This window comes from Erwinia sp. E_sp_B01_1, assembly GCF_036865545.1.
In the GTDB taxonomy this organism is placed as follows: domain Bacteria; phylum Pseudomonadota; class Gammaproteobacteria; order Enterobacterales; family Enterobacteriaceae; genus Erwinia.
This window is the reverse complement of the sequence record NZ_CP142208.1, coordinates 2,469,797-2,700,482: the sequence shown is the minus strand read 5'-3', so window position 1 is coordinate 2,700,482 and position 230,686 is coordinate 2,469,797. Positions and strand designations below refer to the sequence as shown.

At 52.9% G+C, this 230,686-nt stretch carries 195 protein-coding genes, 2 tRNA genes, 2 other RNA genes, 11 pseudogenes and 1 other annotated feature (2 of these 211 cut by a window edge); of the genes and pseudogenes, 107 read left to right on the top strand and 103 right to left on the bottom strand.

Annotated elements, in window-relative coordinates; all coding sequences use genetic code 11:
• The 3 genes from rsmF to yebS all read right to left on the bottom strand — a co-directional run.
• Positions 1–618, bottom strand: partial view of a 16S rRNA (cytosine(1407)-C(5))-methyltransferase RsmF gene (rsmF, locus tag VRC33_RS12790; RefSeq protein ID WP_338564289.1) — the start only. Its footprint begins 774 nt before the window's first position; 618 of the gene's 1,392 nt are visible here — the first part of the coding sequence; its start codon is at positions 616–618; its stop codon lies off the left edge, out of view.
• 136 nt (positions 619–754) lie between these two features.
• Entirely contained in the window at positions 755–3,391 is a 2,637-nt protein-coding gene (locus VRC33_RS12785) for an MlaD family protein (protein ID WP_338556370.1), read from the bottom strand.
• The gene (gene yebS / locus VRC33_RS12780; protein ID WP_338556368.1) at positions 3,360–4,604 is read right to left on the bottom strand and encodes a membrane integrity lipid transport subunit YebS; all 1,245 of its coding nucleotides are present in this window, start codon (positions 4,602–4,604) and stop codon (positions 3,360–3,362) included. The genes VRC33_RS12785 and yebS overlap by 32 nt, the downstream gene beginning before the upstream one ends.
• 220 nt (positions 4,605–4,824) lie before the next feature.
• Between yebS and VRC33_RS12775 the strand changes: the two genes are divergently transcribed.
• The 4 genes from VRC33_RS12775 (at position 4,825) to htpX (ending at position 9,282) form a co-directional block, all read left to right on the top strand.
• Positions 4,825–5,325, top strand: coding sequence for a GAF domain-containing protein (locus VRC33_RS12775; RefSeq protein ID WP_338556366.1), 501 nt, complete (start codon positions 4,825–4,827; stop codon positions 5,323–5,325).
• Positions 5,326–5,420: 95 nt separating this feature from the next.
• Complete coding sequence (proQ, locus tag VRC33_RS12770) at positions 5,421–6,101, top strand: RNA chaperone ProQ (RefSeq protein ID WP_338556364.1); 681 nt, start codon at positions 5,421–5,423, stop codon at positions 6,099–6,101.
• A 19-nt stretch (positions 6,102–6,120) separates the two neighbouring features.
• On the top strand, positions 6,121–8,160 hold the full coding sequence (gene prc / locus VRC33_RS12765; protein ID WP_338556362.1) for a carboxy terminal-processing peptidase: 2,040 nt from the start codon (positions 6,121–6,123) through the stop codon (positions 8,158–8,160).
• A 240-nt stretch (positions 8,161–8,400) separates the two neighbouring features.
• Complete coding sequence (htpX, locus tag VRC33_RS12760; protein WP_338556360.1) at positions 8,401–9,282, top strand: protease HtpX; 882 nt, start codon at positions 8,401–8,403, stop codon at positions 9,280–9,282.
• A gap of 57 nt (positions 9,283–9,339) precedes the next feature.
• Here htpX and VRC33_RS12755 read toward each other — a convergent pair whose 3' ends face one another.
• On the bottom strand, positions 9,340–10,722 hold the full coding sequence (locus VRC33_RS12755; RefSeq protein WP_338556358.1) for an MFS transporter: 1,383 nt from the start codon (positions 10,720–10,722) through the stop codon (positions 9,340–9,342).
• A 193-nt stretch (positions 10,723–10,915) separates the two neighbouring features.
• Between VRC33_RS12755 and kdgR the strand changes: the two genes are divergently transcribed.
• Positions 10,916–11,707: a DNA-binding transcriptional regulator KdgR gene (gene kdgR, locus VRC33_RS12750; protein ID WP_338556355.1), complete on the top strand. Its 792-nt coding sequence runs from the start codon at positions 10,916–10,918 to the stop codon at positions 11,705–11,707.
• Positions 11,708–11,742: 35 nt separating this feature from the next.
• Here the strand turns inward: kdgR and VRC33_RS12745 are convergent, their stop codons facing one another.
• Positions 11,743–11,979, bottom strand: coding sequence for a YobH family protein (locus VRC33_RS12745; RefSeq protein ID WP_338556353.1), 237 nt, complete (start codon positions 11,977–11,979; stop codon positions 11,743–11,745).
• A 245-nt stretch (positions 11,980–12,224) separates the two neighbouring features.
• Between VRC33_RS12745 and VRC33_RS12740 the strand changes: the two genes are divergently transcribed.
• The 5 genes and pseudogenes from VRC33_RS12740 (at position 12,225) to rlmA (ending at position 15,423) form a co-directional block, all read left to right on the top strand.
• Positions 12,225–12,494 carry a YebO family protein gene (locus VRC33_RS12740; RefSeq protein ID WP_338556351.1) on the top strand — a complete coding sequence of 90 codons (270 nt, stop codon included), beginning with the start codon at positions 12,225–12,227 and terminating at the stop codon, positions 12,492–12,494.
• Between the two features lie 23 nt (positions 12,495–12,517).
• Positions 12,518–13,522 carry an MBL fold metallo-hydrolase gene (locus tag VRC33_RS12735; RefSeq protein WP_338556349.1) on the top strand — a complete coding sequence of 335 codons (1,005 nt, stop codon included), beginning with the start codon at positions 12,518–12,520 and terminating at the stop codon, positions 13,520–13,522.
• Positions 13,523–14,048: 526 nt separating this feature from the next.
• Positions 14,049–14,120, top strand: a pseudogene (locus VRC33_RS12730) (DUF2627 domain-containing protein); the annotation flags it as partial.
• Between the two features lie 85 nt (positions 14,121–14,205).
• Positions 14,206–14,415, top strand: a complete 210-nt coding sequence (cspE, locus tag VRC33_RS12725; protein WP_001062678.1) for a transcription antiterminator/RNA stability regulator CspE — start codon at positions 14,206–14,208, stop codon at positions 14,413–14,415.
• 165 nt (positions 14,416–14,580) lie between these two features.
• The gene (gene rlmA, locus VRC33_RS12720; RefSeq protein WP_338556347.1) at positions 14,581–15,423 is read left to right on the top strand and encodes a 23S rRNA (guanine(745)-N(1))-methyltransferase; all 843 of its coding nucleotides are present in this window, start codon (positions 14,581–14,583) and stop codon (positions 15,421–15,423) included.
• Here rlmA and VRC33_RS12715 read toward each other — a convergent pair.
• The 4 genes from VRC33_RS12715 to manX all read right to left on the bottom strand — a co-directional run bounded on the left by VRC33_RS12715 (position 15,404) and on the right by manX (position 18,685).
• Positions 15,404–15,862 (bottom strand): DUF986 family protein, encoded by a 459-nt coding sequence (locus VRC33_RS12715; protein WP_338556345.1) that lies wholly within the window; start codon positions 15,860–15,862, stop codon positions 15,404–15,406. The genes rlmA and VRC33_RS12715 overlap by 20 nt on opposite strands.
• 93 nt (positions 15,863–15,955) lie before the next feature.
• Positions 15,956–16,819 (bottom strand): PTS mannose transporter subunit IID, encoded by an 864-nt coding sequence (locus tag VRC33_RS12710; RefSeq protein WP_338556343.1) that lies wholly within the window; start codon positions 16,817–16,819, stop codon positions 15,956–15,958.
• 16 nt (positions 16,820–16,835) lie between these two features.
• A complete protein-coding gene (locus VRC33_RS12705; RefSeq protein WP_338556341.1) occupies positions 16,836–17,636 on the bottom strand; it encodes a PTS mannose/fructose/sorbose transporter subunit IIC in 801 nt (266 codons plus the stop codon).
• A 65-nt stretch (positions 17,637–17,701) separates the two neighbouring features.
• On the bottom strand, positions 17,702–18,685 hold the full coding sequence (manX, locus tag VRC33_RS12700) for a PTS mannose transporter subunit IIAB (protein WP_338556339.1): 984 nt from the start codon (positions 18,683–18,685) through the stop codon (positions 17,702–17,704).
• Positions 18,686–19,227: 542 nt separating this feature from the next.
• On the opposite strand from manX, the gene VRC33_RS12695 reads away from it, so the two are divergent.
• A complete protein-coding gene (locus VRC33_RS12695) occupies positions 19,228–20,793 on the top strand; it encodes a TerC family protein (protein ID WP_338556337.1) in 1,566 nt (521 codons plus the stop codon).
• Between the two features lie 41 nt (positions 20,794–20,834).
• Here VRC33_RS12695 and VRC33_RS12690 read toward each other — a convergent pair whose 3' ends face one another.
• From VRC33_RS12690 to pabB, 4 genes are all read right to left on the bottom strand, one after another.
• Positions 20,835–22,397, bottom strand: coding sequence for an EAL domain-containing protein (locus VRC33_RS12690; protein WP_338556335.1), 1,563 nt, complete (start codon positions 22,395–22,397; stop codon positions 20,835–20,837).
• Positions 22,398–22,658: 261 nt separating this feature from the next.
• The gene (locus VRC33_RS12685; protein WP_338556333.1) at positions 22,659–24,023 is read right to left on the bottom strand and encodes an L-serine ammonia-lyase; all 1,365 of its coding nucleotides are present in this window, start codon (positions 24,021–24,023) and stop codon (positions 22,659–22,661) included.
• Positions 24,024–24,360: 337 nt separating this feature from the next.
• Positions 24,361–24,933: a CoA pyrophosphatase gene (locus VRC33_RS12680; protein WP_338556331.1), complete on the bottom strand. Its 573-nt coding sequence runs from the start codon at positions 24,931–24,933 to the stop codon at positions 24,361–24,363.
• A complete protein-coding gene (gene pabB, locus VRC33_RS12675; protein ID WP_338556329.1) occupies positions 24,926–26,290 on the bottom strand; it encodes an aminodeoxychorismate synthase component 1 in 1,365 nt (454 codons plus the stop codon). The genes VRC33_RS12680 and pabB overlap by 8 nt, the downstream gene beginning before the upstream one ends.
• Before the next feature lie 104 nt (positions 26,291–26,394).
• Between pabB and VRC33_RS12670 the strand changes: the two genes are divergently transcribed.
• Positions 26,395–26,637, top strand: a complete 243-nt coding sequence (locus VRC33_RS12670) for a YoaH family protein (RefSeq protein ID WP_338556327.1) — start codon at positions 26,395–26,397, stop codon at positions 26,635–26,637.
• A gap of 54 nt (positions 26,638–26,691) precedes the next feature.
• On the opposite strand, the gene VRC33_RS12665 is transcribed toward VRC33_RS12670, so the two are convergent.
• Complete coding sequence (locus VRC33_RS12665; protein WP_338556325.1) at positions 26,692–27,036, bottom strand: RidA family protein; 345 nt, start codon at positions 27,034–27,036, stop codon at positions 26,692–26,694.
• A 134-nt stretch (positions 27,037–27,170) separates the two neighbouring features.
• Between VRC33_RS12665 and VRC33_RS12660 the strand changes: the two genes are divergently transcribed.
• From VRC33_RS12660 to rnd, 5 genes are all read left to right on the top strand, one after another.
• Positions 27,171–29,081, top strand: a complete 1,911-nt coding sequence (locus VRC33_RS12660; RefSeq protein WP_338556323.1) for an ATP-dependent DNA helicase — start codon at positions 27,171–27,173, stop codon at positions 29,079–29,081.
• Positions 29,082–29,137: 56 nt separating this feature from the next.
• A complete protein-coding gene (gene tsaB, locus VRC33_RS12655; protein WP_338556321.1) occupies positions 29,138–29,839 on the top strand; it encodes a tRNA (adenosine(37)-N6)-threonylcarbamoyltransferase complex dimerization subunit type 1 TsaB in 702 nt (233 codons plus the stop codon).
• 57 nt (positions 29,840–29,896) lie between these two features.
• Positions 29,897–30,493 (top strand): Slp family lipoprotein, encoded by a 597-nt coding sequence (locus tag VRC33_RS12650; RefSeq protein WP_338556319.1) that lies wholly within the window; start codon positions 29,897–29,899, stop codon positions 30,491–30,493.
• Between the two features lie 208 nt (positions 30,494–30,701).
• Positions 30,702–32,384 (top strand): long-chain-fatty-acid--CoA ligase FadD, encoded by a 1,683-nt coding sequence (gene fadD / locus VRC33_RS12645; RefSeq protein ID WP_338556317.1) that lies wholly within the window; start codon positions 30,702–30,704, stop codon positions 32,382–32,384.
• 109 nt (positions 32,385–32,493) lie between these two features.
• Positions 32,494–33,603 carry a ribonuclease D gene (gene rnd / locus VRC33_RS12640; RefSeq protein ID WP_338564288.1) on the top strand — a complete coding sequence of 370 codons (1,110 nt, stop codon included), beginning with the start codon at positions 32,494–32,496 and terminating at the stop codon, positions 33,601–33,603.
• A gap of 51 nt (positions 33,604–33,654) precedes the next feature.
• On the opposite strand, the gene minE is transcribed toward rnd, so the two are convergent.
• Genes minE through minC form a run of 3 tightly spaced genes read right to left on the bottom strand, consistent with a single transcriptional unit; the run spans position 33,655 to position 35,475 of the window.
• Positions 33,655–33,924 carry a cell division topological specificity factor MinE gene (gene minE / locus VRC33_RS12635; RefSeq protein WP_158784887.1) on the bottom strand — a complete coding sequence of 90 codons (270 nt, stop codon included), beginning with the start codon at positions 33,922–33,924 and terminating at the stop codon, positions 33,655–33,657.
• A gap of 3 nt (positions 33,925–33,927) precedes the next feature.
• Positions 33,928–34,740 (bottom strand): septum site-determining protein MinD, encoded by an 813-nt coding sequence (gene minD / locus VRC33_RS12630; protein ID WP_338556315.1) that lies wholly within the window; start codon positions 34,738–34,740, stop codon positions 33,928–33,930.
• Between the two features lie 42 nt (positions 34,741–34,782).
• Positions 34,783–35,475 (bottom strand): septum site-determining protein MinC, encoded by a 693-nt coding sequence (gene minC, locus VRC33_RS12625; RefSeq protein WP_338556313.1) that lies wholly within the window; start codon positions 35,473–35,475, stop codon positions 34,783–34,785.
• 158 nt (positions 35,476–35,633) lie between these two features.
• On the opposite strand from minC, the gene VRC33_RS12620 reads away from it, so the two are divergent.
• The 4 genes from VRC33_RS12620 to VRC33_RS12605 all read left to right on the top strand — a co-directional run bounded on the left by VRC33_RS12620 (position 35,634) and on the right by VRC33_RS12605 (position 38,342).
• Entirely contained in the window at positions 35,634–35,900 is a 267-nt protein-coding gene (locus VRC33_RS12620; RefSeq protein ID WP_338556311.1) for a YcgL domain-containing protein, read from the top strand.
• Between the two features lie 98 nt (positions 35,901–35,998).
• Complete coding sequence (locus VRC33_RS12615) at positions 35,999–37,108, top strand: lytic murein transglycosylase (protein WP_338576724.1); 1,110 nt, start codon at positions 35,999–36,001, stop codon at positions 37,106–37,108.
• A 69-nt stretch (positions 37,109–37,177) separates the two neighbouring features.
• The gene (locus tag VRC33_RS12610) at positions 37,178–37,837 is read left to right on the top strand and encodes a fumarylacetoacetate hydrolase family protein (protein ID WP_338556309.1); all 660 of its coding nucleotides are present in this window, start codon (positions 37,178–37,180) and stop codon (positions 37,835–37,837) included.
• A gap of 64 nt (positions 37,838–37,901) precedes the next feature.
• Positions 37,902–38,342, top strand: a complete 441-nt coding sequence (locus tag VRC33_RS12605) for a YcgN family cysteine cluster protein (RefSeq protein WP_338556307.1) — start codon at positions 37,902–37,904, stop codon at positions 38,340–38,342.
• Positions 38,343–38,441: 99 nt separating this feature from the next.
• Here the strand turns inward: VRC33_RS12605 and VRC33_RS12600 are convergent, their stop codons facing one another.
• Both VRC33_RS12600 and dsbB read right to left on the bottom strand, forming a co-directional pair.
• Complete coding sequence (locus VRC33_RS12600; RefSeq protein ID WP_338556305.1) at positions 38,442–38,606, bottom strand: hypothetical protein; 165 nt, start codon at positions 38,604–38,606, stop codon at positions 38,442–38,444.
• A 165-nt stretch (positions 38,607–38,771) separates the two neighbouring features.
• On the bottom strand, positions 38,772–39,302 hold the full coding sequence (dsbB, locus tag VRC33_RS12595; RefSeq protein ID WP_338556303.1) for a disulfide bond formation protein DsbB: 531 nt from the start codon (positions 39,300–39,302) through the stop codon (positions 38,772–38,774).
• A 79-nt stretch (positions 39,303–39,381) separates the two neighbouring features.
• Between dsbB and VRC33_RS12590 the strand changes: the two genes are divergently transcribed.
• Together VRC33_RS12590 and fadR are read left to right on the top strand one after the other, a co-directional pair.
• Positions 39,382–39,576 (top strand): hypothetical protein, encoded by a 195-nt coding sequence (locus VRC33_RS12590; protein WP_338556301.1) that lies wholly within the window; start codon positions 39,382–39,384, stop codon positions 39,574–39,576.
• On the top strand, positions 39,566–40,285 hold the full coding sequence (gene fadR, locus VRC33_RS12585) for a fatty acid metabolism transcriptional regulator FadR (RefSeq protein ID WP_338556299.1): 720 nt from the start codon (positions 39,566–39,568) through the stop codon (positions 40,283–40,285). The genes VRC33_RS12590 and fadR overlap by 11 nt, the downstream gene beginning before the upstream one ends.
• Positions 40,286–40,340: 55 nt before the next feature.
• Here the strand turns inward: fadR and VRC33_RS12580 are convergent, their stop codons facing one another.
• Positions 40,341–41,876, bottom strand: coding sequence for a SpoVR family protein (locus tag VRC33_RS12580; RefSeq protein WP_338556297.1), 1,536 nt, complete (start codon positions 41,874–41,876; stop codon positions 40,341–40,343).
• A gap of 525 nt (positions 41,877–42,401) precedes the next feature.
• On the opposite strand from VRC33_RS12580, the gene VRC33_RS12575 reads away from it, so the two are divergent.
• On the top strand, positions 42,402–43,697 hold the full coding sequence (locus VRC33_RS12575; RefSeq protein WP_338556295.1) for a D-amino acid dehydrogenase: 1,296 nt from the start codon (positions 42,402–42,404) through the stop codon (positions 43,695–43,697).
• Between the two features lie 29 nt (positions 43,698–43,726).
• Positions 43,727–44,797 (top strand): catabolic alanine racemase DadX, encoded by a 1,071-nt coding sequence (gene dadX, locus VRC33_RS12570; RefSeq protein ID WP_338556293.1) that lies wholly within the window; start codon positions 43,727–43,729, stop codon positions 44,795–44,797.
• Here the strand turns inward: dadX and VRC33_RS12565 are convergent.
• The 6 genes from VRC33_RS12565 to yeaG form a co-directional block, all read right to left on the bottom strand.
• Positions 44,794–45,990, bottom strand: coding sequence for a multidrug effflux MFS transporter (locus VRC33_RS12565; protein WP_338576722.1), 1,197 nt, complete (start codon positions 45,988–45,990; stop codon positions 44,794–44,796). The two genes, dadX and VRC33_RS12565, sit on opposite strands and share 4 nt — an antisense overlap.
• A 134-nt stretch (positions 45,991–46,124) precedes the next feature.
• Positions 46,125–47,591 carry an undecaprenyl-phosphate galactose phosphotransferase WbaP gene (gene wbaP / locus VRC33_RS12560; protein ID WP_338556291.1) on the bottom strand — a complete coding sequence of 489 codons (1,467 nt, stop codon included), beginning with the start codon at positions 47,589–47,591 and terminating at the stop codon, positions 46,125–46,127.
• A gap of 407 nt (positions 47,592–47,998) precedes the next feature.
• The gene (locus VRC33_RS12555) at positions 47,999–48,232 is read right to left on the bottom strand and encodes a DUF1480 family protein (RefSeq protein WP_338556290.1); all 234 of its coding nucleotides are present in this window, start codon (positions 48,230–48,232) and stop codon (positions 47,999–48,001) included.
• Positions 48,233–48,346: 114 nt separating this feature from the next.
• Positions 48,347–50,074 (bottom strand): potassium/proton antiporter, encoded by a 1,728-nt coding sequence (locus VRC33_RS12550; RefSeq protein WP_338556288.1) that lies wholly within the window; start codon positions 50,072–50,074, stop codon positions 48,347–48,349.
• Between the two features lie 291 nt (positions 50,075–50,365).
• On the bottom strand, positions 50,366–51,646 hold the full coding sequence (locus tag VRC33_RS12545) for a YeaH/YhbH family protein (RefSeq protein WP_338556286.1): 1,281 nt from the start codon (positions 51,644–51,646) through the stop codon (positions 50,366–50,368).
• A 71-nt stretch (positions 51,647–51,717) separates the two neighbouring features.
• Positions 51,718–53,652, bottom strand: coding sequence for a protein kinase YeaG (yeaG, locus tag VRC33_RS12540; protein ID WP_338556284.1), 1,935 nt, complete (start codon positions 53,650–53,652; stop codon positions 51,718–51,720).
• Between the two features lie 430 nt (positions 53,653–54,082).
• Here yeaG and VRC33_RS12535 point away from each other — a divergent pair, with 430 nt between their 5' ends.
• Both VRC33_RS12535 and VRC33_RS12530 read left to right on the top strand, forming a co-directional pair.
• On the top strand, positions 54,083–54,832 hold the full coding sequence (locus tag VRC33_RS12535) for a MipA/OmpV family protein (protein WP_338556282.1): 750 nt from the start codon (positions 54,083–54,085) through the stop codon (positions 54,830–54,832).
• A gap of 79 nt (positions 54,833–54,911) precedes the next feature.
• Positions 54,912–55,763, top strand: a complete 852-nt coding sequence (locus tag VRC33_RS12530; RefSeq protein ID WP_338556280.1) for an aldo/keto reductase — start codon at positions 54,912–54,914, stop codon at positions 55,761–55,763.
• Between the two features lie 33 nt (positions 55,764–55,796).
• On the opposite strand, the gene VRC33_RS12525 is transcribed toward VRC33_RS12530, so the two are convergent.
• Entirely contained in the window at positions 55,797–56,672 is an 876-nt protein-coding gene (locus tag VRC33_RS12525; protein ID WP_338556278.1) for a D-hexose-6-phosphate mutarotase, read from the bottom strand.
• A 66-nt stretch (positions 56,673–56,738) separates the two neighbouring features.
• On the bottom strand, positions 56,739–57,734 hold the full coding sequence (gapA, locus tag VRC33_RS12520) for a glyceraldehyde-3-phosphate dehydrogenase (protein ID WP_338556276.1): 996 nt from the start codon (positions 57,732–57,734) through the stop codon (positions 56,739–56,741).
• Positions 57,735–58,075: 341 nt separating this feature from the next.
• Here gapA and msrB point away from each other — a divergent pair, with 341 nt between their 5' ends.
• Positions 58,076–58,486, top strand: a complete 411-nt coding sequence (msrB, locus tag VRC33_RS12515) for a peptide-methionine (R)-S-oxide reductase MsrB (protein ID WP_338556274.1) — start codon at positions 58,076–58,078, stop codon at positions 58,484–58,486.
• Positions 58,487–58,491: 5 nt separating this feature from the next.
• The gene (locus tag VRC33_RS12510; protein ID WP_338556272.1) at positions 58,492–58,770 is read left to right on the top strand and encodes a DUF1315 family protein; all 279 of its coding nucleotides are present in this window, start codon (positions 58,492–58,494) and stop codon (positions 58,768–58,770) included.
• A 93-nt stretch (positions 58,771–58,863) separates the two neighbouring features.
• Here the strand turns inward: VRC33_RS12510 and pncA are convergent, their stop codons facing one another.
• From pncA to sppA, 3 genes are all read right to left on the bottom strand, one after another.
• Complete coding sequence (gene pncA, locus VRC33_RS12505; RefSeq protein ID WP_338564287.1) at positions 58,864–59,478, bottom strand: bifunctional nicotinamidase/pyrazinamidase; 615 nt, start codon at positions 59,476–59,478, stop codon at positions 58,864–58,866.
• A gap of 9 nt (positions 59,479–59,487) precedes the next feature.
• Positions 59,488–60,507, bottom strand: coding sequence for an asparaginase (gene ansA, locus VRC33_RS12500; protein ID WP_338556270.1), 1,020 nt, complete (start codon positions 60,505–60,507; stop codon positions 59,488–59,490).
• A gap of 85 nt (positions 60,508–60,592) precedes the next feature.
• Positions 60,593–62,449: a signal peptide peptidase SppA gene (gene sppA / locus VRC33_RS12495; RefSeq protein ID WP_338556268.1), complete on the bottom strand. Its 1,857-nt coding sequence runs from the start codon at positions 62,447–62,449 to the stop codon at positions 60,593–60,595.
• 194 nt (positions 62,450–62,643) lie between these two features.
• Between sppA and VRC33_RS12490 the strand changes: the two genes are divergently transcribed.
• From VRC33_RS12490 to VRC33_RS12480, 3 genes are all read left to right on the top strand, one after another.
• Positions 62,644–63,195 carry an NAD(P)H nitroreductase gene (locus tag VRC33_RS12490; protein WP_338556266.1) on the top strand — a complete coding sequence of 184 codons (552 nt, stop codon included), beginning with the start codon at positions 62,644–62,646 and terminating at the stop codon, positions 63,193–63,195.
• Between the two features lie 183 nt (positions 63,196–63,378).
• Positions 63,379–65,295 (top strand): DNA topoisomerase III, encoded by a 1,917-nt coding sequence (locus tag VRC33_RS12485; RefSeq protein WP_338556264.1) that lies wholly within the window; start codon positions 63,379–63,381, stop codon positions 65,293–65,295.
• The gene (locus VRC33_RS12480) at positions 65,295–65,672 is read left to right on the top strand and encodes a DUF1496 domain-containing protein (protein ID WP_338564286.1); all 378 of its coding nucleotides are present in this window, start codon (positions 65,295–65,297) and stop codon (positions 65,670–65,672) included. Before VRC33_RS12485 ends, VRC33_RS12480 begins: the two co-directional genes overlap by 1 nt.
• 201 nt (positions 65,673–65,873) lie before the next feature.
• Here VRC33_RS12480 and xthA read toward each other — a convergent pair whose 3' ends face one another.
• The 7 genes from xthA to VRC33_RS12445 form a co-directional block, all read right to left on the bottom strand.
• A complete protein-coding gene (gene xthA / locus VRC33_RS12475) occupies positions 65,874–66,680 on the bottom strand; it encodes an exodeoxyribonuclease III (protein WP_338556262.1) in 807 nt (268 codons plus the stop codon).
• Between the two features lie 158 nt (positions 66,681–66,838).
• Positions 66,839–66,935, bottom strand: a non-coding RNA gene (locus tag VRC33_RS12470) — RtT sRNA.
• Between the two features lie 41 nt (positions 66,936–66,976).
• A non-coding RNA gene (locus VRC33_RS12465) (RtT sRNA) lies at positions 66,977–67,073 on the bottom strand.
• A gap of 41 nt (positions 67,074–67,114) precedes the next feature.
• A tRNA-Tyr gene (locus VRC33_RS12460) sits at positions 67,115–67,199 on the bottom strand.
• Positions 67,200–67,312: 113 nt separating this feature from the next.
• Positions 67,313–67,397 (bottom strand) — tRNA-Tyr (locus tag VRC33_RS12455).
• A gap of 174 nt (positions 67,398–67,571) precedes the next feature.
• On the bottom strand, positions 67,572–68,420 hold the full coding sequence (gene purU / locus VRC33_RS12450; protein ID WP_338556260.1) for a formyltetrahydrofolate deformylase: 849 nt from the start codon (positions 68,418–68,420) through the stop codon (positions 67,572–67,574).
• Between the two features lie 44 nt (positions 68,421–68,464).
• A complete protein-coding gene (locus tag VRC33_RS12445; protein ID WP_338564285.1) occupies positions 68,465–68,923 on the bottom strand; it encodes a YchJ family protein in 459 nt (152 codons plus the stop codon).
• 101 nt (positions 68,924–69,024) lie between these two features.
• Between VRC33_RS12445 and rssA the strand changes: the two genes are divergently transcribed.
• From rssA to VRC33_RS12420, 5 genes are all read left to right on the top strand, one after another.
• A complete protein-coding gene (gene rssA, locus VRC33_RS12440) occupies positions 69,025–69,942 on the top strand; it encodes a patatin-like phospholipase RssA (RefSeq protein WP_338556258.1) in 918 nt (305 codons plus the stop codon).
• Positions 69,943–70,024: 82 nt separating this feature from the next.
• On the top strand, positions 70,025–71,038 hold the full coding sequence (rssB, locus tag VRC33_RS12435) for a two-component system response regulator RssB (RefSeq protein ID WP_338556256.1): 1,014 nt from the start codon (positions 70,025–70,027) through the stop codon (positions 71,036–71,038).
• A 195-nt stretch (positions 71,039–71,233) separates the two neighbouring features.
• Positions 71,234–72,142 carry a UTP--glucose-1-phosphate uridylyltransferase GalU gene (gene galU, locus VRC33_RS12430; protein WP_338556254.1) on the top strand — a complete coding sequence of 303 codons (909 nt, stop codon included), beginning with the start codon at positions 71,234–71,236 and terminating at the stop codon, positions 72,140–72,142.
• Between the two features lie 24 nt (positions 72,143–72,166).
• On the top strand, positions 72,167–73,507 hold the full coding sequence (locus VRC33_RS12425) for a UDP-glucose/GDP-mannose dehydrogenase family protein (protein WP_338556252.1): 1,341 nt from the start codon (positions 72,167–72,169) through the stop codon (positions 73,505–73,507).
• A 14-nt stretch (positions 73,508–73,521) separates the two neighbouring features.
• The gene (locus VRC33_RS12420; RefSeq protein WP_338556250.1) at positions 73,522–74,529 is read left to right on the top strand and encodes an NAD-dependent epimerase; all 1,008 of its coding nucleotides are present in this window, start codon (positions 73,522–73,524) and stop codon (positions 74,527–74,529) included.
• A 126-nt stretch (positions 74,530–74,655) separates the two neighbouring features.
• On the opposite strand, the gene hns is transcribed toward VRC33_RS12420, so the two are convergent.
• A complete protein-coding gene (gene hns / locus VRC33_RS12415) occupies positions 74,656–75,060 on the bottom strand; it encodes a histone-like nucleoid-structuring protein H-NS (RefSeq protein ID WP_338556248.1) in 405 nt (134 codons plus the stop codon).
• A gap of 528 nt (positions 75,061–75,588) precedes the next feature.
• Here hns and tdk point away from each other — a divergent pair.
• Positions 75,589–76,203: a thymidine kinase gene (gene tdk / locus VRC33_RS12410; RefSeq protein ID WP_338556246.1), complete on the top strand. Its 615-nt coding sequence runs from the start codon at positions 75,589–75,591 to the stop codon at positions 76,201–76,203.
• Between the two features lie 130 nt (positions 76,204–76,333).
• On the opposite strand, the pseudogene adhE reads toward tdk, so the two are convergent.
• A pseudogene (adhE, locus tag VRC33_RS12405) lies at positions 76,334–79,017 on the bottom strand (bifunctional acetaldehyde-CoA/alcohol dehydrogenase).
• A 487-nt stretch (positions 79,018–79,504) separates the two neighbouring features.
• On the opposite strand from adhE, the gene VRC33_RS12400 reads away from it, so the two are divergent.
• The 7 genes and pseudogenes from VRC33_RS12400 to oppF all read left to right on the top strand — a co-directional run bounded on the left by VRC33_RS12400 (position 79,505) and on the right by oppF (position 88,147).
• Positions 79,505–80,152, top strand: coding sequence for a YchE family NAAT transporter (locus tag VRC33_RS12400; protein WP_338556242.1), 648 nt, complete (start codon positions 79,505–79,507; stop codon positions 80,150–80,152).
• Between the two features lie 702 nt (positions 80,153–80,854).
• A complete protein-coding gene (locus VRC33_RS12395; protein ID WP_338577003.1) occupies positions 80,855–82,411 on the top strand; it encodes an ABC transporter substrate-binding protein in 1,557 nt (518 codons plus the stop codon).
• A gap of 155 nt (positions 82,412–82,566) precedes the next feature.
• The gene (gene oppA, locus VRC33_RS12390; protein ID WP_338556238.1) at positions 82,567–84,198 is read left to right on the top strand and encodes an oligopeptide ABC transporter substrate-binding protein OppA; all 1,632 of its coding nucleotides are present in this window, start codon (positions 82,567–82,569) and stop codon (positions 84,196–84,198) included.
• Between the two features lie 84 nt (positions 84,199–84,282).
• Entirely contained in the window at positions 84,283–85,203 is a 921-nt protein-coding gene (oppB, locus tag VRC33_RS12385) for an oligopeptide ABC transporter permease OppB (protein ID WP_338556236.1), read from the top strand.
• 14 nt (positions 85,204–85,217) lie between these two features.
• The gene (oppC, locus tag VRC33_RS12380) at positions 85,218–86,126 is read left to right on the top strand and encodes an oligopeptide ABC transporter permease OppC (RefSeq protein WP_338556234.1); all 909 of its coding nucleotides are present in this window, start codon (positions 85,218–85,220) and stop codon (positions 86,124–86,126) included.
• Between the two features lie 11 nt (positions 86,127–86,137).
• Positions 86,138–87,149, top strand: a pseudogene (locus VRC33_RS12375) (ABC transporter ATP-binding protein).
• On the top strand, positions 87,146–88,147 hold the full coding sequence (gene oppF, locus VRC33_RS12370; RefSeq protein ID WP_338556231.1) for a murein tripeptide/oligopeptide ABC transporter ATP binding protein OppF: 1,002 nt from the start codon (positions 87,146–87,148) through the stop codon (positions 88,145–88,147). Before VRC33_RS12375 ends, oppF begins: the two are co-directional and overlap by 4 nt.
• Before the next feature lie 51 nt (positions 88,148–88,198).
• Here oppF and VRC33_RS12365 read toward each other — a convergent pair whose 3' ends face one another.
• Positions 88,199–88,522 carry an HI1450 family dsDNA-mimic protein gene (locus VRC33_RS12365; protein WP_338556229.1) on the bottom strand — a complete coding sequence of 108 codons (324 nt, stop codon included), beginning with the start codon at positions 88,520–88,522 and terminating at the stop codon, positions 88,199–88,201.
• A gap of 47 nt (positions 88,523–88,569) precedes the next feature.
• On the bottom strand, positions 88,570–90,030 hold the full coding sequence (gene cls, locus VRC33_RS12360) for a cardiolipin synthase (protein ID WP_338556227.1): 1,461 nt from the start codon (positions 90,028–90,030) through the stop codon (positions 88,570–88,572).
• Positions 90,031–90,184: 154 nt separating this feature from the next.
• On the opposite strand from cls, the gene VRC33_RS12355 reads away from it, so the two are divergent.
• Entirely contained in the window at positions 90,185–90,358 is a 174-nt protein-coding gene (locus tag VRC33_RS12355; RefSeq protein ID WP_338556225.1) for a YciY family protein, read from the top strand.
• A 71-nt stretch (positions 90,359–90,429) separates the two neighbouring features.
• Here VRC33_RS12355 and VRC33_RS12350 read toward each other — a convergent pair whose 3' ends face one another.
• Positions 90,430–90,726, bottom strand: coding sequence for a YciI family protein (locus tag VRC33_RS12350; RefSeq protein WP_338556223.1), 297 nt, complete (start codon positions 90,724–90,726; stop codon positions 90,430–90,432).
• A 204-nt stretch (positions 90,727–90,930) separates the two neighbouring features.
• On the opposite strand from VRC33_RS12350, the gene tonB reads away from it, so the two are divergent.
• Entirely contained in the window at positions 90,931–91,671 is a 741-nt protein-coding gene (tonB, locus tag VRC33_RS12345; protein ID WP_338556221.1) for a TonB system transport protein TonB, read from the top strand.
• A gap of 100 nt (positions 91,672–91,771) precedes the next feature.
• Here the strand turns inward: tonB and yciA are convergent, their stop codons facing one another.
• The 3 genes from yciA to VRC33_RS12330 form a co-directional block, all read right to left on the bottom strand.
• On the bottom strand, positions 91,772–92,203 hold the full coding sequence (gene yciA, locus VRC33_RS12340) for an acyl-CoA thioester hydrolase YciA (protein ID WP_338556219.1): 432 nt from the start codon (positions 92,201–92,203) through the stop codon (positions 91,772–91,774).
• A gap of 54 nt (positions 92,204–92,257) precedes the next feature.
• Positions 92,258–92,794, bottom strand: a complete 537-nt coding sequence (locus VRC33_RS12335) for a septation protein A (protein ID WP_338556217.1) — start codon at positions 92,792–92,794, stop codon at positions 92,258–92,260.
• Between the two features lie 76 nt (positions 92,795–92,870).
• Positions 92,871–93,608, bottom strand: coding sequence for a YciC family protein (locus tag VRC33_RS12330; RefSeq protein ID WP_338556215.1), 738 nt, complete (start codon positions 93,606–93,608; stop codon positions 92,871–92,873).
• A gap of 346 nt (positions 93,609–93,954) precedes the next feature.
• Between VRC33_RS12330 and ompW the strand changes: the two genes are divergently transcribed.
• Positions 93,955–94,587, top strand: a complete 633-nt coding sequence (gene ompW, locus VRC33_RS12325; RefSeq protein ID WP_338556213.1) for an outer membrane protein OmpW — start codon at positions 93,955–93,957, stop codon at positions 94,585–94,587.
• 56 nt (positions 94,588–94,643) lie between these two features.
• On the opposite strand, the gene VRC33_RS12320 is transcribed toward ompW, so the two are convergent.
• The 6 genes and pseudogenes from VRC33_RS12320 to VRC33_RS12295 form a co-directional block, all read right to left on the bottom strand.
• On the bottom strand, positions 94,644–94,958 hold the full coding sequence (locus VRC33_RS12320; RefSeq protein WP_338556211.1) for a BON domain-containing protein: 315 nt from the start codon (positions 94,956–94,958) through the stop codon (positions 94,644–94,646).
• A 156-nt stretch (positions 94,959–95,114) separates the two neighbouring features.
• Entirely contained in the window at positions 95,115–95,921 is an 807-nt protein-coding gene (trpA, locus tag VRC33_RS12315) for a tryptophan synthase subunit alpha (RefSeq protein ID WP_338556209.1), read from the bottom strand.
• A complete protein-coding gene (trpB, locus tag VRC33_RS12310; RefSeq protein ID WP_338556207.1) occupies positions 95,921–97,111 on the bottom strand; it encodes a tryptophan synthase subunit beta in 1,191 nt (396 codons plus the stop codon). The genes trpA and trpB overlap by 1 nt, the downstream gene beginning before the upstream one ends.
• Positions 97,112–97,158: 47 nt before the next feature.
• Complete coding sequence (gene trpCF / locus VRC33_RS12305; RefSeq protein WP_338556205.1) at positions 97,159–98,520, bottom strand: bifunctional indole-3-glycerol-phosphate synthase TrpC/phosphoribosylanthranilate isomerase TrpF; 1,362 nt, start codon at positions 98,518–98,520, stop codon at positions 97,159–97,161.
• Positions 98,521–98,522: 2 nt separating this feature from the next.
• Positions 98,523–100,115 (bottom strand): annotated as a pseudogene (gene trpD / locus VRC33_RS12300) (bifunctional anthranilate synthase glutamate amidotransferase component TrpG/anthranilate phosphoribosyltransferase TrpD).
• A complete protein-coding gene (locus VRC33_RS12295) occupies positions 100,115–101,677 on the bottom strand; it encodes an anthranilate synthase component 1 (RefSeq protein ID WP_338556203.1) in 1,563 nt (520 codons plus the stop codon). Before VRC33_RS12295 ends, trpD begins: the two are co-directional and overlap by 1 nt.
• A gap of 24 nt (positions 101,678–101,701) precedes the next feature.
• Positions 101,702–101,801 (bottom strand) — a sequence feature (Trp leader region).
• A 122-nt stretch (positions 101,802–101,923) separates the two neighbouring features.
• Between VRC33_RS12295 and VRC33_RS12290 the strand changes: the two genes are divergently transcribed.
• Positions 101,924–102,835 carry a PHP domain-containing protein gene (locus VRC33_RS12290; RefSeq protein WP_338556201.1) on the top strand — a complete coding sequence of 304 codons (912 nt, stop codon included), beginning with the start codon at positions 101,924–101,926 and terminating at the stop codon, positions 102,833–102,835.
• Between the two features lie 33 nt (positions 102,836–102,868).
• Complete coding sequence (locus VRC33_RS12285; protein ID WP_338564434.1) at positions 102,869–103,489, top strand: L-threonylcarbamoyladenylate synthase; 621 nt, start codon at positions 102,869–102,871, stop codon at positions 103,487–103,489.
• 97 nt (positions 103,490–103,586) lie between these two features.
• Here VRC33_RS12285 and VRC33_RS12280 read toward each other — a convergent pair whose 3' ends face one another.
• Positions 103,587–104,213: a serine protease gene (locus VRC33_RS12280; protein ID WP_338556199.1), complete on the bottom strand. Its 627-nt coding sequence runs from the start codon at positions 104,211–104,213 to the stop codon at positions 103,587–103,589.
• Between the two features lie 909 nt (positions 104,214–105,122).
• Between VRC33_RS12280 and rluB the strand changes: the two genes are divergently transcribed.
• Positions 105,123–106,004 (top strand): 23S rRNA pseudouridine(2605) synthase RluB, encoded by an 882-nt coding sequence (gene rluB, locus VRC33_RS12275; protein ID WP_338556197.1) that lies wholly within the window; start codon positions 105,123–105,125, stop codon positions 106,002–106,004.
• A 152-nt stretch (positions 106,005–106,156) separates the two neighbouring features.
• Here the strand turns inward: rluB and cobO are convergent, their stop codons facing one another.
• Together cobO and VRC33_RS12265 are read right to left on the bottom strand one after the other, a co-directional pair.
• Positions 106,157–106,747 carry a cob(I)yrinic acid a,c-diamide adenosyltransferase gene (cobO, locus tag VRC33_RS12270; RefSeq protein ID WP_338556195.1) on the bottom strand — a complete coding sequence of 197 codons (591 nt, stop codon included), beginning with the start codon at positions 106,745–106,747 and terminating at the stop codon, positions 106,157–106,159.
• A complete protein-coding gene (locus tag VRC33_RS12265; RefSeq protein WP_338556191.1) occupies positions 106,747–107,508 on the bottom strand; it encodes a YciK family oxidoreductase in 762 nt (253 codons plus the stop codon). The genes cobO and VRC33_RS12265 overlap by 1 nt, the downstream gene beginning before the upstream one ends.
• 217 nt (positions 107,509–107,725) lie before the next feature.
• Here VRC33_RS12265 and sohB point away from each other — a divergent pair, with 217 nt between their 5' ends.
• The gene (gene sohB / locus VRC33_RS12260; protein ID WP_338556189.1) at positions 107,726–108,775 is read left to right on the top strand and encodes a protease SohB; all 1,050 of its coding nucleotides are present in this window, start codon (positions 107,726–107,728) and stop codon (positions 108,773–108,775) included.
• 26 nt (positions 108,776–108,801) lie between these two features.
• On the opposite strand, the gene VRC33_RS12255 is transcribed toward sohB, so the two are convergent.
• Positions 108,802–109,050: a DUF2498 family protein gene (locus VRC33_RS12255; protein ID WP_338556187.1), complete on the bottom strand. Its 249-nt coding sequence runs from the start codon at positions 109,048–109,050 to the stop codon at positions 108,802–108,804.
• A gap of 398 nt (positions 109,051–109,448) precedes the next feature.
• Here VRC33_RS12255 and topA point away from each other — a divergent pair, with 398 nt between their 5' ends.
• The 4 genes and pseudogenes from topA (at position 109,449) to acnA (ending at position 117,351) form a co-directional block, all read left to right on the top strand.
• Positions 109,449–112,163, top strand: coding sequence for a type I DNA topoisomerase (topA, locus tag VRC33_RS12250; protein ID WP_338556185.1), 2,715 nt, complete (start codon positions 109,449–109,451; stop codon positions 112,161–112,163).
• Positions 112,164–112,367: 204 nt separating this feature from the next.
• Positions 112,368–113,342, top strand: coding sequence for an HTH-type transcriptional regulator CysB (gene cysB, locus VRC33_RS12245; RefSeq protein WP_053142852.1), 975 nt, complete (start codon positions 112,368–112,370; stop codon positions 113,340–113,342).
• Between the two features lie 505 nt (positions 113,343–113,847).
• Positions 113,848–114,006 carry a YmiA family putative membrane protein gene (locus tag VRC33_RS12240; protein WP_338556179.1) on the top strand — a complete coding sequence of 53 codons (159 nt, stop codon included), beginning with the start codon at positions 113,848–113,850 and terminating at the stop codon, positions 114,004–114,006.
• Between the two features lie 658 nt (positions 114,007–114,664).
• A pseudogene (acnA, locus tag VRC33_RS12235) lies at positions 114,665–117,351 on the top strand (aconitate hydratase AcnA).
• Positions 117,352–117,416: 65 nt separating this feature from the next.
• On the opposite strand, the gene ribA reads toward acnA, so the two are convergent.
• Positions 117,417–118,010 carry a GTP cyclohydrolase II gene (ribA, locus tag VRC33_RS12230; RefSeq protein ID WP_338556177.1) on the bottom strand — a complete coding sequence of 198 codons (594 nt, stop codon included), beginning with the start codon at positions 118,008–118,010 and terminating at the stop codon, positions 117,417–117,419.
• Between the two features lie 231 nt (positions 118,011–118,241).
• Here ribA and pgpB point away from each other — a divergent pair, with 231 nt between their 5' ends.
• From pgpB to yciH, 5 genes and pseudogenes are all read left to right on the top strand, one after another.
• Complete coding sequence (pgpB, locus tag VRC33_RS12225; protein WP_338556175.1) at positions 118,242–119,003, top strand: phosphatidylglycerophosphatase B; 762 nt, start codon at positions 118,242–118,244, stop codon at positions 119,001–119,003.
• A 143-nt stretch (positions 119,004–119,146) separates the two neighbouring features.
• Positions 119,147–119,455, top strand: a complete 309-nt coding sequence (locus tag VRC33_RS12220; protein ID WP_338556173.1) for a LapA family protein — start codon at positions 119,147–119,149, stop codon at positions 119,453–119,455.
• 6 nt (positions 119,456–119,461) lie between these two features.
• Entirely contained in the window at positions 119,462–120,631 is a 1,170-nt protein-coding gene (gene lapB / locus VRC33_RS12215; RefSeq protein WP_338564432.1) for a lipopolysaccharide assembly protein LapB, read from the top strand.
• A gap of 220 nt (positions 120,632–120,851) precedes the next feature.
• On the top strand, positions 120,852–121,568 hold the full coding sequence (gene pyrF / locus VRC33_RS12210) for an orotidine-5'-phosphate decarboxylase (RefSeq protein ID WP_338556171.1): 717 nt from the start codon (positions 120,852–120,854) through the stop codon (positions 121,566–121,568).
• Positions 121,568–121,893, top strand: a pseudogene (yciH, locus tag VRC33_RS12205) (stress response translation initiation inhibitor YciH). The gene pyrF and the pseudogene yciH overlap by 1 nt, the downstream one beginning before the upstream one ends.
• A gap of 74 nt (positions 121,894–121,967) precedes the next feature.
• Here the strand turns inward: yciH and osmB are convergent.
• Positions 121,968–122,186: an osmotically-inducible lipoprotein OsmB gene (gene osmB, locus VRC33_RS12200; protein WP_338556169.1), complete on the bottom strand. Its 219-nt coding sequence runs from the start codon at positions 122,184–122,186 to the stop codon at positions 121,968–121,970.
• Positions 122,187–122,571: 385 nt separating this feature from the next.
• On the opposite strand from osmB, the gene araD reads away from it, so the two are divergent.
• Positions 122,572–123,273 (top strand): L-ribulose-5-phosphate 4-epimerase, encoded by a 702-nt coding sequence (gene araD, locus VRC33_RS12195; protein ID WP_338556167.1) that lies wholly within the window; start codon positions 122,572–122,574, stop codon positions 123,271–123,273.
• Between the two features lie 197 nt (positions 123,274–123,470).
• Positions 123,471–124,340, top strand: a complete 870-nt coding sequence (locus tag VRC33_RS12190; RefSeq protein ID WP_338556165.1) for a crotonase/enoyl-CoA hydratase family protein — start codon at positions 123,471–123,473, stop codon at positions 124,338–124,340.
• Here VRC33_RS12190 and pdeR read toward each other — a convergent pair.
• The 4 genes from pdeR to VRC33_RS12170 all read right to left on the bottom strand — a co-directional run bounded on the left by pdeR (position 124,337) and on the right by VRC33_RS12170 (position 133,207).
• Complete coding sequence (pdeR, locus tag VRC33_RS12185; protein ID WP_338556163.1) at positions 124,337–126,325, bottom strand: cyclic di-GMP phosphodiesterase; 1,989 nt, start codon at positions 126,323–126,325, stop codon at positions 124,337–124,339. The two genes, VRC33_RS12190 and pdeR, sit on opposite strands and share 4 nt — an antisense overlap.
• Before the next feature lie 282 nt (positions 126,326–126,607).
• Entirely contained in the window at positions 126,608–128,674 is a 2,067-nt protein-coding gene (locus VRC33_RS12180; protein ID WP_338556161.1) for a carbon starvation CstA family protein, read from the bottom strand.
• 173 nt (positions 128,675–128,847) lie between these two features.
• The gene (locus tag VRC33_RS12175; RefSeq protein WP_338556159.1) at positions 128,848–130,782 is read right to left on the bottom strand and encodes an exoribonuclease II; all 1,935 of its coding nucleotides are present in this window, start codon (positions 130,780–130,782) and stop codon (positions 128,848–128,850) included.
• 115 nt (positions 130,783–130,897) lie between these two features.
• A complete protein-coding gene (locus VRC33_RS12170) occupies positions 130,898–133,207 on the bottom strand; it encodes an FdhF/YdeP family oxidoreductase (RefSeq protein WP_338556157.1) in 2,310 nt (769 codons plus the stop codon).
• Between the two features lie 240 nt (positions 133,208–133,447).
• Here VRC33_RS12170 and VRC33_RS12165 point away from each other — a divergent pair, with 240 nt between their 5' ends.
• Positions 133,448–135,040: a PTS transporter subunit EIIC gene (locus VRC33_RS12165; RefSeq protein ID WP_338556155.1), complete on the top strand. Its 1,593-nt coding sequence runs from the start codon at positions 133,448–133,450 to the stop codon at positions 135,038–135,040.
• 131 nt (positions 135,041–135,171) lie between these two features.
• On the top strand, positions 135,172–136,101 hold the full coding sequence (locus tag VRC33_RS12160) for a LysR family transcriptional regulator (protein WP_338556153.1): 930 nt from the start codon (positions 135,172–135,174) through the stop codon (positions 136,099–136,101).
• Positions 136,102–136,259: 158 nt separating this feature from the next.
• On the opposite strand, the gene VRC33_RS12155 is transcribed toward VRC33_RS12160, so the two are convergent.
• From VRC33_RS12155 to pspF, 8 genes are all read right to left on the bottom strand, one after another.
• A complete protein-coding gene (locus tag VRC33_RS12155) occupies positions 136,260–137,423 on the bottom strand; it encodes an oxidoreductase (RefSeq protein WP_338556151.1) in 1,164 nt (387 codons plus the stop codon).
• A 233-nt stretch (positions 137,424–137,656) separates the two neighbouring features.
• Positions 137,657–138,463 carry a putrescine export ABC transporter ATP-binding protein SapF gene (gene sapF / locus VRC33_RS12150; protein ID WP_338556149.1) on the bottom strand — a complete coding sequence of 269 codons (807 nt, stop codon included), beginning with the start codon at positions 138,461–138,463 and terminating at the stop codon, positions 137,657–137,659.
• Positions 138,456–139,454, bottom strand: a complete 999-nt coding sequence (sapD, locus tag VRC33_RS12145) for a putrescine export ABC transporter ATP-binding protein SapD (protein WP_338556147.1) — start codon at positions 139,452–139,454, stop codon at positions 138,456–138,458. The genes sapF and sapD overlap by 8 nt, the downstream gene beginning before the upstream one ends.
• Positions 139,455–140,345: a putrescine export ABC transporter permease SapC gene (sapC, locus tag VRC33_RS12140; RefSeq protein WP_338556145.1), complete on the bottom strand. Its 891-nt coding sequence runs from the start codon at positions 140,343–140,345 to the stop codon at positions 139,455–139,457.
• Positions 140,346–140,655: 310 nt separating this feature from the next.
• The gene (locus VRC33_RS12135) at positions 140,656–140,934 is read right to left on the bottom strand and encodes a hypothetical protein (RefSeq protein ID WP_338556143.1); all 279 of its coding nucleotides are present in this window, start codon (positions 140,932–140,934) and stop codon (positions 140,656–140,658) included.
• Positions 140,935–141,110: 176 nt separating this feature from the next.
• On the bottom strand, positions 141,111–142,076 hold the full coding sequence (sapB, locus tag VRC33_RS12130; protein WP_338556141.1) for a putrescine export ABC transporter permease SapB: 966 nt from the start codon (positions 142,074–142,076) through the stop codon (positions 141,111–141,113).
• Between the two features lie 2 nt (positions 142,077–142,078).
• Positions 142,079–143,698: an ABC transporter substrate-binding protein SapA gene (sapA, locus tag VRC33_RS12125; RefSeq protein ID WP_338556139.1), complete on the bottom strand. Its 1,620-nt coding sequence runs from the start codon at positions 143,696–143,698 to the stop codon at positions 142,079–142,081.
• A 315-nt stretch (positions 143,699–144,013) separates the two neighbouring features.
• Positions 144,014–145,003, bottom strand: coding sequence for a phage shock protein operon transcriptional activator (gene pspF, locus VRC33_RS12120; RefSeq protein ID WP_338556137.1), 990 nt, complete (start codon positions 145,001–145,003; stop codon positions 144,014–144,016).
• Between the two features lie 204 nt (positions 145,004–145,207).
• Here pspF and pspA point away from each other — a divergent pair, with 204 nt between their 5' ends.
• The 7 genes from pspA to tyrR all read left to right on the top strand — a co-directional run bounded on the left by pspA (position 145,208) and on the right by tyrR (position 151,065).
• On the top strand, positions 145,208–145,870 hold the full coding sequence (gene pspA / locus VRC33_RS12115; protein ID WP_338556135.1) for a phage shock protein PspA: 663 nt from the start codon (positions 145,208–145,210) through the stop codon (positions 145,868–145,870).
• A gap of 65 nt (positions 145,871–145,935) precedes the next feature.
• On the top strand, positions 145,936–146,163 hold the full coding sequence (gene pspB / locus VRC33_RS12110) for an envelope stress response membrane protein PspB (protein ID WP_338556133.1): 228 nt from the start codon (positions 145,936–145,938) through the stop codon (positions 146,161–146,163).
• Positions 146,160–146,525, top strand: coding sequence for an envelope stress response membrane protein PspC (pspC, locus tag VRC33_RS12105; protein ID WP_338556131.1), 366 nt, complete (start codon positions 146,160–146,162; stop codon positions 146,523–146,525). The genes pspB and pspC overlap by 4 nt, the downstream gene beginning before the upstream one ends.
• Before the next feature lie 59 nt (positions 146,526–146,584).
• On the top strand, positions 146,585–146,809 hold the full coding sequence (pspD, locus tag VRC33_RS12100; RefSeq protein ID WP_338556129.1) for a phage shock protein PspD: 225 nt from the start codon (positions 146,585–146,587) through the stop codon (positions 146,807–146,809).
• Between the two features lie 83 nt (positions 146,810–146,892).
• Complete coding sequence (locus VRC33_RS12095) at positions 146,893–148,290, top strand: YcjX family protein (protein WP_338556127.1); 1,398 nt, start codon at positions 146,893–146,895, stop codon at positions 148,288–148,290.
• Positions 148,287–149,345: a YcjF family protein gene (locus VRC33_RS12090; RefSeq protein WP_338556125.1), complete on the top strand. Its 1,059-nt coding sequence runs from the start codon at positions 148,287–148,289 to the stop codon at positions 149,343–149,345. Before VRC33_RS12095 ends, VRC33_RS12090 begins: the two co-directional genes overlap by 4 nt.
• A 148-nt stretch (positions 149,346–149,493) precedes the next feature.
• Positions 149,494–151,065, top strand: a complete 1,572-nt coding sequence (gene tyrR, locus VRC33_RS12085) for a transcriptional regulator TyrR (RefSeq protein ID WP_338556123.1) — start codon at positions 149,494–149,496, stop codon at positions 151,063–151,065.
• A gap of 161 nt (positions 151,066–151,226) precedes the next feature.
• Here tyrR and tpx read toward each other — a convergent pair whose 3' ends face one another.
• Complete coding sequence (gene tpx, locus VRC33_RS12080; RefSeq protein ID WP_338556121.1) at positions 151,227–151,730, bottom strand: thiol peroxidase; 504 nt, start codon at positions 151,728–151,730, stop codon at positions 151,227–151,229.
• Positions 151,731–151,891: 161 nt separating this feature from the next.
• Between tpx and ycjG the strand changes: the two genes are divergently transcribed.
• Complete coding sequence (gene ycjG, locus VRC33_RS12075) at positions 151,892–152,872, top strand: L-Ala-D/L-Glu epimerase (RefSeq protein WP_338556119.1); 981 nt, start codon at positions 151,892–151,894, stop codon at positions 152,870–152,872.
• Here ycjG and mpaA read toward each other — a convergent pair.
• Positions 152,855–153,562, bottom strand: a complete 708-nt coding sequence (mpaA, locus tag VRC33_RS12070; protein WP_338556117.1) for a murein tripeptide amidase MpaA — start codon at positions 153,560–153,562, stop codon at positions 152,855–152,857. The two genes, ycjG and mpaA, sit on opposite strands and share 18 nt — an antisense overlap.
• Before the next feature lie 184 nt (positions 153,563–153,746).
• Here mpaA and VRC33_RS12065 point away from each other — a divergent pair, with 184 nt between their 5' ends.
• From VRC33_RS12065 to VRC33_RS12055, 3 genes and pseudogenes are all read left to right on the top strand, one after another.
• Positions 153,747–155,369, top strand: a complete 1,623-nt coding sequence (locus tag VRC33_RS12065; RefSeq protein WP_338556115.1) for a peptide ABC transporter substrate-binding protein — start codon at positions 153,747–153,749, stop codon at positions 155,367–155,369.
• Between the two features lie 235 nt (positions 155,370–155,604).
• Positions 155,605–155,934, top strand: coding sequence for a hypothetical protein (locus VRC33_RS12060; protein ID WP_338556113.1), 330 nt, complete (start codon positions 155,605–155,607; stop codon positions 155,932–155,934).
• A gap of 150 nt (positions 155,935–156,084) precedes the next feature.
• Positions 156,085–156,237: pseudogene (locus VRC33_RS12055) on the top strand (CAT RNA binding domain-containing protein); the annotation flags it as partial.
• A gap of 79 nt (positions 156,238–156,316) precedes the next feature.
• On the opposite strand, the gene ascB reads toward VRC33_RS12055, so the two are convergent.
• Entirely contained in the window at positions 156,317–157,708 is a 1,392-nt protein-coding gene (gene ascB, locus VRC33_RS12050) for a 6-phospho-beta-glucosidase (RefSeq protein WP_338556111.1), read from the bottom strand.
• 31 nt (positions 157,709–157,739) lie between these two features.
• Positions 157,740–159,095, bottom strand: a pseudogene (locus VRC33_RS12045) (PTS transporter subunit EIIC); the annotation flags it as partial.
• A gap of 334 nt (positions 159,096–159,429) precedes the next feature.
• On the opposite strand from VRC33_RS12045, the gene zntB reads away from it, so the two are divergent.
• From zntB to dbpA, 4 genes are all read left to right on the top strand, one after another.
• Positions 159,430–160,413 (top strand): zinc transporter ZntB, encoded by a 984-nt coding sequence (gene zntB / locus VRC33_RS12040; protein WP_338556107.1) that lies wholly within the window; start codon positions 159,430–159,432, stop codon positions 160,411–160,413.
• Between the two features lie 276 nt (positions 160,414–160,689).
• Complete coding sequence (locus VRC33_RS12035) at positions 160,690–160,842, top strand: hypothetical protein (RefSeq protein ID WP_338556105.1); 153 nt, start codon at positions 160,690–160,692, stop codon at positions 160,840–160,842.
• 175 nt (positions 160,843–161,017) lie between these two features.
• Positions 161,018–161,911: a tRNA 2-thiocytidine(32) synthetase TtcA gene (gene ttcA / locus VRC33_RS12030; RefSeq protein ID WP_338556103.1), complete on the top strand. Its 894-nt coding sequence runs from the start codon at positions 161,018–161,020 to the stop codon at positions 161,909–161,911.
• 148 nt (positions 161,912–162,059) lie between these two features.
• Positions 162,060–163,439, top strand: a complete 1,380-nt coding sequence (gene dbpA / locus VRC33_RS12025; protein ID WP_338556101.1) for an ATP-dependent RNA helicase DbpA — start codon at positions 162,060–162,062, stop codon at positions 163,437–163,439.
• A gap of 52 nt (positions 163,440–163,491) precedes the next feature.
• Here the strand turns inward: dbpA and VRC33_RS12020 are convergent, their stop codons facing one another.
• On the bottom strand, positions 163,492–163,779 hold the full coding sequence (locus tag VRC33_RS12020; protein WP_338556099.1) for a putative quinol monooxygenase: 288 nt from the start codon (positions 163,777–163,779) through the stop codon (positions 163,492–163,494).
• A 360-nt stretch (positions 163,780–164,139) separates the two neighbouring features.
• Here VRC33_RS12020 and VRC33_RS12015 point away from each other — a divergent pair, with 360 nt between their 5' ends.
• Entirely contained in the window at positions 164,140–164,415 is a 276-nt protein-coding gene (locus tag VRC33_RS12015; RefSeq protein WP_338556097.1) for a DUF333 domain-containing protein, read from the top strand.
• A 22-nt stretch (positions 164,416–164,437) separates the two neighbouring features.
• On the opposite strand, the gene VRC33_RS12010 is transcribed toward VRC33_RS12015, so the two are convergent.
• Complete coding sequence (locus VRC33_RS12010) at positions 164,438–165,439, bottom strand: 2-hydroxyacid dehydrogenase (protein WP_338556095.1); 1,002 nt, start codon at positions 165,437–165,439, stop codon at positions 164,438–164,440.
• A 201-nt stretch (positions 165,440–165,640) separates the two neighbouring features.
• On the opposite strand from VRC33_RS12010, the gene VRC33_RS12005 reads away from it, so the two are divergent.
• From VRC33_RS12005 to VRC33_RS11995, 3 genes are read left to right on the top strand one after another with little or no spacing between them, the layout of a single operon-like run.
• A complete protein-coding gene (locus tag VRC33_RS12005) occupies positions 165,641–168,265 on the top strand; it encodes a YdbH family protein (protein ID WP_338564281.1) in 2,625 nt (874 codons plus the stop codon).
• Positions 168,252–168,440 carry a YnbE family lipoprotein gene (locus tag VRC33_RS12000; protein WP_338556093.1) on the top strand — a complete coding sequence of 63 codons (189 nt, stop codon included), beginning with the start codon at positions 168,252–168,254 and terminating at the stop codon, positions 168,438–168,440. The genes VRC33_RS12005 and VRC33_RS12000 overlap by 14 nt, the downstream gene beginning before the upstream one ends.
• A 10-nt stretch (positions 168,441–168,450) precedes the next feature.
• Positions 168,451–168,777, top strand: a complete 327-nt coding sequence (locus VRC33_RS11995; RefSeq protein WP_338556091.1) for a YdbL family protein — start codon at positions 168,451–168,453, stop codon at positions 168,775–168,777.
• Here the strand turns inward: VRC33_RS11995 and VRC33_RS11990 are convergent.
• The gene (locus VRC33_RS11990) at positions 168,774–169,607 is read right to left on the bottom strand and encodes an SIS domain-containing protein (RefSeq protein ID WP_338556089.1); all 834 of its coding nucleotides are present in this window, start codon (positions 169,605–169,607) and stop codon (positions 168,774–168,776) included. The two genes, VRC33_RS11995 and VRC33_RS11990, sit on opposite strands and share 4 nt — an antisense overlap.
• 441 nt (positions 169,608–170,048) lie before the next feature.
• Here VRC33_RS11990 and VRC33_RS11985 point away from each other — a divergent pair, with 441 nt between their 5' ends.
• From VRC33_RS11985 to VRC33_RS11970, 4 genes are all read left to right on the top strand, one after another.
• Positions 170,049–171,650: a PTS transporter subunit EIIC gene (locus VRC33_RS11985; RefSeq protein ID WP_338556087.1), complete on the top strand. Its 1,602-nt coding sequence runs from the start codon at positions 170,049–170,051 to the stop codon at positions 171,648–171,650.
• Positions 171,651–171,704: 54 nt separating this feature from the next.
• Positions 171,705–172,151: a ribose 5-phosphate isomerase B gene (gene rpiB / locus VRC33_RS11980; protein ID WP_338556085.1), complete on the top strand. Its 447-nt coding sequence runs from the start codon at positions 171,705–171,707 to the stop codon at positions 172,149–172,151.
• Entirely contained in the window at positions 172,148–172,828 is a 681-nt protein-coding gene (rpe, locus tag VRC33_RS11975) for a ribulose-phosphate 3-epimerase (RefSeq protein WP_338556083.1), read from the top strand. The genes rpiB and rpe overlap by 4 nt, the downstream gene beginning before the upstream one ends.
• 140 nt (positions 172,829–172,968) lie before the next feature.
• A complete protein-coding gene (locus VRC33_RS11970; RefSeq protein WP_338556081.1) occupies positions 172,969–173,616 on the top strand; it encodes a glutathione S-transferase family protein in 648 nt (215 codons plus the stop codon).
• A gap of 82 nt (positions 173,617–173,698) precedes the next feature.
• On the opposite strand, the gene VRC33_RS11965 is transcribed toward VRC33_RS11970, so the two are convergent.
• The 6 genes and pseudogenes from VRC33_RS11965 to VRC33_RS11940 form a co-directional block, all read right to left on the bottom strand.
• Positions 173,699–174,547, bottom strand: coding sequence for a VOC family protein (locus VRC33_RS11965; protein WP_338556079.1), 849 nt, complete (start codon positions 174,545–174,547; stop codon positions 173,699–173,701).
• Positions 174,548–174,628: 81 nt separating this feature from the next.
• Positions 174,629–175,719: pseudogene (locus VRC33_RS11960) on the bottom strand (alkylhydroperoxidase domain protein).
• 142 nt (positions 175,720–175,861) lie between these two features.
• Positions 175,862–177,463, bottom strand: coding sequence for an ABC transporter ATP-binding protein (locus VRC33_RS11955; protein ID WP_338556077.1), 1,602 nt, complete (start codon positions 177,461–177,463; stop codon positions 175,862–175,864).
• Positions 177,460–178,317 (bottom strand): ABC transporter permease, encoded by an 858-nt coding sequence (locus tag VRC33_RS11950; RefSeq protein ID WP_338556075.1) that lies wholly within the window; start codon positions 178,315–178,317, stop codon positions 177,460–177,462. Before VRC33_RS11950 ends, VRC33_RS11955 begins: the two co-directional genes overlap by 4 nt.
• Positions 178,314–179,258 (bottom strand): ABC transporter permease, encoded by a 945-nt coding sequence (locus VRC33_RS11945; protein WP_338564279.1) that lies wholly within the window; start codon positions 179,256–179,258, stop codon positions 178,314–178,316. Before VRC33_RS11945 ends, VRC33_RS11950 begins: the two co-directional genes overlap by 4 nt.
• A 12-nt stretch (positions 179,259–179,270) precedes the next feature.
• The gene (locus VRC33_RS11940) at positions 179,271–180,893 is read right to left on the bottom strand and encodes a TIGR04028 family ABC transporter substrate-binding protein (protein ID WP_338556073.1); all 1,623 of its coding nucleotides are present in this window, start codon (positions 180,891–180,893) and stop codon (positions 179,271–179,273) included.
• Positions 180,894–181,120: 227 nt separating this feature from the next.
• On the opposite strand from VRC33_RS11940, the gene VRC33_RS11935 reads away from it, so the two are divergent.
• From VRC33_RS11935 to VRC33_RS11925, 3 genes are read left to right on the top strand one after another with little or no spacing between them, the layout of a single operon-like run.
• Positions 181,121–182,245, top strand: coding sequence for an LLM class flavin-dependent oxidoreductase (locus VRC33_RS11935; RefSeq protein WP_338556072.1), 1,125 nt, complete (start codon positions 181,121–181,123; stop codon positions 182,243–182,245).
• Positions 182,245–183,099 carry an ABC transporter substrate-binding protein gene (locus tag VRC33_RS11930; RefSeq protein ID WP_338556071.1) on the top strand — a complete coding sequence of 285 codons (855 nt, stop codon included), beginning with the start codon at positions 182,245–182,247 and terminating at the stop codon, positions 183,097–183,099. The genes VRC33_RS11935 and VRC33_RS11930 overlap by 1 nt, the downstream gene beginning before the upstream one ends.
• Positions 183,096–184,043: an aliphatic sulfonate ABC transporter substrate-binding protein gene (locus VRC33_RS11925; RefSeq protein WP_338556070.1), complete on the top strand. Its 948-nt coding sequence runs from the start codon at positions 183,096–183,098 to the stop codon at positions 184,041–184,043. Before VRC33_RS11930 ends, VRC33_RS11925 begins: the two co-directional genes overlap by 4 nt.
• Positions 184,044–184,251: 208 nt before the next feature.
• On the opposite strand, the gene VRC33_RS11920 is transcribed toward VRC33_RS11925, so the two are convergent.
• Complete coding sequence (locus tag VRC33_RS11920; RefSeq protein ID WP_338556069.1) at positions 184,252–184,857, bottom strand: FMN-dependent NADH-azoreductase; 606 nt, start codon at positions 184,855–184,857, stop codon at positions 184,252–184,254.
• 234 nt (positions 184,858–185,091) lie between these two features.
• On the opposite strand from VRC33_RS11920, the pseudogene hrpA reads away from it, so the two are divergent.
• Positions 185,092–188,990 (top strand): annotated as a pseudogene (gene hrpA / locus VRC33_RS11915) (ATP-dependent RNA helicase HrpA).
• 1 nt (position 188,991) lies between these two features.
• On the opposite strand, the gene VRC33_RS11910 reads toward hrpA, so the two are convergent.
• From VRC33_RS11910 to rstA, 5 genes are all read right to left on the bottom strand, one after another.
• Positions 188,992–189,807, bottom strand: coding sequence for a serine protease (locus tag VRC33_RS11910; RefSeq protein WP_338556067.1), 816 nt, complete (start codon positions 189,805–189,807; stop codon positions 188,992–188,994).
• A gap of 282 nt (positions 189,808–190,089) precedes the next feature.
• The gene (gene asr, locus VRC33_RS11905; protein WP_338556066.1) at positions 190,090–190,617 is read right to left on the bottom strand and encodes an acid resistance repetitive basic protein Asr; all 528 of its coding nucleotides are present in this window, start codon (positions 190,615–190,617) and stop codon (positions 190,090–190,092) included.
• Between the two features lie 158 nt (positions 190,618–190,775).
• On the bottom strand, positions 190,776–192,266 hold the full coding sequence (locus VRC33_RS11900; protein WP_338556065.1) for a carboxypeptidase M32: 1,491 nt from the start codon (positions 192,264–192,266) through the stop codon (positions 190,776–190,778).
• Between the two features lie 29 nt (positions 192,267–192,295).
• Positions 192,296–193,597, bottom strand: coding sequence for a two-component system sensor histidine kinase RstB (gene rstB / locus VRC33_RS11895; RefSeq protein WP_338556063.1), 1,302 nt, complete (start codon positions 193,595–193,597; stop codon positions 192,296–192,298).
• A complete protein-coding gene (gene rstA, locus VRC33_RS11890) occupies positions 193,594–194,319 on the bottom strand; it encodes a two-component system response regulator RstA (RefSeq protein ID WP_338556061.1) in 726 nt (241 codons plus the stop codon). Before rstA ends, rstB begins: the two co-directional genes overlap by 4 nt.
• Positions 194,320–194,492: 173 nt before the next feature.
• Between rstA and VRC33_RS11885 the strand changes: the two genes are divergently transcribed.
• Positions 194,493–194,906 carry a hypothetical protein gene (locus VRC33_RS11885; RefSeq protein WP_338556059.1) on the top strand — a complete coding sequence of 138 codons (414 nt, stop codon included), beginning with the start codon at positions 194,493–194,495 and terminating at the stop codon, positions 194,904–194,906.
• On the opposite strand, the gene VRC33_RS11880 is transcribed toward VRC33_RS11885, so the two are convergent.
• Positions 194,903–196,294 (bottom strand): amino acid permease, encoded by a 1,392-nt coding sequence (locus VRC33_RS11880; RefSeq protein WP_338556057.1) that lies wholly within the window; start codon positions 196,292–196,294, stop codon positions 194,903–194,905. The two genes, VRC33_RS11885 and VRC33_RS11880, sit on opposite strands and share 4 nt — an antisense overlap.
• 227 nt (positions 196,295–196,521) lie before the next feature.
• Positions 196,522–197,472 carry a DUF1471 family protein YdgH gene (ydgH, locus tag VRC33_RS11875; RefSeq protein WP_338556055.1) on the bottom strand — a complete coding sequence of 317 codons (951 nt, stop codon included), beginning with the start codon at positions 197,470–197,472 and terminating at the stop codon, positions 196,522–196,524.
• A gap of 518 nt (positions 197,473–197,990) precedes the next feature.
• On the opposite strand from ydgH, the gene pntA reads away from it, so the two are divergent.
• Both pntA and pntB read left to right on the top strand, forming a co-directional pair.
• The gene (pntA, locus tag VRC33_RS11870) at positions 197,991–199,523 is read left to right on the top strand and encodes a Re/Si-specific NAD(P)(+) transhydrogenase subunit alpha (protein WP_338556053.1); all 1,533 of its coding nucleotides are present in this window, start codon (positions 197,991–197,993) and stop codon (positions 199,521–199,523) included.
• Positions 199,524–199,533: 10 nt separating this feature from the next.
• Positions 199,534–200,922: a Re/Si-specific NAD(P)(+) transhydrogenase subunit beta gene (gene pntB, locus VRC33_RS11865; protein ID WP_338556051.1), complete on the top strand. Its 1,389-nt coding sequence runs from the start codon at positions 199,534–199,536 to the stop codon at positions 200,920–200,922.
• Between the two features lie 160 nt (positions 200,923–201,082).
• Here the strand turns inward: pntB and uspE are convergent, their stop codons facing one another.
• The 5 genes from uspE to dalD all read right to left on the bottom strand — a co-directional run bounded on the left by uspE (position 201,083) and on the right by dalD (position 207,339).
• Positions 201,083–202,033 (bottom strand): universal stress protein UspE, encoded by a 951-nt coding sequence (gene uspE / locus VRC33_RS11860; protein ID WP_338556049.1) that lies wholly within the window; start codon positions 202,031–202,033, stop codon positions 201,083–201,085.
• Positions 202,034–202,215: 182 nt separating this feature from the next.
• Positions 202,216–202,971: an FNR family transcription factor gene (locus tag VRC33_RS11855; RefSeq protein WP_013202029.1), complete on the bottom strand. Its 756-nt coding sequence runs from the start codon at positions 202,969–202,971 to the stop codon at positions 202,216–202,218.
• Positions 202,972–203,119: 148 nt separating this feature from the next.
• The gene (locus VRC33_RS11850) at positions 203,120–204,412 is read right to left on the bottom strand and encodes an MFS transporter (protein WP_338556043.1); all 1,293 of its coding nucleotides are present in this window, start codon (positions 204,410–204,412) and stop codon (positions 203,120–203,122) included.
• Between the two features lie 52 nt (positions 204,413–204,464).
• Positions 204,465–205,934 carry a xylulokinase gene (xylB, locus tag VRC33_RS11845; RefSeq protein ID WP_338556041.1) on the bottom strand — a complete coding sequence of 490 codons (1,470 nt, stop codon included), beginning with the start codon at positions 205,932–205,934 and terminating at the stop codon, positions 204,465–204,467.
• A 10-nt stretch (positions 205,935–205,944) separates the two neighbouring features.
• Positions 205,945–207,339, bottom strand: a complete 1,395-nt coding sequence (gene dalD, locus VRC33_RS11840; RefSeq protein ID WP_338564278.1) for a D-arabinitol 4-dehydrogenase — start codon at positions 207,337–207,339, stop codon at positions 205,945–205,947.
• Between the two features lie 171 nt (positions 207,340–207,510).
• On the opposite strand from dalD, the gene VRC33_RS11835 reads away from it, so the two are divergent.
• Both VRC33_RS11835 and smrA read left to right on the top strand, forming a co-directional pair.
• Positions 207,511–208,464, top strand: a complete 954-nt coding sequence (locus tag VRC33_RS11835; RefSeq protein ID WP_338556039.1) for a sugar-binding transcriptional regulator — start codon at positions 207,511–207,513, stop codon at positions 208,462–208,464.
• A gap of 87 nt (positions 208,465–208,551) precedes the next feature.
• Entirely contained in the window at positions 208,552–209,118 is a 567-nt protein-coding gene (smrA, locus tag VRC33_RS11830; protein WP_338564276.1) for a DNA endonuclease SmrA, read from the top strand.
• Positions 209,119–209,242: 124 nt separating this feature from the next.
• On the opposite strand, the gene VRC33_RS11825 is transcribed toward smrA, so the two are convergent.
• A complete protein-coding gene (locus tag VRC33_RS11825) occupies positions 209,243–210,166 on the bottom strand; it encodes a LysR substrate-binding domain-containing protein (protein WP_338556036.1) in 924 nt (307 codons plus the stop codon).
• 300 nt (positions 210,167–210,466) lie between these two features.
• Between VRC33_RS11825 and VRC33_RS11820 the strand changes: the two genes are divergently transcribed.
• The 4 genes from VRC33_RS11820 (at position 210,467) to VRC33_RS11805 (ending at position 216,894) form a co-directional block, all read left to right on the top strand.
• Positions 210,467–211,786 (top strand): aromatic acid/H+ symport family MFS transporter, encoded by a 1,320-nt coding sequence (locus VRC33_RS11820; RefSeq protein WP_338556035.1) that lies wholly within the window; start codon positions 210,467–210,469, stop codon positions 211,784–211,786.
• Positions 211,787–211,970: 184 nt separating this feature from the next.
• A complete protein-coding gene (locus VRC33_RS11815; RefSeq protein WP_338556034.1) occupies positions 211,971–213,320 on the top strand; it encodes a VOC family protein in 1,350 nt (449 codons plus the stop codon).
• Between the two features lie 158 nt (positions 213,321–213,478).
• Positions 213,479–215,011 carry a carboxylesterase/lipase family protein gene (locus tag VRC33_RS11810; protein WP_338556032.1) on the top strand — a complete coding sequence of 511 codons (1,533 nt, stop codon included), beginning with the start codon at positions 213,479–213,481 and terminating at the stop codon, positions 215,009–215,011.
• A gap of 215 nt (positions 215,012–215,226) precedes the next feature.
• Positions 215,227–216,894 (top strand): methyl-accepting chemotaxis protein, encoded by a 1,668-nt coding sequence (locus VRC33_RS11805; RefSeq protein ID WP_338556030.1) that lies wholly within the window; start codon positions 215,227–215,229, stop codon positions 216,892–216,894.
• Here VRC33_RS11805 and VRC33_RS11800 read toward each other — a convergent pair.
• Positions 216,891–217,742, bottom strand: a complete 852-nt coding sequence (locus VRC33_RS11800) for a LysR substrate-binding domain-containing protein (protein WP_338556028.1) — start codon at positions 217,740–217,742, stop codon at positions 216,891–216,893. The genes VRC33_RS11805 and VRC33_RS11800 overlap by 4 nt on opposite strands.
• A gap of 118 nt (positions 217,743–217,860) precedes the next feature.
• On the opposite strand from VRC33_RS11800, the gene VRC33_RS11795 reads away from it, so the two are divergent.
• Positions 217,861–219,030 carry a methionine aminotransferase gene (locus VRC33_RS11795; RefSeq protein ID WP_338556026.1) on the top strand — a complete coding sequence of 390 codons (1,170 nt, stop codon included), beginning with the start codon at positions 217,861–217,863 and terminating at the stop codon, positions 219,028–219,030.
• Between the two features lie 21 nt (positions 219,031–219,051).
• Positions 219,052–219,831 (top strand): transporter substrate-binding domain-containing protein, encoded by a 780-nt coding sequence (locus VRC33_RS11790; protein ID WP_338556024.1) that lies wholly within the window; start codon positions 219,052–219,054, stop codon positions 219,829–219,831.
• Between the two features lie 190 nt (positions 219,832–220,021).
• Here VRC33_RS11790 and pepT read toward each other — a convergent pair whose 3' ends face one another.
• Positions 220,022–221,254, bottom strand: coding sequence for a peptidase T (gene pepT, locus VRC33_RS11785; protein WP_338556023.1), 1,233 nt, complete (start codon positions 221,252–221,254; stop codon positions 220,022–220,024).
• A 176-nt stretch (positions 221,255–221,430) separates the two neighbouring features.
• Between pepT and VRC33_RS11780 the strand changes: the two genes are divergently transcribed.
• Both VRC33_RS11780 and VRC33_RS11775 read left to right on the top strand, forming a co-directional pair.
• A complete protein-coding gene (locus VRC33_RS11780; RefSeq protein WP_338556021.1) occupies positions 221,431–221,859 on the top strand; it encodes an OsmC family protein in 429 nt (142 codons plus the stop codon).
• A gap of 255 nt (positions 221,860–222,114) precedes the next feature.
• Positions 222,115–223,707: an ABC transporter substrate-binding protein gene (locus VRC33_RS11775; protein ID WP_338556019.1), complete on the top strand. Its 1,593-nt coding sequence runs from the start codon at positions 222,115–222,117 to the stop codon at positions 223,705–223,707.
• A gap of 77 nt (positions 223,708–223,784) precedes the next feature.
• On the opposite strand, the gene VRC33_RS11770 is transcribed toward VRC33_RS11775, so the two are convergent.
• The 4 genes and pseudogenes from VRC33_RS11770 to VRC33_RS11755 all read right to left on the bottom strand — a co-directional run bounded on the left by VRC33_RS11770 (position 223,785) and on the right by VRC33_RS11755 (position 228,585).
• On the bottom strand, positions 223,785–225,563 hold the full coding sequence (locus VRC33_RS11770; RefSeq protein ID WP_338576716.1) for a filamentous hemagglutinin N-terminal domain-containing protein: 1,779 nt from the start codon (positions 225,561–225,563) through the stop codon (positions 223,785–223,787).
• A 128-nt stretch (positions 225,564–225,691) separates the two neighbouring features.
• Positions 225,692–227,031: pseudogene (locus tag VRC33_RS11765) on the bottom strand (ShlB/FhaC/HecB family hemolysin secretion/activation protein).
• Complete coding sequence (locus VRC33_RS11760) at positions 227,031–227,369, bottom strand: ShlB/FhaC/HecB family hemolysin secretion/activation protein (protein WP_338556013.1); 339 nt, start codon at positions 227,367–227,369, stop codon at positions 227,031–227,033. Before VRC33_RS11760 ends, VRC33_RS11765 begins: the two are co-directional and overlap by 1 nt.
• Positions 227,370–227,565: 196 nt before the next feature.
• Positions 227,566–228,585: a LacI family DNA-binding transcriptional regulator gene (locus VRC33_RS11755; RefSeq protein WP_338556011.1), complete on the bottom strand. Its 1,020-nt coding sequence runs from the start codon at positions 228,583–228,585 to the stop codon at positions 227,566–227,568.
• Between the two features lie 136 nt (positions 228,586–228,721).
• Here VRC33_RS11755 and VRC33_RS11750 point away from each other — a divergent pair, with 136 nt between their 5' ends.
• A complete protein-coding gene (locus VRC33_RS11750; RefSeq protein ID WP_338556009.1) occupies positions 228,722–230,488 on the top strand; it encodes a class I mannose-6-phosphate isomerase in 1,767 nt (588 codons plus the stop codon).
• A 2-nt stretch (positions 230,489–230,490) separates the two neighbouring features.
• Positions 230,491–230,686, top strand: the 5' portion of a protein-coding gene (locus tag VRC33_RS11745) for a PTS fructose transporter subunit IIA (protein WP_338556007.1). Its footprint extends 233 nt past the window's final position; only the first 196 of its 429 coding nucleotides appear in the window; it begins with the start codon at positions 230,491–230,493; the stop codon falls past the right edge of the window.

Here is a 230,686-nt window from a genome sequence, read left to right as displayed (position 1 = left end):
AATCTCTTCCGTGCTCGCTTCTGACCAGTTACGGAGCGCATCGGCATCTTTGCGAATAACGCCTTCGCCGGAGCAGGGAGCATCCAGCAGGATGGCATCAAAACTTTCGGGCAATGCCGGGCCAAACACGCGGCCATCAAAGTGCGTCATAGCCGTATTGCTCACGCCACAGCGGCTGAGGTTGGCATGCAGCACTTTAACGCGGCTGGCTGAATACTCATTGGCGAGAATGGCGCCGCGATTGCCCATTCGTGCGGCTATTTGCGTGGTTTTGGAACCTGGAGCCGCAGCCACATCCATCACCGTCTCCGGCTGAGGGCAACCAGCAAACAGGGCGGTCACGGGTAGCATGGAGCTGGCTTCCTGAATATAAAACAGGCCGGAAAGGTGTTCAGCGGTACTGCCAAGCGGCAGGGTGTCGGCGTCATCACGGGCGATCCAGAATCCCTCTTCACACCAGGGGATCGGCGTCAGTGCCCACTGGTAAGGTTCAACCAGCGCCAGGAAATCGGTCACGCTGATTTTCAGCGTATTGACGCGCAGGCTGCGTCGTAAAGGCTGCTGGCTGATAGCAATAAACCGCTCAAACTCTGCCGTATCTGGCAACAGTTGGTGCATCTGATTCAGGAAGGCTTCGGGGAAATACACGCGTGAGGAAGAGGACACTGAAAGATTCCGCTGGAAATAAGTGCGGCGAGTTTATCACATTCATTGCGGCGAAAAAAAACGGGCAGCGCCAGGCTGCCCGTTGAGGTTAATTTCCCGGGAGTGCGGTTCCCCATTTACGCCAATCTTTTGGCTCCTCGTCTTCCAGCAGGTAGTGTTTGCCGGAGGTCGCCTGTGGTGCCAGCGGAACGGTCGGTGGCGTGGCAAAAGCAATGCCGCCCTGTATAAATTGCTGGAAGGTGCCGGTTTTCACCACGCCGCCAATCAGGCCAAATTTGAGGTTGTAACCGGAAGCCAGCCAGAACACTGAGTTATTGCGGACCAGGTGCTGATATTTCTTGCTGATCCGCAGCGTGATTTGCACACGGTCTGCCATTGCGCCCAGTGAGGTTCCGGTCACGGTTCCCACTTCAATGCCACGGAACAGAACCGGCGTGCCCACAGAAAGCGATCCCCCTTCCGGTGCATCCATGATCACGTTCAGCCCATCGAGATAGCGGGCGTCAGTAATAGTCGACTCCTGCAATTCGAAGGTGCGTTGAGCACGGCCTTTACCTGGATCCACGTTGATATAAGGCTGAAGCAGCGTATCCAGATGATTGACGCCAGCGGCAGAAATTTCCGGCGAAACCACCGAGAAGCGGCTGCCAAGACGTGCAAAATCTTTAACGTATTCCGGATACAGCACGGCTTTGGCAATGACCTGATTTTTGTCCGGGCTGAGCGCCAGATTTTCAAGCTGTCCGATGGTGATGCCCAGATAGCGGATCGGCATTCCGGAGGCCAGTTTGGTCGCATCATAGGTATGCAGAGTGATCTGGCTACCGACGGCACGGGCAGTGGTCTCAGATTCATAAAGTACGCGCTTGTCTTTGCTGGTCAGCCCGGCTCCTGCTCCCGTCAGGTTATCGAAGCTGATAGCGCCTTTCAGCGCCCGGTTCAGAGGCGATGCCTGAACCGTCAGGCCGCTGCCGTTAAGCTGGACGCGGGCACCGCCTTCAGACCAGAACACGCTGTTAGGCGTCAGCAACTTGCGATACTCCTGCTTCACATGCACGCGAACGTCGAATTCATTGGCTCTTGGAATAACATCGACAATTTCGCCGACCTGAAACTTGCGGTAGAGCACGACAGATCCCGCCTGAACATCCGGCAGACTTTTTGCAGTGAGGGTAAGCGTAACCGGAAGTTGATCGGTGGTGATCCCTTCCGCGGCTTTTTCTGCATTGGAATAGAGGGGATAGCTCTGCTTAGGCTCGCCTTTACTTCCGGGGTCGAGGCGAATGCCGCCATCCACCCATTCACGGGCGCTGGCACCCAGGACTTCCATGCCATCCAGACCCAGTTTGACATCCAGGCGGCTGTTGATGATGAACTTGCTGTCACCATGCACCAGTTGACGGTAATCCGGAGCAATGGCGATGGCAAAACTGACGCCCTGTTCATTAAGCGTCCGGCTGATCACCTGGCCGATCTGCATGCCGTGCAGCATGATCGGCTGGCCTGCATCAATACCGTAGCTTTCAGGCGCGGTGAGTTTCACTTCAATCGCGTTGGGCTGTTGCAGCAACGATTCATTGCTCTCCAGCACGGTGTAATGATCTGTTGGTTCTCCCTGTCCCGGCACCAGTTCCAGCGTGTTACCGGTCAGCAGACTGCTCAGGCTGGTATCACTGAGGCTGATTTTCGGGCTGCGCATCTCAATGCGCGTTCCGGTCCGCATCAGGCCAGTTACGGAGGGATCAATGGTCAGTTCGCCAGTGACTTTGCCACCGGGTTGCAGCGTCATACCTGTCAGCGTGCCCACTTCCAGCCCCTGATACATCAGCGGCGTACTGTTAACCTTGAGATTTTTACCGTTTGGCAAATCCAGTGCGATGCTTACGCCACGATGGCTGTGGGCCAGGTCGGGATAGAGATCGTAATTTTCATCAGACTGCGCCTGTCCGGATTTCTCCGGCGAATCGAATGCGACCGCACCGTTAACCAGCGCAGCCAGACTTTCCAACTCGACTTTTGCGCCGTTCAACCCCACGTCTGCTTTCACGCCAGAAACGTTCCAGAAACGGCTGTCCTTCTTCACCAGGTTGGTAAAGCGACGCTCAATCAGCACGTCTACAGTCACTCCTTTGTTACCGGGGTTAATGCTGTAGTCATAAACGCGCCCAACCGGGATTTTGCGGTAATACACCAGCGAACCGGTATTCAGCGAGCCCAAATCTGGCGTATGCAGATGGATCAGCATTTCGCCGGTGTTTACACGGTATTTCGGCTGGGTATCCAGCGCAACGAAGTGATCTTTCGGCTGACCTTTACCCGGCATCATGCCGATATAGTTACCGCCAACCAGCGCATCAAGACCAGAGACGCCCGCCAGTGAGGCCTTGGGCGTGACCAGCCAGAACTGTGTTTCATCCTTGAGTGCATCTTTCATATCGCTTTTGATGCTGGCATTGATTTTGATGGTGCGTAAATCATCCGTCATACTGATGCCCTGCACCAGACCCACTTCCACTCCCTGATAGCGAACCGGCGTTCTGCCCGGCACGATGCCGTCTGCGGTAGCAAAATCAATGGTGATCGTAGTGCCGCGATCCTGGTAGTTAGTCCAGACAAGCCAGCCAGCGATCAGCAGCGCAATAAACGGCAGCAGCCAGAAAGGTGAAATTTTCCCCCGGCTTTTGATGCGCGCGTTAGTCGGTGTAGTCGGCGTTTCCTGTTGCATGAGCATCCCAAAGTAAACGGCTATCCAGCCACTCAACGGCAAGGATAGTAAGTATGACCGCCGAGCCAAAGTAGAAGGCGGCCGGTCCCATAGTAAAAGCCAGCAGCTGATCGCGATTGACCAGTGACATGGTTAACGAGATAACAAACAGGTCCAGCATAGACCAGCGTCCGATCCAGGTAACCACCCGCAGCAAACGAACGCGGGTTTTCAGGCCCTGCTCACATTTAAAGTGAATGCTGATCAACAGCGTCAACAGCACAATAACTTTGGTGAAAGGAACCAGGATACTGGCTACAAATACCACTATGGCTACCGGAACATTCCCTGAAGCCAGCGACATAATACCCGAAAGGATGGTGTCATTCTGACGGGCACCATTAAGGTAAATGATCGAGATAGGTAGCAGGTTAGCCGGGATTAACAGCACTATTGATGAAATGAGTGCCGCCCAGGATTTTTGCAGGCTGAACCGACGGCGAAAACGAAGCGGCGTGTGACAACGGGGACACCGACCGCGATCGTCAGCCAGGCCAGTATGATGGCAACTTAGACAGACCTGTAATTTTTCCGGGGCTACCTGCGGTTGTGGCTGCGGATAAAAGCGGTGCCATAACTGCTCCACGTTCAGGTGAATAAGAGTAATCAGGCTCAGTACGGCCAGCGAAATAAAAGCGATTAAACCAGGGCCAGGCGTGATGTCGGCATAGTCCTGCACTTTAATTGAGGCCACCGCAATGCCCACCAGATAGATATCCAGCATTACCCACTCTTTCAGCCGATCCAGCATTAATAAGACCGGACGCAGGTTCAACCCCAGCTTTGGACCAAAGAAGAGCCAGGCTATAGAGGCAACCAGCGTGGCCGGTGCGCCTATAGTACAGAAGGCCACCATAGAGGCTGTAATGATCTCTCCCTGCTGCGCCATCTGAGTGATGCCTTCCAGTAAACTGGCGCGAATATTGGTGCCCAACAGCCGGATAGTCAGCAGCGGTTCACTGAAGGCAAAAGGCATTAACAGCAGCATAGTTACCGCCATCGCAGAGAGCCGGGTCATAGACCAGTCACGGCCATTCATAATTCGGGCATTACAGCGGGGGCAGTGCGCAGACTGATTAGATTTCACATCTGGTAAGGAAAAAAGGGTATCGCATTGGGGGCAACGCTGATAACGTGCCTGGGGCAGAGCATGGCTGATGGCGTGTATTTTCATAATCCTGAGGTTCTCAGGCCCGGCAGCGCAGGTGCAGGGCAGGGTTAAGTTTTATCGCCATAAAAGATTAATGACACGTCAGGGTCATGCTTAAGGCTTCAGACTGACTAAGGGTATATTAACTAATGAAATGATTCACCTTGTCTGCCTGAGCAATTAATGCTTATTTTAACAAGGGGTCATAATGGGCCCCCTGACACGTTTCCACAATGGTTAAAAAATGACAAAAACAGAGTTTTATTCGGACCTGAACCGTGATTTGCGCGCGCTTATCGCTGGAGAGACCAGTTTTCTGGCAGCGATGGGAAATTGCAGCGCATTATTATATGAACGCCTTGAGGGTGTTAACTGGGCAGGTTTCTATCTGTTGACCGAAGCCGATACTCTGGTATTGGGTCCTTTCCAGGGAAAAATTGCCTGCGTGCGTATTCCGGTAGGTCGCGGAGTGTGCGGTACGGCAATTTCTGAAAAACGGGTACAGCGCGTGGATGACGTACATGCCTTCCCCGGACACATCGCTTGTGACGCGGCCAGTAATGCTGAAATCGTGCTGCCATTAGTGGTGAACGGGCAGGTAATCGGCGTTCTGGACATCGATAGCGTGGAATACAACCGCTTTGACAGCGAAGACGAAGCAGGGCTTTTAAGCCTCACTGACGGGCTGTGTGAAGTGCTTGCCGGGTCAGATGTGGAAAAATTTATTCACATGAAACGCAGCTAAAGCGCTGGATCACGTAGCATTTGCCGATGGGGTCATTATAATGACGCCTGTTCATGCCTGCGGCTTGTTGGCAACCGTTGTAATCAGGAAATTTCATGGAAAATCAACCCAAGTTGAATAGTAGTAAAGAAGTCATCGCCTTTCTGGCCGAGCGTTTCCCCCAATGCTTCAGTGCGGAAGGCGAAGCCCGTCCCCTTAAGATTGGCATCTTTCAGGATTTAGTTGAGCGCGTGCAGGGCGAAATGAATCTGAGTAAAACTCAGCTTCGCTCCGCACTGCGTCTTTATACCTCCAGCTGGCGCTATCTGTATGGCATCAAAGCGGGTGCCATTCGCGTTGACCTCGATGGCAATGCCTGCGGCGTTCTTGATGAGCAGCATGTGGAACATGCACGTAAGCAGCTCGAAGAGGCCAAAGCGCGTGTTCAGGCACAGCGTGAGCAGCAGCAGGCGAAGAAACGCGAAGCCGGTGAAGAGGGCGCACCACGCCGCACTCGTAAACCAGCCCGTAAACCTTCTGCCGAAGGTGAGCAGCCGCGTCAGGTTCGCAGCAAACCTGCTCGCAGCGCAGAGCGCGCGCCTTCCGCAGAGCGTCAGGCACCTGCCACTAAACCCGTTACCGATACCGCAGCACTGCAAGTCGGGCAGAATATTAAAGTCACCGCAGGCAAAAGTGCGATGGATGCCACCATTCTTGAAATCACCAAAAATGGCGTCCGGGTACAGTTGGCTTCCGGCCTGGCAATGATAGTACGCGCAGAACACTTGCAGTTCTGATACGGAGGCCAATCAGGGCATGAACAACTTTTTTAAAACCACCGTACTGGCTGGACTGCTGCTGGCAGGGAATGTCTTCGCTGCTGATAACATTACGCGTGCCGATCAGATTCCTCAGCTGCACCAGGAAGCTCAGCATGCAACAGTGAGTGAACGTGTCTCATCACGTTTCACCCGCTCCCATTACCGTCAGTTCGATCTTGATAAGGATTTTTCCGTCAAGATTTTTGAACGTTACCTGAATCTGCTGGACTACAGCCATAATTTGCTGCTGACCTCAGATATCGAACAATACGCCAGCAAAAAAACCAGCCTCAGCGACGAGCTGAAGTCCGGAAAGCTGGATGTGTTTTACGATCTCTATAACCTGGCGCAAAAACGCCGGTTCGAACGCTATCAGTACGCTTTGTCGGTACTGAATAAGCCCATGAATTTCACCGGTAACGATACGATTGATATCGACCGGAGCAAGTCGCCGTGGCCAAAAACCACTGCTGAGCTGAATCAGTTGTGGGATGCAAAAGTCAAATATGACGAGCTGAGCCTCAAACTGACCGGCAAAGACGAAAAAGAGATCCGCGAAGTGCTGACCAAGCGCTATCAGTTTGCGGTTCGTCGTCTTGCACAAAGTAACAGTGAAGACGTTTTCCAGTTGGCGATGACCGCCTTCGCTCACGAAATCGATCCGCACACCAACTACCTTTCCCCCCGTAACACCGAGCAGTTTAATACCGAAATGAGCCTGTCTCTTGAAGGTATCGGTGCGGTGTTGCAGATGGATGATGACTATACCGTGATCAACTCCATGGTGGCGGGTGGTCCGGCAGCCAAAAGCAAATCTATCACCGTTGGCGATCGCATCGTGGGTGTAGGCCAGCCAGGCAAGCCTATGGTGGATGTGATCGGCTGGCGTCTTGATGACGTTGTCGCGCAGATCAAAGGGCCTAAAGGGAGCAAAGTGCGCCTGGAAGTCCTGCCAGCCGGGAAGGGCACCAAAACCCGTACCGTCTCCCTGACGCGCGAGAAGATCCGCCTTGAAGATCGTGCGGTCAAAATGACCGTGCATAATGTGGGCAGCAAGAAGGTCGGCGTGCTGGATATCCCAGGCTTCTATGTTGGCCTGACGGATGACGTGAAAGTGCAGCTGCAGAAGTTGCAGAAGCAGAACGTCGACAGTGTGGTGATCGACCTGCGTACTAACGGCGGTGGTGCATTGACCGAAGCTGTTTCCCTGTCCGGCCTGTTTATTCCAGGCGGCCCGGTGGTTCAGGTTCGTGACAACAACGGTAAAGTGCGTGAAGACAGTGATAACGACGGGATCGTGTATTACAAAGGTCCTTTAGTGGTACTGGTCGATCGTTTCAGTGCTTCCGCATCCGAAATCTTTGCCGCTGCCATGCAGGATTATGGTCGTGCGCTGATTGTGGGTGAACCCACCTTTGGTAAAGGCACCGTTCAGCAGTATCGTTCTCTGAACCGGATCTACGATCAGATGCTGCGTCCGGAATGGCCTGCGCTGGGTTCTGTGCAGTACACCATTCAGAAGTTCTACCGTATTAATGGCGGCAGCACTCAGCGTAAAGGCGTCACGCCCGATCTGTTGATGCCAACCGGTGTTGAAGCGGTAGAAACCGGTGAGAAGTTCGAAGACAATGCCCTGCCCTGGGACAGCATCAATGCGGCAAACTATACCAAAACCGGTGATTTAACCTCACTGGAGCCGCAACTGATCAAAGACCATCAGGATCGCATTGCCAGAGATCGTGAGTTCCAGTACATCATCAAAGATATCGCGCGCTTTAATGCCCTGAAGGATAAGCGCAATATCATCTCTCTGAACCTTGCCGAGCGTGAGAAAGAGAATCATGAAGATGATGCACTGCGTCTGGAGCGGATCAACGCCCGTCTGCAACAGGAAGGTAAAAAGCCTCTGGCTAAGCTGGACGATCTGCCGAAGGACTATAAAGAACCGGATCCCTACCTGGATGAGACGGTGAATATTGCCAACGACCTGGCGCAGCTTGAAAAAGCGCAAACGCCGCCAGCCGCAGCAAAATAAACCGCAGGGCACAGCACAGTCTGTGCCCTTTTTTTATCTCTGAAACAGTCCTGCAATTGTCAGCTTATCGCCCTTTATCTTTTCTTCCGGTCAGTGATTCTGCGTGGTTGCCATCCGCAGCGGAGGATAATGTAAAGTTATGTCTTTTTAGACACTTAAAGCTGCAGAGTGCTTGAAAAGTTTCCTGATGCCCATAGGATAGTTATCCGCAACGGGCTTAATTGAGGAAGATAAAATTTTATGATGCGTATTGCGCTTTTCCTGCTGACCAACCTGGGCGTTATGTTGGTCTTTGGGCTGATCCTCAGCCTGACAGGGATCCAGTCAAGCAGTGTACAGGGCCTGATGATCATGGCGGGTCTGTTTGGCTTTGGCGGTGCGTTTGTTTCACTGCTGATGTCAAAGTGGATGGCGTTGCGATCCGTAGGCGGTGAAGTTATTGAGCAGCCGCGTAACGAAACGGAGCGCTGGCTGGTGCAGACCATTGCACAACAGGCCCAACAGGCCGGGATTGCTATGCCTCAGGTTGCTGTTTATCACGCACCTGATATCAACGCTTTTGCTACCGGTGCACGACGCGATGCGTCGCTGGTTGCCGTTTCAACGGGTCTGTTGCAGAACATGAGCCGTGATGAAGCCGAAGCGGTACTGGCGCATGAGATCAGCCATATCGCTAATGGTGATATGGTCACCATGACCTTAATCCAGGGCATAGTGAACACCTTTGTGATCTTTATCTCGCGTATTCTGGCGCAGGTGGCTTCCGGCTTCCTGTCTGGTAACCGCGACGAAGGTGAGAGCAACAATGGTAACCCGATGGTTTACTTCGCCGTGTCGATGGTGCTGGAGCTGGTATTTGGCATTGTGGCGAGCATTATCACCATGTGGTTCTCCCGTCATCGTGAATACCATGCAGACGCCGGTTCAGCAAAACTGGTGGGCCGTGAAAAGATGATTGCCGCGCTGCAGCGTCTTAAAACCAGCTATGAGCCGCAGGAAGCCAGCACCATGATGGCATTCTGTATCAATGGCAAATCCAAATCGCTGAGCGAGCTGTTTATGTCGCATCCGCCGCTGGATAAGCGTATTGAAGCACTGCGCAGTGGCCAGTATCTGAAATAGCAGCGTCACAGAAAGACAAAACCGGGCATTGCCCGGTTTTTTTATGCCTGAAGAGCGTCAGCTACTGGCTTTGGCCCTGGGCTGAGTGATCCGTAAGGCACTGACCACAGCGGCAAGCGTTGAGAAGCTCCCCGCCAGCAGAAGCGAGGCGTGAGTACCATGAGCACCGAATAAATTGAACATCAGGGCTACCAGGGCGGCTCCGCTGGTCTGCCCTAACAGGCGTGCCGTGCCCAGCATCCCGCTGGCACCGCCGCTCCGGTGACCGGGGGCAGAAGAGATGATGGTATGGTTATTGGGTGACTGGAACAGACCAAATCCCGCGCCACACAGCGCCATGCGCCAGATGATGTTTAAATCCGAAGGCGATTCGGGTAACAAAGCCAGCGAGAATAACCCCCCAGCAAAGAGTGCCAGACCTGCGGTGCCCAGAAGGCCAGGGTGATAACGTTCAATCAACCTGCCCGCTATCGGTGCCATGACCATAGTGGCCAGCGGCCAGGGCGTCAGCAATAAGCCTGTTGCCACCTCGTTACGTTCTAATACCGTTTGCAGAAAGAAAGGCAGTGAGACCATCGCCAGCATCTGGGCGCAAAAAGAGCAGACGGAAGTGCCTATCGACAGAGAGAAGATCGGAATGCGCAGCAGATCGACCGGCAACAGAGGGAAGGGCATTTTTAACTGACGACGAATAAACAGGTAGCCGATCACGACCAGCGCCGCCAGTTCAGCCAGGATTAGCTTGCCGCTTTGACCCTGTGCGAATCCGCTTAAGGCGGAGATCATCAGGCCAAAGGTCAGGGCATTCATGATGGCACTCGGGATATCAAAGCGCTGTTCTTTGGCTTTCTGCGTATTGTCGGGCAGGAAGCGGAACGCCAGATATAAGGCGGCCAGCCCCACAGGAATGTTGATCAGGAATAACCATTTCCATGACGCTACGGACAGCACAGCGGCAGCCACGGTGGGTCCTGCAGCGGTCGAGACGGCGACAATCAGCGAGTTGATACCCATGCCGCGTCCCAGATAACGTTGCGGATAGATAATGCGAATCAGCGCAGTATTAACGCTCATCAGCGCTGCACCACCGAACCCCTGGATTACGCGGGCGAAGGTCAACATTTCCAGTGAACTGGAGAGCGCGCAAAAGAGCGAGGTACAGGTAAACAGCACCAGCCCGGCCTGGTAAACCCTGCGGTAGCCAAGAATGTCACCCAGGAAGGAGAGGGAAAGTAGCGAAACGATGATGGCCAGCTGATAAGCATTAACAATCCAGATAGATTCCGCCGGACTGGCCTGTAACTCTCTGGCGATAGTAGGCAGGGCTACGTTGGCAATAGCCCCGTCGAGCACGGCTACGGTTATACCCAGCGCGATCGCCATGATGGCGCCATAGCGCTGAGGAAGGGGCAACCCGTCTGTTTGTGTTGTTTGCGACATAGACCAGAGTAGTCAGAAGAGTGAATATCACTATGCTAATGATTTTCGGCAAACTATTCCAGAATGTTGCACTCAGGAACTATCAGCAAATATGTCCGGGTAAAATATCCCGGAGTCTTGCACCTGAAAGTCTGCAAAACGTATACTGGAAATACTGTTCCATTTTTTATAAAACAAGTAATAAGGTTCTGTTATGGCATCTGGCGATGTGGATAAACAACCCGACTCTGTCTCTTCGGTAATGAAGGTTTTTGGCATTTTGCAGGCGTTGGGTGAAGAACGGGAGCACGGCATCACTGAACTTTCACAGCGTGTGATGATGTCTAAAAGCACCGTTTATCGTTTTTTGCAAACGATGAAAACCCTGGGATACGTCGATCAGGAAGGGGACTCTGAAAAATATACCCTTACCCTGAAACTGTTTGAACTTGGCGCTAAGGCTCTGCAAAACGTAGATCTGATCCGCAGTGCAGATATTCAGATGCGGGATATTTCACGCCAGACTAAAGAGACCATTCACCTTGGCGCGCTGGAAGAAGACAGCATTGTCTATATCCACAAGATAGATTCGCTCTATAACCTGCGGATGTATTCACGAATTGGCCGCCGGAATCCTCTTTACAGTACGGCTATTGGCAAAGTATTGCTGGCATGGCGTGAGACAGCGGAGGTCAAAGAGATCATGGCTGAGGTGACTTACAGTAAGAGCACGCCAAGGACCGTAGACAGCACAGAAGCTCTGTTACCCGTGCTGGAACGCGTCCGGTCTCAGGGCTACGGTGAAGATAATGAAGAGCAGGAAGAGGGGCTACGCTGCATTGCGGTTCCGGTGTTCGACCGGTTTGGTGTGGTGATTGCCGGACTGAGTATCTCTTTTCCTACAATCCGCTTTGCTGAAGAAGAAAAAAGTCGCTATGTGGCGATGCTGCACCATTCGGCCCGGATCCTCTCTGAACAGATGGGGTATCACAACTATCCTTTCTGAAACAATGGGCCAGCACAGGGCTGGCCCACAGTCATTTAATTATCGACCACTTCCGTGCTCTTTTTCAGCAGAGGGCAGTCGGTGACGCCGACCACACCGCTGTCAGTGTGCAGGTACTGAGCGGTTACCATGCCACGCGCCGTCAGGTACTGGCACTGTAATCCCAGTCCGGCCACATTTTTAGAGCTTCCTGCCAGTACCCCATAACCCGTGACCAGCAAGGCAATCCAGACAACCACCAGCAACGCAACGATGCGAACTAAAAATCTCATGTATTCCCCTTTGAGTTTGTCAGACAACCATCCAGACATTCACTTCCGCTACCCGTGCTTTTTTAGCACTAAGGTGTGAAGCTGTACGCAATCACACTTGAGAATACACAAACATCGCCATCGCGCCTTCGCGAAGGTTCTTAAATTTTTGTGAGCTGGCTATCTATTCGTGTCTGACCTGGTAGAATCTTCGCAGGTCTGCATCGGTCTGTATTGCAGTGGGCACCGGCATTTTTGAGGCATGTATGAACGAGATAGCAAATGGCGCGATGGGTTTCGCATCAATGGGGTTTACGGTAGCACTGGTAATTGTCGGGCTGATAGCCTGGTTCTTTGTTAACCGGGCCAGCGTCAAAGCCAGCCAGCAGGTGCAATTACTTGAGGCGCTGCTGGAGGAGCAGAAACGGCAGAATACATTATTACGCCGTCTGACCGACTCCGTGGCAGGTAAAGAAAAAGCCACTGCCGAAGAGGCGGATAACAAAGACTTCACGCGACTGATCCCTGAACGTTAATTTATGCATTAAGGAAGAGTGTAATGGCCTGGCAAAATCCCTGGTACGATCCTGATAAAGCGCACCACACCCCTGAAGGATTTCGTAATCCCGAGCCGGAGCTTCGTCAGAATGGTGACCTGAAACGCTGGCGCAAAGAGCGCAAAGCTCAGGGATTACCTTTTCCTCCAACCCTGGGATACGAAGATTTCAAAACTCAGTGGTGGCAGCGTGCCGATCTGAGCGGTGCGGAAGACGCAATCTGGTGGCTGGGGCATGCCTGCCTGTTACTGCGTACCGGGGGCAGGTACACGCTGATTGACCCTGCATTGTCTGAAAGGGCATCGCCTTTCAGCTTTTATGGCCCCAGGCGGAAAACACCTGCGGCGCTGGCTGTCGGGGATTTACCTTCACTCGACTCTGTTTTGATCTCTCACAGCCATTATGACCATCTGGACAGGCCAACCATCAAAAAAATCCTCAGGCGCTTCCCGAACGTTCATTTCGTCGTGCCGCTGGGGCTTGAACCCTGGTTCAGGAAGCTTGGAGCCAGAAACGTCACCCAGCTGGACTGGTGGGAAAGCACTGAAACCGCCGGGATTGACGTTCATGCCGTGCCCGCGCGTCACTGGAGTATGCGAAGCCTGAGCGACCGCAACCGCTCACTGTGGTGTGGCTGGGTAATTAAAAGCCCGACACTGAGCTTCTGGTTTACGGGAGACAGCGGCTACTCTGAGAGCCTGCTTGAGATACCCCGCAAACTGGGCCCGTTCAATCTGGCCGCGTTGCCCGTAGGCGCTTATGCACCAAAATGGTTCATGCGGGGTCAGCATATGGATCCGGAGCAGGCCGTCTCACTGCATCAGGCACTGGGGCAGCCCCTGAGCATCCCTATTCACTGGGGCGTGTTCGAACTGGCCGATGAATCACTGGATGAACCGCCGATTGTTCTGTCACAGGCGATGCAGGCTGCAGGCCTGGATGAGAGCCGTTTCAGAGCATGGCGAATAGGCGCAAAAAGTGCACTGAATAATATCACCCAGGAATAATCCTAAAACGATTAATTTAGCAACTTTCAAAAATGAGAGCAACGTCTAATAATGCAAATTGAATGATGGTACGACCGGAAATAAATAGATGTCCGGTCATGCTTTTAAATGGGGCAACGGGAAATTCATATTCCTGATTTTGGTGCAATTTAAATCTCAAATTGAACCATCAGCTTCTTTTTATCTCTGCGGCTGCTCTGAAAGTAAACTTTTACACAGCGCCATTTTAAGCTTAGTAATGCCATAATTGTGCAATGAAATCAGAGCGAAATCCTCTGCTGTACAAGGACAGGTAATAGACTTCGTCTTTCTGACGGTTTATGATGATCCCCATGTTTTGAGGGGCGATTGGGCTGTGTGCCAGCGACAATCAATGCCGACGGATAACGACTTCATATGTAAAGTGCAATATGTGCCAGACCGTTTCAATTGTGTGCGATGACGCAATCACTGTTTAAAAATGACTTGCCAAAAATAAACGAATATGTGATAACGCATTTGGGTAAAACGAGGTACAGTTCTGTTTATGTATGGCATCTTCAGTAAAGAAGTTTTGAGTAAAAACGTTGACGTTGAATACCGCTTCCTTGCCGAGCCTTAATATCGTGCCTCATGCAGTAATGTTTCTGGTTTTTCTATACGTAAGGCCCACGGGCGAATAAACACTCTAAGGAATTTGCAAAATGGCAAAGATTAAAGGTCAGGTTAAGTGGTTCAACGAGTCTAAAGGTTTTGGCTTCATCACCCCTGCAGACGGCAGCAAAGATGTATTCGTACATTTCTCTGCAATCCAGGGCAATGGCTTCAAAACTTTGGCTGAAGGCCAGAACGTTGAGTTCGAAATTCAGGACGGCCAGAAAGGCCCTGCTGCTGTGAACGTCACCGCTATCTAATTTTCGATCTGCGCCTGCTATTGCCCGCGTGTAATCCAGGCAAGAATCTGAATGCTAAAGCCCTGCCAGAAATGGCAGGGCTTTTTCGTCTCCGCACCAATAAGCCCTGCCGCTGGCTCTCGCTTTCCGGTAAACTGCCGCCCGGACCCATTTTGGAGAGTTGTCATGTCTTACCTTTGCCCCCTTTGTCACCAGCCCCTGATGCCTGAAGCCGCCCTGTGGCGCTGCGAAAACCGGCACCAGTTTGATCGGGCCAGAGAGGGCTATGTCAATCTCCTGCCGGTGCAGCATAAGCGTTCAAAACAGCCTGGAGACAGTGCCGATATGATGCTGGCCCGCCGTGAATTCCTCGATGCCGGACACTATCAGCCGCTACAGGAAAAAGTCTGTGACATCTTTGCACGCGTGCTGAATGAGAAGGCCTCTGCGGTGCTGGATATTGGCTGCGGAGAGGGCTACTACACGCACGCTGTGGCTAACAGACTGCAGGCGAGAGGGGATGTGGAGATCCACGGGCTTGATGTCTCTAAAGTGGCCGTGCGCTTTGGCGCGAAGCGCTATCACAACGTGCAGTTTTGTGTCGCCTCAAGTCATCGTCTGCCTTTTGCTGAGGGGCAGTTTGATGCCGTATTAAGGATTTACGCGCCCTGTAAGGCTGAAGAGCTGGCAAGGGTGGTAAAAGAGCAGGGCTATGTGCTGACCGTGACGCCAGGCCCGCGCCATCTGCTTCAGTTTAAAGAACTGATCTACCAGGACGCGAAACTGCATGATGAGACGCCAGAGAAGATGGCAGGCTTTGAGCTGGTGGAACAGCATTCGCTGAATTATCCGATGCAGCTCAACAGCGAAGAGTCAGCGGCGCTGTTGCAGATGACGCCATTTGCCTGGCGGGCCCGTCCGGAAGTGTGGGGCGTGCTGGCCACCACCCCGGTATTTGACTGTGAAACAGATTTTACCCTGCGTCTGTGGCAGCGCAGGTCAGAGGAACTTACTGCTGTTGCACCATAAACTGGTAAATGTTTTCCAGGTCATCCAGCTTTCTGACGTGGATTAACAACCGGCGGCTTTCCAGCTCAATGACCAGAATGCCATCTTCTGACAGATTCATATTTTTGATCCGGCTGTAGGGGATAAAGAGGGTGGCATAGTAAAAGCCCCCGGACTTGAACAGCAGTTTTGGCAACCTGATCCAGAAAAGATAGATCGACAGCGAGGCCAGCACCATCAGCAGCAGGGTGGTGGCTTGTGGCCCCTGATTGTTGACGTTCTGCCAGATAAGGATGCCTGTAAGCCCGACAAATATCAGGCTGTCCAGCTTGTTCCGGCGCTGAAGAAACACCTTCAGCCTGGTCGGCCCTTTCAGCCGGGGTGTCACCAGTTCATCGTAAATTGCCCAGGCCAGCAACAAAACGATAAATACCACGATGACGTAATCTGTTAATGACATCTTTGCTTCCTTTGAAAGCACAGCCGGCATCGTTTGGTAAAAAGCGATGCCGGCTGGTCTCTTAAAAGCCGGGGCTGCCCCCGGCTCTGTAAATTACACTCCCAGCAGGCCAATCCAGTAACCGAAAATACCGATTACGAAGAAGCCAATAATGATCCACAGCGCATTCACTTTGCGACGCAGCAGCCACATACACCCGAAGGTCAGCAGGAGCGGGATCAGGCCCGGCATCAGCTGGTCCAGAATCGTCTGAACGGTGGTGACCGTGGTTTTCCCGGTCTGGTCAGTGATGCTTGAAACCACCAGGGGCACATTCACATGCGTCCACTTATTGACCAGCGCCCCCATGACAAAGAGGCCAAGTATGGACGCCCCCTCAGTCAGTTTTTGCAGGAAGCCACCGCCCATGTCGCTGACGATATCGACGCCTTTACGGTAACCATAAGCCACGCCGTAGTAGCGCACCAGCAGACGTACAAGGTTAAACAGGACGAAGAACATCAGTGGCCCAAGCAGGCTGCCCTGCATTGCAATACCGGCACCCAGCGCGGCAAATACCGGGCGAACGGTTCCCCAGAAGATTGGGTCGCCCACGCCCGCCAGGGGGCCCATCAGACCCACTTTAATACCGTTTATCGCCGCATCATCTATCGCTGCGCCGTTCGCACGCTCTTCTTCCATCGCCATGGTCACGCCAAGCACGGGTGAGGCAACGTACGGGTGCGTGTTAAAGAACTCCAGATGACGCTTGATGGCCTGCTTACGATCTTCATTATTCTCAGGATAGAGGCGACGGATCACCGGTACCATGGAATAGCAAAAGCCCAGCGCCTGCATACGTTCAAAGTTCCATGAACCCTGAAACAGGTTTGAGCGGAGAAATACGCCACGTATATCACCCTGCGTCAGCTTTTTATGCGGGGTCGTTGTGGTGGTAGTTTTTGCGATATCAACCATTTTTGTCACCCTTTCCCTAATCTAATTCGTTATCAAGGTCGTTTGTCACCGGGCCTGAGGCCTGCGCACCCGCCACGCGGTTATATTTCGGTGCCAGCTGGATATAAAGCACCGCCATCACCACACCAATCACACCCAGTGCCACCAGGTTGAAGTCGGTGAAGGCCGCGGTAACGAAACCGAGGTAGAAGAAAGGCATCAGGTAGCCCGCACGCATCATGTTGATGACCATCGCGTAACCGACCACCACGATCATGCCACCGGCGATGTTCAGACCGTTGGTGACCACATCAGGGATCGACTCCAGCAAGCCCTGCACAACGCTGGTTCCCACCGAAACACCAACGATTACCGCCGGGATTGCGATACGCATCGCCTGCAATAACAGGGCGGAGACGTGGATCCAGGATATAGCGGTCAGGTTGCCTTTTTCAGCCGCTTTATCTGCCGCATGCTGGAAAGCAACGGTGATAGTACGGACGATAATGGTCAGCACCTGGCCTGCTGCTGCCAGCGGAATGGCCAGGGCGATACCGGCACCAATACTCTGACCGCCAGCGATAACAAGAATGGTAGAAATAATGGAGGCGAGGGCGGCATCAGGGGCCACAGCGGCACCGATGTTCATCCAGCCAAGGGCGATCATTTCCAGCGTACCACCGATGATAATACCGGTTTTTATATCACCCAAAACGGCACCAATTAACGTACAGGCGACCAGTGGGCGGTGGAACTGAAATTCATCGAGAATAGATCCCATACCTGCAATACAGGCAACAATAAATATCAGCACAATCTGAAGAGTGGTAATCTCCATTGTACTTCTCCTCTGACGTTCGTGAACCGAGTTAGACCTGTTTGATCAGGCGATAAATAAAAATCTCACTGCGCAACTTTGGCTATAAGATCCATCATTTTCAGGCGTTGATCGCTGGAAACTTTACGCACTTCCAGTTCAATACCCCGCTCATTAAGTTTCCTGAAAGCAGCGATATCCTTTTCATCGACAGAGACCGCATTGTTTACCTGAGTCTTACCCTGCCGGAACGCCATTCCACCAATGTTAACGCTGGGGATTTTTACCCCGGCTTCAACCAGACGTTCAACGTCAGTAGGATTGGTGAACAACAGCATGACGCGGTTGTTGGCATATTTAGGGTTATTCCAGACGCGGATCATTTTAGCCACATCCACGACATGGGCCGTCACGCCGGGAGGCGCAACCTGTGTCAGAAGAGTTTTACGAACGTGGTCGGCAGCAACTTCATCACTGACCACGATAATTCGCGTCACGTTGGTCTCTTTGGTCCAGCGTGTGGCAACCTGACCGTGGATCAAACGATCGTCGATCCTCGCCAGGCCAATCTTCATATAATCGTTGGGTCCCATTGGCTTCTGCGCTACGGGAGTAGCCGGTGCAGGCGCTACAGAGGCAGGTGCCGAAACAGGGGCAGGAGCCGGTTCCACTTCTTTGGCTTTTAACGCTTTGACGCCTTCGCGGCCGGTTTCAACAGCCACCGCGACCAGTTCATCAAAGCCCGGGTCGTCATCGCGTGCCATCAAGGTTTCCACCAGCATCGGAATATTCACGCCAGCGATAACCTCGTAATTTTCTTTGTCCACTACGATACGGCTGGCAGCATTAAAGGGGCTGCCTCCCCAGGTATCAACGAGAAACAGTACACCCTGGCTGGTATCTAAATTGGTCAGTCGCGCCTGATATTTCTCAATCAGAGTTTCAGCATTTTCGCCGGGTACGAAATCGATCCACCCAACGTTTTCCTGATCCCCGAGGAGCATTTCAGCTGTTTTGATTAGCTGCTCAGCAGCCCAGCCGTGCGTGCCAATCACAATAGCAATAGTCACTTGCTACCCTCCATAATCAATAATCATCGGCCCGAATGCCTGTTGAGCCGCGTAAGTTTCCCACCAGTAAAACAAGCTGATGTGGATTTCTGCATTTATTCTATTGAGTCAGTAAAACTCTTCATTGTTGTGACAAATCTGGAAAAGATTTGTTATTAATCCGGACTTCAGGACGGATTTATTTTAGTCTGCGAAAAAATAAATTATGTGACGGTGCTCAGCTATTTAGATGCCGGATAAGCGCTTTTGTGCTGTTGCTCAAAAGTGCAGCACAAATCCTTCAAGGCACAGTGTAAATGTAATTAAATATTTTGACGTAATCAGGGCGGCTGTTTACAGTAGAGTTCCTTTAATAACACAGGAGTACCGGCTTCAGCCCGCCCTATGGACTGTCACCGACGTCGCTTAATCATGCCACCGGGTCATCCGGCCAGTTTTATCTCGTCCTTTGACGACACACACTTTCCCTGCTGCGTTACTTCCCGCATCGCTTTCTTTCAGGCGCCTGCTGCGCTTACCTGTGCCTTTTTCCGGAGTCTGCAATGGAATTTCTTTTAGACCCCTCGATTTGGGCCGGTCTGTTAACGCTGGTCGTGCTCGAAATCGTTCTCGGTATTGATAACCTGGTCTTTATTGCCATTCTGGCCGACAAGCTGCCGCCTAAGCAGCGTGATAAGGCCCGTTTGATTGGACTTTCACTGGCGCTGGTCATGCGTCTGGGCCTGCTTTCACTGATTTCCTGGCTGGTGACCCTGACCCGTCCGTTGTTCAGTGTAGGTGAGTTCAGCTTCTCAGGGCGGGATTTAATCCTGCTGGTGGGGGGGCTGTTCCTGCTGTTCAAGGCCACGATGGAACTCCATGAACGGCTCGAAAACCGCGAGCATAATGGCGAAAGCAACAAAGGCTATGCCAGCTTCTGGGCCGTGGTAGTACAGATCGTTATCCTGGATGCCGTGTTCTCGCTGGATGCCGTTATCACAGCCGTGGGGATGGTGAACAACCTGGCGATAATGATGACCGCAGTGGTCATTGCTATGGGTGTGATGTTGCTGGCCTCTAAGCCGCTGACTAACTTTGTTAATGCGCATCCTACGGTTGTAGTGCTCTGTCTGAGCTTCCTGTTGATGATCGGTCTGAGTCTGGTTGCCGAAGGTTTTGGCTTCCACATTCCGAAAGGTTATCTCTACGCGGCGATTGGCTTCTCAATTCTTATTGAGCTCTTTAATCAGATAGCGCGGGTTAATTTCATGCGCCATCAGGCCAGACGACCGATGCGTGAACGTACTGCTGAGGCGATTCTGCGTCTGATGGGCGGCCGTCGCAGTCAGGAGATGAACAGTAGCGAAGGCAGTGAGGTGGCCGCGATTATGCCTCAGGAAGCCTTTAAGGATGAAGAGCGCTACATGATCAATGGTGTACTGACGCTGGCTTCACGCTCCGTGCGCAGTATTATGACGCCGCGTGGAGACATCTCCTGGGTAGATGCTACCCGTCCGGTGGATGAAGTTCGTCTTCAACTGCTCGACACTCCGCACAGTCTGTTCCCGGTATGTCGCGGTGAACTGGATGAGATTATCGGTGTGGTCCGGGCTAAAGAGCTGCTGGTAGCGTTGGATCAGAACATCGATGTGGCGAGCTTTGCCTCGGCCAATCCGCCTATCATCGTACCGGAAACGCTGGACCCGATTAATCTGCTGGGCGTGTTGCGCAGAGCCAAAGGCAGTTTCGTGGTTGTTACCAGCGAATTTGGCGTGGTACAGGGGCTGATCACGCCACTGGACGTGCTTGAAGCCATCGCTGGCGAGTTCCCGGACGAAGATGAAACGCCGGATATCATCGCCGATGGCGAAGGCTGGCTGGTCAAAGGGGGCACGGATCTGCACTCGCTGCAGCAGTTACTGAATACTCAGGTGCTGGTTAATCCGGAGGATGACCATGCCTCCCTGGCGGGTCTACTGATTGCGCAAAAAGGTCAGTTACCGGTGCCGGGCGAAGTGATTGAGCTTCCTCCGGTAAGCTTCCAGATCATCGAAGCTACGGATTATCGTATCGATCTGGTTCGCGTGACTCGTGCGCGTGAGCATCATGAGGACGATGAAGAAGAGTAATCTCTGAGAGCAGGGGGAAAGGAGTCCCTCTGCTCATTGATTCAGGCAGTGAGCGTCTCTTTATGATCGCTCAGCCACTGCTGGAAGTCGCCCAACGGCATTGGACGCGCATAGAAGTAACCCTGCAGGACATCCACCCCTTTTTCGCGCAGATAGGCTGCCTGATCTGCCGTTTCCACCCCTTCAGCAACCAGGCTGATGTTCAGGCGTTGAGCCAGCGAAATGACCATATCTGTCACCGTAGCATTGATGGCATCCGTGCCGATGGCGGCGGTAAACACTTTGTCTATTTTCAGGACGTCCGGGCTGAGTGTTTTCAGATAGGAAAGCGAGCTGTGACCCGTGCCAAAATCATCAATCGCCAGCTTTACCCCAATCTTATGCAGATGTGATACCACCCGCTGATCCACTTCTGGCAGGGAATCCCTTTCCGTCAGTTCGACAATCAGTTGCGGCACCGGATTAGCCGGCCACCACAGACTCTGCAGGTCGTCAATAATCTCCCGGTCATGGAAGTGACTTGCTGCAACGTTAATGGCGATATGGAATGAGGGACAGGCCGGCATCTGCGGTAAATGGCGGACCACTTCACGCAGAACAAAACGGGTCAGTGGAGCAATCAGATTCTGCCTTTCCGCCATCGGGATAAACACATCCGGCGGGATCCAACCCTGGCGGGGATTGTGCCAGCGCAGCAGCAATTCTATGCCATCGCAGTCACCCGATTTGGCGTTGATCAACGGCTGGCAGTAGACCATAAACTCACGTGCAGTAATCCCGTAGCTGATCTGCCAGGAGAGACTCATCCTGTTAGCGGTAGCCAGCCAGACGATATAGCCCATCAGCAGACTCAGCAGCAGCGCCAGCGGCAGTTGTGAAGGCAGTGTCGACAGGGCCAGCCGCGTTGGAGAAGGGCCAAACAGCGTAATGGTAAACGGATAGCGCATAGAAGCTTTCTGATAACTGACTTCGTCTTCAGAAGGGAAAGCCTCCTCAATCATCGGATTACCGTATTCCAGGCTTTTGCCTGCAACTTTGAATATTGCCCGCTCAACCCAGGGCAGCGAAGGCTCAAGCAGATAGTTGCTCATCATCTCGATATTGATGATTTGCAGGATACCAGAGCGGTTTCTGTTGTCGTGCGGCGTCCAGAGCAGCAGGATCGGGGAGCCCTTGAGCAGGTGTTCGTCAGTGCTCAGGGTCATGCGTTCATTATTGAAGGCCAGTTCCGGGAAGGACTCACTGAAGCCAAGATTGCTGGCACCAAAGATGCTGGAACAGTACATATTGTCATTATCCACCAGGATAATTGACCGTACCGTCTGTAGCGTGGCCAGTTTTGCAATCAGCGGAAAACGCACCTGTTCACAGGGCAGGCCAACGAGGCCCAGCGTGTTACTGGCGGCGACATCCAGTGGAGAAAAGAGGCGATCAAAACGCTGGATAGCTTTTTCCGCAAAGAGATGCGACTGCTGCTCAATCCGGCCTTTCTCTTCCATAAAGCGAAAGGTCAGGGTGAGGATAAGTACCAACGCCGCCACCACCACAGCAATCAACAATCGCTTGCGGCGAAACTGTCCGAAAACTTCCTGGGACACTTGCATCAGTAACCACCCTTAAATCGACATGCATACATACAGGGACCGAACAGGAGTTATCGGCAATGGAAAAAGTAAGTTTAGTCTTAGTGGAAATAAAAGCAGAATTAATCAAAACAGGTACTTATCCTGCCCCGATCGCAGCAACACTCTAGCCGTTTATATGAAAAGGGGATAGCCGGTGTACCAAATAATTTTTTTGCTGTGCAGCTTAAGAGCCGCCCGGAGGGCGGCGGAGGGAGTTAACGCAAAGACCGGACGGGGAAATCAGTCACACTGGACCTTGATGGCAAGACCACCCCGTGACGTTTCACGGTATTTGGCATTCATGTCCTTGCCGGTTTCATACATGGTTTCGATCACCTTATCCAGTGAAACGCGGGCTTCGCTGGTCCGGCGCATCGCCATGCGTGCGGAGTTAATCGCTTTCACCGAGGCAATGGCATTACGTTCAATACAGGGAACCTGCACCTGGCCTGCGACCGGATCGCAGGTCAGCCCCAGGTTATGTTCCATCCCGATTTCTGCCGCGACACACACCTGCTCCGGGCTGGCTCCGAGTAATTCCGCCAGACCGGCTGCAGCCATTGAGCAGGCCACGCCAACTTCGCCCTGACAACCCACCTCGGCACCGGAAATGGAGGCGTTCATTTTATAGAGGATCCCCACTGCACCTGAGGCCAGGAAGTAGCGGATGAAAATGTCCGGGCTGACCTTCTCAATAAAGTGGTCGTAGTAGGCCAGGACGGCCGGCACTATGCCGCACGCGCCGTTGGTCGGTGCAGTCACCACTCGCCCACCGGCTGCATTCTCTTCGTTAACCGCCAGGGCAAACATGTTCACCCAGTCGATAACGTTCATCGGGTCGCTGGACAGCTTGTCTGAAGAAACCAGCAGACGGCGTAACGCTGAAGCACGACGCGGAACCCGTAATGGGCCCGGCAGCACGCCTTCGGTGTTCAGGCCGCGATCGATGCAGTCACGCATGCTTTGCCAGATAGCGGTAAAGTACTCTTCAATTTCCTGACGGCTGTGCAGCGCCAGCTCGTTCTTCATAATCAGGCCAGAGAGCGAAAGTCCGGTTTCATGACAGTGCTCCAGCATCTCTTTAGCGGAGTTGAAGGAGTAGGGCACCGACACTTCATCCAGCGCTGGCTGATCGAAATGTTCTTCATCGACGATAAAACCGCCACCGATGGAATAGTAGGTTTTGCTGTAAAGCAGGTTATCGCCTTCAAATGCCTGGATGCGCATTCCATTTTCGTGCAGCGGCAGGTTATCACTGCGGAAAATCATGCCGCCCTCGCGGGGGAAATCCACTTCATGACTGCCACCGGCAATCAGCAGACGCTGTCTTGCTTCAACATCACGGATAAAGGCTGGGATGCTGTCGATATCGACGCTGTCCGGAGAGGCACCGGAAAGCCCCATAATGATGGCGATATCGGTCTGGTGTCCTTTACCGGTCAGGGACAGGGAGCCATAAACATCTACGGCTATGCGCGACACTCGCTTTAGCAGCCCGTTGTTCTGCAAATCGTCGACAAAAAGTTTACCGGCTTTCATTGGGCCCACAGTGTGAGAACTGGAGGGGCCAATGCCGATTTTAAACATGTCGAATACGCTAATCACATTTTGCTCCTTTACTGAGCCCGGGAGGCTGCCCGTAAAATTTTGCTGTAAGAGTAATCATCATTGCCTGAATGATCGCATGAAATAATCTAATCCACATCAGACAAGAAAGTTATGGCCAGTGGCGGTTTTGCAGGCTTCACGACCTGCGTTTGCCTGACAAGAGGTAGGGCAAACGCCCCGGCGGGCGCTTTCTGCTCTCGTATTGCGGTGCAATATAAATGATTCGGAAGGATTGTGAAGTGATTTGACCGGCAAACTGACAGAATTTTTGGTGAAAAATAGCGTTCTGAAAGATATTTCCAGCGGTTCTGTCGACAAAATGGGCAGTTGCTGCCTATTTTGCCACCTGCAAACTGAGCTGACGGATGATGCCCGCGGTCATCCCCCAGATAAAATATTGCTCAAACCACGAGAGCCAGACGCGATGTGACTCGCCGTAACGCTGAATATCCAGAGGGGAATAGCGACCCAGCCGCAGTGCTTCCTGGAGCGGCATCTCAAAAACGGATTCAACTTCACCTTCGTTGGGATGCCAGTCCAGCCCTGAGGGAACAATGCCCACTACCGGTGTCACCTGAAAACCGGTGCTGCTGGTTACCGCTGGCAGCACGCCGATCACCCGAACCTGCTCCGGAGGGATGGCGACCTCTTCCTGAGCTTCACGCAGCGCGGTGACAATCAGCGAGCCATCCTCTTCATCCATCATGCCGCCAGGAAAAGCGACCTGACCGGCATGTTTGCGTAATGTTGCAGCCCGACGGGTCAGGAGCAAGGTCGGGCGTGGGCGGTCAACGATGGTCACCAGCACGGCGGCCCGGCGTACCGGTAGCGGGCTGGGGAAGGTTTCCGGAGCCTGAAGAATAAAGCGGCTCATAAAATCATTCAGCGTCATAGAGGTATCAGACATCTGACCGTTCCAGGCAGGGCAAAATCCGGTTCACTTTGTCAAACGTCTCCTGATATTCAGCCTCTTCCTGGCTGTCTGCCACAATGCCGCCGCCCGCCGAACAGTAAAGGCGTCCCTTTTCCGCGGTCAGGGTGCGGATAGTGATGCTGGTGTCCATATTGCCACACAGGCTCAGATAACCGATGCTGCCACACCAGGCATTGCGGCGATGAGGTTCCAGCGTATCTATGATCTCCATGGCCCTGACTTTAGGTGCGCCAGTGATCGAGCCGCCGGGGAAGCAGGCCCGCAGCAGATCGCAGGCGCTCAGTGAAGGTTTCAGCCTTGCGGTGATGGTGCTGACAAGATGGTGGACAGCGGGAAAAGGTTCCACCACAAATAATTCCGGCACGGCCACGCTGCCGGGCTGAGCAACCCGGCCAATATCGTTGCGCAGCAGATCGACAATCATCACGTTTTCCGCACGATCTTTTGGTGAATTCGCCAGCTTTTCACCCTGCAAACGATCCGCTTCAGGATCGTTGAGCCGGGGAAGGGTGCCTTTGATGGGGCGGGTCTCAATTTTATCGCCGGTCATTTTCAGGAAACGTTCGGGCGACAGGCTGAGGAGAGCGCTCCCGGGCAGCCGCAGGAAGGCACTGAAGGGCGCGCGGTTTTGCTGGTTTAACCGCTGGAATGCCAGCCATTCATCGCCGGTGTAGCTGGCCTCAAAGCGCTGGGCCAGATTGATTTGATAACAGTCACCGCTGTGAAGCCACTCCTGTACGCGGCGGAACTTTGCGCCATACTCATCTCGCGTCATATTAGACTGCCAGCTGCTGGTCAGCCTGAAAGGCGTCAGGGGTTTGCCGGTGCCTGAAGCATTCAGCCAGTTCAGCCTGGCTTCTGCATCGCCATGCACAATTAAGGTCAAGGCTTTGCGGTGATGATCGGCAATCAGCGCCCAGTTGTAGATCCCCACCGCCATATCGGGAGTGGTGAGATCGCTCTTTGCCTGCTGCGGCAACTGTTCAAAACGGCGGCCTAAATCATAGCCAAATAATCCTAAAGCACCACCCTGAAAAGGATAGTCAGCCTGTTCAGTGGCCTGCAGGCCACTCTGTTTCAGCGCGTTATCCAGCAGGGTAAGAGGATCTTCATTACTGGTTTCCACGCCATCCTCATGTCCGATACGGGTGATTTCCCCTTCGGTGAGCAGCGTGGTTTGCGGATCCGCCACCATAATATCGAAGCGATTATCGCTGTGGTCGGCGAATCCGGAATGCAACAGCATCGCCCAGGGCTGATGGGCAACAAAACCAAACAGATTCCCAAGGGCTTCCGGCGTATACTCAAGAGGATAATAAACAGGTGGCATGATTATTCGGCAGATCAATAAAAGGCTCAGCCTGACATATTTTTCTCCGGCTGGCATCTGTTTGTTGCGCGTGGAATAATCTTCGCGAGATAACAGGAGTAGATATGATTACTGGTTTACCGGCGCTCTCCTATGAGCAGCAGCAACAGGCGGTTGAACGCATCCAGCAACTGATGGCGGAAGGCATGAGCAGCGGACAGGCTATTCAACTGGTGGCGGCAGAAATCCGCGAGACGCATACCGGCGAAATGATCCCTGCACGTTTCGACGATGAAGATGATGAAGAACAGGATCCTGAAGAATATGTCGATCGTGATGATGACGAGGACGAAGAAGAGGATTACTAAGCCAGCAGAAGAGAGGCAGGTGCTTTTACCCGTTGGCACAGCACCTGCCAGAGCTTACTTAGCCGCAATAATTTTGATTTCTACCAGATATTTCGGGTTCATCAGCTCAGCCTTTACAGTACAACGCACGGGCGCATTACCCGGTGAAACCCAGGCATCCCAGGCGCGGTTCATAGCCTGAAAATCTTCCTTAAAGACCAGGAAAATGGTCGCATCCAGAATCTTGCTTTTGTCTGAGCCTGCCCGTGCCAGGATCTTATCGATCACGGCCAGCGCATTAGCCGTTTGCGCTTCGGCATCTTCATCAAGATTCTCCGGCACGCTGGTGTAATAGATCGTGTCGTTGTGGATCACAGCTTCTGACATGCGGTGTTCTGGATCAAGGCGTTCAATAGTCATCAGTTTTCCCTCTTATTTATACTCTGGAGTGGGCGTCAGCCTGACACAGTTTCGGCGTGGCTGTCATCTAAAGGGTGGAGTGGGCGGACGGATACTGACATAATTACAGTGTTTTTTTCCCGTAGTGAGGATGTGTGGCAGACGATTTTGCAGCAGATGGCGCACTGGCGCAGGCAATCCCCGGCTTTAAACCGCGTGAACCGCAACGCCAGATGGCTCAGGCGGTCAGCGAAGCGATTGAAAACAAGTGTGAGCTGGTGGTGGAAGCGGGAACCGGAACCGGGAAGACGTACGCCTATCTGGCTCCCGCATTGCGATCGGGAAAAAAGGTTATCGTCTCTACGGGCTCCAAAGCGCTTCAGGATCAGCTGTACAGCCGGGATTTGCCCACGGTAGCCAGAGCACTGAAATTTAAAGGACAGGTCGCGCTGCTGAAAGGGCGCTCAAACTACCTCTGTCTGGAACGACTGGAACAACAGTCTATGGTCGGTGGGGAACTGGCCGTTCAGGCGATGAGCGATCTGGTTCACCTTCGCGGATGGTCCAACGAAACTGTGGATGGCGATATAAGCACCTGCGGCGGCGTGGCAGAGGACAGCACTATCTGGCCTCTGGTGACCAGCACCAACGATAACTGTCTGGGCAGCGACTGTCCTCAGTACAAAGATTGTTTTGTCGTCAAGGCGCGTCGCAAAGCGATGGATGCGGATGTGGTGGTGGTGAACCACCATCTCTTTCTGGCCGACATGGTGGTCAAAGAGAGCGGTTTCGCTGAACTGATCCCGGAAGCTGACGTAATGATTTTCGATGAAGCGCACCAGGTGCCGGATATCGCCAGTCAGTATTTTGGTCAGCAACTCTCCAGCAAGCAGCTCATCGATCTGGCCAAAGATATCACCATTGCCTACCGCACCGAGGTGCGGGATATGCAGCAGTTACAGAAATCCGCTGACCGTCTCGCACAATGCGCGCAGGATTTCCGGCTGGCATTAGGCGATCCTGGCTATCGCGGGAATCTGCGCGACCTGCTCAGTAATCCGTCCATCCAGCGCGCGCTTTTGCTGCTCGATGATGCTCTGGAACTCTGCTATGACGTGGCGAAGATGTCGCTTGGGCGTTCGGCATTGCTGGATGCCGCTTTTGAACGTGCAGCACTCTATCGTGGGCGCCTGAAGCGCCTTAAAGATGTCAGCCAGCCCGGCTTCAGCTACTGGTACGAATGTAATTCCCGTCATTTTGTGTTGGCGTTGACGCCGCTTTCAGTCTCGGATCGTTTCCGGGAGGTGATGGATGAGCGTCCGGCCAGCTGGATCTTTACGTCAGCCACCCTGGCGGTAAACGAGCAGATGACACATTTCATCGACCGGCTTGGGGTCAAAGCGGCGAAGACGATGATCCTTGAAAGCCCGTTTGATTTCGCCAGCCAGGCGCTGCTCTGCGTGCCGCGCAATCTTCCTTCACCCAATCAGCCGGGTGGGGCGAAACAGATGGCCCGCATGCTGTTACCGTTAATTGAAGCCAACAATGGCCGCTGCTTCTTCCTCTGCACCTCGCATCAGATGATGCGGGATCTGGCTGAACAATTCCGCGCTATGCTGACCTTACCGGTGCTGCTTCAGGGGGAAACCAGCAAAGGGCAGCTTCTCAAGCAGTTTGTTGCCGCCGGAAATGCCTTACTGGTGGCCACCAGCAGTTTCTGGGAGGGCGTGGACGTGCGTGGCGATGTGTTGTCCCTGGTCATCATCGACAAACTGCCCTTTACGTCACCGGACGATCCGCTGCTGAAAGCCAGAATGGAAGACTGCAAACTTCGCGGCGGCGATCCTTTTGAGGAAGTCCAGTTACCGGATGCGGTGATCACCCTGAAGCAGGGTGTGGGCCGTCTGATCCGTGATGTGGACGATCATGGCGTGCTGGTGATCTGCGATAACAGACTGGTGATGCGACCTTACGGTGCGGTGTTCCTGAACAGTCTGCCGCCCACGCCCCGCACCCGCGATATTCAGCAGGCGGTTGAGTTCCTTAAACCGTCGTCACAACAGTAATCTGTAGCGCAGTATGCTATGCTGCGCGCCGAAAATTTCTCCCGCCAGAGGTGTGTATGTCCACGCGTATTTTAGCGATTGATACGGCTACCGAAGCCTGTTCAGTCGCTTTGCTGAATAATGATAAAGTCACCGCTCATTTTGAGCTTTGTGCCCGCGAACACACGCAGCGTATTTTGCCAATGGTGCAGGCAATGCTTAAGCAGGAAAATACGGCATTGAGGGATCTGGACGCGCTGGCTTTTGGCCGGGGGCCGGGCAGTTTCACCGGCGTGCGTATCGGCATTGGCATCGCGCAGGGGCTGGCACTGGGGGCAGAATTGCCGGTGATTGGCCTCTCCACGCTGAAAACCATGGCGCAGAGTGCCTGGCGGCTTCAGGGTGCCACACAGGTAGTGGTTGCGATTGACGCCAGAATGGGCGAAGTCTACTGGGCCGAATATCAGCGTGACGCTCAGGGCAACTGGCAGGGAGAAGAGAGCGAAGCGGTACTGAAGCCGGAAGCGGCTCAGGCCCGGATGGCAGCGCTGACCGGAGAGTGGGCAATGGCAGGAACAGGCTGGAAAGCCTGGCCTCAACTGGCAGAAACCGCGGGGCCACGCCTGATACCAACAGAAGTGACCTTACCCTGTGCGGAAGATATGCTGCCGCTGGCAGCAGCGGCGCTCGCGGCTGGCCATACCGTCGCGGCAGAGCAGGCTGAGCCTACCTATCTGCGTAACGAAGTGACATGGAAAAAACTGCCGGGTCGCGAGTAACCTCAGCAACTATTTAACAAGCGCGCAGTCATAGTAGTCAGTACCCTGGAGAACTTTATGCGTAAACGTATTTTGTTGCAGTTAGGTAGTGTGTTACTGGTCTCAGTGTTGCTTTCCGGCTGCGTAAGCGTGCCGGATTCGGTAAAAGGCAGTTCGCCCACCCCCCAGCAGGATCTGGTCCGGGTGATGAATGCTCCTCAGATATATGTGGGCCAGGAGTCGCGATTTGGCGGCAAAGTGGTCAAAGTGGTCAATAAAAATGGCATGACGCGGCTGGAGATAGCTGCTCAGCGTCTGGACGACACCGCCAGGCCGGTGCTGGGTACCCCCTCTATTGGACGTATCTATGCAGATATCAAAGGCTTTGTTGACCCGATAGATTTCAACAATCAGATGGTTACCGTGGTCGGGCCGATCAAAGGCACCGAGAAAGGTGAGGTGGGGCAGGCATCCTACGATTTCGTTGTGGTGGATGTTACGGGTTACCAACGCTGGCACCTGACGCAGCAAATCGTTTCACCTCCGCAGCCCATTGATCCCTGGATTTGGTATGGCCCGCCGCGCGGGCATCATCGTGGGGGATACTGGGGCCCGCCGCCGTTTGGTATGTACAATACCGGACCGTCCCAGGTACAGACCATTCTGACTGAATAGCCCTGACGTTATACTTACTTACGACCCGACGGCTTCACCAGCCCGGGTCGTTTTTTATTGTCGATCTCAGGATGAGATTATTTTTAGTGATGGGCTTCGCAACCTCAAAAAGCAGACCAGGGCAAACTGGTACGCTGAGTTAAAATAATGTTAAAAGACGCGATGGTTGAGGCTCATGACAACAAATACGAGTTACCGAGGTGTTTCCTTGAATAAGGTCTGGTTAAACCGTTATCCGGCTGATGTGCCGGCAGAGATCAGTGCGGATCGTTACACTTCTCTGATAGATCTGTTTGAACACGCAGCCACCCGCTATGCCGATCAGCCCGCTTTTATCAATATGGGTCAGACGATGACCTACCGTAAACTGGAAGAGCGCAGCCGGGCTTTCGCGGCTTACCTGCAACAGGGGCTGGGCCTCAAAAAAGGTGATCGCGTTGCGCTAATGATGCCTAACCTGTTGCAGTACCCGATTGCCTTGTTCGGCATTTTACGCGCGGGCCTGATTGTGGTGAATGTGAATCCCCTTTACACCCCACGCGAGCTGGAGCATCAACTCAATGACAGTGGCGCAAGTGCCATTGTTATCGTATCTAACTTTGCCCACACCCTGGAGAAGGTCGTAGCCAAAACCCAGGTAAAGCACGTCATCCTGACCCGTCTGGGCGATCAACTGGCCCCCGCCAAAGCCACCCTCGTCAATTTTGTAGTAAAATATATCAAGCGCCTGGTACCGAAATACCATCTACCGGACGCCATCTCTTTTCGCAACGTGCTCCACCAGGGCTACCGGATGCAGTATGTCCGGCCTGAGATCATCAACGACGACCTGGCCTTTCTGCAGTACACAGGAGGCACCACCGGGGTAGCGAAAGGGGCGATGCTCACCCATCGCAACATGCAGGCTAACCTTGAGCAAACTAAAGCCACTTATGGCTCGTTGCTGAAAGAGGGTAAAGAAACTGTGGTTACGGCGTTGCCGCTCTATCATATCTTTGCGCTGACGGTAAACTGCATGCTGTTTATCGATCTGGGCGGCGCTAACCTGCTGATCACCAATCCCCGCGATATCCCCGGCCTGGTCAAAGAGCTGTCGAAAGTGCGCTTTACGGCTATTACCGGCGTGAATACGCTGTTCAATGCCCTGCTGAATGATGAAGATTTCCAGAAGCTTGATTTCTCCAGCCTGAGTCTCTCCGCTGGCGGTGGCATGTCGGTACAAAAAGCGGTAGCCGAGCGCTGGGAAAAGCTGACCGGTCACTACCTGCTGGAAGGGTATGGCCTCACGGAGTGCTCACCGCTGGTGTCGGTCAATCCCTATGACATCCGTTATCACAGTGGCAGCATCGGATTACCTGTGCCTTCAACGGATATCAAGCTGGTGGATGAGCAGGGGAATGATGTCGCCGAAGGCGAGCCGGGAGAACTCTGTATCAAGGGGCCACAGGTCATGCTGGGATACTGGCAACGGCCTGATGCCACTGATGAAGTGTTAAAAAATGGATGGCTTCAAAGCGGTGATATTGTTACCGTTGACCATGAAGGCTTTATCCGCATTGTCGATCGCAAAAAGGACATGATTCTGGTTTCAGGTTTCAATGTTTATCCGAACGAGATCGAAGATGTGTTGATGCTGCATCCGAAAGTGCGCGAAGCGGCGGCTATCGGTGTGCCTCATGAGGTGGCCGGTGAGACAGTGAAAATTTGTGTGGTGAAGAAAGATGCTTCGCTGACCAAAGAAGAGCTGATCGTTCACTGCAAGAAACATCTTACCGGCTACAAAGTTCCTAAAATCGTTGAGTTTCGGGAAGAATTACCCAAAACTAACGTCGGCAAAATCCTGCGCCGTGAATTGCGTGAAGAAGCGATAAAAGCGGCCAAAGCCAGCTGATTGCCCGATCGCTTTCTGAGAAGACTTACTACGCCGGTTAAGCCGGCGTTTTTATTGTGATGACACTGAGGCAATCTGCCCCAGCGAGAGGATCAATTTGAATTACACCATGATAACCACCAACGAGGCGCTGGCTGAACTCTGCCAGACAGCCCGTCAGGTTCCGGCGCTGGCGCTGGATACCGAATTCGTCAGAACCCGTACTTACTATCCTGGCCTGGGGCTGATCCAGCTCTATGACGGTGAGCAGATTGCGCTGATTGATCCTCTGCCGATTACTGACTGGGCACCGTTCCGCGATCTGCTGCTTGATGAGAAAGTGATCAAGTTCCTGCATGCCGGTAGCGAAGACCTTGAAGTCTTCCTGCATGAGTATGGCGTATTGCCAACCCCGATGATTGATACCCAAATCCTGGCCGCGTTTACTGGCCGGCCGCTTTCCTGTGGCTTTGCCACCATTGTGGAATCTTTCACCGGTATCGCGCTGGATAAAAGCGAATCCCGCACTGACTGGCTGGCACGCCCGTTAACGGAAAAGCAGTGTCAGTATGCTGCGGCGGACGTGTTCTATCTGCTGCCTGTTGCCCAGAAACTGATGGCTGAAGCGGAAGAAAACGGCAGGATCGGTTTTGCACTGAATGAGTGCGGGCTGTTGTGCCAGCGCCGTCAAACGGTGGTCGATCCGCAGGAAGCTTACCGCGATATCACCAATGCCTGGCAGCTGCGCCCACGTCAGCTGGCTACGCTGAAATTGCTGGCCGCATGGCGGCTGGAACTGGCGCGCGAAAAGGATATGGCGGTTAACTTCGTAGTTCGTGAAGAGAACCTGTGGAAAGTTGCCCGCTTTATGCCGGGTTCCCTGGGCGAGCTCGATCATTTAGGTCTGGCAGGGCAGGAGATTCGGTTCCATGGCAAAGCGCTGGTGGCAATGGTAGCCCAGGCGAACGCGCTGGATGAAGGCGAACTGCCGGAACCGCTGGCTAACCTGATTGATAATCCTGACTACAAAAAAGTGTTTAAAGCGCTGAAAGCACTGATGGTGGAAGTGGCGGAGAAACAGGGTATCAGTCAGGAGTTACTGGCATCACGCAGACAAATAAATCAGCTGCTGAACTGGCACTGGCGTCTTAAACCGCGCGACAGAAAGCCGGAACTGATTGATGGATGGCGGGGCGAACTGCTTCACGACGGGATCGCAGAGATCCTGAACGAGTACTGAGCATGGCTTTCCCCTGCACAAAAGCAGGGGAAAATCAGGCGCAGGAGAGGATCATTTCGGTGCTTCTTCTGCCTCCGGAAGCGTCACGTTCAGCTCCAGAATCGAAATATCATCATCCTTTTGATCCAGTTTGACGCTAAGCATCTCTGGATCAATTTTCACATATTTGCAGATGACTTCAAGAATGTCCCTTTTCAGCTGCGGCAGGTAGTGGGGCTCACTGTCCCCCCTCCTGCGCTCTGCCACAATAATCTGCAGCCGTTCCTTGGCTATATTGGCTGTGCTCTTTTTACGGGATAAAAAGAAATCTAATAAGGCCATGTTTTATCCCCCAAACAGGCGTTTCAGGAAACCCTTCTTCTCTTCTTCAATGAAGCGGAAGGGACGTTCTTCACCGAGAAGACGGTCAACGGTGTCGGAGTATGCTTTGCCCGCGTCAGATTCCACATCCAGAATTACCGGCTCGCCCTGGTTAGAGGCACGCAGCACGGACTGATCTTCAGGGATCACACCGGCCAGAGGAATGCGCAGGATTTCCAGCACATCTTCCATGCTCAGCATATCGCCACGGTTTACACGGCCGGGGTTATAGCGAGTCAGAAGCAGGTGCTCTTTAATAGGATCCTGACCATTTTCCGCACGACGGGATTTAGAGGAGAGGATACCCAGGATGCGGTCTGAGTCGCGTACTGAGGAAACTTCAGGGTTAGTAGTAATAATAGCTTCATCGGCGAAATAGAGCGCCATCAGCGCACCCGTTTCAATCCCCGCCGGAGAATCACAGACGACAAAGTCAAAGTTCATGGTAGCCAAATCGTTAAGCACTTTTTCCACGCCTTCACGGGTTAGCGCATCTTTATCACGCGTTTGCGACGCAGGCAGGATAAAGAGATTTTCAGTACGTTTGTCTTTGATCAGCGCCTGATTCAGCGTGGCATCACCCTGAATAACGTTTACAAAATCGTACACCACACGGCGTTCACAGCCCATGATCAGATCGAGATTACGTAAACCGATGTCAAAGTCGATAACCACGGTCTTTTTGCCCTTCTGGGCTAAACCGGTAGCGATGGCCGCGCTGGAGGTGGTCTTGCCCACGCCTCCTTTTCCCGATGTAACAACAATAATGCGTGCCATATAATTATTTCCTTAAGAAAAGAAAGGGCTCGTGAGCCTGGCTCAATTCAGTGTCTGTATAGTCAGAGCGCCGTTCAGCAAACTGAGACGGGACGCTTTTCCAAAAAATTCAGCTGGAATCTGGTCCATAATCCAGTATTCACCGGCGATGGAGACCAATTCTGCTGATAAACTGGTGCAAAAAATCTGAGATTCGCGGTCACCGCTGGCTCCCGCCAACGCCTTTCCGCGCATCATGCCATAAACATGGATATTGCCATCGGCAATGAGTTCGGCACCGGCGCTGACATTGCTGATGACGATCAAATCGCTGTTTTTAGCATAAATCTGTTGGCCAGAACGGACAGGGGCAGTGATGATCCGCGTTTTGACCGCAGGGATCTCTACTGGTTGGACGGGTTCAGTGACCTCAACGGCTTTTTTCTGCTCTTTTCCTTCCGACAAAAAAGGCAGCCCTGCACGGCTGATAACGCGCTTCAGCGACTCATCTTTGCAGCCGCTGACGCCGACGATATGCAGTCCGGTTGAGGTGATGGCCTGTTGCATCAGTCGCCAGTTAACGTCACTTTTCAGTGACATCACATTCAGCACAACCGGAGCATTTTTCAGGAAGGCAGGAGCCTGGTTAACTTTATCCTGTAGCGCCTCACGAACCACGTCTGGGTCGGCGTGATGAAGGTGCACAACAGACAGAGTAAAATTACTGCCTTTTAAATCGATTGGCGTTTGTGGCATCTGTCCCGGCTCAGTCCTGTTATTTCATGCCCCAGCCAAATTCAGTCGATAAACGGACATTTTATCGGGTTGGGACAATATTCCGAAGTTCTGCAAGCATGTTATAGTTACTGCTATATTCAGGCAAGTCACCATCCAGGTTAATTCGAGTAAAAAATATGTTTTGTGTGATCTACAGAAGCTCCAAACGCGACCAGACTTATCTCTATGTCGAAAAAAAAGACGATTTCTCCCGTGTCCCTGCAGAGTTGATGCAGGGTTTCGGTAAACCCTTGTTAGCCATGCTGCTACCGCTGGACGGCAGCAAGAAGTTAGCCAACGCTGACCTGACTAAGGTAAAGGCTTCCCTTGAGGCTCAGGGTTATTATTTACAGGTTCCTCCTCCAATCGAAAGTCTGCTTAAGACCCATCTTGAAAAAGAGTAAAAAAGATTAATTAGGAATCATCTGCAAAATATATCGCCGCCACAAGCATAATCCACTGGATTTTAATTGGGCGGCGACGGCAAAAAAAGGATGCCCGCATGAAGCTTACCTCTCTGAGCAGCATTATTTTCTCGCTGATTCTGGCCGGATGCGCCAGTAAAAACAACGCGGCTCCCACGCCTCAGACGCCGGTTCCGGCTACGCCTTCTGCTTCCTCCGCGCCCGCATCGGCTTCACAAGGTGGATTCCTGCAGGCCGCACCGGTTAAAACCAGCACTACGCTGGCGACTGAAGGGCGCGATCCTGCAGAATTTCCTGCCTATATAGATACGCTGAAAGCGCATGCCCTCCAGCAGGGTATCGATCAGGCCACGCTGGACAGTGCTTTTGCCAATGTGCATTTTGTCGATCATGTGATCGCCTCTGACAAAAATCAGCTGGAAAAAAAGGTGACGCTGAGCGACTACCTGTCCCGGGTAATCACCGACAAAAAAATCGCGCAGGGGCGTGACAATCTGCAGCGCTATCAGGGGCAGCTGATGCCCATCAGCCAGCAGTATGGCGTGCAGGCGCAATATATAGTGGCGCTCTGGGCGATGGAGAGTAATTTTGGTCAAATCCAGGGTAGAGAAGATTTGATCTCTGCGCTCTCGACGCTGGCCTTCGAAGGGCGGCGCGAAGCCTTCTTCACAAAAGAGCTGGTTGCCGCGCTGAAAATTATCCAGCAGCAGCACATCACCGCTGATGAGATGAAAGGGTCATGGGCCGGCGCTATGGGGCAAAACCAGTTTATGCCAAGCTCCTTTATGAACTACGGTGCAGACGGTGACGGTGATGGCAGGATCGATATCTGGAACAACGTCGATGATGTGTTCGCCTCTACGGCCAATTATCTTTCCAAAGAGGGGTGGAAGCCGGGAGAGGGCTGGGGAAGGGAAGTCATCCTGCCTGTGGACTTTGTGCCAGAACAGGCCGGGCTGAAAAATCAGCAGGCTAAAACCGTCGGCGAGTGGGAAAAACTGGGGATCCGCATGAACAGCGATGAGGCTCTGCCGGATACCCATCAGCGAGCCTGGATTGTTACCCCAGACGATGCGCCGGGAAGGGCATTCATGGTTTATGACAATTTCCGCACAATCATGCACTGGAATCGATCGTATTATTTCGCCATCAGTATCGGCATGATGGCCGACGCTATCTCAAAGTAACCTAACGCACACTCACGGAAAGGTGGCCACTGGCTGGCCATCTCACCTCAACGCAGGCAGGGGAACAATATGTATCAGCATCACAACTGGCAGGGCGCATTGTTGGATTATCCGGTAAGCAAAGTGGTCTGCGTGGGCAGTAATTATGCCAAACATATTAAAGAGATGGGCAGCGCTACACCTTCAGAACCGGTGTTGTTTATTAAACCTGAAACGGCGCTCTGCGATATCCGTCAGCCGCTTTCAATCCCTAAGGATCTTGGCGCGGTACACCACGAAGTTGAACTGGCCGTGCTGATCGGTTCTACTTTAAAGCATGCAACAGAAGACCACGTGGCCAAAGCCATCGCGGGCTACGGGGTGGCCCTGGATTTGACGCTGCGTGATGTGCAGGCGGGCTGCAAAAAAGCCGGGCAACCCTGGGAAAAAGCCAAAGGTTTCGACAACTCCTGCCCTGTTTCCGGTTTTATTCCGGTCAGTGAATTTGGTGCCGATCCGCAAAATGTGGAACTGAAGCTGTTAGTGAATGGTGAAGTTCGCCAGCAGGGCAGCACCGAAGATATGATCCATAAGATCCTGCCGCTGATTGCCTATATGAGCAAATTCTTCACCCTGCGCGCCGGGGATATTATTCTGACGGGCACCCCGGAAGGAGTAGGGCCGATGGCCTCCGGCGATAAGCTGGAAGTCTCGCTGGGCGGACATGGCGTCGCTACTCGCGTGCTGTAAGGCTTGCAACTGAAGCCCGAACTGTTTATAAGGTGCGGGCTTTTACTTAAACGGGACACCGAACATGACTGATACCCCTTTCTGGCAGCGGAAAACGCTGGAACAAATGAGTGATGAGGAATGGGAATCCTTGTGTGACGGATGTGGCCAGTGCTGTCTGAACAAGCTGCAGGATGCGGACACTGATGAAATCTATTTCACCAACGTCGCCTGTAATCAGCTCAATATCAAAACCTGCCAGTGCCGTAATTATGAGCGCCGCTTCGAACTGGAAGAGGATTGCCTCAAATTAACGCGGGAAAATTTACCCACTTTTTCCTGGCTACCGCCCAGCTGTGCCTATCGGGTACTGGCTGAAGGCAAGAATCTGCCGGTCTGGCACCCTTTACGCAGTGGCTCTAAAGCCGCTATGCATGCCGCGCGTATTTCTGTCCGGCATATTGCGGTGCGTGAAAGTGAAGTGCGGGACTGGGAAGATCATATTATTAACCGGCCTCATCGCTGATAAAAAGAAAGCCGCCTCTGGAATGAACTGCCTGCATAAGGTTGAAGCAGGTGAACCGTTCACAGAAAGGCTGCTTTGATTTGAGGATGGAGTCGGCTATCAGGCTTGAGGTTGCCCTACCGGGCCACTTCCACCTGGTGCGCCAGGGGGTTGTTGACCGCTGGGCGGTGCAGGTGGTGGAGAATGCGTGTCATCACGCGGAGCACAGCCAGAAAGGATAGCGGCAGAAAACGTCAGTGCCAGCACAAATGCGATCTGTTTCATAACACTCCCTTGAGTTTTATTGCGTGTTTTCAGCTTAGTAGCGCAATCTTGTTCCTTCCACTAAATTTCTCCCCTGCATGAATTCCAGCCGAAAAAAAACTGCACCTTACGCCATTACTGTTCCGGCGCTAACGTGCAGTTTACGGGGTTGCCCTGCAGTAATGATTAACGTGAGAACAAATCACGCCGCTTAGGTTTGAAGGGTTGAGCAATCAACACCAGCACCGCCACCACTAAAAACGCGGCAAAAATGCCCACCAGCCACTGTGGCATTCCCAGCGTCAGGAAAGACCACTGCTTTTCAGCACAATCCCCCGATGCGACAAACACAGAGGGCAGCCATTTGTTCAGCGGCAGCCAGGCAGGAAAGCGTGCAGCAAAGTCACAGGTCACAAAGGGATTGGGATGCAGTTGGATCATGGTATGTTCCCAGGAGAGCCGCAGGCCTTCCCAGGCGCTGTAGATCCAGAGCAGGATCGCGACCCAGCGCAGCGGGGTTTTAGGGGCAATGGCACCCACAATACCGGCACCCATGATGCCGAACAGCGCGCAACGTTCATAGATGCACATTACGCAGGGTTTCAGCATCATGACGTGCTGGAAATAGAGCGCAACCATTTCCAGCGCAAAAGCAGTAAAAGCCATTAACAGCCAGGCACCCCGGCCGCGGGAACAGCTATTCAGATATCGCAACATAATCATTCCATGTGATGGGCGTCACCCGGCAGTGTAAACTAAAAGCCTCTTCGTGCCAGCCACACTCAGAGAAAATATAATGCTGAAAGTGACTTATGAGCCCATCAGGGCAGCAGGACGGCACGATCGGGCCGGACCAACATTTTTGGGAATTTTGCGGGATCAACGCCGTTTTAACCCCGGCCTGATCTATGTCATCCTGCGGGCATCTGGTATGATGAGCTCAATATTTGCAGTCCTGAACGCAATGGAAACAATTCGCTATGGTCATTAAGGCGCAGAGCCCAGCGGGTTTCGCTGAAGAGTATATTATTGAAAGCATCTGGAACAGTCGCTTCCCTCCCGGGTCGATTTTGCCAGCAGAACGTGAGCTTTCAGAATTAATTGGTGTCACCCGCACTACCTTACGTGAAGTCCTTCAGCGTCTCGCCCGCGACGGCTGGCTGACCATCCAGCACGGTAAACCCACTAAAGTTAATAATTTCTGGGAAACGTCTGGCCTGAGTATTCTGGAAACGCTGGCACGGTTAGATCACGACAGTGTGCCCCAGCTGGTTGATAACCTGCTCTCCGTACGCACCAATATCTCCTCCATCTTTATCCGACGTGCTATCCGCACTTATCCGGAAAAAGCTACCGAAGTGCTGTTAACAGCGCAGAACGTAGAGGATAAGGCTGAGGCCTATACCGACCTCGACTACAATATTTTCCGTGGGCTGGCTTTTGCCTCCGGCAACCCTATTTATGGTCTGATCCTCAATGGCCTGAAAGGGCTATATACCCGGGTAGGAAGACACTATTTCTCTAATCCGGAAGCGCGGCAACTCGCCCGCGACTTCTATCAGCAATTGTTAACTATCTGTCAGAATCAGCAGTTCGATGCAATCGTTGACACGGTTCGCGATTATGGCAGACGCAGTGGCGAGATCTGGCACGGGATGCAGAACAGCATGCCGACGGATTTGCCCCCGCAACGCCGCTGAGTGTCATGCATAAAAAAGCCGGTTCATTTGGAACCGGCTTTTTTTTAACCAAAAACTACAGTGTGGAAGGACGTGGAGGACAGCGATCCAGCAGTTCTGTACTGCCGTCTTCATTCTGTTGCTCAAGATGCACATCAAAACCCCACAGGCGATGCACATGCTTCAGCACCTCCCGGCGGCTTTTATCCAGCGGTGCACGGCTGTGAGGGACATAACGCAAGGTCAGTGAACGGTCGCCCCGCAGATCAACATCATAAACCTGGATGTTGGGCTCAAGATTGCTCAGGTTATATTGAGCGGAAAGCTGCTGGCGAATGGCACGGTATCCAGCCTCATCGTGGATGGCGGCAATCTCGAGAAAGTTATTACGATCGTCATCCATCACGGTAAACAAACGGAAATCACGCATGACTTTTGGTGAAAGGAACTGGCTGATAAAGCTTTCATCTTTAAATTCACGCATCGCGAAGTGCAATGTTTCCAGCCAGTCACTACCAGCAATATCCGGGAACCAGTAGCGATCTTCTTCTGTTGGCTCCTCACAAATCCTTTTAATATCCTGGAACATCGCAAAGCCCAGCGCATAAGGGTTGATGCCGTTATACCACTGACTGTTATAGGGCGGCTGGTAAACCACATTGGTGTGGCTGTGCAGAAACTCCAGCATAAAGCGCTCGGAAACTTTGCCCTCATCATAAAGGTGATTAAGAATGGTGTAATGCCAGAACGTTGCCCAGCCTTCATTCATTACCTGGGTCTGTTTCTGTGGATAGAAATACTGACTCACCTTCCGGACAATACGTAATATCTCGCGCTGCCATGACTCAAGCAGGGGAGCATTCTTTTCCATAAAGTAGAGCAGATTTTCCTGGGGTTCGGAGGGATAGCGCGCCGCTTCAGCCTGGGTTGATTCAATTTCACGCCGTGGCAAAGTGCGCCAAAGCATGTTTACCTGGCTTTGCAGATACTCCTCGCGGCTCTGCTGACGGGCTTTCTCTTCCTGCAGAGAGATCTTTTGTGGGCGTTTATAACGATCCACGCCGTAATTCATCAGCGCATGGCAGGAATCCAGTAGTTTCTCCACCTCTTCCAGGCCGTAACGCTCTTCACATTCAGAGATGTAGTTGCGGGCAAAAATAAGATAGTCAACGATCGAACTGGCATCTGTCCAGCTACGGAATAAATAGTTATTGCGAAAGAAAGAGTTATGACCGTAGCAGGCATGGGCGATAACCAGCGCCTGCATGGTAATGGTGTTCTCTTCCATCAGGTAGGCGATACAGGGATTGGAATTTATGACAATTTCATAGGCCAGACCCTGCTGGCCATGCTTATAACGTTGTTCGGTCTCAATGAATTTTTTACCGAATGACCAGTGGGCATAGTTGATGGGCATTCCTACGCTGGAGTAGGCGTCCATCATTTGCTCTGAGGTGATCACTTCGATCTGATGAGGGTAGGTTTCAAGCCGGTAGAGCCTGGCGACGCGGTCGATCTCTTTCAGATATACATCCAGCAGATCAAAGGTCCAGTCTGGTCCATCACTGAGTCGTTTGCTGTCCTTAATGGCATCATCGAAGATAGTCGTCATAGCGCACCCCTTTTTTAAAACCGGTTTTCGACGTTACTCCAGGTAGCGGCAAAACATCCGTTTTCATGTCGACCTGTTCCCGCGCGGTGAGCGCAGAGAGAGGTCTGGAATTAAAGCCAGTAACTCAATGATAGTTCACTCTCTCCGATCCCTGTGATGATTACAATGGAAATCTTCGGGAGAAAATAGAGCGGTGAGAGGAAAATAAATTTTACGTCGGGTGAAATGCGATAATTGATGTAAGTTGCAGAATTATATTCTGTATATAAGGGAAAGATATGAACGGATCACTTTCTGCTGGTAAAGGCATAAAATCCCCTGTTTGTAATTATTTGCTGCTTTTAACCGGGGTCCGGCAGTATTAAATTCCGAATATCTCCCACCATCGTCTTTTTATTACCCTTTATAGTAAAAAACATGTGAAATATGTCAGTGCAATGTTGCCTGTGGGTCACCAGTGGTTTAATCCGTGGCGATTGCAAAAAACCAGTTTATTCCTCTTTTTTAAAACGGTGGTGAGACGGTATGCGAGTTGTCATTCTGGGTAGTGGGGTAGTCGGCGTAGCCAGCGCCTGGTATCTTGCGCAGGCCGGGCATGAAGTCACGGTTATCGATCGTCAGCCTGGCGTCGCGCTGGAAACCAGTGCCGGGAATGCGGGGCAAATCTCTCCGGGTTATGCCGCGCCCTGGGCGGCGCCTGGTGTGCCCCTTAAGGCCATGAAGTGGATGTTTCAGCGCCATGCACCGCTGGCTATCCGGCCAGACGGCAGTCGTTTTCAACTGGAATGGATGTGGCAAATGCTGCGCAACTGCGATCTGCGGCATTATCAGGAAAACAAAAGCCGCATGGTGCGTATAGCGGAGTACAGCCGTGACTGCCTGAAAGAGCTACGCCATCAAACCGGTATTGCCTATGAAGGCCGCCAGGGCGGCACCCTGCAACTGTTCCGCACGGCGCAGCAGTTCGAAAGTGCCAGCAAAGATATCGCCGTCCTGAAAGAGGCCGGTGTGCCTTACGAATTACTGGAATCTTCTGAGCTTGCAAAGGCGGAGCCAGCCCTGGCCGCCACTCAGCATAAACTCACCGGTGGCCTGCGGTTACCCAATGATGAAACTGGCGACTGCCAGCTCTTTACCCAGCAGCTGGCCGAAATGGCCGTCAGCGCCGGGGTGACTTTCCGCTTCAATATGTCAGTGGATGCGCTGTTACAGGAAGGCAATCAGATTGCGGCAGTGAAGTGTGGCGCTGAACTGATCGCTGCGGATGCTTTCGTGGTGGCATTCGGGTCCTATTCGACCGGCTTACTGAAAGATGTTGTCAGCATTCCGGTCTATCCGCTCAAGGGCTATTCCCTGACTATCCCGATCAAAAATGCACAAGCCTCACCGCTCTCTACCGTGCTGGATGAGACTTATAAAGTGGCAATAACCCGCTTTGACGATCGCATCCGGGTAGGGGGAATGGCTGAGATTGTCGGCTACAACACCAAATTACTGCCTGCCCGCCGGAAAACGCTGGAAATGGTGGTCAGCGATCTCTATCCGGAAGGGGGCCATATTGAGCAGGCGACCTTCTGGACGGGGCTGCGCCCGATGACGCCAGATGGCACGCCGATAGTGGGACGTACCCCGCTGAAGAATCTTTATCTTAATACTGGTCACGGAACGCTCGGTTGGACCATGGCCTGCGGTTCGGGGCAGCTTCTTTCTGATATTATCTCCGGACGGAGCCCTGCAATTGCCGCTGATGATCTGTCCGTAATGCGCTATCTGCCGGGATTTTATCCAAACCCCGGCCAGACGCTACACGCTGCCCGCTGATCTTCCCGATTTGAGAACCAGGAGAAGTTATGTCTCGTCCGATTGTCGCCACCCTCGACACCAGCGCGTTGCGACATAACCTGGCGGTCGCCCGCCAGGCTGCACCTCATTCCCGCCTGTGGTCAGTGGTGAAAGCCAATGCCTATGGTCACGGTATCGACCGTATCTGGCAAAGTTTTGCTGAAACAGATGGTTTCGCGCTACTCAATCTCGAGGAGGCGATTCTGCTGCGTGAACGCGGCTGGAAGAAACCCATTCTGCTGCTGGAAGGCTTTTTCCATGCCGACGAGCTGGAGATTCTGGATCGTTATCGTCTGACCACCAGCGTGCACAGCAACTGGCAAATTCAGGCGCTGGCCCGGGCTGAACTTTCCGCTCCACTTGATATCTACGTGAAAATGAACAGCGGCATGAACCGTCTGGGCTTTCAGCCAGAGCAGGTTCAGCAAGCCTGGCGAAAACTGCGCACGTTGAAGAACGTGGGTGAAATGACGCTGATGGCGCATTTCGCCGAGGCAGAAACCAGTGAGGGTATTGTCGAACCGTTAAAACGCATTGAACAGGCGGCAGAAGGGCTGGATTGTCCGCGTTCGCTGGCAAACTCTGCGGCCACGTTGTGGCATCCGCAAACGCATCATGACTGGGTGCGTCCGGGAATTATCCTTTACGGGGCATCGCCCAGCGGACAGTGGCAGGATATCGCCAGCTGTGGCCTGAAACCGGCAATGACGCTGAGCAGTGAAATAATCGGCATCCAGACCTTAAAAGCGGGCGATGGCGTAGGATATGGCGCCCGTTACCGTGCAGCCGGTGAGCAGCGAATCGGCGTGATAGCCTGTGGCTATGCCGATGGCTACCCGCGGCATGCACCCACCGGCACACCAGTCTGGATAGAGGGCGTCAGAACGCAGGTTGTTGGGGCGGTATCAATGGATATGATTACCATTGATTTGACGCCTTGCCACCAGGCCGGCATCGGCAGCAAGGTGGAGTTGTGGGGAAATAATGTCAAAATTGATGAGGTGGCGCAGGCTGCCGGCACCGTGGGTTATGAGCTGATGTGCGCGCTCGCCCCGCGGGTACCGGTGAAGGTTATTTAGCTTTTCAGCGCGGTCAGCGTACCGCGCACTTTCTTACTGCACATCCACGCCAGCGCCGCCAGGACAGAGCCGATAATCATCATCACGCTCAGCGCCAGCTTCTCGTTCACCGGCAGAGCCATAGCCAGTAATCCGGCTGAAGAGCCGCCCGCCATCTGAATAAATCCAGCCAGAGCCGAAGCGACGCCGGCCTGCTGCTGATAAGGCTCCAGCGCATAGCTGGTGGCGGGGCCGACGGTAAAGGCCAGTCCGGCAACTGAGATAGCGACCGGGAACATATAGAGCGCCCAACTGGTTTGCATCTCTGCCGGGAAGATGGCCATCCCTGCCAGCATCGTCAAAGCGCCCACAGCCATTGCCAGACTGCCAAATGCCAGGCAAATTGGCCGGCCCAGCTTACGGATCATTTTATTCACCAGCACGCTGACCAGCATAATCCAGAAACCGTTAGCGCCGAAAGCAATGGAGAACTGCAGGGCAGAGAGTTTGCCTTCGGTCATCAGCACCTGGGGAGCCAGTGAGACATAAGTCAGCACCATTCCCATAGCTCCCGCATTGGCAAAAGCAAAGGCCAGAAAGCGGGGTTCACGCAGGATCCTGGCGTACTGAGCCACCGGGAGTCCTTTCACCGCCAGCGTTCCTACGGGACGGGTTTCCGGCAGGAAGCGCAAAATCATCAGGCCAATCACCAGCGCATAGCTTGTCAGGAACCAGAAGGGCGCGCGCCAGCCAAAAGCATCGGCCAGGAAGCCGCCAAGCATCGGAGCCAGCGCCGGAACAATATTCAAAGCACCGTTCAGGAAGCCATAAGCCCGGGCCGCTTCATCACCTTCAAGACGATCCCTGACGCCGCTGAAGGCCACAACAGCGGTACAGCAAACCGCACAACCCTGAACAATTCGCGCGCTGAGGAATTGTGGCCAGCCGGTGGCCGTAGCCGCAAGAATGCTGCCCAACAGATAAAGCAGGATCCCGGCTATAGCCACAGGTTTACGGCCAAAGTTATCAACCAGCGGGCCCGCCACGATCTGTCCCAGGCCCATCACCAGTAAAAACAGGGGAATGGTGGTCTGAATAGTGGTGACTGGCGTGTCAAGACCCAGCGCGATGTCAGGAAGGGTAGGCAAATAAAGGTCGATGCCCAGGGGGGCCAGGAGCACAAGACTGAGTAAAAGCAGGGTGAATTTTTGCATCGTGCGTAGCGGCATCCATATAAAAGCAAGCCGCACAGGTTAGTGACAACTGCAGAAAAAGAAAAGAGGAACTTTCAGCGGTGAAGTGAGAGTCATTCTGGCTTCTGGCAAAAATGACTCCCACATTTCACACTTTAATAAGCACCATCGCGGCGGAACACGACGCCGGCGGTTTTAAACAGAATAGCGATATCGGTCCACAACGCCCAGTTTTTCACATACCAGGAATCGAAATAAACGCGGGTATCGTAGTCAATATCATTACGGCCACTGACCTGCCACAATCCGGTCATGCCGGGTTTAGCCATCAGGTAGTAATCAACATCACCGGCATAACGTTCCAGCTCAGCTTCAATAACCGGACGAGGGCCGACCAGACTCATCTCACCGCGGATAACATTCCACAGCTGGGGTAACTCGTCCAGGCTGGATTTACGCAGGAAGGCGCCAATTTTAGTGATGCGGGGATCGTTCTTTAATTTAAAGTCTTTATCCCATTCCATTCTCGCCTCCTCACTGGTGGCCAAAAGCTCCTCCAGCACCTCTTTTGAGTTGGTGACCATCGAGCGGAACTTCAGGCATTTAAATTTCTTCCCTTCATGGCCCACGCGTTCATGGCCATAAATTTTATTGCCGCCATCACGTCCCACCATCCAGCAAATCACGCCGAAGGCAGGTGCCAGCAGAAGTAACAGCATCGAGGCAACAACAATATCAAAGGTGCGTTTCAAAAAGCGTGAAGAACGCTTGGCCAGATTATTGCTGACCCGAAGAATCATCACCTCGTGACTGAAGATAAAGGACATATCCGTACCGTAAAGCGGCACGCCACGAAGGGTAGGAACAACGGAGACGGAACGGCACTTCTTCTTCGACAAAAGCTTGAGCCATTTATCACGCATACCCTGCTGTTCATATTCCATTGCCACAATGAACTGGGTATTTTCCAGGTCTACGGTATCCCAGACGATATCCTTTGAAGTGATAACGGGCACCCCATTCAGACTCTCTGCGCCGGTATGTCCGTTTGAAGCCACAAAGGCAGTGACTTCATAGCCCAGCAGCTCTTCACTTTGCAGCGCAGCATAGGCTTCGCGGGCATTCTTGCCAGAACCGATGATGATGGTCTGTTTCTGCCACTGTCCCGCTTTGAGGATGGCGTGCTTAACGCTGGATCGCAGAAGGGGCACCAGAATCAGCGCGTAGGTCCAGGTGAAACACCAGAGCAGGCGGGAGAAATCCCATTTTGAAAAGGCAATAAGTGCCAGATCAAGAAGCGAGAATATGACCAGCGTTTTGATGATCTCTTTTAATTCAAACCAGAATGGTTTTCGGTATGTGTAATGACGCAAACGCATCCAGAACCAGGCAGTACAAACCAGCGACATAACGAATTGAGCAATAAAGCGGACCTTCACTTCCTGGGGCGGAATAAATATATCCAGGTTACCCCAAATACCCTGCACGGTTGCTGCAGATAAAAACAAGGCCAGGTTAATAGAGATTAAATCCGAAAGACTGAGTGTGACTTTGGCAATAATGTTTTTTCGGGTGCCGCTGAATGCCCGGCGACGATCGTTCAGTACCAGAGTACTAGCCATAATGCCTGCTCTCTTTTCATTAAGAATCAATGGCCTGACGGGGATCAAGCTCGCGTTCAGGATTGGCGCTATTAACGCTGTTTCCTACAGCATCAATAAATTATTCTTGATAGCTCGCAAAGGACAGAATAAAGACGGAAAAGAAACTTTTATTATTGGGTATACCAGGCTGTTTCATCACGAAGCAGTACAGGGAGTATGCAGCAGTTATTTAGGTTAGTTAATACGGTAAATTCCTAAAAGTGCGTAAAGAATGAACAGCACAAAAGCATTAAACAGGAGGGGGTAACGAAGCGGGGAAATTTAGCTAAACCCGGACTGTGTGACGGTTTAATAACAATTGAAAGGAAGTTTAAAGAGGGATTCACCGTTACGTTAATCCGTAACGGTGAAGGAGACAAAAAGAGTCAGGCGGGTTTTTTCAGTATCCAACGATCCTGCTGTTTGTCATAATGCCCGATGGCGAGAGTGACAGGTTCGCCATCAATCCATGCGGGAACGCTGGTTTCACTGTCCCACCCGTCAAGCTGGTAGCTCAGATCGGGATTAGTGTTGCAAGGAATGCTCAGGGTATCAAAATCCTCAGCATCCAGTTCAGCATCGATGATCTCATAGCGACCGATCTTAACGATATGACCCATATTTTTCTCCCTTCAGGATGGATACGAACTTTAAGCGTAGTCGTTATCTGTCGGAGATCGAGCCAGTTTAGCCAGGAATAGTCCTTGTCTTAACCGGTACGTCTCAAAGCCGGATTATTCTTTCTCTTCCGCAACGCGCACCCCAATCTTCACTATCTCATTGGCTTCTTTTTCGGCCACGGTCCAGATCATGTTTTTCCATTCAACCTGATCGCCTACCACCGGGGCGCCGCCAATCATACCTGCCACCAGATGCCCCAGCGTTTGCTGAACATTGGTTTCAGCATCGAGATCGATGCCGTAAATTTCAGAAACATCATTCAGGCGGGCATCCGCTTGCAGAATAAAGTCGCCAAAGAAACGCTGGTCCAGGGAGACAGGAGGCGACTGGCTGAACAATTTCCCCAGCGCCGGTAAATCTTTTTCGCGGCCAATGATACAGAGTACGTCGCCTTCTCTCAGCCGGGTGTTACCCGTCGGATGGAGCAACAGATTATGGCGGAACACGGCTGCAATGCGCGTTTCTCTGGGGAGCTTAAGCTCGCGTAATGCCGCGCCCACACACCATTTATCAGCACCCAGTTGATAGACAAATTGCTCCCAGGGGTTTTCCGGATGGATATCCAGCCCTATACGGGATACCGGTGAGGCAGTAGGAGGAACAATCACTCTGGCTTTACGTGCCGCTAATCCCAGCGACGTCCCCTGAACCATCAGGGAAACCAGCACCACAAAGAAGGCGATATTAAAGAACAGGGAAGCGTGAGGTAAACCGGCCATCATCGGGAACACGGCAAGGATAATAGGCAGCGCACCCCGCAGACCCACCCAACTGATAAACATACGCTCGCGGAGGGTGAAGCTGCGGAAAGGCAGCAGGCCAATAAACACTGACAGCGGACGGGCAAAAAGGATTAGCCACAGCGACAAAAGCATGGCCGGTAACGCTATGCCCCAGAGATCGGCTGGATTGACCAGCAGCCCCAGCACCAGGAACATGCCAATCTGACTCAGCCACGCCATTCCATCAAAGGTCTGCAGAATGCCATGACGGTTGCGTATAGGCCGGTTACCCAGAACAAAGCCGCAGAGATAAACAGCAAGAATGCCGCTGCCTTCAAGTGCCGTGGTCAGCGCAAAAATCAGGATGCCGCCGCTGACGGCCAGAAGGGGATAAAGTCCACTGGCCAGCGAAACCCGGTTAATTAACTGCTGCAGTGCCCAGCCACCGCCAAGCCCCATAACGATCCCCAGACCAAACTGCTGGATAAGATGGACAAGGAACATCCAGCTAAGCCCGGTTTGCCCCATCTGAATCATCTCAATCAGCGTAATGGTCAGGAACACAGCCATAGGGTCGTTGCTGCCTGATTCAATTTCCAGGGTGGCGCTGACGCGCTCGTTCAATCCTTTGCCGCCCAGCAGTGAGAAAACCGCAGCGGCATCGGTTGAACCAATAATGGCCCCGACCAGAAAACCGTCAATCATATCCAGATTAAATAACCAGGCTGCAGCCATGCCGGTCAGACCGGCGGTAATCAATACGCCAACGGTAGCCAGCGACAGGGCTGGCCCCAGGGCGACTCTGAAGGAGCTGGCCTGAGTGCGCATTCCGCCATCCAGCAGAATCACTGCCAGTGCAAGATTACTGATCAGATAGGCAGCGGGATAGTTATCAAAAGCGATCCCACCAATCCCATCAATGCCCGCCAGCATTCCCAACGCCAGGAAAATGACCAGAATCGGGATGCCAAGCTTTGAAGAGAAGGAACTCAGCAAAATGCTTGAAGCAACCAGCACGGAACCGATGATAAACAGACTGTAAATTGCGCTGGCTTCCAATGGGGCGTTCTCCTGTGTCAGAAAAGACTGCTTTAACAGTGTGTTGTAAAGACACCGTCATTGTCAAAATATTGACATACTTCATCGTGCCAATATGAGAGTTAATATTAATAATACATAATAACTCACAAAAGGCGCATCCAAATGGCGCTGAGTGCGCATGAAACAGGGGTTATTTGCGGGATTGAGTGTAAATATCGACGAAAGGGGGCATTTTAACAGAATTCAGGGCGCAAAACAGGCGGGAAAGCCAGTAAGAAATTTTACTGGCTTGCAGAGGCAGGCGGATGTTCAGTAGCTTTCTTCCACCTGTTTGTGGAACAACTCGCGGAAGACCGGATAAATATCTTCTGGTTCCCGAATATGCTGTATAGCGAAATTATCAAAAATCGCCTGCAGATGTTCATACTCTCGCCACAGAGTCTGATGTGCACGCCGGGTGATTTCGATATAGCTGTAATACCTGACCACCGGCAAAATGTTCTTCGCGAGGATCTCATGACATAAAGGTGAATCATCCGCCCAGTTGTCTCCATCCGACGCCTGAGCTGCATAGATATTCCATTGAGTCGGGTCATAGCGCTCTTTAACAACTTCATCCATCAACTTAAGCGCGCTGGAAACGATGGTTCCCCCGGTTTCCTGAGAGTAGAAGAACTCCTGCTCGTCAACTTCCTTGGCCTGCGTATGGTGACGGATATAGACCACATCAACATTCTTGTAAGTCCGGCTAAGGAACAGATAAAGCAGGATATAGAACCTTTTAGCCATATCCTTGGTCGCCTGGTCCATAGAACCTGACACGTCCATCAGGCAGAACATTACCGCCTGACTGGACGGCTCAGGACGTTTCTCAAAGTTTTTATAACGCAGATCGAAAGTGTCGATAAAGGGTACCCGCTTGATCCGCGCTCTCAACTCGGCAATTTCTTTACGCAGGTGCTCCTCTTTCAGGAGTTGAGCCGGTTCCGCTTTTTCAATCTCCTCAAGAGTGGCTTCCAGTTCGCCCAGCCTTCGACGTTTACCCGCAGTCATCGCCGTACGACGGGCAAGGGAGTTTTGTAGCGAACGGACAACACTAATGTTTGCCGGCACCCCGTTAGAGGTATATCCCGCGCGATGGACTTTGTATTCATTAAGCTGGCGATGCTGATTTTTCTTGAGATTTGGCAGTGCTAAATCCTCGAAAAGCAGGTCCAGATACTCATCTTTAGAGATGTTAAAGACAAATTCATCCGATCCTTCACCATCCTGGCTGGCATTACCCTGGCCACTGCCGCCACCGCCGCCACCGCCCTGAGGACGTTCAACGCGGTCGTTTTGTACGAAATGGTCATTACCTGGGTGAACGCGATGGCGCTGGCCGCCGCGACCCTGATGGAAAATGGGTTCATTGATATCATCAATTGGAATAGAAACGGACTCGCCGCTTTCAACGTCTGTTACCGAACGCTTGTTGATGGCCTCGGAGATCGACTGTTTGATTTGCGACTTATAACGGCGCAAGAAACGCTGGCGATTCACCGCGCTCTTGTTTTTGCCGTTAAGACGTCGATCGATAAAGTAGGCCATAACTCCCCCAAACAACGTTGCAAGCTGGGGCGGGTTTCCCCGCCCCTTGAAATGGACTTATGAGGCAACTATCAGGACGATTTTCTGACTCGCAGATACCATTCGCACAGCAGGCGAACCTGTTTACGGGTATACCCTTTCTCCATCATACGGTCGACAAAATCATCGTGTTTCTTCTGTTCATCCGTGGACGTTTTGGCATTAAACGAAATGACCGGCAGCAGCTCCTCGGTATTCGAGAACATTTTCTTCTCAATCACAGTACGCAGCTTCTCATAGCTGGTCCAGTTTGGATTGCGACCGCTGTTGTGAGCCCGTGCACGCAATACGAAGTTAACGATTTCGTTACGGAAATCCTTGGGATTGCTGATGCCCGCTGGCTTCTCAATTTTCTCCAGTTCCGCATTCAGCGATTCACGGTCAAAGAGCTGACCGGTATCAGGGTCACGGTACTCCTGATCCTGAATCCAGAAGTCGGCATAAGTGACATAACGGTCAAAAATGTTCTGACCATACTCTGAGTACGATTCCAGATAGGCTGTCTGAATCTCTTTGCCGATGAACTCAGCATATTTAGGAATCAGATACCCTTTGAGATGTTCCAGATGCTTCTCTGCCAGATCCTGTGGGAACTGTTCCCGCTCAATTTGCTGTTCAAGGACATAGAACAGATGGACCGGGTTAGCGGCCACCTCAGCATGGTCAAAGTTGAACACGCGAGAGAGAATTTTAAACGCGAATCGGGTGGAAAGGCCGTTCATCCCCTCATCCACACCGGCATAATCACGATATTCCTGATAAGACTTGGCTTTAGGATCGGTATCTTTCAGGCTTTCACCATCATAGACACGCATTTTGGAGTAGGTGCTGGAGTTCTCAGGCTCTTTCAGACGCGAGAGAATAGAGAAACGGGCCAGGGTTTCCAGCGTGCCAGGTGCACAAGGGGCGTGCGTCAGTTCGCTGTGATCCAGCAGTTTGTTGTAGATTTTAATCTCTTCCGATACGCGCAGGCAGTAGGGCACCTTGACGATATAAACACGGTCAAGGAACGCTTCGTTGTTTTTATTGTTACGGAAAGTCACCCACTCTGATTCATTGGAGTGCGCCAGGATAATCCCGTTGAACGGCAGGGCAGAAATCCCCTCGGTGCCGTTATAGTTACCTTCCTGAGTCGCAGTGAGCAGGGGATGCAGCACTTTAATCGGCGCTTTAAACATCTCCACGAATTCCATCATCCCCTGGTTTGCGCGGCAAAGCGCACCAGAATAACCATAGGCATCAGGATCGTTCTGTGCGTGATTTTCCAGCTTACGGATATCCACTTTACCAACCAGTGCGGAGATATCCTGGTTGTTTTCATCACCCGGTTCCGTTTTAGCAATCGCCAGCTGATCCAGAATGGAAGGCCAGACTTTGACAACTTTGAAGCGGGAGATATCGCCCCCAAAATCATGAAGTCGTTTGGCAGCCCAGGGTGACATGATGGTGCCCAGATAGCGGCGGGGTACACCGTACTCTTTTTCAAGAATATTGGCATCTTCCTGAGGATTGAACAGGCAGAGAGGGTGGTCGTTAACCGGGCTACGCTCACCATCAGCACTCAGAACATAAATAGGAACGCGCTGCATTAACGATTTGAGGCGCTCGGCCAGTGATGATTTACCGCCCCCTACAGGCCCCAACAGATAGAGTATTTGCTTCTTCTCTTCCAGGCCCTGAGCGGCATGTTTCAGGTAAGAAACAATCTGTTCAATGGCTTCCTCCATACCGTAAAATTCTTCAAAGGCTGGATAGCGCGCGACGACACGATTAGAGAACAGTCGGGAAAGGCGTGGCTCAAGAGCAGTGTCGACCATTATTGGATCGCCAATAGCCATTAATAGTCTTTCTGCCGCGTTGGCGTATGCACTGCGATCTTGCCGACAAACGGTAAGAAACTCCTGCAGTGTGAACTCTTCGTCCTTGGCAGCTTCATAACGCTGACGATAGTGATCGAATATATTCATAGCGATGCCCGTCCTTTCGTTTTTAGCACAGGAACCAGGAGCCTAATAGTGGTCAGCCCCTGAAGGAACTTAACTGAGTACAGCAACCCTTATGCCAACCTGATGTTTCTGTATCGGAATACACAAAACTTATGGGTGCTCTGCTCGACAAATTTAGCGACTTTCATTAAAGCGTAGTTGGCATTTAAGAAATTTCCTGACCCTCCCTCTGTTTTCAATGAGATTTCAATAACAAAGTCACAACTCAGCTAAGTGATGACCATGAGTGATGCGGGCTGGCCGAAATTTGTAAATAAGCCAGATTGATGGGCGGCCGGTTAGCCAGCCTTAAATTGATTCTACGTGCTACAAAGGATGTAAACTTTTTAACCCACGGTGACTCTGCTGTAGACTAGCCACCTGATTGTTATATTTATGGAATGAATAAATTGTGAACTGTTTCAAACTTACCGCGCTTGCTGTGCTTTTGCCTTGTAGTTTTGCTGCCACCGTTGCTCAGGCTAACCCTTTAACTCTGGGCGCTTCGGTTATCTACAGTCAAAGCCCTTATAAAGGCGGGGAAGGCCGTTATTATCCTTTCCCGATTGTTAATTATGAGGGTGACAGCTTTTATGTTCGCAGCCTTACAGCAGGCTACTATTTGTGGAAAGATCCTCAGAATCAACTCTCACTGACTGTCCTTGGTTCGCCTCAGAACTTTGATCCGGATGACACTAAAGACAAGCGCCTGAAAGCGCTGGATAAGCGTCATATGACCATGATGGGTGGCCTCAGCTATCGTCATACGGCAGACTGGGGGATCGTCCGTACCGTGCTGGCGGGTGACATGCTGGATAACAGCGATGGCTTTATCTGGGATCTCACCTATCTTTATCGCTTCCAGCTTGGCGATCTGAGCCTGACGCCGGGTATCGGTGCGATGTACAGCAGCGATAATCAGAATGACTACTACTACGGTGTTTCCAAAAGCGAATCACGCCGCAGCGGGCTGGGTAGTTATGAAGCGGACGGAAGCTGGAACCCTTATCTGGAGCTGACTGCCGCTTATGCCATTAATCAGAGCTGGAATGCGACCCTCTCTGGACGTTACACCCGTCTCAGCAGTGAAGTAAAGGACAGCCCGATGGTGGATAACAACTCTCAGGTTACGATCTGGACCGGAATCAGCTACACCTTCTGACCCGACGGTTATGCACTGGACAAGGGCGCTTTGCGCCCTTTTGCATGATTACAGGGCTCCAAAACAGTGCGAGGTCTTCATGTCAAAAACAATAAAATTTTCCGACAATATCACTCTGCCAGCGATAGGTCAGGGCACCTGGTATATGGGCGAAAATGCCGGCCTGCGCAAACAGGAAGTGGAGGCACTTCAGTCAGGCCTGGATCAGGGCCTGAAGCTGATTGACACTGCCGAGATGTATGCCGAAGGCGGTGCTGAAGAAGTCGTGGGCGAAGCTCTGCTGGGAAGAAGGGAGAGTGCCTGGCTGGTTTCCAAAGTTTATCCATGGAATGCTGGATCGCCAGATGCCATTGCAGCCTGTGAACGAAGTTTACGTCGCCTGAGAACTGATTACCTGGATCTTTATCTGCTGCACTGGCGTGGAAATGTCCCCCTGGAAGAGACGATTCGGGCAATGGAAACTCTGAGGCGTGACGGCAAGATCAGGCAGTGGGGCGTATCCAATTTTGACAGTGAAGATTTGATGGAGTTGCTGTCTGAAGAGGGCGGTAATGCCTGTGCGGCAAACCAGGTTCTTTATCATCTTGCTTCCCGGGGAATTGAATACGATCTCCTGCCAGATTGTCAGCAACGACACATCCCTGTTATGGCATATTGCCCGCTGGCACAGGCAGGCCGGCTTCGTCGTGACTTAATGGAACACCCGGTTTTAAGAAAAATTGCACAGCAAAAGGGCATCACCGTGGCCCAGCTTCTGCTGGCCTGGGTTATTCGCGAAGAGGGCGTAATCGCCATCCCCAAAGCCAGCTCTGTTCAGCATGTGACGGAGAATGCCGCTGCACTGGAAGTGGTGCTGAGCAGTGAGGAACGGGCGATGATTAACCAGTCCTTCCCGCCGCCGACTGAAAAAGTGGCGCTGGATGTGGTCTGAAATACAGGGGCAATGGTCAACGCCCCTCTGAGGTTAATTCTTTCTGATCCGAAGAGTAGTCGCCAGGCGGGAAGGCGATTCGCCTGCGCTGATCATCGGGGATGAAATATGCGCTGTTTCCACACAGACCATCGTTTTATACCCTTCGTTAGCCATATCTCCCATGCTGCAGGAGAGTTCTGGACCCGGATTCCAGGTGACAACGTCACTATGATGGTGATGATAAACTTCAATCGTCCGTTTGCCCGACTTATCATGAATGATGCTGCAATCTTCTGGCTGCGTATAAATACGATCGATACGGTCTGGATAAGTTTGCTTACCAGAGTCAGAGTGGCCCTCCACCCCCTTGTTCACTTTATCGATAAAACGGCTCCCCAACCCACTGACTTCCACGTCTGAGATGTCTTCTACGCAGAAATAGCTGTGCAGGGCGGCAGTAGACTCAAAGTCACCATGCGCTTCCAGTTCGATTTCGCAACGGTCTGCAAAACGGAAACGGGCAAACAAGGTGAAGTCATGGGGCCACAACTTTTTGGTCTGCTCATTGCTTTCCAGCACCAGCGTCAGCATTACGCTTTCGTCATTCTCATCGTGCGCTGACAGCGTCCAGGGGAGGCTACGGGCAAATCCATGTGCCGGTTCACCAGCAGGCCCGAACCAGGGCCAGCAGATGGGAACTCCGCCACGAATCGCTTTACCCGGTGCCCAGGCTGTTTTTTCACTCAGCCAGATAACCGGTTGCTCTCCGGCGGGTTGCCATGCAATCAGGTGAGCACCCTGCAACGTCACTGCTGCCCGGACTTTCGGATGCACAATCACCACCACCGGAAGATCGCCTGTTTTGCGCTGAGAGATATACGGGGTGAGCTGAGCAATCACGGGTAAAGAAAATATTTTTTCGTTCATAATATGACCTGTGTTCAAGCGAAAAAAAGGGCGACCTAAGTCGCCCTCATCATTCGTTCACGCCGCTTATTTTGCGATGTGAGCAATCAGGTCCAGGACCTTGTTGGAGTAACCAGTTTCGTTATCGTACCAGGAAACCAGTTTCACAAAAGTGTCGCTCAGTGCGATACCGGCTTTGGCATCGAAGATTGAAGTCAGAGTTTCGCCGTTGAAATCGGTAGAAACCACTTCGTCTTCGGTGTAACCCAGAACGCCTTTCATTTCGCCTTCAGCAGCAGCCTTGATTGCCGCACAAATTTCTTTGTAAGAAGCAGGCTTAGCCAGACGTGCAGTCAGGTCAACCACGGAAACGTTAGGGGTAGGAACGCGGAACGCCATACCAGTCAGTTTACCGTTCAGCTCAGGGATAACTTTACCTACTGCTTTAGCAGCGCCGGTAGAAGAAGGGATGATGTTCTGAGATGCGCCGCGGCCGCCGCGCCAGTCTTTGTGAGACGGGCCATCAACGGTTTTCTGAGTAGCGGTAGTGGCGTGCACAGTGGTCATCAGCGCTTCAACGATACCGAACTGGTCGTTGATCACTTTAGCCAGTGGTGCCAGGCAGTTAGTGGTGCAGGAAGCGTTAGAAACGATATCCTGGCCAGCGTAAGACTTGTGGTTAACGCCCATCACGAACATTGGGGTGTCATCTTTCGATGGACCGGTCAGAACGACTTTCTTCGCGCCAGCCTGAATGTGTTTACGAGCGGTTTCGTCGGTCAGGAAGATACCGGTTGCTTCAGCAACCACATCAACACCGATTTCGCCCCATTTCAGGTTTGCCGGATCTCTTTCAGCGGTAACACGGATGGTTTTGCCGTTAACAACCAGATGGCCGTCTTTAACTTCTACGGTGCCGTCGAAGCGACCATGAGTAGAGTCATATTTCAGCATGTAAGCCATGTACTCTGCGTCCAGCAGATCGTTGATAGCAACGATTTCTACATCAGAACGCTGCTGAGCAGCACGGAAAACGATGCGACCGATACGGCCAAAACCGTTGATACCTACTTTGATAGTCATATATTCCACCAGCTGTTGTTAGTGAATAAAAGGTTGGCTGTAAAATTACAAAAACCTTACCAGGCGTCAAGCGGAATCGCTTCAATAGTTGCGGCAAATCAATCCAAACAGCAGGAATTATTCACCCAAAAGCCTCATCCGGAAGCGCCACTCAACCTTGATCTTGGGTCACCTTGCCCGAATATAAAGGGGTGACGAAATCAAAGGGTGATCTGAGTCACATTTTCATCTTCAGATCACTTTCAGACTTCGCCTGAGACGAAAAAATCCCCTGTCGTTGTTAAGTATTTGTTAGAATACTAGCCGATATTTTTAGAATCACACTGCCAGAGAACAGCAAAATGGCCAAAGAACCGAACGAATTTACCCCAGAAAGCGACATGAGCGAGATGCAGCGGTATGTTACGCAACAGCGTGGCACCGAACCGCCATTCTCAGGCAAACTCCTGCACAACAAAGGCGAAGGAATCTATCGCTGCCTGGTGTGCAATTCTGCGCTATTTTTATCGGAAACAAAATATGACTCCGGTTGCGGATGGCCGAGTTTTTATCAGCCTTATCAGGAAGATGCCATTCGCTATATTGAAGATGAGTCACACGGCATGCAGCGCATTGAAATCCGCTGCGGCAACTGCGATGCGCATCTTGGTCATGTTTTCCCTGATGGCCCGCAGCCCACGGGTGAGCGGTACTGTGTTAACTCTGCCTCGTTAAACTTCGCAGACGACGAAGGCAACAACATTAAGGGATAGTCGTTATGGAGCTTGATGAGATGATCGCTTCCATGACCCCTGAAGTCTATCAGCGCCTTGTGACGGCGGTTGAAACCGGGAAGTGGGGTGACGGTGTGGCGTTAACCGCTGAGCAGAAAGAGAACAGCCTGCAACTGGTGATGCTCTGGCAGGCCCGTCACAATGATAATCCCCAGCACATGAGTGTGGGCAAGGGGGGCGAAATGGTCATGAAAAGCAAACGCCAACTGAAGGAAGAATTTGGCATCAGTGATGACAGCGTCACACGCATCAAACTGCAATAAATTATTCCTGCAGGAATAATATTATCTGAGGGGCCCTGTCAGGCCCCCGATCTTATCTGGACTTGTTATCAAGTTGAGTCATTCAGTATCCGCTCAGAGAATGACAGCCCCACGGGCGGCCATTTCACTCAAAGCCCGATCCGCATCTCCTGGCGAAAGATTTACTGCCCTGCAACCGGCAGTAATAACCGTTACGGTGTAGCCCAGCGCCAGCGCATCCAGAACGGTATACTTCACGCAATAATCGGTAGCCAGCCCCATCACCGTCAGCGCCGTAATATTGCTGGCTTTCAGCACCGCATCAAGAGCGGTTTTATTGCGATGGCCGTTATCAAAAAATCCACTGTAACTGTCCATCTGCGGGTTTTGCCCCTTGCAAATCCGCTCCGTGATGAAACTTTGTTCAAGCAGCGGGTGGAGTGCGGCGCCATGACTGTGCTGAATACAATGATCGGGCCACCAGACCTGCGGCAATCCGGCCAGTTCCCCTTCAGTCCACGGAGAGTGACCGGCTACGGTGGCAAAGCTGCCATGATCGGCAGGATGCCAGTCCAGCGTGGCAATCACAGGCTGATGCCGTTGAGTAAATTCGGCAGCATACTGGTTAGCAATGGCGATAACCTCATCACCCTTATGCACCGCCAGTGCGCCCCCGGCACAAAAGTCATTTTGTAGATCAACCAGCAGCAATGCCTGTTGAGTTGCCATCATCGGTTATCACTTCTCATCAGGGGTCAGTTCACCGCGCAGGTTAACCTGCATCAGCCGTCTCACTTCATCACTGGACAGATCCTGACTGAGCAGAAAATGCAGCTTAGTCAGGGTAGCTTCTACCGTAAGATCGTATCCGCTGATGACTCCGGCAAGGGCCAGCGCATTGCCGGTGGCATAGCCGCCCATATTCACTTTGCCGGACATACACTGAGTCAGATTTATTACCACAATCCCCCGGGCTGAGGCCTCTTTCAGCTCCCTGAGAAACGCCGGGTTTTGCGGGGCATTGCCCACGCCATATGAACGCAGAATTAAAGCTTTTACCGGCTGAAGCAGGAAGTTACTGACCACATCAGCAGAGATGCCAGGATAGATCGTTACCACACCCACAGGCTGTGGCGTGATGGGATGGACGATTAACTCACCCTGACCACCGGGTGCGGGTGGCGTATTCAGGCGACGTATATGAATGCCAGCTTCAAGCAGCGGGGCCAGATTAGGCGAAGCAAATGCATTGAAGCCGTCAGCGTGTGCCTTGGTGGTACGGTTACCGCGATAAAGCGTGTTGTTAAAGAACAACGCCACTTCGTTAATGGGGTAATTTGCCGCTACGAACAACGCATTTAAGAGATTCTGCTGTCCATCGGAGCGTAATTGCTCAAGCGGGATTTGTGACCCTGTCACAATTACCGGCTTAGCCAGGTTCTCCAGCATAAAGGAGAGCGCCGAAGCGGTAAACGCCATGGTATCCGTACCGTGCAGGATAACAAAGCCATCATACTGGTCATAATTCTGGCGGATATCATCCGCAATCGATTGCCAGTCCAGCGGCGTCATATCTGAAGAGTCGATCAGCGGCTGGTATTCATGAATAGTAAAATCGGGCATTTCGGCACGATGAAACTCTGGCATGTTAGCCAGCTGTTGCTGCAGATGCCCGGAAACAGGAATAAATCCCTGGTCGGAACGCTGCATGCCAATGGTACCGCCCGTATAGGCAACGTAGATGGATTTCTTTTGCATGAACTCACTCAGGCTTGCCAAAAAGGCGAAGTATAAGGTTAAAAAGGGGGAAAAGCAGCCCGGCCAGGAGGCCGGGCCGGACGTTTTATTTTACCTGCGCACAGGTCAGGCACATTGCATAGCGATTCTGCGGATCGTTGAGGTTATCAAACAGACCCGGCTGGTTTCTCATGGAAGCCATCACGTCATACATTGGAGCCGGCAGATACGCTTTCAGCGCTTCTGGCAGCGCAGCACGCGCAGAAACATCCATCTGACTGAAGAGCATGTCAACAAAGTTTGGATCGTCCTGATACCAGCTCAACTGCCAGTGCTTGAGTTTGGCGAGTTCAGCGGCTTTAGCCACTGCATCGTCAAAGTCGCCGATCGCATCGACCAGGCCATTGGCTTTAGCATCGCTGCCGGTCCAGACGTGGCCCTGAGCAATCTCATTAATCTGCTCCGGGGTTTTGTTACGGGACTTCGCCACCAGGCCCAGGAAGTTTTTATAGCCGTTTTCAATGCTTAACTGCATCATTTGCTGCACTTCAGGAGGCAGCGCCTTGGTTGTGGCAACATCGGCTAAGGGGGAAGTCGCCACGCCATCAGTGTGTACACCGATGGAGTCAAGAGTATTCTCCACGGTGTTAATCACCCCAAAGATACCGATTGAGCCGGTCAGCGTATTGGGGCTGGCAATGATGTAGTTTGCCGGTGTAGAAATCCAGTAGCCGCCGGATGCTGCCATCCCGCCCATAGAAACCACCACAGGCTTGCCCGCTTCTTTGGCGGCGGCCAGCTCTTCCCGGATAGTCTCTGAAGCCGTAACGCTGCCTCCAGGACTGTTCACCCGCAGCACAATAGCTTTGATCTTAGGATCCAGCCGTGCCTGGCGAATCTCCATCGCCGTGGTATCGCCACCCACACTTCCCGGCGTTTCATCGCCGTCCATGATCGCACCGTTGGCCATCACCACAGCAATATTGCCGTCTGGCGAGCCATTTTCCTTCACCTGATAATCGTAAATGCTGGTGCCTTTAAAGTCTTTCGCCTGCTCATCCCAGCCGAAAACTTTGGTCATCTGCTGATCAACCAGCGAGCGGGAAGCCAGCTCATCGACAAGTTTGTTATCTCTGGCATAGACCGCCGTATCACCACCGACTTTCTGCAGGCCATCCAGCACGCCCTGAGCGCCAGGGAAAACCTGTTGAGGGGTGATTTGACGGTTAGCTGCAAGCGTATTGAGGTAATTCTGCCATAGCTCACCGATCCAGCGGCTGTCAGCATCGCGTGCTGCAGGAGACATGTCATCGCGCAGGAAAGGTTCCACTGCGGATTTGTAGGTTCCCACACGGAACACATGAGAACTGACTTTCAGTTTATCAAGCAGAGACTTGTAGTAGAGACCATTGGTCGCGAAGCCGTGGATATCTACGGTTCCCTGTGGAGAGAGGTAAATTTTATTGGCGAAGCTGGCAAGGTAATATTGCGCCTGACTGTAGCTGTCACCGGTGGCGTAAATTTGTTTACCACTGTCACGGAACTCACGTAACGCTTTACCGATGTACTGCAACGATGGCTGATCGGCACCGGCAAAGTCACGCAGATCAAGCACCATACCCGTGATATTGGCATCGCCCTTAGCCTGGCGAATCGCATCCACCACATCAAACAGCGAGTTTTCTTTCAGTCTGTCGCTGCTGGCACCCAACAACTGGCGACCAATTTTACTGAGCTTGTTACTCACGGAAGGTTTATCGACCACCACGCCGCTGAGATCGACAATCAAAGCACCTTTTTGCGGCTCCACTGGTCTGGAAGAGGAGCTGAACTGGAAATAGATCCCGACACAAATCAGGAGCAATACCACTAAAAAGAGGTTGAGAATAAATTCCCGGACGAAATTCAGCAGTCGCCAGGTCCATTTAAAAAAACCAGCGATAAATCGCCACAAAGTGCGCATATTATCTCCATATTCGCGATAAATACCCCTGGTACAGGGGCGTTGCCAGAAGGCTGACCGGCTCAAACCGGGTTGGGATGGTGACATCCTAAATAGCAAGGGGCAGATTGTCAGCAGGAAAAAGCGGAATGCTGTAACAAATCATCATCCTGTGCTAGTTTCAGCTAAATGAAAATCATTATCAGGAGGTAGTTATGGACGCACTGGATTTAGTGGTCAATCGCCGTTCAGCATCCCGTTTGAGTGAGCCAGCCCCGGCTGGAGAGGCGCTGGAAAATATCATCCGGGCCGGTATGCGTGCGCCCGATCATGGCACTTTACAGCCGTGGCGTTTCAAAATCATTGAGAACGAAGGGCGTGAGCGCTTCAGTGCCTTGCTGGAAAAAGCGGCCCGTGACGATCGTATGGAAGAGAAAGCGATTGAGAAGGCAAAGCAGTCTCCCTTCCGGGCCCCGATGATCATTACCGTTGTTGCGCATTGCGAAGAGCATCATAAAGTGCCTCACTGGGAGCAGGTCGTCTCCGCAGGATGTGCGGTGATGTCCATGCAAATGGCTGCCCTGGCTCAGGGGTTTAATGGTATCTGGCGCAGCGGCGCCTGGACAGAACATGCTGCGGTCCGTGAAGCCTTTGACTGCCGTGAGCAGGATGTCATCGTTGGTTTCCTCTACCTTGGCACGCCGCAATTAAAATCCTCCACCACGCTGATTCCGCCAGAAACCGCTCCCTTTGTCAGTTATTTCTGAGTGACAAATCTTTCCTGAGCCTTCAGGGTTGTGACCAGCCCTGAAATTTGTCGGGATAATGAGCGAACAGCCTGGCGAAACTTCCTGAAGGGTTACTCCCGCCTGCCTAAAGCGCTACCATATCGCCAGTAACCGCCGGGTGGGCGTTAATTGAAATAGTTTCCTGAAGGAAGTCACTGCCGGATGCGTCTGTTTATTGCCGAAAAACCAAGTCTTGCCCGCGCAATTGCGGATGTTTTACCCAAGCCTCACCGCCGGGGCGACGGTTTTATTGCCTGTGGTCAGGACCAGATGGTCACCTGGTGCGTGGGTCACCTGCTGGAACAGGCCCAGCCCGACAGTTATAACAGCCGGTATGCCCGCTGGTCGCTGGCAGATTTGCCCATCGTGCCTGAAAAATGGCAGCTCCAACCCCGGCCTTCAGTGGCTAAACAACTTAATGTGATTAAAGGACTCCTTTCACAGGCCTCTGAAGTGGTTCATGCGGGTGACCCGGATCGGGAAGGTCAGTTGCTGGTGGATGAAGTGCTGGACTATATGGCGTTGCCATCAGAAAAACGAGCCAGGGTTAAACGCTGCCTGATAAACGATCTCAATCCTCAGGCGGTGGAAAGGGCGATTGAGCGTCTGCGTGAGAACAAAGAGTTTATTCCTTTGTGTGTTTCTGCTCTGGCCCGCGCCAGGGCTGACTGGTTGTACGGGATCAACATGACCCGGGCTTACACCTTACTTGGGCGTAATGCCGGGTATGATGGCGTGCTTTCAGTTGGAAGGGTGCAGACGCCAGTGCTGGGCCTGGTGGTACGGCGCGACGAGGAGATTGAAAACTTCGTAGCCAAAGACTTCTTCGAAGTGAAGGCGCACATTGTTACGCCAAAAGATGAGCGTTTTGTCGCGCTCTGGCAGCCCAGTGATTCCTGCGAGCCTTATCAGGATGAGGAGGGGCGTTTGCTGCACCGTCCACTGGCAGACCATGTGGTGGCCCGCATCGGTGGACAGCCCGCTCTGGTCAGCAGTTATAACGATAAGCGGGAAAATGATACGGCTCCGCTGCCGTTTTCGCTTTCAAGCCTGCAGATCGAAGCAGGTAAGCGCTTTGGGCTGAGCGCTCAGAACGTACTGGATACCTGTCAGAAATTGTATGAAACCCACAAGCTGATTACCTATCCCCGTTCTGACAGCCGTTATCTGCCCGATGAGCACTTTGCCGGTCGTCATGCGGTGCTTAATGCCATCAGTGCCCATCAACCCGATCTCAGCCCGCCAGCGGATTTCGACAGCGATCGCCGTAACCGCTGCTGGGATGACAAAAAGGTGGATGCGCACCACGCCATCGTGCCTACCGCCCGCAGTAGCCAGGTCAGGCTCACTGAAAATGAAAATATTATTTATCGCCTGATTGCCACTCAGTATCTGATGCAGTTCTGTCCTGACGCGGTTTACCGCAAATGCGTGATCGAACTGGATATCGCCGGCGGCAAATTCGTCGCAAAAGCCCGTTTTCTGGCGGAAGCTGGCTGGCGTGCGCTGCTGGGCAGTAAAGAGCGTGATGAGGAGAACGACGGTACGCCATTGCCGGTGGTAGCCAAAGGGGATGAGTTGCTGTGCGAGCGTGGCGAGGTTGTTGAAAAGCAGACTCAGCCCCCGAGACCCTTTACGGACGCCACTCTGTTATCGGCTATGACCGGCATTGCACGTTTTGTTCAGGATAAAGATCTAAAGAAAGTGCTGCGTGCGACCGATGGTTTAGGGACAGAAGCCACGCGCGCCGGGATTATTGAATTGCTGTTCAGACGCGCCTTTTTATTTAAAAAAGGGCGCTATATTCACTCAAGTCCGGCCGGGCGGGCGCTGATCCACTCGCTGCCAGAAATGGCCGCGCGTCCCGATATGACCGCTCAATGGGAATCCACGCTGACCAAAATCAGTGAAAAGCAGTGCCGCTATCAGGACTTTATGCAGCCTTTAGTGGAGACGCTGCATAATCTGATTTATCAGGCACGGCAGCAGCCTGCTGCTCATGCTTTCCGTGGACTTCCGGCGGCTGAAACAAAAAAGAAGCCGCGCCGTAAGGCGGCAAAAGCAAAGGAAACTGAGTGATGAAACTATCAGGCGCAATAATGCTGGTGGGCGCTTTACTGCTGAGCAGCCCAGTGCTGGCCGCAGGAGAGGGCTGGGATCTGAGCACGGGCCACGGCAGTCATGGCGGAAACCATAATGGCTCCGGGCACGATAACGATTATGGCAATGGCAATGGCAATACCAGCGGGTCAAATACGGATGTTGTAGTCGATCTGCCGCCAGAGGTCTGGACACAGGGACAAAATCGGCAGGCTCCCTGCCAGACCTGCTGTACTTATCAGAACCGTAGCTACACCGAAGGATCGGTTGTCAGGATGGAAGGCGTGTTGTTGCAATGCGCGCGCGATGAAAAATCGTGGGGCACCAATACGCTTATCTGGAAAACGGTGAAGTAACCTGATAAGCCGTTCATTCAGCGTCAGACAGGGTAACCCGGTTAAAAAGCCGTTCAATCAGCGTCAGACAGGGTAACCCGGCCAAAAAGCCGTTCAATCAGCATCGTACAGGGTAACCTGGTCAAAACTGTCACACCGCGCCAGGTACTGATGTTTCTGGTGCGGTGAACAGAAGTCATTCGGCAATCTTCAATCCGATTTTCAGAAAGAGAATTCAGCCCAGACTGGCGCATGGTCAGAAGGCTTCTCCATGCCACGAATTTCGTAATCGATGCCGGTTGCCACACAGCGTTCAGCCAGCGGCTTGCTGGCCAGCACCAGGTCAATACGCAGCCCCCGGTTATCATCAAATCCTTTTGAACGGTAGTCAAACCAGGAAAATCGATCGTTCACCGCCGTGTTTTGCGCGCGCCAGGTATCAATCAGTCCCCAGCCCATCAGGCGATCCATCCACTCACGCTCTTCAGGCAGGAATGAGCATTTACCGGTACGCAGCCAACGTTTGCGGCTGTCTTCACCGATCCCGATATCCAGGTCCGTAGAACTGATGTTCACATCTCCCATGATCAGTACCGGATTCTCTGGCTTGTGCTCCTGCTCCAGATAGCTTTGCAGGTCGCGATAAAATTTCTCTTTAGCCGGGAATTTGGTGGGGTGGTCGCGGCTTTCTCCCTGAGGGAAATAGCCGTTGATGACCGTCAGCATGCCCATCGGAGTGGGGATGTCCGCCATGATCAGGCGGCGTTGTGCTTCTTCATCGTCACCCGGAAAACCACGGCGTACCACGACTGGTTGAGCTTTGGTCAGTAGGGCAACGCCATAATGACCTTTCTGCCCGTGGTAAAAAACGTGGTAACCCAGCTTTGCCACCTCTTCCAGAGGAAACATATCGTCGTGGACTTTTGTTTCCTGCAGGCCAATCACATCAGGCTGATGCTGCTCAATGATGGCTTCAAGCTGATGCGGACGGGCGCGTAGCCCATTGATATTAAAAGAAACAAATTTCATTGTACTGACCATAAAACGGAAGAAAAGTGTCCGGAATGGTAGCAAATAAACGGCTGGGGGGAAATATGAGTCAGGGAGGTAAAATTAATTGGAACATGCCGATGAGTGCAAAAAACTGAACAGGGGGAGTAAGTCTGAAATGGTGGTGGCAGATCCAATAGCGGAAAAAGAAGGATTTTTCGTCGCTTTGCGACTCACCCTGCGGGTCAAACCTTCGAGGTCGAAGCTTCTCATCCTTCCCCGTGGGGAATTTGAAAATCGTTACTCTGAATGCTGAACCGGGATGCAAATGAGAATGGTGGTGGGGGAAGGATTTTTCGTCGCTTTGCGACTCACCCTGCGGGTCAAACCTTCGAGGTCGAAGCTTCTCATCCTTCCCCATGGGGAACATGCCGATGAGTGCAAAAAAACGAACAGGGGGAGTAAGTCTGAAATGGTGGTGGGGGAAGGATTCGAACCTTCGAAGTCGATGACGGCAGATTTACAGTCTGATCCCTTTGGCCACTCGGGAACCCCACCATTGGGGAAGCGTATTACTGAGGTCAAACTTCCGAAGTCGAAGCTTTTCATCTTTCCCCGTGGGGAATATGAAAATCGTTACTCTGAATGCTGAACCGGGGTGCAAATGAGAATGGTGGTGGGGGAAGGATTCGAACCTTCGAAGTCGATGACGGCAGATTTACAGTCTGATCCCTTTGGCCACTCGGGAACCCCACCACTGGGGTTACTCATTACTTTACTTCAGACACCGGCCTTGCTGCTGTGCCTGTAAGCGGGGCGCATCATATCAAATGTCATGAGGCTGTAAAGCCCGGTATCAGCGAAAAACGATCGTTTGCCGCTTTTTTATCCGGGCTGCTGTTTTGCTAATCAAAACGGCAGCCCGTTGACTCACAAAATAATTGTGCGGTTACCGTAAACAAATACCCGTTGCGCCAGCACCTGATAAAGCGCACGGCTGAGGGCATTTTTTTCCACGTCACGACCGGCACGCATCATATCTTCTGCAGTGTAGGTGTGATCAACATGAATCACGTCCTGCATAATGATCGGGCCTTCATCCAGATTATCATTCACATAATGCGCAGTCGCACCAATGATCTTCACACCGCGCTCATAGGCCTGGTGATAAGGGCGGGCGCCAATAAAGGCCGGCAGGAATGAGTGGTGAATATTGATAATCTGGTTCGGATAGCGCTGAACGAATCCAGGGGTAAGAACACGCATATATTTAGCCAGCACAACATAATCAGGCTGATAGCTGTCGATCTCAGCGGCCATGTTGTTGTCATGCTCTTCACGGGTCAACCCTTCATGGCTTACCAGAATGAACGGGATATCAAAACGCTCAACCAGAGTGCGAAGCGTTTCGTGATTACCAATCACCGCTGCGATTTCAACATCCAGACCACCGTAGGTGCTTTTCATCAGCAAATCGCCCAGGCAATGGGCTTCTTTAGTCACCAGAATAACGATACGGCGACGGCCGGCCGGGTGTAACTCCCGCAGCGAACCTGAAGGAAGCGCGCTGTCCAGATCGGCCAGCAGGGTGGTATCGTTGAAAATCCCTTCAAGCTCGGTACGCATAAAGAACCGGCCGGTGCGGTGATCGACAAACTCATTGTTCTGCACAATGTTGAGTTCGTGCTTGTAACAAATGTTGGTGATTTTGGCGATCAGACCTTTGGCATCGGGGCAGATGGTCCGTAATACTTTTCGTTGCAGTGTTTGCGGTTGCATTGCAGTGGTTTACCTGTCGAAGCAATTCTTTAAGGTGAGCGACTTTACTGGCCGCAGCATTTCTTGAATTTTTTGCCGGAGCCGCATGGGCAACGGTCATTACGCCCTGTCTCAGGGTAGATTCCGTCAATATAATACCAGCGTTGTTCTTCCTTAAGAAAGCGGGAACGCTCATGAATAAAGCTTTCGTGCTGATTTTCAGAGAAACGAGCAAAAAAAGTCACGAAGCCTTCAGATTTATCTCCGGTTTTTTCTGCCGCAATAATCTGTAAACTGAGCCAGGTTGTGCTTTTGAAGCTTTCCACAAGGCTGGCATGAAAACGTTGGGCATCACAGGTTGGATGCCAGGTCGCAACAAGGTACTCTGCATCCTGGGTCGCATAAGCGGTATATCGCGAACGCATCAGGGCTTCCGGTGAAGCAGGTATAGCCAACCCTTTTAGATAGGGCTGACAACATACGCTATACTCCATTCCGCTACAGCATGGGCAATGTTCTGACACGTAAACTCCAGAGAGTGATAAGACCGAAAAATTTTGGGCGTCATGGTAACCGAGCAGCAACGATGATGCCATTTGTTAGTTAAGTTAACGCCAGAGGTTGAATGAGACAGGTTAAAATTGGACTGGCACTGGGGTCGGGTGCCGCCAAGGGATGGGCGCATATTGGTGTTATCGCAGCGCTGGAAAGAGCTGGGATCAAAGTGGATGTGGTAGCGGGGTGCTCTGTAGGGGCACTGGTCGGTGCCGCTTATGCCAGCCAGCGTATGCCTGTCCTTGAAACCTGGGTGCGTTCATTCAGCTACTGGGACGTTATCCGCCTGATGGACTTCTCCTGGCGGCGTGGGGGATTGCTAAGAGGCGAACGTGTATTCAATCATGTTCGTCAGTTGGTTAAACACCAGCATATTGAAGAGTGCAGTCTGCCTTTTGGCGCCGTGGCGACCAATCTCAGCACCGGGCGTGAACTCTGGCTGACAGAGGGCGATCTGCACAGAGCAGTGCGTGCCTCCTGCAGCATGCCAGGCCTGCTGGCTCCGGTTGCCTATAATGGCTACTGGCTGGTGGATGGGGCCGTGGTTAATCCGGTCCCCATCTCGCTGACCCGCGCGCTGGGGGCCGATATTGTGATTGCTGTTGACCTGCAGCACGATGCCCATCTGATGCAGCAAGACCTTTTGTCTGTAACGCCACAGACTGAAGATGAGAAAATAGCAGCCTCAACGACCTGGCGTGGCAAGCTCCGACAGCGTCTCTCAAGCGTTGCCCAACGCAAAATCAATCAGACGCCTGGTGCTATGGAAATCATGTCCACCTCCATCCAGGTGCTGGAAAACCGACTCAAACGCAATCGTATGGCGGGAGATCCGCCCGATGTATTAATTCAGCCTTTTTGCCCTCAAATTTCTACTCTGGATTTTCACCGTGCCGGAGAAGCTATCGAAGCCGGCAGGCTGGCCGTGGAGAAAAAAATGGATGAATTACTTCCGCTGGTCCGTCAGGCACAATTTTCGGGTGAGTGAAATATGAGAGTTCAGGCAAATCTTAGAGGCGTAAATATGGTTTATGAGCCACTATTGACTAATCCGGTGTACAGGGGGGATAATGGACAAGCCATTAAGCGGAAAAAAGATTCTGATTGTTGAAGACGAAGTCGTTTTCCGCTCTCTTCTTGACAACTATCTCGGTTCTCTTGGCGCTGAGATTACGCTGGCTGAGGACGGCCTTCAGGCCCTCGAAAAACTGAACCAGTCTTCTCACGATTTGATAATCTGCGATCTGGCCATGCCGCGCATGAATGGACTCAAGCTTGTTGAACATCTGCGCAGCAAAGGCAACGTTCTGCCCATTCTGGTGATTTCTGCTACGGAGAATATGGCTGACATAGCCCATCTGCTGCGTCTCGGCGTGCAGGACGTACTGCTTAAACCGCTTAAAGATCTGGCCCGGTTGCGTGAGGCTGTTTTTGAATGCCTCTATCCTTCGATGTTTACGTCCAAAGTCGAAGAAGATGAGCAACTGTTTCAGGACTGGGATGCGCTGGTGCGGGATCCCCACGCCGCTTCAAAACTTCTCAAACAACTTCAACCACCCGTTCAGCAGGTAATCGCCAACTGCCGGATTAATTACCGGCAGCTTACGATGGCAGAACAACCAGGACTGGTGCTGGATATTGCAGCGCTATCTGAAAAAGATCTGGCCTTCTATTGCCTGGATGTTACCCGGGCTGGTGATAATGGTGTGCTGGCTGCGTTGTTGTTGAGAGCGTTATTTAACGGGCTGCTACAGGATCAATTATCCGGACAGTCTCAGCGACTGCCGGAATTAAACAGCCTGCTTAAACAGGTCAATCTGCTTTTACGTCAGGCTAATCTTCAGGGGCAATTCCCGTTACTGGTAGGGTATTATCACCAGGGCCTGAAGAACCTGATCCTCGTTTCTGCTGGCTTAAATGCCACGCTCAGCGTCAATTCCCATCAAATTCAGCTCAGTAACGGCGTTCCTCTTGGTACTTTAGGCAACACCCATTTGAACCAGATTAGTCAGCGGTGCGAGGCCTGGCAATGCCAGGTTTGGGGCGCCGGAGGCAGGCTGCGCCTGATGTTGTCTACTGAGTAACTTTCCGGGCGTAATTATTTTTTCGCCCGGCAGACAGGACCAAAGTTAAGCTTTACACTTGGGTAATAATCTTAATTTATGCTGAAAGGGTTCATCCAGGATAAATCCGTCAGGGTTCCACTGGTATACTCAACTCGTTTTTTAACTCGACATATCAAGTAATAACTTGAACGGCCTATAAAGAGAGGTACTTAGATGTCTGCCTATAAGTCCAAAGTAAAAAAAGCGGTAATCCCGGTAGCTGGTTTGGGAACGCGTATGTTGCCTGCAACCAAAGCCATTCCAAAAGAAATGCTGCCATTGGTTGATAAGCCGTTAATTCAGTATGTCGTTAATGAGTGCATCGCAGCAGGGATCACTGAGATTGTGTTAGTGACACACTCCTCTAAAAACGCCATTGAAAACCACTTTGATACCAGTTTTGAGCTGGAATCAATGCTGGAAAAACGCGTTAAGCGTCAGCTGCTGGAAGAGATTCAGTCTATCTGTCCTCCGCACGTGACCATCATGCAGGTCCGTCAGGGTCTGGCAAAAGGCCTGGGCCACGCTGTAATGTGTGCTTACCCGGTTGTAGGTAACGAGCCTTTCGCTGTTATCTTGCCTGACGTTATTATTGATGAATACGAATCTAACCTGACCAAAGACAACCTGGCCGATATGATGCGCCGCTTTGATGAGACCGGCCACAGCCAGATTATGGTTGAGCCAGTAGCTGACGTAACAGCTTACGGCGTGGTGGATTGTCAGGGTGCTGAACTTAACGCGGGCGAAAGTGCTCCTATGGTCGGTGTTGTAGAGAAGCCTAAAGCAGATAAAGCGCCATCCAATCTGGCAGTAGTAGGACGTTATGTTCTTTCTGCAGATATCTGGCCTCTGCTGGCTAAAACCCCTCCGGGCGCTGGTGATGAAATCCAGCTGACCGACTCCATCGCTATGCTGATGGACAAAGAAACAGTTGAAGCTTATCACCTGAAAGGTATCAGCCATGACTGTGGTAACAAGCTGGGCTACATGCAGGCTTTCGTCGAGTACGGCGTGCGTCACGATACGCTGGGCAGCGACTTTAAAGAGTGGCTTGAAAGCACCGTTGGTAATAAAAAGTAATTTTAATTTAACCGGGACAATTCAATGAAAGTCACCGTATTTGGTATCGGCTATGTGGGTCTGGTTCAGGCTGCGGTTTTGGCCGAAGTCGGACATGACGTTCTTTGTATCGATGTCGACGCGAATAAAGTCGAGAATCTGAAGAAAGGGATCATTCCAATTTTTGAACCGGGCCTGACGCCTCTGGTGATGAAAAACTATGAAGCTGGTAGCCTCAAGTTTTCCACCAACGCGGAAGAGGGTGTGAATCACGGCACGATGCAGTTTATCGCTGTGGGCACACCTCCGGATGAAGACGGCTCTGCGGATCTGAAATATGTTACCGCTGTAGCCCGCACTATCGCGCAGCACATGAACGATCATAAAGTGGTGATCGACAAGTCTACTGTTCCAGTAGGGACAGCAGATCGTGTTCGCGCAGTAATGGAAGAAGCCCTGAAAGCACGCGGTGAAACCATCGCCTTTGATGTGGTTTCTAACCCAGAATTCCTCAAGGAAGGTGCCGCTGTTAACGACTGTATGCGTCCTGAGCGTATTGTCGTGGGCACGGACAATGATGCCGTTGTTGAACTGCTGCGTGAGTTGTACGAGCCGTTTAACCGTAATCACGATCGCATGATTTTGATGGATATCCGCAGCGCGGAGCTGACCAAGTATGCAGCAAACTGCATGCTGGCCACCAAAATCAGCTTTATGAATGAAATCTCTAACCTGGCTGAACGCCTGGGTGCAGATGTTGAGAAAGTGCGTCAGGGTATCGGTTCTGACCCGCGTATCGGCTACTCATTCATCTATCCTGGCTGTGGCTACGGCGGTTCCTGCTTCCCTAAAGATGTGCAGGCACTGATCCGTACCGCAGAGCAAATTGGCTACACGCCTCGTTTGCTGCAGGCTGTTGAAGACGTCAATGATTCGCAGAAGAACAAGCTGCCAACCTTCATCAAGCGTCATTTCGGTGACAATCTGCAGGGCAAAACCTTTGCGCTGTGGGGGCTTTCCTTTAAGCCAAATACCGATGACATGCGTGAAGCATCAAGCCGTGTGCTGATGGAAGCGCTTTGGGAAGCGGGTGCATCCGTGCAGGCTTTCGATCCGGAAGCGATGGATGAAGCGCAGCGCATCTACGGTCACCGCAGCGATCTGAAGCTGATGGGTACCAAAGAAGCGGCTCTGCAGGGTGCTGATGGCCTGGTTATCTGTACCGAATGGCAAAACTTCCGCGCCCCGGATTTTGATGTCATTAAAAATGCTCTGAAAGAACCCGTGATTTTTGATGGTCGTAACCTGTATGATCCAGAAAGAATCAGCAAGCGCGGTTTTGTTTATTATGCAATCGGCCGCGGAGCTTCAATCAACATTGCATAATTAACGAGGGCAGTATGAAATATCTGGTTACCGGCGCAGCAGGATTTATAGGTTTTCACGTAGCGGAACGCCTGCTGGCAGCCGGTCACCAGGTTGTCGGGATCGACAACCTGAATGATTATTACGATGTTAACCTCAAACTTGCCCGTCTTGAATTACTCAAGCCCCACGAGCAGTTTTCTTTTATCCAAATCGATCTGGCTGACAGAGAAGGGATCGCCCAACTCTTTCGCGACGAAGCGTTTGAGCGGGTCATCCACCTGGGCGCTCAGGCCGGCGTGCGTTATTCACTGGATAACCCCCTGGCTTACGCAGATGCGAATCTCATTGGCCATCTGAATATTCTTGAAGGGTGCCGCCATAACCATATAGGCCACCTGCTTTACGCCTCATCCAGCTCCGTTTATGGCCTGAATCGTAAGATGCCATTCTCTACAGATGATTCTGTTGACCATCCTGTGTCGTTGTACGCAGCGACCAAGAAAGCCAACGAGCTGATGTCTCACACCTATTCTCACCTGTACGGCATTCCCACCACTGGTCTGCGGTTCTTTACCGTCTATGGTCCCTGGGGGCGTCCGGATATGGCTTTATTTAAATTCACCCGGGCGATGGTTGCGGGTGAAAAGATTGATGTCTATAACAACGGACAAATGCGTCGTGATTTCACTTATATCGACGATATTGCTGAAGCCATTGTACGTTTGCAGGATGTTATTCCTCAGCCGGATGAAAACTGGACCGTTGAGCAGGGCAGCCCTGCGACCAGTTCCGCTCCTTACCGCGTCTATAATATAGGCAACAGTAATCCCGTCACGCTGATGGCTTATATCGAAGCGCTGGAAAAGGCGCTGGGGATCAAAGCTGATAAGAATATGCTGCCAATGCAGCCCGGTGACGTGCTGGAGACCAGTGCCGATACCACCGCCTTGTATGAGGCGACGGGCTTTAAACCTCAGACCGGGGTTGAAGAGGGTATTGCACAGTTTGTCACATGGTATCGTTCTTATTATAAGGTGTAGCAGATAACCACCCGTAAACAGGAGCTACGGCTCCTTTTTTATTGTCTGAAGACGAACGCGGTTAAATCGCTGCCAATAAAAAACCCATCACGGGGATGGGTTTTTCTGAAGCACCTGAATGAATGATTACAGCAGGAAATCGTCCAGCTGTTTACCTTCATCAATGGCTTTTTTAATGACTGCTGGCGTACGGCCCTGGCCGGTCCAGGTTCTGGCTTCGCCATTTTCATCAGTATATTTGTATTTAGCAGGGCGGGCAGCACGTTTGGCTTTGCCTGGCGCTTTGGTGGCGGTCAGCGTTGAAAGTAGTTCGTTAGGATCAATGCCATCGGCAATCAGCATCTCACGGTATTGCTGTAATTTACGGGTGCGTTCCTGAACTTCAGCCTGAGCATGGCTCTCTTCATCACGACGCTCATTAACAACAACTTCCAGTTTTTCCAGCATTTCTTCCAGCGTTTCCAGAGTACATTCTCTGGCTTGAGCACGCAGGGTACGAATGTTGTTCAAAATTTTAAGTGCTTCGCTCATTATATGAATCTCAAAAATTATAAAAGTGGGGGAACTGTTCTGCCCGATAATAATAGAGTGAGCAAAAACGAACTGCAATAGTTAATTTTGTAAGGAATTCAGAATAACGGAAGATAAAGATTCCTTCCCCATTATTAACCTTAATGCGAAGTTAAAATAGCAATTGCAATGCCTGTTTTGTAGTCATTAAGCCGGGGAGTACCCATGCTCAAATGCAGGTTGAATATAGCAGTTAAAACAGCAAACAGGTAATCATTTCAGGGTAATCGCAATTTGGTTAAGTGAATTGCGCTGATATTAACAGAGCTGTAATTGTTTTTTTAATCGTAAAATGCGAAAAATCCCTGAGGAAAAAAGAGGTCAGGGTAAGAAAAACAGGGTTAATTCAAAGACATTTTCTTCCTGAGGGGCAATTCCATTGAAATACTCAGCTTCACGTTATGTCACCGATCAACGCCGCCACGGCTGATGTGGCTTGTGGTACAATTCCGATTATTCATTTGAATTATCTGCAGGGAGTGAAGGCTGATGGCTCAGCTGTATTTTTATTATTCCGCGATGAACGCCGGCAAGTCCACCGCGTTGTTGCAATCCTCATATAACTATCAGGAACGGGGAATGAGGACTATAGTCTACACTGCGGAGATCGATAACCGCTTCGGTTCGGGCAAGGTCAGTTCGAGAATAGGGCTTTCTTCTCCAGCAAAATTGTATGATAACACCACGTCACTTTATGACGAGATCAATGCTTTGCATTTGATGGAACCGGTTCACTGCGTGCTGGTGGATGAAAGTCAATTCCTGACAAGAGAGCAGGTAAAAGCCTTATCAGATGTAGTGGATAATCTCGATATACCTGTACTTTGTTATGGATTACGTACAGATTTCCGCGGCGAGTTATTTACCGGAAGCCACTACTTATTAGCCTGGTCAGATAAGCTTGTGGAATTAAAAACCGTTTGCCACTGCGGAAGAAAAGCCGGAATGGTATTAAGGCTGGATCAAAATGGCGCACCATTCAAAGAAGGCGAGCAGGTAGTGATTGGCGGTAATGAACGCTATGTTTCGGTATGCCGTAAACATTATAAAGCAGCAATTGAACAGGGTTGTTTACAGGCGATTTATGGCAAGCAGGTCAATTAAGAGCAGTGGAATAGTTATGCCGGACCAGGTGACCCCTTTTGAATATGGCTGCTGATATTGATTAGTTTTTCTTTATAATCGCCTGCATAAAAAAACCCGCCTTCAGGCGGGTTTTTAAATTGAACAACGCTTACTTTTTCACTTTCTTCTCAACTTTTTTTGCCGTTACCGGTTGAGCTTCCGCGGCTTCAGCAATACTGGCGAAAACTTCGCTGTATTCACGTCCGTAGAAGGTGTCGAGCATGATTTGCTTAAGTTCGGCAATCAGCGGATAGCGTGGGTTAGCGCCAGTACACTGGTCATCGAAAGCATCTTCAGCCAGCTTGTCCACTTTCGCCAGGAAGTCCGCTTCCTGCACGCCTGCCTCGCGAATTGATTTAGGAATACCCAGTTGAGCTTTCATCTCTTCAAGCCAGGCCAGCAGCTTCTCGATTTTCTGTGCAGTGCGGTCACCGGGAGCGCTGAGACGTAAATGGTCGGCCACTTCGGCATAACGACGACGAGCCTGAGGACGGTCATATTGGCTGAATGCCGTCTGCTTGGTTGGATTGTCATTGGCGTTATAGCGGATGACGTTGCTAATCAGCAGGGCGTTTGCCAGACCATGGGGAATATGGAACTCAGAACCCAGTTTATGCGCCATGGAGTGACAGACACCCAGGAAGGCGTTGGCGAAGGCAATACCTGCAATGGTAGCCGCATTGTGAACACGCTCACGGGCTATTGGATTTTTCGCACCGTCACGATAACTGGCCGGTAAATTCTCCTGCAGCAGCTTCAGGGCCTGCAATGCCTGACCGTCAGAATATTCGTTAGCCAGTACTGAGACATAAGCTTCCAGCGAGTGGGTCACCGCATCCAGTCCCCCAAAGGCACAAAGAGACTTAGGCATGTTCATCACCAGGTTGGCGTCAACAATAGCCATATCAGGCGTCAGCGCATAGTCGGCCAGGGGATATTTCTGGCCGGTGGCATCATCAGTCACCACCGCAAAAGGCGTCACTTCAGAGCCGGTCCCGGAAGTGGTGGTGATGGCGATCATTTTTGCCTTCACGCCCATTTTCGGGAATTTGTAGATGCGTTTACGGATATCCATAAAGCGCAGCGCCAGCTCCTCAAAATGGGTTTCAGGATGTTCATACATCACCCACATAATTTTGGCGGCATCCATCGGTGAACCCCCGCCAAGAGCGATAATGACGTCTGGTTTAAAGGAGTTCATCTGTTCAGCACCTTTACGTACGATGCTCAGGGTTGGATCCGCTTCAACTTCGAAGAACACTTCTGTTTCAATACCATGAGACTTCAGCACTGAAACAACCTGGTCTGCATAACCATTATTGAACAGGTAGCGGTCAGTCACGATAAAGGCACGTTTCGCGCCATCTGTCGCCACTTCTTCAAGCGCTATAGGGAGTGAACCGCGACGGAAGTAGATAGACTTCGGAAGTTTATGCCACAACATATTCTCTGCTCGCTTAGCCACGGTTTTCTTGTTAATCAGATGTTTAGGTCCGACATTTTCAGAAATGGAGTTACCCCCCAGGAACCACAGCCCAGCGTCAGCGAAGGCGCCAGTTTAAAGTTATACAGGTCACCAATCCCGCCCTGAGAAGCAGGCGTGTTAATCAGGATGCGGGCGGTTTTCATCTTATCGCCGAAATAATTAACGCGCTCGCGCTCATTATCCTGATCGGTGTACAGACAGGAGGTGTGGCCGATTCCGCCCATTGCCACCAGTTTTTCCGCTTTACTCACCGCGTCTTCAAAGTCTTTGGCCCGGTACATGGCCAGGGTAGGGGAGAGTTTTTCGTGAGCAAAAGGCTCGGACTCATCAACCTTCTGGACTTCGCCGATCAGGATTTTAGTATTGGCAGGCACATGGATACCGGCCATCTCAGCAATTTTGACCGCTGGCTGACCTACGATGGCGGCATTCAGCGCGCCGTTTTTCAGAATGATCTCCTGCACTGCCTTGAGTTCCTGGCCCTGCAGCATGTAGCCACCGTGGCTGGCAAAACGTTCGCGAACGGCATCATAGGCTGAGTCCACCACAATAACTGACTGCTCTGAGGCACAAATCACCCCATTATCGAAGGTTTTGGACATCAGAATTGAGGCAACCGCACGCTTTATATCGGCACTGTCATCAATCACTACCGGCGTATTACCCGCGCCTACGCCAATTGCTGGTTTACCCGAGCTGTAGGCCGCCTTAACCATGCCCGGTCCACCGGTAGCAAGGATCAGATTGATATCAGGGTGATGCATTAACTGGTTAGAGAGTTCAACTGAGGGCACGTCGATCCAGCCGATAATATCTTTTGGCGCCCCTGCGGCAATGGCTGCCTGCAGGACAATATCCGCCGCTTTATTGGTGGCGTCTTTTGCTCTTGGGTGTGGAGAAAAGATAATGCCATTTCGTGTTTTAAGGCTGATTAACGCTTTGAAAATGGCGGTAGAGGTAGGGTTAGTGGTAGGGACTATACCGCAGATCAGACCGGTAGGCTCGGCTATAGTGATGGTACCAAAGGTTTCATCCGTACTCAGGATCCCGCAGGTTTTTTCGTCTTTATAGGCGTTGTAAATATATTCGGAAGCGAAGTGATTTTTGATGACTTTGTCTTCAACAATCCCCATGCCTGATTCGGCTACAGCCATTTTTGCCAGCGGGATGCGGGCATCGGCGGCGGCAAGGGCTGCAGCACGGAAAATTTTGTCGACCTGCTCTTGAGTGAAACTGGCGTATTCGCGCTGTGCTTCTTTAACACGTTCAACCAGTGCGTTAAGTTCAGCAACATTAGTAACGGCCATAATGCTCTCCTGATGAAAGTTAAACTCTATTAGTAAACAAGTCAGAACTTAGGAGTATAGCCACGCGGTATTGATGTGTTGTGATCTTGCCGTGACTGAACTTGATTCTTTCCAAAAAAGTTCTACAGGTTTACTGAAAGAGTCTTGGCATCACACTGAGGGTAGGTGAAGCAGGGACTTATCAGCGCCTTTCAATGCCACAAAGCTTACTCATTAAGAGGTAACTCAATTTTGATCTGGATCATCTTATAACCAAGCTGACACCTTTCAGCTCTGGTGTTCAGGCAGAGAGTGATTTATGCCTGAAAATAATTTCCGGCAAAGGAAGTCTGGCAGGGCTTATCTCCCTGAAGCAGGCTAATAACCAGTTTTTATCACTGCATTTTGCCCTTAAATACAGGCGAAAATACACCCTTGCTGTGATAGCAACGCCGCCTGTTTTCCATTACATTAGCCGCCATAAATTTGGCCCGCTCAGGAGCACAGTGTGAATCCGGCACTTTTAGATCTATCCGGCTATATCAAATTCTTTGTCGGGCTTTTTGCCCTGGTCAATCCGGTAGGGATCATTCCGGTATTTATCAGCATGACCAGCTATCAGGTGCCGGCAGCCCGTAATAAAACCAATATGACAGCCAACCTGTCAGTCGCCATTATTTTATGGACTTCCCTGTTTCTTGGTGACGCGATTCTGCATATTTTTGGCATCTCAATTGATTCTTTCCGCATAGCTGGCGGCATACTGGTTGTGACTATCGCTATGTCGATGATCAGTGGCAAGCTGGGTGAAGACAAGCAGAACAAGCAGGAAAAATCAGAAACGGCTATTCGCGAAAGCATTGGTGTGGTGCCGCTGGCACTGCCTTTAATGGCAGGCCCTGGTGCTATCAGTTCCACCATCGTCTGGAGCACCCGTTATCACAGTTGGTTGAATCTGCTGGGATTCAGCCTGGCTATCGCGCTGTTCGCCTTCTGCTGCTGGCTACTGTTTCGCGCCGCTCCTCTGATGGTCAGATTACTGGGACAGACAGGGATTAACGTAATAACCCGTATCATGGGACTGCTTCTTATGGCCTTAGGCATTGAATTTGTCGTTACCGGTCTGAAGGCCCTTTTTCCGGGGCTGGTGAACTAAATTTTCTCCACTGTAAATAAGTCAAAAAGGCGCATAATCTGCGCTTTTTTTTCGACTGCAACAAAATGAAGCACCAATATAGTGCAAAACAGCCTGTTGGCCGGTTATTTTGGTGCAATTATTCATTTAGCTTAACGCCGCTTCGCTGTTATTAATGTAATTACTGCAAATCCCCGCAAACAACCCGCCTCAGTAAACTTTTACGTTAATTGTTAATATTTTCACACCATTAATCACTAAATGACCGGGCTCAGTTTAGTTTCATCCTCTGGTTTGGTGGAATTTTATGGGATTTTACGTTGAAAGTAAGGGTTTGCAGGGTAAATCGTTTACTTTAAACACAAAATTGACGGTAAAATTGTTTATTTAATGAGCTTCTATCTACGAAAAGCCATTAATATCAATAAGTTATCTATTAATTCGGCAAATTAAATAACATTGCTACACAACATTTTGTTGTGATAAAAGAGAATTAGTTAACATTTCTAAGATTTTGCTTTGGCTTAAAAACTACCCATCTGATAGTTTCCGGAAGATCGGTGTGAAACTGGCACCAGATGTGCAAATGAATACTTCATTTTCCGGTTCAGCCGCAGATTCACGAACACAGGTTACTAACGCTTAATGAAATGTCTTCCAGTTCCTGGCCAGTTGTTATCTCAGCTTATCGCGTTAAGCTTTGGCGTTTTTGCCGGCGGCGTTATGGCGGCCACAATGCCAGCTAACGTAGTCCTGGCACCTCAGCAAACTATGGTGATCAACAATGGTGGGGAAGTTTCTTCACTGGATCCGCAGAAAATTGAAGGTGTTCCGGAAAGCAATATTATTCTGAATTTGCTGGAGGGGCTGACCACTACGGACAATAACGGCCATGTTGTGCCTGGCGTGGCGGAGAGCTGGAAGAGCGAACAGGGTAAAATCTGGATATTCACCCTGCGTGCAGATGCAAAATGGAGTAATGGCGAGCCGGTTACCGCAGCCGATTTCGTTTACAGCTGGCAGCGACTGGTGGATCCACGAACTGCTTCGCCTTATGCGAGTTATCTGCAATATGCTCATATCGACAATATAGACGCCATTCTTGCAGGGAAAAAGTCCCCGGATTTGCTCGGCATCAAAGCGTTAGACGCCCATCACCTTCAGGTGACTCTGAGCGAGCCCGTTCCCTATTTCATCGCCCTGACGGCCCATACTTCACTGAAGCCCGTCAACCGTAACGCGGTGGAGCAATGGGGTGAGCAGTGGACCCAGCCTGGTCATTACGTTAGCAATGGCGCTTATACGCTCAGCGACTGGGTGATTAACGAAAAAATCGTGGTTAAACGTAACCCTGCATACTGGAATAACCGCCAGACAGTGATTGAAAACGCCACGTTTCTGCCCATTACCTCAGAGTCGAGTGATGTAAACCGCTACCGCAGCGGTGAAATTGATATGACCAACAGTGCTTTGCCACCGGAGCTTTTTCCTGTGCTGAAAAAAACGCTGGGGAAACAGGTACATATCAGTCCTTTGCTGTGTACGTTTTATTATGAACTCAATAACAAGCGTCCTCCGTTTAACGATCCCCGCGTTCGTACAGCGGTCAAGCTGACGCTGGACCGCAATATCATCACCGATAAAGTCATGGGCCAGGGGCAGATACCGGCGGGTGGATTTACTCCGCCGTTTATTGAGGGTGCCGACCTTTCTCAGCCTGAATGGATGCGTCTGACTCAGCAGCAACGCAACGAGCAGGCAAGAAAACTGCTGGCTGAAGCGGGATATGGCTCAGATAAGCCGCTGACTTTCAGGCTGCTGTATAACACTTCTGATGTGAATAAAAAGCAGGCAATTGCCGCGGCCTCGATGTGGAGTAAAAATCTTGGGGCTAAAGTCGCGCTGGATAATCAGGAGTGGAAAACCATGCTTGATACCCGTCATCAGGGTAATTATGACGTGGCGCGGGCGACCTGGTGTTCAGATTACAACGAACCGTCCACCTTCCTGAACGCCATGCTCAGCAACTCTTCCAGTAATACCGCTTTTTACAAAAGCGAAAAATTCGATGCGCTGATGGCAAAGTCACTTCTCGTTTCCGATAAAGAGCGCGCGGCTGTCTATCAACAGGCAGAACAGCAACTGGATCAGGATTCAGCCATTGTGCCGGTTTATTACCGTGTAAGCGCCCGTCTGGTAAAACCCTGGGTAGGGGGCTTTACAGGCAAAGATCCGCAGGATCTCACGGACCTCAAGTATTTCTACATCATTAAACATTGAGACCGGGTGATAAGTTTTATCCGGTTTCAGGCAGTAACCGGCAAGGGTAATTCCTCCCACGCGTCATCGTTCCGGCGCGGCGGGCAGAACCTCTGATAACTGAGGCTCTGAAAATTTCAGACCGCATTGATAAAAATAACTGGAGTAGGTAACTCATGACCAACATCACGAAGAAAAGCCTGATTGCTCTTGGCATCATGACTGCGCTGGCAGGAAATGTGGCCATGGCCGCTCAGGTGCCGGCAGGCGTTGAACTGGCAGGAAAGCAGGAACTGGTGAAAGGCAACGGAGATGAAGTCCAGTCTCTGGATCCCCATAAAATTGAAGGCGTACCGGAATCTAACGTCAGCCGCGATCTGCTGGAAGGGCTGGTAATCAGTGATACTCAGGGGCATCCAATTCCTGGCGTGGCAGAAAGCTGGGAAAACAAAGACGGTAAAGTCTGGACCTTCCATCTGCGCAAAAATGCCAAGTGGTCTAATGGTGAGCCTGTAACCGCACAGGATTTCGTCTATAGCTGGAAGCGTCTGGCCGATCCTAAAACGGCTTCTCCTTACGCCAGCTATCTGCAATATGGTCATCTTGAAAATATTGATGAGATCATCTCCGGCAAGAAAAACCCGGATACGCTGGGTGTAAAAGCGATCGATGCCAATACGCTGGAAGTGACCCTGAGTGAATCAGTGCCTTACTTCTTTAAATTGCTGATCCACCCGTCAATGTCCCCGGTGTATAAGCCAGCCATTGATAAAGCTGGTGAGAAATGGACGCAGCCAGAAAACTGGGTAGGTAACGGCGCATTTAAACTGCAAACCCACGTCATTAACGAACGTATTGTCCTGGTGCGTAACACCGAATACTGGGATAACGCGGACACCAAACTGGATAAGGTCACCTTCCTGCCGATTTCTTCCGAAGTCAGCGACGTTAACCGTTACTTCAGTAACGACGGTAGCGACATGACGTACAACAACATGCCGATCGAGCTGTTTAAGAAACTGCAGCGTGATAACCCAAAAGAGTTACATGTTGATCCTTATCTCTGTACTTACTATTACGAAATCAACAACCAGAAAGCGCCATTTACCGACCCGCGCGTCCGTGCAGCGCTGAAGCTGGGTATCGACCGTGACATCATGGTCAACAAAGTACTGGCTCAGGGACAACTGCCAGCCTACAGCTACACGCCTCCTGCCACAGACGGTGCCGATCTGATCAAACCAGAATGGTTCAGCTGGTCCCAGGACAAACGTAATGCTGAAGCGAAAAAACTGCTGGCCGAAGCCGGGTATACCGCTGACAAGCCGCTGACCTTTGAACTGCTGTACAACACTTCCGACCTGCATAAGAAGCTGGCTATTGCTGCAGCCTCTATCTGGAAGAAGAACCTGGGTGTGAACATCAAGCTGAACAACCAGGAGTGGAAAACCTTCCTGGATACCCGTCATCAGGGTAACTTCGACGTTTCCCGTGCCGCCTGGTGCGCGGATTACAACGAACCTACTTCTTTCCTGAACACCATGTTATCTGGCAGCAGTAACAACACCTCACATTACAAGTCTGCTGACTTCGATAAAGTGATGGCCGACGCGGCGAAAGCCAGTGACGAGAAAGGTCGCAGCGATTTGTACGCGAAAGCCGAGCAGATCCTCGACAAAGACTCCGTGATTGTTCCGGTCTATTATTATGTCAATGCCCGTCTGGTTAAAACCTACGTAGGTGGCTACACCGGCAAAGATGCGCTGGACAACGTGTACGACAAAAATCTGTATATTATCAAACACTAATGGCAACAATCAGGGAGGAGGGCGACCTTCTCCCTGCGTGTCTATTTTAAGCAGTGCTGAGGCACAAGCCAGCAGGTACGGGCAATGTTAAAATTTATTTTTCGTCGTTTTCTGGAAGCGATTCCGACGTTACTTATCCTGATTACTATCTCCTTCTTTATGATGCGTCTGGCACCGGGGAGTCCTTTTACCGGTGAACGCACGCTGTCGCCTGAAGTAATGGCCAATATTGAAGCCAAGTACCACCTGAACGATCCCATGTGGAAACAGTACACCAACTACCTGGTGCAGCTGGCGCATGGCGATTTCGGGCCATCGTTTAAATATAAAGATTATTCGGTCAACTATCTGGTCGGCCATGCTTTCCCGGTTTCTGCAAAACTGGGACTGGCGGCGTTTCTCCTTGCGGTTGTGCTGGGCGTGTTTGCCGGCGTCATTGCCGCTCTGAGGCAAAATACGAAATGGGACTTTGTGGTCATGGGGGTGGCGATGACCGGGGTGGTGATCCCCAGCTTCGTGGTAGCGCCTTTGCTGGTCCTGATCTTCGCCATTACTCTGAAATGGCTGCCCGGCGGCGGCTGGAACGGCGGGGAGGCGAAATACATGATCCTGCCTATGGTCGCGCTCTCTCTGGCTTATATTGCCAGCATTGCGCGTATTACCAGGGGCTCAATGATTGAGATCCTCCACTCCAATTTCATCCGCACCGCGCGCGCTAAGGGGCTGCCGATGCACCGCATCGTGCTGCGCCATGCGCTGAAACCGGCCATGCTGCCAGTGTTGTCCTACCTGGGCCCGGCTTTTGTGGGCATCATCACCGGATCTATGGTGATTGAAACCATTTACGGGTTGCCGGGCATTGGTCAGCTGTTTGTGAATGGCGCATTGAACCGCGACTACTCGCTGGTGCTGAGCCTGACGATCCTGGTGGGTGTGCTGACCATTTTGTTTAATGCGATTGTTGATGTGCTCTATGCCGTTATCGATCCGAAAATTCGTTATTAATCCCGGAGCTCGCCATGATGTTGCGTAAAAAAAATAGCGAAGCTCTCGAAGCCTTCAGCGAAAAGCTGGAGGTCGAAGGCCGCAGTCTGTGGCAGGACGCCCGCCGTCGCTTTATCCATAACCGTGCGGCGTTAGCCAGCCTTATTGTGCTACTGCTGATTGCACTGTTTGTGATCTTTGCGCCGATGCTGGCGCCGTTTACCTACGATGATACCGACTGGGGCATGATGTCTGCCGCACCGGATATGATCTCAAAACACTACTTCGGCACCGATTCGTCAGGACGAGACCTGATGGTGCGCGTGGCTATCGGTGGACGTATCTCTCTGATGGTCGGCATTGCATCCGCGCTGGTGGCTGTGCTGGTCGGGACACTCTACGGATCGCTGGCAGGCTATCTGGGTGGAAAAACCGATTCGGTAATGATGCGCCTGCTGGAGATCCTTAACTCCTTCCCGTTTATGTTCTTCGTAATCCTGCTGGTGACCTTTTTTGGCCGCAATATTCTGCTGATATTTGTCGCTATAGGCCTGGTTTCCTGGCTGGATATGGCGCGTATCGTTCGCGGTCAGACGCTGAGCCTGAAACGCAAAGAGTTTATTGAAGCGGCACATGTCGGCGGCGTCTCCACCTACAGTATTGTGCTGCGCCATATCGTGCCTAACGTGCTGGGTGTGGTGGTGGTCTATGCCTCATTGCTGGTGCCCAGCATGATCCTGTTTGAATCCTTCCTGAGCTTCCTGGGGTTGGGCACGCAGGAGCCCTTAAGCAGTTGGGGCGCGTTGCTTAGCGACGGGGCGAACTCGATGGAAGTTTCACCCTGGCTGTTAATGTTCCCGGCTGGCTTCCTGGTCGTGACGCTGTTTTGTTTCAACTTTATCGGCGATGGCCTGCGTGATGCCCTCGACCCGAAAGATCGTTAAGGAGTTTCCCGATGAGCGTAATCGACATGCAGCCAGCAATGGCAAAAAAGCGGGAACTGACCTTCTGCTCGACGTGAAGGATCTTCGCGTGACCTTTGGCACGCCTGACGGTGACGTTACGGCAGTTAACGATCTGAACTTCAGCCTGCGGGCGGGCGAAACCCTGGGCATCGTAGGCGAATCCGGTTCCGGCAAGTCTCAGACGGCGTTTGCCCTGATGGGGCTGCTGGCCAGTAACGGGCGCATTGGCGGTTCAGCCTTGTTTAACGGCAAAGAGATCCTTAACCTGCCGGAAAAACAGCTGAACCACCTGCGTGCAGAACAGATTTCAATGATCTTCCAGGACCCTATGACCTCCCTGAATCCCTACATGAAAGTGGGGGAGCAGCTGATGGAAGTGCTCAAGCTGCATAAGGGGATGAGTAGCGCTCAGGCTTTTGAAGAGTCTGTGCATATGCTGGATGCGGTAAAGATGCCGGAAGCGCGGAAGCGCATGAAAATGTTCCCGCATGAATTTTCTGGCGGAATGCGCCAGCGCGTGATGATCGCTATGGCGCTGCTCTGCCGGCCAAAACTGCTGATTGCAGATGAACCTACTACTGCGCTGGACGTGACGGTGCAGGCACAGATTATGACGCTGCTGAACGATCTTAAGCGGGAGTTCAATACGGCGATTGTGATGATCACCCACGATCTGGGCGTGGTGGCCGGGATCTGCGACCGCGTACTGGTGATGTATGCCGGGCGCACCATGGAATATGGCTCGGCCCGCGATGTGTTTTATCAGCCTACGCACCCGTACTCCATAGGCCTGTTGAATGCCGTACCGCGTCTGGATGCCGAAGGGGAATCGCTGACCACCATTGCTGGCAATCCGCCGAATCTGCTGCGGCTGCCTGCGGGTTGTCCGTTCCAGCCTCGTTGTCAGTACGCAATGCCGATCTGTTCCACAGCCCCCCGCTGGAACCTTTTGGTGAAGGGCGCCTGCGTGCCTGCTTTAAACCCGTGGAGGAGCTGGTATGAGTGCGCTAGCTGAAAAGAAAGTCCTGCTCGAGATTGCCGATCTGAAGGTCCACTTTGATATCAAAGATGGCCGGCAGTGGTTCTGGCAGCCGCCTAAAACGCTGAAGGCGGTTGATGGTGTCAGCCTGCGTCTCTATGAAGGGGAAACTCTGGGGGTGGTAGGTGAGTCCGGCTGTGGTAAATCCACGCTGGCCCGCGCCATCATCGGGCTGGTAAAAGCAACCGAAGGGCGTGTAGCCTGGCTGGGACGTGACCTGCTCGGGCAGAGCGAAGAGGAGTGGCGCAAGGCACGCAGCGATATCCAGATGATTTTTCAGGATCCCCTGGCCTCGCTGAATCCCCGTATGACCATCGGCGATATTATTGCCGAGCCGCTTCGCACTTATCATCCAAAGATGGCCCGTCAGGAGGTCAAAGAGCGGGTGAAAACGATGATGATGAAGGTGGGTCTGTTGCCCAACCTGATCAACCGTTATCCGCACGAATTCTCAGGCGGTCAGTGTCAGCGTATCGGCATAGCCCGCGCCCTGATTCTGGAACCCAAACTGATCATCTGTGATGAACCTGTTTCGGCGCTGGATGTTTCCATTCAGGCTCAGGTGGTCAATCTGCTGCAAAAGCTGCAGCGTGAGATGGGCCTGTCGCTGATCTTCATTGCCCATGACCTGGCGGTAGTGAAACACATCTCCGACCGGGTACTGGTGATGTATCTGGGCCATGCGGTGGAGCTGGGAACCTACAGTGAGGTATACCAGAATCCGCAGCATCCTTATACGCGAGCGCTGATGTCAGCAGTGCCCATTCCCGATCCGGATCTGGAAAAAAATAAGGTCATTCAGCTGCTGGAAGGGGAATTGCCGTCACCCATTAATCCGCCATCAGGCTGTGTGTTCCGTACACGCTGCCCGATTGCCGGACCAGAGTGTGCGAAAACCCGGCCGCTGCTTGAGGGCAGTTTCCATCATGCAGTCTCCTGCCTGAAGGTTGATCCGTTGTAACAAAAAAAGGCCGGGCATTGATTCAATGCCCGGCCTCCCGGCAGAGTGGTGTTATTCACGCCACAGGATATGACAGAGCTTGTGATCTTTCTCGCGGCACAACAGGACGCGGGCAAAGACATCATTGATTGGCTCACCATCAGCCTCGCCCAGACCAATCACCACTTCTGCGAAGAAGTCCGGATTCAGATCGTAGTCTACATGTTCAGACCAGTCATCAGACGGATCGAACAGCTCTGCGCCGCCGCGTTCTTCAAACTGCAGATTGAACAGAATGATATCGGCTGGATCAAGATTATCGGCCGCCAGCTCAAGAAAAATATCGTAAGCCTGTTCAAGAGTTTCATCTTCGGTAAGGCGGTTATTCAAATCCATAACATTTCCCATAATGCCCCTGCGGGCGCTGTGCAATTTCGCTCGTTTTACAGCAACGGACTGAAGAAGTAAAACAGTCGTTCAACAATCCGCTGCCACCAGGCACGTCTTGACCAGCGTTGACCATCAACCAGCCGGGAACGGGCTATATAATCATCCTGAACGCGCGCCAGGTCGCTGCCAAAACCATCATCATCAATCACCAGGGTAATCTCGAAATTCAGCCACAGGCTGCGCATATCCAGATTCACGGTGCCCACCATGCTAAGTTGACCATCTACCAGCACGCTTTTGGTGTGCAGCAGGCCATCTTCAAACTGATAGATCTTTACGCCGGCCGACAGGAGTTCTGCAAAGAAAGCCCGACTGGCCCAGCCAACCAGCAGCGAATCATTGTGGCGGGGCACGATAATGCTGACATCCACGCCACGCAGAGCGGCAGTACAGATGGCATGCAACAGATCGTCACTTGGCACGAAATAGGGTGTGGTCATGATCAGCTGTTCCCGTGCGGCATAAACAGCGGTCAGCAGCGCCTGATGGATCAAATCTTCCGGAAAACCGGGGCCGGAAGCGATGACCTGGATGGTATGGCCACTTTCCTGCTCAAAGGGCATCACGTTGCCGTCAGGCGGGGGCGGCAAAATACGTTTGCCGGTTTCAATTTCCCAGTCGCAGGAGTAGATAATGCCCATGGTTGTCGCCACCGGGCCTTCCATCCTCGCCATTAAATCAATCCACTGACCTACGCCCGCATCCTGTTTGAAATAGCGGGGATCAACCAGGTTCATACTGCCGGTGTAGGCAATATAATTATCAATCAGCACGACTTTACGGTGCTGCCGGAGATCCATACGCCGCAGAAAAACACGCCACAGGCTGACTTTCAGCGACTCCACCACGTCGATACCGGCATTGCGCATCATCGCGGCCCAGGGACTACGGAAAAATTGTACGCTCCCGGCCGAATCCAGCATCAGGCGGCAGTGCACGCCGCGTCTGGCCGCCGCCATCAGTGATTCGGCCACTTCGTCGGCCAGGCCACCGGGCTGCCAGATGTAGAACACCATCTCAATATTGTGTCGGGCCAGCTGGATATCCCGCACCAGCGCCTGGAGTGTGTCATCAGTGGAGGTCAGAAGCTGAAGCTGATTGCCTTTTACGCCTGCCACGCCCTGACGGTTTTCACAAAGCTGAAACAGCGAACGGGCCACATCACTGTTTTCATGTGCAAAAATCTGATGACAGGACTTCAGATCGTTAAGCCAGCGGGCAGTGGAGGGCCACATAGTGCGGGCGCGTTCGGCGCGACGCTTGCCCAGATGTAGCTCACCAAACGAGAGATAAGCAATGATGCCTACCAGCGGCAGAATATAAATAACCAGCAGCCAGGCCATGGCAGAAGGCACGGCACGACGTTTCATCAGAATACGCAGCGTTACGCTGGCTATCAGCAGCCAGTAGCCAAATACCAGCAGCCAGCTGAGTACGGTATAAAAAGTCGTCATGGAAGTGGAAATCCTGTTCACGCCTGAATGGAGGGAGTTTACGTGTTGAAGAGAACTCGCGAAACCTTTTCATTTTTAAAGTCATCGGACCTTGCCCCAGTAAAGAAAGGGATATACTGCGCCGCGAGTTTTTCAAGCGTAGACAGAGGGTAAGATGAGACGGAGTAGAAATGAAGTTGCACGCTGGCGTATGTCGCGTCAGGTCCAGCGTCGTCGGGCGCGCTGGCTGGAAGGACAGTCACGCAGGTATGGCCGGATGCATGCCATTCGTCACTCACTGAGTCAGCAGCAACGGCGTTCTATTTTGTTTATCACCCAGGTCCCTTGAGGCCGCACGTCCCGGATAACACGCGCCCATGATGGCATAATGCCAGACAGGGGCGCGTTTTCTTCAGGCTGTCAGAACACCCGTTTGAAAGGTTTTACGGCTACCTGCTTATAAACGCCTGCCGCTATATAGGGGTCGTCCTGTGCCCAGGACTGAGCCGCTTCCAGTGAAGAGAACTCGGCCACAATGGTGGAACCACTGAAGCCTGCTTTACCAGGGTCATTACTGTCGACAGCGGGCATTGGGCCGGCCAAAATCAGCCGACCTTCATCCTGCAGCAGTTGCAGACGCGCAAGGTGAGCAGGGCGTACGGCGGTACGCTTTTCCAGAGAATCAGCATTATCTTCCGCGTAAATTACGTAAAGCACGTTTACAACTCCTGTCAGGTCAATTTGTCGTTCATCACGTTAAGTCATCGCTCAGTAATCTGCAAATGAAACCTGGCTGAGGCTTGATAACAGTCAGTGCAAACCACTTTTCTCAGGAAATCGGCGCTCCGGGATTGAGATGTTATTGAAACTGATTGCTATTTGCATTTAAACTTGCCCCTTCACACTTACAGCAGAAAGATTATGACGACGCTTGCAGAAAATTCTTTACCTCGCCGTGTTTCGCTGCCGATGCTGTTCTCACTGGGACTGCATGCCGTAGTGATTGGAGGGATCCTCTATGCCTCTTTTCATCAGGTTGTTGAAGTGCCTAAAGCGTCTCAACCCATTAGTGTTTCTATGGTTGCTCCTGAAGTGCAGCCAGAACCCGCACCTCAGCCTGTTCCGGAACCTGTGGTTGAACCTGAACCCGAGCCCGAGCCAGAACCAGAACCCGCTCCAGAGCCCCCTAAGCCGGAACCCGTGCCGATCCCTAAACCCGTGCCGAAACCTAAGCCTAAGCCAGTGAAGAAAGAAGTGGTCAAGCCGAAGAAAGAGATCAAGCCACGTACCGAACCGAAACAGGCTTCTCCTTTTAACAACGAAAAGACGGCCACGGCACCTAAGCCTTCTACCGCGCCCAAAACCTCACCAGCGCCATCAACGGCTGTGTCGACCGGGCCTAAAGCGCTGAGCGTGGGCAAACCTGCCTATCCGGCTCGTGCTTATGCATTGCGTATGGAAGGGCGTGTGCGCGTCCAGTTTGACGTAAGCAGTTCGGGAGAAGTTGATAACATACGCATTCTTTCTGCAGAGCCGCGCAATATGTTCGAAAGGGAAGTTAAGCAGGCGATGAAGAAATGGCGCTATGAAGCCAATAAGCCGGGCAAAGATGTGACAATGAATATCGTCTTCAAGATCAATGGCGGTTCAAGCATCGAATAGTGCGTGAGGAAGGCGGCCTGAGGCTCAGGTATCTGGCCTCAGGCCTGTCATCATGGGTCGGGAATCAACCGCAACCCATGATAATCAGCTTCAACTTAAGTTAAGACTTTTCATCGTAACGGAAGTGGCTTTTGCCTTCTGGCAGAGGGCGGGGTTTGCCTTCACCGTCTACCGCAACATAGATAAATACCGCTTCAGTGGTGCAGTAACGCTGACCGATTGGCTCAGAAGAGACTTTCTTGATCCACACCTCAATATTGATAGTGATGGAGCTGGTGCCGCTGCGAATACAGCGGGCGTGGCAACTCACTACATCACCCACGGCTACCGGCTTAAGAAAAGTCATCCCATCTGCGCGAACGGTCACCACCCGGCCACCGGCAATCTCTTTGGCAAGGATCGCGCCACCCATATCCATTTGCGACATCAGCCAGCCACCGAAGATATCGCCATTGGCATTGGTATCCGCAGGCATAGCCAGCGTACGCAGCACCATCTCGCCCTGCGGCACTCTGTTGTTGTCGTCTGTCATTGTCATGCTTCTCAGTAAAAAAGGGGGAAGGCCCGGACGAGTGCCGGGCGAATTTTATTTTTCTTCTTGCGGCATCAGTCGGTAAATATAGAGACCGCTGATGACGGTAAACAGCAGGGTGAGGCCAGTCAGTCCAAACACTTTAAAATTAACCCAAAATTCCTGAGATAACCAAAACGCGACGTAAATATTTGCCAGACCACAGGCGAGGAAGAATACCGCCCAGGCGATGTTGAGTTTTTTCCAGGCAAAAGCGGGCAGGGTCAGCTCTTTGCCCAGCATGGTCTGGATTAACGGTTGCTTCATCCAGAACTGGCTGAACACCAGCGCAACAGCGAAGAGGGTGTAAATGACCGTCACCTTCCACTTAATGAATTCATCGTTATGGAAAACCAGCGTCAGGGTGCCAAACACCGCAACCAGCACAAAAGTGATGATGGTCATTTTTTCCAGCTTACGATAAAGCAGCCAGCTGGCAACTAAAGCCAGAGCGGTCGCCACAATCAGCGCGCCTGAAGCGACAAAAATATCGTACAGCTTGTAGAAGACAAAAAAGACCACAAGAGGAAGGAAATCGAGTAACTGCTTCATAGAGGCGTCCAAATAGCAGGCTGATGCAAAAAATTACGTGGCGCCTGCGAACCCCAACGGGGCACGCAGACGGGGATTAACGTAACAGCATATACAGGCGATACAGATAAATAATCAGGATGGCTGAGACCAGATTGCTCAGTGCATTCAACACCACTGAGGCGACGTTGGCAGGCAACACGGTCACAGAGGTTGCCAGCAGCAGAACCAGGATTTTAGCCAGTAACCAGACAGCCACGGCCGGAGCGACGACTTTCATCTGACTCCAGACCAGGCGGATACTGGTGCGCATGGCGGCAACAACACCGACCTTTTCAGTAGCCTGAATCACCGGCGCCAGCGCCAGCAACACCGTGAGCACCACGCCAGGCACAACCAGTACCATAAAGCCGAGTTGAATCACCAGCGTCATGATAAACACCAGCAGCAGCAAACGTGGCAGGAAAGGCGCAGACTGGCCGATTGCGCGCAGGGCGCTGACACGCTGACCGGCAGAAACCATCGGGATCAGGCTCAGCATTCCACCCAGCAGCAGGGTATTGCCTACCAGTGAGGCAAAGGTTCCGGCGGCGGAAGCCCTGAGCAGCACGCGTTGTTGATCGGGTGACATGTTCTGCACCATTTCAAACAGGCTCATTCCGGCCCCGCTGTCACCCTCAGTAAGGATCGACAACTGGTCTGCGTCTGGCGTTAAAGCATGGCCTATCAGTACGGTGATGAATGAGGTAAGCAGCGCCAACAGGATAATGGTAACCAGTTGATGGCGGAAAAAATTCCCCGTGTCACGGTATAGCGAACCCGCCGTGAATGACATGTACACTCCTTTTTTAAACCCTTAATTGCGATCCGGCAATTGTACATGGTCTGCGGGCAACCTGGCACCCTGACTTACATAACTTTCAATTAAAGAAGGGATTAGTCGCTTATTTAATCAGGAAGGCGGTATTTGCAGTTGAAAGAAAATCTCTGGCCGCCCGGGATTATTCCGGCACGTGAGGAAACTACTCAACCCCTGAAAATTGATCTGAATCAAATCTATGTTTTTTAATGGGTTAGAAAGAATTGATCCGGGTGATCTTTGCAGGAATTAAGGTAAAACTGTCGCCAATAAAAACAACGACTGCGCAATTGCGCACACCTTAATTTGCAAAGGAGTGGATATGAAAGTGAAAGCATTGGTGCTTGCCGTGGCAACTTTACTGCCGGTGGTGGCATCTGCACATCAGGCTGGCGATTTCTTTATGCGTGCAGGTTCCGCCACCGTACGTCCAACCGGTGGCTCTGACAATGTTCTGGGACTCGGCGAGTTTGACGTCAGCAACAACACGCAGTTGGGCCTGACCTTTACCTATATGGCAACGGACAATGTCGGGATTGAATTATTAGGGGCCACGCCATTCCGCCACAAAGTGGGTTTAGCGGCAACCGGTACTTTGGCGACGGTTCACCAGTTGCCTCCGACGCTGATGGCGCAGTGGTATTTTATGGGTAACAGCAGTCAGTGGCAGCCTTATGCGGGTATTGGCGTGAATTACACCATGTTTTACGACAGCGATTTTAACCAGGCAGGGCGGGACGCCGGTTTAAGTAACCTCAGCGTGAAAAATTCCTGGGGTGTTGCAGGGCAAGTGGGTCTGGATTACCAGCTGACGCCCGACTGGATGCTGAATGCTTCCCTGTGGTACATGGATATCAAAACCAAAGTCGGCTTTGACTCCGCAGCCGGCCATCAGAGTATTGATACCCATATTAATCCGTTCGTATTCTTCTTCGGCGCGGGCTATCGCTTCTGAGTTCGGGCTGAAAAAAAAGGCGCTGAATCAGCGCCTTTCCTCGTTATGCAGCACAATTACTTGATTTGCATATTGTTCGTAACGGAGGTAACACCTTTCACGCCACGGGTGATTTGCACCGCACGGTTAGCTGACTGCGGGCTGGTGACAAAACCACTCAGCTGAACGCGGCCTTTGAAAGTCTCAACGTTAATCTCAGTGGATTTCAGTGATTCGTCTTTCAGTAATTCCGTTTTCACTTTAGTGGTGACAACAGTGTCGTCAATATAGCCACCGGTTCCTTCTTTCGTCGGCGTTGGCGCACAGGCGCTGACTGTGATCGCGACTACAGCCGCAACAAGCATACCCGTCAGGACTTTAAATAACTTCATTCTATTCTCCCTGTCATTAATCAGTTGGCATAAGCCGTGTGTACAGATCACTCTGTATCAGAAGCTTAGCCACAGGCGGGAAATTTTCCAGAAAAGGGTGTAATAAAGAGTGAAAAAATAATGCCTTACCCAGGCGGGAAAGGCATTTAAGCCAAATTAACGCGTCGCCGCTTTCAGCTTGCTGACAAAGGCTTTGAGTTCAGCCAGCATCACCGGCGGATTTGCGTGGTTTTGCTCGATGATTTTGACAACAGCTGACCCGGAAATGGCTCCGGCAGCACCGGCTTTCAGTGCTTCTTTTACCTGTTCAGGTTCAGAAATCCCAAATCCCTGTACCGGCGGTGCAGCGTGATACTCGCGCAGTTTCTCCACCAGATGCAGCAGAGAGTGGCTGACGCCACGATTTTCCGCGCCGGTTACGCCAGCGCGGGAGACCAGATAGGTATAACCCCGGCCATGTGAGGCAATCTCACGTAATAAATCGTCATCCGCATTAGGCGGGCAGATAAAGATCGGCGCAACGTTGTGACGAAGTGCGGACTGACGGAAAGGGGCGGACTCTTCAACGGGTACGTCAGCAACCAGTACCGAATCGACACCCGCTTCCTGACAGCGTGCATAAAAGTTATCGATGCCGTTGGAGAAGACCAGGTTTGCATACATCAGCAAGCCAATTGGAATTTCCGGGTGCTTCTGACGCACGGCTTTGATAATTTCAAAACATTGTGACGGTGTCACTCCTGCTGCGAAAGCACGCAGGGCGGCGTTCTGAATGGTAGGGCCATCTGCAAGTGGATCAGAGAAGGGGATCCCCAGCTCAAGAGCATCGGCTCCACCTTCAATCAGCGCATCGATGATTTGCAGGGAAAGCTCTGGTGTTGGATCGCCCAGCGTCACGAAAGGAACGAAAGCCCCTTCTTTTGCGGCATCAAGACGTTTAAAAAGCTGGTCATAACGCTCCATTAAATTTCTCCCTTAGCTGTCAGGATATCGTGAACGGTGAAAATATCTTTATCACCGCGCCCGGAAAGGTTGACCACCAGAAGCTGCTCTTTTTCCGGAGCCTCGTGCATCATTTTCAACGCATGGGCCAGCGCGTGTGAAGATTCCAGCGCCGGAATAATCCCTTCGCTACGGCACAATATTTTAAAGGCTTCAAGCGCTTCATCATCGGTAACAGAAACGTATTCAGCGCGACCGATGCTGTTCAGATAAGCATGCTGCGGCCCTACTGAAGGGAAGTCCAGACCGGCTGAAATAGAATAAGACTCTTCAATCTGTCCATCTTCAGTCTGCATCATTGGCGATTTCATGCCGAAGTAGATCCCTACACGGCCGTGCTTCAGCGGCGCGCCATGCTCGCCGGTTTCAATACCGTGGCCCGCTGGCTCTACGCCGATCAGGCCCACCGACTCATCATCAATGAAATCAGCAAACATGCCGATGGCGTTAGAACCGCCACCCACGCAGGCCAGAACGGCATCCGGCAAACGTCCTTCTCTTTCGAGGATTTGCGCTTTGGTCTCTTCCCCAATCATGCGCTGGAATTCACGCACGATAGTCGGGAAAGGATGGGGGCCAGCAGCCGTACCCAGCATATAGTGCGCGGTATCATAGCTACCTGACCAGTCGCGCAGGGCTTCGTTACAGGCATCTTTCAGCGTGGCAGAACCACTGTGGACCGGGATCACTTCCGCGCCCATCAGACGCATTCTGAACACGTTAGGTGACTGGCGTTCAATATCTTTCGCGCCCATATAAATGCGGCATTTCAGGCCCAGCAGGGCGCTGGCCAGAGCCGAAGCCACGCCATGCTGACCTGCGCCAGTCTCAGCGATAATTTCGGTTTTGCCCATGCGCTTAGCCAGCAAAGCCTGACCCAGCACCTGGTTGGTTTTATGCGCGCCGCCGTGCAGCAGATCTTCGCGCTTCAGATAAAGACGTGTTTTGGTGCCTGCCGTGAGGTTTTTACACAGCGTCAGCGCCGTTGGCCGGCCTGCATAGTTTTTTAACAGGTCAGTGAATTCGGCCTGAAATTCTGGATCGCGCTGGGCACTGACAAAGGCTTCTTCCAGCTGGCGCAGCGCAGGCATCAGGATTTGTGGCACATACATGCCACCAAACTCGCCGAAATAGGGATTTAATAAGGTCATGTCGATTCTCTTTTCGCAATCCGGGGCTGCCGAAGCCGCCCCCACGGTCAGTACGCCTTCAGAGTGTTAAACACTGAGGCAATCTTCGAAGCATCTTTAATTCCGGGTTCACTTTCAACGCCGGAGTTGAAATCCAGGCCAGCACAGCCAAGTTGCGCCGCGGCCACACAGTTATCTGCGCCCAGTCCACCGGCCAACAGCACGTTATCCAGCGCCTGTCCGTCGAGCAGTGACCAGTCAAAACGGCTGCCGCTGCCACCCTTGCCGTTGTCAAACACATAGCGATCTACATGCTGCCAGTCCCGGGTCGGCAAAGCTTCTTTGATGCTGAAAGCTTTCCAGATTTGTACCGCTTCAGGCAGTTCCGCGCGCAGCGCAGAGACAAAAGCCTGATCTTCATCACCATGTAGCTGCACAGCGCGGAGGGATAACTCACCGACATTAGTGACAATGTCACTAATGCTGTTATTACGGAACACGCCGACGTATTTCAGCGGAGCACCGGACATTACCTGTCGGGCTTTCTCAATATCTATTTTGCGGGGTGAACCTTCAGCGAAAATCAGGCCGCCATAAATGGCTCCGGCCTCATGTGCGCTGCGGGCATCTTCAGCACGGGTCAGCCCGCACACTTTGTTATCTCCCAGAATGACCCGGCGAACTGCGGCGGACAAATCGTCCTCTGACATTAATGCTGAGCCAATCAGGAAGCCGTTAGCAAAATGACTGAGTTCACGTACCTGAGAATAACGATTGATACCGGATTCGCTGATCACCGTAACGCCGTGGGCCACTTTAGGGGCCAGACGACGCGTGCGATCCAGGTCGATCGATAAATCGCGCAGGTCCCGGTTATTAATCCCAATGACTTTTGCCCCTAAAGCGGTGGCACGCTCCAGCTCTTCATCGCTGATCACTTCGGTCAGTACGCCCATATTCAGGCTGTGAGCCACCGCGGCCAGTTGACGATATTGTTCATCGTTCAGGACTGAAAGCATCAGCAGAATCGCATCGGCCTGATAGAAACGCGCCAGGTAAACCTGATACGGGTCAATCATGAAGTCTTTACACAACACCGGCTGAGTAATGGCTGCGCTGACAACAGGCAGGAAATCAAAGCTTCCCTGAAAATATTTTTCGTCAGTCAGCACCGAGATTGCTGAAGCGTAATGCTTATAGATGCCGGCAATGGTGGCTGGATCAAAATCTTCGCGGATCAGCCCTTTTGACGGTGAGGCTTTTTTACATTCGAGGATAAAGACGGTCCTGGCACCCTGTAGCGCATCGTAAAAGCCACGGGTGGACGGTTTAATCTCTTTCTCAAAGGAGGAGAGCGGCTGCTGCTGCTGACGTTCTGCCAGCCAGACGGCCTTATCCTGCACAATTTTGTTCAGTACGGTTTCCTGCATGATTATCCTCTTGCTGCCAGGGCGACAACGCGCTCGTAAGCCTGACCACTGCGAATGGTACGCAACGCGAATTCAGCGTTTTTACGTAAATCTTCCTGTCCAAAAATCTTCAACAGCAGGGCGACGTTGGCGGCCACCGCTTCTTCGTGGGCGAGTTCGCCTTTACCCTGGAGCAATCGCGTCAGAATGTCACGGTTTTCTTCCGGCGTCCCGCCTGCCAGCGCTTCCTGCGGATGAGCGCTGAGACCGAAGTCCTCTGGCGTAAGCTGGTAGCTGGTGATCTCGCCTTCGCGCAGCTCCGCAACGTGCGTGGCGCTGTGCAGAGCCACTTCATCCATGCCGCCGCCATGAACCACGGCTGCACGCTGGTAGCCTAACACTTTCAGCGTCTGGGCGATGGGCAGCACCAGTTCAGGGCTGTAGACGCCAATCACCGCCAGCGGCGGGCGGGCTGGGTTGATCAGCGGGCCAAGTACGTTAAACAACGTTCTGGTTTTAAGCTGCTGACGCACTGGCATCGCATGACGAAAACCGGTGTGATATTGCGGGGCAAACAGGAAGCAAACGTTGAGTTCATCCAGCGCCTGACGGGCCTGTTCAGCCGGCAGGTCCAGGCTAATCCCAAAGGCGGCCAGCAGATCGGAAGAACCGGACTTGCTTGAAACGCTACGGTTACCGTGTTTTGCCACTTTCAGCCCGCAGGCTGCCGCTACAAAGGCGCTGGCGGTGGAAATATTGATGCTGTTACTGCCGTCGCCGCCGGTACCGACAATATCAGCAAAGGCATAGTCGGGGCGCGGGAAAGGTTTGGCATCTTCCAGCAGCGCGGTAGCTGCTCCGGCGATCTCTTCCGGGCGTTCGCCGCGTACTTTCATGGCAATCAGGGCAGCAGCCAGCTGAGTCGGCTCAAGCTGACCGGTGATGATGGCGGAAAAGAGCTGGTGGCTCTCGGCCTGCGTCAGCGTTTTCGCCTGATAAAGCTTTTCCAGAATAGCGTTCATCGAAGTCTCCATGTTTTATGCCAGCGCCCAGGCCAGGGTTTGTTCGAGCAGGGTTGCGCCCTGAGTCGTCAGAATGGATTCCGGATGGAACTGGAATCCACAAACCCGATCCTTATCGTGGCGCACTGCCATCACCATGCCATTAAAGGTGGCGTTCACCGTCAATTCTTCGGGCACGTTACTGCCTACCAGTGAGTGATAGCGGGCTACCGGAAGGGGATTCGTCAGACCCTCAAACATGCCATGATCATCATGGCTAATGGCCGAGGCCTTACCGTGAAGAATTTCTCCCGCCTGGCCTACGTGTCCACCGTAAGCTTCCACAATCGCCTGATGTCCCAGGCAGATACCGATGATGGGCAAATGTCCGCGCAGGCGGCTCAGAAGCTCAGGCATACAGCCTGCTTCAGCAGGTGCGCCCGGACCAGGTGACAACATCAGCACCGGATCCTGCATCGACTGTAAACGCTCGATCAGCGTCTCAGCCGGTACGCTGTTACGGTAAATCACCACGTTATGACCAAAGGCACGTAACTGGTCGACGAGGTTGTAAGTAAAGGAGTCAATATTGTCGAGCAGCAGAATATCGGCCATCAGAAAATCTCCTTGCAGTGATGAGCGGTAGCGATGGCACGTAGCACGGCACGGGCTTTATTGCGGCTTTCATCGGCTTCTGCCTGAGGAACAGAGTCCAGCACCACACCGGCACCGGCCTGAACCGTGGCCACGCCGTCTTCAACATAAGCCGAACGAATAACGATGCAGGTATCAAGGTCGCCGCTGGCAGTGAAGTAACCTACTGCGCCACCGTAGCTGCCACGACGCGTGCCTTCTGCGCGGGCAATCAGCTGCATTGCACGGACTTTAGGGGCACCACTCAGGGTGCCCATATTCATACAGGCGCTATAGGCGTGCAGCACGTCCAGATCTTTGCGCAGGGTTCCCACCACGCGGGAGACCAGGTGCATCACAAAGGAGTAACGGTCCACTTTAGTCAGGTCTGCCACGTAGCGGCTGCCTGGTTCACAAATTCGTGCCAGATCGTTACGGGCCAGGTCAACCAGCATCAGATGTTCGGCCAGCTCCTTATGGTCAGTACGCATTTCCAGCTCAATACGGCTGTCCAGATCGCGGTCCAGTGAGCCATCCGCGTGACGACCACGAGGACGTGTTCCGGCTATCGGATAGATTTCAATCTGGCGGCTGGTGGCATCATATTTCAGCGAGCTTTCTGGTGAAGCGCCGAACAGGCTGAAATCCTGATCCTGCATAAAGAACATATAAGGGCTTGGGTTGCTGTTCTTCAGCGTGTCATAGGCCGCCAGCGGTGAGGGGCAGGGCAGCGAGAACCGGCGGGAAGGCACTACCTGGAAAATTTCGCCAATGCGGATAGCTTCCTGCATCTGGCGAACCACGGCGCAATACTCTTCATCACTCTGGTTAACGCTGAGGGCCATCTTCTCAACCGGCTGCACGGGAAGCGGCTGCGCTGGTTGCAGCATCTGCGCGTGTAACTGCTCTATGCGGCTTTGCAGACGCAGAAACTCCGAGGAGGCTGGCGTAAACAGGCTGGCCTGCAGGCGTGCAGTCTGGCTCTGATGATCGATAACCAGTAGCGTCTCGGCCAGATAAAAGCAGTAATCAGGGCAGCGCTGTTGGTTATCCAGTTCTGGCAGATCCTCAAAACCGGCCACAAGGTCATAAGCAAACAGACCGCCAAGCAGCACGGCCTCACGCTCGTCTTCCGGACTGTTTACCAGCTGTGGGATCAGCCGCAGGGCATCGAAGACCGAGGTCGCTTTCAGCCGTGAATCCTCATCCTGGACCTGGGTATTTTCCGGGAAAGTCAGTTCACGGCCATCCGGGCGCAGGGTACTGATGACTGATTCAGGCAGTGCCGCATCAAGCAGTGGGAGAATTGCGCGGCCATTTTCGGACAGCGCCTGCACGGTAACACTATTACCCAGCGCTTTGATGCGCAGGGCGCTGTCTACGATCAGCAGGCTTTTCAGATTGCGTTTGCTGTCGATGTCGGCAGATTCCAGCAGCAGTGTCGCCGGGCGGGCGCCGCACAATTGATGGAACACGGCGGCCGGATCCTCGCGGTAGGGTGCGCTGCCGGTGATTAACTTCACTCCAGGTTTGGCATTTTGCATGAAATCAGTTCTCTGAATTTTGCTAAAAAAAAGCCCGCTTTCGGCGGGCCTGGGTATCTGCACAACGTCTGGTTGCGTGCATGACTCCTTCGCCCATTCAGGGTGAAGTGCGCCACCAACCAGTCATCATCGTATGTGTCATAGTCATGATTCCGATACCCTTGCATGTGAACTTGCGTACTAGTTAACGGGTTCATGGCAAAAAAGTCAATACTCTTTTTCCCCGCGTCGGGAATTCTGGTTATCATGCTGCGACATTTATCCGCCAATGACGGAGCAGTTTTGACAGATCCAACCCCGCTGAACCCTTATCCCATCTACGATTTGCACAGCCACACCCGCGCGTCGGATGGCCTTCTCACGCCGGAAGAGCTGGTACTGCGTGCCGTAGAGCATCGTGTTGGTGTGCTGGCTATTACCGATCACGACAGCATTGGCGGTATTCAGGCTGCCCGCGAGGCGATAGCAAAGCATCAGCTACCGCTGAAGCTGATGGCCGGGGTGGAGGTTTCCACACTGTGGGAAAATCATGAAATTCATATTGTCGGGCTGGGAGTGGATGAAAAACATCCGGTGCTGACTGCATTTTTGCAGGAACAAAGCGACCGCCGTATGGACAGGGCCAGGTTGATAGCCGAACGGCTGGAAAAAGCCCATATCCCGGATGCTCTTGCGGGTGCGCTTGCGCTGGCAGAAGGCGGAGCTATTACCCGCGGACACTTTGCCCGGTTTCTGATCGCTCAGGGCAAGGCTGACAATATGGCCCAGGTATTCAAAAATTATCTGGCCAGAGGCAAAACAGGCTACGCTCCGCCACAGTGGTGTACAATTAAACAAGCTGTTGATGCTATTCATCATTCTGGTGGCCGTACGGTGCTGGCCCATCCTGGTCGTTACGGCCTGTCAGCTAAATGGCTGAAACGTCTGATAGCGTATTTCAGTGAGCAGGGCGGTGATGCAATGGAAGTGGCGCAGTGTCAGCAGGCGCCCAACGAACGCACTCAACTGGCACGCTATGCTCAGGATTATCAGCTGGCCGCTTCACAAGGGTCTGATTTCCATCAACCCTGCCCGTGGATCGAGCTGGGAAAAAAATTATGGCTTCCGGGAGGCGTAGAGGCGGTATGGCTACGCTTTCCTGAAATTGCACCCGCGTGATCTGCTGCGGGTGCGGCAGATAAGAGGTTTTTTATGAGTCAATTTTTCTATATTCACCCGGAAAACCCGCAGCCAAGGCTGATCAAACAGGCTGTGGAACTGCTTAACAAGGGAAGTGTCATTGTCTACCCTACGGATTCTGGGTACGCGCTGGGCTGTAAGCTGGAAGATAAAAATGCGATGGAGCGTATCTGCAGGATCAGAAAGCTGGATGGAAATCATAATTTCACGCTGGTCTGCCGCGATCTCTCTGAGCTGTCAACCTATGCACATGTGGACAACACGGCGTTTCGGTTAATCAAAAACAACACGCCCGGTAACTACACTTTTATCCTGAAAGCGACCAAAGAAGTGCCACGCCGGTTGATGAACGACAAGCGGAAAACGATTGGACTCAGGGTGCCTTCAAACCCAATCGCCCTGGCTCTGCTGGAGGCGCTGAATGAACCTATGATGTCTACTTCACTGATGTTGCCAGGCAATGACTTTACAGAATCCGATCCTGAGGCAATTCAGGACAGCCTGGGCAAAACGGTTGATTTGATCATTCATGGAGGCTATCTGGGGCAGCAGCCTACGACGGTAATCGATCTCACCGATAACTCACCTGAAGTCGTGCGTGAGGGCGTTGGCGATATTCAGCCCTTCTTATAATAATTAGCGGCCCGCCAGGCGTATTATCACTGGCGGGCTAATAAATAATAAGAGGCATTTACCTTAATTTTTTGTAGGGCGACGCAGTTTATTTGCGTTATGTCGTTGATTTAAGCAGCCACTCCTGGAAATCTTTATAAGGAATATACAGGGAAACATTCTTAAGCGGCACTGTTGTATTCTTGTGGCGTTTAATCTCTTTGGTATAACCAACAATTACCCCACCGATAGTGTCATCGTGATTATAAACTGCGCCACCGGACATGCCTTTCACCACGCCTGCATTTGAAACCATAGCGACGCAGGGGCGTTTATTCCACTCATTGCGGATGCCTGTCAGCGCAAGATTAACACCTGAGGACTCAACAGGCATGGCAGTAATAAAACTGTAACCATACATTTTGACCGTCTCACCTATATCACCGCTACGAAATTTTGGCAGACTTTTGAGTTCGTTTTTATGGTAGATAATCGCGAGGTCGCAGTAGGGGTGATACGCTTTGACTCGCTGCACAGAAAGTTTAGCAACGTGCGCTGCTGTCAGGCTGTATTCGGGCGTGATTGGGATGCTGGTGCCCAGCGCTCCGACGCCAAGAATGGTAGGGATGCCGGTAAAATTCATATCGACACGGTTCATGGCTTCGCTGCTGTACTGGTATTTTCCCACAGAGCAGCCGGTTAGCAATAGCAGAGCTAATGCCGGGATCGTCATTATTTTTTTCATGATCGCTACACTTTGTCGGACACGTCAGTAAATCCCTGGTGAAGATTGATGACGTGTAAGGCCGATGCTGACACAGGTCAGCGTATATTGTTGACGAGTCTGGCCCGTCTTTTTTAGTAATGATTTAAAAGTGCTTCAGATGATTATTTTTTTGTACTTAAACTAAATTATAATATTTATTATTAAATCTTATTTTTCTGGCCATTTATGACCTGGGTGAATTCTACACAAACTTATTAGCGGAGCAAATATAATAAATGCCTTCAGGGATAAAAACAGTGAAGATCCAGAATTAACTCAATCTGCTATTTGAAAGGCCTGAATATTTGCCGTTAAGTTCAGTTTACTATAAGCAGATTTTTATTAAATCAGTATAAAGCTCTGTTATTATCCTAAAGTGCAGTGTTAATATCTATCGGTGAAATTAAGTGTGGTGCGGAGAACTACAGTTAGCGATATCAGGCTTTATTTCCTGCCACAGCCAGTACCAGTGCGCTTCTTAAGGTGTAAAGCACCCTCCCAATTATCCGTCCGGCTCATCCCAAAATTTTTAACAAGTCGGTAACGAATGTGAATTTTTCCCCAGAAATCATTAGCGTGATACCCCATTGTTTCATTTTTGCTGTAAAGAATGGCAAATGCTTTCAATCGCCTGTGGCGCTAAAAAATCCTCTCCACAACTTCAGTCAGCCTGCTTGTATAAGGCAGCGTCATCCGTGCACAGAGTGCCCCTAAATGAGATGTGCATAGCGTTATCATAAAATAACAACTTAGTGTAGAATGCGCTTCCCCTGAAAAGGCAGAGATCCGGCAGTGTGCATCGCGCAGGTCGCGACACACCAGATTCGGCTGATGCACAGGGATACTTGTTTAGCATGACGCCTGGGAAGGCGACACAGAGGTAGCGCCATGAGCGAAAAATTACAGAAAGTCTTAGCACGCGCAGGGCACGGTTCCCGCCGCGAAATTGAAACCAAAATTTCTGCCGGACGCGTCAGCGTGGACGGTAAGCTGGCCACGCTGGGTGACCGCGTGGAACCCAGCGCATCCATCAAGATCCGCATTGACGGCCACCTGGTTTCAGTAGCCGAATCCAACGAAGAAGTTTGTCGCGTTCTGGCGTATTACAAGCCGGAAGGTGAACTTTGTACGCGAAACGATCCGGAAGGTCGTCCTACCGTCTTCGACCGTTTACCGAAATTGCGTGGAGCACGCTGGATTGCCGTAGGCCGTCTGGACGTGAATACCTGCGGTCTGCTGCTGTTCACCACCGACGGTGAACTGGCAAACCGTCTGATGCATCCAAGCCGTGAAGTGGAACGTGAATACGCCGTACGCGTATTTGGCGAGATTGATGACGACAAGATCAAAAAGCTGAGCCGTGGTGTTCAGCTGGAAGATGGTCCTGCCTCCTTTAAAACGCTGAAGTTTACCGGCGGTGAAGGCATTAACCAGTGGTACACAGTGACGCTGACAGAAGGGCGTAACCGCGAAGTCCGCCGCCTGTGGGAGTCCGTGGGTGTGCAGGTTAGCCGTCTGATCCGTACCCGTTACGGTGATATCAACCTGCCCAAAGGGCTGCCTCGTGGTGGCTGGACAGAACTGGAATTAGCGCCGACCAACTATCTGCGTGAACTGGTCGGCCTGCCGCCAGAAACCACCAGTAAAGTGGCGGTGGAGAAAGATCGCCGCCGCACGAAGGCGAATCAGATTCGTCGTGCTGTTAAGCGTCACTCCACGCATTCCAAAGCCAGCGGCAATCGCCGTCCTGCCGTCAAGCGTGAACGATAGGCGGCATGATTAGCCTGCGAGAGGTTGGCAGCAGTAAGCGGGCTGACAGCCAGTGAAAGGGTTGTCTGCCCGCTAACGTGGCTGATAAAACCTGTTAAAAAACCCCCTGAGGCTCTGCCGCAGGGGGTTTTTATTTGCCGCAGCGGCAACAATTACCAGTCTATGCCTTGCTGGGCCTGTATTCCGGCATCAAAAGCGTGCTTCACCGGGCGCATCTCGGTAACTGTATCTGCCATTTCAAGCAGATCGCGGTGACAACCGCGGCCAGTAACGATCACACTTTGATGGGAAGGCCGGTTTTTAAAAGCTTCGACCACCTCTTCAAGCGGAAGATAATCAAAACTGATCATATAAGTCAGCTCATCCAGCACCACCAAATCCAGCGTCTCATCCTGTAGCATCCGTTTGCCGTGCTGCCATACCTGAAGGCAGGCTTCCGTATCGGTTTCACGGTTCTGCGTATCCCAGGTAAACCCGGTAGCCATCACCTGAAACTCCACGCCGTGCGGTTCCAGAAGATTTCGTTCGCCGTTTAACCATTCGCCTTTGATAAATTGGATCACACCCACTCGTTTCTTATGGCCTACGGCACGGGAGGCGGTGCCGAAGGCTGCCGTGGTCTTACCTTTACCGTTTCCGGTAAAAACCATCATGATGCCGCGAAGCTCAGTAGCTGAGGCAATACGGGCATCCACCTTCTCCTTGAGTTTTTGCTGACGCTGCTGGTGCCTCTCCCCGGCCATTATTCTGCCGCTCCCGGTTTACGTCCGGGCTGGGCATCAAAGCTGGTGCCGGTTTTACGTTTGCTGTCATCGCCCATCAGATAAAGGTACAGGGGCATGATTTCCGCCGGGGTTTTTAATTTATTGGCATCTTCATCAGGAAAAGCACTGGCACGCATTTTGGTTCGGGTTCCGCCAGGATTGATGCAGTTCACCCGCAGATGCTTGCTGTCATATTCATCGGCCAGGACCTGCATCATGCCTTCAGTAGCAAACTTGGAAACAGAATAGGCTCCCCAGCCCGCACGCCCCTGACGACCTACGCTGGAGGTGGTGAAGACCAGCGATCCCGAATGTGATTTGAGCAGCAGGGGGAGCAGGGCCTGGGTCAGAAAGAAGGTGGCGTCTATATTCACCCGCATTACCTGTTGCCACACGGTGGGATCCTGATGATCCATGGTGGCGATATCGCCCAGTAATCCGGCATTGTGCAGTACGCCATCAAGGCGAGAAACCTGTTGAGATACCTCTTCAGCTAATTGCCTGCAGCGTTCAGGGGTGGCCTGCTCTAAATCCAGAATAAACCAGCGCGGGGACTCTTTACCGGTAGCGGCGATTTCATCAGCCACGGCCTGAAGCTTTTGCGCACTTCGCCCCAGTAACAGAACCTGTGCACCATAGCGGGCATAGGTGAGTGCGGCCTCGCGGCCAATACCGTCGCTGGCACCCGTTACAAGGATGATTCGATCGTTGAGCAAATTGTCTTTAGGTTGATAGTACATGTTGATGTCCTCTGGCGCTGTGGGGGTTTGGTTACGGCATGCGGTGCCGTAAGCCTTTGCCCGCAATCAATAATGTGCTTTATGCCCTAAAACAGAGAGCAGTTCAACGTTCAGTAAAGGTAAAACCGTGCGCAGGAGGCGGGATTCGGGCGACGCCAGCCAGCGACTCGGTTACAATAGCTGCTGTTCTAATTCGATGTTAAATAAGGCGGAATGAGTGGAATTACTCTCTTATTATGGGCTTTTTCTGGCCAAAGTGGTCACCGTTGTGATTGCCATTGCCGTGATTGCGGTGCTGATCACTAATCTGGCAATGCGAAAACGCGTCCAGAACGGTCAGTTGAAGCTGACGCATCTCGGTGATAATTATCAGGAGATGAAAGATGAGATGATGCTGGCCAAAATGAAGCATCAGGATCAAAAACTGTGGCACAAAGAGAAAAAGAAGAAAGAGAAGCTGGAGGCCAAAACCGCTAAGCAGCGGGCGAAGCAGGGCCTGACTAATTCTACGGGTAAGCCAACGCTGTTCGTGCTGGATTTTAAAGGCAGCATGGATGCACACGAAGTCAGCTCGCTGCGCGAGGAAATTTCCGCAGTGATGGCCGTGGCTAAGCCTGAAGATCAGGTTTTACTGCGCCTTGAAAGCCCTGGCGGAGTGGTTCACGGTTATGGCCTGGCCTCATCACAATTGCAGCGCCTGCGGGATAAAGGCATCCGCCTGACGGTAGCCGTCGACAAAGTGGCAGCCAGCGGTGGCTATATGATGGCCTGTGTGGCCGACCGTATTGTGGCAGCCCCGTTTTCGATCGTTGGCTCTATTGGTGTGGTTGCGCAGATCCCAAACTTTAACCGCCTGCTGAAGCGTAATGAAATCGACGTCGAATTGCACACCGCCGGCGAATACAAACGCACCCTGACGTTGTTTGGTGAAAACACCGAACAGGGACGGGAAAAATTCCAGCAAGACCTGAATGAAACTCACCTGTTATTCAAACAGTTCGTCCATCAGATGCGTCCGACGCTGGACATCGACAAAGTGGCGACTGGCGAACACTGGTTTGGCACCCAGGCACTGGAGAACGGACTGATTGATGCTGTGGGTACCAGCGATGATTTAATCATCGATCAGATGGTCAGCCATGAAGTGATCGCCGTGAAGTACAGCCGCCGCAAAAAGATGATGGACCGCTTCACACAGAGCGCGGCAGGCAGCGCAGAAGCTTTGCTGCTGCGTCTCTGGCAGCGTGGCGAAAAGCCGCTGTTGTGATCTCTTTTGCGCCCGGTTAACGGGCGCTACTTATCCAGCTGATAACGAGGGGAGAGTTCGACGGCGAGAAATTTGAAAAGGTTAAAAACCACCCTACTTTTCTCACCCGGTAAACCTTGTTGGTCCAGAAAATAATCCCCCCTGAAAATCAAAACGTCCCCTTTTTGTTCAACATCCGTGGCTTTCACTCCCACGAAGTAGTCCTTGTGGCTGACCAACATCTCGTTGGCGATGCTTAAAAGGCTGTCACGATTTATAGTCTGGGTCTGATTCACGTTTTCCCTCCTTTATAGTACGCGTGGAAAAAAGAGTATATTACGTCCGCACATGACAAAACCACATTCTTTGTGCAGGCATGCGCCAGGTAACTCTTTTTGCCGTACTTTCTGGCGTAAACCCTGCGCAGATGCTAATTAAGTTGCGTATCAGATTTTATCAGGTACAGTGTGGGCGTTTCGGGTTCCGGGCGTAAAACTAGCTTTACGCAATGTTTGAAATGCACAGAACAGGTTGTAAAAGGTGTCGTTAATCAGCAGGTTGGATCCCAGAGCAAGGGAAGCCAACAGGGCAGAAAATCACCGGGTTGAAAACTTCTTCCCCGGTGGTAGCGACGCGCTTGCCCCGGCAAACGGCACAATTTACTCTCGGATGTTTTAATCAGGTAAAGGTAAATATGGGAAAAGCTCTCGTAATAGTTGAGTCCCCGGCAAAAGCCAAAACAATCAATAAATATCTCGGAAATGACTACGTGGTTAAGTCCAGCGTCGGCCATATCCGTGATTTGCCGACCAGTGGATCAACAGTTAAAAAGAGCGCTGACTCTACAACCAGTAAACCAGCCAAAAAAGTGAAAAAGGACGAAAAAACGGCGTTAGTCAACCGTATGGGCGTCGATCCTTTTCATGGATGGGAAGCGAATTACCAGATTCTGCCGGGCAAAGAAAAAGTGGTGGCAGAGCTGAAAGCCCTGGCAGAAAATGCTGACCATATCTATCTCGCAACGGATCTCGACCGCGAAGGGGAAGCCATTGCCTGGCACCTGCGGGAAGTTATCGGTGGTGATGATTCGCGCTTCAGCCGCGTAGTCTTTAACGAAATCACAAAAAATGCGATTCGTCAGGCTTTTGAAAAGCCGGGCGAACTGAATATCGATCGGGTAAATGCACAGCAGGCCCGTCGCTTCATGGACCGCGTGGTAGGCTATATGGTCTCCCCGCTGCTGTGGAAAAAAATTGCCCGTGGTCTCTCAGCAGGGCGCGTGCAGTCAGTGGCCGTGCGTCTGGTGGTTGAGCGTGAGCGCGAAATTAAAGCGTTCGTGCCAGAAGAGTACTGGGAACTGCATGCCGATCTGAATACACCGAAAGGCACTGGCCTGCCGATGGAAGTGACGCATCAGCATGACAAGCCATTCCGTCCGGTTAACGGCGATCAGACTCATGCCGCTGTCAGCCTGCTGGAAAAAGCCCGTTATGTGGTGGCCGATCGTGAAGACAAGCCAACCAGCAGCAAGCCTGGCGCGCCTTACATCACCTCCACCCTGCAGCAGGCGGCCAGTACTCGTCTGGGCTACGGCGTGAAGAAAACCATGATGATGGCGCAGCGTCTGTATGAAGCCGGTCATATCACTTATATGCGTACCGATTCGACCAATCTGAGTCAGGATGCGGTCAGCATGGTGCGCGGCTATATTGAAGATGAGTTTGGCAGTAAATATCTGCCGAAAGCGGCGAACGTCTATACCAGCAAAGATAATTCTCAGGAAGCGCACGAAGCCATCCGTCCTTCTGATGTGGCTGTAGTAGCTGAACAACTGAAAGATATGGAAGCCGATGCGCAGAAGCTTTATCAGCTGATCTGGCGTCAGTTTGTTGCCTGTCAGATGATGCCAGCCCAGTATGACTCCACCACGCTGACCGTAGCGGCAGGGGAGTTCAAACTCAAAGCAAAAGGCCGCACACTGCGCTTTGATGGCTGGACTAAGGTCATGCCGGCACTGCGCAAAGGTGATGAAGATCGTACCTTGCCGCCGGTAGAAGTGGGCGAAGAGCTCAGCCTGCAACAGTTGAAACCAAGCCAGCACTTTACCAAACCACCGGCACGCTTCAGTGAAGCCTCGCTGGTACGTGAGCTGGAAAAACGCGGTATTGGTCGTCCTTCCACCTATGCTTCAATCATCTCAACCATTCAGGATCGCGGCTATGTTCGTGTTGAGAGCCGTCGTTTCTATGCGGAGAAAATGGGTGAAATCGTTACCGATCGTCTGGAAGAAAACTTCCGCGAGTTGATGAATTACGATTTTACTGCGCATATGGAAGACAACCTCGATAAGGTTGCCAACAACGAAGCGCAGTGGAAAGGCGTGCTGGACCAGTTCTTTGCCGATTTCAGCCAGCAGCTGGAGATAGCGGATAAAGATCCGGAAGAGGGCGGAATGCAGCCCAACCAGATGATCCTTACCTCCATCGACTGCCCGACCTGTGGCCGTAAAATGGGGATCCGCACGGCGAGCACTGGCGTGTTCCTGGGCTGCTCCGGCTACGCTTTACCGCCGAAAGAGCGCTGCAAACAGACCATTAACCTGATCCCAGAAAATGAAGTACTGAATATTCTGGAAGGGGAAGATGCTGAAACTAACGCCCTTCGTGCCCGTCGCCGCTGCCAGAAGTGCGGCACGGCTATGGACAGTTATCTGATCGACAACCAGCGCAAGCTGCACGTCTGCGGTAATAACCCCGGTTGCGACGGTTACGAAATTGAGCAGGGTGAATTCCGCATCAAAGGCTATGACGGCCCGATAGTGGAGTGCGAGAAGTGTGGTTCTGAAATGCACCTTAAAATGGGACGTTTTGGTAAGTACATGGCCTGCACCAATGACGACTGTAAAAACACCCGTAAGATCCTGCGCAATGGCGATGTAGCTCCGCCGAAAGAAGATCCGGTGCCGCTGCCTGAACTGACTTGTGAAAAGTCAGACGCTTATTTTGTACTGCGTGATGGTGCCGCCGGTGTCTTCCTCGCGGCGAATACTTTCCCTAAATCCAGGGAAACCCGTGCGCCGCTGGTGGAAGAGCTTCAGCGCTTCCGCGATCGTCTGCCGGAAAAACTGAGCTATCTGGCCGATGCCCCCGTCAGTGATGAAGAGGGCAACAAAGCGGTTGTCCGCTTCAGCCGTAAAACTAAACAGCAGTATGTCAGTACCGAGAAAGAGGGTAAGGCTACAGGCTGGTCAGCGTTTTATGTCGATGGGAAATGGGAAGTTGCCACCAAAGCCTCAACGGCTAAAACAACTTCCACTAAAGCTTCTGCTGGTAAAGCTGCCACTGCAAAAGCCACTAAGGCTAAAGCACCTGCAAAAAAAGCCGCTGCAGAGAAAGCCGCTAAAAAGTAATCAGATGGGCCGGCGTTCGCTGGCCCTTCCTTAAATGCCTGCCATGCTATACATCTGACCTGTATTTGGTATAGTTGTTATAAATACCCCTTTCCTTAGTATTAAATCGCATTAGACCGGATCTTTCAGTGCTGCAGCGGTTTCACCGCTTCCTGCACCGGCAGGTGTTCGGCGCGTCGCTTCAAACCTCAGATGGAATGAAAAATGAAATTGCAGCAGCTGCGTTATATCGTTGAAGTGGTCAATCACAACCTGAACGTCTCCTCCACCGCAGAAGGGCTCTACACCTCTCAGCCAGGCATCAGTAAGCAGGTCAGGATGCTGGAAGATGAGTTGGGGATCCAGATCTTTGCCCGCAGTGGAAAACACCTGACTCAGGTCACGCCCGCTGGACAGGAAATTATCCGTATAGCCCGGGAAGTTCTCTCCAAAGTCGATGCGATCAAATCTGTAGCCGGTGAACACACCTGGCCTGATAAAGGCTCACTTTACGTTGCCACCACCCATACTCAGGCACGCTATGCCCTGCCTAACGTTATCAAAGGGTTTATCGAGCGCTATCCTCGCGTGTCGCTGCATATGCATCAGGGATCGCCTACTCAGATTGCTGAAGCCGTCTCTAAAGGCAACGCGGATTTTGCGATAGCGACAGAAGCGCTGCATTTATATGATGATTTAATCATGCTGCCTTGCTATCACTGGAACCGGGCCATCGTGGTAACGCCCGATCATCCTCTTGCAGGTAAAGCGAAAGTTTCCATTGAGGAACTTGCAGAATACCCGCTGGTAACCTATACGTTCGGATTTACGGGCCGGTCAGAACTGGACACCGCATTCAACCGTGCGGGGCTGACACCGCGGATTGTCTTCACTGCCACAGATGCTGATGTGATAAAAACCTATGTTCGTCTGGGACTGGGAGTAGGGGTTATAGCGAGCATGGCAGTAGACCCGGTTTCCGATCCTGACCTGGTAAGGATTGAAGCAACTGATGTATTTAGCTTCAGTACGACCAAGATTGGTTTTCGTCGCAGTACCTTCCTGCGCAGCTACATGTATGACTTCATTCAACGCTTTGCCCCCCATCTGACGCGCGATGTTGTTGATACTGCTGTAGGTTTACGCTCAAATGAAGACATTGAAGCCATGTTCAAAGACATTAAACTGCCTGCCCGATAACGCCTCGCTGTAAAAATCACTCTCCTGTATGAGGCCGTAATAGCGGCCTCTATTATCTAAATGGCCCTTTCTATTACTCTAATCGATAAAACCTTTTAATTATTTTGACGTAAATGAAACGTGTATCACATGTTTTTTCATTGTTATTCATTAAATGAGAAACAACACACACTTTTAACGGACAGACTTTGCGAAAGGTTAGGATGATTCTCATACTCTGGTTATCAAGTGGCTGAGACGGGCGCTTTCAGAGGGGAGGCAAAGAAGACCCCAGTAAAAAATGGATCTGAAAAGGAGGTTTACATAAGTAATTTGGCTTAAAAGATAATAAATTGAGTTAAGTTTGGTTAATGACAATCATTATAGTTTTTCTTGTTTGATAAATGCCATTAATCGTTGTGTTCAATAAAAATTACTGGATTTCCCATACGATAATGTTTAGGATTCATCCTAATTTCTGATTGGTTAAAACAATCGTTTACAATGAGAGTGATTATCAAAAACTATGGCTACCAGACTTTCAGTACAAACCGGTTTTGGTCAAAAGACCCTTAAGGCTCAGCGTACCAGCAATCTGAAACGCAAAGCCTGGTTGGCGGTATTCGCTGGCTCAGCGCTGTTCTGGATTGGTGTTGCAGTAATGATTTGGCATATGTGGGGGTAATAATGCATTTCCAGAGTGTTAATGAAAAACCACAAACAACCAGCAAAATGAAAGAGCAGTATTGTAAATCGAAAACCACTCATGATGTCGCTATTCCGGACTCATGGGGCCTGAGTGAACTGCAGCGCAATTTTATTGATTCCATGATTGATAAAAAATCGCCAGCTTTTAACGATTAGTTATATTCCGACTGCACGGGTCGGGCGTGATGATAAAAACGAATAATATTAAGTATATTGGCCACCTTCATCTGGCCGGGCACTTTACTGCCTGAAAACTGTAATTCTTTGAAAAACGGTGAAACCCGATCGCCTGGCGAGGGTTTTTAAGATGTACGCTTTTGGTCGCGAAGACCTGGGTGAGGGCAAAAATGAATTTAACTCAAATGACCTGGTTTAGTACCTGGACTTTTTCAGCCTTATTCTGGACCAGTGCTGTCTGGGTCGGTCTGATGATGCGTTAATAACGCCTGATTTATTATACAGAATTTTAAAAAACGCCCCGCTGGCACTTTCCGCGGGGCGTTTTTGTTTTTGCAGAGTGTTTCAGGTGTTGTCATTCCGTGTTGTTATCAAAACGTTACCTTCAGTTTGTACTATCTTTAAATCAGACCCTGTAATTACTCAGGTTATAATTTGAGATCAATGAAGGAGGAGTGATGTCGTCTACCCTACAAAATAAAACCAGGGCTACACTGGATGTTAAAGGCCAACGTTATAATTATTACAGCCTTCCCCGTGCTGCAGAACAGCTTGGTGACCTTTCCCGCCTGCCCAAATCTCTTAAAGTTCTGATGGAAAACCTGCTTCGCTGGCAGGATGGCGTCTCAGTAACCGAAGAGGATATCGTCGCACTGGCCGGCTGGCTTGAAAAGGCGCATGCCGATCGGGAAATTGCTTATCGTCCTGCCCGCGTATTAATGCAGGACTTTACCGGCGTTCCGGCAGTTGTCGATCTTGCTGCCATGCGTGAGGCCGTGGCGCGACTGGGCGGGGATGTGGCAAAAGTTAACCCTCTCTCACCGGTAGACCTGGTTATTGACCACTCAGTGACCGTAGATCATTTTGGGGATGATGATGCGTTTGAAGAGAACGTGCGCCTTGAAATGGAACGTAATCATGAGCGATATGTTTTTCTGCGCTGGGGGCAAAAAGCGTTTAATAAGTTCAGCGTTGTTCCGCCGGGCACCGGCATCTGTCATCAGGTCAATCTTGAATATCTTGGCAAAGCCGTATGGCATGAAACGCTGGATGGCGAAGAGATGGCCTATCCCGATACCCTGGTCGGTACAGATTCGCATACCACTATGATCAACGCGCTGGGGGTACTTGGATGGGGAGTGGGGGGATTGAGGCGGAAGCAGCCATGCTGGGCCAGCCTGTATCAATGCTTATCCCTGACGTTGTAGGTTTTAAGCTGACCGGAAAACTGAAACCCGGGATCACCGCCACTGACTTAGTCCTGACGGTAACCCAGATGCTGCGTAAACATGGCGTTGTGGGCAAATTTGTCGAATTTTACGGTGATGGCCTGGACGACTTACCGCTGGCGGATCGCGCCACTATTGCCAACATGGCGCCTGAATATGGTGCTACCTGTGGGTTCTTCCCGCTGGATGACGTTACGCTGGGCTATATGACGCTGACCGGGCGAAGCAGTGAACAGGTTGCGCTGGTAGAGGAGTATGCCAAAGCTCAGGGATTGTGGCGTAACACAGGCGATGAGCCAGTGTTTACCAGCTCTCTCGCTCTGGATATGAATGAGGTGGAAGCCAGCCTTGCCGGCCCTAAACGTCCTCAGGATCGTGTCTCACTGGGTGATGTTCCGCAAGCTTTTCAGGCAAGCAATGAGCTTGAGGTCAATCAGGCACAAAAACAGCATAAAGCGGTAAATTACACCGAAAGTAAAACGGGTCAGGAATATACGCTGGATGATGGGGCGGTGGTGATCGCCGCTATTACTTCCTGTACCAACACTTCTAATCCCAGCGTGTTGATGGCTGCGGGTTTGCTGGCAAAAAAAGCGGTCACTCTGGGCCTTAAACGTCAGCCCTGGGTAAAAGCTTCTCTGGCGCCGGGGTCTAAAGTGGTTTCAGACTATCTGGCAACGGCGCGGTTAACGCCCTGGCTCGACAAGCTGGGCTTTAACCTGGTGGGATATGGCTGCACAACCTGTATCGGTAACTCCGGCCCGCTGCCGGACGAGATTGAAAGCGCCATCAAAAAGGGCGATCTGACGGTGGGTGCCGTGCTGTCCGGTAACCGTAATTTTGAAGGGCGTATTCATCCTTATGTCAAAACCAACTGGCTGGCTTCGCCGCCGCTGGTGGTGGCCTATGCGCTGGCCGGAAATATGAATATTAACCTGCAACGGGATCCCATCGGCCAGGATCATGCTGGCAAGCCGGTGTATCTGAAAGATATCTGGCCTTCTCCGGAAGAGATCGCTGAGGCCGTACAGTTGGTCTCCACAGATATGTTCCACAAAGAGTATGCCGAAGTGTTTGAAGGCACGCCTGAATGGCAGGAAATCAAAGTCAGCGAAGCCGCAACCTATGACTGGGATCAGGGATCAACCTACATTCGTCTCTCTCCGTTCTTCGATGAGATGGGCAGAGAGCCGGAGCCTGTGAAAGACATCAGGGGCGCACGCATCCTGGCGATGCTGGGAGATTCAGTCACAACGGATCATATTTCGCCTGCGGGGAGTATCAAAGCGGAAAGCCCTGCCGGTCGATATCTGCAGAAACATGGCGTGGAGCGCGGAGATTTCAACTCTTATGGTTCACGCAGGGGCAATCATGAAGTGATGATGCGGGGAACCTTCGCCAATATCCGTATCCGTAACGAGATGGTGCCGGGGATTGAAGGGGGCATAACACGGTTTGTCCCTGGTAATGAGCAACTGGCCATTTATGACGCCGCAATGAAATATCAGCAGCAGTCTGTGCCCTTAGCCGTGATTGCCGGTAAAGAGTATGGTTCGGGGTCAAGCCGTGACTGGGCTGCTAAAGGGCCACGCCTGTTAGGCGTACGGGTAGTTATCGCAGAATCCTTTGAGCGAATTCACCGTTCAAATCTGATCGGTATGGGTATCCTTCCGTTGGAATTCCCTCAAAACGTCACCCGTAAAACGCTGGGGCTAACCGGGGATGAACAGATTGACGTTGAGGATCTGACGCTGTTGAAGCCAGGCGGAACGGTCAATGTGACGCTGACTTACCCGGATGGGCGCAAAGAGGCCCTGGCGGCTCGCTGCCGCATCGACACGGGTAATGAGCTGACCTACTACCAGAATGATGGCATCCTGCACTATGTCATCCGTAACATGCTGGGTGACAAATAGCAGGCATAAGCACAAATTAAAAAGGGCCGATTCTTATCGGCCCTTTTTTTATACCTGGTACAGACTCAGTCCTTTGACAGCAGGTGGCCCATTTTGGCCGCCTTGGTATCCAGGTAGTGAGCATTTTCAGGATTACGCCCGACAATCAACGGCACGCGCTCAACAATGTTGATGCCAGCCTCGCTAAGGATTTCTACCTTACGGGGATTATTGGTCAGCAGGCGGACTTCATTAACGCCCAGCAGTTTGAACATATCCGCGCACAAGGTGAAATCACGCTCATCGGCTGCGAAGCCTAACTGATGATTGGCCTCCACGGTGTCATAGCCTTTATCCTGCAGCGCATAGGCGCGGATTTTGTTCAACAGGCCAATATTGCGACCTTCCTGACGATGGTACAAGAGCACGCCCCGGCCCTCTTCTGCAATATGATTCAGGGCGGTTTCGAGCTGAAAGCCGCAATCACAGCGCAGGCTGAAAAGGGCATCTCCGGTAAGACACTCGGAATGAACACGAGCAAGCACCGCTTCGCTGTCGCTGATATCTCCATAAACCAGAGCCACATGATCGTGACCGGTTGCCAGTTCTTCAAAACCAACCATCAGGAAATCTCCCCATGGCGTGGGCAGTTTGGCTTCTGCTACCCGTTTAAGCTGCATGTGACTCTCCAGAACCATCAAGTGTTGCGCTATCATCATGGTAGCGCGCTGTCAGCAAACTGACACAATTCATAAAACGTATTTTGCCACAATCAGAGCCTGGGCGGTAAACCAGTTAGAGCGATTGTTGTTATACCGCACAATTATCACCTTCCTGAGGGGTATGTTATTATTTTTAATCATAAAGATATCAAGAATTGACCACAAGTCCTGAACCGTTACTGGAGATCTATGAGAGAAATTGCTATCCGCACCACTTTGGGTGCGCTGTTATTACTGATTATGCCAGCAGGCGTATGGATCTCTGGCTGGCACTGGCAACCGGTAGAGATGGGTACAGGACATAAAATTCTTTTCTGGCTGACGGAGACGGTAACCAGCCCCTGGGGAGTATTAACCAGCGCCATTCTCAGCGCCTGGTTTATGTGGTGTCTGAGGTTTCGTTTTAAACCTGCGCTGATTTTGTTGATTATCGTGGTTTCAGCGATCCTGACCGGCCAGTATACCAAGTCCTTTATTAAAGAGCAGGTTCAGGAGGCCCGTCCATATGTGGTCTGGCTTGAACAAAACCACAGCCTGGATGAAAAAACATTTTACGATCAAAAAAGAGCAGAACGCAGCACGCTGGTTCGCAATGCATTGATCGAAAATACACAGCTTCCGGACTGGCTCAAACAGCATTGGGAATTTGAAACGGGCTATGCTTTCCCTTCAGGACACACCATGTTTGCTGCCAGTTGGGCGCTGCTTGGGATTGGGTTGCTCTGGCCACGCCGCAGGGTAGTCACCGTTGCTATTCTGGTGGTCTGGGCAGTGGGCGTGATGGCAAGTCGTCTGGTTTTGGGGATGCACTGGCCACAGGATCTGATTACATCCACGCTGATCAGCTGGATACTGGTGACGCTGGCGACCTGGCTGGTCCAGCGATACTGTGGACCACTGACGGTGCCGCCGAAGGAAGAACAGGAGATCCAGCAACGCGAACAGAAGTGATTGTGTTTCTGCTTTTCGCCCCCATAAAAGGTAAGTCAGCAGACTATTTTCAGCGTCAGCACGCTTACAAAGGTTTCGGACAAGCAACAACGCAATTTTTTTGGCATAATTCATCTGGTTAACACCAGACTATGGGATGGACTGTGAAATATTTGCTGATTTTTTTACTGGTATTAGTGATTTTTATCATCTCTATTACGCTCGGGGCGCATAACGATCAGGTCGTCTCCTTTAACTATCTGTTAGCGCAGGGAGAATACCGCGTTTCCACGCTACTGGCCGTCCTGTTTGCCGCCGGATTTTTACTTGGCTGGGCCATCTGCGGTCTGTTCTGGCTGCGCGTACGCGTCTCTCTGGCTCATTCTCAGCGTAAATTAAAACGTCTCCAGCAGCAGTTGGGGCAGGCAGAAGAAACTGTGGCCACGTCACAAGTTCCTGCCGTCAGGGAATAATCACTCATGTTGGAATTGCTGTTTCTGTTACTCCCGGTTGCTGCCGCTTATGGCTGGTATATGGGACGCCGCAGCGCGCAACAGGATAAGCAACAGGAAGCCAGCCGGCTGTCGCGTGACTATGTGGCAGGGGTCAACTTCCTGCTTTCTAACCAGCAGGATAAAGCCGTAGATCTGTTCCTTGATATGCTCAAAGAGGACAGTGGGACGGTGGAAGCACACCTGACGCTGGGTAACCTGTTCCGCTCAAGGGGAGAGGTTGATCGCGCAATCCGCATTCACCAGGCACTGATGGAAAGTGCTTCCCTGACCTACGATCAGCGTCTGTTAGCCGTACAGCAACTTGGCCGCGACTATATGGCCGCCGGTTTTTACGACCGGGCTGAAGAGATGTTCAGCCAGTTAGTGGACGAAACCGATTTCCGTGTAGGTGCCTTACAGCAGCTGTTGCTCATTCATCAGGCCACCAGCGACTGGCCGAAAGCCATTGAAGTGGCTGAACGCCTGGTGAAGATGGGCAAGGATAAACAGCGGATGGAGATCGCGCATTTCTATTGTGAACTCGCTTTGCAGGCGATGGGCAGTGATGATTTGGATCGTGCGATGAGCCTGTTAAGAAAAGGCGAATCGGCTGACAGGCAGAGCGCACGCGTCTCGATCATGATGGGGCGCATCCATATGGCTAAAGGCGAATATGCCAAAGCGGTAGGGCATCTGAAGCTGGTGCTTGAACAGGACAAAGAACTGGTCAGTGAAACGCTTGAAATGCTGGAAACCTGTTATCAACAGCTTCAGCAACCCAAAGCCTGGGCAGAGTACCTTAAGCGCTGCGTTGAGGAAAATACCGGTGCGGCCGCCGAGCTATATCTCTCTGATGTGATAGAGAAAGACGAGGGGGGAGAGGTCGCCCAGATCTATATCAACCGACAGCTTCAGCGCCATCCAACCATGCGGGTATTCCATCGTCTGATGGATTATCACCTTCACGAAGCGGAAGACGGCAGGGCAAAAGAGAGCCTGATGGTGCTGCGTGATATGGTGGGGGAGCAAATCCGTACCAAACCTCGCTATCGTTGTCACAAATGCGGTTTCACCGCCCATGCACTTTACTGGCATTGTCCATCCTGCCGTGCATGGTCCTCAGTTAAACCCATTCGCGGACTTGACGGCCAGTAACCTTTGCCGGGGAACTGGCCATATTTCACCCTTTATTTTAGTTACAACATACTAATGACTTTTTAGTCATCGACTCCTCAGGCATTGGCATTCTCTTGAGCCTGACAGGGCATAAAAGGGAAAACACGCGCGGCGAACTGTGAATTTCCCGGTGTCACAGGTAGAATGCTTGCCGTTTATCTCCTGTGCCACAGGCGCATCACTCAAAGAGGGCTTTTCCATGCAATCACCTCAGGTATCCGGTTCCCCCATTCTGGTCGCACTGGACTACAACGACCGTGCAGCCGCCCTGGCCTTTGTAGACCGGATTGATCCCCAGAGTTGTCGGCTGAAAGTCGGTAAAGAGATGTTTACCCTGTTTGGTCCGCAACTGGTGAAAGAACTGCATCAGCGGGGATTCGAGGTGTTTCTGGATCTGAAGTTTCACGATATCCCTAACACCGCCGCACATGCCGTAGCGGCGGCGGCTGAGCTGGGTGTCTGGATGGTGAATGTGCATGCGAGCGGGGGAGCGAGGATGATGACCGCCGCGCGCGAGGCGCTGTTACCCTTTGGTAAAGATGCCCCATTGTTAATCGCGGTTACCGTGCTGACCAGCATGGAAGCTTCAGATCTTAAAGATATCGGTATTGATGCTTCGCCTGCCGATCATGCAGAACGCCTGGCGCGCCTGACGCAGAACTGTGGGCTGGATGGCGTTGTCTGTTCAGCTCATGAAGCGATGCGCTTCAAACAAGCGTTGGGACATGACTTTAAGCTCATCACGCCGGGCATCCGTCCTGCAGGAAGTGAGGCTGGCGATCAAAGACGTATCATGACGCCACAACAGGCGCAGCAGGCTGGCGTAGACTATATGGTGATCGGGCGTCCTATTACTCAGTCTGCAAATCCCGAAGCAACGCTCAAAACCATCCTCACGTCTTTACAGGAGGCATGATGACTGACAATAACAGCCGCCTGGTCTATTCCACAGACTCAGGCCGCATTGATGAACCTGAGCAGAAAGTCCAGCGCCCTAAAGGCGACGGCATCGTCCGTATCCAGCGTCAGACCAGCGGCCGAAAAGGTAAGGGCGTATGCCTGATCACCGGGCTGGATTTACAGGATGCTGAACTTGAAAAGCTGGCAGCAGAATTAAAGAAAAATGTGGCTGCGGAGGATCTGTCAAAGAAGGCGTCATTGAAATTCAGGGTGACAAGCGAGACCTGATCAAGACACTGCTGGAAGCCAAAGGGCTTAAGGTAAAACTGGCAGGGGGTTGAGCCAGAATAAAGGCCGCGAATTCTCGCGGCCTTCTTGTGTAGATGCGCTGCATTAGCCTGAATTATTATTTCTGTTAACGGCTGATTTGGTGGCCGATAATTCCACCTACTGCGGCACCGCCTACGGTACCTAATCCACTACCATTGGATAAAATCGATCCACCGATAGCACCAGCACCCGCACCCAGAGCCGTGTTCCGATCGCGTTTTGACCAGTTTGAACAGGCGCTCAGAGAAAGTACTAAGGTTGCGGCTAACAGGCCCGCGGTAATGCGTTTTGCAGTCATTGACATATCACTTCTCCTTAATTGCTACTGCAGAGGTATCCTGGTAAGTATAGCTACAGCTCTGCGTTAATGGCCCGGTCCGGGCTAATTTATAAGTGATTTATCTTACTTAAAAGAAATTAGCCGCGCGAAAATGTCGCCTTCTCCCTGAAGTGAGACAGTTGGGACAGGGCAGCAACAGCGCCAGGAAAGTTAGAACTCTAACTATCACCTCTGGGTCTATTACTGCTCTCTATTTTAGTGACGGCTGATCATCTTTACAGGTAAAAATTCTTAATTTTTGACACAATTCTGGCCCTACAGCTAATTACTACTCACATCCAGCGATCGCCTCCATACCCAGTCTCAACGCCTCCGCGGAGAATAGAGAAAAGGGTCCCGGAGAGATAAAATGTTAGAACAGCTGAAACAACAGGTGCTGGATGCCAATCTGGCGCTGCCGAAACATGGTCTGGTGGTGTTTACCTGGGGCAATGTCAGCGCTATAGATCGCGAGAAAGGGCTGCTGGTAATCAAACCTTCCGGTGTCAGTTACCCGGAGATGCGCCGTGACGATATGGTGGTGGTCGATCTTGCCAGTGGTGAAGTCGTGGAGGGCGATAAACGCCCTTCATCCGATACGGATACTCATCGCGCACTCTATCAGGCATGGCCCGGGACAGGCAGTATTGTCCATACCCATTCCCGCCATGCCACCATCTGGGCACAGGCAGGGCGGGATATCCCCGCATGGGGCACAACCCATGCTGATGACTTTTACGGCGCTATTCCCTGCACCAGGCAGATGAAGCCTGAAGAGATTCAGAATCGTTACGAGTGGGAAACCGGGCAGGTCATCATTGAAACCTTCCGTGACAGGGAACTTGATCCTATGGCGATCCCCGCAGTGCTGGTGAACTCACACGGTCCGTTCTGCTGGGGGAGAACAGCAGAAGACGCGGTTCACTCAGCCGTGGTGCTGGAAGAAGTGGCTTACATGGGGATCTTTAGCCAGCAACTCGCGCCATCACTCCCGGCTATTCAACAGCCGCTGCTGGATAATCACTATCTGCGCAAGCATGGCAGTAATGCCTGGTATGGTCAGAAAAAATGAACAGAACAGCGCTGATAACATAATTCTGACGATCGGATTATCTGGATATTTTTCAGAACATCTTGAGGACTATTAACTTGACTACAGCCAGGCCACTACCTCTTTTGTCTTAAAAATCAAAAGCAGATTTTGTGATTACTCGCTCTGGATTACGCTGGGACCGCGCTTAAGCGCACCCATAACCAGAGGATAAGATAATGACAGTAATTAATCAGACTACATGCCGGTTGTTTAGCGAAGTTGGACAAACCACACAGCTCTCTGCCTATTATGAAGAGGGTCGCCGTACCATGTGGATGTTACTTCGTGCGCAACCGCGTCCCAGCTTTAACCATGAGCTGATTGAAGAGATAATGAACCTCAGTTACGCTGCCCAACGCTCCGGTTTACCCATTGATTTCTGGGTGACCGGTTCGCTGGTGCCGACGATGTTTAATGCCGGTGGCGATCTGCGCTTCTTTGTTGAATCGATAAAAAATGGTCGCCGTGAGGCGCTAAGAGCTTATGCCCGGGCCTGTGTGGATTGTATTCATGCTGCGGCTCGTGGGTTTGATACCGGAGCGGTGAGTATTGCGATGGTGGAAGGCAGTGCTTTAGGGGGAGGATTTGAGGCTGCACTGGCCCATCACTTTATTCTGGCGCAGGACACCGCACGTATGGGCTTCCCGGAGATCGCTTTTAACCTTTTCCCCGGCATGGGCGGCTACTCGCTGGTGGCACGTCGTTCCGGAATGAAACTGGCCGAGCAGCTGATTTGTGAGGGAGAATCCCACACAGCGGAGTGGTTTGAACAGCGCGGACTGGTCGATAAACTGTTCCAGCCAGGGGAGGGGTATCAGGCTACCCGCACATTTATCGACACCATGAAGCCCAAGCTTAACGGCGTAAAAGCCATGCTCAAAGCGCGTCAGCGGGTACTACAGCTGACACGCGCGGAGCTGATGGACATCACGGAAGACTGGGTAGATTTTGCATTCACTATAGAGCCGAAGGATATCGCCTATATGGAGCGTCTGGTTCAGCTGCAAAACCGACACAGTGCTCAGGTGTTGCGTAAAGCAGGTTAAGGCTTTTCCTTTGTTCTGTCGGATAACCACTGCTCGAGATCTTCAGCGGGCATAGGTCTGGCATAGTAATACCCCTGGCGGGTGCCGACACCACTCGCCAGGACAAAGGCTTCTTCCTCACGGGTTTCGATCCCTTCGGCAATCACTTTCAGATCCAGCGCATTCGCCACGGCCACAATTGCTTTCACCAGCGACTGGGAAACAGGCTGGTTATTGACGCCACGGACAAAGCTCTGATCCAGTTTAATCACATCAACAGGCACACGCGCCAGCTGCGACAGAGACGAATAGCCGGTACCAAAGTCATCCAGATGGACCTCAGCCCCTATTTGCTGGAACTGCTCCATCAGCGCCAGCGCTTTATCTTCATTCTCAATCAGACAGCTTTCTGTCAGTTCAATATCAATCGGGCTGCGTTCCAGACCGGCTTGATCGAGCGCGAGCTTAAGATCGGAATAGATACTCTGGTCAATAAGCTGACGAGGGGAGACGTTCACCGCGACACGAAGGTTGATACATTTTTCACGCCAGCGCAGGATTTGCTCCAGAGCCGTTAACATCACCCATCGTCCCAGCGGAACTATCAGCCCTGACTCTTCGGCATAAGCGATAAAATTGCCCGGCGGAACCAGGCCGCGCTCTGGAGAGAGCCAGCGGACCAGCGCTTCCACGCTTTTCACTTCACCCTCCGCGTCAACTTTTGGCTGGTAATGAATAATCAGCTGATTTTGTTCGAGTGCTTTACGCAGATTGGTGTCCAGCCAGAGATATTCAAATACCCGATGATTCATCTCCGCGCAAAAAATACTGAATTTGCCGCGGCCGTTCTCTTTAGCGGTATACATCGCGGTGTCTGCATTTCTGATTAGACTTTCACGATCTTCTCCATGCTGAGGACTCATCGCAATCCCAATCGAGCAGCCCGAGTAGACTTCAATCAGGCCGATGCGGAAAGGCTGTTTGAGGCGATCGAGAATACGGGAGGCCATAGCCTCCAGCGAGGCCTGGCTGCTGTCGGTGGCTAAAACAATAAATTCATCGCCACCAAGCCGCGCCAGAGTCTGATCCTTCTCCAGGCAGGTCAGTATCGCCAGCGAGACGGCCTGTAAGAGCTGATCGCCAAACATATGACCGTAGGCGTCATTCACCTTCTTAAAGTTGTCCAGATCGAGATAGACGATGCCTACCTGACCTTCAGTCCGGCTTTCCAGCGCTTCGCCAATAGCATGATTGATGGCATTACGATTTGGCAGGCCCGTAATGGTGTCGGTATTGGCAAGCACGCGCAGACGCTCCTGCGCACGGCGTTCTTCGGTAATATCCATCCCCGAACAAATCAGGTAGATCTCGTTCTTACCGCTGCCGCTGTGGACGAATTTGTTGCGGAACAGAAATAACCGCTGGCCCTTTTTGGTTTTGATCCAGCGTTCCACTTCATAGGAGCTGCCATCGCGGAAAAACCCGCTGATGTTGCGGCGGGAAGCCGAAGCCTCCTGACGGGTCATAAACAGTTGAAACACGTTACGGCCAATGACTTCCTGCTCTTTCAGTCCGGTATATTCTTCGCTCAGGCGATTGAAGCGTTGAATAGCCCCGCGCTGGTCAACAATGACAATCACCGAGTTGGCTTCAGAAACCACCTGTTCGGCAAAGGAGAGGCCCAGAACAAGGTCGCGGGCAACGGCTGAAGTATCGCCCCAGGCGGAAGCGCTGCCTGCCCACGAAGTCTGATCCACCCGTCTGCCGACCAGATGCATTGACAGCGGCTCACCATAGAGTGAAAGCGTCAGGTTTACGCTGGAAGTGATCACCGTCATGCTGCGAATCAGATTAGCCTGAGGACCGGTCAGCGGGACGGCTATATGGGTACTTGCCTGTTCATCTTCAGCAAAAAGCAGCGCATCGCTGTCGGCCATTAAACGCCAATGAGGGCTGGTGGTACCAAAATAGGTATAAAGTAACGATTGCCCCGGTTCATCGGTCATCAGTTTCTCCTTGAAGGATGCAATGCAGACGGTATCTTATTATTTTAACAACAGTATTCGGCAACCAGAATAATCTCAAGGTGTATCTGGAATAATTTTCATCATGAATAATAGCCACACAAAAAGCATTGCCCCGATCTGGCGATCGGGGCGGGGGAGTTAACGGTAAAAATTTGTCTGGCCGACTGACTTCTTTCAGTGAGGCGAAGCTTCAGTCAGTCGGGCTTAAACAGAGTATAAAGCAGTAAATTAGTTTATGTTTTGCCAATAATGAAATCTGCGTCAGACATGGCGGGCTTCACTTCTTAAAGAGACTTCATACTCCTGACTGGTGGGGACAGGGCTTTTCAGCGCGCGACGGATCACGAAGAAGGCGGCAATCAGCATAGTGATGGCTACCAGCATGAAAAACCCGCACAAAGCGGCATTAATCTGATTGCTCAGGACGATGGTCTGCATATCGGCGACGGTTTTAGCCGGGGCAATAACAATGCCATCGGTCACGCCTTTCGAAAACTTGTTGGCCTGCGCCAGAAAACCTATGCTGGGCTTTTCATGGAAAATCTTCTGCCAGCCCGCAGTCATTGAGGTGATAAACAGCCAGGCGGTCGGCAGGATAGTTACCCAGGCATAACGCTGCTTCTTCATTTTAAACAGCACCACAGTCCCCAGGATCAGCGCCATAGAGGCCAGCATCTGATTACCGATACCAAACAGCGGCCAGAGAGTATTGATCCCACCTAAGGGGTCTACCACACCCTGATAAACAAAGAAGCCCCAACCGGCCACAGCAACGGTGGTCCCGGCCATATTACCCACCCAGGAACGGTTGTTGGCCAGCGAGGGCACTACGGTACCGACCAGATCCTGCACCATAAACCGGCAGGCGCGGGTTCCCGCATCCACCGCCGTGAGAATAAACAGCGCTTCAAACAAAATAGCGAAGTGGTACCAGAACGCCATCATCATCCGGCTGTTAAAGACTTCGGTAATGATATGCGCCATTCCCACCGCAAATGTCGGCGCGCCGCCGGCACGGGAGAGAATAGTAGATTCGCCCACATCCCTGGCAATCCCGGTTAACATTTCTGGCGTGACCACAAAGCCCCAGCCGTTGATCGCCTGAGACGCTGTTTCAACCGTGGTGCCAATCAATGCGGCCGGAGAGTTCATGGCAAAATAGACGCCAGGGTCGATAACCGATGCGCAAATCAGCGCCATGATGGCAACAAAAGACTCCATCAGCATCGCGCCGTAGCCAATAAAACGAATATGACTTTCACGCTCAATCAGTTTGGGGGTGGTACCGCTGGAGACCAGCGCGTGGAAACCTGAGATGGCTCCGCAGGCAATGGTGATAAACAGGAACGGGAATAAACTGCCTGAGAACACCGGGCCGGTGCCATCAATAAAGCGCGTGACGGCGGGCATTTTCATCTCCGGCATGGCAAACAGAATGCCGATAGCCAGGCCAATAATGACGCCGATTTTCAGGAAGGTGGAGAGATAATCACGCGGGGCCAGCAGCAGCCAGACCGGCAGCACCGAAGCGACAAATCCGTAAATCACTAACACCAACGTCAGCGTAGTACCTTTCAGGGTAAAGAACGGCCCCCAGTAGGGATGCTGGGCAATGTCACCGCCGAAGATAATCGCGGCCATCATCAGCACAAAGCCAATCAGCGACACTTCTGCAATTCTGCCTGGCCGGATAAAGCGCATATAGATGCCCATAAAGAGCGCGATGGGGATGGTTGCCGCAATGGTAAACAGTCCCCAGGGACTGTTGGTCAGGGCTTTGACCACCACCAGTGCCAGAGCAGAGAGAATAATGATCATCACGCCCAGCGCGCCAAGCATGGTCACCACGCCGGCAAAAGCGCCCAGCTCCTGTTTGGCCATTTCACCCAGTGAGCGGCCATCACGGCGGGTTGAAATAAATAAGATCAGGAAGTCCTGAACGGCACCTGCCATCATCACCCCGATCAGGATCCACAGAGTGCCGGGAAGAAAGCCCATCTGCGCTGCCAGAATGGGCCCCACCAGCGGGCCGGCTCCGGCAATCGCCGCAAAATGATGACCGAACAGCACCCATTTATTGGTCGGAACATAATCCAGCCCGTCGTTATTGAGTTCGGCAGGCGTCCGGCGACGGTCGTCCAGCTCGAAAATATTGCGGGCGATAAACAGGCTGTAAAAACGGTAAGCGATGCTGTAGCAGGCAACTGCAGCGACCACCAGCCACAGCGCATTAACATGTTCGCCCCGGTTAAGGGCCAGCATGGCAAAGGCTCCGGCACCGATTAACGCCACAGCAGACCAGATCACGCCGGTTTTGACGTTTTTCATCAGATTACTCCTCACAGGATCGCTAAAAGAGACTCAGCAGCAAGTTAAAAGTAATGTAATTATTTGTTAATGAAAGTCATGACAGAAGGAAGTGTGAGGCAAGAATGGTTTTTTCGATAGGGAAGAGAGCAGGCGGGATAAAAAGCGTTATCCCGCCTGTTAAGCGTCAGGCGTTATGCAACCGGACGGGCTACTACGCTGCGGTTTTCCATACGGACTTCAGCGATGGTGACTTCAATCACGTCGGTGACGCGATAAGCTACTTCGCCTTTGATCTGTACGGTGCCGTTCTCCTGGCTGCACACCAGTTCATCACGCACGGCGTGAATAAACGGGGCAGGGATAAAGGCTACGGCGCCATTTGCCGTCAGGCGCACGCGCATTCCGCCGCGCGAAACGTCAATGACTTCAGCGCTGAACCGCCGATCGGTCCCGGCTGAACTTTGCAGGAAGCGCGAGTAGAGCCAGTCACCCACATCACGCTCTGCCATACGGTTCAGACGACGACGTTCGCCCATTTTCACCGTAATGTCATCCTGCGGACGGGTAGTGGTCTCGCCCTTGATCATCGCTTTCAGCAGGCGATGGTTGATCATATCGCCATACTTACGGATCGGGGAAGTCCAGGTGGCATACGCCTCCAGACCCAGACCGAAATGCGGGCCTGGCTCGGTGCTGATTTCCGCGAATGACTGGAAGCGACGAATACGGCTGTCCAGGAACTGCGTCGGCTGAGAGTCCAGCTCGCGACGCAGCTCACGGAAGCCTTGCAGCGTGGCGATAGCCAGCGGATCCACTTTCAGACCGTGGTTTTCCAGCATGGTCGCGGCCAGCACGGCTTTTTCAGTATCAAAGCCTGGATGAATGTTATAAACGCCAAAGCCCAGTTTTTCACGCAGCACGGTGGCGGCACAAATGTTGGCGGTGATCATCGCCTCTTCCACAATGCGGTTCGCAATGCGGCGATGTTCAGCAATGATATCCAGCACTTCGCCTTTTTCGCCCAGCAGGAAGCGGAAGTCAGGGCGATCTTTAAACACCAAAGCGTGCGTCTGGCGCCATTCACTCCGGGCCAGGCACAGGCGATGCAGCAGACGGATCTGGTTAGCGATGGCGTCGTTTTCTGGCTGCCATTCACCGGTTTTTTCCAGCCAGTCAGAGACGTTGTCATAAGCCAGTTTGGATTTGGATTCAATCCAGGCGGCAAAGAACTGAATCTCTTCGCTCAGGGTACCATCAGCAGCCACGTCTACACGGCAGGCCAGCACCGGGCGGCGTTCATTCGGGCGCAGCGAACAGACATTGTCTGAGAGCTGACGAGGCAGCATCGGGATATTAAAGCCAGGAAGATAGTTGGTGAACGAACGCTCAGCGGCAATCGCATCCAGCTCGCTGCCTGCAGCCACATAGGCGGTAGGGTCGGCGATAGCGATAGTCAGGCGAAGCCCACCTTCCGGCTTCTCTTCCACGTACAGCGCATCGTCCATATCTTCGGTGCTGGCGCTGTCAATGGTAACAAAATCAAGGGCGGTCAGGTCTTCACGCTCAAGCTGTTCATCAAGCATCTCGCCGGTTACGGCTTCAGGGGCTTCGCGCTCGAGGTTGTGTCGGGAAAGCGTGACCCACCAGGGGGCAAGATGATCGTCACCCGTGGTGATAAAAGCGGTAAGCTCAGCGTAGAAAGTGCGGTCGCCCTTTAACGGATGGCGGCGCATTTCAGCCACGGCCCAGTCGCCAGCCTGAAAATCATGCGTCACGCTGCGGTCAGCACGACACTGAATAGCATCTTTCATCAGCGGGTGATCGGGAACAATCGACAGGCGATCGTCTTTGCGCTGTACGCGACCAACAAAGCGCGTCAGGAAAGGTTCAATCAGCTTTTCCGGATCGGCAACTTCACGATCTTTATCGGTTTGCACGACAGCCACCACGCGGTCGCCATGCATGACTTTTTTCATGAACGGCGGCGGAATGAAGTAACTTTTTTGTGCGTCGACTTCCAGGAAGCCAAAGCCTTTTTCGGTGCCTTTCACTACCCCTTCAACACGCGGCGTCTGGGAGTGGAGTTTCTCTTTGAGCTGCGCGAGCAGCGGGTTATCCTGGAACATAATCTCAACGTTTTCGTGGCCTAAGAGCGGCAGACAGTTTTACGCGATTAACCGCTTCGCGGCAAGTAAAAAGCCGGGAAACCCGGCTTTGATTAATGCTGATTTGACCTCAAAGTCAGGCGATACGCAGCCCTGCTTTGGCCGCGGAAAGGGTGATTTTCACCGGCACCGATTTTGAGGTTGGGGTGCCGCTGCCGTCGCCAAAGCTGGACAGAGGAACCAGAGGGTTAGTCTCAGGATAGTAAGCCGCGAGGTTACCCTGAGGAATGTTGTAAGGCACCAGCTTAAAGTTAAACACTTTACGGGTGATGCCGTCATTCCATAGTGTCTCAATATCCACATCATCCCCGGCCACAAAACCAAGGCCAGCCATATCGTCAGGGTGAATAAACAGCACTTCACGCTGGCCGTACACGCCACGATAACGGTCATCAAGTCCGTAAATTGTGGTGTTGTACTGATCGTGTGAACGCAGCGTCTGCAGGGTGAAAGGAACCTCCACGTCGCCCAACTGCGGGAACAGCGAGTCCGGCAGGCGGGCATTGCTGAACTGCGCTTTATTGTTCAGGGTGTTAAAGCGGAATTCAGCCGCCGCATTGCCCAGATAGAAGCCGCCTTTGATATCGCATTTCGCATTGAAATCGTTAAAGCCGGGGATAGTGGCCGCGATATGGTCACGGATTTTGTTGTAATCCGCCGCCAGCGCCAGCCAGTCAAGCTTCTCATTACCCAGCACGGCATTGGCGATGCCGGCAACAATCCAGGTCTCTGAGCGCTGGGTATCGGCGATTGGCTTACCCACGCCTTCAGAGGCGTGAACCATGCTGAAGGAGTCTTCAACGGTAATAAACTGCGGGCCGGTCGCCTGGATATCCTGCTCGGTACGGCCAAGAGTCGGCAGGATCAGCGCATCAACGGCGCCAGGGCACAGGTGGCTGCGGTTCAGTTTGGTGCTGATCTGCACGGTAAGATCGCAGCGGCGCAGGGCTTCTTCGGTGCGTGGGCTGTCTGGCGCTGCTGCGGCCAGGTTACCGCCCAGCGCAATCAGAACTTTGATTTCGTCACGCAGCATCGCTTCCAGCGCTTCAACGGTGTTGTGGCCGACATTACGGGGTGGTTCAAAATCAAAGTGTTTCGCCAGGCTGTCGAGAAACGCCTGAGTCGGTTTTTCATCAATGCCCATAGTGCGGTTACCCTGCACGTTGCTGTGCCCGCGAACCGGGCAGAGGCCAGCGCCTTTCTTGCCCAACTGGCCGAACAGCAGCTGCAGGTTAACGATTTCGCGAACGGTATCGACCGAATGCTTGTGCTGGGTGATGCCCATCGCCCAGGTACAGATAACCCGTTCAGCGCTCTGATAGATAGCCGCCGCTTCACGCAGTTGCTGCTCCGTCAGGCCGGACTGCTGAACAATCTGGCTCCACTCTGTGGCTTCAACTTCCGCCAGGTAGGCTTCCATCCCCTGAGTTTTGGCATTGATAAAGACTTCATCAAACAGGCCTTCTTGCCCGGCAGCTATCCGTTCGTGATGGGTCTGTGAAAGCGCCTTAACCATGCCGCGGACGGCAGCCATATCGCCGCCAAGATTCGGCTGGTAATAGGTTGAGCTGATGGTGCCGGCTTTGCTGGTGACCACTTCAAGCGGTTTCTGGGGATCGGCAAAGCGTTCCAGACCGCGCTCACGAAGTGTGTTAAAGGTAACGATTTTTGCACCGTGATCTGCCGCATGACGCAGGCTGTGCAGCATACGTGGATGGTTAGTCCCCGGATTCTGACCAAATACAAAAATGGCGTCAGCGTGATCGAAATCCTCCAGACGAATAGTGCCTTTGCCCACACCGATGCTGCGCTTGAGGCCACTGCCGCTGGCTTCATGGCACATGTTGGAGCAGTCAGGGAAGTTATTGCTGCCGTGCATACGGCCAAACAGCTGGTAAAGCCAGGAGGCTTCGTTGCTGGCGCGTCCGGAGGTGTAAAGCTCCATCCGATCCGGATTATCCATTGCATGAATATGTTTAGCGATCAGCGCAAAGGCGGCATCCCAGCTGATGGGTTCGTAATGATCCGTTTCGCGGTTATAGCGCAGCGGCTCGGTCAGACGGCCCTGATATTCCAGGAAGTAATCACTTTGCTGATAAAGTTTGGAGACGCTGTGCTGGGCGAAGAAGCTGGCATCAACAAAACGGCGTGTCGCTTCCCAGGTCACAGCTTTAGCCCCGTTTTCACAAAAGCTGAAGGTGCTTTTATTATCATCACCCCAGGCACAGCCGGGGCAGTCAAAGCCTTTGGCTTTGTTCATGCGCATCAGGTTGCGCATATTTTTCAGAACTTGTTTGCTGTCAAACACAAAGCGGGTGGTGGCTTCAAGAGAACCCCAGCCGCCCGCAGCAGCCTGGTAAGGCTTAATCGCAGTTTTAAATTTCATATCGCTTCGCAGGTAATTGAATTGTTTTTGTCTTGTTAAGAAGTTATTGCTTCTTTTGTAGGATAAGTCTGCAACCGGGTAAAAAAATTGTCTAATTGATTGGTTTAATGGTGCGATAGGCGCGGTTTATCGTGAAACCGTGAAGCAGCTCAAAGAAATGCCTGTAATGAGGGGGATTTACGCCTCCCCGCGCAATACCTGGCTAATAATTAGGCTTTCTTCAGTGATGATGAGGTGCCTGTGAAAGAATTTGCCAGCAAAATTCATGCCTTCGGCAAGGCGCTGATGATGCCCATTTCCGTGATTGCCGCCGCCGGTATTTTTCTTGGCGTGGCCGCTGCGATGCAAAACCCGGCTATCACCGGTGAAGCTTTTGCCAGTCTTCATACGCCCCAGTTAATCATTGGCTTTATTCGTAAAGTGGCGGGTGCCTTATTTGCCAACCTGCCGGTGTTTTTCGCCGTTGCCAGCGCTATCGGGCTGGCGAAAGCGGAAAAACCCACCGCTGCGTTTGCGGCGGTAATCGGCTTTATCGCCATGCATGTCGGGGTCAGCGCCACGCTGGGCGCGCAGGGGCTGACGGCTTTGACGACCACGCCGGAAGCGTTGCAGGCCAAAGGCATGGCGCAGACCGCCGCCATGATGACTTCGGCGGAATATATCGACATGCTGGGGATCTTCACTTACAACATGAGCGTCCTCGGTGGAGTCATTGCCGGTTTGCTTACGGTGACTATCCATAACCGTTTCTATACCACGCAGTTGCCGACCGCGATCGCCTTTTTCGGCGGACGCCGTTTTGTCCCGATAGTCACGGTGATGGTGCTGCCGCTGGTGGGCGTACTGCTGGCGATGATCTGGCCAACCATCGGGGCAGGCATTGCCTGGGTTGGCGAGCTGATTGGCAAAAGCGGGCAGTATGGGGCTTTCCTGTACGGCACCAGCGAAAGATTATTAATCCCGACCGGGCTGCACCATATTCTCAATGAAACGGTGCGCTTCACGCCGATTGGGGGCATAGCCACGGTAGATAACCAGACGATTGTGGGCGCACTGAATATCTTCAACGCCGCGCTCACCCATCCCGGCAGCATTCCGGATGATATCGTGAGAAATGCCACCCAGTTCCTCGCCCAGGGGAAAATTCCGGTGATGATGTTTGGTCTGCCTGCCGCCGCGCTGGCGATATATCATACGGCAAGACCTGAGCATAAACAGCGGGTTAAAGCACTGGTGCTGGCCGGTGCCTTGACCTCCTTTACCACGGGCATTACCGAACCGCTGGAATTTTGCTTTATCTTTGTCTCACCGGTGCTTTATCTGCTGCATGCCGTGCTCACCGGTCTCTCATTTATGCTGATGTCGTTAATGCACCTGATGATCGGCAACGTGCAGGGCGGAGCGATTGATCTGGTGGTGTTTGGCATCCTGGGCGGCAGTAAAACCCAATGGTGGTGGAGTATCCTGCTGGGGCTGGTGTATGTCCCGGTCTATTACTATGGCTTCAAATTTGTCATTACGCGGATGCGGGTTGAAACGCCAGGGCGGGAGTCCGAAGAAGCTGAGAACCAGTCCACAGCGGTGACTGCTGATGAACGCATTCAGGTCATTATCAGCGGGCTGGGGGGCGAAGCCAATATAGAGGAGGTCGATTGCTGCTTCACCAGGCTACGCGTCCGGGTTAAAGAGATGAAAGAGGTGGTGGATCAAACGCTGATGACCACCGGAGCCAACGGGGTGAACCGCGTCAGTGACCATGATATCCAGGTTATCTATGGCCCGCAGGTGGAAAAAATCGCCAGTGATGTGAAAACGGCACTGGGGGTTGCCTGATTTCTGCCGATAACTACCGGCAGGATTTACGGCGTTAATGGATAACAGAGTCGGATGAGTCATCGTGTTAGTATACGGAATTGTCTTAGTGAATGGGTATCGCCGGCCAGACGGGTTAACGTGAAAGAATTATGGACATAAAGCAGCTGATTTACCTGTGTAATCTGGAACGGGAACGTCATTTTGGTCGTGCAGCAGAGGCAAGTTTTGTCAGCCAGCCCACGCTCTCCATGCGACTGAAAAACCTTGAAAAGGAGCTGGGGTTGTCCCTGATCAACCGCAGCAATAACTTCGACGGCTTCACCGCAGAAGGGGAGCGGGTACTCTCCTGGGCGCGGGAAATTGTTTCCGTCTATCAGGGTCTGAAGCTGGAAGTGGAGTCGCTGAAACATGGGGTCAACGGCACGCTACGGATTGGCGTGGTGCCTCAGTGCAGCATCTCGCTGCCGGTGATGTTAAAGGCGATAAGCGATCGTTATCCGCAGCTGGACTACCGGGTTGCCGTGCTCAGCGCCGATCAGCTGCTTGAGGCCCTGAACAGCCATACCGTGGATGTTGGCATCGGTTTCTTCGAACTCGCCACGCTACGCGAACTGCATTTTCAGGCTGAACCTTTGCAGGATAACGGCGTGGAAGTCGTTTTCCATCCGCATCATTTTCCTGAACTGGCCGGTGATGCGCCGTTAGAACTCAGCGATTTAAAAGCTATTCCTCTCTGCCTGGCCGAACAGACCCGTTATTTCCGTCGGTATCTCGATACGCATTTCCGTGAGGCAGATATCAAACAGCGGGTGATCCTTGAAACCACCTCAATTTTCCAGCTGGTGCAGGGAATACAGGTAGGATTAGGCTGCCTCATCTCGCCCTGTGGGCATCTGCTGCCGGAGATGACGCCAGAGCTGCACAGCCGCAAACTGGCGATTGCGCCTATGTCCCGTCAGGCGGCCGTGGTCATAGCTGAATCGGGCAGGGCGACGCCGCTTTCACAGCATTTCTTTGATGAAGTGCGCCGCTGGTTAAGCGAAGGGCCGGGCGCAAGAGGATTTCCTGCCGTCGGCTGACTCTGGCGCCCGTGAATGCGGGTGATTTCTGTCGGGCAATGAAGTCAGATGTCGGCAATGACGGAGGGTAATTTCTGTCTGGCCGTTAACGCCGGTGCCGGAAGGGGACTTCCGGCAGGCGGTTACCGCAGGCCAGCAATGACCAGGCGGGAAGGCTGTTAAGCTTCAGTTTCCGTTAAGGGCGAGGTGGTCCCCAGCGCCTGCATCAGCCGGTTGTTCCAGCTTGCCAGCGCCGTACTTTGTACGATGTTGAACACGGCCAGATCGCTGTAACCCGCCTCTTTTAAGGGTTGCAGGTGGGCAGCACTTAACCGTTCAGGCGAGCGTGTTAACTGGGCGGCGCAGTGAATAATGGCCTTCTTTGCGGGCGTGGCACTCTGCAGCGCCTGATCCACTCCCTCTACCAGCGCCTCGCGCAATTCCCCCGCAGCATAACGATTCAGACAGAGCGGGCTGCCATTGATCCGGGCAGCAACGGCTGCGGCCAGACGGCCCTCTTCAGAGGCGGTGGCAGTCGCCGTGGCGCTGACTAAATTTCCCCAGCCATAAAGTGCATCGCCGTCGTGTGCCAGCAGCCACGCGCATTCACGTAATTTCTCCTGAGGCTGGCACCTTGTCAGTGCTTCCAGCTGGCTGGCGGAAGCATAGCGCAACTCCACCGGTGGCAGCAGGGGACGCCACGCAGTGAGATGTGCAAAACAGTCCGCAAGGGCATCTTCAGGAAGGGTTACGCCGGGGATCCAGCGAACTGGCAGGGCGAGCAGGGCATTTAATCCGGCGACGATACGCGCCTGGTAACTGACAAAGCCAATCAGCTGATGGAAAGCCACAATATCCGGTGCGGTCAGCCCCACTTCATCAAGACGCATCAGCGCGGCGGAGTCGATCAACGTTGGCTGGCTGGCGAGTTGCCGGGCATATTCGGTAATCTGGGTCAGACGGCGGTTACTCTCACGGGAAGAGTCGGGACCGGAAAGCGGGTTTAATCGCGCAGCATAGTGGTTACATAACCGTTGTATGCCGGTGACCTGTGCAACGGTTAAAGCCGTGCTGAGGCGATCGTAAATCGTCAGCGTGTGGGTTTTACTCGCGGTCAGTAGCTGAGGCATCAGAAGCTGGTACAGGTCTCGTGAGGCCAGCATCGCCGGGCGAGACTGGCTCAAAACTGGCCTCAGTGCATCCGGATATTGCTGAGCCAGCCCCAGCAGAAAACGGTCTTCAATCTCTGCCGCTTCAGGAACCAGCGGAGCAGCATGAGGGGTAAGGGTGGACTGCGTTTCGTGATACCAGTGGCTGTTGCCGGAAAAACGGCGCTGTTCCATGGTCATTCCTTTTCAAGTTAACCGGCCCGGAAAACCAAAAAATAACGGGTAACGCATCAACGGGCCTGAAGAGCATGACTATCCTCGCGCAAGCCTGAAGGTGAACCAAAGAATGATCGGTGCTAAATCATAGCGGAAAGGTATAACGAGACGGGAAAACGATTAAAACAGGGGGATCCGGACAGGAACAGAGCATTTCCTGTCCGGTTCTGGCAAAGCTTAGCGGAAAATAATCAGTGATCTTTACGCCAGGCATCGGCGGTTAACGCCTCACCAAAGTGGCTGTGGATCAGACGCCGGGTCAGCTCGTGCAGCGGGCTGGCCAGAACATCAGCCGTGCTGCCGCGCTCAACCACTTCACCCTGATGCATCACTATCACCTGGTCGCTGATATGCTTCATCATGCCCAGATGCTGGGTCACGTAGATATAAGCGATACCATGCTTGTCCTGGAGCTCGAGCATCAGGTTGACCAGTTGTGAGCGCATCGACATATCCAGAGAGGCCATAGCTTCGTCGGCAATGATCACTTTGGGTTGTAGAATCAACGCGCGGGCCAGTCCCACACGCTGTTTCTGACCGGGCGCGAGCATATGGGGATAGTAGGCGGCATGATCGCGAAGCAAACCAACCTGACGAAGGGTGGCAATGATCCTTTTCTCGCGCTCTTCTGACGACAGTTCGGTGTTCAGCCGTAAGGGAAAGTCCAGAATCTGGCTGATGCGCTGGCGCGGATTGAGCGAAGTGGAGGGGTCCTGAAAAATCATCCTGATACGCTGACTGCGATAGCCATAGTCGCCATATTCCAGCGGGTGGTTATCAATCAGAATGTCGCCCATAGTAGGTTCAATCATCCCGCTGAGCATTTTTGCCAGGGTGGATTTTCCGGAGCCGTTCTCACCGATAATAGCCAGCGTCTGCTTCTCCCTGAGCATAAAACTGACCTCTTTCACCGCTTCAACATGTTGACGGCGAAACAACCCGGTGCGGTAGCGAAAAGTTTTACTGAGATTGCGTACTTCCAGCAGTGTTTCAACCATTACGACTCTCCATGTTGAGCGGGAAGTGGCAGGCAAAAAGATGCGATTTCTGGCCGGTTAATCTCGGCGTTTCGATACATTTTTTCTGCGCATAGGGGCAGCGTGGGCCAAGCCGGCAACCTATCGGCAGATGCTCAAGCGAGGGGATCGCACCGGGTAAGGTATTGAGACGGCTTTTATGCGGCAGGGCACGGCCAAAGTCCGGCATCGCCCTGATCAAGGCCTGAGTATAGGGATGATGAGGGGCAACAATCAGATCTTCGCTGGGTGCCGTTTCTACCGTCTGCCCGCAGTACATCACGTTGATTCTGTCAGCCCAGTGGCTGAGCATCTGCAGGTCATGGCTGATCAACAAAATAGTGGTGTTATTGTTCTGATTAAGCCGGGCCAGCAGACGGAAAATTTGTGCCTGAGTGGTAGGCTCCATTGCATTGGTCGGTTCATCGGCAATCAGCAGACGCGGCTGATTGGCCAGCGCAATGGCGATCATCACTTTCTGACACTCACCGTCGGTCAGCTCATAGGGGAAACTGCGCATAATATCTTTATGATCTTTGATGCCCACGCGGTGCAGCAACTCAACGGCACGACGGCGACGCCAGCGAAAACGCTGATACCAGCGACCTTTATAGGTCCAGCCGGGGATCGCCTGCACAATCTGTTTGCCGATGCTTTCAGAAGGATCCAGACAGGACTGGGGTTCCTGAAAAATCATCGAGACGTTATGGCCGATAATTTTGCGCCTTTCACGGGGGGAGAGATGCAGCAGGTCAATATCGTCAAAGCGCATACGGTCTGCCGTCACACGCCAGTTTTCTTTGGTCACGCCACAGATGGCCTTGGCAATCAGACTTTTTCCCGATCCTGATTCCCCCACCAGCCCGCGTACTTCGCCTTCTGAAAGCGTAATACTGACGCGATCAACCGCCTTCACCGGGCCGTCTGCGGTCATAAATTCAATGGTCAGGTTACGAATATCAAGCAGCGGCATTTATTCAACTCCCGCAACGATGGCCCGGCGAATGCCGTCACCTAACAGGTTAACGATCAGCACGCTGAGCATGATAGCCGCGCCGGGAAGCATTACGGTCCAGGGGGCAACGTAAACCAGCTCCAGCGCATCACCCAGCATGGCTCCCCACTCGGGAGAGGGCAGTTGCGCACCCAGATCCAGGAAGCCCAGGGCGGCAATGTCCAGGATGGCCATCGAGAGCGCGCGGGTAAACTCCGTCACCAGCAGGGCCAGAATATTCGGTAAAATGGCGTACCAGAGAATATTCATACTGCTTGCGCCGTCCAGCCTCGCGGCCACCACATAATCTTTTTCCAGCTCGTCATGCACCGCTGTATAAATAGCCCGAACCAGGCGAGGAATGATCGCCAGGCAGACAGCCAGCAGCGCGTGCTGCAGATTTGGCCCCAGAAACGCGACCACAATAATCGCCAGCAACAGGGAGGGAATGGAAAGCAGCGTATCCAGAACGTGGTTGAGAATTGCCGAACGCAGCCCCCGCGTCAGGCCGGCAAAGACTCCTAATACCATGGCACAAAGCGCAGCAAAAAAGGTGACCAGTATCGCCGATCCCACCGTTGGTCCGGCACCGCTAATCAACCGGCTGAGAATATCGCGGCCCAGGTCATCGGTTCCCAAAAAGAATGAGACATCGCCGTAGCGTGACCAGGAGGGCGGCAGCAGCTGATAGCCCAGAAACTGCTGATCCAGACCATAAGGTGCCATCAGGCGACCAAAAATGCACACCAGCACCAGCGCAATAAACGCATAAAAGCCCACCATAGCGGTGGTGTCCCGGTAAAACAGGCGCCAGGCATTGCGCAACGTACTGGGTAGCCGTTCTTCGGCATAGATATTATCGGAGGGCATCGGCTGTCACTTTATTGAAATCTTCTCTGTGTGGTTTATCTGGGCTTTTGCATTCATATCAGCAGGTTGTTCCTCGCAGGAGGCTATCCTTCTCCTGCTGTAAGTGCAGGGGCCGTAAGGCAATATAGCTTAACACAGGCGTTTATCGCCCTGTAGCCTGTTCGACAAAGCTCACTGGCTTAAACTAAGGATACTCTGTAATGCGTTGGCTGATATGCCAACCACACATTTTTGACAGAAGCTGGCAGGTGATAGGACCCGATAGGGGATTGGGTCCGAATCGGATGGTAATTCTGTTGATTAAATACTCTTACATGCCGAGTAAATATCTGGTTTTTTTGGCTAAAAATGAAACAATTAAAGCAATAGCTATCAGCGCTATGATTGCCAATATGAACGTTGCGGGGTCATTCCCCCATTCATAATCAGAACTGAACCATTCATATCCGCCAGGTCCATGTTTGAAATACAACCATGAACCTGAATCAAAAATGGCGTGGTTAAGAGGATTGATATATCTGATGAGCAGGGCTGAAATCACCAGATAAATCAGCCCAAAAATTGATTTCTTAAACCACACACTTTTCATAATCTGCCTTACCCATTACATCAACATAACCATAGGCCATCAATCCGGAGCAGTTGACATCAACCATTTAAATTAAAACGAATTCCAATGATTAATGTGTACACGATTGGGTGCTTAATGATTATTATGATTTCGAATTTTTAATTTCATTGAATTTATCTGAATGATAATAAGCCCTATCGGAGGGCATACCATTCCTTATGCTTAAGTGGCGTCATTATCGCCCCCAGGATATCGGTCAACACATTCACGGTGATCACCAGACCGCCCACCATCATCACGCCAGCGGATATGGCGGCGTAATCCTGCTGACGGATAGCATCCACCAGCCAGCGGCCAAGGCCAGGCCAGCTGAAGACCATTTCTGTAATCATCGCCAGGGTTAACATGGTGGAGAACTGCAGCCCAAGACGTGGGATCACCGGCGGCAGGGCATTGTGCAGCACATGACGGCGAATAATGGTCAGTCTTGACAGCCCGCGAGTTGCCGCGGCTTTAATATAGTTTTGCTCCATCACCTCACGGGTACTGATACGCAGCAGACGAACCACCTCGGTAGTTGGCGCCACGGCCAGCGCCGTTACGGGGAGAATCAAATGCGTTAACGCGCTGATCATCATCTCATGCCGCCAGGGCGAATGACTGAGCCAGGCATCGATCAGCGCAAACCCGGTGATATTTTTTACCGGATAAAGCAGATCAAACCGGCCTGAAACAGGCAGCCAGCCGAGATTAAGCGAAAAGAACAGCGTCAGTAGCAGCGCCAGCCAGAACACAGGCATGGAAAAGCCGAGCAGGGCAAGCGCGCTGATGGCTTTATCCTGCCATTTATTGCGCATCACGCCAGCGGCAATGCCCAGAGGAATGCCCGTTAACATTGCCAGGGCAAAAGCCATAATGCACAGCTCAAGCGTGGCGGGAAAAACTTCACGAATCTGCTGGCCTATGGGTTCACCATTAATACTGGAAACGCCCAGGTCGAGATGAAACAGACCTTTATACCAGAACAGAAAAGCATCCGGGAGAGAAGCCCCCTGCAAAGGGGCATGAGGGGTAAAGTAGCTCAGGCTGAAGCCGACCAGGGTCAGCATAAACAGGGTGACCAGCCACAACACCAGGCGACGCAGCGCGTAAATAACCATCTTTATTCCTCGCCCTTTTCACGATGCACGCCAGCAAACGAAGCGTTACCAAAAGGACTTAAAACCAGCCCTTTGATATCGTGCCGGTAAGCCTGCAGCCGGAGAGAATAGGCCAGCGGCAGTACCGGCAGCGACTGCGCCAGCATTTTTTGCGCCCGGTCATAGTAGTCAATACGTGAAGCGAGTTGCTGAGAAAGCAGCGCTTTATGCAGCACCTCATCAAATTGCGTATCACACCAGTGAGCATAGTTGGTCTGCGACCCCATTGCCGCACAGCTCAGTAAGGGCCTGAAGAAGCTGTCGGGATCGTTGCTGTCAGTTGCCCAGCCGGTCAGGGTCAGATCGTGATTCATCTGCATCAGGCGGGCCTCCTGAAAACGCCCCTCAACCGGAATAATTTTAACCGTAACGCCAACCTGTGCGAGGTCGGCCTGAATCAGCTCCGCCGTTTTCAGCGGGCTGGGGTTCCAGGACTGAGAGGCCGAAGGCACCCACAGCGTCAGATGCAGATCCTCCACGCCCAGCGCTTTCAGCTCAGCAAGGGCTTTCTTCGGATTGTATTCGGTAACCCTGGCATCATTATCATAAGCCCATGAGGCGCGGGGCAGGAGTGAGGCTGCCGTTTCGGCCGTGCCGTAATAGATGGACTCCATCAGCCGCTCATTATTGATGGCCAGCGCCAGTGCCTGACGTACTTCAACCCGATCCAGCGGAGCCTTGCGGGTATTGAAGGCCAGATAGGCAATATTCATCCCCGGACGCAGCGTCAGGCGCAGGCGGGGATCGTCACGCAGAATTGAAATCTGGCTGGCCGCCGGGTAGGCCAGCACATCGCACTCACCGGTCAGTAATTTGGAGAGCCTGCCGGTACCGCCCGCGCCCATATCAATCACCACCTGAGGCATACGCGGCAGGCCTTTCCAGTAAACAGGGTTGCGTGCCAGGCGAATATATTGCCCGGTGCGATACTCGCTCAGCAGGAAGGGGCCGGTTCCCACGGGCTGGCGATCCAGCTGTTCCTGACGATCGGCCGCAGTCAGTTGCCCGGCATACTCTGCCGACAGCACCGGGGCATAATGGGTGGCGACATGCCAGAGGAAAGAGGCATCCGGGCTGCGCAGACGGATCTCCACCGTGTCGCTATCCAGTTTTTTCACGCTTTTTACGGCATCAGCAAACTGCAGGCTGTCAAAATAGGGATAGCTGCCGCCGTTAACATTGTGCCAGGCGGACTGCCGGTCAAAAATTCGCTGGAAACTGAACACCACATCATCGGCATTCAGCGTGCGCGTTGGCGCAAACCAGGCGGTTTTCTGGAAATGAACGTTATGACGAAGATGGAAGCGGTAAGTGGCGCCGTTATCCAGCACTTCCCAGCTCTCTGCCAGTTCCGGAATTAACCGGTAGGTATAGGGATCGACATCCAGCAGGCGGTCATAAAGCTGGGCGGCCAGCGTATCCACCACCAGCCCTCCGCTGGCCATTTGCGGATTAAAGGTGGTGACCGCGCCATTAACGCAATAAACGAAGCCGCTCTGACGAATATCGCCGGGCGTAGCGGACCAGGTTGAAGCACTGAACAGGCTCAACCCCAGCAGAAGCGTGGAGAGTAGTGTGCGCATTAAGTCATCTGAAATATCAGGCAATATTAAGAGTGTACCGCACTCTCCGGTCTCGCCCAAAGTTTGCCGGGATAACTGGCGCTTTTTCGCGCTGACAGGTCGTGAACACCTCACCGGGCGTTCAGAATACGCACATTGTTGCTATGGTAATGAGAAAAATTCTCAACAAAGCGCTTTACAGAGGGTGCTGAGAATGATTATTATTCTCCTGCGCTTCAACGGTGGCTCTACCGAAGAAGAGCACGACATTGCTCACATTGCTTCCAGTATTTTTTTAGCCCGCTTATAGCGGGCTTTTTTTTTGGCTGAACCGGCTCAATCCTTGTCCATACTGATGTCATGTTTCTTCATCATGGCGCGTAGCTGGTGATAGGTCACGCCCAGCAGATCGGCCGCCCGGCGCTGATTAAAACGAGCCTGTCCGAGACTTTTCTCCAGCAGGGCTTTCTCCTGATGATTCTGCCAGCGGCGCAGATCCAGAGGTAAAACGGGCAGGGGATCCTCATCAGAGGGATCGGGTGCCGCAGGCTGCTGTCGCTGGAAGGGATTGATAATAATGCTGTCCAGCTCCTGATCGACCTCACTGTGGCGATAGACCGAACGTTCCACAACGTTTTTGAGTTCCCGCACGTTGCCCGGCCAGCCGTAATCCAGCAGCATCTGCTTTGCAGCAGCGGAAAAACCAGGGAACAGCGGCAGGCCAAGTTCGCGGCACATCTGGATAGCAAAATGTTCAGCCATGACCAGAATATCACTACGGCGTTCGCGCAGTGGCGGCAACTGGACAACATCAAAAGCCAGCCTGTCCAGCAGGTCGGCGCGGAATTTCCCCTGCTGCGCCAGCAGGGGCAGGTCATCATTGGTGGCGCAGACCAGCCGGACGCTGACCTGAAGAGGCTGACTGCCGCCCACCCGTTCAAGATGTCCGTACTCAATCACCCGCAATAATTTTTCCTGCACCAGCATGGGTGCTGTAGCCAGTTCATCAAGGAACAGCGTGCCGCCATCTGCGCGCTCAAAACGTCCCAAATGCCGTTTCTGTGCGCCGGTAAACGCCCCGGCTTCGTGGCCGAAAAGCTCTGAGTCGAGCAGGTTTTCATTCAGGGCTGCACAGTTGAGTGAAATAAAGGGCCCCTGCCAGCGGTCGGAAAGATAGTGCAGGCGGCTGGCAATCAGCTCTTTGCCGGTGCCGCGTTCCCCCGTCACCAGCACCGGCTTATTCAGCGGCGCCAGCCGGGAAACCTGCTCGAGAACTTCGAGAAAGTTATTGGATTCGCCCAGCAGAGCATCTTTATTTTCACTCATTGAATTTCCCCGTCAGGGTAACGTTATTTTCATTCATCAAATTCACCAGTTATTGGTTATTCAGACCACATTAGACAATTACTGACAGGCTGTAAACTGTCGGAACTCCAGAAAATCAAGGAGATAAAAGTTGGCACGCGTATTGAATAGTCATGTTGTAGCCGCAGAGTTTGCGCAAACTAAAAAATGAATGAGGAGTTGATTATGGGTATTTTTTCTCGCTTTGCCGACATCGTGAACGCCAACATCAATTCTCTGCTGGAAAAAGCTGAGGATCCCCAAAAGCTGGTGCGTCTGATGATCCAGGAAATGGAAGATACGCTGGTTGAAGTTCGTTCCACCTCTGCCCGGGCCCTTGCGGAGAAAAAGCAGCTGGTCCGTCGCATCGACCAGGCTGAAACACAGCAGGCGGAATGGCAGGAAAAAGCGGAACTGGCTCTGCGTAAAGAGAAAGAGGATCTGGCCCGCGCAGCACTGATTGAAAAGCAGAAGCTGACCGATTTAATCGTTTCGCTGCAGCGCGAAGCGGAACTGGTTGAAGAAACCCTGACCCGGATGAAAGGCGAAATTGGTGAGCTGGAGAAAAAACTCAGCGAAACCCGCGCCCGTCAGCAAGCCCTGACCCTGCGTCATCAGGCAGCGTCCTCTTCCCGTGATGTGCGTCGTCAGCTTGACAGCGGCAAAATTGATGAAGCGATGGCACGGTTCGAATCTTTCGAGCGTCGCATTGACCATATGGAAGCCGAAGCGGAAAGCCAGAGTCTGGGCAAAAAGAAAACGCTGAATCAGGAGTTTGCTGACCTGCAGGCCGATGATGAAATCAGCGAGCAGCTGGCAGCGTTAAAAGCCAAAATGACCCAGCAATAAGGTTTGCTTCCGGCCTTCGTGGCCGGAAATTCATTACTGACCGGCTGATATTTCAAGGAGAATGAATGAGCGCGTTATTTTTAGCCATCCCCCTGACGATTTTCGTGCTGTTTGTGGCACCCATCTGGCTGTGGCTTCATTACAGCAATCGCCAGAATGGCGGTGCCGAGCTGTCACAAAGTGAATTGCAGCGGCTGCAACAGCTGACTCTGGATGCAAAACGGATGCGTGAACGTATTCACGCGCTGGAAGAAATTCTGGATGCCGAGCATCCGAACTGGAGGCAGCCATGAGCGGAGTGATTATTAAAGGAAAGAAACTCTACCGCATTCCTGAGCGGGCAAAAGTTAAGGGCGTCTGTGCCGGAATTGCAGAATACCTGGATATTCCGGTGCGTCTGGTCAGGGTCATCGTGGTGTTATCGATGTTCTTTGGCCTGTTTATGTTTACGCTGATTGCCTACTTCGGCCTGGCTTTTGTGCTGGAAGAGATGCCGGACAGCCTCAACCGCCGGGGCGAAAGAACGCCCACTGCCAACGAATTGCTGGATCAGCTGAGCAGGGAGTTAAATGGCGGAGAGGAGAATCTGAGAAACATGGAGCGCTATGTCACCTCAGAGACGTTCAGCGTTCGCAGCCGTTTTCGTCAGCTTTAACCTTTTATTAACCGGCTCGCCTGCGGGCCTTATCGGTTATTTTCTAATGGAGCACCCTTATGCATTCCTGGCAGACAGCTTTAAAACGTAATGCCGCGCCCACGTTGAAAAAGGCCGGTAAGTTTGTATTGATCGGCGCCATGACTTACGGGCCAGGCGGCGTGGCGGGCTGGGCGGTGAAATCGGTGGCGCACCGTCCGCTGAAACTCTTTCTGGCCTGGGCGCTTGAACCCTTACTCCGCCGGGCATTACGCGGTGCCAGCGCACGCTGGAAAAAATCCTGATCGCCTGTTTTTGCCGTAATTTGCTACACTTGCACCTCCTTAAGCCGTCATAACGACAATAAAAAAAAGGTGCCGACACCATAATGAAACGACTTCAAAATGAATTGCTGTCGCTGGTGAACCGGGGCGCGGATCGCCATCTGCGCCTTGCGGTTACCGGCCTCAGCCGCAGCGGCAAAACCGCTTTTATCACCTCTCTGGTCAATCAGCTTCTCAACGTCAATTCCGGTGCCCGCCTGCCGATGTTCTCTGCCGTTCGTGAAGAGCGGCTACTCGGCGTGAAACGCGTTCCGCAGCGGGACATGGGCATTCAGCGCTTCACTTATGATGAAGGCTTATCGCAGCTTTATGGCACGCCGCCCGACTGGCCAACGCCCACGCGGGGCGTGAGTGAGATGCGTCTGGCGCTGCGTTACCGTTCGCGCGAATCTTTATTGCGCCATTTCAAAGAGACCTCCACCCTTTATCTGGAAATTGTCGATTATCCCGGCGAATGGCTGCTGGATCTGCCGATGCTGGCCCAGGACTACCCTGGCTGGTCGCGTCAGATGACCGGGCTGTTGCAGGGCGATCGTGCCAGCTGGTCACAACGCTGGAAAACATTGTGTGAAGGTCTTGACCCTCTGGCTCCGGCAGACGAAAACCGGCTGGGTGAAATTGCGGCGGCATGGACCGACTATCTGCTGAAGTGTAAGCAGGAAGGACTGCACTTTATTCAGCCCGGACGCTTTGTTCTGCCGGGCGATATGGCGGGGGCGCCCGCGCTGCAATTTTTCCCCTGGCCGGGGCTGGAAGAGGGTAACGAAATCCGTCTCGCTCAGGCTGATGCCGGTAGCAACATCGGTATGCTGCGGGCCCGGTTCAATTACTATTGCCAGCATGTGGTAAAAGGGTTTTATAAAAACTACTTCCTGCGATTCGATCGTCAGATTGTGCTGGTCGATTGTCTTCAGCCCCTGAACAGCGGCCCCCAGGCATTTAACGATATGCGTCTGGCGCTGACGCAGCTGATGCAGAGCTTCTCTTATGGTCAGCGTACGCTGTTCCGGCGTCTGTTTTCACCGGTGATCGATAAACTGCTGTTTGCCGCCACCAAATCTGATCACGTTACCGCCGATCAGCATGCCAACCTCGTCTCACTCCTTCAGCAACTGGTGCAGGATGCCTGGCAAAATGCGGCGTTTGAAGGGATCACTATGGATTGTCTGGGGCTGGCGTCGGTGCAGGCTACCCAGAGCGGGCTGGTGGATCATCAGGGAGAGAAAATCCCTGCGTTACGCGGTCACCGTCTGGCCGACAATGAGCCACTGACGGTTTATCCGGGTGAAGTCCCTCCGCGGCTGCCGGGCCATGCTTTCTGGCAGCAGCAGGGTTTTCACTTTGAACAATTCAGGCCGCAGGATCTGGACGTGGACCGGCCTCTGCCGCACATCCGGGTGGATGCGGCGCTGGAGTTTTTACTGGGAGATAAACTGCGATGACTACGCCGATTAAACCTCGTATCGATTTCGCCAGGCCGCTGGATGCGGATACAGCGCCCCAGTTGAAGGCGGCGCAGACTTTTGAGCAACAAAATGCACTCTTCGTACCGCAAAACCCTGACCTTGAACCTGAAGAGGAGGGGGAAGGTGAGCGCGTAGTGGAGGCGGCTTTGCGCCCCAAACGCAGCCTGTGGCGGAAAATGGTCAAACTTGGCCTGGCCGTTATGGGCGTGAGCGTGGTGGCGCAGGGCGTGCAGTGGACACACAATGCCTGGCTACAGCAGGACTGGATAGCGATGGGCGGCTGTGTGGCGGGCGGTTTGATTGTGTTTGCCGGTGCCGGTTCTCTGATTGCCGAATGGCGACGTTTATGGCGCCTGCGTGAGCGGGCAGAGGAGCGTGAGATTGCCCGTGAGATGCTGACCAGTCATGGCATGGGTAAAGGCCGCGATTTCTGTGAAAAACTGGCTAAACAGGCTGGGCTGGATCAGGGGCATCCGGCGCTGCAGCGCTGGCACGCTTCGCTGCATGAAACCCATAACGATCGTGAAATTGTCGGCCTCTATGCCCAACTGGTGCAGCCGGTGTTGGATGGTCAGGCACGCCGTGAAATTGGCCGCAGTTCAGCCGAATCCACGCTGATGATTGCCGTTAGCCCGCTGGCACTGGTGGATATGGCCTTTATCGCCTGGCGTAACCTGCGCCTGGTCAACCGTATCGCCGCCATCTATGGCATTGAACTGGGGTATTTCAGCCGCATCCGGCTGTTCCGGCTGGTGTTGCTCAATATTGCCTTTGCCGGGGCTTCAGAGCTGGTCAGGGAAGTGGGGATGGACTGGATGTCTCAGGATCTGGCGGCCCGCTTTTCTGCCAGAGCCGCGCAGGGGATTGGGGCAGGTTTGCTTACCGCCCGTCTGGGCATCAAGGCCATGGAACTCTGCCGGCCTCTGCCCTGGATTGAAGGCGATAAACCCCGGCTGGGTGATTTTCGGCGGGATTTGATTACGCAACTGAAAGAGACGCTGCAAAAGGGCGCGCCGCCTTCTACAAAATAGCCGTAAATTTACGCGTCAGTCCGCACGGATCGTGGGCTGGCGCGCACTAAGTACACTACCTGTCAACTTTTCCTTCCAGACTACTTCTGGCACCCCCTGCGATAGAGTATTATCAGTTAACGCCCGAAATTGATGAAGGTTGCCCCTGATGCGTCTGGAAGTTTTTTGCCAGGACCGACTTGGTCTTACCCGCGAACTGCTCGATCTGCTGGTTTTACGCAGCATCGATCTGCGCGGAATTGAAATTGCCACTATTGGCCGAATCTATCTCAACTTCAGCCCGGTTGAATTTGAACAATTTTCGCAATTAATGGCGGAAATTCGCCGGATCCCCAGCGTAACCGATGTCCGTACCGTTGCCTTTCTTCCTTCCGAACGTGAACACCGCGCCCTGAGCGCGCTGCTTGTGGCATTGCCGGAACCGGTTTTCTCCATTGATATGAAAAGTAAAGTGGAGCTGGCTAATCCGGCGGCCCAGCTGCTTTTTTCCCTGAACCAGGAAAAAATGCGCACTTTCGGCGCTGGGGCATTGATTACCGGCTTTAATTTCCAGCGCTGGCTGGAGAGCGACCGCATCGAAGCTCAGGCCCACCATGTGGTGATCCAGGGCCGTGATTTTCTGATGGAGATCACCCCTATTTATGCCGCTGGTGAAAAAGAGCAGCCAGCCGATCCTGTGGGCGCGGTGGTGATGCTGAAATCCACGGCCAGAATGGGCCAGCAGTTGCAAAATCTGGCGGTAAATGATGACAGCGAGTTCCAGCATATCGTGGCGGTTAACCCTAAAATGCGTCAGGTGGTGGATCAGGCCCGCAAGCTGGCGATGCTGGACGCGCCGCTCTTGATTGTGGGCGATACCGGTACCGGAAAAGATATGCTGGCCCGTGCCTGCCACCTGCGTAGCGCCCGTGGCAAAAAGCCGTTCCTGGCGCTGAACTGCGCCTCGCTGCCGGATGACGTGGCGGAAAGTGAGCTTTTTGGCCACGCGGCGGGCGCCTATCCCAATGCGCTGGAAGGCAAAAAAGGGTTCTTCGAACAGGCGAACGGTGGCTCGGTGCTGCTGGATGAAATCGGTGAAATGACGCCACGCATGCAGACTAAACTGCTGCGATTCCTCAACGACGGGACTTTTCGCCGGGTAGGGGAAGAGCATGAAGTGCATGTGGATGTGCGGGTTATCTGCGCCACACAAAAAAACCTGACTGAAATGGTCCATCGCGGTGAATTCCGTGAAGACCTGTTCTATCGTCTGAACGTGCTGACGCTGAACCTGCCGCCGCTGCGCGATCGTCCTCAGGATATCCTGCCGCTGACGGAGCTGTTTGTCGCCCGCTTTGCCGACGAGCAGGGCCTGGCAAGACCCAAACTTTCTCCGCAGCTCAACGCTTTTTTAAGCCGCTATACCTGGCCTGGTAACGTGCGTCAGTTGAAGAATGCGCTCTATCGCGCACTGACCCAACTGGAGGGGCATGAGTTGCGCCCTCAGGATATCGTTCTGCCAGAATTTGCTATGGATATCCCGCTGGGTGAGGAAGTGATGGAGGGATCGCTGGATGAGATCACCAGCCGTTTCGAGCGCTCAATTCTCGCCCGTCTCTATCTCTCCTATCCCAGCACGCGCAAGCTGGCTAAAAGACTGGGTGTCTCTCATACCGCTATTGCGAACAAACTGCGTGAGTATGGGCTGAGCCAGAAGAAAACCGAAGACGAAGGGCAGTAAAAAGGGGCGGAAACAGATGCCGCCCCGACAGGATGAGACTCCAGGCGATGGGGTAAACATACCGCCATCGCTGAGCTTGCTGATTTTACGGATGATGGGATAAACGTTGTCCCCTCGTCAGGCTTCCCCGACGAGGGGAAATTATCCCCTCGCCAGGCCTGCTACTTCAGTGCGGCCAGCGCAGCGTCATAGTCAGGCTCGGTGGTTATCTCCTCCACCAGCTGGCTGTAAATCACCTTGTCCTGTTCATCCAGCACCACCACAGCACGTGCAGCCAGGCCTTTTAACGGGCCATCGGCAATCGCCACACCGTAATGCTCTTTGAACTCACCACCGCGCAGCGTGGAGAGCGTCACTACGTTGCTCAGGCCATCTGAGCCACAGAAACGTGACTGAGCAAACGGCAAATCTGAAGAGATACACAGCACCACGGCGTTACTGATTTCACCAGCCAGCTGATTGAATTTGCGCACGGAAGCGGCACAAACGCCGGTATCAATGCTGGGGAAAATGTTCAGTACTTTACGCTTCCCGGCATACTGGGTGAGCGACACGTCGGAGAGGTCTTTCGCGACCAGGGTAAAAGGCTGAGCGGTCTGGCCTGGCGTCGGAAGCTGGCCTGAAACGGCCACGGGATTGCCCTGAAAATGCACAGTCTGAGACATATTTTTTCCTTATAAGCGCAGTGAACAGAGAAAAGAGTGTATGTCATGCTGACGGACTCAGACAGAAAAAGTGCTAACAAAGCCCGGCGCATTGCATAAAACAGTGAGTCAGGACTATGTTGTGTGGGTGCATTTCATTCCCTCCCAATAAGGATTTGTCGATGAGAGCTGTAAAGGTCTATCCGGAAGCCTGGCCGCTGCATACGCCCTTTGTGATTGCCCGGGGTACCCGGAATGAGGCAGGCGTGGTGGTGGTTGAGCTGGAGGAAGAGGGGATTAAAGGCGTGGGCGAGTGCACCCCTTATCCCCGTTATGGTGAAACGGAAGCCTCCGTGCTGGCACAAATCGCAGCGTTATACGGCGAGCTTGAGCAGGGCATGACGCGGGAGCAACTGCAAAAGGCCCTGCCTGCCGGTGCCGCGCGGAATGCTGTCGACTCTGCGCTGTGGGATTTGCAGGCCAGAAAAACAGCCAGCGATCTCTGGCAGCTAACAGCAACCACACAACCTTCAGCGATCGAGATGGCGCAGACGGTCAGCATTGATACGCCGGAAATGATGGCAAGCTCCGCCCTGGCATTGTGGGAAAACGGTGCCAGACTGCTGAAAATCAAGATGGATAATTCGCTGATCACCGAAAGGCTGGTAGCGGTAAGAACTGCCGTTCCGCAGGCAACGCTGATTGTGGATGCTAACGAGTCCTGGCACAGTGAGGGGCTGGCGGCACGCTGTCAGCTGTTAGCCGATCTTAACGTGGCGATGCTTGAGCAGCCGCTGCCTGCCGGAGAAGATGCCGCGCTGGCTAACTTTATTCATCCGCTGCCCATTTGTGCCGATGAGAGCTGCCACACGCGTGAGAGTCTGCCCGCGCTGAAAGGTCGTTATGAAATGGTCAATATCAAACTGGATAAAACGGGTGGCCTGACGGAGGCGCTGGCCCTGATGCAGGCGGCCAGAGCCGCCGGGTTTGAAGTGATGCTCGGATGTATGCTTTGCACCTCCAGAGCGATTAACGCTGCGCTGCCGCTGGCAACTTCGGCCCGCTTTGTTGATCTCGACGGGCCGACCTGGCTGGCGGTGGATGTGGAGCCTGCGCTGCCATTCAGCTGTGGGCGGATCGACTTTTCAGGGCTGCCAGCTTAATAAATCCACCATTGCGCCCAGGTATTTTTCCGTTGATTCGTCAGCGGAAATGGGCGGCAACTCTGCGGTGATCACCGGCAGGCTGAGGTCGTCGCACCAGCTGCCAAAAGAGCCGGGCGTGGCATAACCCACGCTGGTCACCAGCGGGAGATCCATTTTTTTCGCCAGCCAGTGGCCCAGCGGGCTGGTATGCGGATCTTCAATACAGGCCAGGGGTTCGTGAAAAGTGACGATCCAGGCGGGTTTCAGTCCATGAATTAACTCACAGAGGGCCTGAGTTTCTGGCTCCGAATTCGGTTTGTCTCCGGTCGATAACACCACATCCCGCTCATCCGCGACGCTGTTCCAGCGATATACCGTGTCGCCTGCCTGCCAGTTGGCCGCCGGGAAATTACGGTTCAGATCCACGCCGCGTGAATTCGCCCGCAGCCCAAGCTGGCAGCCATCAGGGTTAACGGCCAGCACCACATGATGACGCCGGTGGCTTTCCTGCAGCGTCCGCATGGCGCAGGAGAGGGTGACAACGGCTGCCGTTTCATCGCCATGCGTCCCGGCGAGAATCAACCCGCTATCCTCATCGGCCGCCGGAGCGGGAAACCATAACAGTGGGGCACCGAGTACCGAGGCACCATACACTTTACTTTCTGCATCGAGTTTGCCGCGTAACGGCCGTGGATGGATCTGGGACATGGCTTTTCGCTCCTGAACGTTTTCACTAAAGCTAGCGTAAAAGAGCGGGGAACAAAAGATGTGTAGATCTCACACTTCTGCCAGTCGTCAGAGAGAGGGGCTAAAAATGCTATATATCTATCAACTGTTTGCGTTAGAGTGCCAGATAACTCCTGTTTGAACGCCCTTACTCCGAGGTGTCCTGATGAACAATTCTGCCCGTTTAACGTCAGCCCTGCTGGCACTGGCTGTTGCTACTGCTGTTTCTGCTGCCGAGGTTCCTCCCGGTACCGCACTGGCCTCCAGTCAGGAAATTGTCCGTCACATCAAAGATGAGCCTGCTTCACTGGATCCGGCTAAAGCGGTGGGCCTGCCAGAGATTCAGGTTATCCGTGATCTGTTCGAGGGGCTGACAAACCAGGATGCCAAAGGAAATACCGTTCCGGGCGTCGCCACGCAGTGGCAGACCACGGATAATAAAACCTGGATTTTCACCCTGCGTAAGGAAGCGAAATGGTCAAATGGTGACCCTGTCACGGCTGGCGACTTCGTCTACAGCTGGCGCAGGCTGGTGGACCCGAAAATTGGCTCAACCTTCGCCTGGTTTGCCGGGCTGGCCGGCATCCAGAATGCAGAGGCGATCACCAAAGGGGAGATGACCCCGGATAAACTGGGCGTAACGGCGCTGGACGATCATCGTCTGAAGGTGACGCTGGATAAACCCGTGCCTTACTTTGTCAGCCTGACAGCCAATTTCAGCCTCTTCCCGGTGCCGGAAAAGGTGATTGAAAAGGCGGGCAAAGAGTGGACGCAGCCGGGGAATCTGGTGGGTAACGGCGCCTATAAATTGCAGGAGCGCGTGGTCAATGAAAAGCTGGTGCTGGTGCGTAACGATCGCTACTGGGACAACGCCCACAGCGTACTGACCAAAGTTACCTTTGTGCCGATTAATGAAGAGTCCAGCGCCACCAAACGCTACCGTTCTGATGATATCGACATCACCGAATCCTTTCCGAAAAATCTCTACAACATGTTGAAAAAAGAGCTGCCGGGTCAGGTCTACACGCCAGATCAGTTGGGAACCTATTACTACGCCTTCAACACGACTAAAGGACCGACGGCTGATGTCCGGGTGCGTAAAGCGCTTTCCTGGACAATTGACCGCAAAATAATCGCTGAGAAAGTGCTGGGCACCGGCGAGAAACCGGCCTGGCATTTCACTGCGGACGTCACGGCAGGATACAAACCCCTGAAAGGCTTTCTGCAGCAGCACTCCCAGGAGGAACTTAATGCCCAGGCAAAAGCCCTGCTGGCAGCGGCTGGTTATGGCCCCACGCACCCTCTGGATTTAACGCTGCTGTACAACAGTTCCGAGAACAACCAGAAAATTGCCATCGCCGTGGCCTCAATGTGGAAGAAAAATCTTGGTGTAACGGTGAAGCTGCAGAATCAGGAGTGGAAAACCTATATTGACAGCCGTAACAGTGGGAATTTCGATGTGATCCGCGCCTCTTGGGTAGGGGATTACAATGAGCCCTCCACTTTTCTCAGCCTGCTGACTTCCAGTCACAGCGGCAATATCGCTAAATTCAAAAACCCTGACTATGACGCAATTCTGGAGAAAGCGGGCCGTGAAACCAACGCTGAAGTCCGTAATGAGGATTACAACAGGGCAGAGCAAATTCTGGCCGACCAGGTGCCGATCGCCCCAATTTATCAGTACACCAATGGTCGCCTGATTAAACCCTGGGTGAAAGGGTATCCCATTACCAATCCCGAAGACGTCGCCTATAGCCGGACGCTTTACATCCTTAAGCACGGCAACTGAGTCCGTTGTCATTCCGGGCAGGGCAGCAGCTTCTGTCCGGAGATGACAGGATAATTTCTCTGACCAGCGGTAACGGGCATGACCTGTGTGTGAGGATGTGGCCAGTCTGGGCAGAGGCAATGACTGGCGATCGGTTAATAAGTCGTCCTGTTTGCCTGATGATCAGGGCATCGCCTGAGGCATCGCTGGCAGATACTGCTCTGGTCATTCTTCTTTTTTCCAGAACGGGTCCTTTATGCTGAAAATTACCTGCGTACTTGCTGTGTCCATACTGCTCTCCGGCTGCGCCCTCAAACAGTACCCCTCTTCACCACCGGTGAGCGAAGTCCAGGCGACGACGCTCGACTGCCAGGGCGTGGAGGCAGAGATCGCCAGCCAGAATCAGGTGCAGGCAAAAATCGATAAAACCGGCGAGTTTGACGGCCTCACCGTGCTTGGCGTGATTGGCGATTTCGGTATCGGCAATGGCGTGGCAAAAAGTCTGGCGCAGAAACATGCTAATCAGCGTATGTCGCAGTTAAAAGCACTGGAACAAAGCCGCTGTCAGCCGGGCCTGGAAGGCTGATAAATCAGTAAATTACGAGAGTTATCACAGTTCCATCGCCCCGAACTTGAGCTGCGCTGACAATGAATTAAGGTAACCGCTGGAGAGTTACTGCTGTGGCTGGCAAAACCTCAGCGCCGGGATAACCGGGATTTTATTTTCGGTAAGGATATGAAAATAATCAAAGTATTAAATAATAACGTGGCGCTGGTTCATGATGAGCTGGGCTTCGAACAGGTGGTAATGGGGCGGGGGCTGGCTTTTCGCAAGCACCCCGGCGACAGGATTGATCCGCAAAACGTCGACAAAATATTTGTCCTGCAGGGGCAGGGTTCAGACTGCCCGGCTGACTCTCATGAGGCTGGCGAAGTGCCAGGGGCCGGTGGTTGCCCCCGGTAAAAATCTATTTCAGAGAAGCGCCCTGCGTTTTGATCACCCGCTGATACCAGTAAAAGCTCTTTTTGCGTGAACGCTCCAGCGTGCCCTTTCCCTGATCATCACGATCAACATAAATAAACCCATAGCGTTTGGACAGCTGTGCTTTGGAGGCGCTTACGAGGTCAATGGGCCCCCAACTGGTATAGCCCAGCACATCAACACCATCCGCTATTGCCTCGCTGACCTGCATCAGATGGTCGTTGAGGTAATCAATGCGATAGTCGTCGTGAATGCAGCCATCGGCTTCCACTTTATCCAGGGCACCCAGTCCGTTTTCAACAATAAACAGCGGTTTCTGATAACGGTCGTAGAGGTCATTCAGCAACAGTCTCAATCCTTTAGGATCGATCTGCCATCCCCACTCTGAGGCCGAAAGGTGCGGATTGGGCACCATATTAAGAATATTACTCCGCAGCTGTGCGGCATCTTCAGCAGCGGTGGCGCAACCCGTCATGTAGTAACTGAAGGAGACAAAGTCGACGGTATGCTGAAGATCTTCTTTATCCTGCTCGCTGAACCTTAATTCAATCTGGTTTTCAGAGAAGAATCGCGCCATCCAGGCCGGGTAGTAACCCCGCACCTGAACATCACCAAAGAACAGCCACTCCCGGTTGCGTTGCTGAGTCTCAAGCATATCGTCAGGATGACAGGTCAGGGGATAAAGCAGGCCACCCAGCAGCATATTGCCAATACGGGCTTGCGGATTACTGATGTGGCAGTCTCTGACAGCCCTGGCGCTGGCGACCAGCTGATGGTGAATCGCCTGGTAAACAGCCTGCATACTGCTGCCATCAGGTAACCCTACGCCGGTGAACGGCGCATGGAGTGACATGTTGATTTCATTGAAGGTGAGCCAGTTGCTGACTTTGTCTTTGTAGCGTTCAAACAGGGTGCGTGCATAGTGGCCAAAGAAGTCGATGGTTTTGCGGTTTCCCCAGCCGCCATAATTTTCCACCAGCCCGAGCGGCATCTCATAATGTGAGAGAGTCACCAGCGGGGTGATATTGTATTCAGCCATCTCATCAAAAAGCCGATCGTAAAAGGCCAGTCCTTCTTCATTGGGCTGGTTTTCATCTCCCTGTGGATAGATGCGCGACCACGCAATGGATATACGCAGTACGGTAAAACCCATTTCGGCAAACAACTTTATGTCCTGGGGATAACGATGATAAAAATCAATTGCCGTATCCTTGATGCTGAAATCACCTTGCTGGCGTGTAACGCGCTCGCCAAAAATCCCCTGGGGTTGTACATCTGAGGTGGACAGCCCTTTCCCTGCGGTCTGCCATGCCCCTTCAACCTGATTAGCCGCTAATGCGCCTCCCCATAAAAATCCTTCTGGAAAACGTGCAGTCATGATCCTCTCCTTGTGTGGTTTTTCCTCCGGACAATCCGAAGAGCCAGGTGGCCACTGCCGCAAAGACGAACGCAATAAGCGCACCGCCAATAGCCGCAAGCACTGTGGCATCCAGACCTGTTTTAGGTACGTACTGAAAAATCGTCAGAATACTCGCCATGCCCATGGAATAGACTTTGGTCTGGTAAAAGCCCACCACCGCTGAGCCAAGTGCGCCGCCGATACAGCCGAAAATAAAGGGACGACGGTAAGGCAGGGTGACGCCATATACGGCGGGTTCGGTGATCCCAAAAATGCTGGCGCTGAGTGCCGAGGCGGCAATGCCTTTTAGTTTATTGTCACGAGTGCGCAGCATGACGCCCAACGTTGCGCCTGCCTGGCCCATTACCGCAGCAAGCAGCAAGGGCCCCAGAGTATCTTCGCCAAAGACGCTGAGATTATTGAACATCAGCGGCACCAGCCCCCAGTGGAGGCCAAAGATCACGCAGACCTGCCAGACGCCGCCAACAAACAGCCCGGCAACCAGGGGAGCCAGCCCGTATATCCACAGATAGCCCTTCGCCAGCATCTGCCCGAGCCAGGTGGCTACCGGGCCAATCAGCAGGAAGGTCAGGGGAACCACCACCACCAGGCAAATCAGCGGGGTGGCGAAGTTGCGGATTGCGGCAGGTAAGTGCCCGTTGATTCGCCGTTCAATCTGGCAGGAGAGCCAGGCTGAAAGGAGGATGGGGATCACCGAAGAGGCATAATTAATCAGAATAATGGGGACGCCAAAAAACGACAGCGTACCCTGACCGGCCTGCTCCCGGCTCAGGGCTTCAAGCATTACCGGATGCACCAGCGCCGCACCAATGGAGAGACAGATAAAAGGATTGCCGCCGAATTTCTTACCGGCGCAATACCCCAGGACCACTGGCAGGAAAAAGAACAGACCGTCGCTGGCGACGAACAGCGTTTTATAGCTGCCGCTCTGCTCCTGAAGCAGATCCAATACCAGCGCCAGTGCCAGCAGCCCCTTCAAAATACCCGAGGCCGCCATAACACCAATAACAGGGGTAAAGATCCCCGAAACAATATCGATAAAACGGACAAACAGCGTCTGTTTTCCCTGAGAGGCTGATGGGTTTTCTTCTTCGTTAAAGCCACTCACTTTAAGGATGCTTTTAAATACCTCGCCGACATGATTGCCGATGACTACCTGATATTGTCCGCCGCTCTCTACAACGGTAATAACCCCGGGATGTATTTTCAGCTTTTCGGTGATCTCTTTGGCCGGAGGCGTTCTGAGTTTAAAGCGCAGGCGCGTGGCGCAGTGGATCAGCGACTGAATATTCGCTGATCCTCCCACGCTGCTGACAATATCCTGCGCAACCTGGTGATATTCCATCTCATCATTCCTTTGAGGTAGAGGCCCGGTACGAGCGGCTGACTGAGGAGCAAAAAAAACCTGACCCGCTTGTTTTGACACCTTCAGGTGAAAGTCAGCGGGTCAGGTTTTGCCTGATTGAACAGTAACAATCCTTGGTAACTGGATGGATATTTCAATAACGCCTTGTGAATAACAACCCTTAAGCGTCACACAATGTTTATTTCGTGAGCCGCCTCTTAAATAATTTACACAATGACAGAGTTTTTAACGGCTCCGGTAATAAGCCTGTTTTGCAACAACGAGTGGGCAGGCTAGACTGTTTCGCATTGATTATGCTAAATGCGGAGCAGTTGTGGATGTAATTGCAGGCAAGGCCTTACAAGTATCAGACGCCATCATTTCCTGTCAGCTGGATGGAAAAGGGGGCCTCATTCCCATTGAGGATAAAGACGTCATTAATTGCGACCAGCCCTGCTGGCTGCACCTTAATTACACCCACCGGGAAAGTGCAGACTGGCTGTTGTCGACCCCTCTGCTGCCGGATTCGGTACGTGATGCGCTGGGAGGCGACAGCATGCGTCCCCGCGTCAGCCGTCTGGGCGATGGCACGATGATCACTCTGCGCAGCGTAAACCTCAACAGCGAATCCCGCCCGGATCAGCTGGTTGTGATCCGGGTCTTCATCAACGACAAACTGATTGTCTCAACCCGTCAGCGCAAAGTGTTTGCCATTGATGAGGTGTTAACCGACCTGCAAAACGGCAACGGCCCGGTTAACGGTGGCAGCTGGCTGGTGGAGGTGTGCGATGCCCTGACGGATCACACCAGCGAGTTTATTGAAGAACTGCACGATAAAATCATCGACCTTGAAGATGCGGTGGTGGATCAACAAGTCCCGCCGCGGGGGGAGCTGGCGCTGATTCGTAAGCAGCTGATTATCATGCGCAGATACATGGCGCCCCAGCGGGATGTGTTTTCAAGAATAGCCAGCGAGCGTCTCCCCTGGATGAGCGATGACGACAGGCGCCGGATGCAGGATATTTCAGACAGGCTGGGCAGGGGGCTGGACGATCTTGATGCCAGCGTCTCAAGAACCGCCGTGCTGGCTGATGAGATCAGTTCGGTAATGGCTGAGGCGATGAACCGTCGGACCTATACCATGTCGCTGCTGGCAATGGTGTTCCTGCCCACAACTTTCCTTACCGGCCTGTTTGGCGTTAACCTGGGGGGGATCCCTGGCGGAGAGTGGCGTTACGGCTTTGGCACCTTCTGCTTTTTACTGGTAGCCCTGGTACTGGCCGTGGCCTGGTGGATGAAACGCCGTAAATGGTTATGATGTGAGCAAAAAACGGTATTAGCGGGCAAAAGCGCAGATAAAAATGACCAAAATCAATATCTGCCCGCTGATGTTGGGGCAAACTCTTTTCCGCAGGTGAATGCAACGTCAAGCGATGGGCGTTGCGCTCCATATTGTCTTACTTCCTTATTTTGAATTACTGCATAGCATATTTGATTCGTACGAGCCGGGTTATCCCGGCTTTTTTTTGCCTATTTGCCAGCGGTGAATGGGGTGCCTATGCTTAAGGTTCAAGCCAAGACTGAGGAGGAAGATATGTCATTTCACACTATGGACTCTCCACGCGCATCCGATCCTGTTCCAACCGATCCCACGCCGATTCCGGATCCTATTCCTACGCCACAGCCAATGCCGGATCCTTCGCCAGGCGACCCGGACCCGATTCTTGACCCGCCTCCACATATGTAACTGACTTGTCAGGCCGGTCGCCGGTTAACCGGCCTGACAGCATAGCCCTCCGCATCAGGCTTTCTGCCTGCGCAGATTATTTAAACCTTACTTAAAAACCCGTATACTCCCCGCCATAAAAGGGTTTAACCAGGAAATCAGCAGTCGATTTTTTTCGGCGGTGTGAGAAGTAGCTATGAATCAGACAGATACAAGAAAAGAGTCGCTTGAATATAACAAGCTTCAGAAACGCCTGCGCCGCAACGTTGGCAATGCCATCATCGATTACAATATGATCGAAGAGAATGATGTGGTGATGGCCTGCATGAGCGGCGGCAAAGATTCCTTTGCCATGTTAGATATCCTGCTGAATTTAAAAAAGGTTGCGCCCATTAATTTTGAAGTGGTGGCCGTCAATCTGGATCAAAAGCAGCCTGGTTTCCCGGAACACATCCTGCCAGACTATTTTGAAAGCCTGAACATCCCTTATTACATCGTCGATAAAGACACCTATTCAGTGGTGAAAGAGAAAATCCCGGAAGGAAAAACCACCTGTGGCCTCTGCTCAAGGCTGCGCCGTGGCACCCTTTACTCTTTTGCAGAACGCATTGGCGCGACCAAAATTGCGCTGGGCCATCATCTTGATGACATCGTTGAGACCCTGTTCCTGAATATTTTCCATGGCGCGCGGATGAAAGCGATGCCGCCAAAATTGCGCTCCGACGATGGCCGTAACGTGGTAATCAGACCGCTGAGCTACTGTCGTGAGAAAGACCTGATTGCTTACTCGGAACATAAAAACTTCCCCATTATTCCCTGCAACCTTTGTGGTTCTCAGGAGAATTTGCAACGTCAGGCGATCAAAGCGATGTTGAGCGAATGGGACAGGAAAGAGCCGGGCAGGGTTGAGAGCGTGTTTAAATCCATTCAGAACGTCAGCCCAAGCCAGCTGGCGGACCGCAACCTGTTTGATTTTGTCAATCTGCCGTTGGATCGGGAAGGGGAGAGGGAAGAGTACGCCTTTACTGAGGCCACGGTCTCCTCAACCAACATCGATAAGTCCCTGTTTATTGATGTTACCAACCTCTGATTTTATTTTCCCGGCCGGCACTACAGCGCTGGCCGGCTTTTAACTCTTCAGGGCGCTGCGCCTGCAACCGCCCGACGGTAACGGAAAGTCGTGGTTTTCTGCTACACTCAGCGCCAATCCGCACGCCGTTTTTCTCAGAGAGTAATTTGTGACTGCTTTTTCAACCCTGACATCCCTGCCAGCCAGCCAGATCGAGAATCTGAACGAGCTGGGCTACCTCGCCATGACGCCCGTCCAGGCTGCTGCATTACCTGCCATTCTGGAGGGGAAAGACGTCCGTGCCCAGGCTAAAACCGGCAGTGGCAAAACGGCTGCATTTGGTCTTGGCGTTCTGCACCGTATTGATGTGACCCAGTTTGTTACCCAGTCGCTGGTGCTTTGCCCCACGCGTGAACTGGCTGACCAGGTGGCGAAAGAGCTGCGCCGGCTGGCTCGCTTTACCGCGAATATCAAAATTCTGACCCTGTGCGGCGGACAACCTATGGGTGCCCAGCGGGATTCGCTGATGCGCGCACCGCATATTGTGGTCGGTACGCCAGGCCGTATTCTCGATCACCTGAAGCGTGAAACATTGCAGCTGGACCAGATCACTACGCTGGTACTGGATGAAGCAGACCGCATGCTGGAAATGGGTTTTCGTGAGGATATCGATGCGATCATCCGCTATTGCCCGCCATCCCGTCAGACGCTGCTGTTCTCCGCCACCTGGCCTCAGGGCATCGCGCAGATTAGCAAGACTATCCAGCGCGACCCGGTAACGGTAGAAACGGATGTGGTATCCGATTTGCCCGCCATTGAGCAGCGTTTTTATGAAGCAGGTCCGCGTGAGAAGTTAACCGCGCTGATTGGCCTGTTAAGCGATCGTAAACCCAGCTCCTGTGTGGTGTTTTGCAACACCAAAAGAGAGTGTGATGATATTGCTTACGCGCTTGGCAACAGCCAGATTAGCGCACTGGCGCTGCACGGTGATTTAGAGCAGCGTGACCGTGACCAGGTGCTGATCCGCTTTGCCAACGGCAGTTGCCGGGTACTGGTTGCCACAGACGTGGCTGCCCGTGGCCTGGATATTAAGGCGCTGGCGATGGTGGTGAACTATCAGCTCTCCTTCGATCCGGAAGTCCATGTTCACCGTATTGGCCGTACGGCGCGAGCCGGGGCAGAAGGATCTGCAATCAGCCTGGTTGCACCAGATGAGATGATCCGTGCCCATGCGCTGGAAGATTACCTTCAGCAAAAACTGAGCTGGCACAGCGTGTCTGAACTGAAGTCGGTAGCGGCTCAGCCTCTACTGGCAGAAATGGAAACCCTGAGTCTGGATGGCGGCCGCAAGGCGAAAATACGTCCGGGCGACATTCTGGGAGCGCTGACCGGCGAAGCAGGGCTGAAAAGCGAAGCGATTGGAAAAATCGACATTGGTCCGACGCTGGCTTATGTGGCAATTCGTCACGAAAGCGCCCGTCAGGCGATGAAGCAGTTGCAGCAGGTGAAAATCAAAGGCAAATCCTGCCGGGCACGTCTGCTGAAGTAAATTCCGCTCAATAAAAAGGCCAGATATCTGGCCTTTTTTGATCCTGACGCCGTCAGACTTTATGCACTTCGGGCGGTTGGGCCAGCAGGGGTTCTGCATCGGCCATCAGCGTTTTAAAGTGTGGCTGGTTGCCATGAATTTCCACTGCTTCTGCATTGCGCCAGGTTTCATGAAACAGGAATACATTCCCGTCTTCCACGCTGCGATAGAGGTCATAATGCAGGCAACCTTCTTCAGCACGTGCAGGTTTTACTCCCGCGTTCAGCACCTTTTTTAACTCATCGGCTTTTCCTGCCCGGGCAGTGAATTTCGCCACGATGAGGATATTTTTATCGGTCATCCACTTCTCCTTATAGTTAACATTGCCATCATACTCATGGATGGCGCTTTCGTGATACGCATTCCCTGCTTTTTACTGTCTCTTAACAGACTGGCCTCCAGCCCTGATCTGACGATCTCATCCGGTTAAGCCCTGTGGAGCGCCAGCCAGTGCAATATCAGACAGGCGGTCCCTAAACCTGCCTTACCCTCAGATTTGTATACCTTTTACTTTTCACAGTCCGTCTCCTTATAAAATGAGACGGCAGGCTATTGCTATTTCGATCGTTTTAATTTGGTAAATATTCGTGACAGCCCTCGACCCGCTCTGAATCGTAGCTTATGCTGGCTTCCTGCATAATCACCGCCCCCCGGAGAATAGATGAAAGCAGCAACTTTTCTGCTTGTAGGTTGTGCGCTGTTGCTGTCCGCCTGCAGCAGCAGCGAAACCGACAACGAACCGCCGCAGCAGGCAACCAGCGCCCATGTTCCCCCCCGCGTGGTAATGTCTGATTTTGCAGCCAGTACCTGCGCCAGTGCTGGTGGAACGCTGGCCTTATCGCGCCAGCTTGACGGCAGCTCTGTGGGCATGTGCCAGTTAGCAAACGGCCGTCGCTGCGGCGAAAATGCGCTTTCCAGTGGAAGCTGCGCACGCTAACGCCAGCGGATGTGATATCAACTCAGGCGCTGGGCTCCGTTATCTCGTTCGGACAGACCTGCTGACTTTCCAGCTGCTGGAGATTTTTCAGGGTGGTTTCTGCAATGCTGGTCAGCGCTTCTGCCGTCAGAAACGCCTGATGGCCGGTAAACAACACGTTGTGGCAGGCGGAAAGGCGACGGAAGATATCGTCCTGAATGACGTCGTTGGATTTATCTTCAAAGAATAGATCGCGTTCGTTTTCATAAACGTCCATTCCCAGCGACCCAATCTTCTGCATTTTAAGCGCATCTATCGCGGCCTGAGAATCAATCAATCCGCCGCGACTGGTGTTGATAATCATCACGCCGTCTTTCATCTGATCAAAGGCAGACATATTCAGCAGGTGGTGATTTTCCGGCGTCATCGGGCAGTGCAGCGTAATCACGTCGGCTTCTTTAAACAGAGTCTGAAGATCGACATATTCCGCACCCAGCTCCTGAGCCTGCGGATTGGGCCAGGGATCAAATGCCAGCAGCCGCATACCAAAGCCTTTCAGGATACGCAGGGTTGCCAGACCTATTTTCCCGGTTCCCACCACGCCCGCCGTACGGCCATGCATATTGAAGCCGATTAAGCCTTCGAGGGAAAAATTGGCGTCGCGTGTTCGCTGATAAGCCCGGTGTATCCGGCGGTTAAGGGTCATCATCATTCCGACCGCATGTTCCGCCACGGCCTCCGGAGAATAGGCCGGCACGCGAACTACTTTAATCCCCAGCTCTCTGGCCGCATCCAGATCGACATTATTGAAACCGGCACAGCGCAGAGCCACAAATTTAACCCCCATCTCTGCCAGCTCTTCAAGCACGACGCGGCCACCGTCGTCGTTCACAAAAATGCAGATACCCTCACAGCCCACCGCATTCTTGGCGGTGCTCTCGGTCAGCAGAAAGTCAAAAAATTGCAGTTCAAAGCCATACTCCCTGTTGACCTGCTCAAGGTATTTCCGGTCGTACTGTTTGGTACTGTACACCGCTAATTTCATGATCGCTCTCCTGTGACCGTAAAAGGGATACTACTAACAGCATAGTAACAATAATTCTCAACAAGCGGCGAATCTGAAGGGATACACGAACTAAATTTGCGCGAAGTCTGTTGATTACTGGTTAAAAACTTCTCCCTTGTGCTAATCCATGCCATCATTTCACCCCAAGATATTCACGGATGGAACGGAACCTTGACTGAGATCTCCCGTGGCTGGAAGGTGGTCATTTCGGTGGTGCTGATTGTACTGCTGTCGATCGCCAGCCTGTTGCTGACTGTGACCCAATGGCTACCGAAGCTGGTAGGGCTGTGGCTGCCCGTTAACACCACGCTGGTGATGGAGGAGAATCCGCGCTGGCAGTCGGGAAAGCTATTGCTACCCGGCCTGGTTTACCAGGTTGCCGACTGTAAGCTGGCAGCAGTAAAAGCGCTGGCTCTGGGGCGGACAGCGGGACGATGGACCCTGAACGCAGACAGTCTGACTATTGACAGCACCTGTGCCAGCAAACTTCCTGCCGGTGAAGCCAGCGCGCCACGTTCTCTGGCCGACTGGCAGGCGATGCTGCCCGGTGCAGATATCGCCATCACTCATCTCAGTATCTCCCCCTGGCAGGCCTGGGGCGGGGCGCTTAAGCTCAGTCTGGACAGCAAAACACAAAAAGTTACTTATAAAAGCCAAAACCTCTCTTTGCAGGCTGACCTTACCGGACAACAGTTAGCCATTCAGTCATTAACGCTCAATGCGCCAGGTGTTCCGGAGCCCATCACTTTAGCGGGAACCCTGAATTTACCCGCGATCCCCAATGCATTACCGGATGAGGGAAAGCTCACGGGCAATGTCTCATTACAGGGCATTTCTGCCCCGCTGAAGGTTAATCTGGACTGGCAGCAGCAGCAGGGACAAATGGTGGTGCATCAGCAGGGTGAGGAGCAGGCGCTGGTGACGCTGCCGTGGAAAATTTCTGACCAGCAAATTCTCATCCAGCAGGGCCAGTGGCGCTGGCCTTATGCCGCTCAACCGCTCTCTGGCGGGGTGACGCTTTCGCTGAAAGAGTGGCAGAAGGGCATTCCGGCGACAGAGATAACCGGCAGGCTGAACGTGCTGACTCAGGGGCGCGGCGGCAAGGGTAACGTGGTGCTGACGCTGGGGCCGGGGCATCTGGACTGGGCTGACAGCGGGTTACCCTTCCGTATCACCGGCGAAAGCAAGCTTGCACAGTTACAGTTTTACGCAGGTCTGCCCGGAGAAGTACAGGGGCCATTGCTGGACCCAAAACTCGTCCTCCAACCCGGCGCGCTGTTGCGCATGCGCGGGAGGCTGCTCTCCACGCTGGAAGTGGATGAGGCGCGCTGGCCGCTGGCTGGCGTCACCGTTTCATCTGCCGGAATAGGGGGCCGGTTACAGGCCATTCTCACCGCTCACGATGCGCAGATGGGCCGTTTCCGGCTGCATCTTGATGGCCGCGCTACTGATTTCTGGCCGGATAAAGGGCAGTGGCTCTGGCGCTACTGGGGCGAAGGCTATATGGCCCCGCTCTCAGCAAAATGGGACATGAGCGGACGAGGGCGCTGGCAGGATCGGCTGATTGAACTGTCGTCACTCTCTACCGGCTTCGACCAGATCAGCTACGGGAATGTGAAGGTTCGTGCGCCTCGTCTGAAACTCGACGCGCCGGTTCACTGGCAGCGGGACAGCGACCATCCTGCTTTTGAAGGCAGGTTCCGGCTGGATGCTCAGCGCACAACCTTCGCTGAAGGCGGCTATCTTCCCCCTGCCAGGCTCGAACTGGCACTGAAGGGGCGCGATCCTGCCACATTTAACTATAAAGGTTCGCTACAGGCTGAAGCTATTGGTCCGGTACGCGTGCAGGGGCGTTGGGATGGTGAACGCCTCAGGGGCCAGGCCTGGTGGCCAGAGCAGCCTCTGTCAGTATTCCAGCCGCTGCTCAGTGACGATCTGAAGATGAAAATTCAGGATGGCACGCTGAAAGCGCAGGTCGCTTTCTCAGCAGCCAGCGATCAGGGTTTTGAAGCCGGTGGGCACTGGGTGGTCAGTCAGGGCAGCATCTGGATGCCGGATAACGTCATCAACGGCATCGATTTTTCACTGCCGTTCCGCCTCAAAGCGCATCAGTGGTATTTCGGTGCAAAAGGGCCGGTTTCCCTGCGGATCAAAGAGGTCCGCAATCAGTTTGCCCTGCACAATATCAACGCAGATCTCCAGGGCTGGTACCCGTGGAACGACCGTCAGCCGTTGCGCCTGAGCAACGTGGCTGTGGATGTGTTGGGTGGGCAACTCAGCCTGGAAAGTTTGCAGGTTCCGCAGACGGAAGCGGCCACGCTAAGGCTGAACAATATCAGCATGAGCGAACTGGTCACGGCGTTAAAACCCAAACAGATTGCCATGTCCGGCCATATCAACGGGGCACTGCCGTTATGGCTGAACAATCCGCACTGGCTGATTAAAGACGGGTGGATAGCCAACAGCGGCCCGCTGACGGTCAGGCTGGATAAGGACTTCGCCGATGCCATCGCCAGCAGTAACATTGCGGCTGGGGCGGCGATGGACTGGCTGCGTTACATGGAGATTTCGCGCAGTTGGGCCACCCTGGACATCGATAATCTCGGCGGATTGACCCTGAAGGCTGAGGTCAATGGCACCAGCCGATTCAGCGATAAAAATCAGCGCGTGTCGCTTAACTACACGCAGCAGGAAAATCTCTTTCAACTCTGGCGCAGCCTGCGCTTTGGCGATAATTTGCAATCCTGGATAGAGCAAAATGCCGCGCTGCCGACGCACAAGGAAACGATCAATGATACGCATTAGCCTGCTGATGCCCGCCGGAATACTGTTGCTCAGCGGCTGTGTTCCCCGCATCGAAGTCGCAGCCCCAAAGGAACCGATCACCATCAATATGAACGTCAAAATTGAGCATGAAATTCATATCAAGGTGGATAAAGATGTTGAGGCGTTGTTAAAAAACCAGAGCGATCTGTTCTGAGGGGACGAGAATGAAACAGCTAAAAAGCCTTGTGGTAGCCCTTTTATTGCTGTCACCCGCCGCCCTGGCGGTGACGCTGGATCAGGCACGCCAGCAGGGGCTGGTAGGGGAAACCCTGTCAGGCTATATCGCGCCTCTTAAGCAGGACCCAGACACTCAGGCCCTGGTGGTACGTATCAATCAGGGGCGGATGCAGCACTATCAGACGCTGGCGCAGCGCAATAATCTGACCACGGCCGAAGTAGGGCGGATTGCCGGACAAAAGCTGGTAGAACGTGCAGCCCCCGGAGAGTACGTCAGGGGCATTAACGGACAGTGGCTAAAAAAATCGCCTTAACAGGATGACTTAACACCACCATGCAGCGGGCTGACAATTTCCAGTCCTCGTGCCAGTTTTTCGCTATTGTTCGGGAAATCTTCCAGCAGGATAGCAATAAACAGGCTGTCCAGCAGGTTAAGCTGAATCACCCTGGCCACAGCATTCTGACCGAGCAGCGGGCCGCCCATTGAGGGGCTGAAAATGGCGAGATCGGCACACTGTGAAAGTGGGGTACCCTCGTCTTTGGTGATGCAGACAACCTTTGCCTGATGCGAGCGCGCCGTTTTAACGGCGTTGATCATCTCCAGGGTGTCGCCAGTCTGGGATATTGCTACAACCACATCCTGGTGATCAAACTGGCTGGCTGCCATCAGCATCAGGTGGTGATCGCTGTAGGTATGGCTAAGGATGCCGATCCGCAGAAGTTTGTGCTCAAAATCCAGGCCTACCGATGCAGAGCCCCCAACGCCAAAAATAATCACCCTCCGCGCCTGAAAAATCATCCGTGCAGCTTTGCTTATCACCGAGGTATCAGCCACCGAGCGGGCTTCTTTCAATGCCTGAATGCTGTTTGAAAAAACTTTATTTAATACCGTATCCAGACTGTCATGTTCCGTAATCTCCTCTTCACGTTCATAGGGCAGTACGCTGAAATAGTCGTGCAGGGCGCTGCGTAACTCGCGATAACCTGAAAAGCCTATCTTCTTGGCCACTTTAACCAGCAAAGGTTCAGAGACACCAAGCGTTACAGCAACTTCACGCAAACTGGTGTTTCCCGTGATATTGCCTTTAGTAATCAGCCATTCAGTAATTCTGCGTTCTGTGGCATTGAGCTGGGACAAAGACATTTTAATTCTTGCGCCTGTAGCCAATGCACTTTCCATTCCCTGAGTGGATATTTTCTTGTCATTCATTGAGTTATACCAGGTCCCTGCTGATAATCATGAAAAAATCTTATCACAATCTCTGATTATCCAAAATAAAAAGCCCCGATACGATTGTTATTAATTTATAACTAAATTTTTTAACGTGATTTTTAAATATCACCTCCGTAATTAAATCTGTTTTTTATTAATGGTTATGGGTCCGTCTAACATGATCAATTAACTTCCCCATTCCGGAAGTTTACAGAAAATATTTATTTTGTGATGCAGGTCGCCTGAGGCTGTTGCTTTTCTTCTTTCTTCACATTAATAATTTGCCTCGTGAAGTCGCTGGGCGATAGTCAAAATAATTTTGATGCTCGCCTGCTAAATAAATGGATGGCATAACCTCAGGGAAGCGAAAACATGAAAATAAACCTCAACTTTGGCATTCTGCAACGGATAGGTCGCGCCTTTATGCTGCCTGTTGCGCTACTTCCGGTCGCCGGGCTGTTGCTGGGCATCGGTGCCTCATTCACCAATACCACCACAATTGACTCTTATGGACTGCGTGCTCTGCTGGGCGATGAGACGATACTTCACGCTTTGCTGACTGTGATGAAAAGTGCTGGCAGCGTGGTTTTTTCTAATCTGCCGCTGCTGTTCGCCATTGGTGTGGCCATGGGAATGGCAAAAAAAGAGAAGGACGTGGCGGCCATCTCGGGAGCAATAGGCTTCCTGATTATGCATGCCACTATAAACGCCATGCTGGAAATCAAAGGCATGCTGGTGCCGGGAGTTTTACCCGACGGATCGCTTGGCTTAACACTTGGCATTCACTCTTTGCAGATGGGGGTATTTGGTGGGGTTATCGCCGGACTGGGTGTGGCAGCCCTGCATAATCGCTATTACCGGATTGAACTTCCGGCGACATTGTCCTTTTTTGGCGGTACGCGCTTTGTTCCCATCATCTCAGCGGTCAGCTATCTGGGCGTGGGGATCCTGATGTTTTTTATCTGGCCCGCTATCCAGAACGGCATTCTGCATTTAGGTGCGCTGGTTAACAGTGCCGGTTATGCCGGAACCTTTATTTACGGGCTGATTGAACGAGCGCTGATCCCTTTTGGTTTGCATCACGTGTTCTATATGCCTTTCTGGCAGACAGGTATTGGTGGAACCGCCATTATCGATGGAATAGCCGTCTTTGGTGCGCAAAATATATTCTTTGCCGAACTGGCCAGCCCGTCTACACAGCAATTTTCGGTTGAAGCTACCCGCTTTATGGCCGGTAAGTTCCCGTTCTATCTGTTTGGCATTCCTGGTGCGGCCCTGGCCATTTACCATACCGCAAGGCCTGAAAAACGCCGGCTGGTGATGGGCCTGTTGCTCTCAGCCACGCTGACGGCGGTATTGACAGGAATCACCGAACCGATCGAATTCTCTTTCCTGTTCGCCGCACCTTTGCTCTATGTCCTGCACTGCCTCCTGGCCGGATTATCATTTATGTTTTGCCACCTGTTTAGCGTGGGCGTCGGGCAAACTTTTTCAGGCAGCCTGATTGATTTCGTGCTGTTTGGCGTAATGCAGGGCAATGCGAAAACTCACTGGGTGAATGCCATTCTGATTGGTATCCCCTTATTCCCGGTTTATTACTTCAGCTTCCGTTTCCTGATCAACCGTCTGGCTTTCAAAACGCCGGGCCGGGAGGATGATGCCCGGGAGACAAAACTTTATACACGTAAAGATCTGGCTGCCAGGAATGAGCAAAATAATCCCGCTGAGTCAGTCCCGGAATTGATTATTTCCGGGTTGGGTGGGGTGACTAATATCGTGGATATTGACTGCTGTGCCACGCGTCTGCGGATCACCGTGATCGATGAAGAATGTGTGGATGACGATGTCCTGAAAAGGAGTGGTGCCAAAGGCGTCATTCGTAAAGACAAAGGGGTTCAGATTATCTATGGCCCGCATGTCACCCTGATTAAATCAAGCCTGGAAGATCTATTTGCAGATACCGAAGGAAAATAGCGGACTGCTGAAGTCATCCGCTACTGGAACTGTTCAACATTAAAGGGAGAAACAATGAACATTGCGTTGGGTTGCGATCATGTCGGCTTAATTCTCAGACAGGCCATCACGGAACATCTTATTAACCGTGGTCACACCGTTATTTTTTATGGCACGGACAGCGAGGCCAGAACGGATTATCCGCTTTACGCCAGAGCTGTTGCCCGGGCTGTTGCCAGCGGGGAAGCCGATCGCGGCATCGTTATATGTGGCTCAGGCATTGGTATTTCCATCGCGGCCAATAAAGTGAATGGGATCAGGGCAGTGGTTTGCAGTGAACCCTATTCGGCCCGGCTCTCTCGTGAGCATAACAATACGAACGTGCTGGCTCTGGGTTCAAGAGTGACAGGCTCCGGGCTGGCGATGATGATTGTTGATGCCTGGCTGGAAGCGCAGTTTGACGGTGGCCGCCATCAGCAGCGGCTGGAAATGATTACGGATATTGAAAAGGAGCAAAAATGAGTAAGCAATTTTGCCCGTCGCTGATGTGCGTGGATTTTTCCCGGCTGGCTGAAGAGCTGGCGAGCCTGGAAGAGGCCGGCGCTTCGCTGTTTCATATTGATGTGATGGATGGTCATTTTGTTCCCAATTTCGCTCTGGGTCCGGAGGATATCAAAGCGGTGGCGAAACTGACCACGCTGCCTTACGACGTCCATCTGATGGTGACCAATCCGGATCCTTACATCGATCGTTTTGCTGACCTTGGCTGTAGCCTGATCTATGTGCATGCCGAAGCGCCTCTCCATCTGCATCGCACATTAAGTCACATCCGCGCCAGGGGAATCAAAGCGGGTGTGGCTCTTAATCCGGGGACGCCACTGAGTCTCCTCGAAGAAGTGCTGGATGTTGTTGATGTGGTGCTGGTGATGTCGGTAGATCCAGGCTTTGCAGGGCAGCCGTTTATTGCAGCCTCAGTGAGTAAGGTTCACCGTCTGAGGGCGTTGTTGCAGCAGCAAAACAGCTCCGCGCTTATCGCTATTGATGGGGCGATATCCCCGGAGGTTGTGCGGGAGCTGTTTGATGACGTTGACATGTTTATCCTGGGGACGGCGGGTTTATTTCGAAAAGGCATGACCTACCGGCAGGCGATAAAGGTGTTGAACTCGCAGGTCAGGTTTACCCGGTCGCTTGCTGAATAGCCAGAGAAAACCCCGCCAAAGCGATGCCCGGTATAAATGCTGAGTTCTTGTCCTTCAGGGTTGATTGCCATGTGAATGATCAGATAGTGTCATTGAGAACACTGGCTGATTTAATTTGCCCGCCCACACAGGAGTAATACGTGCTAACAATATGGGGAAGGAAAACTTCATCGAACGTGCAGGCCCTGATGTGGTGTATAGGGGAAATGGGGTTGCCTTACAAACGTCACGATGTAGGCCATAAATATGCTGGTACAGACTCTGATGAGTTTTATGCCCTTAATCCCAACCGTACCGTGCCGATATTAAAGGATGGCTCCAATCCTCCACTATGGGAAACCGGAGCCATTTTACGTTACCTGGCTAACCGGTATGGCGCTGACAGCTTCTGGCCCGCTGAACTGTTAGCTAAAACCGATGTTGATCGATGGGCGGAGTGGTCAAAGTTGAACATCGCTCAGGCATTTACTGCCCCGATATTCTGGCGAGTTGTTCGCACTCCAGCAGATAAACAGGATATTGGTGCTATCAGGTCAGCAGTCGATTATTTTGAGACAAAACTTCAGATTGCAGAGGAACGTCTGGGGAAACACGACTTTTTAGCAGGGGATAAGCTGACTCTGGCAGACATCCAGTTCGGTCATGTACTTTACCGTTATTATGATATCCATATTGAACGGAAGGCCCTTCCATATGTACAGGCTTATTACAGGCGCCTTACTGCCCGCCCGGCTTTCTGTGAACATGTAATGATTGCATATGATGAGCTAAGGGCAGAACTTCCTTAATACTGACGGCAGTGTTTCACAGGAGAGGTGAAACACTGCCGTAAGGTGTAGCGGGTAATAATGAATACCGCCCTTATCAAAACTACTGCTGAAATCTTAACGCCACACCAAATGCGTGTTCTGCGTCGACAACGATCGCGTGCTCATCTTCCTGGAACGGGACGTCGACTGCGGTTAAACAAGCTTTAACATCTGACAGGCTTTTGCTGCGCAGACTTAAACCCGCCATTCGCGCGCTGCCATTGTAATCCAGCGGCAAGCCTGCGAAACGTTGTATAACATAGTCTGTACAGGCAAAACGCACCGTCGCAACCCCTGCTTTTAATACAAAAGCTCCTTCATCACAGGCTGTCACCCTTTCAGGGCCAAACAAACGGCTGTAGGGCAGTGCTGCTGAGGCGGGATCCTGGGCTACCACCACAAATTCCACGATATCCGTCACGCCATTCGGATGCTGCCGCCACGCATCCTGCCACACTGCATGCGGTGTTTCATGCTGGCAAAAAAAGCTGCGCCCGTTCGGCACCAGCGTCGGGCGTAAGCGCACGGTCTGAAAACGCGCCTGGTCTTCCTCGCCATCTGGTAAGAGCACTGGCCTGGAAAAGCTGGCTGGCGGTTCACCGTCGATGTCCTTACTCTCCAGATAACGCCATACCGCTGCGGCATCCTCGGTTTTCCAGACTAAACCGCTGAGCCCCGGCGGCGACTGCCAGAGATCCTTGCGCAGTTCGCCACGCCCGGCTTCAAAGCCCAGCAGTTCAAGGTAATTATCGCCAAACACCGCCAGATGATTACTGGAGCCGAGGGTATGGTGGCCGCGTTCGGTGAGCTGAAAGCCCAGTCGCTTAAACTGCGCGCTGGCCTGATCCAGACGATCTGAAACATTGATAACTACATGATCGAGGCGGGCAACGGGTGCAGATAAAGCCATCTCTTAACTCCTTGTTTTGACGGATACAATGTCGCTTTCTGTGCCATTATTTTGGTGACTGACGATTCCGGGCATGATGCGTTATTCCGCTAAGAAGGGTTCGCCCAGCGTCAGCATCAGGCGATTAGCCCAGGCAAAGAAAGCGGCGGACTGAATAACATCCAGCAATTCCAGCGTGCTCAACCCTTGATCGCGTAGCGTCTGTAACTGTTTCAGGCTGGTCGAAGTGGGGGTAACTGAGAGCGTTGCCACTAGATCGATGATGGCGGCCCAGCGTGTCGACTGCCCCTGCGTCAGTTCTTCACCCGGCGAGACATCCAACAGGTGTTGCACCGCAGCGTCATCTTTCGACAGCTGGCTGGCTTTGCGTGCGTGAACCGAGGCGCAATAAATACAGCCGTTAACTTTGCTTACCACCGTGGCTGCCAATTCACGCTCAGCACGTGATAACCCACCCGAAGTATAAAAAATGCCTTTGTCTGTTAACGTCCGCTGCTCCAGCAAGGGCAGATTAAGCGCCAGCAGGCGGAAATAATCAGAATCGCTGTGACCGTTTTTTTCAGTATTGCCTGCTCATCCTCGCTAAAAGCACTGAGTGGCTCCGCTGCCAGCCAGGGTTCCCAACCCAGTTCCTGCTGGGTAAAGGCGGTGAGGGCCGTTTTGCCGCTGGCGGTGCGGGGGGCATTGTGCCACTTGCCGGCTGCTGCCTGTGGCTGTTCGGCGGTTTCTTCTCCCTCAAGCAGGCGAAACCCCGCCAGCAACCGGCTCTGGAAACTGACGAAAGCGATCAGTTGCGCCAGCGTGATGATGCCGCGTGGGGTCCAGCCTGCACCTTGCAGCTCGTTGATATGCTCCGGTGTGGCGTCTACAGGGTGCAGGCTAAGCAGTTCGGCAAAAGCGAGCCCGGCGGTCAACTTTTCGTCGTGCGGAGGCTGTTTTAATTGTTGCTTATAGTGCGACTCCAGACGAGAAGAGCCCTGCCAGGAGGCAACCTGTGCCGCTATCGCGATACGGATCTGTAGCGGAAAATCTTCATCATCTTCATTAAACAGCAGGTCATAACTGCCTTGCGCATGTTGGGTGGCAGCATGGCGCTGCTCGCGAGCCTGCGCCAGTTCCGACGCGGGATCGATATCGGCGATCTGAGCCAGTAAATCGGTAGATTGAGACATAGTTTTCTCCAGTTAAGCTTTATCCATTACGCAACGGCGGGTGTAGCGGCAATCAGTTCAGGGGAACTCAGCGTGTGGGCCAGCACAGAAGCCGTAACAGCGCCGGTGCATCCTAAGCCGCAAAACGCACTGCGTTTTTGCATTATGCAGACTCCAAAACCTGCGGATAAAAAGTGGGAATAGCCTCGATCAGCGACCGGGTATAAGGGTGTTGTGGTGCACTGAACAGAGTGACAGTGTCACCTTGTTCCACGACTTCACCCGCGCGCAGTACAGTGACGCTGTGCGCGAGGCGACGTACCGTGGCGAGATCGTGGGTGATAAACAGATAGGTCAATCCCAGCTCGCGCTGTAACGTTTGCAGCAACTGGAGGATTTGCGCCTGTACCGTGACATCAAGCGCCGAGGTGGCTTCGTCCAGCACCAGAATCTGCGGTTGCAGGATCAGCGCACGCGCAATAGCCACGCGTTGACGCTGACCACCCGAAAGTTCACGCGGCCTGCGGCTAAGCAGCGTCAATGGCAACGCCACGCGTTCTGCCACTTCTTCAACGCGCTGACGCCGCTCAGCGGCATTCAGTTTTTCAAAGTTGCGTAGCGGTTCTTCAATAATGGCGAAAAGCGACTGGCGGGGATCGAGCGAGGCGAAAGGGTTCTGATAAACAAACTGAATTCTCCGCCTCAGCTGGCGCAACGCTTCACCGCGCAGGGCACCGGCATCAATACCCTCAATCAACACCTGGCCGCTGTCGGCCTTTTCAAAGCCAAGCAAAATGCGTGCAAGCGTGGTTTTGCCGGAGCCAGATTCGCCTACCAGCGCATGTGTGGTTCCACGCGCAACCTTAAGGTTCACCTGCTTCGCTACCGTTAACTGCTGTTTACCCAGCGAGAACTGTTTGTTAATCGCGCTCAGCTGGATGGCGGGCGTTGAGAAAGTGTCGGGCGTGGGCAGGGCTATTTCTCCGGGTGCTGCATCCCGTAATAGCTGACGCGTGTAAGAATGCTGCGGTGCGTTGATCACCTGCGCAGCCAGCCCCTGTTCCTGAATCTCACCATCACGAAACACCAGCAGACGATCGGCTCGCTCGGCGGCCAGTGCCAAATCGTGGGTCACAAACAATACCGCCGTGCCTGATTCGCGACGCAGCACATCCAGCAAATCGAGGATTCGCTTCTGCACCGTCACGTCCAGGGCGCTGGTGGGTTCGTCAGCAATGATGATTTGTGGGCGCAGGGCGAGGGCGATAGCGATCAGTACGCGCTGTTTCATCCCGCCAGAAAGCTGGTGAGGATACTGCTTCATCCGCTGTTCAGGATGGCTTAAACCCACTTTTTCCAGCAACGCCAGTACGCGCTGCCGACGATCGGCTTTACTCATTTTTTGATGGAGGTGGAGTATCTCAGCCACCTGATCGCCGATAGTTTTTACCGGATTCAGTGAGTTGCCGGGGTCCTGCGGGACAAGGCTGATGCTCACGCCCCTCAGGTTGTTCATGCGTTTAGAAGACCAGCCAGCGATATCCGTACCGTTCAGCACGATCCTGCCGCTGTCCCGGCGACCATTCTCTGCCAGCAGACCAATAATTGCCTGCGCGGTCGTGGTTTTGCCGGAACCGGATTCGCCCACCAGCGCCACCATTTCACCAGGTTGCAAATCAAAGCTTACGTTGTGCACCACTTCGCGCCATGCACCGCGCTGGCTGTAGCTCAGGGTGAGGTTTCCAACTTTCAACAAGGCGTTCATGCATCATCTCCTGCAAGCTGACGGCTGATGCGATTAGCGGCCAGCACCACCGCTACCACTACGATGCCGGGGAACGTAGTCAGCCACCACGCCGTGGCCAGATAGTTGCGCCCTTCAGCGATAAGCAATCCCCACTCCGGAGCAGGCGGCGGCGTACCGTAGCCGAGAAAACTCAGGGTGGAGAGCGCCAGAATGGCCTGACCAAATTGCAATGCAGCAAAAGCTACCACGGCCGTTAGCGAGTTGGGCAGGATGTGACGCCACAGCACGCGCCAGAAGCTGCCGCCGCTGCCGTAAGCCGCTTCAACAAATTCGCTGCGCCGGACGCGCACAACTTCACCGCGGGCCAGCCGGGCAAAACTGGCAATTGACGTAATGCCGACGGCGAGCGCGGCGTGTACGGTGCCAAAACCCAACAGGATGAGAATGCTAAGGGAGAGCAGCAGCGACGGAATGGACAGCAGCACATCCACCAGACGCATCAACAGGTTTTCGGTTCTTCCGCCTGTCGCACCGGCCAGCACGCCAAGCGTCGCGCCGCCGATGAATCCCATCGCCACTGCCGCAACGGCAGCAGAGAGAGATTGAGCGGAGCCGTAAATAATACGGGTAAAAAGATCGCGCCCCAGTTGGTCAGTGCCGAGCCAGTATGCGGCCTGCGGCGCTAAACGCTGTGCGCCAGCAATCCCCTCCGTCGGGCTGTAATGGGTAAACAAACCCGGCGCAAAGGCTGCCAGCACTGCCAGCAGCATAACCGCCCAGGCCAGCCACAAACCGGGCTGTATGTTCCACGCACGTTGTGGCCGCGCTCCCCGGTTAATCTGCCGTTCAGTGGTGTAGCTGATCAGGCTCATTGAGTTCCTCCGCTTAAAGTTTGCAGTCTCGGATCGAACAGCGGCATCAGCAGGTCAACCAGCAAATTTATCAGCACAAAGGCCAGCGCGGAAATCATGACCACAGCCTGTAACACGGCGACATCCTGATTATTCACCGCCTGCTGAGTCAGCTGGCCGATCCCGCTCAGGCCAAACACCGTTTCGGTGATCAGCGCGCCTACTATCAGCTCACCGAGCAGCAGACCTGCGACATTCAACACCGGTAATAAGGCGTTACGCATAACATGACGCCAGAGCACATGGCTTTCGCTGGCACCTTTGGCACGGGCCACAGCCACAAAAGGCTGTACAGAAACCTGATCGATACTGCGCAGCAAAATTTGCGCCAGCGGTGCCGATATGGGGACTGCCACGGTAATGGCCGGAAGGATCAACGCCTGCATTGCCGTTGGGTTGATAACGGGGATCAGATGCAGCTGAAAAGAGAAAAGCTGGATCAGGGCGATGCCAAGCCAGAAAGTCGGCAGTGAGATAAACAACGCGGGCAGCGATTGGAGCAAAGCACGCAACAGGCGCAGGGCAGGCAGGCGTGAAAGTGCAGCCAGCGCAAAGGCAAGCAGGGTGGCAAGAGAAAAGCCCAGCAGAGCTAATTGCAGCGTGGCAGGCAGATTGCTGGCGAGCAGATCGCTTACCGCCACGCCAGCCTGTACTGAATAGCCAAAATCACCGCGCAGCATCGCCAACAGCGTATGTAGATACTGCTGCCACAGTGGATTATCGGCGCCATAGGCTGTTCGCATCTCACGAATCTGATCCGGGCTTAAGCCCAGATCGGGATTCTGAAACTTGATCAGCACCGCATCGCCAGGCAGAACCTGTAACAGCAGGAACGACAGGGTAAAGGCGGCCCACAGCACCAGCAGACTCTGACCCATTCTTCTCAGCAGTGAACCTTGCATCATCAACCTGCCTTAATGTTTTTCCAGCCATGCACCGTAAAATGACGGGCGACCTACAGCCTCAAAACTGATGCCTTTCAGCCAGGGCGCGCCAGCAAAAACCTGTGGCTCTTCAAAGATGGGGATGACATAGGCCTGATCGAGCAGATAGCGCTGGGCTTCACCGGTAATGGCCAGCCGTTTCGCTGGATCGACCTCGGCAGAGATCCCAACCAGCAGCGCGTTGAGCTTGTCATCACGGAAGTTCTGCACCTTTTCGCTTGAGCCGCCTTTTTGCAGTAGCGCATCACGGTTGCTGGGGTAGAACATGCTTTTCACTACGTCAGGATCGGCACGGCCAACTTCAGAAACGGTAAGGGGTGTTTTAAGCGGATCGAGGTTGTCTAAAGTACGGCTACCAGCATCTCCGGCTTTCACCACCAGCTGCACGCCCACCTGACGCCACTGCTGCGCCAGCAGTTGCAGCACCTCTTTATTTTGCGGCTGAGGCAGAGATTCATAGACGGTAAGCGTGAGTTTTTTGCCCTCTTTTTCGCGAATGCCATCGCTGCCGGCTTTCCAGCCTGCTTCATCAAGCAACTGCTTTGCGCGCGCGGGATCGTATTTCAGCTTGTCGGCAAGATTGACATAACCGGCTGCCGACTCAGCAATGACCGAGGTTGCCTGAGGATAGTTTGGCGAGAACAGCGTTTGCACCACCTGTTGGGCGTTGGTGGCGTGCAGCAGCGCCTGGCGCACGTTGATATCACTCACCAGCGGGTTGTCAGGGCGGAAACTGATGCTGTCATTCACACCGCGCGTAGGTGCCGCGTAAATCGGGAAATCCTGCTGCTGTGCCTGTTTTTCGTCATAGGCCTGAACCTGGCGGATAAAGTCGGCCTGGCCCGCCAGCAGTGCGCCGATACGCACGCTGTCTTCTGGGGTGACAATAAATTTAATGCCGTCGAGATTAGCCGGGCCTTGCTGGGCAAGGTTCTTCGGTCCCCACTGATACTCTTTACGTGCGGTTAAATCGACTTCACGACCGAGTTTTTCATTACTGACCACAAAGGGACCAGAGCCAATGATATGCCGCGCGTCTCCCAGCTGGTCAAATGTGCGCTGTAATGTACTGAGGGAAACCAGTCCCGAGCCGATGGTGGCTGTGCCCTGTAAAAAGCCGGGCGAAGGTTTTTTGAAATAGAACTTCACCGTCAGCGGGTCCACAACCTCACTGCGCTCATAATTATTAATTACTTCAGAAACCGGCAGCCGCTGAACTTTATTGCCCAGCCCGTAGGTATCAAAGTTTTTCGCCACCGCATTCGCATCTAAAGGGGTGCCATCGGAGAAGGTCACACCGGGACGTATTTTAAAGGTGTATTCCGTTTTATCGGCGTTACTGCTCCAGCTTTCGGCTATCCACGGCTCAACCTGTAACGTTTTGGGATTCTGCCACGTCAGTTTATCGGTGATCTGATTGAGAATGCCGCCGTTGGGATAGAAGCCCCCGGCCGGAGGATAGAGATTGGTGTGTGCCTGTTGTTCGAGATAAACCAGCGTGCCGCCTTTAACCGGCGTATCCGCTGCGTTTGCGTTAAAAATCCCTGTCAGCAGGGCTAAGCTTAATGCCTGCAAGTGTACGTGCGTCTTCATACTGAATACCCTATGTTTTAATGAACAGGCGAACGGTTTTCATCATCAGGTACGACACCAGTCAGTTGAACCAAGGAATTGCACTAAGCTTTTGCGAAAATGAATAAAGGTGGGAGAAGGGACTCCTGAGGTGAATTTCTTATAAGCTTTTCTATTTTATGCATTTCCCCCGGTAACAACCCTTTGTTAATCCTGTAATGCGTTTTTTAACCACACAGGATCACTGAATGGAAATTTACTGGTATCTCACCGCCCCCGACGGGCCGCAACCCTGGACCTCCTCTGGCAGTCGCCAGGTCAACTATGCCTATTTTCAGCAGGTTGCCCGGGCGGTGGATCACCTTGGTTTTACTGGCGCATTGCTGGCAACCGGAGCGCATGATCCCTGGATACTTGGCGCCTCTTTGATCTCCCACACCGAACGCATGAAATTCCTTATCGCCATTCAGCCAGGACTGATTTCGCCTACGTTACTGGCGAAGATGGCGGTGACTTTTAATCAGTTCTCGAAAGGGCGCGTGTTGTTAAACGTGGTCAGTGGCGATAAGAACACCCTCGGCGCTTATGGGCTGCACCTCGACCACGATGCGCGCTATGACCTGAGCGATGAGTTTCTACAGGTGCTACGTCCACTACTGGCGGAGCAGCCAGTGAGCTTTGAAGGTGAGCATATCCACGTTGATAATGCACAACTGGCGCTGGGCAATGGCGGTTATCCGCCGCCACCGCTGTGGTTTGGCGGTTCCTCTGATGCCGCACAGGAAGTGGCAGCCAGACATATTGATACCTATCTCTCCTGGGGTGAAACGCCACCGCAGGCTGCGGAAAAAATCGCGCAGGTAAAAGCGCGTGCGGAAAAGCATGACCGGAAGCTGCGTTATGGTATTCGTCTGTATGTGATTGTGCGTGAAACCGATGCGCTGGCATGGCAGGCGGTAGAGGCGTTGTATAAGACTATGGATGAGAAAGCGACAGGTGCGCGGCAGAAACTGGCGAGGGGATCTGACTCTGTCGGCCAGTCACGGATGAGTGCGTTGCATAACAATCACAAGCCTGAGGATCCACGCGAGTTAGAGATTTATCCCGGCCTCTGGGCAGGGATCGGGCTGGTAAGGCCGGGTCCTGGCACCGCCATCGTCGGTAGCCCGGAAACGGTGGAACGCACCCTGCGCGCCTATCAGGAAGCCGGGGTTGAAGTGTTCATCCTGTCTGGCTTCCCACTGCTGGAAGAAGCTTATCGCTTCAGCGAACTGGTGATGCCGCTTCTCGATCTCAACACCCTTAACTCACAGCCCGATAACAGTTTCACCTGGGGCAATTTATGGGATCGCCCGATGGGAGAGAAAGAGTAATGGAGATCCGTATTGGCAGTCATCCCAGTAATCTTTCGCTCTTTATTTTGCGCCATCGCGGGGTACTTGAAAGCGCTGCCGCTGAACAAAAATGGACCCTGGCCTGGACCGATTACACCCAGGGCGCACGCAGCGGGGAATGGCTGGCGCGCAACGAGCTGGATGTGGTGGGCACCGGCTCAACGCCACCGATCAGCGCCCAGGCAGGCGGGCTGGATGTTGCCTATCTCGCCAGTTCCCCCTCGCGTGATGCAAGCTGTGCATTGCTGACTCATCAGAACCGGGATTTGTCCCGGCTTAAAGGCGCGCGCTTAGCAGCGATGATCGGGTCTTTTACCGACCACTTCCTCGCGCGATTACTGCAAAAAAAGCAATTACGCCGCAGTGATGTGGAACTGGTGGATATACAGGGCGAAGCGGCGCTGAATGCACTGCTTAGCGGGGAAATCGATGGCTGGCTGGCAATCGATCCCTGGCTGACGCACGCCCGTAAGCATGAGGGGATAAAAACCTCCGTCAGCGTGGGCGATGAAATTACTAACCGTTCCCTGTTCTGGACTCGTAGCGACTGGCCAGCACGCTATCCGCAGGCTGCTGCCTGGATTGTTGAGCAGCTACGGCTTAACGATAACTGGATAGCTTCCAATATCGAATCCGCCGCACAGCTACTCACGCAACACCTCAATTCGGCCATCACCGCTGAAGAGTGGCAGAGAACACTTCGCGCCCGTCCCTGGGGCATAACACCCGCGGATGAAAGTCTGATCGCTGAACAACAACAACAAGCAGACGACCTGTTTGCGGTTGGATTTATTCCTGCCGCCGTTAACGTTTCCCACCGGAGAACCGCATGAAAGCCATAATCCGTTCTGCTTGCGCTGCTTTATTGCTCTGCATCAGCGCGGCTCAGGCCGCTGAAAACATCACCCTGCGTATCGGCTTTTTGCGCGGCCCAACCGATCTGGCGCTGGCTAAAGAGAAGGGCACGCTGGAGAAAACGCTGGCAGCGCACAATATCAAAGTGGAGTGGGCAGGGCCGTTTTCCGCTGCCGCACCGGCCTATGAAGCGCTCAATGCCGGAGCGATAGATCTCACTACCGGAAGTTCCACCGCCTTTGTGACCGCCATCGCTGCCGGTTTGCCGTTGCGCTTTTTTGCTTATCAGGCGATGCCTGAGAACGGTGAAGGCATTGTGGTGCGCAATGAGAGCCACATCCTGTCACTGAAGGATTTGCGCGGTAAAAAAGTGGCGGTGAATAAAGGGGGAACCGGCGAATACCTGCTGTCACGAGCGCTCAGCAGCGCGGGTATTCCGGAAGATGCCGTGCAAAAAGTCTATCTTGGCCCCTCTGATACAGGCACCGCGTTTGTTGGCGGGCATATCGATGCCTGGGCAATCTGGGATCCTTTCCTGTCCCTGGCGAAACAGAGCTACGACGCGCGCTTGCTGGTAAATGGTAAAGAGATCGAATCAGAAAATGCAGCGGGATACTTTGTGAGTGACGACTTCGCCCGGGCGCATCCGGAAGTGCTGAAGTGGGTCTACGCGGTATTGCAGCAGGAGAACAGCTGGGCAAAAACTCATCAACCTGAAGCAGGGAAAATCTGGGCAAAACAGATGGGGCAGACAGGAGAAGGGCTGGCTGAGCAGCTGGGCAGGGTGAACACCGTCCCTGTCACGCCAGTGGATGCCAGCGCAATTGCTCATATCGAGCATATCGCTGACTGGTATCTGCAGCAGGGGATCATTAAGACTAAGCCGGATATCACTAGTCACGTTATTACACTGACACCGTAATCAGGATGCTTCCCCGGAGTAGCCGCAGGTATTTACACACTTACTACTGAAGCCTCTATCTACGCCGCCTGATAAAAAAATTTAGTAAGAAGTTAAAACAAAAGCCGGGGTCAGAAAACTGACCCCGGCTTTTTTCACGTAACAAGGTGTTCAAAATTCTGAACTACAACTCTGATTTCACAGGTTGCACATTGTTATCGTTTGTCACTTATGCAGCAACGATCTGCTTCAGCACATCTTTCGCATCATTGGCTGCTTTGGTCGCCACTTCAGGACCGTAAGCGATGCCTTCTGCAAAGACGAACTCAACGTCTGACATACCCAGGAAACCAAGGAACAGTTTCAGGTAAGGGGTCAGCAGATCGCTTGGGGTATCTTTATGGATGCCGCCACGGCTGGAGATTACCACTACTTTTTTACCGGTGATCAGACCTTCAGGGCCGTTTTCGCTGTAGCGGAACGTCACGCCAGCACGGGCAACCAGGTCAAAATAGTTTTTCAGCTGAGTAGGAATGTTGAAATTGTACATTGGCGCCGTAATAACAATGGTGTCATGCGCCTGAATTTCAGCAATCAGTTCGTTAGAGAGATCCAGCGCTTCCTGCTGACGTGGAGTCAGGGTTGCGTCTGAAGGGCGCAGTGCGCCTACCAGTTCACCGTCCAGCACTGGAATCGGGTTAGCTGCCAGGTCACGCACAGTAATGTTGTCGCTACCGTGAGCCGCTTTCCACTCCTCAACAAAGTGATCGGCCAACTGGTTGGACTGTGAATAACCGGCAAGAATACTGGATTTCAGAACTAAAACGTTGCTCATAATAATTTCCTGTTTGGTCTGCGTAAGGGGTTCCGCTCAATGATTTACACTCTAGGGGTAAACCCTGCTGAGTGATAGTGCAATATTCTGAGCCCTATGTTCGAATTTACTGAACAAGCATAGCGTTACCACGGCATGGCTAAGTGGTTGTCTGTGCTACACTACGCAACATTATTATTAGCCGAATCCCCTGTGGTATGCCGGTATAGCGGCAACTAGCGAGTTTTAAACCTTATGTCGATAACACCCCAATCGCCCCTGGCCGAACTTTTTCCCCGCCTGGACTCCCTGATGTTGCGCGACCGTCAGCGTTTACTAAAACGTCTGCACGGCGCGAAAAAAGTCACCAAACCGGCAGCGCTTCAGGCCATTACGGAAGAGCTGGAAAGTCAGATTACCCAGGCCGAGCAGCGGGTAGCGCAGCGCCGTGCAGCGACGCCCAGAATTCGCTATCCTGAAAATCTCCCGGTCAGTCAGAAGAAGCAGGATATTGCTGACGCTATCCGCGATAATCAGGTGGTGATTGTCGCCGGTGAAACCGGTTCAGGGAAAACCACTCAGCTCCCTAAAATTTGTCTGGAGTTGGGCAGGGGGATTACCGGGTTGATTGGGCATACGCAGCCAAGACGTCTGGCGGCACGCACGGTGGCCGATCGTATCGCTGATGAGCTGGAAACCAGTCTCGGCGGCTGCATCGGCTATAAAGTCCGGTTCAACGATCAGGTCAGCGAAACCACCCAGGTTAAGCTGATGACTGATGGTATTTTGCTGGCGGAGATCCAGCAGGATCGGCTGTTAATGCAGTACGACACCATCATTATTGATGAAGCGCACGAACGCAGCCTGAATATCGATTTCCTGCTGGGGTACCTGCGTGAGCTGCTACCGCGCCGTCCGGATCTGAAAATTATCATCACCTCGGCAACCATCGATCCGCAGCGCTTCTCAAAGCATTTCCATAATGCGCCGGTGATTGAAGTCTCAGGCAGGACTTACCCTGTCGAAGTCCGCTATCGTCCGGTGGTGGAAGAAGCTGAGGATACCGATCGCGATCAGCTTCAGGCCATTTTTGATGCCGTCGATGAGTTGGGGCATGAGAGCCGTGGCGATATCCTGATCTTTATGAGCGGCGAGCGCGAGATACGTGACACCGCCGACGCGTTGAATCGCCGGGATCTGGCCCATACGGAGATTTTGCCGCTGTATGCCCGCCTCTCTAACGCCGAGCAAAACCGCGTCTTCCAGTCGCACACCGGGCGGCGCATCGTGCTGGCGACCAACGTGGCAGAAACGTCACTGACCGTACCGGGCATCAAATATGTGATCGATCCGGGTACGGCGCGTATCAGCCGCTACAGTTTCCGCACCAAAGTTCAGCGTCTGCCGATCGAGCCGGTTTCCCAGGCCTCCGCTAACCAGCGTAAAGGCCGCTGTGGCCGTGTGTCGGAAGGGATTTGTATTCGTCTTTATTCAGAAGATGATTTCCTGAGCCGCCCGGAGTTTACCGATCCGGAAATTCTGCGTACTAATCTGGCTTCAGTCATTTTACAGATGACTGCGCTGGGGCTGGGCGACATCAGTGCTTTCCCGTTTGTGGAAGCCCCTGATAAACGCAACATCCAGGATGGCGTAAAACTGCTGGAAGAGCTGGGTGCTATCACTCAGGCAGAAAATCAGCATTACAAACTCACCCCCTCAGGACGTTCGCTGGCCCAGTTGCCTGTAGATCCCCGTCTGGCCAAAATGGTGCTGGAAGCGCAGCGCTATGCCTGTACGCGGGAAGTAATGATCATCACCGCAGCGCTTTCCATTCAGGACCCGCGTGAACGCCCTGTTGAAAAACAGCAGGCCTCAGATGAGAAACACCGCCGCTTTGCTGATAAAGAGTCTGACTTTCTGTCGTTTGTGAATCTGTGGGACTACCTGCAGGAGCAGCAGAAAGCGCTGTCATCCAGCCAGTTCCGCCGGATGTGTAAAATGGATTACCTTAACTACCTGCGGGTGCGTGAGTGGCAGGATATTTATACCCAACTGCGACAGGTTGTCCGTGAGCAGGGCATTCCGCTCAACAGCGAACCGGCGGATTTCCGGGGGTGCATACGGCACTGCTGACCGGTCTTTTGTCCCATATTGGTCAGAAAGATGCGGATAAGCAGGAATTTACTGGCGCGCGTAATGCCCGTTTCTCCATCTTTCCTGGATCAGGTTTATTCAAAAAGCCGCCAAAATGGACCATGGTGGCCGAACTGGTGGAAACCAGCCGCCTGTGGGGGCGTATTGCCGCCCGTATCGATCCGGAATGGATTGAGCCAGTGGCGCAGCATCTGATTAAACGTAGCTACAGCGAACCTCACTGGGAGAAGGCCCAGGGGGCGGTGATGGCCAGCGAAAAAGTGACCCTTTATGGTCTGCCGATTGTGGCCGCCCGTAAGGTGAACTACAGCCAGATCGATCCGGCATTGTCCCGCGAGCTGTTTATCCGGCACGCGCTGGTAGAGGGCGACTGGCAGACCCGTCATGCTTTCTTCCGCGCCAACCTTAAGCTGCGGGAAGAGGTGGAAGAGCTGGAGCATAAATCCAGACGCCGCGACATTCTGGTTGATGATGAAACGCTGTTTGCTTTCTATGACCAGCGTATTCCCCATGACATTGTTTCGGCCCGCCACTTTGACAGCTGGTGGAAGCAGACCCAGCGTGAAAAGCCGGAGCTGCTGAACTTCGCCAAAGAGATGCTGATTAAAGAGGGCGCCAGCAACGTCAGCAAGCTCGATTACCCGAACTTCTGGCAGCAGGGCAATCTTAAGCTGAAGCTGAGCTACCAGTTTGAACCCGGCACGGAGGCGGATGGGGTAACGGTACACATTCCACTGCCGTTACTGAACCAGGTAGAAGAGAAAGGATTTGAGTGGCAGATCCCCGGCGTGCGGCGTGAACTGGTGATTGCGTTGATCAAGTCACTGCCTAAACCTGTTCGCCGCAATCTGGTGCCAGCACCGAATTATGCTGATGCCTTTATGGGCCGCGTGACGCCGCTTGAGTTGCCTCTGCTGGAGGCGCTGGAGCGCGAATTCCGTCGCATGACCGGCATCACCATTGACCGCGAAGCCTGGCAGTGGGATCAGGTGCCCGATCATCTGAAAATCACCTTCAGGGTGGTGGATGAAAATAACCGCAAGCTAAGTGAAGGGCGGGATCTGGCCGGGCTTAAGCAACAGCTTAAAGGCAAGGTGCAGGAGACGCTCTCACTGGTAGCGGATGACGGGCTTGAACAAAGCGGGCTGCATATCTGGAGCTTCGGCGACCTGCCCGACCATTTCGAGCAGAAGCGCGGGAACTACAGCGTGAAAGCCTGGCCTGCGTTGGTGGATGAAAAGGAGAGCGTGGCGATCAGGTTGTTCGATTCTCAGCATGAACAACAGAAAGCCATGTGGCGGGGGCAGCGCCGTTTGCTGCTGTTGAATATTCCTTCGCCGATAAAATATCTGCACGAAAAGCTGCCTAACAAAGCCAAACTGGGGCTCTATTTCAATCCCTACGGCAAGGTGCTTGATCTGATCGATGACTGTATCGCCTGTGGCGTGGATAAGCTGATTGCCGAACATGGCGGGCCAACCTGGCAGGAAGAGGGATTCACCAGGCTGCATGACAAGGTGCGTGCCGAACTGAATGACACCGTAGTGGATATCGCGAAAAAGGTGGAGCAGATTCTCACTGCCGTTTTCAGCATCAATAAACGGCTGAAAGGCCGGGTGGATATAACTATGGCGCTGGGGCTTTCTGATATCAAAGAGCAGCTGAATAATCTGGTCTACCGCGGCTTTGTCACGCAGAACGGCTGGAAACGCCTCTCAGATACCTTGCGCTATCTGCAGGCGATTGAGCGCCGTCTCGAAAAACTGCCGGTCGATCCCCACAGCGATCGCGCCAGAATGCTGAAGGTGGATAAAATCCAGCAGGCCTGGAGCAGTTGGTATAACAAGCTGCCGCCAGTCCGGCGTGAAGATGAAGACGTTAAGGATGTGCGCTGGATGATTGAAGAGCTACGGGTCAGCTACTTTGCTCAGCAATTAGGCACACCTTATCCCGTTTCTGAAAAGCGCATTCAGCAGGCTATGGATGAGATAGTGGTATAGCTTATTCCTGCGCCAGCGCTTCCAGGTTATCGCGAAAAGCGGTCACGGCAATAGCCCGGTTGTCCGCTTCATAACGATCTTTGGCTGCCGGAGCAGAGCTCTGCACGGCAATCAACTGCCAGACGTTATCCACCTGCATCAGCAGCGGCGAGCCACTGTCACCCGGTAAAGTATCGCACTGATGCGAAAGCACCCCTTTTTGCGCCCAGCCGGTCACCAGACAATGACTGTGCGAGTAGAGCGCTTCCAGATGGTCCAGCGGATAACCCGCCTGGGTCACCCGACGATCCTGGTCTTTCAACGCGCTGGTTAAATCGCTGCGGCTGCCATCAAATAACGGGATGGGCGTAATGCCTGATGGTGGGTTGCGCAGGATGATTAAGCCATAGTCGTAAGGCGCAGCAGAAGAAGGAACAATCCAGCCGTCGCCATCCGCTTTGAGCTTTTTACCGAGCTCCGGATCCACGCGCGTTTCAATGTCATGAATCTCATAGCGCCATTTGCCGTGGTTATTGGCAATAAAACGAAGCGCGACGGCTTTATCAATTTTTCCTGGCGGAGCCAGCAGGCAGTGTCCGGCAGTCAGTACCAGATGTTCAGAGATAAGAGTAGCGCTACAGAGGTTGCCGCTCGCCGTTTCCAGTTGGCCGATAGCTTCCCAGGGTTGACTGGCTGTATCAGCCACAGGTTTACGATCGTCTTTACCAAAGAAGAGGGTTTTGACCTCAGCTGCACTGGGGCTTTCATCATCTTCATCAGCATGACTGTAAAACGAAAAGGCTAAGCATCCGATTAAAAAAACAGCTGTCAGGCGCATGTCTCTCTCTGAGTGGAGAATAAGTAGGGGGTTAACCAGGGCACGGTACTAACTATAGACGGATAGTCGAAAAAAGAGAGTTTAATCCGGAATATCAGCACGCTACAGAAATTACAGGTAAAAGCTGGCGGCGACAACACCACAAAGGATCATAAAGACCAGGATAATTTCGAATAAATAGCGACGCACCATCATCCGCTACTCCAGAAAAGAAACACCCGGATATATCCGGGTGTTCGGGTGAATGCCTGTTGAGGAGGAGCCTGGCTCCTGCTTCAATAATTACGCTTTAGGGGCGGCGGCTTTCTTCACAACTTTCTTGTGGTGCATTTTTTTAGCAGCCTGAGCTTTCTGCGCTACTGGCTTGGTGGCTTTCTTGTGGTGCATTTTTTTAGCGGCCTGAGCTTTCTGCGCTACTGGCTTGGTGGCTTTCTTGTGGTGCATTTTTTTAGCAGCCTGAGCTTTCTGCGCTACTGGCTTGGTAGCTTTCTTGTGGTGCACTTTTTTAGCAGCCTGAGCTTTCTGCGCTACTGGCTTAGTGGCTTTTTTATGGTGCACTTTTTTAGCAGCCTGGGCTTTCTGCGCTACTGGCTTCTTAGCCACTTTTTTGTGGTGCGTTTTTTTAGCGGCCTGGGCTTTCTGAACGGCAGCTTTATGGTGTTTTTTGTGGTGCTTAGCGGTGGTGGTGTTCGCTGGAGCAGCCGTTGTTGCAGCAGCAGTCGCGGCTGGTGCAGCCGTGGTTTCAGCAGCGAAAGCGGCTGAAGACAAACCCATTGCAGCGGCTACAACCAGAGCAAATAATTTTTTCATTGCAAAACCCTCAGATGTTTATTTCATTGTCAGCCCACTGCGGGGCCGGTAGAGAGACTATAGGGAAAAGACTGAGGGCGTTCAGTGAGTGATTGGTATCGGCATGTAACGGATTGTACAGTCAGCAGGAGCAGGCAGTTTGCCTGCTCCCCGGATACCTAAAGACCGTTGAGGTAACGGTTTTCCAGATGTTGGCGGAAGTACATCGGGTTAAGATCTTCTCCCGTTGCATTCTCAATCAGCTGACGGGTGCTGAAGCGACTGCCGTGCTGCCAGATATTCTGGTTTAGCCAGTCAAAGACGGGTTGCAGATTACCCTCAAGCAGCAGCTGGTTTACCTGAGGTAGCGCTTTTTTAAGGCCCTGGAACAGTTGAGCAGCATACATGGCTCCCAGCGTATAAGTAGGGAAGTAACCAAAAGAGCCGTCGGTCCAGTGAATATCCTGCATACAGCCGTCACGGTAATTGCCGGTGGTGTCGATCCCCAGCAGCGACTGCATCTTCTCCTGCCACAGAGCTGGAATATCGTCGACTTCAATCTCGCCAGCTATCAGCGCGCTTTCAATCTCATAACGCAGAATGACATGCGCCGGATAGCTGACTTCATCAGCATCAACCCGGATCAATCCCGGTTTTACCCGCTGATTAAGCGCGATAAAGTTCGACTCTTCCAGCGCAGGCTGATCGCCCAGCAGCAGTTTCGCCTGCGGCAGCAACAGGCTCAGGAATTCTGCGCTGCGGCCAAGTTGTTTTTCAAAGAACAGGCTCTGGGATTCATGGATGGCGGTAGAGCGTGCATGGGAAACCGGCTGTCCTGCCCACTGTTTTGGCAGATTCTGCTCATAGCGGGCATGGCCTGTTTCGTGGATTACGCCCATCATGGCGCTGATAAATTCATTTTCATTATAGCGAGTAGTAATGCGGACATCTTCCGGCACGCCGCCACAGAAAGGGTGGGCACTGACATCCAGCCGGCCAGCGTTAAAATCAAACCCGAGCTGCTTCATAATCGACAGGCCGAGCTGCTTTTGTGATTCAACGGCAAAAGGCCCAACCGGGACGTCAACGCTCTCCTGAGCCTGCTTCTCCACAATGCGTTGCAGCAGTGAAGGCAGCCAGGTTTTGAGCTCGCCAAAGGTGGCATCGAGTTTTGCGCTGGTCATTCCCGGTTCGTAGATGTCCAGCAGCGCATCATAACGGGAGCAGCCTTTGGCCTGAGAACGGATCTCCGCTTCCTGGCGGCTGAGTTTCACCACTTCTTTGAGATTTTCCGCAAACCCCTGCCAGTCATTGGCCGGACGTTGTGACCGCCAGGCGTGCTCACAGCGTGAACCGGCAACCGATTTGGCTTCCACCAGCGAAGCCGGCAGCAGGGATGCCTGCTCCCAGGCGCGTCGCATCTCATACAGATTGGCGCGTTCCACATCATTCAGTGAAGCTTCGTCAGCTTCATTCAGCCATTGACCGACCTCTTTAGCGGTCAGGATCTCATGCTGTAACACGCTGAGTTCAGCCAGCGCGGCACCGCGGGCGCTGCTGCCCCCTGGCGGCATCATGGTCATCATATCCCAGCCGGTAATGGCGGAAAGATGGCTGAAGCGCGAAAGGCGAGTGAAGGTGCGGGTCAGATTAGCGTAGGCAGATGACATAGGGCTCCCTGCAAATAGGTCGGGCGCTGTCAGGCAGCGCGTGAAGGGGATAAGGGTAAATTAACTGGCCAGCAAAAGCGAACGCTGGCGCCGCCCAACGGGCTGGTCTCGATCAGCACATAGCCGTTAAACGCCTGAGCGATGGAGTGGACAATTGCCAGCCCAAGTCCACAACCCCCGGTGGCACGGTCGCGGCTTGGGTCCAGACGAACAAAGGGTTCAAAAACCCGCTCGCGCTCCTGCGGCGGAATGCCTGGCCCATCATCTTCTACCTGCAGACAGGCGGTATCGCCGTCAAACCACAGCCCTACACGCAGACGTTGACTGGCGTAGCGCAGGGCGTTATTCACCAGATTATCCAGAACCCGCTCCATCAGGCGGGTATCAACCACACCTGGGTTATAGCGCTGGGGCATGTCCAGTTCAACATTAAAATCTGGCTGCATGGAGCGGATATCATCCATGCGCTCGCGCAGCCACTCAGCCAGATCCAGAGGCTGCAGATTCAGATTTACTTCAGGCCGATCCAGCCTGGCGTAGGTCAGTAGCTCTTCAATCAGCGCTTCCAGCTGGCCAATATCCCGGTTCAACGCGGCCGCTTCGGCATCCGTTAAATTCTCGCTCATCTCCAGCCGGTAGCGCAGGCGAACCAGTGGCGTTCTCAACTCATGGGCGATGCCGTCAATTAACTGCTTCTTGCTGGCGACCAGAGTATTGATATTGTCCGCCATCTGATTAAAAGCCACGCCAAGGCGTAACAGACTGGAGGTACTGTCAAAGTGGATACGTTCATTCAGATGCCCCTGGCCAAAACGCTGCGCCGCCGTTTCAAGCCGGAGCATCTCTTTCCAGTGGGGACGCATCCAGATAAATACCGGCAGTGCGAGAGAAATACCGATAAAGGCCAGCAGTGCAATATCAAGAAGGCGCATCTCATGCAGATAGAACAGATACGGGATAGGACCTACCGCCAGCACATAATGGCTGCGGGGGATATGCTGCAGGAAGGTGTATTCATCATCCAGCGCGACTATTTCGCCCGCGCGCAGATGCCGCATGTTGACGGGATCAAGCTGGTATTTGCTCATCGGCTCAATATGCAGCTTGAAGGAGAGGTTCAGGTCCAGATTTTCGATGGTCCTGTTCCAGTCACGCGGGGGGATTTCCCGCAGCTCGCTGCGCATCAGATAGAGCGAGCTTTTCATTAAATCATCCATCGACTGACGACCGGCACGCTCCGCAGTAAATTTATAAACCAGCCCGACCAGCATCGCCATCACCAGAAAACAGACGAACAGCAACAGGTAGAACTGTATAAACAGCTTTTTCATTGGGCGTCCCACGCGTGCGGTGCAAACAGATAGCCTTTATTGCGGATGGTTTTGATGCGGTAAGGTTCGGTGGCACTGTCCAGCAGTTTCTTACGCAGGCGTGAAATCGCCACGTCAATACTGCGATCCATACCGTCGTAGCTTACGCCCCGCAGGGTTTTCAGCAGGGCATCACGGTTGAGGATTGACCCGGCATGCGTGGCCAGTTCCCACAGCAGATCGAAATCAGCGGTGGAGAGGGCAATCACTTCTTTCCCGAGCGTAACCTGGCGATTCACCGGATCAATGGAGAGGGTACCAAACCGCAGCGCATTCTGACCGACGACTTTGGGGGCGATTTCTTCGCCCTGGCCGCCAGAGGCCTGACGCAGATGCAGCCGCAACCGGGCAAGAAGAACGGCCGGTGGCGTGGTTTTAAGAATGTAATCGTTGGCACCCATTTCCAGCGACAGAATATGGTTCATGTCACTGTCGAGAGAGGTAAGAAGCACAATCGGCCCGGACCAGCTTTTTCCGGCGCGAAGATCGCGGCACAATGTCATACCATCTTTGCCTGGCAACATGATATCCAGCATCACCAGGTCAGGCATGCACGCTGCAATAGTCGCTTCTGCTCTGTCGCCACGGCTTTCAACAATCACCTCTATATCATGGCGGTTCAGGTAGGCGGCAATCAGCTCGCCAACATCCTGATCATCTTCAACGAATACGATTTTGTTCATAGGACTGTTTTTCTGGAATGGAAAGCCAAGATTACTCTTTGTTAAACTTAACTACTATTACTAGCTCAAATAACATCAGAGGTAGTGTATAAGCACCCGGTAATATGCCATTATAGCCGCCGGGTTGCCGTGACGCCCCAGGGGAATAATCAACATGAGAAAGGAGAACAGGCGTGTCTGATAAAACGGTGGCTTGCACCGGGCAAAGTGATTACATCTGCCTGAATTATATTGATTTTCTTGCTGCATCCTGTAAAAAGCGCTGGAGCTTTATGGATGCCATCTACGGCGTGATGCCGATCTTTGGTCTGGTCACCAGAAACTCCCGCGATCTGCCTCAGGTGCCTTCAGAGCGGTTGAAGGTGCTGGCGTTACAGATTATTTCCACCCAGGTCAGCGATGAAATTAATATCGCCAGATTGATAACCCTGGCTGAACAACAGCACATCCACCAGTTCGATATTCTGCTGCCTTATCCGTTATCGGATCAGCAGCTTGAGCTTGTCCGTCAGGAATATGTCAAGCCGCTGACCCTGAAGCAGCATGATGACCGCTTAACGGTCACCCTTTCTGCCCTCCCGCACTAATTTACCAGCATCCACAGCGCTGGAGCCGATCCCACTACCAACATCAGCATCGCCATTTTTTCCATGATGTGCAGTTTCTCGTCGCCTCGTCCACCCCGACGGGCAAACAGAAACAGCAGCACGCCCGGCGCGTAGAGCACCACGGAAAGCAGCAGATGCAACGGCCCTGAGGCATACAGCAGCCAGAGGCCATAGGCGCTGGCTCCGCAGGCAATTGCCATCACGCCGGGACGATTCATCGCACGCGCCACCCTGAACAGGTAAGCCCCAACCAGCAAGTAAGGCACGAGGATCATTTCTGAGGCGATGGTCAGCAGGGTGTTGTAGTCTGAACCGGTGAGCCAGATCAGCACGAGGCAGAGTTGCACGCTGATATTGGTCAGCCAGAGTGAGGCCGAAGGTGCACCCCGTGTATTCTGTTTAGCCAGCGAGCGCGGAAAGGCACCGTGCTCAGCCGCGAGCAGCGGCACTTCTGCAGCCATTATGGTCCAGCTCAGGTAGGCACCACAGACGGAGATAATCAGACCCACGGCAATAATCATATTGCCCCATGAGCCGATCAGACGGGTCATCAGTCCGGCCATAGAGGGATTGCGCATCTCCGCCAGCTCCGCTCGTGGAATGATCCCCAAAGAGAGCAGGGTAACCAGCAGATAGACTACCAGCGCCGCTGTCACTGCCAGCAATGTTGCCCGCCCCACATCCTTTTTATTCCGTGCACGCGCAGAAACGACAACCGCCCCTTCAACCCCGATAAATACCCAGAGCGTGATCAGCATGGTGTCCTTGACCTGCTGCCATACGGGTGTACCCAGCTCAATGCCGGTAAAGTCGAATTTGAACCGATCGTAATTAAATGCCAGAGCGGCAAGAATCACGAAAAGCCCGAGCGGCACAAGTTTACCCAGGGTAGCGACCAGATTGATGCTGGCTGCGGTTTGCACCCCGCGCAGCACCAGGAAGTGGACCAGCCAGAGCAGCACCGAGGCACCCAACACGGACTGCCAGGTATTGCCGTCACCAAAGACCACATGGCCCGGCGAATCGGTGAAGAAACTCAGGGCAGAGAAGACGATTACCAGATAGGAAACGTTGGCGATCACCGCACAGAGCCAGTAGCCCCAGGCGGAGCAGAATCCGGTCAACTCGCCAAACCCGGCACGTGCATAGGTGAAGATGCCGCCGTCCAGTTCAGGCTTCAGGCGGGTCAGCAGCAGCAAAGCCAGTGACAGCAAGATAATTCCTGCACCGGTAATCGCCCAGCCCGTCAGTAAAGCTGCCGGACTGGCAACTGCGGCCATGTTTTGCGGCAGGCTGAAAACGCCTGCACCCAGCATTGAACTGAGAACCAACGCCGTCAGGGCAGTAAGGCCTAATTTTTTGTCCAAAAAAACATCCCGATTGCAGAATAAAAAACCAGATCATCGGCAAACCTTCGCGTTATATGCGCGGAAAGGGCCACAGATGCGAAGTGAACCACTAAAGTCGGCGGCGATTTTACGGAGAGAGGGCAGGAGATGCAATGCGAACAGCGTGGTTTGTGACTGGTTATGCAAAATAGCCCGGTAAGCTATTCAGAAACAGAGAGGGCAGCCTGAAGGCCGCCCCGGAAAGATTATTTGAACAGGTCAGCAGAAACGGTGAGGTTACCGCCGCTCTGGTTCGACCATTGACGCGTGATGTGGTAGTACTTCGCGCCTTTTTTGATAGCCGCTTTGCCCACTGCATCTGAAATTTCGGTAGGGGTACCGAAATGCCCGGTGAAGGTCACGCTGTCAAACGGCTGCATCTGAGCGGCCGTGATAGCGTTAACTTCCTGAACGCTTTGCCCGTCTGGTGTTTTAACGGTGTAACGCTGACCGGTAGAGGTCTGGGTTTCATAGAAACGGCCCACGTTGGTGCTTGGGGTTTCAGAAGAAGCCACGCCGGGGATCTGCACGGTTTTCGCGGCTGCTCCACCGGTGGCCAGTGCAGCCTTACCGGCCTGGGAATCCGCAGGGATCAGGTCAGGCGACTGAACCTTACGCTCGCGCGCATCGGCTTTATAGATATAAGCGGTAATAAACTGATTACCGCCGCTGTTAGCGTCAATCTGACGGATAATAAAGAACGAGGCTGCACCTTTGGCTTTGGCCGCTTTGGTGATGGCTTCATTCACATCCGGCTGGCTGCGGTAGAAACCATTAACGGAAACGGTATCAAACGGCTCCAGTTTGTAGGCTTCTGCTTTTTTCAGCTCACGCACGCCATTGATGATGCGGTCGTCGCTTTCAACGGCTTTTGGGGCATCATTGTGGTAAATGTCCGCCACTACCCGCCAGTTACCGCCGTTACCATTGGTATCGTTAATACCCTGAATATAGTAAGAATCCGCACCCAGCTCATCGGCACGTTTTGATACCGCGGTGCTTGCGTCATTAATAGCATTAAAACGACCGGAAACCGTGATGCGTTCAAAAGGTTTCAGCGTGGCCGCTTTTTCTGGGGACAGTTCCTGTGCCGCATACGCGGATAATGATGTGAGTGACAACAGGGCTGATGCCAGAATGGTGTTCTTCAGCTTCATAAAAATAATCCTTCGCCTTACGCAAAAAATGAGTACGAAAACGTGCTGGACTCTTGATGTGTAACAGATTAGCAGCCGATTATTGCATGTAATAATGCCTGCTGTCTCAGGCATTTTGAGCCATTTCCAGCGCTTCACAGCCGCTTCCTGTGCCAGTTTATTAAAAGAGGGGTAATTTGCCGGTTTTGTCTGCCGCTTACCACCTGAGCAGGTTATTGATATCACTAATAACGTTAATTCATTGTTAAATAATGTTTTTTCTTTTGCATTAATCAGCAATTGGTGAATTTTTGCTAGCAGATTATTCGTCAATGTTGGGTAATTACAGTATCAAAGTAGCGCTTTTGCCCCTTGTCTCTGAATTTTTATAGGTTAAGCGCGGTTCTGTCGGGCTGTGGCTGGATCGCAGAACATATTTTCAGTAGGTTATACACAGTTTGAAACAGATCCTGGGACGGTCATACGGGCCGTAACACTCAGTACCAACCATCATCTTACTTCTGATGAAAGGGAATATTATGCTAATTGGAATAACCAAAGAGCGGTTGCCCAACGAAGCGCGAGTCGCTGCCACACCGAAAACGGTAGAGCAGCTTTTAGCACTCGGCTTTACCGTCGCCATTGAGCGCGATGCGGGTAAACTGGCCAGTTTTGATGACGCTGCCTATCAGGCCGTGGGGGCTTCACTGGTGGATACCGCCACCGTCTGGCAGTCGGATATTATCCTCAAGGTCAATGCACCGGATGAAGAAGAGATTGCCCTGACCCGTGAAGGGAGCACGCTGGTGAGCTTTATCTGGCCTGCTCAGAACCCTGAACTGCTGGAAAAACTGGCCGCCCGCAGGGTTACCGTGATGTCAATGGACGCCGTGCCGCGTATCTCTCGCGCCCAGTCTCTGGATGCGCTGAGCTCTATGGCTAACATCGCGGGTTACCGCGCAATCGTGGAAGCCGCCCATGAGTTTGGTCGCTTCTTCACCGGGCAGATTACCGCTGCCGGTAAAGTGCCACCGGCCAAGGTCATGGTGATAGGTGCTGGCGTGGCGGGGCTTGCCGCTATCGGCGCGGCGGGCAGCCTGGGCGCTATCGTGCGTGCCTTTGATACCCGTCCGGAAGTAAAAGAACAGGTGCAGAGTATGGGCGCCGAGTTCCTTGAGCTGGATTTTGAAGAAGAAGCCGGTAGCGGTGATGGCTACGCGAAAGTGATGTCCGAAGCCTTTATCAAGGCTGAAATGGCCCTGTTTGCCGCTCAGGCAGAAGAGGTGGACATCATTGTCACCACGGCACTGATCCCAGGCCGGCCTGCTCCTAAGTTGATCACTGCTGAGATGGTTGCTTCCATGAAGCCGGGCAGCGTAATTGTGGATCTGGCGGCGCAAACCGGCGGAAACTGCGAGCTGACCGTGGCCGATCGGGTCACCACTACGGATAATGGCGTCAAAATTATCGGTTATACCGATCTGCCAAGCCGTTTACCGACCCAGTCTTCTCAACTGTACGGCACTAACCTGGTTAACCTGCTCAAGCTGCTGTGCAAAGAGAAAAACGGTGAGATCGCCGTGGATTTCGAAGATGTGGTGATTCGGGGTGTGACCGTGGTTCGTGACGGGGAAGTGACCTGGCCGGCCCCGCCAATTCAGGTATCCGCTGCACCTCAGGCAGCGCAGGCAGCCCCCAGAGCAACAGAGAAGGTGGAGAAAAAACCGGTTTCTCCGCTGCGTAAATATGCCCTGTTCGCGCTGGCGCTTGTGCTGTTTGGCTGGTTTGCCAATGTTGCACCGCCTGCTTTCCTCTCTCACTTCACCGTTTTTGCGCTCTCCTGCGTGGTCGGCTATTACGTGGTCTGGAACGTCAGCCACGCGCTGCATACGCCGTTGATGTCGGTGACAAACGCGATTTCCGGGATCATTGTCGTTGGCGCAGTATTGCAGATCGGTCACGGTGGCTGGGTCAGCTTCCTGTCGTTTGTTGCGGTACTGATTGCCAGTATTAATATCTTCGGTGGCTTCACCGTGACTCAGCGCATGCTGAAAATGTTCCGTAAGAACTAAGGGATAATCAATGTCTGGCGGATTAGTAACTGCAGCATACATTGTTGCCGCAATTCTTTTTATCTTCAGCCTGGCTGGGCTGTCTAAACATGAAACCTCCAAACAGGGCAACCTGTCTGGTATGGCTGGTATGGCGATTGCGCTGCTGGCAACCTTGCTGGGCCCGGACAGCGGAAACGTTGGCTGGGTATTAGTGGCGATGGTTATCGGGGGAACGGTAGGTATCCGGCTGGCGAAAAAGGTCGAAATGACCGAAATGCCAGAGCTGGTTGCCGTGCTGCACAGCTTCGTGGGCCTGGCTGCGGTGCTGGTGGGCTTTAACAGCTATCTCGATCACGCGCCGGGAATGGATGTGGTGTTGGAAAATATCCATCTGACAGAGGTGTTTATCGGCATCTTTATCGGTGCGGTTACCTTCACCGGTTCGCTGGTGGCGTTTGGCAAACTGCGTGGAAAAATTTCTTCCCGCCCGCTGATGTTGCCACACCGTCATAAGCTGAACCTGCTGGCTCTGGTGGTCTCTCTCTGCCTGTTGATCGCCTTTGTACGCACTGAGAGCACTGGCGTTCAGGTCTTCGCGCTGCTGATTATGACGATGATCGCCCTGGCGTTCGGCTGGCATCTGGTCGCGTCTATCGGTGGAGCAGATATGCCGGTAGTGGTCTCCATGCTGAATTCTTACTCTGGCTGGGCTGCGGCAGCGGCTGGTTTCATGCTCAGCAACGATTTGCTGATCGTGACCGGTGCGCTGGTGGGATCAAGCGGTGCTATCCTCTCTTACATTATGTGTAAGGCGATGAACCGCTCCTTTATCAGCGTAATTGCCGGGGGCTTTGGTACTGACAGCAGCTCCACCGGCGAAACTGATGAAGTGGGTGAATACCGTGAAATCGATGCGCAAAGCACTGCAGACCTGCTGAAAAACTCCAGCTCGGTCATTATCACCCCCGGTTATGGCATGGCAGTGGCCCAGGCTCAGTATCCGGTAGCGGAAATTACCGAAAAACTGCGTGCCCGTGGGATCAAAGTTCGTTTCGGTATCCACCCGGTGGCCGGTCGTCTGCCGGGACATATGAACGTCCTGCTGGCGGAAGCGCGCGTTCCTTATGATGTCGTACTGGAGATGGACGAGATCAATGACGACTTCAGCGACACGGATACGGTGCTGGTGATCGGTGCCAACGATACGGTGAATCCGGCAGCGCAGGAAGATCCCCGCAGCCCAATCGCCGGAATGCCGGTGCTGGAAGTCTGGAAAGCTCAGAACGTGGTGGTATTCAAGCGCTCAATGAATACCGGTTATGCCGGTGTGCAAAATCCGCTGTTCTTTAAGGACAATACCCACATGCTGTTCGGTGATGCGAAAGCTACCGTGGATGCCATCCTGAAAGAGTTATAAAAACGGGGCAGGGGCAGCCTGCATCAAAGAGTGAATAACCATGCTGACAGCGCGCTGCCCTAATCCACCTGTTTTATCAGGCAACAGCACATAAAAAAGGCCGGGATCTCCCGGCCTTTTCTTATTTAATGCTGTAAGTCAGTTAAGACTACGCCAGGCATTAATCATCTTCATCATCATCAAGCTCGACCGGCGAAGCATAACCATCCGGTTTGATCGCCAGCAGATCGCAACGCAGATGATCGATAACCTGCTCAGCCGTATTGCCCAGGAAGGCAGCAGACAATCCGGTACGCCCAATGGTGCCTAGCACCACCACACCCGCATCAAGATGATCGGCAAGGTCAGGGATCACCTCTTCAGGCAGGCCTTTATCGACATGGGTAAACTTCTCGTCGATGCCGAATTTCTGCCTCAGCGCTTTCATCGCCAGCAGATGCTGACCACGGATAGCGTCGTTATAAACGCTCGGGTCAAAATCCGGCAGTTCAATGGCGATATTGATTGGGGTGATGGGATAGGCTCCGACCAGATGAACCTCGGTATGGTTCACCATATCTGCCAGTTCAAGCGTCTCCCTCACCAGTTTGGTGTTGAGTGGGTCATGGTGAGGCTCTTCACTGGCCAGATTAACGGCTACCACGGCACGGCCACCTTCCGGCCAGGGCTGATCTTTCACCATCCAGACCGGGCAGGGGCATTTACGCAGCAGATGCCAGTCAGTAGGCGTGAAAACCACTGCCTGCAGGCGATCGTGCTGGTGCGCCATTTTCAAAACCAGATCGTAGCGTCCGTTCAGGACTTCCTGAATGATCGCCTCATAGGGCCGGTTATGCCAGATGACTTTGATATCAATCTGCACGCCTGCATCCAGATAGGACTGAGCCTGATCGCGGATCCATTCCGTGCGCTGGCTGACCACACCTTTACGCATGGTTGTGCGTTCATCAGGGGAAAGCAGGGTGGTCATTTCGTAGGAGAAATCATAAATGGGCAAGAAAGCGGTGATCCGGCCACCAAGACGTTGGTTAAGATAGACAGCCCGGCGAAGGGCTGGCTGGTCGTCCTGTTGCGGATCTATTGCCACAAGAATGTTTTGATATTTGGACATAGCTGAACCTCCAACCGCTGGTTAGGTTAAAGATAGCCCAATCGTGGCTGCGGCAGAAGGAAAAAGTTATAGCGGGATCAATATTATAACAAATAATAAGCAGGCTATTTGCCAGAACTGGCAGGGAAGGAAACGCAGGATAATTTTTGGCCGGGTCAGCAGGCTGCCCCCGGCCAGGACTGTCAGGCTATAGCGCGGCTTTGGCCCGCAAGCTGCGACAGCACGTCATGATCTTCAATAGTGATGTATTTGCCTTTAACCGCCAGCATGCCACTTTTCTGGAAGCGTCCCAGTAAGCGGCTGATGGTCTCAACCGTTAAGCCGAGATAGTTGCCAATATCACCACGGGTCATGGTCAGACGGAATTCTCGCGGTGAAAAACCCCGTTCCGCAAAGCGACGGGAAAGGCCATAGATAAAGGCGGCAAGGCGCTCTTCAGCATTCTTTTTAGAGAGCAGCAGGATCATCTCCTGGTCACCTTTGATCTCCCCGCTCATCAGACGCATCATCTGCTGGCGCAGGCTGGGCATTTTACCTGAGAGATCATCAAGGGTTTCAAAGGGGATTTCACAGACCATCGCCGTTTCCAGTGCCTGGGAGAAGCTGGGGTGCTGGCCGCCGTTAATGGCGTCAAAGCCGACCAGATCGCCAGCCAGGTGAAAGCCGGTGATCTGCTCGTCGCCCTGTTCGGTAATGGTGTAGCTTTTGATGGTCCCGGAGCGAATAGCGTATAGCGATTTCAGCTCGTCCCCGGCTTTGAACAGCGTCTGGCCCTTCTGAATAGGCTTTTTGCGTTCGATAATATTGTCCAGCTGATCGAGTTCGTGCTCGTTCAGCGTGAAGGGAATACAGAGCTGGCTGATGCTGCAATCCTGACAATGAATAGCACAACCGCCAGACTGGATACGTCTGTTGATAACACGCTTTTCCGGGATCATAGTGATACGCTCGAATGATTATTGACTGGGGTCAATTTTAACATTTTTTTGTAACCTAAGGGAACGGGTAGGGACAGTTTTAGCCACATAAAAAGCAGGGATGCTGTATAAAAATGCATCCCGTTGAAAATATTGCCTTTATACGGACCTAAGATTTGTTCTCCAGCGTTACCTCGCCCTGATAGTGGTTTGTGTGGCTTTTAGCCGTTACCCGGGCAGGTTGTTCTACTTTAATGATGAGCGTCAAAATCCCGGCAAACAGATATAAACCGGTATATGTCCATACAACCCCGACGATATCAAAGAAGGGTAAAACCAGTGAGGCAATGGCCGGGGCGAGAAAGTTACTCAGGCCAGCAGAGAGGTTATAAATCGAGATCGCCGCCCCTTTGTGTTTCGGTTCCAGCACCGGGAAGACGGCGGTCATCGGCACAAAGGCGGCCACTGTAATTCCCAGCATAACGGCCGGGATCATCGCCATCCAGTAGTTATGGCCAAAGGTCACCGGCAGATAGTAGAAGGCGAGACTCGACAGCGCACAGCCCAGGCAACCAAACCACCGCACCTGACGTATCCAGCCAATATATTCGCCCAGCACGCCCCACATGATGTTGGTGAAGATGGTCACAAAGAAGAACACCGCCCAAATTTGCAGCCATTCTGACATGCTGAAGCCAAGGCGACCCACAAACAGCATTGGCATGATCACGGCAAAGCCAAACAGTGACAGGGTGTTGATGATACGGATCAGGCAGGCCAGGAAAATATTACGGTTAGTAAACAGGATGGTGACGGCCCGTGATAGCTCGGTGAATTTCTCTCTGGTGGAAAGACTGGCCTTCTCACTTTCACTGCCAACATTGCGCAGCAGGATCATCGCCATCAAACCCCCTGCCACCACCCAGGCAATGGCAAACCACAGGGTGCCGGTTTCGCCCATCCAGGGAATGGTAAAGCTGGGCAGATAACTGCCGACGCAGCCAATACCCACGGAATACATCGCCCAGAACCAGCCCATCGCAGATGAGAGTTGATGTTTGGGGACGTTTTGAACCACCAGCATCACGAACGAATAAATGAACAGCGGATAAGCCAGGCCACGAATACCGTAAAACAGCAGCATCAGCGGATAGTTACGCATGCCCAGTCCCAGGGTCATAAACAGGATATGCATCACCACCCAAAGAATAAATCCTATGCGCATTGCCCGCTGTGGCGTGATGATCTCTGCCACCACGCCCGAACTCCAGGCAGCAAGCGCGGCTGCCGCACCATAAAGGGTAAAGACCATGGCAGACTGGGAAGGGGTAAAGCCCAGATCGGTAATGTGCTTGGACAGGAAGGCCATCTCAAAGCCGTCCCCGCTCATAAAGACGGCGATGGCGATGTAACCCCAAACCAGCGACAGGGGAAGGCCGAACCAGTTTTTTGCTGATTTCATGATAGTTCCTCAAAGGCATGCAGGCCCGGACGGACATAGCGTCCGGGTTGAATTAGAAGCCGGCTGCGCGAGCCTCGCGCTGTTGTTGATAAAGCAGATGGAAATGGTTGAGCCGTTTTTGTAACGCCTGATGGTGGCCGGCATCCGGCAGGTAGCGCTTCAGCTCGGCAGGTTTCTGACAGACCTGCGTCTCTTCTCCGCCATCTGCCAGCCAGCCCAGCCTTGCCGCGCCGAGCGCGCCGCCAGCCTCGCCTCCCTGGTGCGTCACCACCGTAATGTTCAGTACGTCCGCCATCATTTGCGCCCACCAGGGGCTGCGTGCGCCACCCCCAATCAGTGAACAGCGGGTCAGATTCGTTCCGGCTTCTTCCAGCACTTTCAGGCCGTCTGCCATGCCAAAAGTTACGCCTTCCAGCACGGCGTAAGCCAGTGAAGCGCGCTGAGTGGCATGGGTCAGGCCATGAAAAGATCCGCTGGCCTGCGGATCGTTATGCGGTGTCCGCTCACCTGAAAGGTAAGGCAGAAACAGGGGAGCACTAAGCTCATCGGAACGGCTGAGGGTTGCGACCTCAGACAGTAAAGTGGTTTCGGAGGCGCCAAGAAGATCGCATAACCAGCGCAGGCTGCTGGCCGCGCTGAGCATGACGCTCATCTGATGCCAGCGATCCGGCAGCGCATGACAAAAAGCATGAACCGCTGAAGCCGCATCAGGGCGAAAACGATCGTTCACCGCGAACAGCACGCCGGAGGTGCCCAGCGAGATAAAAGCATCGCCTGGATTAACTGCACCAATCCCCACGGCGCTGGCCGCATTATCGCCACCGCCACCTGCGATAATCACTGTTTCCTTCAGTCCCCACTGGCGTGCCAGTTCAGCTTTCAATTCTCCAGCCGGTTCCGAACCTTCAACCAGGCGCGGCATATGATCCCGCGTCAGGCCACAGGCCTCCAGCAGGCTGTCTGACCAGTCACGTTTTGCCACATCAAGCCAGAGCGTGCCTGCGGCATCTGACATATCGCTGAGCTTTTCGCCGCTCATTTTCCAGCGGAGATAGTCCTTTGGCAGCAGCACGCTCGCCGTCTGCGCGAAGATGGCCGGTTCATGGCGCGCAACCCAGAGCAGTTTGGGGGCAGTAAAGCCCGGCATCGCAAGGTTGCCCGAAAGGCTGGCCAGATCGGGGGCCAGGGCAGTCAACTCTTTACACTCTGCGGCACTGCGGGTGTCATTCCACAAAATAGCGGGGCGCAACACGCGGTTTTCCCTGTCCAGCAACACGGCACCGTGCATCTGTCCGGACAAGCCGATAGCGCGAATATTCTCCCAGCTTTTACCCACTTTTTGCCGCAGCTCGCTGACGGCCTGCTGCAGGGCTTGCCACCATGCCTCAGGATCCTGTTCTGACCAGTGCGGGTGAGGGCGCTGCACGCTGAGTTTTGCCCCCGATGTGGCGATAATCGCGCCGTGTTCATCGATCACCAGCACTTTAATTTCTGAGGTGCCTGCATCAATTCCAAGGTACATGGCCGTCTCCTTACTCGCTGACCGGCTGAGGATGATTCGCCCAGCTTCGCAGGCTGGCGACTGACCTCTCCAGCAGTGCAGCAAACTCTTTCCGCTCTGCCAGTGGACCAAACAGGGCGGCATCGGCAGCAAAGCGGGCGAGCGCATCTTTATGGCTCAGTAACTGATGCAGCGCATCCGCATCCAGCACGCCATCCTGATACTCATAAGGCAGTTCCTGTTGATGCCAGCGTTGCAGGAACAGGAAGAAGAGTGCAGGCAGCAGGGCCGTGGCTCGTGGAGTCTCTCCCCGCGCGAATGTTTCAGTCAGCGTGGGGGTAATGAAGCCAGGGATCTTTGACAGGCCATCGGCGGCTACCCGTTGGTTAGTATCGCGGATGTAAGGGTTGGCAAAGCGCGCCAGCACCACGTCGCGGTACTCTTCCAGATTTAACGGGCTGGGCATCAGCGAGGGGATCACATCCTGGGTCACATACTCCCAGGCCATCTCCCTGATTTCCTGCGTCTGCGTACTCTGATGAATAAAGGATTGCCCGATCAGCGTGCCTGCCCAGGCAATGCAACTGTGGCTGGCGTTGAGGATACGGATTTTGGCTTCTTCCCAGGGCAGTACGGAGTCCACCAGTTCAACCCCCACGTTTTCCAGCGCAGGCCGTCCGGCAGCGAAATCATCTTCAATCACCCACTGAATAAAGGCTTCTGCCATCACCGGAGCTTTATCATTAAAGCCGGTGGCTTCCAGCACTCGCGGTGCAATATCCGCCGTGGGGCGCGGGGTAATGCGGTCCACCATGGTGTTCGGGGAGGTAGTGTACTGCTTCACCCAGCCCAGCAACGCCTCTTCCTGGCGGAGCTGCAGGAAGGTAAGGAAGCCCTGACGAAAACGGTCGCCGTTGTGGCGCAGATTATCGCAGTTGAGCAGGGTAACTGGCTCACCGTGGGCCGCCAGACGGGCCTTTAACACCCGGGTCAACGCGCCATAGATTGTGCGGGCTTCACCATTGAGATCGGCTTTGATATCCGGATGACGTGGATCCAGCTTATGATCGGTATCCAGATAATAGCCGCTTTCGGTCACGGTAAATGCGATGACTTTAGTCTGCGGACTGGCTCCCTGCGCGGTCATTCCGGTGAGTTCTGCATCCCAGGGCACCAGGGTTTTTATGGAAGTGATTTTCTCATATTCACGCCTGCCTTCTGGGGTCACCGTTTCCAGCGTATATTCACCGTGCTGAGCGGCCAGCGTGTTTAGCAAAGGCACAGCATCATCACGAATATTGCTCAGGGCAATCTCCCAGCTATGATCGCCCTGTTGCAGCAGGCGATGGAAATACCAGGCCTGATGCGCGCGATGAAAGGAACCTGCACCTATGTGCAGCCAGATTGAGGGGGTGGCAGCAGTCATCATTCTCTCCGGTTTATTGGGCATTTGCTCTGTATAAGAGCTTTTGCCTGATAGCGTTATAGCCTGGTGATTAACGGGCCTGATGTCTGCGGGTAAGATCACATAAATTGCTTTTGCCCGATTGTCGGGCAATTATTCAGAGTAAGCTGAGGAAAATCAGGGAGCAGACTTATGAGCAAACATAATAAGAAACTTGACCAGGCAGCCCGGGCCGCCTGGATGTATTACGTGGCTGGAGAAACGCAGCACGATATTGCCGAAAAGCTGGGGGTTTCGCGGCAGGTAGCGCAGCGTCTGGTGGCGCTGGCCGTGGAAGAGGGGCTGGTCAGCGTCAGCATTGCTCATCCGGTTGCCGACTGTATGACGCTGGCTGAACAACTGAAAAAACGATTTGATCTGCAGCTCTGTCAGGTAGTGCCTTCGGCAGGAGTGGAAGGTGCAGGTGTTCAGCAAATGATTGCGGTGGCCGGAGCAGAGGTGATGGCTCAAACGCTGAGACAGGATCAGCCGCAGATCGTTGCTGTTGGGTCTGGCCGTACTTTGCGGGCCACCATTGATGAGCTTCCGGAGTTCGATCGCCCTCAGCACAGTTGCGTTTCCTTGATTGGCGCTATAGCCAGCGATGGCTCCTGTACCCGCTATGACGTGCCGCTTTGGATGGCAGAAAAAACCCAGGGACGCTACTTCATTCTGCCTGCGCCGCTGTATGCGGACAGCCCGGAAGACCGGGATTTATGGTGCAATCACCGCATTTATCGCACCGTGACCGACAAAGCAGCCAGGGCGGATGTGATGTTTGTCGGCATCGGGCAGGTTTCTGCCGGTTGCCCTCTCAACGCCGACGGGTTTATCAGCGACGGCCAGGTCAGCAGGCTGGAATCGTTGCAGGTTGCCGCAGAGATGCTGGGGCATTTTATTGGTCAGGATGGTCAGCGGGTTGCCAGTGAACTGGATGACAGGCTGACCAGCGTGCCGCTGACCGCGCAAACTCAGCGAAAGGTAATAGCCTTCGCCGGAGGAGCAGAGAAGCATCAGGCGATAGCCGCAGCGCTGCGGGGTCGCTGGATCACCGGATTGATTACGGATGAAGAGAGTGCCCGTTTCGCGCTGGCTCAGCCGGATTAGGGGGTCGCTTCCGCTGAGAGTTTTGCTAAACTCATCAGGTGGCTCAGTCCACATCCTCATTACCGTTGCCACCGGGGGACCCGAATGATGGACCTTAACGATCAGGATCTGTTTAAAGACGCGATGGAAGACGTCAAGCCGCTCAAGGATTGTGCCAACGTCCACTGGATGAAACCCCCTTCAGTCAAACCCTCCCGCAAAACGCTGGAAGAGGAGCAGGCAGACAATCCTCTGACCAGCGGCTTGCTGACCATTGTCCCGCTTGCCACGCCGCTGGAGTATAAAGCGGAAGGGATCCAGCAGGGGGTGCTGGATAAACTCAGGCTGGGAAAATATCCGCATAATGCAAGTCTGAACCTGATTGGGCAATCTGTAGAGACCTGTCGTCAAAAGCTCTACAGTTTTATGCTGCTGGCGGAGCGGGAAAACTTTCGCAATCTGCTGATTATTCATGGCAAAGGGCGGGATGAAGAGACTCATGCCAATATCGTGCGCAGCTATCTGGCCCGCTGGCTCCAGCAGTTTGATTCGGTTCAGGGCTATTGCAGCGCACAACCGCATGATGGCGGCAGCGGTGCCTGCTATGTGGCATTGCGAAAAAGCGAGCAGGCACGCCTGGATAACCGGGAGCGCCATGCCAAACGCAGCCGTTAATTCAGCTTTGGTGGGATTTACGGATAGTCGACAGCAACGCCACGCCAAGCGCAGCCGTTAATTCAGCCCTGGTGGGATTTACGGATAGTCGACAGCAACGCCATGCCAAGTGCAGCCGTTAATTTCAGCCTGAATGGGATTTGCGGATGGTTGCCAGCAACACCTCTGCACTCAGGCTCAGGGGCGCACCGGAGCGGGTAATTATGCCCACTGATTCGCCCGGCCCATGTGAAGCCACCGGCAGGGCTGCAAGCGAGTTATGCAGTAAATCCTCTTTGATTGCTCCGGAGGGCACAAACCAGACGTAGTTATAACGCAGGGCCAGTTGACGGGCCAGCGAGGTGGCGGAAGTTTCCACCAGCGTGGCAGGCAACCGGCAGCCCTGCTCCTGAATCATCTTATCGGCGAGCCTGCGTGGTGCAGTACCTTCGGGAGAGATCACCACTGGCCAGGAGAGGGCTCTGGAAAGGGTGACGTTGTCACTTAAAAGCGGATGCTCAGGGTGCACCACCAGCCGTAAAGATTCCAGAAACAGTAATTCGTAGGTCAGCCCGGCCATCATATCTGGCGCGGCCATGCGGCCAATGCCAACATCAAACTCTCCGGCTCTCAGCCCGGCGATCAGGACATTATTGTGCAGGGTTGCAACCTGAACTATTGCTCTGGGTTGCTGCTGATGGAAGCGGTCGAGAATGGAAGGCAGCATGCCAAGCGCAACGGTAGTCAGCACCCCGACGCGCAGAATGGCGGGTTCTTCAGGATCTGAAGGAGTGAAGGATTGCCCGGCATGATTAAGCGCATCAAGGATCCGGACGGCATGGGTGAGAAATTGCTCGCCCATGGTGGTCAGTTGTGCCCCCAGGCGCCCCCGTTCAAACAGACGGGCACCGGCAAGCTCCTCCAGTTCGTTGAGCGTTCTGGAGAGCGCGGGCTGGCTCAGCGACAGCGTTTCAGCGGCACGGCCCAGCGTCCCTTGCTGAGCAACGGCGACAAAGGTATGCAGATGGCGCAGTCGAATGCGCTGATTAAACAAATGATTTTTTTCCATAACCCAGCGTAAGCAGCGAGCCTGCTAACAGGCAAGACGTTCGAAACGATATTGTTAACCTTATTGCAAAATTTAGTTAACATTTGCCGCCATTGCGCAGTTTTCCATCACTTTCAGGGGGTCCGGCCAGCCTATATATCCACCTTAATTATAAAAAGTCTCTGTCCTCACGCCTGTAACGGCCCCGGGTAATCCGACGGGGCAATTTTTCAGGGTCAATAAGCGGACAATCCGCTATCATAGCCGCCTTTTTTCAGGAACGACGCCAGAGCTGGACCCGACTGGCCATGGAGCGCTAACGTGGAGAGTACCGCTGCGATTGATGTGCGTGCCTTAATCAACGAGGGCAGCATCAGCCGTTATCAACAGCGCATTATTGCGTTGTGTTTTGCCGTTGTGGCAATGGATGGCATGGACATAGCGCTGATGGGCTTTATTGCACCGGCGCTGAAAGGCGACTGGGGCGTCAGCACCCATCAACTCGGTGCGGTGATCAGCGCGGCGCTGATTGGTCTGGCATCAGGTGCCATGGTGGCAGGGCCGCTGGCTGACCGTTTTGGTCGTCGGGTGGTGATTATCAGCAGCGTGTTCTTTTTCGGCATCTGCACGTTGATCACCGCAATGTCACAGAATGTCGATCAGATGATGCTGTTCCGTTTTCTCACCGGGTTAGGTATGGGGGCAGCCATGCCCAACGTCGGCACGCTGGTGGCCGAATACTCACCGGAACGCAAACGCGCCTTCATTATTACCGTCGTTTTTTGCGGCTTCACCTTTGGTGCAGCAGGCGGCGGATTTGCTGCCTCCTGGCTGATCCCCCACTTTGGCTGGCATTCGGTACTGATCGTAGGCGGACTGCTGCCTTTAATCATCGTGCCAGTGCTGCTGAAGGGGCTACCCGAATCCGTGCGTTTCCTTCTCTCCAGACAGGCTCCCGCGGAACGCATCCGCCAGATTGTCTCCCGCATGGCTCCAGACCAGCAGCTTGCCGGCCGCGATTTTGTTATGGCCTCCACCCCACAGAGTAAAGGCGCAGCGCGACTGGTGCTGTCCCGGCCTTATCTGTTGGGAAGCACATTACTGTGGGGCGCCTATTTCATGGGGCTGTTCCTGGTCTATCTGATCGGCAGTTGGTTGCCATCGCTGGTTAAAGATATGGGAATGACGGTGACCCAGGCCGCGCTGGTTACTGCGATGTATCAGGCAGGGGGCACGGTAGGATCGCTGTTCGCGGGCTGGATGATGGACCGCTTCAATGCCAATCTGGCGCTGGCAGCCATCTATTTCACCGGGGCCATTGCTACCGTGGCGATTGGCTTTGCTCCGGCAGATACGCTGATCCTCAGCCTGGTCGCATTCTGCAGCGGTTTCTGTCTGAACGGCGCTAATACCGGCATGAATGCGCTTTCTGCCAGCTATTATCCCACCCATGCCCGCGCTACCGGGTCAAGCTGGATGCACGGTGTGGGGCGAATCGGCGCCATCCTCAGTGCGTTTGCCGGTGCGCAGATGCTGGCAATGGGCTGGAATATCACCGATGTCTTCACCAGCCTCGCAATACCGGCAATCCTGACTTCGTTGCTGTTGCTGGCTAAATTCCGCTACGGCCACCGCCGCTAGCGGGGTACCGGCACTAATACCTGCCCAGGCCCCGGTAGATGATTGTCCGCAGGTCAACGCGCCGGTGAAAGCACCCATGCAGGGCCACTGCCGAAGTCGTACCCGATCACAATTTATTAATAATTTTTTCCGGGCGCGGCGCTTTCCAGTACTCTGACTGCATCACGGCAAACAGGGGCAAAAAATGGAAAGTTTATGGGTGTCAGCCGACAGCATTCGCGCCGGATTTGCCAGCGCGATGTCGGAAATGTACCAGCGGGAAGTCCCGCAGTACGGCACGTTGCTGAATCTGGTGGCGCAGGTTAATCAGGAAGTATTAACGCAGAATCCGGACCTGAAACAGCAGCTGGAGCGTGACGGCGAGCTTTCCCGGCTGAGCGTGGAGCGCCACGGTGCTATCCGCGTGGGGACGGGAGCTGAACTGGCGATGCTTCGTCAGGTGTTCGCCATCATGGGCATGTATCCGGTAGGGTACTACGACCTGTCACAGGCCGGTGTGCCGGTGCACTCCACCGCTTTTCGCCCGTTAGATGACCACGCGCTGAACGCCAATCCTTTCCGCCTCTTTACCTCTTTACTCCGTCTGGAGCTGATAGAAGATCCCGCTTTACGACAGCAGGCCGCAGACATTCTGGCCGCCCGGGATATCTTTACGCCCCGCTGTCGCGAGCTGGTCAGCCTGCATCAGCAGCAGGGCGGGTTCACGCCGCAGCAGGCGAACGAATTTATCCTTGAGGCACTGGAAACCTTCCGCTGGCATCAGCAAACCCTTGTGGATCGGGCCACCTATCAGGCGCTGCTTGATCAGCACCGGCTGATCGCAGATGTGGTCTGCTTCCCCGGCTGTCATATCAATCATCTGACGCCCCGCACCCTGGATATTGACCGTGTACAGGCGCTGATGCCGGAAGCCGGCATCGTTCCGAAAGCCATTATTGAGGGTCCGCCGCGCCGCCAGATGCCAATCCTGCTACGGCAAACCAGTTTTAAAGCGCTGGATGAACCGGTCCGTTTTCGTGACGGTCAGGGGATGCATACCGCCCGTTTTGGGGAAATTGAACAGCGCGGGGTGGCGCTCACCGCTGAAGGCCGGGCGCTCTATGACCGCCTGCTGTTGCAAAGCGAAACCGGTACGGACAACAGCGTTCATCAACAGAATCTGGCCGCAGCTTTTGCGGAGTTTCCGGATGATGCCGCCACGTTAAGAAGAGAGAAGCTGGCCTGGTTCACCTACAGGCTGAGTGAAAAGGGCGAACAGAATCCGGCGGTCATCGCGCAGCAGAACGCTGAACAGCTAATTGAAGCAGGATTGATTATCGCCACGCCGATGATTTATGAAGATTTCCTGCCGGTCAGCGCCGCCGGGATCTTCCAGTCCAATCTTGGCAGCGAAACGAAGCCACGTAGCCAGGGACACAGCAGCAAAGCTGAGTTTGAACGCGCGCTGGGTGCAGTCGTTCAGGATGAAATTGCGCTCTATGCGCAGCGACAACAGGCCAGTCTGGCACGCTGTGGCGTCACTAAACCGGCCTAATACAGCCGGGCTGCCCGTGCCATTAATCACTTTATAGCCGTCGTGTAACAGCAACAGAAGTTTTGATTTTTTCAGCATAATCCGCAAATGCCCTGATTTATTGGACTTTCGTCTCCCGGCTGCAAATAATGATCTGCAGGTTATTTCTGGATGTGACGATGAAACACGAACGGTTATTCAGTACCAGTACGGCGGAGGGGCGACTTCGCGGGAGTCTCGAAAAAGATGTGTTTGTCTTTCGGGGTATTCCTTATGCGGCTCCTCCCGTTGGCGCTTTACGCTGGCAGCCTCCTAAACCTGTCACTCCCTGGCAGGGGGAACGTGATGCCACCGCGTGGGGAAATGCCAGCTGGCAAAACCGCGAATACTGCCAGGCAGTAGGGGGCGGCGATCCCGGCGTATTCAGCGAAGATTGCCTTTATCTGAACATCTGGACACCGGATCTGGAGCCAGCCAGGCCTTTACCGGTGATGGTATGGATTCATGGCGGCGGTTTTACCCTGGGCGCGGGTGGACTGGCTCCTTATGTGGGTCAGCCCCTTGCTTCGCGGGGCGTGGTGGTGGTGACCCTGAATTACCGTCTGGGGCACCTGGGCTTTTTTGCCCATCCCGCTCTGGATAAAGAGTATGCGGAAGGTGAGGTGGTGAACAACTTCGCCTTGCTCGATCAGATTGCTGCGCTGCAATGGGTGCAGCGTAATATCACCAGCTTCGGGGGCGATCGTCACAACGTCACCCTGTTCGGTGAATCTTCCGGGGCGCGCAGTGTCCTGTCGCTTTTTGCTTCTCCCCTGGCTAAAGGATTATTCCATAAGGGCATCGCGCAGAGCGCCTATGCACTGCCTGATATTCCCCGTGAAAAAGCGCTGAAAAACGGCGTCAGGCTTGCCAGCCATTTCAGACTTGAAGCGGCCACAGCGGAGCAGCTCAGGGCACTGTCGGCAGAGGCGTTCTGGCCTCTGGAAACGTCACTGGCTAACGGGCCGGTCGCCATCAGTGGAGATCGGGTATTACCTGAGCCGATGCTCGAGGTGTTTACCTCTGCCAGGCAACTCAAATTACCTTTAATGATCGGCAACAACAGCGATGAAGCGAGCGTGCTCAGCTATTTTGGCGTCGATCCGGCCAACGTCATTGCCCGTATACGCCAGACCCAACGAGTCGGGCTGCGTCTGAAACTGATCCGGCTCCTGTATGACGGTGTTTATGATGACAGCGAGCTGGGTCGGGAGGTTGCCAGAGACATGACTTTCACCACTATGGGATACATTGCGGCGCTGGCTCAGCACCGGAACGGCATGCCCGCGTGGCGATACTATTTCGATTACGTCTCCGAGAATTCCCGCGATCTCTACCCTGCGGGCACCTGGCATGGCAATGAGATCCCCTACACGCTCAACACCCTGGATGCGCCGGGTGTGGCCACCAGTGAACGGCCTTTCACTGAAAACGATCGGGTATTCGCTTCAAAAGTCAGCGGGTACTGGCTGAGATTTGCGCGCGATGCCAGTGAATTTTCTCACCAGCTTGAAGGGGAGATTAACTGGCCCGCGTGGCGTCCCTGGGAAGATAAAGTGATGCGCTTCGGCGACAAGGGCCAGGCCGTGGTGAAACTGGAGAACTATTTTATGCGCCGCCGGACGCAGTTATTTCGTCTGTTGATCGGGAGAATGGTCAGACTCAAAGATTAATTACTTAACAAAATTATCTACCCTTTGTTAACTTTACGGGCCGCTGGGGGAAAATAGGCTTTTGCACCAGTAACTTATAAAACGTCGCCAGTTATATAAGGTAATGAATATAAAAATGATTTGACTGAAACTTTCCCATTCCGTGCCGATAACACTGGATATGCGCCCGATCCCGAAGGCGATGACATCCGGTATAATACCGTTACGGAGTAGTTATGAACTTGTTAAAAAACTTTTCCATCCGCAGCGTGATGCTCTGGGTCCTTGGGCTTTTTTGCCTGATGTGGTCCGCCGTTGGCATGTACAGCGTCTCTTCCCTGAACGCCCTCGGAAAAGGTAATGAGGTTGACCGACAGTTAGTCAATCAGATGACTACCCTGAGTAAAGGCAACGATCAGTATTTCCGTTTTATTACCCGTCTGACCCGTGCGGTGGAGACCCGCCAGGCTGGCAGTCCAACCGCTGCGGCTGATATGGCATCGGTGCAAAAGGCTTTAGATAATATGGCTAAGCTGCTGGCCGATTTTAAAGCCCAGTCGCCTGGCCCGCTGGCGGCCAGCTACTCCTCTGAAGTGATTGAAAGCTGGCAGGCATTGCTGGATCAGGGCGTAATGCCACAGATGCGTCTGGCACAGCAGAGTACTCTGGATGACTTCCGTCGCCATGCCTCCAGCGTGACGCCGCCGTTAAGCCGCAGTTTTGGTGCCACCGTAGACAAGTTCAACCTGGCAGCCGGCGCTAAGCTGGACGCCACAAGAGTGACCGTAGATCATCTGACCGATGTCACTAAAGTGGTGATCGTGCTGGCCGTGATTGTCGGGCTGCTGATCCTGCTGTTTACCGATCGCTACCTGGTAAAAATGCTGGTTCGTCCGCTGGCCGTTATGCGTGAACACTTCCGTCTGATTGCCGAGGGCGACCTCAGCCAACCGCTGGTTGATACCGGGCGTAACTGCGTTGGCAGGCTGGTGCCGCTGCTGCGTGCGATGCAGGACAGCCTGCGGGATGCCGTCAGCGCTATCCGCAGTGGTACAGATAACATCTACCGTGGTGCTGCTGAAATCTCCTCTGGCAACAACGATCTCTCTTCCCGTACGGAAGAGCAGGCGGCTGCGCTGGAAGAGACTGCCGCCAGCATGGAGCAGTTAACTGCAACAGTAAAATTCAATGCCGATAATGCCCGTCAGGCCAGCGAACTGGCGCAGACCGCTTCTGTTACCGCCGGAAAAGGCGGCAAACTGGTGAGTGATGTGGTCAGTAACATGCAGGGGATTGCCGGCAGCTCGAACAAAATTGCTGAGATCACCAGCGTGATTAACAGCATCGCTTTCCAGACCAATATCCTTGCACTAAACGCCGCTGTGGAAGCAGCGCGTGCCGGTGAGCAGGGGCGCGGTTTTGCCGTGGTTGCCAGCGAAGTGCGTAATCTGGCGCAGCGCAGCGCCGGTGCAGCTAAAGAGATCGAAACTCTGATCGCCGATTCGGTTTCCCGTGTTGATAATGGTTCACGCCTGGTCGGCGAGGCGGGCAGCACCATGGAAGAGATTATGCGTGCAGTAGGGGAAGTGACTGAGATTATGAAGCAGATCGCTTCCGCTTCTGAAGAACAAAGTAAAGGCATCTCTCAGGTGGGCACGGCAATCACCGAAATGGACAGCGTGACTCAACAGAACGCCTCGCTGGTGGAAGAAGTTTCCGCTGCGGCCAGCGCGCTGGAACGCCAGACCGAAGAGCTTACGCTCTCCGTGTCGAAGTTCCGTCTTTCTGCTACGTCAACGTCATCACCTGCACCGGCAGCCTATGCTAAACCGGCTCCGGCTATGGCACGCTCACTGAAAGCAAAACCAGCCGCCGCATCAGCCGACGAGTGGGTCTCTTTCTAACCTTGTTGACACAACCACGCCACCAAAGCGGAAAGCTGCGGTGGCGCTTCTTCTGAAGGGCGCTGGATCAGACTGTAAACAGCGCCGGTTTTTACCGTTTCACTGAACGGGGCAATCAGCCTCTTCATCGCTAAATCCGCCTCAATCAAGGTCACATCGGCCACCGTCACGCCAAAACCCTGAATGGCCGCGCTGATCGCCAAATCCATCGTATCGAAATGCTGGTTACGCCTGAGGGTAAGCTGTGTCTGTTGCTGGCTAAGCCAGAGCTGCCAGTCCCGGCCATCGGCAGTGGGGTGGAGAAAGGTAAACCGCGCAAGATCCGCAAATGCCATCGGCGTGTCAGGTTGAAGGCTGGCAGCTATTACCGGCGTCAACGCCTCATCAAACAGGCGCGTACTTCCCTGCGGTGGCGTACCGTAAAGGATCGCTGCGTCAAAATTATCTAACTGGGTGCTGTGATCGACCGTGGTGGTAAGCGAGACATGCAAATCCGGCTGCGCCTGCTCCAGGGCAACCAGCCTGGGAACCAGCCAGCGCATGGCACAGGTCGGGGCTTTCAGGCGGATTACCGCATGGGTTTTGCTGGCCTGTTCAGCGGCCTGCACCAGTTGTTCAAAGTTGGTTCGCATGGCAGGAAGCAGGTTCGCTCCCTGAGCGGTGAGCGTGAGGCCGCGCGCATGGCGGTCAAAAAGGGCGAAACCAAGCCAGCTTTCAAGCGCGGCGATTTTGCGGCTGACGGCCCCCTGCGTGATACACAACTCCACCGCTGCGCGGGTCAGATTCAGATGCCGGGCGGTAACAATAAAGGCGTGAACTGCATTAAGCGGAAGCGATCGCCGTGACATGGCAGCCCTCTGAGCTATGTTTAAAAGTCATGGCTATTATGACAACAATTCGCTTGTCGGCTCAAGCGTGCTCACGTTGAATAGGCTAAAACCGCATCCCACCTCCACCGGAGACAGCATGACCCTTAACTCTTCCGTACAGCAACGCTCAAAATTACCGGATGTAGGTACCACTATCTTCTCGGTTATCGGCCAGCTTTCCGCGCAGCATAATGCCATCAACCTGTCGCAGGGCGCGCCAAACTTCCCCTGCGATCCTGCCCTGATTCATGGCGTTACCCAGGCTATGGAACAGGGCTATAACCAGTATGCGCCGATGACCGGTCTTGGCGCGTTAAAGGAAGTGCTGGCCAGCAAAGTGCAGGCGCTTTACGGCCAGCAGTATGATGCCGCCAGCGAAGTGCTGATTACCGGCAGCGCCAGCCAGGGGATCTATGCGGCGATCGGCGGGTTGGTTCACGCCGGTGATGAGGTGATATTCTTTGAACCGGCATTTGACAGCTATGCCCCTGTTGTCCGTCTGCAGGGCGGGATCCCGGTTGGCCTGAAACTTCAGGTGCCCGATTTTGCTATCAACTGGGAAAAAGTGCGCGCGGCCATCACGCCCCGTACCCGCATGATCATTATCAATACCCCGCACAACCCAAGCTCGCAGGTGCTTTCCCGTGCCGACCTCGATACGTTAGCAGCCATCACCCGCAATACCGATATCGTCGTGCTGTCGGACGAAGTGTATGAACACATTCTGTTTGATGGCCGCCAGCATCAGGGCATGGCTACGCATCCGGAGCTGGCTCAGCGCAGCGTGATCGTCTCTTCCTTTGGCAAAACCTTCCATGTGACCGGCTGGCGCGTGGGGTATTGCCTTGCCCCGGCAGAGCTGATGGCAGAGCTGGTAAAGGTCCACCAGTTTATGATGTATTCCGCTGACACGCCGATGCAGTACGCTTTTGCCGACTATCTGCGTGAACCGGCAAACTATCTGGGGCTGGGTGAGTTTTATCAGCGCAAGCGTGACAGGCTGGTGGAACTGATGAAAGAGTCGCCATTCCGTCTGCTGCCGTCTGCCGGATCCTTCTTTATGTTGGCCAGCTATGCAGATTTCAGTGACGAATCAGACAGTGAAATGGTAAAACGTCTGATTGTTGATTACGGTGTGGCAACTATCCCGCTTTCGGCGTTCTACACGGATGGTACCGACAATAAACTGATCCGTCTCTCTTTTGCAAAAGACGAAGCCACACTTGAGGCTGGCGCTAAGGCGCTGTGCCAGGTGAAGCCTCGCTAACCTATTTTTGAGGGTAAGTTAATGAAGAAACTGAGTGCACTGTTGGTGGCTGCAGGCCTGTTGTCATCCCTGTCGGTGATGGCGCAGGAAACGCTGCGTTATGGTCTTGAGTCGCAGTATCCGCCCTTTGAAAGCCGTAATGCTTCCGGTGAGCTTGAAGGCTTTGATATCGAGTTGGGCAAGGCGATCTGCCAGGCAGGGAATTTCAAATGCAGCTGGGTTGAGAGCAGCTTTGATGCCCTGATCCCGGCACTGTCGGCGAAAAAATTCGATGCCATCAACTCGGCGATGAACATCACCGAAGCGCGGATGAAAAGCATTGGTTTCACCAACCCCATTTACCGTATCCCCAGCCAGCTGATTGGCAAAAAAGGATCAAGCCTGCAGCCCACCGTTGAGTCACTGAAAGGCAAAAACATCGGTGTATTGCAGGGTTCCGTGCAGGAAACTTTTGCCAAGAAACACTGGGAGCCACAGGGTGTGACGATCACGCCTTACCAGGATCAGAACCAGGTGTACAACGACATGGTGGCTGGCCGTCTGGATGGCACGCTGGTGATGTCCGCTGCGGGCCAGTCTGGCTTCCTGGAAAAACCTCAGGGTAAAGAGTTTGCCTTTGCCGGTGGCCCGGTGGAAGACCCTCAGGTGCTGGGCGTGGGGATCGGTTTTGGCCTGCGTAAAGATGATTCTAAGCGCAAGCAGGAGCTGGATGCTGCCATCGCCAAAGTGCAGGCTGACGGCACCGTCACCAAACTGGCGGCGAAGTTCTTCCCGGGTATTGATGTGGCAGTGAAAGAGTAAGTGATTGGATCCTCACGCTGGGGCGATTCACAAAACGGGCTGTGAGCGAAAGATGGCGATAACACTGAATCCCCGCGCGCAGGGGGATTCAGAGTGACCGGGGGCGGATTTTCTGGAGAATATATCCTGTCAGGCAAGGTTCTGACAGGGACGATCGTCTCAGAAACCGCCCTTTTATTTGTCCTGAAGATTATTCCGCCGCCAGCAGGCAGAGTTTTTCCGCCACCAGATAGGATTTCACGAACGACGGCACCGGCAGGAATTCAAACTTAGAATGGAAGTTGTGCGCGCCGGTAAAGAAGTTTGGCGTCAGCAACCCTTTGGCAGAGAGGGCTGCGCCGTCAGTTCCGCCACGCATCGGCGTGACCTTTGGCGTAATATCCAGAGACGCCAGCGCGGCAAAGATAAGATCGATGGCCCGACGATCTTCACCAATCGCATTGCTGATGTTGCTGTAGGTGTCAGTGATGTTGAACTCTACTTTGCCGGTGGGATACTGCTTACGAATCAAGTCTGCCACGTCCGCAATTTTCTGCTTACGCTGTTCAAAGCTCGTCAGATCAAAATCACGGATTGAGGCTTTTAAGCGTGCAGCGTTGGCGTTAGCACTCATATCATTAAACCAGACGTAGCCTTCACGTCCTTCAGTGTGTTCCGGCGTTTCGGCTCGGTCAAAGTGACTGACGAAGTCCATCGCCATCAGCAGTGGATTCACCAGCACGCCTTTCCCTGACATTGGATGAGCCGTTACGCCAGTCAGCAAAATTTCAGCCGCTGCCGCGTTGAAGTTTTCATACACCACTTCGCCCAGTTCACAGCAGTCGATGGTATAAGCAAAATCGACGTCGAAGCGGGCTTTCAGGTCCAGCGCTTTAGCCCCACGCAGGCCAATCTCCTCATCCGGCACAAACGCCACCACAATATCGCCGTGCGGCGTGTCATGCGTCAGGTTTTCCATCAGCGTCATCACCACGGTCACCGCCGCTTTATTATCCGCACCCAGCACGCTGGTGCCGTCGCTGAAAATGATTTCCTGACCGTGATAAGCGTTGATTTCAGGGTGTTCAGCGGTGCGCAACCAGATATCTTCTTTGGCATTCAGGCAGAGGTCCTGGCCTTCAAAGCGCAGCGTCTGAGGATGAATATGCGGCGAAAGGCCCACATCAACGGTATCAATATGGGTAATAAAGCCGATGCGGGGTGCAGAAGGGCGGTTACCGGGCTTAATGGCGGTGACGGTAGCGAACTCATCAATCACCACATCCTTAAGACCCAGGCTGCGAAGCTCTTCGGCCAGCATCTTCGCCATATCATGCTGCTCTGGCGTGCTGGGCAGCACGCTGGCAGAAGCATCGCTCTGGCTGGTGACGGAAAGGTAACGGTAAAAACGTTTGCTGAGCTGGGTGGCCAGTTCCTGATTCATCCTGTCTTCCTGTGTCTGTGATGGGGTGTAACTGATTTGTTATAACTATCAGAGAGTCAGGCGCAGGTCAAAGCCGGGGGTGCGCTCATGAACTGAGCAGTTAGCAGAGATTGCCCGGCGAAGCGCTGAGAAGCCACTATACTGAATGTTCTTGATAAACAAACAGGAGGATTGTCATGACCATTCATAAGAAAGGGCAGGCACACTGGGAAGGCGACATTAAGCAGGGTAAAGGCACCATCAGCACCGAAAGCGGCGCGCTGAAAGAGCAGCCTTATGGTTTCAATACCCGTTTTGAAGGTAAACCAGGTACTAACCCGGAAGAGTTGATTGGCGCGGCCCACTCGGCCTGCTTCTCCATGGCGCTCTCCCTGATGCTGGGCAATGCTGGCTTCGTTCCTGAAAGCATTGATACCGTGGCCGATGTGTCGCTGGATAAAGCAGGCGACGGCTTTAAAATCACCAAAATTGCGCTGCAAAGCCAGGTCAAACTGCCAGGTATCGACAGCAGCAAATTTGATGAAATTATCAATCAGGCAAAAGCTGGCTGTCCGGTATCTCAGTTGATGAACGCTGAAATCACCCTCGAGTACAAACTGAACTAATCCTTCAGTCCGGCGGCGTTACGGCCGCCGACCGTTCCCCGCTATCAGGGCGGGGAATGTATTTTCCACCTCTGTCGGTCCCCACGGCTTCACTCTGCGTACATCCCACTAAATTACAGCCCTTATCTGATATTAAATCGCTGAAATATAACCAAAAGTTATGGTTAAAAAACCCTCTTTTTACTGGCTCCCTGCGCGATAACCGATTAAATTGTTAGCAGTTCAGGACAGACAAACCATAAAGAGAGGATGGAGATGAGAACATCTGTATTAAGGACGGCTGTTGCAGCTTTGACGCTGGCTGTGGCCTCTGGGGCTGCGGCGAAAACTCTGGTTTTTTGTTCAGAGGGCTCGCCAGAAAACTTTAACCCGCAGTTGTATACCTCCGGCACCAGTGTGGATGCCAGCGCCGTACCGATTTATAACCGTCTGGTCGATTTTAAAGTGGGCACCACGGAGCTGATACCCAGCCTCGCGGAGAGCTGGGAAATCAGCCCTGATGGCAAAACTTACACCTTCCATCTGCGCAAGGGCGTGAAATTCCAGAGCAACAAAGCCTTCAAACCTTCCCGTGACTTCAACGCCGACGATGTCATCTTCTCGTTTATGCGCCAGAAGGATCCCAAAAACCCCTACCATAATGTTTCCAACGGTACCTATGCCAACTTCGAAAGCCTGGAATTTGGCTCGCTGATCCAGAACATTGAGAAGGTGGATGAGCACACCGTGCGCTTTACGCTGGCCCATGCAGAAGCACCGTTCCTGGCTGACTTAGGCTGGTACTTTGCCTCGATCCTTTCCGCAGAATATGCCGATGCGATGCTGAAAGCAGGCACGCCGGAAAAAGTGGATCAGGTTCCGATTGGCACCGGCCCATTTGAACTGGCTCAGTACCAGAAAGATTCCCGTATTTTATATAAAGCCTTCCCGGACTACTGGCAGGGTAAAGCGAAGCTCGACCGCCTGGTGTTCTCCATCACGCCGGACGCTTCGGTGCGTTATGCCAAGCTGGAAAAGAATGAGTGCCAGGTAATGCCGTTCCCGAATCCTGCCGATCTGCCGCGCATGAAGGAAAACAAAGATCTGACCATGATGCAGAAGGCGGGGCTCAATACCGGATTCCTCTCCTTTAATACGCAAAAAGCGCCGCTGGATAACGTGAAAGTCCGTCAGGCGCTGACCATGGCGATCAACAAACCGGCAATCATTCAGGCCGTCTTCCAGGGCACCGGCACCGCAGCGAAAAATCTGCTGCCGCCAGGCGTCTGGAGTGCCGATCAGGATCTGAAGGATTACGACTACGATCCAGAACAAGCCAAAGTGCTGCTGAAAGAAGCCGGGATCAAACCGGGAACGACCATCGATTTATGGGCGATGCCGGTACAGCGTCCCTATAACCCGAATGCCCGCCGCATGGCTGAGATGATCCAGGCAGACTGGGCGAAAGTAGGGGTTAAGGCCAATATTGTCAGCTTTGAGTGGGGGGAATATCTCAAGCGCGTGAAGAGCGGCGAGCATCAGGCGGCGCTGATGGGCTGGACCACCGCCACCGGCGATCCGGATAATTTCTTCGGTCCGTTATTCAGCTGTACTTCCGCCAATGGCGGCTCTAACTCCTCGAAATGGTGCTACAAGCCGTTTGAAAAGCTGATTACCGAAGCCAGGGCAGAGCAGGATCATAACAAACGTATTCAGCTTTACCGTCAGGCGCAGCAAATCATGCACGATCAGGCTCCCGCGGTGATGATTGCGCATTCGACCATCTTCGAGCCGGTACGCAAAGAGGTCACAGGCTATGAAGTCGATCCCTTTGGTAAACACATTTTCTATCAGGTGGATTTAAAATAGCAGGGTGAGTGCACGTTAACGAAAAGGGGCTGACAGAGACCCATTAATCTGGTTCTGTCAGCCCATTCTGAAGTGACTTATTTACAGCCATTTTTCCAGCAGGTACCCATTAATTCGGTGAGTTGGGTCACCGTCTCAATGTTCTCGGCCGTTTTATTATCCTGTAATCCGCCAAACAACATATTACTGATGCCGCCGATCATCTCAGGGGTTATCTCTGTCTCGCTGGCAAAATTCAGCCAGAGATAAGACATAACATCATCAAATGAGCCGTTGGATTTAACGCCTCTGTCCCGCAGTAATTGCCAGAGTTTCTCGTCGAACCCTGAACTTTTTTTCCAAAGGTTGTAATCCTTTGTGAACTTGGTGATGTCGCGAATGGCCACGCCCTCATCCGTTTCGGCAACTTTACCGAATTCATCAAGCTGAGGAACACCATCAGGCTGAGTTTCATCAGGCTCAGGGGAAACGTCAGGCCCCGGAACAACATCAGGCTGAGTTTCATCAGGTTCAGGGGAAATGTCAGGGCCCGGAACAACATCAGGTTCAGGAGAAATGTCAGGCCACGGAGCAACATCAGGCTGAGTTTCATCAGGCTCAGGAGTGAGATCGGGAGTATCAGCCTCTTTCTGACCCTCATCGCCCCACGAAATGATTTCCCCTGCTGCTATCACTGTACCCTGAGGATCTTTTCCGTCAGCCACGTCTAATTTCAACAGGCTTCCTGATTCAATCCGGCCATCCTGGTTTTTCAGGCTGGTGGTTTTCAGGACCACTGCGTTGTTAGCAGCAATACTTCCTGATTCATTACTGATGTCGGCAGCCTGAATATGGATTTCATTTCCGTAGATTTCGCCCCCACGGTTATCGACTGACCCACTGTTAATATCAATATTACCGCTGTAGGAAAGAATGGCAGAGGTGTTTACCAACCGTTCGCTATCGAGCGTGATGTTTGCGGCTTCCAGCACCTCGTGGTTATGAATCTCCTGTCCTGAAAGCTGCAGATTGGTGTAAGAGGCTATGGCGCCGTCATTGGTAATTTTACCGTCTGCGGTAACTACGACATCACCCGGCGAATTAATGTAGCCAGCATTGTGTACGCCAACGCCATTTTCAGTACCAATCATGCGGATTTTACCGGCATAGATACTGCCAAGACGGGTCACGTCCAGGGCCAGTTCGGGTTTTACGCTACCGTCGTCTGCCAGTTTTGTCACGGTGCTATTGTTGGCGTCAACCTGGTTACGCCCGGTGGTGATTTTCAGGTCGTTAGCCTGGACTTTTGCATTGATTTTCACCGAACGGGCAATAATATCGGTGTAATCATCGGCACCATATAACCCGTTTCCGGTAACCTTAACCGTACCCTCATTCACCTTATAACCCGTCAGGACGCCATTTTCCAGCATGGCCTGGCCGGTTGTCAGGGTAGCGCGTGAGGCATTCATAAACTCACATCCGTTACAGGTAATTCCGGAAGGGTTGGCTATCACTACCTGCGCCCGCTGACCGGCCACTTCTATAATGCCATTCAGCTGGCTTGGATCTCTGGAATTGACCTCATTCAGGATAATGCGGGCTTCCCCCTGGGCAAGCGCAGCGTTTCCTGCAATCTCACCACCAAGATAGGAGTAAGTGTTATCACGGGCGTTATTCAGGATTACGCCACGCCGATCGACATCGAACTCGCTGTACACATTCCTGGAAACACCGTCAGCGTTGGGTTTCTGAATATTGACCTGAGGAACACCCCATGTACTTTCACTTACGGAAGGCTGAAGCGCCCGGGCTGCGCTACCGTCAGCGACAATACCAGCAGAGACAGGTTGAACCGCCCCAAAAGCCAGTAACATTCCCAGGCTGAGTGTTTTCAGTCGGCAAAGTTGCTGAAGCGTGCGTTTTTTTCTGCAGGGGAGCTTTTTGCAGCACCCGTTATTTTTTGCTCAGAGATAATGTTCACAATAATATCCTTATTAGTGAGTTAGAAACTCCAGTTGGCATTAAAACCGTAGGTCACCTTACTGGTAATGAAACCTTCCGGTCTGGAGAGGGGAATACCGGCAAACAGATCGTAGCCAATATTCAGTGTGTTCCCGCGCAGGCCAATAACACTGCCGGAAAGTCTGTTACCGGCCAGCAAAGTCAGGCTGTAGCCGCTGACTTCACCATAATCGAAGCCCAGATAGAGCTCCTGCAGCGACACAGGGGTGCGCCAGGCAAGGTCGTTACGGACATACCACCCTTTGCTGGCACTTAACGTTCGCTGGCCATCAAATCCCCGGACGGTCCAGCGATTACCAATCGCCAGCTGATCCTGTGGCGTCAGCGGAGTGGGAGAGAGTTGACGAAAGTAGCTGGCGTTATAGCGGAATTGTTGGCCTGAGAGCTGAAAAGGCTGGTTGAGACGGGCATTCAGCTGCACTGTTTTGCCCAGAGCCGTAGCTTGTCCTGACCTCTCTTCAGGTGCAGGCCGTGCGCCAAACCAGCGGGTTCCACGCTGGTAACTGGCACCCAGGAGCAGCGAGGTTGAGCCAATGCGGTGTTCATGCTGTAATCCCAGACGCCAGGTTGATGTCTGACGCCTTTGGATCTCCAGCTCCGTCTCTTCAAGAAAATTGCGTGAACGCCTGGCCAACACATTGGCGGTGAGCGTGGTTTTCTGCAGGGCATCGTGATGAAGGGTCCTTCTCAGCCAGATATCCAACGTATCCATCTCGCCCCGGTATCGGTAATCAGTGAACAGGCCTGCGATGTTTTGCTGATAACGGTACTGGCTACACGTCATCCCCATCAGCCAGTACCCCAGAGGCAGAGAGTAGTGCGCTGCACGATAGCGGTTTTTTTCTTATTCCCTTGCTCTACTTCCCGGCTGGTGGAGAAATAAAGTAAATCGCTGAGTGCAAAGGGGTTATCCAGGGAAAGCGTCAGGCTGCCCTGATAGCGTCCGGTGCTTATCAACCCTCCGTCATCAACCGACAAATCAAGCCGCCATTTCTTTGTCTGCCGCCAGTTAATTTCTATATCGCTGATCCCCTGATGAGTACCCGGAATAATCTTCATCTCACTTTCCACCGTCGGCAGACGTAACTGATTTTCCAGCCCCTGTTCCAGATCGCGAAGATTTAACAGGTCATCATGGTGTGCAGGCCAGGCGGTAAACAGATTGAGATAATGGCTGCTCTCTTTAGCGAATTTGATCTCCCCGATGCGGCCCAGTATCAGCTTAAGTTTTAACTGACCCCGGTTCAGATCCTGCTCCGGTGCGACAATACGTGAGGTAATATATCCCGCCTCCACCAGCTTGTTTTGCAACGTTTTCATCAGCAAATTAATGCCTTTCCCCCCAGACACCGGCCTTCAGCCTGACGGATTATTTTGCGTAAGGGGATCCAGCCTGGTAATGCGCTGCTCCCCTCCAGAATAACCTGATTGACAGAAAAGCATGCCCGTTCTTCAGGAAAGGAAATACGGTTTTTATCGCCCTTAAATGAGGAGAGAGAAACACTGCGACCAACAGGCATCAGTTGATTATCCAGCGCGTTCTGTCGTTGCTGTTGATTGATTACAGCTTGAGAATTAGCAAAAACAGGACGGGAAAATAAGAGCATTAAACTCAGGAAAATGAGAGGGAGGCGAGTAAGTATGGGTAAGTTTTGCATAAAGACATTCCATGTCCAAAAAGAAGTTATATCACTTCAGAAAGGGAATAGTAATGAATAAAATATTAAAAAACAATTGAAACCATATGATTTCCCACTGTGAAATATATGAATTGTTATAAGCTTAATTATATTAATAATGTGAAAATTAAATTAAGCTATTACAGGAGTTAATTAACAGGTTGAGGGCTATTTATTAGCACTCTGTCGGGCAAAGACCGCATGAATGACGTTTAATTAATGTGGGGTAGAGAATGATTGTTTGAGGGGGTTGCTGATTACCCGCCAGCCTGCTCAGCAGCAGTTCTCCCGCCATTCGGCCTATCTCCCGGGCCTCAACGGAAATCGTGGTCAGGGAAGGTTCAATCAGCGAGGCTTCCGGGACATCATCGAAACCAATAACAGAAATGTCCTTACCGATTATCCTGCCCATTCTTCTTAAGCCCTGCACCGCGCCGAGCGCGATAATATCCTGGTGAAACACAATCGCGGTAATCTGCGGATAACGGCTCAGCAGTGCCGTAACAGATTCAGCGCCTGCCACTCTGGTAGATTCACAGGAGATTATCCAGTCATCATCGGGTGCAATTCCCGCCTCTTTCAGACGGCTGGTGTAACCTGCAATACGGTGTTCACGCGTTACCGAATCGGGCATTCCGCCAATAAAAGCAATATTCCTGTGACCCAGGCTGAGCAGATGATCGGTCGCCAGCCGGGCACCGGAAAAATTGTCTGTGCCCACATAATCAAAGGGCAGCTCCGGTGAAGGTCGGGCCACCAGAATCACCGGGAAGCGTAAGTTTTTAAGCCCTGCAATAAAAGCGGCTGGCGTGTTTCTCGCCAGGCATAACACCAGCCCACAGGCGCTGTTTCTGCCCATCGCCTCAACAAATTTTTGCTGTCGCCCGGTGGATTCTTCGCTATTGGCGATAAACATCATCAGGGCGTTAACTTCAGTCTGGTGACTCAACCCCGCCATCAGTTCGCTGTAAAAAGGGTTGGTGATGTCCTGTAACAGTAGTCCAACCTGATTGCTGGTCTGGCTGCGAAAATTGGCGGCCTGCTGGTTATAGACATAGCCCAGCTTCTCAATGGCACTCATCACTTTCTGCCGCGTCTGAGCGGAAATTCGACCCTTGTTTGACAGCACCATCGACACGGTTGCTGTTGAAACACCGCACTCCTTAGCCAGATCGGAAACCGTCACTTTCGCCATGTTAAACATCCTGCTGATGTGCAAATTTGCTACAGGTTAACCCATTAACCTGTTCTGTGACGAGCCTCAGATAAAAATTAATTCAACCGGAGTATGTTGTGCTGGTTAATCGATTAACCCATTAAAAGGAGGTTTTATGAAGTATCGGGTGGGCAAAGCGAATTATGATAAATCGCCCAGTATGAAGGTCAGTGCTTCGGAGGGATCCGCCAGGCTGGGATGGGAAAATATTGTTCAACAGATTAAGGCGGACATTCTGTTTCGCGGGCAGAAAAGCACGGTGGTGACAGTTGAGTGCTACCACGGTGTAGCGCTGGATGAGGTGCGAAACTTGCTGACAGCCGCGCTGAATCCGGCACTGGTGCTGGCTGCCGACGATGCCAGGCTCGAACAAAGTGCAATAGATTCAATGCTGGCCCGCTTTATCACCGACGATCGCGTGTTCGGCTATCTGGCTCCGCATAAACTCGACGACTTTTTCTCACCGCAGAAAATCCGCGCGCTCAGGGAAAAAATTGCCTCAGCAGAGCAGGGGATCGTGGTGGTAATGGGGACGGGCGCTTCGCTGATCCATCAGGGGGATATCAGCCTTTATGCTGATATGCCTCGCTGGGAGATCCAGCAGCGTTTTCGGCGGGGAGAGCTGGATAACTGGGGAGCCAGTAATTTTTCGGAAGATATTTTACGCCGTTACAAACGCGCCTTCTTTATTGAGTGGCGGGTATTCGATCGTTTTAAGGTAAAAGTCCTGCCGCAGGCAGATTACTACCTGGATACCAGCAAACCTCTGGCCCCGGTGCTGGTAAACACCGCGGATTATCTGGCGGCATTGAAAAGTCTTACCACTCAGCCATTCCGGGTTGTGCCGTTTTTTGACGAGGGCGTCTGGGGCGGTCAGTGGATGAAAGAGGTCTGCAATCTTGACCAGGATAAACAGAATTACGCCTGGGGTTTTGATTGCGTCCCTGAGGAGAACAGCCTCAACCTGCAATTCGGCGCGCTGACTCTGGAGACCCCGGCAATTAACCTGGTGTTGCTGGAACCCCAGGCATTACTGGGTGACCAGGTGCATGCGCGTTTTGGCGCAGAGTTCCCAATCCGGTTTGATTTCCTCGACACCTTTGAAGGGCAGAACCTGAGCTTACAGGTGCATCCGCTCACCGACTACATCCAGCAAGAGTTCGGGATGCATTACACCCAGGATGAGAGTTATTACATGCTGGATGCCGCAGAGGACGCGGTGGTTTATCTCGGCACCAAACCCCATACCACTGCTGATGAAATGCTCGGCGTACTCCGTGCCGCGCAGAAGACTCAGCAATCCTTTGATGACCGGAAATACATCAATCAGTTTCCGGCCAAAAAACACGATCACTTCCTGATCCCTGCGGGCACCATTCATTGTGCAGGCAGCGGCTCGCTGGTGTTAGAGATCAGCGCCACGCCTTACATCTTTACCTTCAAACTCTGGGACTGGGGCCGCAAGGGCATGGATGGCCTGCCGCGCCCGGTACATATCGATCATGGGCAGGAGGTGATTCAGTGGGACAGGGATACCAGCTGGGTGGAGCAGAACCTGATCAACCGTGTTGAATGCCTGGCGGAGGGAGAAGGCTGGCGGGAAGAACGTACCGGCCTGCACGAGCGGGAGTTTATTGAAACGCGCAGGCACTGGTTCAGCAAGCCCGTCATGCATACCACGGGAGGCACCGTGAACGTTCTTAACCTGATTGAAGGCGAAGAGGCGATTGTTGAAAGTCCGACCCAGGCGTTTGCGCCCTTTATCGTGCATTACGCTGAAACCTTCATAATTCCGGCCGGCGTGGAATGCTATCAGATCGCTCCCTGTGGTGAATCTGCAGGGAAAACCCTGGCCACCATCAAAGCCTTTGTAAGGGGATAATCATGCTTCAAATCATTGTGGCAACTCACGGTCCGCTCAGCGTGGCGCTGATTGAAAGTGCAGAGATGATCTTTGGTGAACTTGCCGGTGTTTCAGCGGTATCCCTGACCAACGAGGGCGGGATCGAAGGCTTTCGTCATCAGCTTACAGAGAGAATAGACGGTGCTCTGGCCGCTCACGAAGGGGTTCTGGTGTTAT

Bases quoted from the DNA above. Each gene is read 5' to 3' on its own strand.
- pntA (WP_338556053.1), top strand. From the start codon at position 197,991: ATGCTAATTGGAATAACCAAAGAGCGGTTGCCCAACGAAGCGCGAGTC.
- VRC33_RS11855 (WP_013202029.1), bottom strand. From the start codon at position 202,971: ATGATCCCGGAAAAGCGTGTTATCAACAGACGTATCCAGTCTGGCGGT.
- VRC33_RS12290 (WP_338556201.1), top strand. From the start codon at position 101,924: ATGCTGCGACATTTATCCGCCAATGACGGAGCAGTTTTGACAGATCCA.
- VRC33_RS11810 (WP_338556032.1), top strand. From the start codon at position 213,479: ATGAAACACGAACGGTTATTCAGTACCAGTACGGCGGAGGGGCGACTT.
- sapF (WP_338556149.1), bottom strand. From the start codon at position 138,463: ATGGTTGAAACACTGCTGGAAGTACGCAATCTCAGTAAAACTTTTCGC.
- cspE (WP_001062678.1), top strand. From the start codon at position 14,206: ATGGCAAAGATTAAAGGTCAGGTTAAGTGGTTCAACGAGTCTAAAGGT.
- rstB (WP_338556063.1), bottom strand. From the start codon at position 193,597: ATGAAAAAGCTGTTTATACAGTTCTACCTGTTGCTGTTCGTCTGTTTT.
- araD (WP_338556167.1), top strand. From the start codon at position 122,572: ATGTTAGAACAGCTGAAACAACAGGTGCTGGATGCCAATCTGGCGCTG.
- xylB (WP_338556041.1), bottom strand. From the start codon at position 205,934: ATGTACCTTGGAATTGATGCAGGCACCTCAGAAATTAAAGTGCTGGTG.
- galU (WP_338556254.1), top strand. From the start codon at position 71,234: ATGTCTGCCTATAAGTCCAAAGTAAAAAAAGCGGTAATCCCGGTAGCT.
- proQ (WP_338556364.1), top strand. From the start codon at position 5,421: ATGGAAAATCAACCCAAGTTGAATAGTAGTAAAGAAGTCATCGCCTTT.
- VRC33_RS11950 (WP_338556075.1), bottom strand. From the start codon at position 178,317: ATGAGCCTGATCAGCTACACCACTGAACGGCAGATTAACCGGGGAGCG.
- topA (WP_338556185.1), top strand. From the start codon at position 109,449: ATGGGAAAAGCTCTCGTAATAGTTGAGTCCCCGGCAAAAGCCAAAACA.
- VRC33_RS12335 (WP_338556217.1), bottom strand. From the start codon at position 92,794: ATGAAGCAGTTACTCGATTTCCTTCCTCTTGTGGTCTTTTTTGTCTTC.
- ttcA (WP_338556103.1), top strand. From the start codon at position 161,018: ATGAATCAGACAGATACAAGAAAAGAGTCGCTTGAATATAACAAGCTT.
- osmB (WP_338556169.1), bottom strand. From the start codon at position 122,186: ATGTCAATGACTGCAAAACGCATTACCGCGGGCCTGTTAGCCGCAACC.
- VRC33_RS12600 (WP_338556305.1), bottom strand. From the start codon at position 38,606: ATGAAACAGATCGCATTTGTGCTGGCACTGACGTTTTCTGCCGCTATC.
- VRC33_RS12065 (WP_338556115.1), top strand. From the start codon at position 153,747: ATGAACAATTCTGCCCGTTTAACGTCAGCCCTGCTGGCACTGGCTGTT.
- VRC33_RS12240 (WP_338556179.1), top strand. From the start codon at position 113,848: ATGGCTACCAGACTTTCAGTACAAACCGGTTTTGGTCAAAAGACCCTT.
- VRC33_RS11955 (WP_338556077.1), bottom strand. From the start codon at position 177,463: ATGAACGCCTTGTTGAAAGTTGGAAACCTCACCCTGAGCTACAGCCAG.
- VRC33_RS11940 (WP_338556073.1), bottom strand. From the start codon at position 180,893: ATGAAGACGCACGTACACTTGCAGGCATTAAGCTTAGCCCTGCTGACA.
- VRC33_RS12480 (WP_338564286.1), top strand. From the start codon at position 65,295: ATGAAACTATCAGGCGCAATAATGCTGGTGGGCGCTTTACTGCTGAGC.
- trpB (WP_338556207.1), bottom strand. From the start codon at position 97,111: ATGACCTTATTAAATCCCTATTTCGGCGAGTTTGGTGGCATGTATGTG.
- trpA (WP_338556209.1), bottom strand. From the start codon at position 95,921: ATGGAGCGTTATGACCAGCTTTTTAAACGTCTTGATGCCGCAAAAGAA.
- kdgR (WP_338556355.1), top strand. From the start codon at position 10,916: ATGGCATCTGGCGATGTGGATAAACAACCCGACTCTGTCTCTTCGGTA.
- pdeR (WP_338556163.1), bottom strand. From the start codon at position 126,325: ATGACCGATGAACCGGGGCAATCGTTACTTTATACCTATTTTGGTACC.
- VRC33_RS12020 (WP_338556099.1), bottom strand. From the start codon at position 163,779: ATGACCGATAAAAATATCCTCATCGTGGCGAAATTCACTGCCCGGGCA.
- VRC33_RS11790 (WP_338556024.1), top strand. From the start codon at position 219,052: ATGAAGAAACTGAGTGCACTGTTGGTGGCTGCAGGCCTGTTGTCATCC.
- pspB (WP_338556133.1), top strand. From the start codon at position 145,936: ATGAGCGCGTTATTTTTAGCCATCCCCCTGACGATTTTCGTGCTGTTT.
- VRC33_RS12740 (WP_338556351.1), top strand. From the start codon at position 12,225: ATGAACGAGATAGCAAATGGCGCGATGGGTTTCGCATCAATGGGGTTT.
- pyrF (WP_338556171.1), top strand. From the start codon at position 120,852: ATGCAATCACCTCAGGTATCCGGTTCCCCCATTCTGGTCGCACTGGAC.
- VRC33_RS12395 (WP_338577003.1), top strand. From the start codon at position 80,855: ATGGCGGCCACAATGCCAGCTAACGTAGTCCTGGCACCTCAGCAAACT.
- VRC33_RS12190 (WP_338556165.1), top strand. From the start codon at position 123,471: ATGACAGTAATTAATCAGACTACATGCCGGTTGTTTAGCGAAGTTGGA.
- sapB (WP_338556141.1), bottom strand. From the start codon at position 142,076: ATGGTTATTTACGCGCTGCGTCGCCTGGTGTTGTGGCTGGTCACCCTG.
- VRC33_RS11775 (WP_338556019.1), top strand. From the start codon at position 222,115: ATGAGAACATCTGTATTAAGGACGGCTGTTGCAGCTTTGACGCTGGCT.
- sapC (WP_338556145.1), bottom strand. From the start codon at position 140,345: ATGCCCTCCGATAATATCTATGCCGAAGAACGGCTACCCAGTACGTTG.
- VRC33_RS12510 (WP_338556272.1), top strand. From the start codon at position 58,492: ATGGAGCTTGATGAGATGATCGCTTCCATGACCCCTGAAGTCTATCAG.
- VRC33_RS12735 (WP_338556349.1), top strand. From the start codon at position 12,518: ATGGCCTGGCAAAATCCCTGGTACGATCCTGATAAAGCGCACCACACC.
- yciA (WP_338556219.1), bottom strand. From the start codon at position 92,203: ATGACAGACGACAACAACAGAGTGCCGCAGGGCGAGATGGTGCTGCGT.
- purU (WP_338556260.1), bottom strand. From the start codon at position 68,420: ATGCAACCGCAAACACTGCAACGAAAAGTATTACGGACCATCTGCCCC.
- tyrR (WP_338556123.1), top strand. From the start codon at position 149,494: ATGCGTCTGGAAGTTTTTTGCCAGGACCGACTTGGTCTTACCCGCGAA.
- yeaG (WP_338556284.1), bottom strand. From the start codon at position 53,652: ATGAATATATTCGATCACTATCGTCAGCGTTATGAAGCTGCCAAGGAC.
- VRC33_RS12670 (WP_338556327.1), top strand. From the start codon at position 26,395: ATGATTACTGGTTTACCGGCGCTCTCCTATGAGCAGCAGCAACAGGCG.
- VRC33_RS12420 (WP_338556250.1), top strand. From the start codon at position 73,522: ATGAAATATCTGGTTACCGGCGCAGCAGGATTTATAGGTTTTCACGTA.
- VRC33_RS12090 (WP_338556125.1), top strand. From the start codon at position 148,287: ATGACTACGCCGATTAAACCTCGTATCGATTTCGCCAGGCCGCTGGAT.
- cobO (WP_338556195.1), bottom strand. From the start codon at position 106,747: ATGGCCGGGGAGAGGCACCAGCAGCGTCAGCAAAAACTCAAGGAGAAG.
- VRC33_RS12690 (WP_338556335.1), bottom strand. From the start codon at position 22,397: ATGCAAGTGTCCCAGGAAGTTTTCGGACAGTTTCGCCGCAAGCGATTG.
- ydgH (WP_338556055.1), bottom strand. From the start codon at position 197,472: ATGAAGCTGAAGAACACCATTCTGGCATCAGCCCTGTTGTCACTCACA.
- minE (WP_158784887.1), bottom strand. From the start codon at position 33,924: ATGGCCTTATTAGATTTCTTTTTATCCCGTAAAAAGAGCACAGCCAAT.
- VRC33_RS12755 (WP_338556358.1), bottom strand. From the start codon at position 10,722: ATGTCGCAAACAACACAAACAGACGGGTTGCCCCTTCCTCAGCGCTAT.
- VRC33_RS12180 (WP_338556161.1), bottom strand. From the start codon at position 128,674: ATGAAAAACGTCAAAACCGGCGTGATCTGGTCTGCTGTGGCGTTAATC.
- rpe (WP_338556083.1), top strand. From the start codon at position 172,148: ATGAGTAAGCAATTTTGCCCGTCGCTGATGTGCGTGGATTTTTCCCGG.
- cls (WP_338556227.1), bottom strand. From the start codon at position 90,030: ATGACGACTTTTTATACCGTACTCAGCTGGCTGCTGGTATTTGGCTAC.
- VRC33_RS11925 (WP_338556070.1), top strand. From the start codon at position 183,096: ATGAAAGCCATAATCCGTTCTGCTTGCGCTGCTTTATTGCTCTGCATC.
- VRC33_RS12525 (WP_338556278.1), bottom strand. From the start codon at position 56,672: ATGAACGAAAAAATATTTTCTTTACCCGTGATTGCTCAGCTCACCCCG.
- minC (WP_338556313.1), bottom strand. From the start codon at position 35,475: ATGCCACAAACGCCAATCGATTTAAAAGGCAGTAATTTTACTCTGTCT.
- mpaA (WP_338556117.1), bottom strand. From the start codon at position 153,562: ATGTCCCAGATCCATCCACGGCCGTTACGCGGCAAACTCGATGCAGAA.
- VRC33_RS11755 (WP_338556011.1), bottom strand. From the start codon at position 228,585: ATGGCGAAAGTGACGGTTTCCGATCTGGCTAAGGAGTGCGGTGTTTCA.
- VRC33_RS12695 (WP_338556337.1), top strand. From the start codon at position 19,228: ATGGAATTTCTTTTAGACCCCTCGATTTGGGCCGGTCTGTTAACGCTG.
- cysB (WP_053142852.1), top strand. From the start codon at position 112,368: ATGAAATTGCAGCAGCTGCGTTATATCGTTGAAGTGGTCAATCACAAC.
- htpX (WP_338556360.1), top strand. From the start codon at position 8,401: ATGATGCGTATTGCGCTTTTCCTGCTGACCAACCTGGGCGTTATGTTG.
- VRC33_RS12575 (WP_338556295.1), top strand. From the start codon at position 42,402: ATGCGAGTTGTCATTCTGGGTAGTGGGGTAGTCGGCGTAGCCAGCGCC.
- VRC33_RS12035 (WP_338556105.1), top strand. From the start codon at position 160,690: ATGTCATTTCACACTATGGACTCTCCACGCGCATCCGATCCTGTTCCA.
- smrA (WP_338564276.1), top strand. From the start codon at position 208,552: ATGGACCTTAACGATCAGGATCTGTTTAAAGACGCGATGGAAGACGTC.
- rnd (WP_338564288.1), top strand. From the start codon at position 32,494: ATGATAACCACCAACGAGGCGCTGGCTGAACTCTGCCAGACAGCCCGT.
- VRC33_RS12610 (WP_338556309.1), top strand. From the start codon at position 37,178: ATGTATCAGCATCACAACTGGCAGGGCGCATTGTTGGATTATCCGGTA.
- VRC33_RS12280 (WP_338556199.1), bottom strand. From the start codon at position 104,213: ATGAAAAAAATAATGACGATCCCGGCATTAGCTCTGCTATTGCTAACC.
- VRC33_RS11945 (WP_338564279.1), bottom strand. From the start codon at position 179,258: ATGCAAGGTTCACTGCTGAGAAGAATGGGTCAGAGTCTGCTGGTGCTG.
- VRC33_RS11930 (WP_338556071.1), top strand. From the start codon at position 182,245: ATGGAGATCCGTATTGGCAGTCATCCCAGTAATCTTTCGCTCTTTATT.
- VRC33_RS11780 (WP_338556021.1), top strand. From the start codon at position 221,431: ATGACCATTCATAAGAAAGGGCAGGCACACTGGGAAGGCGACATTAAG.
- VRC33_RS12135 (WP_338556143.1), bottom strand. From the start codon at position 140,934: ATGAAAAGTGTGTGGTTTAAGAAATCAATTTTTGGGCTGATTTATCTG.
- VRC33_RS11850 (WP_338556043.1), bottom strand. From the start codon at position 204,412: ATGAAATCAGCAAAAAACTGGTTCGGCCTTCCCCTGTCGCTGGTTTGG.
- VRC33_RS12615 (WP_338576724.1), top strand. From the start codon at position 35,999: ATGAAGCTTACCTCTCTGAGCAGCATTATTTTCTCGCTGATTCTGGCC.
- wbaP (WP_338556291.1), bottom strand. From the start codon at position 47,591: ATGGCTAGTACTCTGGTACTGAACGATCGTCGCCGGGCATTCAGCGGC.
- rssA (WP_338556258.1), top strand. From the start codon at position 69,025: ATGAGACAGGTTAAAATTGGACTGGCACTGGGGTCGGGTGCCGCCAAG.
- VRC33_RS11835 (WP_338556039.1), top strand. From the start codon at position 207,511: ATGAGCAAACATAATAAGAAACTTGACCAGGCAGCCCGGGCCGCCTGG.
- VRC33_RS12715 (WP_338556345.1), bottom strand. From the start codon at position 15,862: ATGTCATTAACAGATTACGTCATCGTGGTATTTATCGTTTTGTTGCTG.
- lapB (WP_338564432.1), top strand. From the start codon at position 119,462: ATGTTGGAATTGCTGTTTCTGTTACTCCCGGTTGCTGCCGCTTATGGC.
- hns (WP_338556248.1), bottom strand. From the start codon at position 75,060: ATGAGCGAAGCACTTAAAATTTTGAACAACATTCGTACCCTGCGTGCT.
- VRC33_RS12095 (WP_338556127.1), top strand. From the start codon at position 146,893: ATGAAACGACTTCAAAATGAATTGCTGTCGCTGGTGAACCGGGGCGCG.
- pspC (WP_338556131.1), top strand. From the start codon at position 146,160: ATGAGCGGAGTGATTATTAAAGGAAAGAAACTCTACCGCATTCCTGAG.
- pncA (WP_338564287.1), bottom strand. From the start codon at position 59,478: ATGGCAACTCAACAGGCATTGCTGCTGGTTGATCTACAAAATGACTTT.
- pepT (WP_338556023.1), bottom strand. From the start codon at position 221,254: ATGAATCAGGAACTGGCCACCCAGCTCAGCAAACGTTTTTACCGTTAC.
- tpx (WP_338556121.1), bottom strand. From the start codon at position 151,730: ATGTCTCAGACTGTGCATTTTCAGGGCAATCCCGTGGCCGTTTCAGGC.
- VRC33_RS12155 (WP_338556151.1), bottom strand. From the start codon at position 137,423: ATGGAACAGCGCCGTTTTTCCGGCAACAGCCACTGGTATCACGAAACG.
- VRC33_RS11990 (WP_338556089.1), bottom strand. From the start codon at position 169,607: ATGTCTTTGTCCCAGCTCAATGCCACAGAACGCAGAATTACTGAATGG.
- trpCF (WP_338556205.1), bottom strand. From the start codon at position 98,520: ATGCAGGAAACCGTACTGAACAAAATTGTGCAGGATAAGGCCGTCTGG.
- tdk (WP_338556246.1), top strand. From the start codon at position 75,589: ATGGCTCAGCTGTATTTTTATTATTCCGCGATGAACGCCGGCAAGTCC.
- VRC33_RS11760 (WP_338556013.1), bottom strand. From the start codon at position 227,369: ATGCAAAACTTACCCATACTTACTCGCCTCCCTCTCATTTTCCTGAGT.
- pspF (WP_338556137.1), bottom strand. From the start codon at position 145,003: ATGAGTGAAAATAAAGATGCTCTGCTGGGCGAATCCAATAACTTTCTC.
- sapA (WP_338556139.1), bottom strand. From the start codon at position 143,698: ATGCGCACACTACTCTCCACGCTTCTGCTGGGGTTGAGCCTGTTCAGT.
- VRC33_RS11900 (WP_338556065.1), bottom strand. From the start codon at position 192,266: ATGTCATCTGCCTACGCTAATCTGACCCGCACCTTCACTCGCCTTTCG.
- VRC33_RS12485 (WP_338556264.1), top strand. From the start codon at position 63,379: ATGCGTCTGTTTATTGCCGAAAAACCAAGTCTTGCCCGCGCAATTGCG.
- fadR (WP_338556299.1), top strand. From the start codon at position 39,566: ATGGTCATTAAGGCGCAGAGCCCAGCGGGTTTCGCTGAAGAGTATATT.
- ribA (WP_338556177.1), bottom strand. From the start codon at position 118,010: ATGCAGCTTAAACGGGTAGCAGAAGCCAAACTGCCCACGCCATGGGGA.
- VRC33_RS11935 (WP_338556072.1), top strand. From the start codon at position 181,121: ATGGAAATTTACTGGTATCTCACCGCCCCCGACGGGCCGCAACCCTGG.
- oppF (WP_338556231.1), top strand. From the start codon at position 87,146: ATGAGTGCGCTAGCTGAAAAGAAAGTCCTGCTCGAGATTGCCGATCTG.
- prc (WP_338556362.1), top strand. From the start codon at position 6,121: ATGAACAACTTTTTTAAAACCACCGTACTGGCTGGACTGCTGCTGGCA.
- VRC33_RS11920 (WP_338556069.1), bottom strand. From the start codon at position 184,857: ATGAGCAACGTTTTAGTTCTGAAATCCAGTATTCTTGCCGGTTATTCA.
- VRC33_RS12665 (WP_338556325.1), bottom strand. From the start codon at position 27,036: ATGACTATTGAACGCCTTGATCCAGAACACCGCATGTCAGAAGCTGTG.
- VRC33_RS12785 (WP_338556370.1), bottom strand. From the start codon at position 3,391: ATGCAACAGGAAACGCCGACTACACCGACTAACGCGCGCATCAAAAGC.
- VRC33_RS12355 (WP_338556225.1), top strand. From the start codon at position 90,185: ATGAGACGGAGTAGAAATGAAGTTGCACGCTGGCGTATGTCGCGTCAG.
- VRC33_RS12705 (WP_338556341.1), bottom strand. From the start codon at position 17,636: ATGGAGATTACCACTCTTCAGATTGTGCTGATATTTATTGTTGCCTGT.
- VRC33_RS11910 (WP_338556067.1), bottom strand. From the start codon at position 189,807: ATGCGCCTGACAGCTGTTTTTTTAATCGGATGCTTAGCCTTTTCGTTT.
- pabB (WP_338556329.1), bottom strand. From the start codon at position 26,290: ATGCCACCTGTTTATTATCCTCTTGAGTATACGCCGGAAGCCCTTGGG.
- VRC33_RS12605 (WP_338556307.1), top strand. From the start codon at position 37,902: ATGACTGATACCCCTTTCTGGCAGCGGAAAACGCTGGAACAAATGAGT.
- yebS (WP_338556368.1), bottom strand. From the start codon at position 4,604: ATGAAAATACACGCCATCAGCCATGCTCTGCCCCAGGCACGTTATCAG.
- VRC33_RS12330 (WP_338556215.1), bottom strand. From the start codon at position 93,608: ATGTCATTCACGGCGGGTTCGCTATACCGTGACACGGGGAATTTTTTC.
- VRC33_RS12175 (WP_338556159.1), bottom strand. From the start codon at position 130,782: ATGTTCCAGGATAACCCGCTGCTCGCGCAGCTCAAAGAGAAACTCCAC.
- VRC33_RS12295 (WP_338556203.1), bottom strand. From the start codon at position 101,677: ATGCAAAATGCCAAACCTGGAGTGAAGTTAATCACCGGCAGCGCACCC.
- minD (WP_338556315.1), bottom strand. From the start codon at position 34,740: ATGGCACGCATTATTGTTGTTACATCGGGAAAAGGAGGCGTGGGCAAG.
- VRC33_RS12620 (WP_338556311.1), top strand. From the start codon at position 35,634: ATGTTTTGTGTGATCTACAGAAGCTCCAAACGCGACCAGACTTATCTC.
- VRC33_RS12265 (WP_338556191.1), bottom strand. From the start codon at position 107,508: ATGTACTATCAACCTAAAGACAATTTGCTCAACGATCGAATCATCCTT.
- VRC33_RS11965 (WP_338556079.1), bottom strand. From the start codon at position 174,547: ATGGCTTTATCTGCACCCGTTGCCCGCCTCGATCATGTAGTTATCAAT.
- VRC33_RS12490 (WP_338556266.1), top strand. From the start codon at position 62,644: ATGGACGCACTGGATTTAGTGGTCAATCGCCGTTCAGCATCCCGTTTG.
- ascB (WP_338556111.1), bottom strand. From the start codon at position 157,708: ATGACTGCACGTTTTCCAGAAGGATTTTTATGGGGAGGCGCATTAGCG.
- VRC33_RS12000 (WP_338556093.1), top strand. From the start codon at position 168,252: ATGATACGCATTAGCCTGCTGATGCCCGCCGGAATACTGTTGCTCAGC.
- ycjG (WP_338556119.1), top strand. From the start codon at position 151,892: ATGAGAGCTGTAAAGGTCTATCCGGAAGCCTGGCCGCTGCATACGCCC.
- VRC33_RS12170 (WP_338556157.1), bottom strand. From the start codon at position 133,207: ATGAAATTTAAAACTGCGATTAAGCCTTACCAGGCTGCTGCGGGCGGC.
- uspE (WP_338556049.1), bottom strand. From the start codon at position 202,033: ATGTCCAAATATCAAAACATTCTTGTGGCAATAGATCCGCAACAGGAC.
- VRC33_RS12650 (WP_338556319.1), top strand. From the start codon at position 29,897: ATGCGTAAACGTATTTTGTTGCAGTTAGGTAGTGTGTTACTGGTCTCA.
- pspD (WP_338556129.1), top strand. From the start codon at position 146,585: ATGCATTCCTGGCAGACAGCTTTAAAACGTAATGCCGCGCCCACGTTG.
- oppA (WP_338556238.1), top strand. From the start codon at position 82,567: ATGACCAACATCACGAAGAAAAGCCTGATTGCTCTTGGCATCATGACT.
- asr (WP_338556066.1), bottom strand. From the start codon at position 190,617: ATGAAAAAATTATTTGCTCTGGTTGTAGCCGCTGCAATGGGTTTGTCT.
- oppC (WP_338556234.1), top strand. From the start codon at position 85,218: ATGATGTTGCGTAAAAAAAATAGCGAAGCTCTCGAAGCCTTCAGCGAA.
- pntB (WP_338556051.1), top strand. From the start codon at position 199,534: ATGTCTGGCGGATTAGTAACTGCAGCATACATTGTTGCCGCAATTCTT.
- VRC33_RS12015 (WP_338556097.1), top strand. From the start codon at position 164,140: ATGAAAGCAGCAACTTTTCTGCTTGTAGGTTGTGCGCTGTTGCTGTCC.
- tsaB (WP_338556321.1), top strand. From the start codon at position 29,138: ATGTCCACGCGTATTTTAGCGATTGATACGGCTACCGAAGCCTGTTCA.
- VRC33_RS11795 (WP_338556026.1), top strand. From the start codon at position 217,861: ATGACCCTTAACTCTTCCGTACAGCAACGCTCAAAATTACCGGATGTA.
- VRC33_RS11995 (WP_338556091.1), top strand. From the start codon at position 168,451: ATGAAACAGCTAAAAAGCCTTGTGGTAGCCCTTTTATTGCTGTCACCC.
- VRC33_RS12425 (WP_338556252.1), top strand. From the start codon at position 72,167: ATGAAAGTCACCGTATTTGGTATCGGCTATGTGGGTCTGGTTCAGGCT.
- rlmA (WP_338556347.1), top strand. From the start codon at position 14,581: ATGTCTTACCTTTGCCCCCTTTGTCACCAGCCCCTGATGCCTGAAGCC.
- VRC33_RS11750 (WP_338556009.1), top strand. From the start codon at position 228,722: ATGAAGTATCGGGTGGGCAAAGCGAATTATGATAAATCGCCCAGTATG.
- VRC33_RS12555 (WP_338556290.1), bottom strand. From the start codon at position 48,232: ATGGGTCATATCGTTAAGATCGGTCGCTATGAGATCATCGATGCTGAA.
- VRC33_RS11770 (WP_338576716.1), bottom strand. From the start codon at position 225,563: ATGTTACTGGCTTTTGGGGCGGTTCAACCTGTCTCTGCTGGTATTGTC.
- VRC33_RS11825 (WP_338556036.1), bottom strand. From the start codon at position 210,166: ATGGAAAAAAATCATTTGTTTAATCAGCGCATTCGACTGCGCCATCTG.
- gapA (WP_338556276.1), bottom strand. From the start codon at position 57,734: ATGACTATCAAAGTAGGTATCAACGGTTTTGGCCGTATCGGTCGCATC.
- rstA (WP_338556061.1), bottom strand. From the start codon at position 194,319: ATGAACAAAATCGTATTCGTTGAAGATGATCAGGATGTTGGCGAGCTG.
- ompW (WP_338556213.1), top strand. From the start codon at position 93,955: ATGAAAGTGAAAGCATTGGTGCTTGCCGTGGCAACTTTACTGCCGGTG.
- pgpB (WP_338556175.1), top strand. From the start codon at position 118,242: ATGAGAGAAATTGCTATCCGCACCACTTTGGGTGCGCTGTTATTACTG.
- sppA (WP_338556268.1), bottom strand. From the start codon at position 62,449: ATGCGCACTTTGTGGCGATTTATCGCTGGTTTTTTTAAATGGACCTGG.
- VRC33_RS12545 (WP_338556286.1), bottom strand. From the start codon at position 51,646: ATGGCCTACTTTATCGATCGACGTCTTAACGGCAAAAACAAGAGCGCG.
- dadX (WP_338556293.1), top strand. From the start codon at position 43,727: ATGTCTCGTCCGATTGTCGCCACCCTCGACACCAGCGCGTTGCGACAT.
- VRC33_RS12160 (WP_338556153.1), top strand. From the start codon at position 135,172: ATGGACATAAAGCAGCTGATTTACCTGTGTAATCTGGAACGGGAACGT.
- VRC33_RS12565 (WP_338576722.1), bottom strand. From the start codon at position 45,990: ATGCAAAAATTCACCCTGCTTTTACTCAGTCTTGTGCTCCTGGCCCCC.
- VRC33_RS12590 (WP_338556301.1), top strand. From the start codon at position 39,382: ATGCTGAAAGTGACTTATGAGCCCATCAGGGCAGCAGGACGGCACGAT.
- tonB (WP_338556221.1), top strand. From the start codon at position 90,931: ATGACGACGCTTGCAGAAAATTCTTTACCTCGCCGTGTTTCGCTGCCG.
- VRC33_RS12320 (WP_338556211.1), bottom strand. From the start codon at position 94,958: ATGAAGTTATTTAAAGTCCTGACGGGTATGCTTGTTGCGGCTGTAGTC.
- ansA (WP_338556270.1), bottom strand. From the start codon at position 60,507: ATGCAAAAGAAATCCATCTACGTTGCCTATACGGGCGGTACCATTGGC.
- oppB (WP_338556236.1), top strand. From the start codon at position 84,283: ATGTTAAAATTTATTTTTCGTCGTTTTCTGGAAGCGATTCCGACGTTA.
- VRC33_RS12680 (WP_338556331.1), bottom strand. From the start codon at position 24,933: ATGTCTGATACCTCTATGACGCTGAATGATTTTATGAGCCGCTTTATT.
- msrB (WP_338556274.1), top strand. From the start codon at position 58,076: ATGGCCAAAGAACCGAACGAATTTACCCCAGAAAGCGACATGAGCGAG.
- dalD (WP_338564278.1), bottom strand. From the start codon at position 207,339: ATGACTGCTGCCACCCCCTCAATCTGGCTGCACATAGGTGCAGGTTCC.
- VRC33_RS12530 (WP_338556280.1), top strand. From the start codon at position 54,912: ATGTCAAAAACAATAAAATTTTCCGACAATATCACTCTGCCAGCGATA.
- sapD (WP_338556147.1), bottom strand. From the start codon at position 139,454: ATGCCGCTGCTTGATATTCGTAACCTGACCATTGAATTTATGACCGCA.
- VRC33_RS12580 (WP_338556297.1), bottom strand. From the start codon at position 41,876: ATGACGACTATCTTCGATGATGCCATTAAGGACAGCAAACGACTCAGT.
- rluB (WP_338556197.1), top strand. From the start codon at position 105,123: ATGAGCGAAAAATTACAGAAAGTCTTAGCACGCGCAGGGCACGGTTCC.
- VRC33_RS12745 (WP_338556353.1), bottom strand. From the start codon at position 11,979: ATGAGATTTTTAGTTCGCATCGTTGCGTTGCTGGTGGTTGTCTGGATT.
- rssB (WP_338556256.1), top strand. From the start codon at position 70,025: ATGGACAAGCCATTAAGCGGAAAAAAGATTCTGATTGTTGAAGACGAA.
- VRC33_RS12710 (WP_338556343.1), bottom strand. From the start codon at position 16,819: ATGGTTGATATCGCAAAAACTACCACCACAACGACCCCGCATAAAAAG.
- VRC33_RS12060 (WP_338556113.1), top strand. From the start codon at position 155,605: ATGCTGAAAATTACCTGCGTACTTGCTGTGTCCATACTGCTCTCCGGC.
- VRC33_RS11815 (WP_338556034.1), top strand. From the start codon at position 211,971: ATGGAAAGTTTATGGGTGTCAGCCGACAGCATTCGCGCCGGATTTGCC.
- VRC33_RS12775 (WP_338556366.1), top strand. From the start codon at position 4,825: ATGACAAAAACAGAGTTTTATTCGGACCTGAACCGTGATTTGCGCGCG.
- VRC33_RS12285 (WP_338564434.1), top strand. From the start codon at position 102,869: ATGAGTCAATTTTTCTATATTCACCCGGAAAACCCGCAGCCAAGGCTG.
- dsbB (WP_338556303.1), bottom strand. From the start codon at position 39,302: ATGTTGCGATATCTGAATAGCTGTTCCCGCGGCCGGGGTGCCTGGCTG.
- rpiB (WP_338556085.1), top strand. From the start codon at position 171,705: ATGAACATTGCGTTGGGTTGCGATCATGTCGGCTTAATTCTCAGACAG.
- VRC33_RS11800 (WP_338556028.1), bottom strand. From the start codon at position 217,742: ATGTCACGGCGATCGCTTCCGCTTAATGCAGTTCACGCCTTTATTGTT.
- pspA (WP_338556135.1), top strand. From the start codon at position 145,208: ATGGGTATTTTTTCTCGCTTTGCCGACATCGTGAACGCCAACATCAAT.
- VRC33_RS12010 (WP_338556095.1), bottom strand. From the start codon at position 165,439: ATGAAATTAGCGGTGTACAGTACCAAACAGTACGACCGGAAATACCTT.
- VRC33_RS11985 (WP_338556087.1), top strand. From the start codon at position 170,049: ATGAAAATAAACCTCAACTTTGGCATTCTGCAACGGATAGGTCGCGCC.
- xthA (WP_338556262.1), bottom strand. From the start codon at position 66,680: ATGAAATTTGTTTCTTTTAATATCAATGGGCTACGCGCCCGTCCGCAT.
- VRC33_RS12365 (WP_338556229.1), bottom strand. From the start codon at position 88,522: ATGGATTTGAATAACCGCCTTACCGAAGATGAAACTCTTGAACAGGCT.
- VRC33_RS11805 (WP_338556030.1), top strand. From the start codon at position 215,227: ATGAACTTGTTAAAAAACTTTTCCATCCGCAGCGTGATGCTCTGGGTC.